The organism is Nonomuraea sp. NPDC046570, from assembly GCF_040645915.1.
Classification (GTDB): Bacteria; Actinomycetota; Actinomycetes; order Streptosporangiales; family Streptosporangiaceae; genus Nonomuraea.
The window spans coordinates 56,131-286,816 of sequence record NZ_JBEYZF010000003.1 but is presented as its reverse complement, the minus strand read 5'-3'; the positions used below and the strand labels follow the sequence as shown (position 1 = coordinate 286,816).

The following is a 230,686-nucleotide window of genomic DNA, read 5'->3' as shown; positions in this document are numbered from 1 at the left end:
CTGGCCTACCAGGGCTGGACCTACTGGGTGTTCCGCCGCAGGCTCACCACCGTGGTGAGCTGACGGGCCCGTCCGAAGGACCATGGGACAGAGGTCTTTCGGCCCTGCCCGGGCACCGCCCCGGATGATGCGCTGGCTTCATCACGCGCACACCGGAGGAAGTTCCCGTGATCCTGAGAAACGCGGTCGAGGCGGCGACCTGGCCCTCCTTCGCGCAGCGGGAATACCTGGGCGCGCGGGAGTGGGGGCGCGAGCCCCCTTCTACCACCCGGCCTGCGCGAGTTCATCCGCCACCACCTGTGCTCCGATGCCCAGCCGCAGATGATCATGCGGCTGGGCATCGTCTTCGAGGACACCCCGTCCGTCCGGCGGGACCTGTCGGAGGTGCTGGACGGGCCGAAGGTCCCCTGAGGCGGGGACCTTCGGGGTCTCGCGCCCGAGCCGTAAGGCACTGCCCGCGCCCCCCGGAACACGGTGTGATCGATGTACGGCAACGGCAGCGAAACCACACGGAAAGGGGGCCGTCATGGCCACCACGTACGGGCGGGAAGTCCCCACCAGACCTGTCATGGACGCTGAGCCGCGACCGGCCGCGGCACGTCCGGTCGACTACGTCTGGGCGGTCGCGCGGATCGGCATCGGCTGGGTGTTCCTCTGGGCGTTCCTGGACAAGGCCTTCGGCTGGGGCCTGGCCACGCCCGCCGGAAAGGCCTGGCTGGCGGGCGGCAGCCCCACGACCGGGTTCCTCAAGGGCACCGGTGAGAACGCCCTGGGCGGCTTCTTCTCGGCTCTGGCCGGACAGGTCTGGGTCGACTGGCTGTTCATGCTCGGCCTGCTCGGCATCGGCGCCGCCCTCGTCCTGGGCGCCGGGCTGCGGATCGCCGCCGTCGCCGGTGGCCTGATGATGCTGATGATGTGGGCGGCCGAGCTGCCGCTCGCCAACAACCCCTTCATGGACGAGCACCTCGTCTACGCCGTCGTGCTGGCCGGCCTGGCCCTGACCAACGCCGGGGACACCCTCGGCGTCGGCAGGTGGTGGGGCGGCACCCCGCTGGTGCGGCGGTATCCGGTCCTTCGATAACCCCCGGTGACGACGCCCACCCTCCCCACGGGTGGGCGTTTCGTCGTGGAGGTGGAAAGCTATGTCGATATGGCAGACCTTGAGCCTCGATCCTTGCTTCCCCACCTGCGGCTGGACGACCTGCTGTCCGAGCTGCAGTCCCGCCTGGAGGCGGTACTGGCCACCCGGGACCGGGTGCACGCGCTGCTGGAGGCGGTCGTCTCGGTGGGCAGCGATCTCGACCTGGAGACGGTGCTGCGCCGGATCGTGGAGACCGCCACCACCCTGGTCGACGCCTCCTTCGGCGCGCTCGGCGTGGTCGGGCAGGAAAGCACGCTGGTGCAGTTCATCCCGGTCGGGCTGAGCGAGGAGGAGATCGCCAAGATCGAGCACTGGCCGCACGGGCTCGGCCTGCTCGGCCTGCTGATCAAGGAGCCGCGGCCGCTGCGGCTGGCCCACATCTCCGACCACCCCGAGTCCTACGGTTTCCCGCCCGGCCATCCGCCGATGGGCTCATTCCTCGGCGTCCCGATCAGGGTGCGCGAGGAGGTCTTCGGCAACCTCTACCTCACCGAGAAGCGCGGCGGCGGAGAGTTCGACGAGGAGGACGAGGCGATCGTCATCGCGCTGGCCACCGCGGCCGGTGTGGCGATCGAGAACGCCCGCCTGTTCGAGGAGACCCGGCGCAGGGAGATGTGGCTGACGGCCTCCTCGGAGATCACCACGAGCCTGCTGTCCGGCGCCGACCCGCAGGAGGTGCTGAGGCTGATGGCCAGGCGGGCCCGCGAGATGACCGACGCGGACATCGTCGCGATCATGCTGCCCGCGCAGAACCGGCAGATGCTGCGGGTGGCGATCGCCGACGGCGAGCACGCCGACCGCCTCGAACACGCCACTGTCTCCGTCGACGGCTCGCTGGCCGGGCAGGCCTTCCTCGGCGGCGAGCCGGTACTGGCGACCGACCTGCCCGGCGGGGAGCTGCGGAGCGTGCTGTCGGAGCACGTGAAGGTCGGCACCTCGGCCGCCGTACCGCTCGGCCCGGCCGGGACCGCGCGCGGCGTGCTCGCCGTGGGCAAGCGCTCCGGGCGCATCCCGTTCAGCCAGATCGAGTTGCGCACCCTGCACGCCTTCGCCGGGCAGGCGGCGCTCGCGCTGGAACTGGCCGACACGCGCAAGGACGCCGAACGGCTCGGCCTGCTCGAGGACCGCGACCGGATCGCCAAGGACCTGCACGACGTGGTCATCCAGCGCCTGTTCGCCATCGCCATGACGCTGATGAGCGCGGTCCGGCTGGTCGACCAGCGTCCCGAGGCGTCCAACCGGCTGCAGCACGCCATCGACGAGCTGGACGAGACCATCCGGCAGATCCGCTCCACCATCTTCGCCCTGCAGGCGCCCAGCGGCGACAGCAGCCTGCGCGCCCGCATCGTGGAGCTCGTCGAGAGCGCGCGCGGCCACCTGGGCTTCATGCCCGGGCTGCGAATGGAGGGCCAACTCGACAACCAGGTGCCCCAGGAGATCGCCGGCCACCTGCTCGCCGTCCTCCGCGAAGCCCTCTCCAACGCGGTACGGCACGCCAAGGCCACCAGAATCGACGTCTCGGCCGAGGTGGCCGGCGGGCGCCTCACCCTCACCGTCCAGGACGACGGGGTGGGCCTGCCCGCCGACGGCAGGCGCAGCGGCCTGCGCAACCTGGAGGAGCGCGCCACCCAGCTCGGCGGCTCCTTCGCGATCACCGCGCCGGAGAAGGGCGGCACCTGCCTGAGCTGGAGCGTGCCGCTGCGCTAGCGGTTACGGTCGGCCTTCAGGCGGGCGGCCAGCGCCGCCGCCTGGGTGCGCCGCTGCATGCTGAGCTTGCTCAGCAGGTTGGACACATAGTTCTTGACCGTCTTCTCGGCGAGGAACAGCCGCTCGCCGATCTGCCGGTTCGTCATGCCTTCGCCGATGAGTTCCAGGATGTGCCGCTCCTGCTCCGACAGCGCGGCCAGCGGGTCCCGCTTGGCCGCCTGGTCGCGCAGGCGCTGCAGCATCGCGGCGGTGGTCTGCGGGTCGAGCAGCGACTGCCCCGAGGCGACCGTGCGCACGGCGCCGACCAGGTCCGAGCCGTGGATCTGCTTGAGCACGTAGCCGGAGGCGCCCGCCATCACGGCGTCGAACAGCGCGTCGTCGTCGGCGTACGAGGTCAGCATCAGGCAGGACAGCTCCGGCAGGCGGGAGCGCACCTCGCGGCACACGTCCACGCCGTTGCCGTCGGGCAGCCGGACGTCGAGAACCGCGACGTCGGGCTTGAGGGCGGGGATGCGGGCCACGGCCGACTCGGCGGTGCCGGCCTCGCCGACCACCTCGATGTCGTCCTCGCCGTCCAGCAGCGCGGCCACGCCCCGCCGTACCACCTCATGGTCGTCCACCAGGAACACGCGAATCATGCCTTTGACGTTAGCCTCCGTTCGACCCTGCTCGGTAGGGCACAAGGTCCCTGCGTGGGTCGGGTAGCACGTCAGGCCGCCGGGGCAGGTGTTTCGGCGGTGAGTCTGCCGTCGGCCATCGTCAGCACGGTGTCCACCATCGAGAGGGTGGCCAGGTCGTGGGTGACCATGACCGTGGACAGGCCGTTCTCTCTGGTCAGCTCGGCCAGCAGGGACACGATCCGCTCGCCTCGGTGGTGGTCGAGCGCGCTGGTGGGCTCGTCGACGAGCAGCACCTCCGGCCGGTTCATCAGCGCGCGGGCGATGTTGACCCGCTGCCGCTCGCCGCCGGAGAGCTGGTGCGGGCGCTTGTCCTCCTTGTCCGCCAGGTCCATGGCCAGCAGCAGCTCGCGCGCCCGCGCCGCCGCCGCGCGGGTGGAGCGGCCGGCCAGGTCGGCCATGACCAGGAGCTGGTCGAGGGTGGTGAGCGAGGCCAGCAGGTTGGACTGCTGGAACACGATGCCGACGTGGTCGCGGCGGATCCGCGTCCTCGCGGCCTGGCTCGCGGCCGACACCTCGTGCCCGGCGATCGAGACCGTGCCGGAGGCGGGCGTGATGAGGGTCGCGGCGACGGCCAGCAGACTCGACTTGCCCGAACCGGACGGGCCCACGACGGCGGTGAACTCGCCGGGCGCGACGGCAAGGTCCACATGGTCGAGCGCGGTCAGCGTACGGTCCCCGTCGGGGTAGGTCAGGACGATGTCGGTGAGCTTGAGTGTCATCGGGAGGCTCCGAGGGCGGTCAGCGGGTCGACGGAGGTGATCTTGCGGATGGCCAGGGCCGCGCCGGTGGCGCCGAGCAGGATCATCACGGCGACGGGGACGACGGTCGTGGCGGCCGACAGCACGAACGGGACGGTGCCCTCGGCGAGGGCGCCGAGGGCCGCGCCGATCGCGCCGCCGATCCCAGCGCCGAGCAGCAGCACGATGACGGCCTGGGCGAGCGCGTCGCGCAGCAGGTAGGCGGTGCTCGCGCCGAGCGCCTTCAGTACGGCGACGTCGCCGCGCCGCTGAATGGTCCACACGGTGAAGAACGCGCCGATGACCAGCGCGGAGATGGCGAACAGGAAGCCGCGCATGAGCTGCAGCGACCCGTTCTCCGAGGAGTAGGAGCCGATCGCGGCGGGCGCGTCGGCCAGCGGCACCGTGGTGGTGCCGAACCGCTCGTCGGCGGCGGCGAGGGCGGGGTCGCCGCTGGTGCGCAGGGCCAGCACGGTCGCCACGGTGCCGGTCTCGCCCTGCTGGGCGATCGACTGCCAGTCGCCGATGCTGATCCAGGCGACCGGGGTGTGGCTGTAGGAGGCGCTGACTCCGCTGACCGCGACGGTGAAGTCACGGCCGGAGATCCGCGCCTTGGCGCCGGCGGCCAGGCCGCTCTCCTCGGCCAGCGCGGCCGACAGCACGACCGTGCCGGTGTCCGGCACGCCGCCCGACGCCTTGGCGGGTTCGCCGCCGGGCCGTACCCCGAACAGCGCGGCGGACGCGCTGCGGTCGTCGCCGGAGGTGAGGCGGCCCATGCTGACGCCGATCGGCTCGGCGGCGACGCCTGGCTCCTTCCGCCAGGCCTCCCAGGTCTTCTCGGCGATCCGGCTGTCGGAGAAGGACGGCTTCTCGGTGGCGAAGACGATGTGGTCGGCAGGGAGGTTCTCCACGGCCGAGATGTTCTCCTGGGCCAGCCCGGCGGTGAGGCCGGACAGCATGGTCACCAGGAGCGTGATGAGCAGGACGACGGCACCCATGAGGGCAAATCGTCCTTTGGCGAAACGCAGGTCTCTGAGCGCCACGAACACGGCGCATCCCCCCGTTTGGACATGAGCTGAACTGGACGCCTCCCACCCTGGGCCGGTGGCCCACCCCCGCGCATCGTGAGGATGATCCGCACGGGCTCACCCCTTCGGACGGCCGGAAATCCACCTTTTGAACGATGCGACAAACCGGATATGTCGCTACGCTGAGTGAGAAATGATGGACTTTCCGTTCCCGCCCGCGCTCCGGCTGCTCAGGTGGGCCATTCACGGCACCTTCGCGGTCCTGCTGGTCATCGCGGTCGTCGGGGTCGCGCACGAGGGCCGTACCATCCTCGTGGTGTGCGGGGTCCTGCTCGGCGTGCTGTACGCGGCGGGACTCTTCATCGAGGGGCGGCTGCCGCACTTCGGCGGCCACACCCACCTGCTGCTGGGCCGGATCTGGCTGGTGGCGGTCACGGCCGGCTGGGCCGCGCTGGCGCTGAGCTCGCCGCGGTTCGTCTGGCTCGCCTTCCCGCTGTTCTTCGCCTACCTGCACCTGCTGCCGCTGGCGGTCGCGCTACCCGGCGTCGTCGTGCTGACCGCCGCCGCGATCGCCACGGCGAGCTGGCACGCGGGCGGCCTGACCGCCGCGCAGGTGATCGGGCCCAGCATCGGGGCGGCGGTGGCCACCCTCATGGCACTCGTCTACAAGGCGCTGTACGCCGAGAGCGAGCAGCGCCGCCTGCTCATCGACGACCTGGTCGGCACCCGTACCAAACTCATCCGGGTGGAGAGCGAGTCGGCGCGGCTGGCCGAGCGCGAGCGGCTGGCCAGGGAGATCCACGACACCCTCGCCCAGGGCATGTCCAGCATCATCCTGCTGCTGCGCGCGGCCCGCCGCGACCTCGCCGACCGGCCGGAGGAGGCCGAGCGGCGGATCACGGAGGCCGAGCGCGCCGCCCAGGAGAACCTGGAGGAGGCGCGCAACTTCGTCCGCGCGCTGGCCCCGCCCGCCCTGCGGCACTCCACGCTGACCGCCGCGCTACGCGGCCTCAGCGACTCGGCCGCCGCCGGAACCCCCACCAAGGTGCGCTTCGAGGTGGCGGGCACTCCGGTGCCGCTGCCCGCCGACTACGATTTGGCGCTGCTGCGCATCGCGCAGGGCGCGCTCGGCAACGTCAGCCGCCACTCCGGCGCCGAGCGGGCCGGGGTGACCCTCACCTACCTGGAAGACATGGTCGTGCTGGACATCGTCGACGACGGCCGGGGCTTCGACCCCGCCCAGACCCCCGCGGGCACAGCCGGCACGGGGTACGGCCTGCGCGCCATGCGCGACCGGGTCACCGCGCTGGGCGGCGGCCTCACCGTCGAGTCGGCCCCGGGGGAGGGCACCGCGGTCGCCGCCACCCTGCCCCTGCCCGCCACCGGGGAGCGGCGATGACGACGCCGATCCGGATCCTCCTGGTGGACGACCACCCCGTCGTACGCTCCGGCATCCGCGCCATGCTCGCCGGGCAGCCCGACTTCGAGCTGGTCGGCGAGGCCGCCACCGGCGAGGAGGGCGTCGAGGCGGCCCGCGCGCTCGCCCCCGACGTCGTCCTGATGGACCTGCAGCTCGGCGCGGGCATCCACGGCAGCGAGGCGACCCGCCGCATCGTCGCCCTCGGCGGCCCCCGGGTCCTGGTGCTCACCACCTTCGACACCGACGCCGACATCCTCGCGGCCATCGAGGCGGGCGCGACCGGCTACCTGCTCAAGGACGCCCCCTCCGACGACCTGCACGCCGCGATCCGCTCGGCCAGGACCGGCGCCAGCGCGCTGGCGCCCAGCGTCGCCTCCCGCCTGCTGGGCCGGGTACGCACCCCCGACGCCACGCTCAGCCCGCGCGAGCTGGAGGTCCTCGGCCACGTCGCCGCGGGCCTGTCCAACCGGCAGATCAGCAAGCGGATGTTCCTCAGCGAGACGACCGTCAAGACCCACCTCGTGCACATCTACGCCAAACTCGGCGTCGACTCCCGCACGGCCGCCGTCGCCGTCGCCACCAGGAGGGGCCTCATCCGCCCCTCCTGAGGGAGTTCCAAGCGCCGGCACAAGCCGCTCACGCGCCGATCCGCTCCATCACCGGCTCCGCGACGGCGAGGTCGCGGTACCGGCCCGAGTGGAAGACCAGCGGCTCGCCGCCCTCCCGGTGGAAGTGCTCCACCTCGCCGATGAAGATGCGGTGGTCACCCGCCTCGTAGGTGGTAACCGTACGGCAGGCGAAGGTCGCCAGGCTCCCGGCGAGGATCGGCAGGCCGTACGGCGAGGGCCGGGTCGGCACCCCGGCGAACTTGTCCGGCGCCGGCCGGGCGAACCGCTGCGACAGGTGATCCTGCCCGGCGGCCAGCACGTTGACCGCGAACCGGCCCGCCCGCAGGAAGAGCGGCGCGCTGGGCGCCTGCCGGGACAGGCACCACAGCACCAGCGGGGGATCGAGCGACACCGAGGTGAAGGAGTTCACCGTCACCCCGGCCCGCTCCCCGTGCGGGACGGCCGTGGTGACCACCGCGACCCCGGTCGCGAACTGCCCGAGCGCGTCACGTAGCGATCTCACGGCGCCCTCCTCAGGCTCCGGCCCGCGCCAGGTAGGCGCGCGCCTTGTCGGGGTCCAGGAACCACTCGGCGTAGTCCGACGGGTCGTCGAACCCGTTGACGAACCGGGACGCCACCTCGGGCAGTTCCCCGGCGGCGCCGAGCAGCTCCAGCACGTGCGGCGGCGGCGGGGCGAGCAGGGCGTTGGTCCAGGTGGTGACGTGCCGGGCGGTGGCCCAGTAGTCCTCGAAGGCCCGCTCCATCCAGGCCGCGTCGAACGGCCGCTCGCCGCGCTCCAGGATCGCCCCCAGGTAGGAGGCGGCGCACTTGGCGGCGTTGTTGGAGCCCTGCCCGGTGATCGGGTCGTTGAGCACGACCACGTCGGCGACCCCGAGCACCGGCGCGCCCGACGGCAGGACGGCGACCGGCCTGCGCACGGTGGGCGCGAACCGCCCGGTCAGCGTGGCGCGCTCGTCGGTCAGCTCGATCCCCGCGCAGCGCTCCGCCTCCCACGGCAGGAACGTCTCCAGGATCCAGCGGCTCCTGGCCAGGTGCTCGGCCGGGGTGCGGACATCGGCCCAGCAGTCCATCGGACCGCCGGGGACGCCCTCGAACACCATGATCTCGCAGGGGCCGGAGACGGTGAGCGCGGGGAAGACGAAGTACTCACCGACTCCGGGGATCAGGTTGAAGCACACCGCGGAGTGCTCAGGACGCGGGCTCAGGCCGTTCACGTAGGTGAGCCCCAGCGCGCGCTGCGGCGCCTCGTACGGCGAGCGCGCGGCGTCCCGCTCGAACAGCGAGGCGATCGGCCCCTTGCCCGCGGCGACCATCACCAGGTCGTACTGCGCCGCGTACGCCTCCAGGTCGGCGGCCGTCGCGTCGTGCACGACGACCTTCCCACCGAGCCGCTCCACCTCGGCCAGCCACACCGGCATCTTCAGCCGCTGGTCGACCGAGCGGGCCGGCCTGTCCAGCCTGGCGGCCCAGCCGATCGCCTTGCCGCCGTCCGGGCCGGGGACCGCGAACTGGATCCCCTCGATCGGCGGGCACTCGTCCGCCCAGTGGTCCAGCCCGAGGTCGCGCTCCAGGCCGAGCGCGGTGCCGAACATGGCCTGGCCCGACATCGGCCGGCCGGCCCGGAGGTCCTCGGGCGTCCGGTTGGAGACGACGGTGACGTCGTAGCCGTTCCGCAGCAGGCCGAGCGCGAGGTGCAGGCCCGCCTGCCCGGCACCGACGATCAGGATTCTGCGCATGGGAGTGTGTCCTCTCAGAAGAAGTGGGGGTCGGATCGGCGCCTGATCAGAAGGTACGGCGCGCGGCCCCGCACGGACTATCCGCTCAGCGCGGATCTCGTCCACCTGGCGCGGCTCATCCCCGGCGCAGCGTCTCCGAGGGCGCCTGGCCGTACCTGGCCCGGTAGGCGGCGGCGAAGCGGCCCTGGTGCAGGAAGCCCCAGCGCGCGGCCACATTCGTCACCGTGCAGCGGGCGGGGTCGCCGGACGCCAGGTCCTCGTGGACCCGGGTCAGGCGCACCTCCCTCAGCCGGGCCATCGGGGTCACGCCCAGGTGGCCGCGGAAGCCCTCCTGCAGGGAGCGGCTGCTGACCGCCACCGCCCGCGCGATGTCCTCGGTGGTGAGCGGCAGGTGGGCGTGCTGCTCGATGAACTCCACCGCCCGGCGTACCACCTTGGGCACCGCGGGCGGGCTGGGCGCGGTCAGCCGATCCCGGTAGTTGGACGGCTGCATGGTGAGCAGGGAGGCCAGCAGGGCGTTCTCCAGGTGGGCGACGGCCAGCGGCTGCGCGGTCAGGCCGTCGTCGTGCTCGGCCTCCCTGACCAGCAGGTCGACCATTCCGCGCCAGGCGCGCGCCCAGCCCGTGGTCAGGTCCATGCCCAGGTCGAAGACGATCGGCCGGTCGATCCGCTCGCCCAGCATCTGCTCCGCGGCGCGCTCGACGGCGGGGCGGTCGAACTTCACGATGAGCTGCGGGCAGCCCGCCGCCCAGCGCATGTCCAGGTGCCGGGTCGGGGACGGCAGCGAGGCCAGCGCCGGGGTGGAGACGATCTCCTGGTCGCCGCAGCGGATCAGGCTGCGCCCGGCGAGCGGGATCTGGACCAGGAAGAACGACTCCAGGTCGCCCGGCTCGATCCGGACGTCCGCGCCGTAGTCCAGGTAGCTCACCCGGACCGCGTCCAGGCCGGCCGAGTTGAAACGCGCCGACAGCAGGGACGAGTCGCCGGTCAGATCCAGGCGGTGCGGGCAGAACACCCGCGACACCTGCTCGCGGACCTCGTCGAGGTCGTCGCTGGCGAAGAGCGGTCTACCGCCGAGCAGGACCTCTCGCCGCGAATCCGCCATCGATGTCTCGCTTTCGGAAGCCCACCGCACCTGCCCGCCGCTGCGAGATCATGGCCGATCCCAGATCGGTGGTCTATGCAAAAATGCACAGACCCGAGGGTTCTCCCGGGCGACGCTCCGTGTTCAGCATCCGTCACCTTCTGTTGGCGGTCCAGCGAATCCGCGATCAGGCTCGGACGCCGTCGAAGATCCTCCGGGCGCAGCGCTCGCAGAGCGCGCATCCAGCAGGCCGTCGAACCGCGCCGGCGGTCTACGGCGTGGACCCCATAGGGTTCGATCATGGACTGGCGGAGCTGGCACGATGAGTACGATCTTCCGGATTCGTCTCTGGCGCGGCGGTTGCGGGCTGTCCAGGAGCGGATCCGGGTGGCGCTGGACGGCTGCCCGCCCGGTCCGCTGAAGGTGGTCAGCCTGTGCGCGGGACAGGGGCGCGACCTGCTCGGCGTCCTGGCCGGCCACCCGCGCCGCGATGACGTCCGCGCGCGGCTGGTCGAGGTGGATCCCGGCAACGTCGCGTTCGCCAGGAACCTGGCCGCCGGGCTGGACGGGGTCGAGGTGGTGATGGGGGACGCCGCGCTCACCGACCACTACCTGGGCATGGTGCCCGCCGACCTCGTGCTGGTCTGCGGGCTGTTCGGCAACATCACCGAATCGGACATCGAGCGCACCGTCGACCACTGTGTCCGGCTCTGCGCCACCGGCGCCACCGTGATCTGGACCCGGCACCGCGAGCCGCCCGACCGGGTGCCGCTGATCTGCGACTGGTTCGAGGCGCGCGGCTTCGAGCGGCAGTGGGTGTCGGACCCGGACGCGGGCTTCGGCGTCGGCGCGCACCGCTTCACCGGCAGGCCGCAACCCTTGACAGCCGGCGCGAGCATGTTCACCTTCGTCGGGTACGACAGGTTCTGATCGGCCTTCCTCTGAGAGTGAACGCGCCGGCCCATTACCGCCGCCGTACAGGCTTGTGAGCGGACATTCTGTAAGCTTCAGGGCGTAGTTATGATCATTGACGGAACCCGGATACCACGTGACACACTGACCGGGATCTGACCGGAGTCGCCAGGGGAGGGACGGAACAATCGTGGGCGCGTCAAGGAGGTCACAGGACGTGCTCAGGTCACTCCCGTTCGTGGCCATCGTGGTCGTCGCCATCACCGACGTGCTGGCGGGGCCCCGCCTCGGGTTCCTGCCGCTGCTCACCCTCGGGCCGACGTTCGCCTCGGTGTCCGGCAGTGTACGGCGCACCGCCATCGTCGGCACGCTGGCCGTGGGCGTGTGCCTGCCGCTCGCCCAGTACAACGGCCTGCTGGGCAAGGCGCAGAACAACCTGACCATCGCCACCATCGTCGGCGTCACCGGGGCCAGCATGGTGGCCAGCCACCTGCGGATCAGGCGGGAACGCGAGCTGGCCAACGTCCGGATCGTCGCCGAGGCCGCCCAGCGCGTCCTGCTGCGGCCGGTGCCCCGCCGGGCCGGCGACCTGCGCATCGCCCTGTCCTACACCTCCGCCGCCGCGGAGGCCCAGATCGGCGGCGACCTGTACGAGGTGGTCGTCACCACGGCCAACGGCGTCCGCCTGCTCATCGGCGACGTCCAGGGCAAGGGGCTGGCCGCCGTGGAGACCGCCGCCTGGGTGCTCGGCGCCTTCCGCGAGGCCGCCTACGACGAGCCGGACCTGTCCGGCCTCGGCGACAGGCTGGAGACCAGCCTCGCCCGCCACCTGGACGCCGAGCAGTTCGTCACCGCGATACTCGCCGAAGTGCACGAGGACGAGATCACCCTGCTCAACTTCGGGCATCCCGCGCCGCTGCTGCTGACCGGCGACGGGCAAATCAGCGAAGTGGACCTGCCGAACGAAGGGGTGCCGCTCGGGCTGGGCGGGCTGGGGGCGGGCGTGCCCAAGCCGTACCAGGTGCCGTTCGGGCAGGGCGACCAGATCCTCTTCTACACCGACGGCGTCATCGAGGCGCGCGACGACGGCGGTGCGTTCTACCCGCTGCTCGCGCGGGCGGACATCCTGCAGTGCGTCGACCCGCAGGCCGCGCTCGACGACCTGCGCGCCGACCTGCTCGACCACGTCGGCGGCCCGCTACCCGACGACGCGGCGATGCTCCTGCTGCAACGCCAGGCGGCCTGACCCCGGCCGGTCAGCCGGGGATGCGGCGGCCGGAGAGTTGTTCGGCCCGGATGACGACGTAGTGGTCGCGTTCGCCCGGGGTCCACAGCGTCAGCGGGAGTTCGGCCAGCCCGGCCAGCTCGCGCGGGTCGTGGACGGCGCGGGCGTGGCCGACCGCGGTGACCGACCAGCCCGAGCGCAGGTCCGGGTCGAAGTCGTCGGCCTCGAACGCCACCACCGCGTTGCGGGTGGCGGCGGCCAGCGTGGACCCGGCGGCGGTACGAAGGACGATGTCCGTACCGTCGAGGCAGTAGATGACCGGCTGGACCGCGGGCAGCGCGCGGTCGGTGAAGACGACCCGCCCGATCCTCGCCGACGCCAGCATGCGCAGGCACTCCTCGGGGGAGAGCACCTGCAGGCCTGCCGAGTCCACTGTCATACCACCCAGGCTGCCCGCCCCTCACACCGCCCGCTCAGGGACGAAGGTCCCAGGAGTCACGCCGATCGGCCCTCCTGCCCGTCCCCCAACCGGAACGAGGCCTGGAACCGCGCCGCATGACCATGCCCCCGCAGGATGAGCACCCCGAGGGCGTACCCGCTCGGATTGCCCGCACCGACCGCACTGTAGACCTCGAACCCCTCCGGTACGGCCAGCGTCAGGTGCGGCGAGCCCTCCACGCTCCACCTGCCGCGCAGCACCCGGTCCGGCGGGAGTTCGAGGCGGCACACCTCCCGCAGCCACTCGTGCCCGAGCCCATCCGGCAGGGCCGCGTGCGCCGGGTCATGCTCCGGGTTGTGATCCGGCTCGAAGACGCCGTCGCCGTGGAAGGCCCACTCCAGGGCCGCGGGCCTGGCGAGGGCGGCGGTGAAGTCGTCGGTCCAGCCGTCGCCGTCGAGCGTGACCGTGCGGCGCAGCACGTGGCCGTCCCAGGCGGACTCGGCCGTGAGGTGACGGGGCGAGGAGTCGAGCAGCCGCCCGGCGTGCTCGGGCTGCCGGGCGTCGTCGACGGTCACGATGTTGTGCGCCACGGGGGAGCGCAGCCATGTCGTGAACTCCGAGCCGTAACCGCTGGTGCCGAGGTCGAGGCTGGACCAGCCGGTGGAGGTCTCCACGTCCACGTTGAGCTTGTCGCGGTGGTCGTGCCAGCCGCTGTCGGGGCCGAACCGCATCGCCAGCCGTACCCGCGGGGAGTGCAGGAGGCCGATTCCGGCGTGCGGCCAGACGAACGACCGCTCGCGCCCGGCGTCCGCCGGCAAGGGGAGGTCGTCGGGGCCGAAGACCAGGGCGGCGACGGAGGAGCGGCCGGTCAGCTCCGTCGTGTGGCCGGGCGGGAACTGGCTGCCGGACCACAGGCGGACCGGGCCCGGACGAGGTTGCGTGTAGTAGCGCGCGAGGGTCGAGGGCGTCTCGGGCAGCAGCGTCCAGGCGGCCTCGGCCTGGGAGGCGAAGTCGCCGACATGGCACTCCTGCCAGCCGTCGCCGTAGGCGGGCAGGCGGCTGTCGGCGTAGGCCAGGCGGGGCGGCGCGGTGATCGCCAGGGACAGGCGCTGCGCCGCCCCCTCGGACAGGCCCTCGCGGCCGGCCGCCTCCCGGTAGGAGAGCAGGGCCGACACCGTGTAGTAGTGGTAGTGCGGGTTGATCTCGTACCACAGGCCCTCGGGGTGGAAGCCCTGCCTGATCTGGGCCTCCGCGCCGAACTCGCCGTCCCGGCACCAGGCGAGCAGCTCGGCGTCCCCCACCCGGACGGCGCACTCGGCGATCGCCGCGATCAGCCAGCAGGGGATGTTGTGGATGGCGCCGGCCTGGGGGCGGAGCAGGTCCGCGATCGCCCGCGCCATCGCGTTCACCGCGGCCGACGTCGCGGGGCTCAGCACGTCGCCCGCCCAGCGCAGCGACCTGAACAGCCCGATGGCCCAGACCGCCTCGTCGAGGCTCTGCGGGTGGACGCGGCCCCGGCCGGCGTTGGAGCCGTGCGGCGCGTAGGCCAGGTAGTCGCGGGCGTACGTGGTGAAGATGCGTTCGAGCTCGTGGTGGGCGGCCGTGACCTCCTGCGGGTCGGCCGACAGGCGGATCAGCAGGGCGGCCCGCTGCGCCTGGGCCGCCGCCGCGTTGTGCATCGTCGTGCGCCACGCCCCGTCCCAGGGCTCGCCTGTGTAGCACCGGTCGCACTGGGTGCAGGCGTGCAGGGTGGGCAGGGACACGTCGAACCGCAGGGGCGCGCCGTCGGCGTCGCAGTAGTAGTGGTGGGTCCACGCGGAGCGACCCTGGGGGCCCGGGATGACGAGGTCGAGCGCCCAGCGGGCGAAGCCCTCACTGATCGCGGCGAGCACGTTCGCGGCCCAGGGGCGGGTCGCGACGCGCTGCCGGAGTCGGGGCCAGTCGGGGGAGTACGAGGCGGCTGCCTGATGCGCCGACGCGTCACTGCGGGTGGTCATGCAGCATCTTTCGCCCGCGGGGCCGCCCCGGAAACTCGATCCTCAGGTGAGCGTGCGGGTGAAGGCGTCAGGGGGCGGTAGTCCAGCAGGGGCGCGACCAGGTCGGAGCAGGTCGGTCAGGGCGCCGGCGATCTCCGGGCAGCGTGACGAATCCGTGCCCTGTGTGACCTCCCGGGTCAGGGCAGGCTGACCGTGAGGCGGTGCGCGAGGCCGGTGTTCCTGCGCAGGCCGAGGCGGTGGACCGCCAGCTCCAGCGCCTCGCGCGCGCCGACCAGGACGACCCACGCCTTCGCCCTGGTGACCAGGGTGTACAGCAGGCGGCGGCGCAGCATGATGCCGCCGGACTCGGCCACGATCGGCGCGACCACGAACGGGTACTCGCTGCCCTGGGAGCGGTGCACGCTGATCGCGTAGGCGTGGGTGAGCTCGTCCAGCTCGTCGAAGCCGTACTCCACGCTCTCCCCGTCGTCGGTGCGGATCTCGACGAGCCGGTCCTGCGGGCTGACCGCGGTGACCACCCCCGTCTCGCCGTTGAAGACGCCTTTGTCGTAGTTGTTGCGGATCGGCATCACCCGGTCGCCGACCCGGAAGACCGAGGAGCCCGCCCAGTGCTCGGCCACGCCGTCCCTAGCCGGGTTGAGCCGCTCCTGGATCATCCTGCCCAGCTCGGCCGTCCCGGTCGCGCCCTTGCGCAGCGGGGACAGCACCTGGACCTGGCCGGGATCCACGTTCTGCTTGCGCGGGATCGCCACCGTGGCCAGGTGGACGACCCGCTCGGCCACCTTCACGGGATCGTCGAGCTCCTCGAACCAGAAGCCGCCCCGGCCGGGGAGCGCGGGCAGGTGACCGGCCCGGATCCGGTGCGCGGCCTGGACGATCCCGCTGCCCTCGGCCTGGCGGAAGACGTGCGTCAGCCGCATCCGCGCGATCGCCTCCACCCGCAGCAGGTCGGCCAGTACGCTGCCGGGCCCGATGCTCGGCAACTGGTCGCTGTCGCCGACCAGCAGCAGGTGGCTGCCGGGCGGGACGACCGAGGTGAGCCGGGTGGCCAGGTGCAGGTCCAGCATGGACGCCTCGTCGACCACGATCAGGTCGGCCTGCGCGGGCGTCTGCTCGAACAGCAGGTCGGGGTCGGGCTGGTGGGCCAGCATCCGGTGGATGGTCATGGCGGGCATGCCGGTCAGCTCCGACAGGCGCTTGGCGGCCTTGCCGGTGGGGGCGGTGAGGGTGACCGTGCCGCCCGACGCCCGTACGGTCGACGCGATCGCCCGCACCGTGTGGCTCTTGCCGCAGCCGGGGCCGCCGGTGATGATCGAAACCGTGCTGGTCAGCGCCATCGTCACCGCCGCCCGCTGGTCCTCGTGCAGCGCCTGGTCCTCCTCGTGGGCGCGGATGGGCAGGGTGGAGCGGGCCTGCCAGAGCCTGACCAGGTTGGCGGTCAGGGCCAGCTCCCTGCTGTGCAGCTCCTTGGCGTACACCACGACCTGGCCCGGAGTGTCGAACGAGGATTCGACGACCACCGCGCGCTCGGCGGTGAGCGCGTCGACCATCCGGCGGACCAGCGGTTCGTCCTGGCCGGTCAGCTCCGCCGTGCGGGCCAGCAGGGTGGTCAGGGGCAGGTAGCAGTGGCCCGCCGAGGTCTCCAGCCGGTCCATGATCGCCGCCTTGATGCGCTGCGGGCTGCGCTCCGGCACCCCGGAGCGCAGCGCGATCCGGTCGGCGGTGGCGAAGGCGATCCCCCGCACCCGGCCGATGAGCCGGTACGGGTCGGTGGCCAGGACGTCGCCCGAGTCGGCGCCGAAGACCTGGTAGATCTTCGCGGCGAGCAGCGGGCTGATGCCGAAGCCTTGCAGGACGACCATGAGCGCGGCGATCGCCTTCTGCTCCTGCCACGCCTCGACGATCTGCGCCTGCCGTACGGTGCCGATGTTGACGACCTCGGTGAGGCGTTCGGGGGCGGTGTCGATGACGGTCAGGGTGGTGTCGCCGAAGTGGCTGACGATGGCGTGCGCGAGGCGCGGGCCGATGCCGCGTACCAGGCCGGAGCCGAGGTAGACGCGGATGGCGCGGACGGTGGCGGGGACCACGCGCTCGCACGCGGTGACCGTGTAGCGCCTGCCGTGCCGCGGGTGCTCGCCCCACCCGCCGGCCAGCCTGACCGCCTCACCGGGTTGCACCCCGGCCAGCGCCCGGCCGGCGGCGATGAAGTCGGGCAGCCCTTCGGCGCTCAGCCGGGCGATCGTGTAGTCGTCCTCCCGGACGTACACGAGCTGCTCGACAGAGGCCTCCACGACAGAGATCCAACCATCTCCCCACGCCACCGCACCACTTGGGCCAGGTGCGGAGTCGTCAGCGCCCCGGCCGCTGCCCGCCGGCGCCCGGTTCTCCGCCCACCTCACGCAGGTCACTTCCACGCGACTCCCGGCCCGTCCACACCGCGACGGCGCCGAGCACCGAGACGACCATGACGAGCACCGCCACGGATCCGATGTTCGTGCCGCCGCCGCCACCGCCGGCGGCGGCGAGCAGGCCCCCGGCCGTCAGCGGTAAGAATCCGGCGATCAACGCCCCGGCCTGATAGGCCACGGAGACCCCGGTGGAACGGACCTCGGTCGCGAACATCTCGTTAAGCATGGCGGCGAGTGTCGCCGCCATGCAGACCGCGATCAGCGCGACAGGAGCCCACCAGACGGCAGGCCCGCCTGGCCGATCGCGGTGATGAAGCCGCGCCGCTCCGGCGGGGCGTGTTCCGCGGCGAGCAGCGCCGCGCCGCCCCACTCGCCGCCGACGGCGATGCCCTGGACGAGCCTGAACAGGACGAGCAGCATCGGCGCCGCGATCCCGATCTGCTCGTACGTCGGCAGCGCGCCGATCAGGCCGCTCCCCACCCCCATCATGATCAACGTCACCAGCAGGACCCGCTTGCGGCCCACCCGGTCTCCGAGGTAACCCAGCACGATGCCGCCGAGCGGGCGCGCGACATATCCGGCGGCGAGCGTCGCGAACGAGGCGACGGTGCTGAGGGCGGGGCTGAGATTGCTGAAGAACAGGGGCCCGAAGACCACCGCCGCGGCCGAGGCGTACAGGGAGAAGTCGTAGTTCTCGATCGTGTTGCCCAGGTAGCCCGAGAGCGCGACCCGGCGCACCTCGTCCGCTGAGGAGGGAGATCTGGTGCCGGGAGCCGCGCCGTCTGTGGTGGACAAGGTCGTCTCGCTTTCCTGTCGGTGAGATGGGGCACGCGGCGGCTCACCCCGACCTTCCCGCCAGCGGTGGGGACGAGAGTATCCTCTCTTGAGGGAGAGTCAAGAGCTTTGGGCATGGCCGCGCTCTGGCTCAAGAAGGATCACGGCAGTCGACCCAGGTGAGGACGTGCGTGCCCCGCAACCGCCAGGACATCCCCCGAGACGAACGCGTGTCGGTCATCCTCGACGTGGCCTTGCGTCTGTTCGTCGATCGCGACTTCGACGCCGTGACGATGGTGGACATCGCGCGCCGGGCCAACATCCGGAGCGGCGCGCTGTACTGGTACTTCAAGTCCAAGGACCACGTGCTCGCCGCCGTTCTGCGACGGCTCGGCGATGAGGAGGTCGCCCGGCTCGCCCAGTTCCCCGCCGACGTCGGGCCTGCGGTGCGGCTCATCTGCTACCTCACCGACCTTCGGCCGCTACGCGCGCTGCACGTCGCGGCACACGCGCGGATGGGCGGCTCGGAAGTGGTGGCCGCCGCCCACGATTCCTTGATCGAGCAGGTCCGGGCGCTGACCGACGCCGCCATCGCCGGGGATGTGCGGTTCGACCGGGCGCTCGCGGTGGACGCCGTCGTCGCGGCCTTCGAGGGCGCGAGCATCGCGGCCGACCCGTCCCGCAGCGCGACCGACATCGTGCGGTTCCTCCTCGACCAGCTACTCGAGGCACCTCTTGACTCTAATTCAAGAGCCTGATTCCATGGTCTCCGCTGTCAAGGGCTGACATGGAGGTGAGCCGTTATGCGGGCGGTGACTACGACCCGGGGCATCGGGCTGGTCGACGGCGACGAGATCGCTCTGCTCGACGTTCCCCATCCCGACCTTGGAGCCGCGCTGGCCGATGGCGTCGAGCTCGGGGAACTGGCGACGGCGCCTGTGCGGGAGCGGGTGTCACGTGACGCTCTACGGCTGCGGGCGCCCGTCCCATCGCCGTCCAAGGTGTGGATCGTCGGGTACGCCTATCGGGCGCATCGTGTCGAAACCGGTCATACCGTGTCCGATGGCCGGGAGGACGGCGGGCCGCAGGTGTTCTTGCTGGCGCCGTCGGCGATCACCGGCCCGTACGACCCGGTCATCATCCCGCCCCTGGCCCCGACTCATGTGGATTTCGAGGGTGAGCTGGCCGTGGTGATCGGCCGCCGAGCCACCCGGGTGCGCGAGTCGCAGGCCTGGCAGCACATCGCGGGCTTCACGATCGCCGACGACGTCAGCGCCCGTGACGTGCAGCGGGGCCAGGTGCCCGGCTGGCCGGCGAGTCCGTCGACCGCGAAGAGCTTCGACACCTTCCTGCCGCTCGGGCCGTCGCTCGTCACGCCCGACGAGTTCGACAACCCGGAGGACCTGCTGCTCCAGACCTGGGTCGACGGCGAGCTGCGCCAGTCCGCCCGCACCAGCGACCTGATCTACTCGATCCCGTTCCTGGTGAGCCACCTGTCCCAGGTCACGACCTTGCTTCCCGGTGACGTCATCTGCACGGGAACGCCCGGCGGTGTCGGCGGCCCCGAAAACCGCTTCCTCGGACCGGGGTCGTGCGTCCGGGTGGAGATCGAAGGCATCGGGGCGATCGAGAACCGCTTCGTCTCCGCCGAGGAGCACGGATGACCTCTCCGGAAGCTGTCGGCATGGACGTCGCCGTCATCGGCGGTGGGCCGGTCGGGCTGGCACTGGTCAACGAGCTCGGCTGGCGCGGCGTCCGATGCCTGCTCGTCGAGGAGACGGACGGGACGGTGGCCTTCCCCGCGGGGGAGCACATCTTCGTCCGGACGATGGAGCACCTGCGCCGCTGGGGGATCGCCGCCCCGGCCCGCAACGGCGCCTGGCCGCCGCGCGACCTGCGGCCGGACATCGTCTTCGCCACCTCCGCGGTCGGTGAGGTCATGGCGCGGTTCCCCATGGCCTCCAACGCCGAGGCCGCGACGACACTGTCGGAGGTGTCCCCCGAGGGGCCGTTGCTGCGAGCCAAGGCGGAGCTCGACCCGCTGCTCGCCAGGACCGCCGCCGCGCACCCGACGGTTCGGCTGCTCCACCGCCGCCGGGCCGAGGAGTTCCGCCAGGACGCCGACGGAGTCACACTGACCGTTCGCGACCTCCACAGCGGGGCCGCCCGGGAGTACCGGAGCCGATACCTCGTCGGCTGCGACGGCGGTCGTGGCCGCACCCGCACAGCGCTCGGTATCCGCTACACGGGTGAGTTCGCCCAAGGTCACAACTTCGCGGTGTACTTCCGAGCTCTAAGCCCGGCCACGGCCCGTACCCGCTCCGGATGCACCAGCGCGGTCGCCCAGGCCACCACCCCACCGAAGTCGTGACCGACCACCATGGCCTGGTCGATGTCGAGCGCGTCGAGCAGGCCGACGACGTCACCCGTGAGATGCTCGATGTCGAAGTCCTCGATCTTCGCGGGCTCTCCGGCGCGCAGGACGGTCTCGCCGTAGCCGCGCTGGTCGGGGGCGATCGCCCGGAAGCCCGCCGCGGCCAGGGCGGGGAGTTGGTGACGCCAGGAGTACCACAGCTCGGGAAACCCGTGCAGCAGGAGGACCGGCTCGCCCTCGCCCTGCTCGGCCACGTGCATGTCCAGCTCACCCACCGGGACGGTGTGGTGGCGCACACCGCTGAGGTCGGCCGCCTTCACCGCGGGTCCTGCAGCCAGGAAGGCTCCGGGCCGTCGAGGACGGGATCGAGCGCGGCGGCCGCGTGCTCCGGGGTGACGAAATCGGCCTCGTCGATGCGGTGCACCTCGCGGCTGCCGGCGTTCTCGTAGATGTTCTCGCCGATCAGCAGGCAGTTCTCGTCGTAGGGCCAGAACGAGGCGACCCAGCGGTTGAGCTGGTAGAAGCCCTCGGGATCATCGGCTTCGATCCCCAACGCGATGAGCTGGTGACCGCGCAGGTGGGCGCCGAAATACGATTCGAGCGCGAGCCCCCAGTCCGCGACGGACATCCGCTCCTCCAACGGGCCGAACACCGTCGCGCCCGATGCGGCGAACCCGCTGTAGTAGCCCTCGACCTGCGCGCGGCCGTGGAGGACGAGCTGCCGGTCGCTTTCGTAGATCCGGTAGACCGGGTGCTCGACGAGCATGCCCGGCCCGAGGATCTCCGGCCACCGGCCCGCGATCTCGAGCATGGCGTGCCGCCGATAGTTCTTGATCATTGTGCGGTGCCGAGGATTCTCCACGACCTTCAGCAACTCGTCCGGCGAGGTGCAGACGTCGAGCGGATTGAACAGCTCCATGTCTTCTGTTCTCTCTGTCGGTGATCAGAGTGGGGGCGGTCGAACAAACGGTTCACCGATGATAACTACTTCTCTTGGCGCTGAGTCAAGAGAGTGTGCCCTGCTTGATCGGCGCGAGGAGTCTTGGCTGTGGTTCAAGAACCCTGGCGGCGTCGTACCTCCCTGTAGAGCAGCCAGATGAGATAGCAACCCCCGATCGCGGTCGTCACGACGCCGACCGGGAGCGCGATCGGAGCCAGGAGAAGCTGGGCGATGAGATCGGCGGCCAGCAGCAGCACCGCGCCCGTCAAGGCCGCGGGCACCAGCGTCACCCCGGCCGCACCGGTGAGACGGCGACCGATTTGGGGGGCCGCCAGCGCGATGAACACGATCGGCCCGGCCACCGCCGTCACCGTGGCGGTGCAGCCGACCCCGGCGCAGATGAGCGACACCCGCAGGCGGTTCAGCCGTACGCCCGATGTGATGGCCGGTTCGTCCCCGAGCGCCGCCTGGTGCATGGCCCGCGACAGCGCGCCGAGCAGCAGCGTGAACGCGCCGATGAGGAGGAACGGCAGGCCCACCTCGCCCCAGTCGACGCCGTTCAGCGAACCGGCGCTCCAGCCGGTCGCGGCCATCGCGACCTCCAGTTCGGCGCGCAGCACGATCCACGAGTTGACCGCGGTCAGGATGGCGTTCACCGCGATCCCGATGACGATCAGCCGCAGGCCGCTCAGCCCCGACTTCAGCGACAGCAGGTAGATGGCCCCCGCGGCCAGGAGACCGCCCAGCACCGAGCTCACGGCGAGCTGTGCGGCGGTCCCGCCCAGCACCGTGATCGCCACCAGCGCGCCGGTGTAGGCGCCGGCGTCCAGGCCGATGACGTCCGGGCTGCCGAGCGGGTTGCGGGTGAGGTTCTGGAAGACCGCCCCGGCCAGCCCCAGGGCGGCGCCGAAGACGAGCGCGGCGGCCACGCGGGGCAGCCTCCACTCCCGGATCACCAGAGCCGAGTCCTCGCGCCCGGCGAGTGCCGCGAGCACCTCCGAGGGTGTGCTCCAGGAACTCCCGTGGGAGAGGCCCAGGAAGGCGAGGACCAGCGCGACGCCGAGGAGCACGAGCGAGGCCAGGAGCGTACGCCGCCTGATCCTGACCGAGCACGGGCCGGCCCGCAGCACGATGTGGCTCACAGCCCTCCCGCCCCGTAGCGCCGGACGGCCCAGATGAGGACGGGGCCGCCGAGGAAGGCGGTGACCACGGACACCGGCACCTCTCCCGTCGGAAGCAGGACGCGCGATCCGATGTCGGACACCAGGAGCAGGATCGGCCCCAGCGCCACCGTGTACGCCATGAGCCACGGAATCGACGCGCCCGCCAGGCGGCGGGCCAGGTGCGGCACCATCAACCCCACGAAGGCGATCGGCCCGGCGACGGCCGTGGCGGCTCCGGCCAGCACGGTGACGATCACGAGCACGCTCACCCTGGTCCGGGTGACGTGGCTGCCGAGCCCCTGGGCGACCTGCTCGCCCAGGACCAGCGTATTCAACGACCTGGCCACCAGCAGGGCGCCGACCAGGGCGGCGGCGATCAACAGCAGCGGCAGGGCCATCGGCGCCTGCTCGCGCCCGGCCAGCGCCCCGACGGACCAGAAGCGGAACTCGTCGAACACGTCGGGCAGCATCAGGCGCAGGCCCAGCGAGACGCCCGCCAGCACGGAGCTGAGCGCGATCCCGGCCAGGACGAGCCGCAGCGGAGCGGTCCGGCCCACGGCGTAGACCAGGAGCGCGGCCAGCACAGCCCCGGCGAACGCGAGCGCCAACTGGGCAGCCTGCGACCCGGCCAGACCCAGCACGCCGCCCAGGGTGATGGCGAAGCCCGCGCCCGCGGTCACCCCCATGACGCCCGGCTCGGCCAGCGGGTTACGGGTCAGCGTCTGCACCAGCGCCCCCGAGAGTCCGAGCGCGGCGCCGACGCAGACGCCGAGGACCGTACGCGGCACGCGCACCTCACGGACGATCAGGTGGTCGTTGGTGCCGGCATGGTCGGCGAGGGCCCGCCAGACCTCGGCCGGCGCGATCGCCTGCGCTCCGACGGCCACGCTGGCGCCCGCGGCGGCGACCAGCAGCACGACGGCCCCGGCCAGGATCGCGGACCGCTTCAGATCAGTCCTCAAGCCCGGCGGTCCCGCGCTTCCAGTATCCGGTGAACAGCGAGTCGAGCCGTCCAGCGCTCCACTTCCGGAGCGGCTTGATGTCGCCCGCCTCGCCCGCCGCGAACAGGAAGGTCCGCTTCGCGGGCGCCGGTAGATCCTGTACGGCCCGCGCCAGGCAGGAGCGCGTGCCGTCGCGGACCAGCCAGACGACCTCCACCCCGTCACGCGAGGCGAGCGGGTAGGCGTGCTCGGCCGCGTCACCGGTCTCGATCACGATCTGCGCCGACACCTCGGCCGGGGACTCCGCCAGCCATCGCCCGACCGCCGGCAGCGCGGTGGCGTCGACCGCGAAGACGTAGTGCTCGTAGTTGTGCGCGAAGGCCTTGGCCCCCGGAGGCCCGGCGATCGTGACCTCGTCGCCCACCTCGACGGCGGCCGCCCAGGTCGAGGCGAGTCCGCCCTCGTGGAGCACGAAGTCCAGGTCGAGTTCGCGAGCCGCCGCGTCGAAGCGGCGCACGGTGTACTTCCGCGTCGTGGGCGCCGGGGTGGGCCAGTCGAGTGTCAGGTCCTCGTTGAGCACCGGATCGCGGCGCGTACCGTCCGGATAGGGAAACACGATCTTGACGTGATCGTCGGCCTGGTAGGTGTGGAACCCGTCCAGTCCGGGTCCGCCGAGGGTCAGTCGCAGCATCCGCGGGGTCACGTACTCGCGGGCGAGGACCGCGACGGTCCGCACCCCGATCGGATAGCCGATGCGCACCGTACCGCTCCCGTCCCGGTGATGGGAGGCGACGCGACCGCGCGGGTCGTGGCGGTCGGCGCTCATGGCGCGAGCAGCGGCGCGAACGCCTTGTCGATCGAGTCCAGGGTCCTGAGCGCCGACTTGTAGGTCGCCGCCTCGGTGTACTGGAGCGGGAAGACCTTGCCCGCCTTGACCGCGGGCAGGTTCTTCCACAGCCCGGAGTCCAGCACGTACTGCACCGCCTCGCTCACCGAGCCGTCGGCCTGCAGCGTGTAGGTGATGGCGTCGGCCTCCCCGAGACTCTTCGGCAGTTCCTCGATCGAGGGATACTCCGAGACGTCCAGCCCGCCGCCGCCCTTCTTCTTGACCTCGCCGTAGTAGCTCACGCCGACGTCCTGGGCGATCGTGGTGCCCCAGGACCCCGCGAACTCCCGGTGGAATGTCCCCTTGGCGATGTCCCCGTACGCCCCCACATGGCCGAACTTCAGCCCGGAAAGCACGTCCTTGTACTTGGCGGCCAGCTCCGCGGCCTTCTTCTCGTACGCGGCCTTGGCCGCCTCGAAGTCGCCCAGCCGCCCCCCGGCGTCGGCCTGGCGCCGCGACTGTTCGCGCCACGCGGAGGGCATGGTCGGGCTGATGGCCACGACGGGGGCGATGGACTTGAGCCGGTCCATGTCGAGGTCGGCCATCGCGGGCTTCGGGACGCCGATGACGATCAGGTCCGGCTTGGCGGTGGCGATGGCCTCGTAGTTGGTCTCGGCGGCGGTCTCACCCGCGATCTTGGCCAGGCCGTTGTAGGTGGCGAGGTCCTGCTCGCTCATCATCGCCAGACCGCGCCGCCAGGTGGAGATGCCGACGAGGGGGGTGCCGGCCTCGATGAGCGCCGGCACCGCGTACCCGGTCGCGACGACCTTCCTGGGCGCGGCGGGGATCGTGACGTCGCCGTTGTCGGCGGCGAAGACCCGGGTCGGCGCCGCCGTCTTCGCGGCGTCCGATCCGGAGGAGCCGCAGGCGGCCACGAACACGAGCGAGAGAGTCAGCGCACCGGCGAGGGGCCAGCGCTGTCGAAAGGACATGAGAGGTGATCCTTCAAGGGGTCGCAGGACAGGAAGGGGGGCGAGCCGCATCGGCGGGATTTACTTAGGTTAGCCTTAGCAAAGTTCCTCATGATGTCGATGGGAGGTCACCCGATGTCGGCTGGACGTCACTTCGTGGCGATCGGGACGGATCCGCTGTGGTGTGAGGAGTACGGCTACGGTCTGGGCCGGACCGGCGGCATCCTGGTGCTCAAGTACCGTGCGGCCGCCGTCCTGGAGTTCGGCCAGAGCCGCCAGGACTTCCTGCACCAGCTCTACTGGTCACCTGACGGCATGCTCTCGACCGGGTACGGCACCGCCGTCCAGTTCGTCGGCTCGAAAGAGGCGTTCTGGGCGCATCGCGCGGTGAGCCACGAACTGCGTGCGGCGGACCGGCAGACCGTCTACCGCGTCTGCCTGCGAGAGGTTCCGCCGGCGCTCGCGGGGCTGCGCGCCGGCGCGGTGTCCGTCGACGCCGAGGCGGCGCGGCTCATCCAGGAGATCGCTCATCCGGGCTACCCGGAGTGGGAGGCGCTGATCGCCCGCACGCGGATCATGGCGGGGCTCGGCGTGTCCACCCGGGAGTTCGTCGAGCATCACGCCAGGGGCATGGGGTTCGCGATGGCGGTCGCTCACGCGCTGTCGCATGATCCCGGTGACCCCGCCCGGCTCGACGAGTGGGCCGAGCGCCTGCACATCAGCCTCAAGACGCTGCAGCGCGACTTCGTCCGCGAATTCGGGATGCCCTATTCGCAGTGGCGGACAGGGCTGCGGTTGCGCGCCTCGCGGGTGTTGCTGGAGACGCAGCCGGTGACCGAGGTCGCCCGGCGGGTCGGCTACGCGTCCCCGTCCGCCTTCATCGCCGCCTTCACCAGAGAATACGGTGACACCCCCGGCCGCTACGCCTTGCGCGAGGCCCTGTGACGCTCATCGAGCGCGGTGGCAGGGTATGGGGGTGAATGTCGACCTGGATGAACAGCCGCCGCTGGTGCGGCGCGGGGAGAGCGGCGACGCGGACCGGATCGCCGAGATCTTCCTGGCCGCCCGAGCTGAGATGACCTACCTGCCCGACCTGCACACCGACGAGGAGACCCGCGACTGGATCACCGGCGTCATGGTGCCGAGCCACGAGGTGTGGGTGGCGGAGACCGGCGGGCGGGTGGCGGGGTTCGCGGCGCTGAACGGGCACTGGCTGGAGCACCTGTACATCGACCCCGCCGCGCAGGGCCGCGGCCTCGGCACCGCACTGCTCGAGCGGGCCAAGCAGCGGCGCCCGCTCGACCTGTACGTCTTCCAGCGGAACGCCGGCGCCCGCCGCTTCTACGAGCGGCACGGCTTCACCGCGGTGGAGTGGGGCGACGGCAGCGGCAACGAGGAAGGCCTGCCCGACGCCCGCTACCGCTGGTGAGCCGGAACTAATGAGATGCCCGCCCGACCGGGCCCTCCCTACACTCGGGGCATGAACGACTGGCGATCGGCCGCCCGCGAACACCACCCGATCTGGGACGACGACGACCGGGCCGAGGCCCTGAGCGACGCGGCGACCCTGGACCGGCTCGGCGTACGGCACAGCCCCCAGCCCGCCTGGGACCGCGGGCCGTACCAGCCCCTGGAGGCGTACGGCCGGCCGCTGCCCTCGCTGGTGCTCGCCCTCCCCAGGCACACCCTGCCCGAGCGCCTGCCGCCGGGCGGGCGGGACTGGATCGCCGTGGAGCACCACTCCCAGGGCTTCACCTGCTTCCACGACGACCTGGTGCTCACCGTGCTGCGCCCGAGGCCGGGCGTCCAGGAGGCGATGGAACGGCTCAGCGACCTCTACCTCGGCGGCAACCTGGAGCACCCGACGATCGACCAGCTCGTGGAGTACCGCGAGCGGCTGCGCGAACTGCTCGGCGTCGAGTGCCCGCCGCACAGCACATGGTTCCAGGAGGCCTGCTACCCGATTGACCTGGGCGGCCTGGCCGTGCTCACCGACGAGGAGCTCGACGTGCCGGAGGACGCCGAGCTGTTCGTCCTGGGCCCGAACGGCGACACCGTGCCGCTCGAGGAGGCCGGACGGGAGCCGGAGAACCCGGACGCCACCGTCGTTGGCCGGGGGACTGAGGTGGAGGACCTGGACGCCGCCGCCGTGCGTCAGGGGTCGGAGGCGGAGCCGTACCAGCCGCTGGCTGCCTATGGGCTCGTCGCGCCCGTGCTCGTCCTGGCCGACATCGGCGGACGCCTTGATCCGCTGCCGAAGGAGCGGGACTGGCTCGCCGTCCGTCACGGTGACTGGGACCTCGTGCTCACCCCCCTCGAACCGGCCGCCGAGGCCGGGCCGGGGCTGCTGCGGCTGGCGGGCGAGTACGCCGATCTCGTCGCCGACCCGCCCACGCTGGACGAGCTGGTGGCCTACCGCGACCGGCTGCGCGAACTGGTGGGCGCCGGCTGCACCGACGGGAGCGCCCCGCTGGGCGGCGGCCTGTGCCCCATCGACCTGGCCGAACTGCCCCGCCTGACCGGCCACGACGTCCAGGCGCCCGCCGGGGGCCGCACCTGGGAACTGCTCCTGCTGGTCTGACCGGAGCCGCCGACGGGTAGGTATCCGGCCATACGTCGTCTGAGTTTCGGGGGAAATCATGACGAACGTGGGGACCGCCTATCTCGTCGGCGGTGGGATCGCGTCGCTGGCCGCGGCCGTGTTCCTGGTGCGGGACGCCGGAGTCGACGGTGGGAGCGTACGCGTCCTGGAGGAACTGCCGGTCGCCGGAGGCGCGCTGGACGGTTCCGGCGACCCCGTCAAGGGCTACGTCACGCGCGGTGGCCGGATGCTGGAGGAGGAGGCCTACGTCTGCCTGTGGGACCTGCTCGACTCGGTGCCGACGCTGACCGATCCGGACACGACGGTCAAGCAGGAGATCTGGGACTTCAACCGGACCTGGCGTACCAAGGCGGGCGCCCGGCTGGTCAACGCCCGGCACGAGATCCTCGACGCCGCCGACCTGGGCCTGAGCGCCAGGGATCGGGCCGAGTTGTTCCGCGTCCTGGCGCTGCCCGAGCGGGTGATCGGCTCGCGGCGGATCGACGAGTTCTTCTCCGAGCACTTCTTCACCACCAACTTCTGGGCGATGTGGCGCACCACCTTCGCCTTCCAGACCTGGTCCAGCGCGATCGAGCTGAAGCGCTACCTCCTGCGCTTCACCCAGGAGTTCCCGCGCATCCACACCCTGGCCGGGGTCCGCCGCACGGTGCTCAACCAGTACGACTCGATCGTCCGCCCGGTGCAGAAGTGGCTGACCGACAGGGGCGTCGTCTTCGAGTACGGCACGACCGTCACCGACATCGACTTCGAGCAGGAGGGCGGCGCCCGGCGGGTCACCCGCCTCGTCACCCAGCACGGCCCGCGCGACCTCGGCCCCGGTGACCTCGCCTTCATCACCCTCGGATCCATGACCTCCGACTCCACCTACGGCGACGACGACCACGCCGCCGAACTGATCAGGGACGGACGCGACGGTGGGTTCCGGCTGTGGCGGAACATCGCCGGGAAGGCGCCCGACTTCGGCCGCCCCGACGTGTTCTCCGGGAACGTGGACCAGACCAAGTGGGTGTCCTTCACGCTCACCATGCGCAGCCCGCTGCTGCTGCGCCGCATCGAGGACTTCTCCGGCAACGCCCCCGGCACCGGCGCGCTGATGACGTTCGTCGACTCCGGCTGGCTGATGTCGATCGTGGTCCCGTACCAGCCGCACTTCGCCGGCCAGCCCGACGACGTCTTCACCCTGTGGGGCTACGGCCTGTTCCCCGACCGGCCGGGCGACCACGTGCCGGTGACCATGGCGCAGGCCACCGGCCAGGAGATGCTCACCGAGCTGGTCCGGCAGCTCGGCTTCGAGGACGACCTGGAGGAGATCAGGCGCACCACGAAGGTCATCCCGGTGATGATGCCGTACATCACCAGCCAGTTCCAGCCGCGGGGCGTCGACGACCGGCCGCTCGTGGTGCCCAAGGGGGCGGCCAACTTCGCCTTCCTCGGTCAGTTCACCGAGATTCCGGAGGACGTCGTGTTCACCGTGGAGTACTCGGTGCGCGGGGCCATGCACGCGGTCTACGGGCTGCTCGGCGTCGACCGGAAGATCCCCGGCATCTACCACGCGCTGGCCGACCCGAAGGTGGCCTTCGAGGCGCTCAAGACGGCCTTGACCTAGCGGTCAGGACCTCGTGATCACTTGCCGAGGAGGTCGCGGATCGCCTGGAGCACGGCGTCGGGGCGGCGGAAGTGGAGGGTGACGTGTCCGACGCCGTCGACCGAGCGGTTCTCGCCGTGCGAGACCGACGCGGCCCAGTCTGTGTAGAGCCGTCGCTTGCCTTCGAGCTCCGCCTGGAGCAGCGACTCGGGCACGCCGTGGGGCACCGCCTCCCTGAACGGGTCGTTCCCCATGGCGGTGAGGACGATCAACGGCACGTCGGCCAGCGGTCCCGAACGGCGGAGCTCGTCGTCGAGGTTCTTTGCCTCCTGGGAGCCGGCCCGCAGCCATTCCAGGCTGACGTGGCGGTCGATGAGCACCTCGCGGATCTCTTCCGGCCAGTCCTCCATCTCGCGCGCGAACACGCCGCGGTAGAACTGGACGAGCTCGTCGGGCAACTCGTCGGGGAGCTCCTGGTCGAGGTCCCACGAGTTCCAGATCTCGACCAGTTCCGGGGGCATGTAGTCCTTGTAGTCCTCATGCGAGGGGTCCAGCAGGAGCAACCCGGCCACCTCGCCGGTGGCCAACAGGCCCACGCCGGACCGCAGCGCCCATCTGCTGAGCACGATCCTGTTCCCGGTCGAGGAACTGCCACGGCACAGGACCGGCACGCGGACCGACCACCAACAGTGAGTCCGAGCCGCCGGCCAGGTTTGATCACGCGCGGAGTCCGGCCAGGCGGGCGCGGGCGCCGGCACCGGCCGATCTCCAGGTCACGATTTGCAGGAGCGGTCTACCAGTCGCCGCCCTCCTCCTCATCGCTCTCGAAGATCTCCTCGACGACCTCGGCGGCGACGAAGCCGCCGACCACGCCGGCCGCACCGGCCGCGGCCACGGTGCCCCAGCCGGGACCGTCGTGGTGGCCGCCGTGGTGCCCGTGTTCCTCGTGGTGGCCGTAGCCGTGGTGGCCCGCCGTGCCGTACTGGGAGAGGCTGGACAGCCAGCCGTTGATCTCGCTCGCCCAGTCGCGGTGCAGCGCCTCCTGGTGGCCGACCCGGAAGCGGCCGATCGCGTCCGACGAGCCGCCGTAACGGCCGCCGCGCTTGTCGGCCTCCAGGATCACCTCCAGGCCCTCGGGGTCGGCGACGAAGGTCAGCTCGATCTCGTTGACGTACCCGGCGTGCTGGGCGGGCGGGTAGAACTCGATCTCCTGGAAGAACGGGAGCTGCTGGTGCACGCCGTGGATCCGGCCCAGCTCGAAGTCGGCCGACTTGAAGTGGAAGCCCAGCTCCGCGAACGCCCGCAGGATCCGCTCCTGGGAGGGCAGCGGCTCCACCGCGACCATGTCCAGGTCGCCCTTGTCGATCGCCTTGGCGATGGCCAGCTCGGTGCGCACGCCCATGGCCATCCCCGGCAGGTGCTGCCCGGCGACCTCGCTGACCGGCGTCTCCCACGGCACCGGGATCTGGAACGGCACGGACCGCTCCTCACCCTGGCGCAGCGTGAAGGGACCCGACACCTCGGTACGGTAGAACTCCGCCAGGCCGCTCTGCTCACCCTCGCCATGCTCGGCCTCGACCCTGGTCACCAGCCCCAGCGCGATGTGCTCGATCTCGGCGTCGAAGTCGCCGCCCTTGAGCCTCACCTCGCCCATGAGCAGGCCGCCCGGCTGGATCCGGGGGGTGGCCAGGACGGTGTCGACGGTGGGCGCGCCGACGCCGAACGCGCCAAGCATCCTCTTGAAGATCACGTTTGCCTCTCCTGTTCACGGCAGTGCTGCCGTACGTCGAACGATCATCGACGCGTGCTGGTTCCTGCCTGCTCACGGGCCAGCAGCAGGTCCAGTTTGGCGTGCAGGGTGGCCAGCTCGTCCTTGAGTTGGCTCACTTCGGCCTCGGTGTCGGCCTCGTTCATGGCGTTGACCACGACCGCGATGAACAGGTTCAGTGCGACGAAGGTGGACATGAGGATGTAGGCGATGAAGAAGACCCACGCCCATGGTTTGTGCTCCATCACCTCCTTGGCCACGGTGCCCCAGTCGTCGCCCGTCATGATCTGGAACAGCGTGAACAGGGAGTGCGGCAGCTCGTCGAACCGCTCGGGCACGACGTCGCCGAAGAGCTGGGTGGCGATCACGGCGGCGATGTAGATGAGCAGGATCAGCAGGCCGACGATGGAGGCCATGCCCGGGAAGGCGGTCAGCAGCGCGCCGACCACCTTGCGCATGCTCGGCACCGCCGAGACCAGCCGGAGCGCCCGCAGGATCCGCAGCGCCCGCATGACCGACAGCGGGCCGGTGGCGGGTACCAGGGCGATGACGACGATCACGGTGTCGAACCAGTTCCACGGGTCCTTGAAGAAGTCGCGCCGGTAGGCGTACAGACGGGCGGCGATCTCCGCCACGAACACGGCGAGCGCGATCCGGTCGATCGCGTGCAACGTGCCGCCGAGACGCTCCATCAGGTAGGAGCTGGTCTCGCAGCCGATGGTGACGGCGTTGACGAGGATGACGACGATGATCGCTCGCTGGACGAACCGGGTCTCAAGGGCGGAACGTACGCGTTCTTGCCTTGACAACTGGACCGCTCCCGGGGGTTAGGGGACAGAACATGATCATGGTAAGGCTCGGCCGTCCGCTCCGCTGGAGGAGGAGGACGAGCGCGGGCAGGGAGGGGCGAGCGGTGACGTGCTCAGCTCCCACGCCATCGGCGAAGAACTCCTCACCCGCTCCTACGCCGCCCGCGCCCTCGACGTCCCCGCCACGAGCGAAGCGCTCGCGCACCTCCTGCCCGCGCCGGGAGGCCAGGCGAGGTTCCTGAACCCCGGCCTTCCGACCGCGGCACCCGGGCGGTAGGTCTCAGGGGAACGGCTGCTCTCGGTGATCTTTCGCCATATTCGTCCGTGCCTGCGGGGTGACCCGGCCGCCGCGGGGGAGAGTGGGCGGATCACCCACATCCGCCGCCGGGGAGACGATGGAGCCGCTGCTCGTCCTGCACGGGGTGGCGGCGCTCTGCGCTCCAGCGTTGGCGCGCCGCCTCGGCCGCGGCGTGTTCCCGGCGCTGGCCGTGCCACCGGCGTGCGCGTTCGGGTGGACGGTGTGGGCGGGGATCGGCGGACTACCGGTGGCGTCGTACCACGATTGGGCGCCCGCGCTCGGGCTGGGGCTGTCGTTCCGGGTGGACGAGCTGTCGCTGCTGATGGCCGCGCTCGTCTCCGGGATCGGCGCGCTGGTCATGATCTACTGCTTCCGCTACTTCGCCGTGGACGCCGACGGGCTCGGCCGCTTCTCCGGCGTCCTGGTGGCCTTCGCGGGCGCGATGCTGGGGCTGGTGGTCGCCGACGACCTGCTGCTGCTGTACGTGTTCTGGGAGCTGACCACGGTCTTCTCCTACCTGCTGATCGGCTACGACCCGGAGTCCAGGGCCAGCCGCAGGGCGGCGCTGCAGGCGCTGACCGTCACCACATTCGGCGGCCTGGCCATGCTCGCGGGCCTGGTGATGATCGGGCACACGGCCGGCACGTACCGGCTGTCGGAGATCGTCGCGCATCCGCCCTCGGGCGTCCTGGTCACCGCGGCGCTGGTGCTCGTGCTGGCCGGGGCGCTGTCGAAGTCGGCGATCTTCCCGTTCAGCATGTGGCTGCCGGGGGCGATGGCCGCGCCGACCCCGGTCTCGGCGTACCTGCACGCCGCGGCCATGGTCAAGGCCGGGGTGTACCTGCTGGCCAGGCTCGGGCCCGCGTTCGGCGACGTGCCCGTCTGGCGGTGGCTCGCCGTGCCCCTCGGGGTGCTCACCATGCTGCTCGGCGGGTGGCGGGCGCTGCGCGAGGACGACCTGAAGAGGCTGCTCGCCTACGGCACGGTCAGTCAGCTCGGCCTGCTCACCGTGCTGTTCGGCGTGGCCACCCGGGACACCGCGCTGGCGGGCGTGGCGATGCTGCTCGCGCACGCCCTGTTCAAGGCCGCGCTGTTCCTGGTGGTCGGGATCGTCGACCATGCGGCGGGCACCCGCGACCTGAAGGCGCTCAGCGGGCTGCGCCGGTCCATGCCGTGGGTGTGCGCGGCGGCCGTCGGCGCGGGGGCGTCGATGGCCGGGCTGCCGCCCTTCTTCGGCTTCGTCGCCAAGGAGGCGGCCTTCGAGTCGCTGCTGACCGGCGGCCTGGCCGACTCGCTGACGCTGGCCGGGATCGTCCTCGGCACCGCGCTGACCGTCGCCTACACCCTGCGCCTGCTGTGGGGCGCCTTCGCCGCCAAGCCCGGCCTGCCGCCCACCCCCGTCCACCCCACCGCCGCGACCATGTCGGCCCCCGCCGCGCTGCTGTCCGTCCTCGGCCTGGCCATCGCCCCCCTCTCCTCCTGGTACGGCACCGCGATGACCCCCTACACCACCGCGTTCGCCGCCCAGGGCCACGGCACCCACCTCGCCCTCTGGACCGGCGCGGCCGTGCCGCTGCTGCTGTCGGCGGCGGCGCTGCTGGCCGGTGTGCTGCTGTTCTGGGTCAGGGAGCCCCTGGCCAGAGTGGGCGTCGCGCTGCATGTGGTCGACTCGGGCCACGCCTACTGGAGCCTCGTCCGCCGCCTCGACCGCCTGGCCACCCAGGTCACGGGCGTCGCCCAGCGCGGCTCGCTGCCCGACTACCTCACCATCGCGCTGGTCGCCGTGGTCGGGGTCGGCGCGTTCTCCCTGGCCTACGGCCCCACACCACCGCTGCGGGTGGACCTGACCGCCTGGGAGCGCGTCGAGCAGCCGGTCATCGCGGTGCTGCTCGCGGTGGCGGCGGTGATGGCCCTGCGGGTGCGCGCGCACATCCTGCTGGCCCTGGTCGGCGGCCTGACGGGGTACGGCGCGGCACTGATGTTCCTCGCCCACGGCTCGCCCGACCTGGCGCTGACCCAGTTCCTCGCCGAGACGCTCAGCCTGGTGATCTTCGCTCTGGTGCTGCGCAGGCTCCAGGTGTACCCGACGGGCGGGCGGGCCAGGCTGCCGTTCTGGTTCAGGCTCGGCCTGGGCGCGGCCGTCGGCGTGGTCGCCTCGGGCGCCGGGATGCTGGCGCTGGCCGCGCGCACCGCCGTACCCACCGGCACGCTGCTGGCCGGGCCGGCCGAGCGGGCCGGGGCGCACAACATCGTCAGCGCCCTGCTGGTCGACATCCGCGCCTGGGACACGCTGGGGGAGAGCTCGGTGATCATCGTGCTCGCCCTCGGCGTGACCAGCATGGTCTTCCTGCGCCGCAAGTCCTACAGCCTGGAACGCGACGAGGGCCAGGCGGCCCCGCGCGCCCGCACGCACTGGCTGGCTTCGACGCTGCCGCAGGGGCAGCGCTCGGTGATCTTCGAGATCGTGGCCAGGATGACCTTCCACACCGTTCTGCTGCTGTCGGTGTTCCTGCTGTTCACCGGGCACAGCGCGGTGGGCGGCGGGTTCGCCGGGGGGATCGTGGCGGGGCTGGCGATGACCGTCCGGTACCTGGCGGGCGGGCGGTACGAGCTGGCCGCGGCCGTACCGGTGAACGCGGGTGTGCTGCTGGGGGTCGGGCTGCTGCTGTCGGTCGGGACCGCGGTGATCGGGCTGGTGTTCGGCGCCGCCGCGCTCGGCATGATCGCGACGGACGTCACGCTGCCGCTGGCCGGTCACCTGCACCTGTCCACCGTGCTGCTGTTCGACCTGGGCGTGTACATCTCGGTGGTCGGCATGGTCCAGGACGTGCTGCGCGCCCTCGGCGGGGAGCTGGACCGGCAGATCGAGGTGGGGACCTGATGACGGTCCCGTTCGCCGCCGCCGCGCTGCTCATCGCCGTGGGCGTGTCCCTGCTGCTCGAACGGAGCCTGGTCCGGGTGCTGGTCGGCGTCATGATCCTGGGCAACGGGGTGAACCTGCTGATCGTCACCGCGGGAGGCCCCGCCGGTCAGCCGCCCATCCTCGGCAGGTCGGCCCCCGACCGGATGGCCGACCCGCTGCCGCAGGCGATGGTGCTCACCTCCATCGTGATCACGCTGGGCGTGGTCGCCTTCCTGCTGGCCATGGTGCACCGCACCTGGCAGCTCACCGGCGGCGACGAGGTCCAGGACGACACCGAGGACCGCCTGGTACGGCTGCGCGCCAGGCGCGGCGAGCTCGGCGAGGCGGTCCGCTCCCGGCAGAAGGCCTACCAGCGGCTGGTCGCCGACCAGCGCGCCGAACTGGCCCGCCTGGAGGCCGACAGCCTCGCCCGCGAGCAGCGCGAGGCCGCCGACCTGGAGAGCCGCATCCTGGACGTGAACGTCGACCTGGGCCGCTGGATGCAGGCCCACAAGGACGAGGACCTGCCCAGCGACCGGGTCATGGAGCGGATGGACGAGGCGCGCCGCGAGGAGGAGGCGTCCATGCGCGACACCGACGAGCGGGTCCGGGATCTGCGCGAGGACTACGGGCGGCGGGAGCGCGAGCAGGCCGCGCGGGAGAAGGAGATGCGCAGGCGGCTGAAGGCCCGCCAGCGGGAGGCGCGCAGGCAGATGCGGGCGCTGATCAGGTCCGAGCGCGAGCGGCAGGCGCTCGCCCTGGACCCGGAGCTCGAGGGAGACGACTGATGCAGTCGCTGGTCGCGGTGCCCGTGATCCTGCCGCTGCTGGCGGCCGGGATGAAGCTGGCGATCGGCGGACGGCTGCGCCGTCTGCAGTCGATGATCAGCGTGCTGACGCTGGCCGGGGTCCTCGCGGTGTCGCTGGTGCTGCTGGTCGCGGCCGACGGCGGCGGCCCGGTGGTGGCGAACGTCGGCGGCTGGCCCGCGACCTTCGGCATCTGCCTGGTCGCCGACCGGCTGTCCACGCTGATGCTGGTGGTCTCCTCGGCGGTGACGCTCTGCGTGATGGTGTACTCCATCGCGAGCGCCTACGCCGACCAGGAGCACGACGCCCCGCTGGCGATCTTCCACCCGGCGTACCTGATCATGGTCGCGGGGGTGTCGGACGCCTTCCTGGCCGGGGACCTGTTCAACCTCTTCGTCGCCTTCGAGATGCTGCTCGGCGGCTCGTACGTGCTGCTCACCTTCGGCGGCACCCAGGCCAGGATCCGGGCGGGCGCCACCTACGTCGTGGTCGGGCTGGTCTCCTCGATGCTCTTCCTCATCGCGCTGGCCATCGCCTACGCCGCCACCGGCACGGTGTCGATGGCCCTGCTCGCCGAGCGGTTCGCCACCCTGCCCGGCCACATCAAGCTGCTCGTCGAGCTGACTCTGCTGATCGTCTTCGCGGTCAAGGCCGCCGTCTTCCCCATGTCGGCGTGGCTGCCCGACTCCTACCCGACCGCGCCCGCGACGGCCACCGCCGTCTTCGCCGGGCTGCTCACCAAGGTGGGCATCTACTCCATCATCAGGCTGGAGGCCCTGCTGTTCCCCGGCGGCCCGGTGTCGACGCTGCTGATGTGGGCCGCGCTGGCCACCATGCTCTTCGGGATCCTGGGCGCGGTCGCGCAGACCGACATCAAGCGCATGCTCTCCTTCACGCTGGTCAGCCACATCGGCTACATGGTGTTCGGCGTCGCGCTGTCCACCGTGCTCGGCATGGCGGGCGCCGTCTTCTACGTCGTGCACCACATCACCGTGCAGACCAGCCTGTTCCTGGTCACCGGGCTGATCGAGCGGCGCACCGGGTCCACCTCCGCCGACCGGCTCGGCGGGCTGATGAAGGCGGCCCCGCTGGTCGCCGTGCTCTTCTTCGTGCCCGCGATGAACCTGTCGGGCATCCCGCCGTTGTCCGGTTTCCTCGGCAAGCTGGCGCTGCTGCAGGCCGGGGTCGCCGACGGCGGCGCGCCGGCGCTCACGCTGGTCGCGGGCAGCCTGCTGACCAGCCTGCTCACCCTGTACGCGATGGCCAAGGCGTGGGGCAAGGCGTTCTGGCGGGCCGAGCCCCCGGGGGCGGTTCCGCCGCTGGGCGCGGTGCTGGAGAGCGAGGAGGCCACGGGGGAGGAGCCGGTCGTGACCACCGCCGCGCTGCCCCGCCCGATGGTGGGGGCGACGGCGGCGCTGGTGGTGCTGTCGCTGGCGCTGACCGTGCTGGCGGGCCCGCTGTCGGCGCTGGCCGAGCGCACCGGCGCCGAACTGCTCGACCGCGAGCCGTACATCGCGGCCGTCCTGGGGGGTGACCGGTGATCTCGCGCTTTCTGAGTCCCCGGGTGTTCGGCAGGTACGTGCCGCTGCCGCTGGTCGCCTGGCTCGTCGTGGTCTGGCTGCTGCTGTGGGGCGACCTGAGCGCGGGCAACCTGCTCGGCGGGCTGGCGGCCGGGGCGGTGATCGCCTGGCTGCTCCCGCTACCCGTGCTCGACCCCGGCGTCCGGATACGCCCGCTCGGCCTGCTGGCCGTGCTGCCCGTCTACGCCTGGGACATGCTGGTCTCCAGCTTCCGGGTGGTGAGCTGGGCGCTGCGGCCGGGGCCGCCGCCGACCGAGATCGTGGTCGTCCGGCTGCGCACCTCCTCCGAGTCCATGACCATGATGATCATCACCGCCCTGTCGTCACTGCCGGGCAGCCTCGTCGTCGAGGCGTACTCGGGCAGGAGGGAGCTGGTCTTGCACGTACTCGGGCTCACGGGGGAGGTCGGCGCGACCGTCCAGGCGGACGTCGACCGGCTGGAACGGCGCATCGTCCGCACCTTTGGCACCGGCGCGGACCGGGAGGAGCTCGGATGACGGCTGTCTACCTGGTGACGCTCGCGCTGCTCGGCTGCGCGGCCGCGATGAGCCTCTACCGGGTGGCGCGCGGCCCCTCGATGCTCGACCGGGCGGTGGCGCTGGACGTGCTGACCGCGCTCGCCATGTGCGGCATCGGCGCGGCGGCGGCCGTACTGGGCGACCTGTCCCCGATGCCGATCCTGCTCGTGCTGTCGCTGCTGGGCTTCGTCGGCTCGGTCTCGCTGGCCAGGTTCTTCTCCGGCAGGTCGCGGTGAACGCGCTCGACGTCGCCGCCGCGGGCTGCCTGCTCCTGGGCGCGGCGCTCGCCTTCGTCGCGGGCGTCGGCCTGGTCCGCTTCCCCGACACGCTGGCCCGGATGCACGCCGCCAGCAAGCCCCAGGTGGTCGGGGTGCTGCTGGTGCTGGCGGCGGTGTGGCTGCGCGAGCCTACGTGGGCCACCGCCGGGCCGCTGCTGGTCGTCGGCCTGTCCCAGGTGGTCACCGTGGCGGTGGCCGCGTACATGGTGGGCCGGGCCGCCTACCTGGCCGAGTCGCCGCAGGACCCTCCGGACGACTCGGCGTAGGGATCGTGTCAACAGCCGGGTCCTGCGCGTATGGAACCCGTCAAGAAGGACAAAAACACGCAAATCTGGGGCTTTGCTTTTCCTGCGGCCCCCACATCCGGGTGGCTTGCGAACAATGACCCAACTTAGGAGTGGGGATGGCTGACGTCATCTTCGTCGCCCTGACGATCGCGCTCTTCGTGATCTTCGGGCTCGTCGTGAAGGCGGTGGAGCGCCTGTGAGCGCCGTCAACGCCACCGGTCTCGTCGTGGCCATCGGCCTGGTGATCTTCATGGTCGTGGCCCTGCTGTTCCCGGAGCGCTTCTAGATGAGTACCACCGCAGCGGGGATCGTCTTCATCGCGTCCCTCGTCCTCGCGCTCGCCCTGACGCACAAGCCGCTCGGCGACTACATGTTCCGCGTCTACACCGGCGTCAGGCACAACGGCGTCGAGCGGGTCCTGTACCGCCTGCTCGGCGTCCGCCCCGACGCCGGGCAGCGCTGGGCCGTCTACGCCCGGAGCGTGCTGGCCTTCTCGGTCGTCTCACTCCTGGTCGTGTACGGCCTGCAGCGCCTGCAGGACAAGCTGTTCCTGTCGCTCGGCTTCGACCCGGTGCCCGACCACATCGCGTGGAACACCGCGGTCAGCTTCGTCACCAACACCAACTGGCAGGCCTACTCCGGCGAGTCCACCATGGGCTATCTGGTGCAGATGGGGGCGCTGGCCGTACAGAACTTCGTGTCGGCGGCGGTCGGCATGGCCGTGGCGATGGCGCTGGTGCGCGGCTTCGCCGGAAGCCGCTCCGACACGCTCGGCAACTTCTGGGTGGACCTGGTGCGCGGCACCGTCCGCATCCTGCTGCCGATCGCGTTCGTCGGCGCGCTGGTCCTGGTGGCCGGCGGCCTGGTGCAGAACTTCACCGCCCCGCACGAGCTGACCACGCTGGCCGGCGGCACCCAGACCATCACCGGCGGCCCGGTGGCCAGCCAGGAGGTCATCAAGGAGCTCGGCACCAACGGCGGCGGCTTCTACAACACCAACTCGGCCCACCCGTTCGAGAACGCCGCGTCGTGGACGAACTGGTTCGAGATCTTCCTGATCCTGCTGATCCCGTTCGCCCTGCCGCGCACCTTCGGCAGGATGGTCGGCCAGGTCAGGCAGGGCTACGCGATCCTCGCCGTGATGGCCACCATCGCGCTGATCAGCGTCACTCTGACCAATGTCTTCGAGCTGCAGGGCGACGCCACGGTGCCGCAGGCCGTGGGCGCGGCGATGGAGGGCAAGGACGTCAGGTTCGGCGTCGCCAACTCCGCCACCTTCGCCGCGGCGACCACGCTCACCAGCACCGGCGCGGTCAACTCCTTCCACGACTCCTACACCCCGCTCGGCGGCATGATGACGATGGTCAACATGATGCTCGGCGAGGTCGCGCCCGGCGGTGTCGGCGCGGGCCTGTACGGCATGCTCGTACTGGCCGTGATCACCGTGTTCGTGGCGGGCCTGATGGTCGGCCGCACGCCGGAGTACCTCGGCAAGAAGATCGGCGCCCGCGAGATCAAGCTGGCCTCGATGTACTTCCTGGTCACCCCCGTCCTCGTGCTGGTCGGCACATCGGTGGCGATGGGCAACAAGGACGGCCTGGCGGCCATGCTCAACTACGGCCCGCACGGCTTCTCCGAGATCCTCTACGCCTTCACCAGCGCCTCCAACAACAACGGCTCGGCCTTCGGCGGCGTCACCGTCAACACCCCCTGGTACGACGTGGCGCTCGGCCTGTGCATGCTGTTCGGCCGCTTCCTGCCGATCATCTTCGTACTCGCGCTGGCGGGCTCGCTGGCGCGGCAGAAACCCGTCCCCGACTCGGCGGGCACGCTGCCCACCCACCGGCCGCAGTTCGTCGGCATGGTGGTCGGCGTCACGATCATCCTGGTCGCCCTCACCTTCCTCCCCGCCCTGGCACTCGGGCCGCTCGCAGAAGGAATCAGCTAAATGTCCAGCCCAGTGCTCGAAGCGCCGGGACGTCCTCCCCGGGCGCGCAAGAACGGCAAGGTCGGCGGTGGCCTGCTCGACCCCAAGCAGTTGATCAGGTCGCTGCCCGACGCGTTCAGGAAGCTCAACCCGGCCACCCTCTGGCGCAACCCGGTGATGCTGATCGTCGAGATCGGCGCCGTGTTCACCACCGGCCTGGCCGTACTCGACCCCTCGTTCTTCGCCTGGGCCACCGTCGTGTGGCTCTGGCTGACCGTGGTCTTCGCCAACCTGGCCGAAGCCGTCGCCGAGGGCCGGGGCAAGGCGCAGGCCGACACGCTGCGCAAGGCCAAGACCGACACCCAGGCCCGCAGGCTGCGGGACGCGGCCCACCACGACCAGTGGGACCTCGTCGCGGCCCCCGAGCTGCGGCAGGGCGACATCGTCGTCGTCGAGGCCGGGGAGGTCATCCCCGGCGACGGCGACGTGATCGAGGGCATCGCCTCGGTCGACGAGTCGGCCATCACCGGCGAGTCCGCCCCCGTCATCCGCGAGTCCGGCGGCGACCGGTCCGCGGTGACCGGCGGCACCAAGGTGCTCTCCGACCGGATCATCGTCCAGATCACCCAGAAGCCCGGCGAGAGCTTCATCGACCGGATGATCGCCCTGGTCGAGGGCGCCAACCGGCAGAAGACGCCGAACGAGATCGCGCTCAACATCCTGCTGGCCGCGCTCACCGTCATCTTCCTGATCGCCACCGTCACCATGCAGCCGATCGCGATCTACTCGATGGCCCAGAACCCCGGCGTCGCCGACACCCTGGCCATCACCGGCGACGGCGTCAGCGGCATCGTGCTGGTCTCGCTGCTGGTCTGCCTCATCCCGACCACGATCGGCGCGCTGCTGTCGGCCATCGGCATCGCCGGCATGGACCGCCTCGTGCAGCGCAACGTGCTGGCCATGAGCGGGCGCGCGGTCGAGGCCGCCGGCGACGTCAGCACCCTGCTGCTGGACAAGACCGGCACCATCACCCTGGGCAACCGGCAGGCGTCGGAGTTCGTCCCGGTGCAGGGCGTCGGCGAGCGGGAGCTCGCCGAGGCGGCCCAGCTCTCCAGCCTCGCCGACGAGACCCCCGAGGGCCGCTCCATCGTGGTCTTCGCCAAGGAGCGGTACGGCCTGCGCGAGCGCGACGTCTCCCACGCCTCCTGGATCGCCTTCACCGCCCAGACCCGGATGAGCGGCGTCGACGTCGACGGCCGCCAGGTGCGCAAGGGCGCCGCCACCGCGGTCATGAAGTGGGTGCGGGAGAACGGCGGCCGCGCCACCGAGGGCGTCGGCCACCTCGTGGACGGCATCTCCGCCTCTGGCGGCACCCCGCTGGTCGTCGGCGAGGTGGTCGGCGGCCAGGCCCGCGTGCTGGGCGTCATCCACCTCAAGGACGTCGTCAAGCAGGGCATGCGCGAGCGGTTCGACGAGATGCGCCGGATGGGCATCAGAACCGTCATGATCACCGGCGACAACCCGCTGACCGCCAAGGCCATCGCCGACGAGGCCGGAGTCGACGACTTCCTCGCCGAGGCGACGCCCGAGGACAAGCTGGCGCTGATCAGGGAGGAGCAGCAGGGCGGCCGGCTGGTCGCGATGACCGGCGACGGCACCAACGACGCCCCCGCCCTCGCCCAGGCCGACGTCGGCGTCGCGATGAACACCGGCACGTCGGCCGCCAAGGAGGCCGGCAACATGGTCGACCTCGACTCCAACCCGACCAAGCTCATCGAGATCGTCGAGATCGGCAAGCAGCTCCTCATCACCAGGGGCGCGCTGACCACCTTCTCCATCGCCAACGACATCGCCAAGTACTTCGCGATCATTCCCGCGATGTTCGCCGCGGTGTACCCGGGACTGGACGCGCTCAACATCATGCGCCTGGCCAGTCCGCAGTCGGCGATCCTGGCCGCGGTCGTCTTCAACGCGATCGTCATCGTGGCGCTGATCCCGCTCGCGCTACGCGGCGTGCGCTACCGCCCGTCGAGCGCCTCCAAGCTGCTCAGCCGCAACATGTACGTCTACGGCCTGGGCGGCATCGTCGCCCCCTTCATCGGCATCAAGATCATCGATCTTCTGATCCAGTTCCTTCCGGGGATGTCATAAATGGAACGCCTGCCCAGTTGGGTCCGCCAGCACCTCGCCGCCGTCCGTGCCGTCGCCGTCCTCACCCTGATCCTCGGCGGGCTCTACCCGCTGGTGGTGACCGGAGTCGCCCAGGCCCTGTTCAACGACAACGCCAACGGCTCCCTCGTCGCCAAGGACGGCAAGGACGTCGGCAGCGCCCTCGTCGGCCAGAACTTCACCGACAAGGACGGCAACGCGCTCAGGAAGTACTTCCAGTCGCGTCCGTCGGCGGCCGGTGACGGCTACGACATGATGTCCACCGCCGCCAGCAACCTCGGCCCCGAAGACGTCCTGGACGTCCTGCCCGTGCCGGGAAAGGACGAGGGCAGGCGGTCGCTGCTCACCCAGGTCTGCGCCAGGTCCAACGCCGTCGGCGAGCTGGAAGGCGTCTCAGGCGCCAGGCCCTACTGCACCGGCGACGGCGTCGGCGCCGTGCTGAAGGTCTTCGCCGACCGGGCCGTCAGCGTCAACCAGGCCTGCCCTGCCGTGCCGTTCACGGCCACCTACCAGGGGCTGAAGGTCGAGTGCGGGAAGCCGGGGGAGGACTACGCGGCGGGCCGTACCGTGCCCGTGCGCGGGGACGTGCGTGAGGTCGCGGTGCCCGCGGACGCGGTCACCGCCAGCGGCTCGGGGCTCGACCCGCACATCTCGCTCGCCTACGCCGAGCTCCAGGCGCCCCGGGTGGCCAAGGAGCGCGGGCTGGGCGTGGAGCGGGTGCGGGGGCTCGTCGCGGAGAACACCACCGGGCGGGCGCTCGGGTTCATGGGCGAGCCCGCCGTCAACGTGCTCCGGCTCAACCTGGCCCTCGACAAGGGGGAGTGATCGCCGTGCCGCGCGGGCGGCTGCGGATCTACCTCGGCGCGGCCCCCGGGGTGGGCAAGACCTTCGCGATGCTCGGCGAGGGCCGCCGGGGGCTGGCGCGCGGAAGGGACGTGGTCGTGGGTCTCGTCGAGACCCACGGCCGCCCCCACACCGCCGAACTGCTCGACGACCTGGAGATCGTCCCCCGCAGGCCGATGACCCACCGGGGGACGGCCTTCACCGAACTGGACGTCGCCGCCGTCATCGCCAGGGCGCCGCGGGTGGTCCTGGTCGACGAGCTCGCGCACACCAACGTGCCGGGCTCGCGCAACGCCAAACGCTGGCAGGACATCGAGGAGATCCTCGACGCCGGCATCGACGTCGTCTCCACCGTCAACATCCAGCACCTGGAGTCCGTCAACGACGTCGTCCAGCAGATCACCGGCATCCCGCAGCGCGAGACCGTGCCCGACGAGGTCGTCCGCCGCGCCGACCAGGTCGAACTGGTCGACATGGCGCCGGAGGCGCTGCGCCGCCGGATGGCGCACGGCAACGTGTACGCGCCGGAGAAGGTGGACGCGGCGCTGTCCAACTACTTCCGGGTCGGCAACCTGACCGCGCTGCGGGAGCTGGCCCTGCTCTGGGTGGCCGGGAAGGTCGACGAGCAGCTCGACCGCTACCGCGCCGAGCACGGCATCGCCGGCACCTGGGAGGCGCGCGAACGCGTCGTCGTCGCCCTGACCGGCGGCCCCGAGGGCGACACGCTGATCCGGCGCGCCGCCCGCGTCGCCGCCCGGACCAAGGGCGCCGACCTGCTCGCCGTCCACGTCACCCGGGCCGACGGCCTGACCGGCGGCGACCCGGCCGGCCTGACCCGCCAGCGCACGCTCGTGGAGAGCCTCGGCGGCACCTACCACCAGGTCGTGGGCGACGACGTCCCGCGCGCCCTGCTCGACTTCGCAGGCGGCGTCAACGCCACCCAGCTCGTCCTCGGCGCCTCCCGGCGCGGGCGGTTCGCGCAGATCCTCTCCCGGGGGGTCGGCGTCACCACGACCGCGCTGTCCGGCTCCATCGACGTCCACATGATCACCCACGCGGAGGTGCGCAAGGGGCGCACCCACCCCGCGCGGGCGCGGGCCGCGCTGACCCGCACGCGGCGGCTGGCCGGCTGGGCCGTCACCGTGCTCGGCGTGCCCGCGCTCGCCGCCGCGCTGCTGCCGTTCCGGGACGACCTGGCGCTGCCCAGCGAGATCCTGCTGTTCCTGCTCATGGTCGTCGGGGTGGCGCTGATCGGCGGGATGTGGCCGGCGCTGACCGCCGCCGTCGGCGGATCGCTGCTGCTCAACTACTACTTCACGCCGCCGATCGGCGAGTTCACCATCTCCGATCCGGAGAACCTGTTGGCCCTGGTCGTCTTCATCCTGGTGGCCGCGGCGGTGAGCGTCATCGTGGACGTGGCGGCGCGCCGTACCAGGGAGGCCGCCAGTGCCACCGCCGACGCGGAGGTGCTCTCCACGCTGGCCGGGCATGTGCTGCGGGGCGAGGCCGCGCTGCCGTCGCTGCTCGCGCGGCTGCGCGAGACCTTCGGGCTGGCCTCGGTCACGCTGCTGGAGCGGGTGGGCGCGCCGGTGCCCGACGACCACTCCGAGCCCGAGGCGTGGCGGATCGTGGCGACCACCGGCGGCGCGCCCACCACCTGCCCCGGCGTGGCCGACACCGACGTGATGATCGACGGCGACCTGGTGCTGGCCGCCCGCGGGCGGCTCATGGACGCCTCCGACCGCAGGGTCCTGGAGGCGTTCGCCGCCGAGGCCGCCGTGGCGCTGCGCCAGGAACGGCTGGAGGAGGAGGCGGGGCAGGCCAAGCCGCTGGCAGAGGCGGACCGGATGCGCACCGCGCTGCTCGCCGCCGTCAGCCACGACCTGCGCACGCCCCTCGCCTCGGCCAAGGCCGCGGTGGAGAGCCTGCGCAACACCGGCATCGCCTGGTCGGCGGAGGACCGCGCGGAACTGCTGGCCACCGCCGACGAATCGCTGGCCAAGCTGGACAGGCTGGTCGCGAACCTGCTCGACATGAGCCGCCTGCAGGCCGGGGTGCTCGGGCTCGACCTGCAGCCGGTGGCCCTGGAGGAGGTCGTGCCCCGCGCCGTCGACGACCTCGGGCCGCTGCGCGAGCGCGTCAAGGGCGAGGTCCCGTTCGAGCTCCCCGAGGTCGTCGCCGACCCGGCCCTGCTGGAACGGGTGCTGGTCAACCTCATGTCCAACGCCGTGCGCTACAGCCCGGCGGACTCCGCGGTGATGGTCACCGCGAGCCGGCACGCCGACCGGGTGGAGATCCGGATCATCGACCGGGGGCCCGGCATCCCGCCCGAGGCGCACGACCGGGTGTTCATGCCGTTCCAGCGGCTCGGCGACCGTGACAACCATGCGGGTGTCGGCCTCGGTCTCGCGCTCTCCCGGGGGCTGGCCGAGGCGATGGGCGGCGGCCTGGTACCCGATGAGACACCAGGGGGAGGTCTCACCATGATCCTGACACTGCCCGTCTCCGAGTTCGCCGCGCCGGTGCCGTCGTGACGCGCGTGCTGGTCGTCGACGACGAGCCGCAGATCCTCCGGGCGCTGCGGATCAACCTCGTCGCGCGGCACTACGACGTGCTGGTCGCCGCCGACGGCGCGACGGCGCTGCGGCTGGCCGCCGACTCCCACCCCGACCTGATCGTCCTCGACCTCGGCCTGCCGGACCTGGACGGGGTCGAGGTCATCCACGGGCTGCGCGGCTGGACCGGCATCCCGATCATCGTGCTGTCCGGGCGGGCCGGGAACCAGGACAAGGTGGACGCCCTGGACGCCGGGGCCGACGACTACGTGACCAAGCCGTTCGGCATCGACGAGCTGCTGGCCCGGATCAGGGCGGTGGCCCGGCGTACCTCCGCCCAGGAGGCCGAGCTGGCCCAGATCGCGGTCGGCGCGCACATCGTCGACCTGACCGGCAAGACCGTCTCCGGAGGGGTACGGCTGACGCCCACCGAGTGGCACATCCTCGAGATCCTCATCCGCAACCCAGGCAAGCTGGTCAGCCAGCGGCAGTTGCTGACGGAGGTGTGGGGGGTGAAGTACCTCAAGGAGACGCACTACCTGCGGCAGTACATGGCCCAGCTCAGACGCAAGCTGGAGCGCGATCCCGGCCATCCGGCGCACCTGATCACGGAGCCGGGGATGGGGTACCGCTTCAAACCCTGATGACGCGTGGTCTGTCCTGGCTTGCTGGGCTATGGTCGGCAGCATGACGGGCTCGTGGCGTGTACCACGCGGGTCCACCGCCTTCTTCCTGGTGGTGGGCCTGGTCCTGCTCTCCTTCCTGCTGCTCGGCTCCAGCCCCGCCTGGTACGGCAGCGACCCCGCCCACCGCTCCGCCGACGTGAGCGCCGACCAGTGGACCCCCGGCGCCTGGGACACCCAGGCGAGCGACCTGCCGCAGCTCACGGCCGGAGCCCGCGAGCAGGTGCCGCCGCTGTGGCCGCCGTCGCGCCGCTCGGAACGGCCCGAGGCCGCCGACCCGATGCCCGCGACCCACGACGGCTGGCCGGACCCCGGCACCGCCGCCAATCCCCGGCAGACTCCCCACCGCACCGCGGGCTCGCGCAGCCCACCCCCGCGCTGAGCCGGTCGGACCGTCCAACTCTCCGGCTTCGCGGCGCGAACCGGACGTGAGACCGCGCCAGGCGCGGCCCGCCGAGCCGTATCCCGGCTCGATCCTCGTCACACCCCCGGGGTGTCGTCATTCGCCTGAACAGGGAGTCGATGTCGTCATGGCGGACATCAGATCAGTGCACGCGCTCATGCAGGACTACCAGCGGCACCTGGCGCACCTGGAGGAGCTGCGCGGGCTGCTGCGGGAGCGGCTGGAGGTGGCCAGGTCGGCGGGCGGCCGGTCGGCCGGCCGCGCGGTACGGCTCATCGCCGAGATCGAGGCGGCCATCGAGCGGATGGACAGCGGACGGTACGGCACCTGCCTGCGCTGCGGCACCTTCATCGCGCTCGACCAGCTCAGGAACGCGCCGCACCGGCAGGAGTGCGTCGAGTGCGGCAACCGGGCGGCGGCATGAGCGGCGCGTACGTGGTCATCGACCTGGGCACCGCCAGAACCCGGTCCCTGGTGTCCGGCGGCCCCGCGATCACCGACCGCCCCTCCTCGGCCCCCCACCGGGCACCCGGTCCCGCGGACGCGGGTGTGCTCGCTGAGCCCGGTCTCGTCTGGCCGGTGCGGCACGGGATGGTCGCCGACATGGCGGCGTGCGCGCGGCTGGTGCGTGCCGTCATGCGGGACGCGGCCCGGGACGGCGCCCGGCCTCTGGAGCGGGTGCTGGTCGGGGTGCCGGTGGCCGCGTCCGATCTCGATCGGCGGGCCGCGCGGGCGGCCGTCGGGAGCGTCGCCGGATGCCCGGTCTCGCTCGTCGAGGAGCCGCTGGCGGCGGCCGTGGGCAGCGGTCTCGACGTGACGGGGCCGCGGCCCAGGCTGCTGATCGACGTGGGGGCGGGGATCGTCGAGGCCGTCGTCATCCGGGACGCCGGGGTCGCCGACGCCGGGGCCGTACAGATCACCCTGCGCTCCTCCGCCGGCCTGCCCGGGCACGACCTGGAGCGGGTCGTCGCCATGGTGGGCGACCTGATCGGGCGGCTGCCGGCCGGCGACCGGGCGGCGGCTCGGGCCGGGGTCCGGCTCACCGGGGGCGGGGCCGCGCAGCCGGAGCTGGCCCAACGGCTCCGCACCGCGCTGCGCGTCACCGCCACCCCGGCCCGCGAACCCGCGCACGCCACGGTGAAGGGCCTGGCCACGCTGGGCCGCCTCGCCGGTCACCCGAATATCACGGAATGATCATGATCGAGGGCCGGCTGTGACGGGAAGGCGGTCGTTGCGGTATACCTCCTGGGATGAGGGGGACTCAGCCGCTGCAGCCATCGGATCCGACGGTCATCGGGCGCTTCCGCCTGACCGCCAAGCTGGGCAGCGGCGGCCAAGGGGTCGTCTATCTCGGCGAGGACGAGTCGGGGCGGCTGGTCGCGGTCAAGGTGCCGCATCTGCCCGCGTGGGCCGACGCCGAGATGCTGGCCAGGCTCGCGCGGGAGCTGGAGATGGCTCGCCGTACCACGCCCGCCTTCACGGCCAGGGTCGTCGAGGCCGACCTGGAGAGCTCCCCGCCGTACATCGTCAGCGAGTACATCGACGGCCCGAGCCTGCGTGAGCTGGTCGCCGACCGGGGTCCGCTGCACCCGGACGCGGTGCACCGGCTGGCGACCGGGCTGGCGACCGGCCTCGCCGCCATCCACCAGGCGGGCATCGTGCACCGCGACGTCAAGCCGGACAACGTGCTGATGGGCCCCGACGGCCCGCGCCTGATCGACTTCGGCATCGCGCGCCTGCCGGACGGCACGATGACCTCGACCGGCGAGCTGGTCGGCACACCGCTGTACATGGCGCCGGAGGTGTTCGAGGGGGAGCGGGCGAGCGCGGCGGCCGACGTGTTCGCGTGGGGTGCCGTGGTCGCCTACGCGGCACGCGGCAGGCACGTGTTCGAGGGTGGCGAGATGGCCGCCGTGATGCGGCGGATCGTCACGGACGAGCCCGACCTCGGGTTCATCCCCGACAGCATCCGGCCGGTCGTGGCCGCGGCACTGGCCAAGCGGCCCGCCGACCGGCCCGGCTCGACGGACATCCTGCTCCGGCTGGTCGGCGGCGCCCCGGCCGGGGCCGACACGGAGGCGGTGCGCAGGAGCAGGGCCCGCCGCCACTACCGGACGGCGGCCGTCGTGGCCGCGGCCCTGCTGGCCACCGCCACCGCGCTGGCCTTCGTCCGGTACGGCGACGCGTCTTTCACCACCTCGGACAAACCCGTCACGACCATCACCACACCCCCGGCGGACGACGGGGGCTCCTCACCGCCCGACTCCGGCAACGACGGCACCCACGCCCCGGCCGCACCCGGCGACGGTTCCACCACCGACCCCGCCGCGCCCGGCGACGGCGCCACCACCGATCCCGCCCCGCCGGGCGACGGCGGCACCGCCGACCCCGGCCAGCCCCCGCAGACCGACTCCCCGCCCGCGGTCAGCGACGGCGACACCCGCGCCTACTACGACGTGACCCCCGAGGAACACGGTCGGCAGGTCAAGGAGTTACGCGCCGCCGGGTTCCGCCTGCTCTCCCTCTCCATCACCGACCGCGGGTACACCGCCCTGTGGCGGGAGGCGCCCGGCCCGCCGTACGTGACCGCCCACGGCCTGTCCGGATCCGCCTACCAGGACTTCTTCGACCAGTGGTCGGCCAAGGGCTACGCGGAGACGATCGCCGTCGCGCACGACGGGGACACGGGCCCGGTGTTCGCCTCCGTCATGGAGAAGAGCGGCGGCGCCTTCATGGCCTACCACGGCCAGACCCCGAGCCAGCTCAGCTCCCGCAACGCGCAGGCGCGCGGCGACGGCCTCATCCCGGCCTGGATCACCGCCCACGGCACCGAGGACGAGGTGCTGTTCAACGCCGCCTGGATCGCCAACCCCGAGGGCGCCGCGTGGAGCGTGACCACGGGCCAGAGCGCGCAGGAGTTCCAGGCCGAGTTCGACAAGCGCGCCCGCGACTTCCTCCGGCCGGAGGTGACGATCGCGCCGGACGGCACGTACACCGCGATCTGGAAGAAGTCGCGCACCGACTGGTACTGCTACAGCGGCATGACCACCGCCCGGCATGTGGCGAAACTGCGGGAGATGACGGCCAAGGGCTACCGGCTGACCAGGCTGGTCGCCTCACAGGTCGGCTCGGAGGTCCAGTACTCCATGCTCCTGCTCAAGGACTAGCGGCGGCACCCGCGGTGCCGAACGGGGTATCTCCACAGACCGTCCTCGCCGCGCCTGGCCACGTCGACCGGGGAGCGGGTCATGACCTGTTGATCGCAACACAGCGGCGGCGCAGGGAAAACGGTGTCGTTCAAGGTGCGGCACCCCCGCTCGCGTGTTGACGGAAGAGGGATGAAAGGATACGTTCCGGTAGATTTCGCGGTGGCCGAAGGGAAATCCGGTGAGATGCCGGTGCGGTCGCGCCACTGTAGTCGGGACGTACGAGCCCGCGAGCCAGGTCACTTGGCCGCCGCGACCTCACCTGTCGGGACGCGTCATCCCTGAGGAGGCTTGCCGTGAGTGATCTGTCCACTCCTTCCGTCGTTCCCCTTCCCCGCCTGCGCCCGTGGTTGCTGGCCGTGCCCGTGTTCCTGCTGATCGCCTACCTGGTCCTGATGGACAACGGGGCGATCTCGCAGACCGGTACCTACCTCCACGAACTCATGCACGACGGGCGTCACCTGCTCGGCGTGCCCTGCCACTAAGGGGCTGTCGTGGTACGCACCCTGCTGGTCAGGGGGCTGCTCCTCGGCCTGCTGGCGGGCCTGGTCGCGGGCGCGTTCGCGTTCGTGGTCGGCGAGCCGCACGTCGAGAGCGCCATCGCCATCGAAGAAGCCGCCTCGGCTGAAGCCGCATCCGGTGTCGCGGCCAACGCCGCGTCCGGGGCTGAGGCCGGAGCCGCACACGAGCATGAGGGCGGTACGGCCGAGGCCGCCCGAGGGCATGATCACGGCGAGGAGGCCGTGGTCAGCCGCCCCGGGCAGAAGGCGGGGCTGTTCCTCGCCACAGGTCTCTACGGCCTGTCCGTCGGCGGTGTCTTCGCGCTCGTGTACGCCGGGCTGCGCGGGCGCGTCGGACCCCGTTCCGAGGGCGGCCTCGCCCTGGCCGCCGCCGCGACGGCGTTCCTGGCCATCGTCCTCGTTCCCTTCCTGAAATATCCCGCCAACCCACCGGCCGTGGGCGATCCGGACACGATCGGCGACCGTACCCTCCTGTACGTCGTCATGGTCCTGGTCGGCCTGGCCGCGACCGCCGTCTCGGCGGCGAGCACCCGCCGCGTGTCCCGGGCCGCCGGCCCGTGGGCCCGGTGGGGGGTGGCCGCCGGGACGTTCCTGATCCCGGTGATCGTCGCGTGGCTCCTGCTGCCGAGGATCGACGAGGTTCCCGAGGGCTTTCCCGGGTCGCTGATCTGGGAATTCAGGCTCGCCTCGCTGGGCACCCAGCTTGTGTTCTGGGCGTCGTTCGGGGTGCTGTTCGGGCTGGCCTGCGACCGCGCCGCGCGCCATACCATCCCCGCGCCGGCGGGCGAACCCCTGTCCGCCCCGAGCTGAGCCGGGTGCTGTTCGTCCGGCACGCGACCACCCTGGCCATGCGCGAGCCCCGCTTTCCTTCCGGCCTGCCCGCAGGATGCGCGCCTGCCTCGGAAGACGCGGACTCTTCGAGCCTGGCCAGGGTGATCCGGCTGGCGGTCGAACCGGGGACCAGGGCGTTCGTGTCCCCGGCCCCGGCCGCCGCGCAGACGGCCGCCGCGCTCGGCCTCGTGCCGGTCGTGGTGACCGCCCTGGCCGAAGCCGATCTCGGCAGGTGGGGCGGCCTGCCGTACAGGACGGTCGCGGCCGAGGAGCCCGAAGGGCTCGCCCGCTGGCTCGCCGACCCGGACGCCGCCCCGCACGGCGGCGAGACCCTCGCCGAGCTGACGGCCAGGGTCGCCCGCTGGCTTGACTCGACACACCCGCACACACCCGCACACACCGGCGCCGCACCGAACGGGGAGGGAGCTGCGACGCCGGGCGTGGATGGCGCGGCGGGCGGTGGGCGGGTGGTCGTCGTGTGTGACGCCGGGGTGATCAGGGCCGCCCTAGGACATGTGCTGGGGATCGAACCCGGGCGGGCGGGGTTGATCGATCTCGCCCCGCTGTCCACCACCGAACTGACCGCCGCCCGGGAGGGCTGGCGGGTCGCCCATGTCAACCGGAAGGTCCCGTAGTGATCGTCACCTACCCGTTCAGCGCCGTCGTCGGGCTCGACGACCTCAAACTGGCGCTGGTGCTCAACGCCGTCTCCCCAAGGGTGGGCGGCGTGCTGGTGCGCGGGGAGAAGGGTACGGCCAAGTCCACCATCGTCCGCGCCCTCGCCGCCCAGCTCCCCCCGGTCGACGTGGTGACGGGCTGCCGCTTCGCCTGCGACCCCGCGACCCCCGACCCGGGCTGCCCCGACGGCCCCCACGAGCGGGGCCCGCACGACGGGATCGGCGGGGGCGCGGTGACGTGGCGAGCGGCGGCCCTGGTGGAACTGCCGGTCGGGGCGGCCGAGGACAGGCTGGTCGGCTCGCTGGACCTTGAGCGGGCGCTGACCGAGGGGGTCAAGGCGTTCGAGCCGGGACTCCTGGCCGCCGCCCATCGCGGCGTGCTCTACGTGGACGAGGTCAACCTCCTGCACGACCACCTCGTGGACCTGCTGCTCGACGCCGCCGCCCTGGGCACCTGCTACGTCGAGCGCGAAGCCGTGTCGGTACGGCACGCCGCCAGATTCCTGCTGGTCGGCACCATGAACCCGGAAGAGGGCGAGTTGCGCCCGCAGCTTCTCGACCGCTTCGGCCTCACGGTAGAGGTGAAGGCGTCGCGGGAGCCGCGCGAGCGCGCCGAGGTGGTGCGCAGGCGGCTGGCCTACGACGCCGATCCCGAGGGGTTCGCCGCCCGGTGGAGCGCGGAGGAGGAGGCGCTGGCCGGACGGATCGCCGAGGCCAGGGCCCGGCTGCGGCGGGTGGCGCTGCCCGACGCCCGGCTGCGGCAGATCGCCACGGTGTGCGCGGCGTTCGAGGTGGACGGCCTGCGCGCGGACCTGGTGACGGCGAACGCGGCGATCGCGCACGCGGCCTGGCAGGGCAGGGAGACGGTGACGACGGAGGACGTACGCGCCGCGGCCCGCCTGTCCCTGCCGCACCGCCGCCGCCGCGACCCGTTCGACGCGCCCGGCCTGGACGAGTCGCTGCTGGAGGACCTGCTGTCCCGGACCGACGAGGACCCGGACGATCCTGACGAGGGCCCCGAGGGCGGCCCGGGGACGGGACCGGAAGGCGATCACGGGCCCGAGTCGGGGAAATCCGCGGAGGACCACGACGCCGGATCTCGGGGTGACCGCGACGCCGGACCGGAACCACGACATGACGGGCGATCGCCGCAGGACGGCGCAGGCGAGGACACCAAGAGCGGAGCCGGAGACGGCGCTACGGAAAGCGCGGCTAGGGACGGCGGAGAAGGCAGCGCCGGGGAGGACGCCGGAGGAGGTCGGACCGACGGCGCGGACCCAGGGGAGGAAGCGCCCGGCGGCCAGGTGTTCGGGATGGCGAAGCCGTACCGGGTGCCGGTGCTGAAGGTGCCGGGGGTCGGGGAGGGGGCGGCCGGGCGGAGGTCTCCGGCGCGGACGCCGCGTGGCCGTACCACCGGGTCGCGGTTGCCCTCGGGGCGGCTGCGCGCCCTGCATCTGACGGCCACGATCCGCGCCGCCGCGCCGCACCAGAGGCGGCGCGGGCGCAGCGGCCCCGGGCTGCTCGTCCGCGACGAGGACCTGCGCGAGGCCGTACGGGAGGGCAGGGAGGGCAACCTGGTGCTGTTCGTCGTGGACGCCAGCGGTTCCATGGCCGCCCGGCAGCGGATGACCTCCGTGAAGACCGCCGTGCTGAGCCTCCTCCTGGACGCCTACCAGCGGCGCGACAAGGTCGGCCTGGTGACGTTCAGGGGAAGGACCGCCGAGGTGGCGCTGCCGCCGACGTCGTCGGTCGAGGCGGGCGCGGCCCGGCTGCGCACGCTGCCCACCGGCGGGCGCACCCCGCTCGCGGCCGGGCTGGCCCGCGCGGCCGAGGTGCTGCGCGTCGAGCGGCTGCGCGACCCCGCGCGCCGCCCCCTGGTGGTGATCGTCACGGACGGCCGGGCCACCGCGGGCGGCGACGTGGACAGGGCCGCGGCCCTGCTCGCCGGTACGGCCGCCGTCGTCGTCGACTGCGAGAGCGGCCCGGTCAGGCTGGGCCTCGCCACCCGCCTGGCTCACCGCCTGCACGCCCCCGTGATCGCCCTGACCGATCTCGGCGACCTGGTACGCGACTACAGAAAGGCGGCCTGACATGCCGCAGGGCAAGCCGGACGTCATCCCGGACGACGGACTCACCACCAGGCAGCGCCGTACCCGGCCGCTGCTGATCGTGCACACCGGCCCCGGCAAGGGCAAGTCGACGGCCGCCTTCGGGATGGCGTTGCGCGCCTGGAACCAGGGCTGGCCGATCGGCGTGTTCCAGTTCGTGAAGTCCGCCAAATGGCGCATCGGCGAGGAGCGGGCGCTGACCGTGCTCGGTGCGTCCGGTGAGGGCGGCCCGGTGATCTGGCACAAGATGGGCGAAGGCTGGTCGTGGATCCAGCGGCCGGGCAGCGACGAGGACCACGCCGCCGACGCCCGCGAGGGCTGGGCGCAGATCAAGCGGGACCTGGCGGCCGGAACCTACCGCTTCTACGTGCTCGACGAGTTCACCTACCCGCTGAAGTGGGGCTGGCTCGACCTGGACGACGTGCTGGAGACGCTGGCCGGACGGATGGACGGGCAGCACGTGGTGATCACCGGCAGGGACGCGCCTGCCGCGCTGCTGGAGGCCGCCGACCTGGTGACGGAGATGGGCAAGGTCAAGCACCCCATGGACGCCGGGCAGAAGGGACAGAAGGGCATCGAGTGGTAGTCCCGCGCCTGGTGATCGCCGCGCCGTCGTCGGGGAGCGGCAAGACGACCGTGGCGACCGGCCTGATGGCCGCGCTGCGCTCGCGCGGGCTGCGCGTGTCACCGCACAAGGTGGGGCCCGACTACATCGACCCCGGCTACCACGCGCTCGCCACCGGCCGCCCCGGCCGCAACCTCGACCCGTGGCTGGCCGGCGAGGAGCGGGTGGTGCCGCTGTTCCGGCACGGCGCCGCCGGGTGCGACGTGGCCGTGGTCGAAGGCGTCATGGGGCTGTTCGACGGCAAGGGCGAGACGGACTTCGCCTCGACCGCGCACGTCGCCCGGCTGCTGGACGCCCCCGTGGTGCTGGTCGTGGACGCGGCCAGGCAGAGCAGGTCGGTGGCGGCGGTCGTGCACGGCTTCGCCACCTTCGATCCCCGGGTGCGGGTGGGCGGCGTGGTACTGAACCGGGTCGGCTCCGACCGGCACGAGGCGCTGTGCCGGGCGGCGCTGGCGGCGGCGGGCGTGCCGGTGCTGGGCGCGATCCGCCGCGACGACGCCGTCTCCACCCCGTCCCGCCACCTGGGCCTGGTGCCCGCCGCCGAGCGGGAGGCCGAGGCGGTGGCGTCGGTGGCCCGCCTCGGCGAGCTCGTCACCCGCTCCTGCGACCTCGACGCCCTGGTACGGCTGGCCCGCACCGCCCCCGCACTGCCCGGCGCCCCCTGGGACCCGGCCGCCGAGGTCGCCGCGCGGCCGGACCGGACCGTGGTCGCGGTGGCCGGCGGGGCGGCGTTCACCTTCGGCTACGCCGAGCACGTCGAACTGCTGCGGGCCGCCGGCGCCGACGTCGCGGTGTTCGACCCGCTGCGCGACGAGGCGCTGCCCGAGGGCGCCGGGGCGCTCGTGATCGGCGGCGGCTTCCCCGAGATGTACGCCACCGAGCTGGCCGCCAACGAGCCGCTCCGCAAACACGTCGCCGACTTCGACGGCCCGATCGCCGCCGAGTGCGCGGGCCTGCTGTACCTGTGCCGGTCCCTCGACGGTCGCCCCATGTGCGGCCGCGTCCCCGCCGAGGCCGCGATGACGCCGCGGCTCGTGCTCGGCTATCGCGACGCGCGGGCGATGCGCTCGTCGCTGCTCACCCGCGCGGGCGAGCGCTTCCGGGGCCACGAGTTCCACCGCACCGCCGTACCGTCGGGCGCGGGCCCGCTGTTCCGCTGGGAGGGCGGCGGAGACGGCTTCGGCGACCCGATGCTCACCGCCTCCTACCTGCACCTGCACTGGGCGGGCGCGCCCGCCCTGGCTCAGCGGCTGGTGTCGTCCTCCAGATCGCCCTCGGTCTTGAGGTAGACCTCCCGCAGCCCGGCCAGGATCTCCGGGTCCGGGTGCTGCCACAGGCCGCGCTCGACCGCCTCCAGCAGCCGCTCGGAGATCCCGTGCAGCGCCCACGGGTTCGACTTGGCCATGAACGCCTGGTTCTCCGGGTCCAGGACATAGGTCTCGGCGAGCTTGTCGTACATCCAGTCGGCCACCACGCCGGTGGTGGCGTCGTAGCCGAACAGGTAGTCGACGGTGGCGGCCAGCTCGAAGGCGCCCTTGTAGCCGTGCCGCCGCATCGCGGCCAGCCAGTTCGGGTTGACCACCCGGGCGCGGAACACCCGCGAGGTCTCCTCGGAGAGCGTCCGGGTGCGCACGGCGTCCGGCCGGGTGCTGTCGCCCACGTAGGCGGCCGGGGCCCGGCCGGTGAGCGCCCGCACGGTGGCGATCATGCCGCCGTGGTACTGGAAGTAGTCGTCGGAGTCGGCGATGTCGTGCTCGCGGGTGTCGACGTTCTTGGCGGCCACCGCGATCCTGCGGTAGGCGCTCTCCATGTCCTGGCGGGCGGGCACGCCGTCCAGGTCGCGGCCGTAGGCGAAGCCGCCCCACACCGCGTACACCTCGGCCAGGTCGGCGTCGTCGCGCCAGTTGCCGCTGTCGATCAGCGGCAGCAGGCCCGCGCCGTACGCGCCGGGACGCGAGCCGAACACGCGCATCGTGGCTCTGCGCTCGTCGCCGTGCGCCTCGGTGTCGGCGGCGACGTGGGCGCGCACGTAGTTGTCCTCGTCCGGCTCCTCCAGCGCGGCGATCATCCGCACGGCGTCGTCCAGCATGGCCACCACGTGCGGGAACGCGTCGCGGAAGAAGCCGCTGATGCGGATCGTCACGTCGATCCTCGGGCGGCCCAGCTCCGTCAGCGGGACCGGTTCGAGACGGGTGATCCGGCGTGAGGCCTCGTCCCAGACCGGGCGGGCGCCGAGCAGGGCCAGCACCTCGGCCACGTCGTCGCCCGCCGTGCGCATCGCGCTGGTGCCCCAGACGGACAGGCCCACCGAGCGCGGCCAGTCCCCGTTGTCGGCGCGGTAGCGCTCCAGCAGCGACTCGGCCATCGCCTGGCCGGTCTCCCAGGCGAGCCTGCTGGGCACCGCGCGGGGGTCGACGGAGTAGAAGTTGCGGCCCGTCGGCAGCACGTTGACCAGGCCGCGCAGCGGGGAACCGCTGGGACCGGCCGGGACGTAGCCGCCGTCCAGGGCGTGCAGCAGATGGTCGAGCTCGTCGGTGGTACGGCTCAGGCGGGGGACCACCTCGGTGGCGGCGAAGCCCAGCACCTTCTCCACGAGGTCCGGCCGGACCCCGGGGGCCGGTTCCGGCCCGAGGAGCAGCGAGGTGACCGGTCCCGCCGCCTCCGGCGCCCAGTCGCGCTCCTCCATCGCCTCCACCAGCGCGCGGGCCGTCGCCTCGGCCCGGTCCACGCCGCCCAGCCCCGCCGACCCGTCCTCGGCCAGCCCCAGCGCCTCGCGCAGGCCCGGCAGCGTCTGCGCGCCCGCCCACATCTGCCGGGCGCGCAGCATCGCCAGCACCAGGTCCACCCGGACCTTGCCCGCCGGAGCCTCGCCCAGCACGTGCAGGCCGTCCCGGATCTGCGCGTCCTTCACCTCGCACAGCCAGCCGTCCACGTGCAGCAGGAAGTCGTCGAACTCGGTGTCGTGCGGCCGGTCGGCCAGCCCCAGATCGTGGTCCAGCCGCGCGGCCTGGATCAGCGTCCAGATCTGCGCCCTGATCGCCGGCAGCTTGGCCGGGTCCATCGCCGCGATCGAGGCGTGCTCGTCCAGCAACTGCTCCAGCCGGGCGATGTCCCCGTAGGTCTCGGCGCGGGCCATCGGCGGCACCATGTGATCCACGAGTACGGCATGCGCCCGCCGCTTCGCCTGCGTCCCCTCACCCGGATCGTTCACCAGGAACGGGTACACCAGCGGCAGATCCCCCAGCGCCGCGTCCGGCCCGCACGAGGCCGACAGGCCCGCCGACTTGCCCGGCAGCCACTCCAGGTTGCCGTGCTTGCCGACGTGCACCATCGCGTGCGCGCCGAACTCGCCCGCCAGCCAGCGGTAGGCGGCCAGGTAGTGGTGGCTGGGCGGCAGGTCCGGGTCGTGGTAGATGGCGATCGGGTTCTCGCCGAAGCCGCGCGGCGGCTGCACCATCACCACCACGTTGCCCGCCCGCAGCGCGGCCAGCACGATGTCGCCCTCGTGCACGAACAGCTCGCCCGGAGGCGGGCCCCAGTGGCGTTCCATCCCCTCGCGCAGATCGGCCGGGAGGGTGCGGTACCAGCGTTCGTAGGAGGCCGCCGAGATGCGCACCGGGTTGCCGGCGAGCTGCTCCTCGGTGAGCCAGTTCTGGTCCTGGCCGCCGGCCGCGATGAGCGCGTGGATCAGCGCGTCGCCGTCCTGGTCGGCCACGCCGGGGAAGCCCTCGCCCAGGTCGTACCCGGCCTTCTGGAGCCGGGCCAGCAGCCGCACCGTGCTGGCGGGGGTGTCCAGGCCGACCGCGTTGCCGACCCTGGAGTGCTTCGTCGGGTACGCCGAGAGCATCACGACGAGCTTCTTGTCCGCGTTCGGGACGTGCCTGAGCAGGCCGTGCCGTACGGCGGTGCCCGCCACCCGGGCCGCCCGCTCGGGGTCGGCGGCGTACACGGTCAGGCCGTCCTCGTCGATCTCCTTGAAGGAGAACGGGACGGTGATGATGCGGCCGTCGAACTCGGGGATCGCCACCTGGGAGGCGGCGTCCAGCGGGGACAGGCCGTCGTCGTTCTCCTCCCACGCCTGGCGGCTCGTGGTCAGGCAGAGGCCCTGCAGGATCGGCACGTCCAGCCCGGCCAGCGCGCCCACGTCCCACGCCTCGTCGTCGCCGCCCGCGCCCGCGGTGGCCGGGCGGGAGCCGCCGGCCGCGAGCACGGTGACGACCAGGGCGTCGGCCGCGCGCAGCGTCTCCAGCAGGGCGGGCTCCGCCGTACGCAGGGAGGAGCAGAAGATCGGCAGGGCCTGCCCGCCCGCGTCCTCGATCGCCGCGCAGAGCGTCTCCACGAAGGCGGTGTTGCCCGCCATGTGGTGCGCGCGGTAGTAGAGCACGCCGACCGTGGGGCCCTCCTGGGTGCGCGGCTGGCGGTCCAGCGGGCCCCAGGTCGGGGTGGGTTCCGGGGCGGCGAAGCCGTGGCCGGTGAGCAGCGCGGTGTCGCTCAGGAAGGCGTGCAGCTCGGCCAGGTTGGCCGGGCCGCCGTAGGCCAGGTAGGCGTGCGCGTCGGCGCAGGTGCCCGCGCTGACCGTGGACAGCTCCATCAGCTCGGCGTCGGGCGCCTGCTCGCCGCCCAGGATCACCACCGGGCGCGGGCCGGACAGCAGGTGGTCCAGGCCCTCCTCCCAGGCGCGGCGGCCGCCCAGCAGGCGCACCACGACCAGATCCACCCCGTCGAGCAGGGCGGGCAGGTCCTCGGCCGTCAGCCTGGCCGGGTTGCCCAGCCGGTAGGCCGCGCCGCTCGCGCGGGCGCTCAGCAGGTCGGTGTCGGAAGTGGACAGCAGCAGGACCACATTGCTCGTAGAGCGCACGGGGTTCCTCCCTCGGGGTCCTCGCCCCGGTCGTGGATGTCACGACGGCAGAAGTCTCCTGGCTCCCGGATCGACGCTCACCCCTGACCTTCCAGCCCGTTTCCGGGCCGTGGCCTGTGGCGGGGGTCGCTCCCCGGTTACAGTGGCGGGACCGCGCCGGTTTCTCACCGGCTTCCTTCATGCCGTCGCCTGATGATGAGACTACGGCAGCAGGATTCAATGCAAGAAACTGGCGTTAACATCCTCAGCGTGTCCAAAGCCGACTTTTCCGGACGTGTACGCCCTGATGCCTGTCCGGGGGCGCTCCAGGTGCACACCGCCGCCGACGGGGCGCTGGCCCGTGTCCGCCTTCCGGGCGGCGCCGTCTCCGCCACGCAGCTCGACGAGCTGGCCTCCTGCGCGGACTTCCTCGGGTCGGGGGTGATCGAGCTGACGTCGCGGGCGAACGTCCAGGTGCGGGGGTTGCGCGACCCCGCGGCGTTCGCGGCCCGGATGGCGGCCATCGGCCTGCTGCCGTCGGCGACACACGAACGCGTCCGCAACATCGTGGCCTCACCGGTGTACGGCCCTTCGAGCGTGACCGACGTCCAGCCGCTGGTGACCGCCCTGGACCTGGCGATCCGCGCCCGCCCCAGACTCGCCGAGCTGCCTGGGCGCTTCCTGTTCGCGCTGGACGACGGGACGGGGGATGTGGTCGGCCTGGGCGCGGACGTGACACTCACCTGGCGGGCGCCTGATGACCGGGCGGGAGGCGTCGGGGCCGGGCAGGTGCTGCTGGCCGGGGCCGATGTGGGGCTCGCGGCGGAGCCGGGCGCGCGGGCCGTGACCCTGATGGTCGCCGCCGCCGAGGCGTTCCTGGACGAACGCGCGGCCCAGAACTCGGCGGCATGGCGCATCCGCGAGCTGACAGACGGCCCCACCCGGCTCGCCGCCCGACTCGCCCCGCACGCCACCAACCCGCACGCCACCGACCCGACCGCTGCGGAAGCGGTTGGCGGGGTCGGGGCACCAGGCGTGCGACGGCAGCGGGATGGGCGGGTGGCGCTGGAGGTCGTGGTGCCGCTCGGACGCCTCTCGGCAGCCCAGGCGCGAGCCCTCGCCACCGCCGCCCGCACTCCGGACGGCGAGGCGCCGGTACGGCTGACGCCCTGGCGCACCGCCATCGTGCCCGGTCTCACTCCCGCCCAGGCCGCCCACCAGATCGAGGCGCTCGTCGCGGCGGGCCTCGTCGCCGACCCCGCGTCCCCCTGGGCGGGCCTCACCGCGTGCACCGGCAGTCCCGGCTGCGCCAAGTCCCTGGCGGACGTCCAGGCGGACGCGGCGAGCTGGGCCACGGAGCAGGAGACGGCACGGCATGCCCAGGAAGCGGCCCACGCCCAGGAGGTGGAGCGGGTGCTGCCCGTGCACTGGGTCGGGTGTGAGCGGCGGTGCGGGAGGCCCGGAGGACGGGTGGTCGAGGTGGTGGCCACACCCGAGGGCTACCGTGTCGAGGTCGGCGGGGCCCGCCGTACCACCGGAGACATGAAGGAGGCGGGCGCCGTGGTGGCGGCCGTCAGAGGGGGAACGTGAGCGAGTACATCCGCGAGGGCGCCGAGATCTACCGGCAGTCCTTCGCCACGATCAGGGCCGAGACCGACCTCACCCGCCTGCCGCCCGACGTGGCCCAGGTGGCGGTCAGGATGGTGCACGCCTGCGGCATGACCGACCTGGTCGACGACCTGGACTGGTCGCCGGGCGTGGTGGCGGCGGCGCGGGCAGCCCTGCGCCGGGGGGCTCCGGTGCTGTGCGACGCGATGATGGTCGCCTCCGGCGTGACCAGGGCCCGGCTGCCCGCCGCCAACGACGTGCTCTGCACGCTCGGCGACCCCGGCGTGCCGGAGCTGGCCGAACGGCTCGGCACCACGCGCAGCGCCGCCGCCCTGGAACTGTGGGGCGACCGGCTGGACGGCGCGGTGGTCGCCGTGGGCAACGCCCCGACCGCGCTGTTCCGGCTGCTGGAGATGGTCGAGGAGGGCGCGGGCAGACCGGCCGCGGTGCTCGGCATCCCGGTCGGGTTCATCGGCGCGGCCGAGTCGAAGCGGGCGCTGGCCGACAGCGACCTGGAGTACCTGGTGGTGCACGGCCGCAGGGGCGGTAGTGCGATGGCGGCGGCGGCGGTCAACGCCATCGCGAACGAGGTGGAGTGAACGCGATGACGGGCAGGCTGTACGGCGTGGGCCTCGGCCCCGGCGACCCCGAACTGGTGACGGTCAAGGCGGCCAGGCTGATCGGCGAGGCCGGGGTGATCGCCTACCACGCGGCCAGGCACGGGCGCAGCATCGCCCGCTCGATCGCCCTGCCGTACATGCGGGAGGGGCAGGTCGAGGAGCTGCTGCTGTACCCGCTGACCACGGAGAGCACCGACCACCCCGGCGGCTACCAGGGCGCGCTCGACGACTTCTACGCCGACTGCGCGGTCCGGCTGGCCGCGCACCTGGACGCCGGGCGGGACGTGGTGGTGCTGTGCGAGGGGGATCCGCTGTTCTACGGGTCGTACATGCACCTGCACAAGCGGCTCGCGCACGCCTACGAGACCGAGGTCGTACCAGGTGTCACCTCGGTCAGCGGGGCGGCGGCGGTGCTGGGCCGGCCGCTGGTGGAGCGGGACGAGACGCTGACCGTGCTCCCGGGCACCCTGCCGGCGGACGTTCTCGCCGAGAAGCTGAGGAACACCGACTCGGCGGCGGTGCTGAAGCTGGGGCGCACCTTCGAGAAGGTACGCGACGCGCTGGCCGAGGCCGGACGCCTGGACGACGCCTGGTACGTGGAACGCGCCACCACCACGGCCCAGCGCATCGCCCCTTTGAAGGACGTGGACCCCGGCGACGTGCCGTACTTCTCCCTGGCCCTGCTCCCGAGCGCGGCCGGCGGCCGGAACGACACGGGGACGGCGGATGGATCGCGCGGCGTCCAGCCGGTGGCGGATCCGGTCGGGGCGGCGAGCACGCGGGCTGACGGGCAGGGGGAGGTGGTCGTGGTCGGGCTCGGCCCGGCTGGGCGGCCGTGGCTCACCCCGGAGGCGCAGGAGGCGCTGGCCGCCGCCACCGACCTGGTCGGCTACGGCCCGTACGTCGACCGCGTCCCCCCGAACCCTCGCCAGCACCGCCACCGCACCGACAACCGCGTCGAGGCCGAGCGCGCCAGGCACGCCCTGGAACTGGCCAGGGGCGGCGCCCGGGTGGCCGTCGTCTCCTCCGGCGACCCCGGAGTGTTCGCCATGGCCAGCGCGGTCCTGGAGGCGGCCGACGACCCCGCGTACACCGACGTGCCGGTACGGATCGTCCCCGGTCTCACCGCCGCGCAGGCCGTGGCCGCCAGGGCGGGCGCCCCGCTGGGGCACGACTACTGCGTGCTGTCGCTGTCCGACCTGCTCAAGCCGTGGGAGGTGGTCGCGGAGCGGATCAGCGCCGCCGCCAGGGCCGACCTGGTGCTGGCGATCTACAACCCGGCCTCGCGGAGCCGTACCTGGCAGGTGTCGGCCGCCCGCGACCTGCTGCTGGAGCACCGCGCCCCGGACACGCCCGTGGTCATCGGCCGCGACGTCGGCGGCGCGCACGAGAGCGTCACCGTCACCACGCTGGGCGAGCTGGACCCCGCCCAGGTCGACATGCGCTGCCTGCTGATCGTCGGCTCCTCCACCACCCGCGCCACCGCCCGCGCCGTCTACACGCCGCGCCGCTACCCCGGATGAACCCACTCCACGGCCGCCTCGACGCTGTCCGCCAGCCGTACTCCGGCGGGCGGCGGCGGGCGGCGGACCATCACCACGGGCACGCCGAGCTCGCGGGCCGCGACCAGCTTGGCGGTGGTCATCGAGCCGCCGCTGTCCTTGGTGACCAGCACGTCCAGCCGGTGCTCGCCGATGAGCGCGCGCTCACCCTCCACGGTGTACGGCCCGCGCGCCAGCAGCACCTCCACCCCCGCCGGGATCGGCGGCTCGGGCGGGTCCACCGACCTGGCCAGGAACCACAGCTCGGGGTGCGGCGCGAACACCGGCAGGCTCCTGCGCCCGGTCGTCAGGAAGACGCGCCGCCCCAGCGACGGCAGCAGCGTGGCGGCGGCGGGCAGCGACTCCACCCAGTGCCAGGAGTCACCCGCCTCCTCCCGCCACCCCGGCCTGCGCAGCACCAGCAGCGGCACGCCGGTGGCCGCCGCGGCCTCGGCGGCGGAGGCGGTCATCCGCCGCGCGAACGGATGCGTGGCGTCCACGAGCGCGTCGATCCCGTGCCCGGTGAGCCAGGCGGCCAGCCCTTCGGGGCCGCCGAAGCCACCCTCGCGCACCTCGCCCACCGGCAGCCGGGGATTGGTCACCCGCCCCGCCAGCGACGACACCACCCGTACCCGCGGGTCTCCGTCGAGGGCGGCGGCCAGGGCGCGCGCCTCGGCCGTACCGCCCAGAATCAGCACCCGCATCAGACCGCTCCATCCATGGACTCATGAGCACACCCCTGCGCCACGGCTGGACCACGGGCGCCTGCGCGACCGCCGCCACCACCGCCGCGTACACCGCCCTGCTCACCGGCGACTTCCCCGACCCCGTCACGATCACGCTGCCCCGGGGCCAGCGGCCCGCGTTCGCCCTGGCCCGCGAGCACCTCGCCGGCGACCGGGCGACCGCCTCGGTGGTGAAGGACGCGGGCGACGACCCCGACGTGACCCACGGCGCCCTGATCTCCGCGACGGTACGGCACGCACCCCCCGGCACCGGCGTCACCTTCGTCGCGGGCCCGGGCGTCGGCACCGTCACCAAGCCCGGCCTCCCGCTGGAGGTGGGCGAGCCCGCCGTCAACCCGGTGCCCCGCCGCCTGATGCGCGAGCACGTCGCCGAAGTGGCCGCCCTGCACGGCGGCGGCGGCGACGTGATCGTGGAGATCTCCGTCGAGCACGGCGAGGAACTCGCCAAACGCACCTGGAACCCCCGGCTGGGCATCCTCGGCGGCCTGTCCATCCTGGGCACGACCGGGATCGTCGTGCCGTACTCCTGCTCGGCCTGGATCGACTCCATCCGCCGGGGCGTCGACGTCGCCCGCGCGGCCGGGCGCACCCACGTGGCCGGATGCACGGGAAGCACCTCGGAACGCGTCGCCGCCGACCTGTACGGCCTGCCGGAGGACGCCCTGCTCGACATGGGCGACTTCGCCGGAGCCGTCCTGAAGTACCTGCGCCGTCATCCCGTGCCCCGGCTGACCGTCGCGGGCGGCGTCGGCAAGCTGTCCAAGCTCGCCGACGGCCACCTCGACCTGCACTCGGGCCGCTCCCAGGTGAACCTGGGCCTGCTGGCCTCGCTGGTCCTCGACGCGGGCGGCCCGCCCGGCCTGGCCGACCGGGTACGCGAGGCGAACACCGCCCTGCACGCCCTGCGCCTGTGCCAGGAGTCCGGCCTGCCGCTGGGCGACCTGGTCGCCGAGCGCGCCCGCCGGACGGCCGTCGAGGTCCTGCGGGAGGCCCCGGTGGAGGTGGACGTGGTGGTCATCGACCGCGCGGGCGTGATCGTGGGCCGCGCCCGGTGACCAGGACGGGGCGGGGGTCACGGGGTGCGGCAGCGGTCGGCTGAGTACAGGTGGCTGTCGGGGAACGCGGTCGCCGCCAGCACCCGGCCGACGACGATCACCGCGGTGCGGGCGATCCCGGCCTCGCGCACCCGGGTGGCGATGTCCGCCAGTGTGCCCCTGACGATCAGCTCGTCGTCCCGGCTGGCCCGCGCCACCACCGCCACCGGGCAGTCGGCGCCGTAGGACGGCGTCAGCTCCGCCACCACGGCCTCGATCCGCTGGACCGCCAGATGCAGCACCATCGTGGCGCGGCTCGCGCCCAGCGTGGCCAGATCCTCGCCGTCGGGCATCGGCGTCGCCCTGGCCGACGTGCGGGTCAGGATGATCGTCTGTCCCACGCCCGGCACGGTCAGCTCCCGCCCGAGCGAGGCCGCCGCGGCAGCGAACGCGGGCACCCCCGGCACCACGTCGTAGGGGACGCCGAGCGCGTCGAGCCGCCGCATCTGCTCGGCCATCGCGCTGAACACCGACGGGTCGCCGGAGTGCAGCCGCGCCACCTCCAGTCCCGCCTCATGCGCGGCGGCCATCTCGGCGACGATCTCGTCCAGGGTGAGGTTCGCGGTGTCCACCAGCCTGGCCCCCTCGGGGCAGGAGCCGAGCAGCTCGCGCGGAACCAGCGAGCCCGCGTACAGGCACACGGGCGACGCCTCCAGCACGCGCAGCCCGCGCACCGTGATGAGATCGGCCGCCCCCGGCCCCGCTCCGACAAAGTGCACTGTCACGAGATATCCCTCAAAGAAGTAGATGGTCCAACCGCGTCCGTCGCGGGTTTGGTGATGGACCAGATCGTCACCGGCATCATCGGGCGCCAGCCGGTGAAGCCGCCGACCGCCGACGCCCGCTGCACCGCCAGGCGGACCAGGTCGCCGCCGTGCCTGCCGTACCAGAGGCCGACCGTCGCCTCGGACTCCAGGGTGACCGCGTTGACCACGAGCCTGCCGCCGGGGCGGAGTGCCGCCCAGCACGACTCGAGCACTCCGGGCACCGTCGCGCCGCCGCCGACGAAGATCGCGTCCGGGGTGGGGAGGCCGTCCAGCGCCTCGGGGGCGCGGCCCCTCAGCACCCGCAGGCCGGGCACGCCCAGCTCGCCGGCGTTGCGTTCGGCGCGGGCCGCGCGGTCGGGGTGGCTCTCCACGGCGACGGCCGTGCACGAGGGGTGGGCGCGCATCCACTCGATCGCGATGCTGCCCGCGCCCGCGCCCACGTCCCAGAGCAACTGCCCGGGCAGGGGTGCCAGGCGGGACAGGCTGACCGCCCGCACCTCGCGCTTGGTGAGCTGCCCGTCGTGCTCGTAGGCGTCGTCGGGCAGTCCGGGCGTCAGCGGCGATGGCGTGGTACCCGGGTCGGGGGCGCACTCCACGGCGATCACGTTCAGGGCGGGGGTGACGGGGTGCGGCCAGTGGGCGGCGGTGCCGTACAGGATCGACTCCGCGGGCGCGCCCAGGTCGGACAGCACCGTCATCGGGCTGGCGCCGTAGCCGTGCGCGGACAGCAGGGCCGCGACCCGCGCGGGCGTGCCGCCGTCGGCGCTCAGCACGAGCAGGCGGCGGCCGGGCAGCGCCGCCGCGCGCAGCGCGTCGGGGGAGCGGCCGACCAGGCTGACCACCTCGGTGCGCTCCACCGGCCAGCCGAGCCGCGCGCAGGCCAGCGACAGCGACGAGACGTGCGGCAGCACCCGCACCCGATCGGCCCCGAGCAGCCGCACGAGGGTCGAGCCGATGCCGTGGAACATGGGGTCGCCGCTGGCCAGCACGCACACCTCCCGGCCCGCGTGCTCCTCGGCCAGCGCGGCGAGACCGGGCAGCAGCGGAGACGGCAGCACGACCCTGAGCGCGCCCGCTCCAGGCAGCGCGTCGGGAACGAGGGCGAGATGCCGGGGGGCGCCGATCAGCACGTCGGCCGCCGACACGGCCTGGCACGCGATGGAGGAGAGGCCCGGCCACCCGTCGGCGCCGAGCCCCACGACGACGATCACATGTTGCCCAGGACGCGGGTGATGTGGATCTCCAGCACCACGCGGGCGGGATTCGGCCGCGGCGGCTTGTAGCGTTCGGTGTAGCGCAGTACCGCGTCGGCCACCTCCTCGGGTTCGCGGCGGACCACGGCCCGGCCCTCCAGGGTCGACCAGCGGCGGCCGTCGACCTGGCAGAGCGCGACCGCGACGCCGTCCGAGGCCGCCGCCAGCACCGCCTTGCGGGAGGTGCCCGAGGTGATCACGCGGGCGACGCCGGCGACGGGGTCGAGCGTCACCCCGACGGGCACCACGTGCGGGGTGCCGTCGGGCCTGACGGTGGTGAGCGTGCTGTAGTGCCGCTCCCGCCAGAACGCGATGAACGCCTCGTCCCGCTCGACCAGATCCACTCGTACCCCTTTTCAGCCGGATTCCGGAGACATCGTAGTCAAGCCCGGCTGGGCCAGCAGCGTGCGGTAGGCGGGACTGCGGGCGAGCAGCTCGTCGTGCGGCCCGATGTCGGCGACCCGGCCCTCGTGCAGGAGCACCACGAGGTCGGCGGTGCGCAGCGTGGACGGCCGGTGCGCGACGATCAGCGTGGTGTGGTCGTCCTTGGCCGAGCGCAGCGCCTCGTCGATGGCGGCCTCGCTCTCGCTGTCCAGGCTGGAGACCGCCTCGTCCAGCACCAGGATCGGCGCGCGGGTGAGCAGGGCGCGCGCGATGGCCAGCCGCTGGCGCTGCCCGCCCGACAGGTGGGCGCCGCGCTCGCCGACGAGCGTGTCATAGCCGTCGGGCATGGCGGCGACGAACTCGTGCGCGCACGCCGTGCGCGCCGCCGCCTCGACCTCGGCGTCGGTCGCGTCCGGCCGGGCCAGCCGCAGGTTCTCCCGGACGCTCATCGCGAACAGGTACGTCTCCTGCGGCACCGCCACCACCAGCGACCGCAGCCGCTCGAACGGCAGGTCGCGCACGTCGTGCCCGCCGATCCGCACCGCGCCCTCGGCGACGTCCCAGTGCCGCAGCAGCAGCGACGCGCACGTGCTCTTGCCCGCGCCCGAGTGCCCGGCCAGCGCCACGGTGGTGCCAGGCTCGACGGTGAACGACACCCCGTCGAGCGCGTCGGCCCCGTCGGCGGTGTACCGGAAGCGCACCCCCTCGAAGCTCACCGACGGCTCGGGAGACGCCGCCAGGGCGGCGGCCGGGCGTTCGACGACGTCGGGCTCGGCCTCCAGGATGCGGAGCAGGCGGCTCGCGGCGGCGCGGATGGTCGACAGCTCACGCCAGGTGTCCACCAGCGTCATCAGCGGCAGGAACGCGAACCCGCCCACCACCGCAACGACCACGATCCGGTCGGCGGCCAGCGCCCCCGCGTCCACCAGGGCGAGCGCGACCAGCACCACCCCGACCAGCCCGGCGGCGGCGATCGCGTCGCCCGCCGCCTTCTCCAGCCCGCCGCGCGACCGGTGCGCGCGGGTGGCCACGTCGAGCCGGCCCGCCGCCGCCCGCAGCCGGGCGTGCTGAAGGTCCTGCCGTCCGAAGACCAGCGTCTCGGTCAGCCCCTGCACGGCGTCCACGGTCTCGGCCGTCGCCTCACCCGCCGCCGCCCGCATCACCCCGGCCTGTACGGCCGAGCGCCGCCGCAACCAGAACGGCACCGTCGCCATCGCCACCACGGCCGGCAGCAGCGCGAGCCCCACCAGCGGATGCACCCAGAACGCCGCGACCAGGCAGGCGGGCGGCACCGAGGCGGCCACGACCAGCGGGGTGAGGCTGTGCGCGAAGAACAGCTCCAGCACCTCCACGTCGGCCATCGCGGTCGCGCCGACATCCCCGGACCGGCGGCGCAGCAGGTACCCGGGCGTCAGCGCGGCCAGCTTCCGGTAGCAGCGGTCGCGCAGCTCGGCGAGCACCCGGAAGGCCAGGTCGTGGGCGATGTACGACTCCGCCCACGCGGCCAGCACCTTGGGCAGCACCAGGGCGATCAGCACGACCAGCCACGGCACCAGGTCGGCCGCGGCGGCGCCGTTCAGCGCCCGCCCGACCAGGGCGGCGCCCAGCAGCGCCGCGGCCAGCGCCAGCGCCTGGTCCAGCAGCCCGAACCCGATCGCCACGGCCAGCCTGACCCGCTGGGGCCGCAACAGCGTCAGCAGCGCGCCACGGCGCCGCGCGGAGACGGTGGTCATGCGCTTCCCTCCTGCTGGCGGGCGACGAGCCTGGCGTAGGCGCCGTCCGCGGCGATCAACTTCTCGGGGGCGCCCGCCTCGGACACCCGGCCCTGGTCGAGCACGACGATGTGGTCGGCCTCGGCGACGGTGGACAGCCGGTGGGCGATCACCAGGACGGTCCGCCCGGTGCGCAGCCGGTCGAGCGCGGCCACCACCGCCCGCTCGGCGGCCACGTCCACGCTGGAGGTGGCCTCGTCCAGGACCAGCAGCGGGGCGTCGGCCAGGACCGCGCGGGCGATGGCCAGCCGCTGCCGCTGCCCGCCCGACAGCCGCAGGCCGCGCTCGCCGACGAGCGTGTCGTACCCGTCGGGCAGGTCGCGGATGAAGTCGTGGGCGTGCGCGACCAGCGCGGCCTTCTCGATCTCGGCGCGGGTGGCGCCCTCCTTGCCGAACCCGATGTTGTCGGCGACGCTCCCCTGGAAGAGGAAGATCTCCTGGGAGACGACGGCGACGCGCGAGCGCAGGCTGTCCAGGGGCAGGTCGCGCAGGTCGGCTCCGTCGAGGGTGACCCGGCCCGAGGTCGGGTCGGCCAGGCGCAGCAGCAGCCGGATCAGCGTGCTCTTGCCCGCGCCCGAGGCGCCGACGACCGCCGTGGTCCGCCCGGCCGCCAGGGTCAGGCTCACCCCGTCCAGGGCGGGCCGCTCCCGTCCGGGGTAGGCGTAGACGACGTCGTCGAAGGTCACCTGGGGCGGGGTGGCGGAGGGCGGGAGCCGTACCGCGCCCGTGTCGGGGACCGGGGGAGTGGTGGCGAGTAGTTCGGCGATGCCGTGGGCGGCGGGCAGGGCGCCCTGTCCCGCGTGGAAGGCCGCCATCAGCTCGGTGACCGGCCGGAACGCCTCACGCGACAGCAGCAGGACGGCGAAGATCGCGGTGAGGGCGAGCCCGCCCGAGGCGTACTGCCAGGCGGCCAGGCCGACGGCGGCGGCCGTGCCGAGCGCGGCGAAGACGCCGACGAAGCCCGCCGACACGGTCGAGACGGAGGTGAAGCGCAGCGACTCCCGGAAGAACGCCCACGACCGGCGGGACAGCCGCTGCCCGAACCGCTCCTCGGCGCCGATCGCCTTCAGCGTGGGCAGGCCCTGCACCGCCTCCAGGTAGTCGGCGCTGAGCGTCCGCCAGCCGGTCATGAAGCCGGTGAGCCCGGTCAGCATGCGGCGGCGCATCAGCCGGGGGGCCGCGGCGGCGAGCACGGCGGTGACCGCGACCAGTACGGCGACGGCCGGGTCGATCCAGGCGAGCACGGCGACGATGCCCGCGCCGCCGAGCACCGAGACGAGCACCTGCGGCAGGAACACCCCGACGTAGCGGTCGATCGCCTCGACGCTGTCCACCAGCGTGGTCAGCACCCCGCCGGTGCGGGCGCCGGAGACGTATCCGGGGCCCAGCGTGAGCAGGTGGCCGTACAGGCGCTCGCGCAGGGCGGCCTTGACCCGCTCGGCGCCGCGCGTGGCGGTCACCTCGCGCGCCCACACCAGTACGGAACGGACCGCGACCAGCCCGAGGGCCGCGCAGCAGGCGAGCACCGCCGCCCGCAGGTCACGGTCGAGGGCGCGGATGATCGCGAGGGTGAGCAGCAGGCTCTGCCCCACGTAGGTCGCCGAGACCCCCACCCCCGCGGCCACGGCCGCGCCCAGCCAGGGACGGCCCGGTTCGGTCAGGCCCAGCAGTGTCCGGTCCAGCAATGCCACTCCCTTATTGCAAGTAGTTCGCAATAGCTATCAAGTGGCAAGAATGACTCATCTGGCGGTGCCGTGGCAAGGGAGGACGCGAAGGATCTTCAGAGGGTGATGGGCTGGGCGAGGGCCGGGGCCAGGTGCCCGAGCGCGGCGATCACCGCCGGATGCGGGGCCAGGGTCGCGCTCACGACGGGGTCGGTGACCAGCAGGAAGGCGAGGTGGCGCAGCGCGTGCGCGACCACATGCCTCACCCGCAGGTCCTCAGGGGACGGAGCGGTGGGAGCGGATGGATCTCACCAGCCCACGGCCAGCGAGGTCGCCACCCCGGCCGCCAGCAGCAGCACCAGAGCGGCGAACGCGCGCCGTAGCCGGTCGGCGGGCACCCGCCCGGCCACCCGCCCGGCCAGCAGCGAGGCGACCATCGCCGACACGGCGAACGCGCCCGTCACGGGCCAGTCCAGGGCGGCCGACGTGCCGAGGTGCGCCAGCAGACCCCAGCCGGAGTTCAGCACGACGACCACCAGCGACGTGGCCACCGCCTCCGGAGCGGCCAGCCCGAGCAGCAGCGTCAGCGCGGGAACGACGACGAACCCGCCGCCCACCCCGAACAGCCCGGTCAGCGCCCCGACCACGGCCCCGGCGGCGAGCGCCTTCGGCAGGCAACTCCGCCAGTCCACCCGCCCCGACCGGGTACGGCACGCGCCCCCGTCCTCCCGCTGCCGCATCAGCATGCGCACCCCGACCACCACCATCAGCGCGGCGAACCCGGCCATCAGCCACCGCTCGGGCAGCAGCCGCCCGGCCGCGGTCCCCGCGAAGGCGGCGGGCAGGCCCGCGACGCCGAACACCAGGGCGACCGGCCAGCGGACCAGCCCCTTGCGCAGGCGGCCGGCCAGGCCGGTCAGCGCCGAGGCGCCGACCACGACGAGCGCGGCCGGGATCGCCGTCTCCAGGGGCAGGCCCACGCCGTAGACGAGGGCGGGCACGGCGAGGACCGAGCCTCCGGCCCCCAGCAGCCCGAGCAGCAGGCCGACGGCGAGGCCGAAGACGATGACGGTCGCCACGGCGTGCCCCTACGAGCGGCCGGTGAGCGCGGCCAGCAGGTCGCCGCCGCCGGCCCGGCCGGTCCGGTTCCACGGCAGCACCGACAGCGCGCGGGCCATCGCGCAGGTGTCGGTCAGGGCGGAGAAGGCCAGCCCAGCGCCGACCGCCCCGGCGACCCACTTCAGCGGCTCCCAGGCGGCACTGCCCGCGACCCCGGCCAGCACGAGGGCGCCGGCGACCATGCGCACCTGGCGCTCCATCGCCCAGGTGCCGCGCCCGCGGCGCAGCGGCGCGCCGTCGCGCTCCCACGCGCTGACGCCGCCCTCCAGCACGCTCACCCGCTCCAGCCCGGCGGCCTCGGCGATCAGCCGGGCGTCACGGGCGCGCACGCCCGAGCGGCACACCAGCACGACGTGGTCGTCGTGGGCGGCTTGCAGGCCGGCGGCGTTCGCGCGCAGCAGGTCGAGCGGGACGTTGGCGGAGCCGGGGATGTGCGCGGCGGAGAACTCGCCGGGCGTGCGCACGTCGATGAGCCGGGTTCGGGGCTCGGCCTCGACGAGACGGCGGACCTGGTCGGTGGTGAGGTCGTGCATGAGAATCCTTCTGAGTCGGACGAGGGGTCGGAGGAGGGACGGGGTTCAGGCGGCCATTGGGACGCCGGAGGAGGCGGCCGAGGCGAACGCGTCGTCGACGAGGACGACCGTGCGCCCGGCCCTGGTCAGCAGGGAGGCCGCGGCGGTGGCGCGGTAGCCGCTGCCGCAGTGCACCCAGATCGTCCCCGCGGGGATCTCCTCCATCCGGCTGACGAGCTCGGGCAGCGGCACGTGCACGGCGCCCTCGATGTGGGCGGCGTTCCACTCGTTGCGCAGCCGTACGTCCAGGACCACGTCGGGGGCGGGCAGCCCGGCGGGTACCGTCCCGGCCAGCGCGCCGGCCAGGTCGGCGAAGGTGACGGCGGGCAGGGAGCGGATCAGGCCGGGGTGGGCGGCGAGCTGCTCGGGGGTGCCGGTCGCGGCGGCGTCGATGCGGTCGACGCCGATGCGGACCAGTTCGCGCCGGGCGTCGGCGACCTGCTCGGGCGTCTCGCCGATCAGCGTCAGCGGCGCGCCCCAGTCGATCAGCCAGCCGAGCCAGGTGGCCATCGGCCCGTCCAGGCCGAAGCTGACCGTCCCGGCCAGGTGGGCGGCGACGTACGCGGTGCGGTGCCGCAGGTCGACGACCCACTCGCCGGCCTCCAGCCGGGCGCGCAGGCCCTCGGCGTCGATCGTGGCGGGCGGGCGCAGGTCCACGGGGGCGGGCCCGGCCAGGTTGGCTGCACCCATGTGGGCGTAGTAGGCGGGGTAGGCGTCGAGCCCGGCCAGGGTCTGGGTGACGAACTCGTCCTCGGCCAGACGCAGGGCCGGGTTGATCCGGCGCTCCCGGTCCACGGTCGAGCCGTCGCCGGAGGCCTGGGTGGCCGAGCAGAAACTGCCGAACCCGTGCGTCGGCCAGATGGCCGCGCCGCCGGGCAGCAGGTCGGCGAGCTTGCGCACCGAGGCGTGCTGCTCGCGGGCGAGCGTGTCGGCGTGCTCGTGGCCGAGCAGGTCGGTGCGGCCGGTCGTGCCGAACAGCAGCGACCCGCCGGTGAACACCCCCTGCACGCCGCCGTCGCCCTCCAGCGCGTAGGACAGGTGGGTGAAGGTGTGGCCCGGGGTGGCCAGCACGCGCAGCCGCAGGGCGGGCGAGACTTCGAGGACGTCGCCGTCGGCCAGCGGCAGGTGGTCGAAGGGCGCCCCGTCCGAGCCCGCGAGGCCGTACCGCGCGCCGGTCAGCCTGGCCAGGTCCAGCCCGCCGGAGACGTAGTCGTTGTGCACGTGCGTCTCGACCACGTGGGTGACGCGCACGCCGAGCCTCCCGGCGAGGGCGAGGACCCGATCCACGTCCCGCTGCGGGTCGACCACGACCGCCACCCGGCCGTCGGTGGCCAGGTAGCTGCGGTCACCCAGCGACGAGGTCGCGATGACATGGACGTCGATACGGCTGTCGCTCATCGTTACGTAGCTCACTTTCCGTAATAAACCCCGGGGGGTATAGGAAGGTCGTGGAACGCTTCTGCAGGTGAGCATACCCCCCCTGGTATGTAAAACAGACAAACCCCCATGATGTGTCATGGGGGTTCGTCATCTCAGGGGCGCAGGGCAGCCAGTTGCTGCTCGAAGGGGACGACCGCTTCGGCGGGCTCGGCCCTGACGGGACTGCCCGACACCAGGGCGGCCAGCTCGCCCGCCGCCTGGTCGATCCGCGCCGACAGGCCCTCGGTGGTGGCGTCGCCGCCCGATCCCCAGTCCTCCGACGCGGCGTACACGCCGGTGGGTACGACGATCGCGCGCAGGTAGCCGAACATCGGGCGCAGCGCGTGATCCAGCGCCAGCGAGTGCCGGGCCGTGCCGCCGGTCGCGCCGATCAGGACCGGCCTGCCCGCGAGCGCGGTGTTGTCGATCACATCGAAGAACGACTTGAACAGCCCGCTGTAGGACGCGGTGAAGATCGGGGTGACCGCGATGAGGCCGTCGGCCCCCGTCACCGCCTCGATCGCCTCGCGCAGCGCGCCGCCCGGGAACCCCGTCACCATGGCGTTGGCGATGTCGCCGGCCAGGTCGCGCAGCTCCACCACGCGCACCTCCACCGGACCCTCCGCCGCCAGCCGCCGCCTGGCCGACTCGGCGAGCCGGTCGGCCAGCAGCCGCGTCGAGGAAGGCCGGCTCAGCCCCGCGGAGACGGCCACGAGCTTCCTGGTCTTCATCTGCTTCCTCCCCTTCAGGCGAGCGCCGACGACTCTTCGGCGGTACGGCGGGCGACCAGCGCCGCGTGTGTGGGGCCCGCGGGCACCTGGCTCGGCCGCCCGGCGGCGAACTCCCTGCGCAGCACGGGCACGACCTCCTCGCCGAGCAGGTCGAGCTGCTCCAGCACCGTCTTCAGCGGCAGACCGGCGTGGTCCATCAGGAAGAGCTGGCGCTGGTAGTCGCCGAAGGACTCGCGGAAGGTCAGCGTCTTGTCGATGACCTCCTGCGGGCTGCCCACGGTCAGCGGGGTCTCCTTCGTGAACTCCTCCAGCGACGGGCCGTGGCCGTACACGGGCGCGTTGTCGAAGTAGGGGCGGAACTCGCGGACCGCGTCCTGGGAGTTCCTGCGCATGAACACCTGGCCGCCGAGCCCGACGACGGCCTGTTCCGGCGTGCCGTGCCCGTAGTGGGCGAAGCGCGTGCGGTACAGCTCGATCAGGCGGACGAAGTGGTCTCTCGGCCAGAAGATGTTGTTGGCGAAGAACCCGTCGCCGTAGTAGGCGGCCTGCTCGGCGATCTCCGGGCTGCGGATGGAGCCGTGCCACACGAAGGGCGGCACCCCGTCCAGCGGCCTGGGCGTCGAGGTGAACCCCTGCAGCGGCGTACGGAAGCGGCCCTGCCAGTCGACGACGTCCTTGGTCCACAGCTCGCGCAGCAGCGCGTAGTTCTCGATGGCCAGCGGGATGCCCTGGCGGATGTCCTGCCCGAACCACGGGTAGACCGGGCCGGTGTTGCCGCGGCCCATCATCAGGTCCACCCGGCCGTCGGCCAGGTGCTGCAGCATCGCGTAGTCCTCGGCGATCTTCACCGGGTCGTTGGTGGTGATGAGCGTGGTGGAGGTGGACAGGATGATCCGCTCGGTCTTCGCGGCGATGTGGCCGAGCATCGTGGTCGGCGACGACGGCACGAAGGGCGGGTTGTGGTGCTCGCCGGTCGCGAAGACGTCGAGCCCGACCTCTTCGGCCTTGAGCGCGATGGCCACCATCGCCTTGATCCGCTCGTGCTCGCTCGGGGTCCTGCCGGTGGTGGGGTCCGTGGTGACGTCGCCCACGGTGAAGATTCCGAACTGCATCGCGCACCTCCTCCTTGTTTAAGATTCAACCACCTAAGCGCGCGGGCGTACACAGGTATTCCCGCACGCCGAACGGCGGGCGAAGCCGTGTTGTCAAGAAGGAAAGGGCACCCGCCGGGTGGCGGGTGCCCTTCAGGCGGGGCCGGTCAGGCGGGGTTGGCGCCGCCCGGCTGCAGGACGCCGTTCACCTTCAGGGTGTACGGGGCGTACTGCGTGACCCGCTCGGTCGGATCGTCGTAGGCCACCACGGCGACGACCTTCGGGAACGCGCTGAGCAGGGCGAGCTGGATGCGGTTGAGCTGCACGCTGTTCTTGCCGTTCAGCTCGAACTGCCAGGCGGTCTTGTGCTTCTCGTCGATGCCGATCAGCCGCAGGTTCCAGTTGGCGACCGAGACCGGCTTGACCTCCGTGGGGGAGTCGAACGGGTCGAGGCTGGAGCCATCGCTGACCGCCGTGCCGCCGACCGTGATGTCGTCGACCTTCAGGCCGCCCTCGCTGACGCCGCCGTCGCTGACGTACTGGAAGCCGAGCAGCACCTCCTTGCCCGCGTAGGCGGACAGGTCGAAGGAGTGCGGCTCGAAGCCCGTCGTGGTGCCGTTCAGGGCCGGGCCGAGCGGGCCGGCGACCGTCCGGTCACCGGCGACGGTGGTGTAGGTGGCGCCGCCGTCGGTGGAGACGATGACGTAGCCGTAGTCGTATCCGGCCTCGGCGCCGTACTTCGCCAGGAAGCGCAGCGTCGGGTCGGCGGCCGGCACGGTGACCTTGGTGACGGCCCCGACGTTGAGGTTGTCGACGTTGCCGGAGAACAGCACCGGGTTGCCCGCCCGGTCCGGGTCGTCGGAGACGACCGTCCAGGCCAGCGGGATCGGCGGCAGCGTCTTGGAGCCCTCGAAGCTCAGCGAGCGCAGCTCGTGGCCCTTGAGCGCCTGGCCGCCCGCCTTCTGCAGCGCCACGTAGTCCGCGCCGTTCGGCGCCGTGCCGGGGTTGTCGTGGGAGTCGGGGTTGGCCAGGTTGACCGTGGAGCGCAGGCTCGGGGTGGTCACCCGGCTCTTCGGCACGCCCAACATGATCCCGTACTGCTCACCGACGATCTTGTCCAGCAGGACCATCGACTGGTGGTCGTGCAGGACCTTGTACATGTCGGTCACACCCTTGGCCTCCAGCGCGGCGTCGAGGCTGGCCAGCCCCTGGTGCGCGCCGTCCTTGTGCAGGGTGGAGATGAAGTCCGCGCCGTACCTGTCGTAGAGGAACAGCATGAGCGAGAAGGCGTGGCCGTAGTCGGCCAGCACCTCGGCCGGGTCGCCCTCGCCCCACAGGTTCAGCGAGTTCTCGGGGCCGCCGCAGTCGCGCGGGTTCGGGTTGTGCGGCGTCTGCACCGTGGCGAAGCCCTGGAAGCAGGACAGGTGGCCGTCGGAGCCCGGGTCGAACACGGTCCTGGTGCCGTCCGCGTAGCCCACCAGGCTCTGCGCCAGGTCGGACAGGCCCTCGTTCAGCCAGACCGTCTCGTTCGGGTCGGTGTAGTACTGCAGCAGGTGCTGCCACTCGTGGGCGAAGGTGCCCTCGTAGGCGCGCGGGCGGGCCGGCCTGCTGGTGCACGGGTCGGAGGTCGGCTCGTTCGGCGGGTTCGCCCCGGTGCGATGCGCCCAGTCGAAGGCGTCGATCGTCATCACGTTGCGGTCGAAGAGCTCGTTGAGCTGGGAGGAGAAGAAGCCCGCGATGTAGGTCGAGGCGGCGGGGAAGTCGTAGAAGTTGTCGTCCCTGACGTTGTCGATCAGGGCGACCGTCTTGTCGCCGTCGCCGGTGTAGACGCCGCCGTTGCCGTTGGCGTCCGGCGGGACCGTGGAGTTGCTGCCGTCCCGGTCGGGCGGCGTGCTGAAGGCCGCCGTCTCCTTCGGGAACATGTTCGTGTCGAACTCGCTGACCAGCGAGGCCACCTGGGCGTCGGTGACCTCGGTCGTCGTGGGGATCTGCAGGCGGCAGTCGCCGGCCGGGAAGGCCAGGTCGTTGGCGACCCAGACCTCGATCTTGGCCCCCACGCCGCGCAGCGTGTAGTTCTTGCGGTAGAGCGTGCCCTGGGCGTCGTCACGCGCGAGCCACTGCCGTACGGTGCCCACCGGCGGGGTCGTCCCCGCGGCCCTGGCCTTGGCGCCGGACTTCGGCTCGTACTTCTCGGGCGTGTCGACCCGCTTGCCGTCCAGCGGGAGGTCCTTGTCGGGAGCCTCGCGCATGTCGCTGGGCGGAGCCGCAGGGGCGGCGGTCGTCGCCGCCGTGGAGGGTGAAGCGGATAACACCGTTAAGAATGGGAGGAACAGCGCGCCGGCTGCTAAAGCGAGGGTGCGGCTGCGAGCCAAAGTTGACCCCTTCGATGTGACAGGTAAGACCGACACACAGTATTTACATGTCACATGACTTCTGGGACAAGCGTTTTAGTTGCCAACAAAAGTGGCGAAATTAGGCGAGCGCTACCTGCTGGACGCTGATCGTCAGGGGCTGGGCGTCCCGTCGCCGCGGAAGCCCCGGCCGGCGAGGACCTCCTCCAGGGACGGGCGGGGCAGGTCGTCGCGCGGGCCCGGCTGGGCGAGCTGGATCAGCACGCCGTGCGCCTCCTTTGGGTGCATGAACACCTCGCGCCAGCGCGGGTCGGCGAGGTTCAGGCCGAACATGCGGTAGCCGCGCGCCTCCAGCCTGGCCACGGCGGCGTGGATGTCGCCGACGTGGAAGTTCAGGTGGTGGACGCCGCCCCGGCCCCGGGTGAGCTCGAAGAAGCTGTCGAAGAAGGACGACCCAGCCAACGGCTCCATCAGCTCGATCTTGCTGCCGTTGGCGTACTCGAGCTGCATGGTCCGGTAGCCGCTCGCGGTGTTGTCACCACCGCCCAGGTAGACGCCCCCGAGCAGGTCCTGGTAGATCGGCAGCAGGTCCCTGATGCGGGGCGCGGCGACCGCGGTGTGGTCGAAGCGCACCTCGAGCCCGTCCAGTTCCAGCTCCACGCGCGGCTCCTTTCGAGAGGGAATGACTAGAACGATATTCTAGCTCTCGGGCTCTCGGACCGGCGGCTCAGGGCTTGCGGGCCACGCCGCAGAAGCTGGGGATGTCGCGGTCGGTGTAGCTGGTCGCGGCGTCGGGACGCCACCTCGGCAGCGCCACCACGCCCGGCTCCACCAGGTCCAGGCCGGCGAAGAAGGCGGCGATCTGCTCGGGGTGACGGCCGCTGACCGTCGTGCCGCCGCTGTCGTTCCAGCGCTGGGCCGCCTCGTCGATCGCCTCGCTGTGCACCGGCTGCGCGATCGCCAGGTAGCTGCCCGAGGGCACCGCGTCCATGAGTCGCTTGAGGATCGCCTGGGCCTCGCCGTCGTCGATGATGAACTCCATGATCGCCAGCAGCGTGATGGCGATCGGGCGGTCGAAGTCCAGGGTGAGCCTCGCGCGCTCCAGGATGCCCTCGGGCTCGCGCAGGTCGGCGTCGATGTAGGCGGTGGCGCCCTCCGGCGTGCTGGTCAGCAGGGCGCGGGCGTGCACCAGCACGATCGGGTCGTTGTCGACATAGACGATGCGGCTCTCCGGCGCGATCGACTGGGCGACCTCGTGGGTGTTGTTCGCGGTAGGGATGCCGGTGCCGATGTCCAGGAACTGCCGGATCCCCGCCTCCTCCACCAGGTATCGGACGGCGCGGGCGAGGAACTCGCGGTCCGCCCTGGCGACCTCGACCCAGCTCGGCATCGCGGCCAGCAGGTGCTCGCCGGCCTCCCGGTCGGCGGCGAAGTGGTCCTTGCCGCCGAGCCAGTAGTCCCAGACCCTCGCGGGATGCGGGACCTTCGTGTTGATCTTCGCGAGGGCTTCGGCGGGGTCGAAGTCGGAGGGGGTGCTCATGGTCGGGACTCTCCAGGCTGTCGATCGTTTACCTCGCAGCCTAGGAGAGCACGACGATCAAGGCTACTTGGCGGGCAGCTCCGTTCCCAGTTTGGCGAGCAGGGCGGCGGCGCGGTCGCGGTAGGCGGTGACGTTGCGGAGCTTGATGTGCTCGTAGCCGCGGATCAGGTCCGGGAGTTCGGCGACCTCGAGGGCCAGCTCGGGGGAGCCGGACTCCAGGGCGCGGCGCAGGTCGCGGGTGTACTCGGCGGGCAGCGAGCGCTCCACCCTGCGGACCTCGCCCAGACCGAAGAGGTCGAGGCGGGTGCCGCGCAGCGGGCGCATGCCGTACAGCAGGCGGAAGGCCGGGTCGAACCAGGGGCCGAGGCGGAGCTTGCGCTTCATGCCGAGGGCGCGCAGGACCGGCGGGTGCAGGTTGTAGGTGATCTTCGCGCCGGGCCCGAACTCGGCGGCGATCCTGGCCCGCTCGGCCGGGTCCAGGTGCAGGCGGGCCACCTCGTACTCGTCCTTGTAGGACATCAGCCGGTGCAGGTGGTGGGCGTACGCCTCGGCGACCGGGCCGGGCGCCCGGGAGTGCACGGCCTTGACCGCGTCGGCGTAGCGGGCGGCGTAGCGCAGGTTCTGGTAGGCGGCCAGGTCGGGCACCCGTACCCGCAGCAGCCGGTCCAGCTCGCCGCCCTCGGGCGCGCCGACGGACTCGATCAGACGGCGCACCTGGGCCGACAGCTCGGCGGGAGTGACGACGGACTCGCCGACCGCCCGGGACACCGCCTCGGGGGCGGCGACCACGGCCCGGCCCCAGTGGAAGGCGGCCACCGCCTTGTCCGAGCCGAGCGCCTTCTCCATCGCCTCCAGGCCGATCGGGATGAGCCCGCGCTGCCAGGCCGCGCCCACCATGATGGTGTTGGCCGGCATGTGGTCGCCGAACAGGGCCAGCGACACCTGCTCGGCGTCCAGGTAGACGTTCTCCGCGGCCAGCGTGCGCGCCTCCAGGGCCGCGATCTGCGCGTCGAGGTCGGTGACGTGCCGCGACGGGTCCACCACCATGGCGCCGGTCGGCACCAGCGTGGTGGAGACGACGGCGACGGTCCGGTCCGGGTCGGCGGCGTTCAGGTGCTTGGGCTCGCTCGCGCCGATCAGGTCGAGCGCCAGGAAGGCGTCCACGGACGCGGCCGTGGCCTGACCCGGCAGGTCCTCCTCCCCGTCGAACACCCGGATGTCGGAGACGACCGTCCCGCCCTTCTGCGCCAGCCCCGTCTGATCGAGCCCTCGGGACCGCCTGCCGTCCAGCAGGGCGGCCTTGCCGAGAATCTGCGCCACCGACACCACCCCGGTGCCGCCGATCCCGACCAGCCGGATCGTCGCCTCCGCCCGCCGCACGGGCAGGGGCAGGCCCTCGGGAGGCGACACGGCGGCGCGCTTGCCGGTCCGCTCGCCCGGTTCGACGGTGAGGAAGGACGGGCAGTCGCCCTCCAGGCAGGAGTAGTCCTTGTTGCACGACGACTGGTGGATCTCGGTCTTGCGGCCGAACTCGGTCTCCACCGGCAGCACCGACAGGCACTCCGACACCTGACCGCAGTCCCCGCACCCCTCGCACACCCGCTGGTTGATCACCACCCGCTTGGCGGGGTCCGGCAGGTCGCCCTTCTTGCGGAGCCGCCGCTTCTCCGCCGCGCACTGCTGGTCGTGCACCAGCACGGTGACGCCCTTGATCGCGGCCAGCTCCCGCTGGGCGGTGTCCAGGTCGGTGCGGTCGCGGACGGAGGCGATCGGCGCCAGCCGTACGCCTCGGTAGCGGCGGGGCTCGTCGGTGGTGACGATCACCCGGGCCACGCCCTCGGCCTGCAGCCAGCGGGTCAGCTCGGCGACCGACAGCGCGGGCGTGATGGTCTGGCCGCCGGTCATCGCGATGGCGCTGTTGTAGAGCAGCTTGTACGTGATGTTGACGCCCGCGCCCACCGCCGCCCTGACCGCCAGCGAGCCGGAGTGGTGGAAGGTGCCGTCGCCGAGGTTCTGGAAGATGTGCGCGGTGTCGGTGAACGGCGCCTGGCCGATCCACTGCGCGCCCTCGCCGCCCATCTGGGTCAGCCCGGCCAGCTCGCCCTTGCCCTCGGGGTTGAGCACCACCATCGTGTGGCAGCCGATCCCCGCCCCGACCACGGCGCCCTCGGGAACGGCGGTGGAACGGTTGTGCGGGCAGCCGGAGCAGAAGAACGGGGTGCGCGAGGGTCCGAGCAGCTTCAGCGGCCCCGGCCGGTTGATCACCTTCAGGCCCCGCTGCACGCGGTTACCGAGGTCGGAGTCGGGCGTGAGGTGGCGCAGCCGGGGGGCGATCGCCCTGGCCACCAGGTCGGCGTCGAGGCCGCCGTGGCGGGGGATGAGGCCCTCGCCCTTGCCGAGGACCGCGGGGGCGTCGGCGGTGCCGTAGAGGACGTCCTTGATCAGGGTCTCCAGCATCGGGCCCTTCTCCTCGACCACGAGGATCTCGCCCAGACCGCGCGCGAACGCGCGGACGATCTCCGGGTCGAGCGGCCACACCATGCCGATCTTGAGCAGCCGGACCCCCGCCTCCTCGGGCGTCACGCCGAGCTTGCGGAACGCCTCGCGCACGTCGTGGTAGGCGGTGCCGGAGGCGACGACGCCGAGCGCGGCGCCGGGCGGGTCGGCGGTGATCCGGTTGAGGCCGTTCTCCCGGGCGTAGGCGCGGGCCAGCTCCAGGCGCGGCCCGACCAGGGTGCGCTCCATGTCCAGCGACCACGGCGTGAGCAGCGACGCGCTCGGCACGTGCCGGTACGGCCTGCCCTCCCACTCCACGACCGGCATCACCGGCGCGGCCCTCTCCCCGAGGGTCACGGTGGCGGTGGCGTCGACCACGTTCGAGACCGCCTTGATCGCCACCCACAGGCCGCTCGCCCGGGACGCGGCGATCGCGTGCCTGCCCAGGTCGAGGAGCTCCTGTACCGAGCCGGGGTGGACGACGGGCATGCCGAGCGAGGCCAGCGTGCTCTCGGTCGCCGAGGGCAGCGTGGAGGACTTGCACGTCGGGTCGTCGCCGCACAGCGCGATCAGGCCGCCCTGGGGGTGGGCGCCGACGAAGTTGCCGTGCCTGAAGGCGTCGGCCGCGCGGTCGACGCCTGGGGCCTTGCCGTACCAGACGCCGAGGACGCCCGCCTTGGTGGCCTTCGGCAGCGACGGCGCGAGCTGGCTGCCCCACACCGAGGTGGCGCCCAGCTCCTCGTTCTGGCCGGGGCGGTGCACGATGCCGAGCGGCTCGACCTCGGCTCGCGAGCGGGCCAGCTCCTGGTCGAAGCCGCCCAGCGGCGAGCCTGGGTAGCCGGAGACCAGGGCGCCGGTGTCCAGGCCGGCTCGCTGGTCGGCCTCCATCTGCTCGACAATCACCCTGACCAGGGCCTTGGTGCCGGTGAGAAACACCTGCGTCATGATCTTTCCTGTCTCTCGGCTGGGGCAAGGTTATGTCAGACATCGCGGAATCCGATGTCAACCTTTGTGGGGGTTTCCAGCCGCGTTAGCATTCAACGTCATGGATGCTACGGATCGCGCAATTCTTCGCCAGCTGCAGTCGGAGGGCAGGCTGAGCAACCAGGAACTGGCCGAGCGGGTCAGGCTCACGCCGTCCCCTTGTCTCCGCCGGGTGCGCAACCTGGAGGAGAGCGGAGTGATCAGCGGCTACCGCGCGGTCGTCGACCCCGCGGCGGTCGGGCGGGGCTTCCAGGTGCTCGCCTACGTCGAGCTCGAAGGGCAGGACGCCGAGACGGTCACCGCCTTCGAGGCCGCCGTCATGGAGGTCGACGACGTCATCGAGTGCCTGCGCATGTTCGGCCGCCCCGACTATGTGCTGCGGGTCGCGGTGGCCGACATGGACGCCTATGGCCAGCTCTGCCTGGACCGTCTCGGCCGCCTGCCCGGCCTGGACAAACTCACCTCCCAGATCGCGATGAAGGCCCTCAAGCCGGGCGGTGGCCTGCCTCTGTGACCGACCAGCGGGCCAGCGCCCGGCCGTCGTCGAGCCCCCAGTAGCGCAGCAGCGGCTCGACGACCTCGGCCCGGAACACGTGCAGGTTGCTGAGCCCGTTGTCCCAGATGAGCCCCTTGCGCTCCTCGTAGTCGGGCAGCACGGTCACCGGCTCGCGAAAGCCCATGAACCCCCGGTGCACCGCCTCGGCCAGCGACGGGTCCTGCTGCAGTGCCACCTTGACGGCCTCCCGGTAGAAGGCCAGGTGCAGCGACTCGTCGGCCTGGACCCGGCGCAGCAGGTCGGCCAGGATCGGGTCGGCCACCACCCGGGCCAGGCGGGCGTAGAAGACACGCGTCGACAGCTCCTGGATGGAGGTGTAGACCATGATGTCGAACGGGTCGGTGGCGGGGGCGGCCCTGCCCTCGCGCAGCATCGCGGTCTTGGCCTCCAGCATGGCCGCCGGGGGCACGGCCCGGTCCATCAGCAGGTAGATCTCGAAGGCGCGGCCGTGCTGGTCCTCCTCGGCCACCCAGCGGCGGAAGAAGTCGCCGAGGACGGGATGGCCCCGGCTGAGGTGGGCGTACAGGTTCTCGGTGTACCACGGCAGGTTGGTCTCGCCCAGGTACGCGGTCTCCAGCGCCTTGGCGTGGTCGGGGTGCAGCGGGCCGGCGCCGGAGGCCCAGGCGGCCTGGATGGCGGCCAGGTCGGCGGGGCCGTCGCCGATCGCCCGCGACAGCTTCTCCAGGCGGCGTCGCTCCATGCGCTCGATCAGGTCGTCGTAGGTCCAGGGCTGGCGGGACTGGTCGTGCCGTTCCAGCAGTTCGGTCAGCCGCTTCTCCAGCGGCGCGAAGTCGATCATGCCCGCACCCTCTTCCTGAGCGTCACGAAGTCGGCGGGGGTGGCGATCGGCAGGCCCGCGATGTCGCCGAACAGCGAGCAGACCGCCCGCGCCTCCCGCTCGGGGTCCACCCAGCGCCGGTGCAGCTCCGACATGGCCGCCGCGGTCTCGCCCTCCTGGTAGTTCTCCGCCGCCGGGTTGGCGTCGGCCAGGCCGCCGTCGGGATCGCACCACACCTGCCCGACCCGCAGCAGCACCGGGATCGTGGTGTCCGGGTCGGCCGCGGTGAGCTTGCGCGCGTAGTGCGCGAACCCCTGCGCGTGCCTGCCCTCGTCCCCCGCGATCTTCTTCAGCAGCGCGGCGAGCACCGGCTCCTCGCAGGCCGCCCCCATCGCCCCGTACAGGCGGCAGGTGCGCACCTCGCCCAGCACGTTCACCGCCAGCGTCGCCACCGGCGGCGGATCGCCCAGCTCGGGCCTGATCAGCTCGGGCACCATGCCCTCAGGGTCGCGCCCGGCCGCCTCGGCCCACTGGCGCAGCAGCAGGTGGTGACGCACCTCCTCGGCGAACCAGATCGACAGCCAGGCGGTCAGGTCGGCGTCGTGCCGGAAGATGCGCAGCAGGTCGAGGATGGCCGGGATCGACGAGAACTCGGTCCTGGCCAGCACCACCAGCCCGTCCACCATCTCCTCGTCGATCTTCGACCGGTCGATGGCGGAGAACGGCGGCAGGTCGCGCGCCGGAGACCAGCGCACCCGCTCGTGCCGGTGGAACAGCTCGTCGAAGTCGAGGATCCCGCTCATGACACACCTCCGAACAGTCTGACCCGCGGGTCCGGGACGAGCCGCCGGGTGGCCAGGTCGAGCAGGCCGCACACGCTGTCCAGCTCGGCCGCGACGGTCCCGTCCACGACGAACTCCTGCCTGATCACGAATGTCTTGCCCGCGCTGTCGGGCCAGTCGTAGACGACGCTGACGTGCACGGTCTCCCCGGCCCTGATCTCCCTGCGGAACCTGATCGTGGACTCCAGGAACACCGGCCCCACCCCGGTGGCCCGCAGCTCCTCCGGCAGCGTCCCGGTGGAACGCAGGTGGCACCAGCGGGCATGCTCGGCGTAGGAGTGGTAGACGGCCGAGTTGAGGTGCCCCTGCCCGTCGGTGTCGTCGAACCTGACGGTGATCGGGACGCTGAAGTCACCCACGGGCGGCCTCCCGGTCGCCGGAGGTGAGCGCGTCCGACAGCAGCCGGACATACCCTTCGCCGAGCGCGCGCAACGCGTACTGCGCCTCCTCGACCCCGAGCTCCTCCCAGGCCGCCAGCTCGCGCCCCCACGCCTCGGCCCGTCCGGCCATACCGGGCGCGAGCTCGGTGAGCGCCGCCACCAGAGCGGGCCCCGACCTGGTACGGCGCAGCGCCCGCGCGAAGTCGAGCAGCATGATGTTCCCGCTGCCCTCCCAGATCGACAGCAGGTGCGCGTCCCGCACCATCCTGGCGTTCGGCCAGTCCTCGATGTAGCCGTTGCCGCCGCGCACCTCCATCGCCTCGTGGCACGCCCACTGCGCCCGCCTGGCCGTGTGGTACTTCACCAGCGGCGTCAGCGTGCGCAGCAGCGCCCCGGCCGTGGCGTCGCCCGCGTCGGCCCGCTGCAGCAGCACCGCCGTGTGGAAGGCCAGCCGGGTGCACGACTCGGCCTCCTGGGCCAGCTCGCCCAGCACCTCGCGCATCAGCGGCTGGTCGGCGAGCCTGCGCCCGAAGGCCGCCCGGCCCTCGGCGTGCTCGCGGGCCTCCAGGTGGGAGCGGTGCACCAGGGCGGCGGCGACGATCGCGTTGGCCACCCTGGTCTGGTTCAGCATCTCGGTCATCTGCCGGAAGCCGACGCCGGGGCCGCCGACCAGCTCGGCGTGGGCGCCCTGGAAGGTCACCTCGCCGGAGGCCAGGCCCCTGGTGCCGAGCTTGTCCTTCAGGCGGTTGATCACGTAGGCGTTGCGGGTGCCGTCGTCGAGGCTGCGCCGTACCAGGAAGAGGCCGAGGCCGTCGGTGCCGGGGCCCGCGCCCTCGGGGCGGGCCAGGGTGAGGATCACGTCCGCCTGGCAGTTGGAGCAGAACCACTTGTCGCCGTGGACGCGCCAGCCGTCCCCGTCCCGGCGGGCCTCGACCTCGTTGGCGCCCACGTCCGAGCCGCCGGCCTTCTCGGTGAGGAACATCGCCGCCTGCCAGCCGGTGCCGTCGGTGGTGGTGAGCCTGGGCAGGTAGCGCTCGGCCAGTTCGGGGGAGTAGAGCCGGAGCGTCCTGGCCAGCACGTCGGTCATGGTCAGGCCGGTCACCACGTTGCGGTCGGCGTGCGCCAGCAGGAAGAACAGCGCCTGCTTGGCCACTTCGGGCGCGCGGCCGGGCAGGCCGAGTACGCCGCCGCGGTGCGACATGGCGGCGATGCCGAAGCGCCGGTAGGCGATGTCCACCACCTCGTCCCACGCCGGATGGAACTCCACGCGGTCGACGCGGTCGCCGCGCTTGTCGTAGGGGTGCAGGACGGGGCCGTGCCGGTCGGCGGTGGCGGCCAGCTCGTCGAGCGGACCGGCGACCAGCTCGCCCATGGCCGTGCAGTGCTCGGCGGCCCAGCGGGCGGTCTCGTCGTCGAGGTGCTCCTTGAGGATTCCCGGCAGGAAGGGGCTGGCCGTGAAGGGGTTCAGCCCGATCGTGTCGGGCATCGAGCGCGGGGGTGGCAGGTCTCGCATGTCACTCCGTTCGGCCGCAGATGTTCAGCGCGAGCGCGGTCACCGCGGCGATCAGGGATTCGTCGTCCTTCCGGGCGTGGTCGGGGGCGAGTGGGCCGACCAGGCATTCGGCGACCGCCCCGACCATGGCGGCGCCGGTCAGCGCGGGGTCCTGGGCGGGCAGCTCGCCGGCCGCCACCCCCTCGCCGATCAGGTCGGCGAACAGGTCGCGGTAGCGGCGGCGGTACTCCAGCCTGGCCACGTCGACGGCGGGGTCGACGGGCTCGGCGAGGAGCGCGTAGGCGAGGCGGCGCCCTTCCAGCGCCCTGCGGGCGAAGGTGGCGACCACCGCGCCCAGCCGCCGCCCGGCCGGGCCATCGCCGGCCGCCACGCGGGCCAGCACGTCGAGTTCGTGGCCCGAGGCGCGCCTGAACACCTCGGTCAGCAGCTCGCCCTTGGAGGAGAAGTGCCGGTAGATGCCGCCGGCCGACAGGCCCGCCCGCGCGGCCACGGCCGACATGGTCGCGGCCTCGAAGCCGCCTTCGGCGGTCACCGCCAGCGCGGCGGAGACCAGCCGCTCCCGCACCTGGGCGAGACGCAGCTCGGTCTTCTCCGTACGGCGGTAGACCATGTCAAGCAGTGAATGACGGTTTGCCACTTGGGTCAAGGCTCTGCGCCTCGCACCCCACCACAACACTTGCCAGGAAAAGTCGCGACATATGGCTGATTGAGCTAGAAACAACCGGTCTCGGGGGCGGCGGACGGTTCCTCGGTCGGGAACAGGATCGGGCTGAGCAGGTATTGCGCGCGGTCGGGCGTGGATGGGTTCGCCAGCCGGGGCGCGATCGCGCTGCGCAGTTCGCTGATCATCTCGAGGAGTTCGTCTCGGCTGAGCCAGACGGCATGCTGCCGGTAGCCGACGAGGTCTGCCGCCGGGTCGGCGTGGTCCCGGTCGAGGTAGGCGTTGAACTCGGCGAGCAGGGTGGCCGTCGCCGTGGCGAATGCGCGGCGGTGGTCGTCGAGTGACGCCGACTCGATCGTGTCGGGATCGATCGACGCCCGGTCCTGACGCAGCCGGTATCGGCGCTCCACCGCGCCGCGTACTCGCTGCTCGTCGGCCACCTCCAGGATTCCCCCGGCGGCGAGCAGGTCGACGTGCCGGTAGACGGTGGCCTTCGAGACGTCGGGGATGCGAGCGCACAACTGGGAAGTCGTCAGCGTCCGCCCTCCGCGCATCGCGTGCACCACGCGTAGCCGTACCGGGTGCCCCAGAAGCTCGAACGTGTTCACCTCCTTACGATCTCACATCGTGCTACCTTTCTCAAATAACGAGAAAGGTGGGGATGGGGATGACGATGGGAACCGACCCAGCAGCGACCGCCGTCGCGGTTGTCGAGATGGCATGTAAGGGGCGCTTCGCCGAGATCGAACGACTCTTCGCGCCGCCGTTGCGAGCGCTGGTCAACGCTGAGGGGCTGCGGGCCGCTTGGGCAGCCGAGATGGGCAAGCGCGGATCGGTCCGCGCCATCGGGGAGCCGGTGAGCGAGCAGGCCCAGGCGGGGCTGATCAGCGTGAGTGTCCCGGTGGCCTGCGAGCGCGCGGGACTCACCGTGGTGATGGAGGTTGACCACGACGGCATGCTGAACGGTCTGCGGTTTGCCGCGGCCACCGCGCCCTGGGCGCCGCCGCCGTACGCCGATCCGACGAGGTTCGATGAGCACGACGTCACGGTTGGCGACGGCCCTCTCGCTGTGACCGGCACGGTGACCCTGCCGCATGGGTCCGGCCCGCGAGCGGGTGTCGTGTTGCTCAGCGGGGGAGGGCCCTTCGACCGCGACGCCACCAGCGGAGCCAACAAACCGCTCAAGGACCTGGCCTGGGGGCTGGCCGGCCGCGGTGTCGCGGTGTTGCGGTTCGACAAGGTGACCCACACCCACGGCGGTCAGGTGGCGAACGCGGCCGACTTCACGATGGCCGACGAGTACGTGCCGCACGCGGTCGCCGCCGTTCGACTGCTCCGGCAGCAGCCGAGCGTGGACCCCGCCCGCGTCTTCGTTCTCGGCCACAGCATGGGTGGTAGGGTCGCGCCGCGTGTCGCGGCCGCCGAGGCGTCCGTCGCCGGTTTGGTGATCATGGCTGGGGATACGCAGCCGATGCACCAGGCCGCCGTCCGCGTCGTCCGTTACCTCGCCTCGCTGGATCTCGGCCCGGCGGTGGAGGCGGCCGTCGAGACGATCACGCGGCAGGCTGCGATGGTCGCCAGTCCCGACCTGTCACCCTCGACGCCGACCGAGGCGCTGCTGTTCGGCTGGCCGGCGGCGTACTGGCTGGATCTGCGCGGCTACGACCCGGTCGCGACCGCGGCGGCGCTGGACAAGCCGATGTTCATCCTCCAGGGCGGCCGCGACTATCAAGTGACCGTGGCGGACGATCTGTCAGGGTGGAAGGCCGGGCTCGCTCACCGGCCGGATGTCACGATCCGCGTCTACGACGCCGACAACCACCTGTTCTTTCCCGGCGCGGGTCCATCCACGCCTGCGGAGTACGAGCCCCCGCAGCACGTGGACCCAGCCGTCGTCGCCGACATCGTGGAGTGGCTGACGCCGGGGCCCGGGAGTGAGTGACTGACCGCTTGAATGGTTGTAAATCATGCCTTGACGGCAAGTGGGGGTCTGTGGTCGGCTTTGCCCTTTCGTAATTCTGGGCCGACTCGATCCGATCCCCGGGGGAAACCCACTCATGCCGCGGCGTCACCGCCACGTTCTCTCCTGTCTTCTCCTCCTCTCCTCCATCGCCGTGATCCCGCAGGTGGCGGCCTCTGAACCGGCGTGGGCCGAGCGACGGCCGGGGGTGGCCGTGCCGGAGGTGAAGCCGGTTGCGGTCCCCCGTAACGGGGAGGTCGCTGTCGCCAGGGAGCCCTCCCTGGCCCTTGTACGGGCGCGGCGGCCGCTGTCCGCGCCCGAGGCTCCTGTGGTGACCACTCCCGCGGGGCCCGGCCTGGTCCGTGCGGTCGCCGCCGAGGCCGCGGCGAAGGTGCGGTCGTTGGGGGCGGGCGACGCCGTACCGGATCCTCGCGGGCTGCTGCCGGCCACGGACGAGGCGGAACCGCTCGTGCTCTCCCGCGTCCCGGCGGCTCTGACCGCCAAGCTGAAGAACCTGGTGGGGGACGGGCCGTCGCTCACCTACCGGCTGTGCGCCGAGAGCGCCACCCAACCGGCCGCGTGCTCGGCCGCCCGCCCGCTGGCCGTGCCCGTCCAGGCGGACGTGACCGGCGACGGCACCCCCGACCTGGTGGCCGACCTCGTACCCCGGAAGCAGGAGCAGGGTGTCGGGGTGGGCCTGGCCAGCATGCGCCTGCCGGGCAGCGAGACACGCGGCGGCGCGCTGAAGGCGCAGATCTGGGCGGAGTACGAACTGCCCGGCGGCAAGAAGCTGACGGTCGGCTTCGACGGCTACCGGCGCGGCTCCTCGCTGTCCGGCACCGACTGGGGCGTCTTCACCCTCGACCCGGCCACCAAGGACGTCACGGTCAGCATGAAGCGGACCGACCCGGCGGCGGCCGTCGCGACCGTCGCGGGCCTCGACGGCACCACGCTGCTCAGCCTGCGCCAGAGCCCGGCCGCCGAGCGGTTCACCGCGCACGCCGCGCTCGGCGGCCAGGGCAGCGGGCTCACCGTCACCTCCTCCCGCCCGGCCGCGCTCGACGCGCTGCTGGTCACCGACCGCCGCAGGCTCACCCACGTCCGGGTGAACGGCCTGCGCACCCGGATGACCGCCGAGCTGACCAGGCGAGGCGGCGTCACCGACCTCCATCTCACCAGCCCCGGCCCGATCCCGTCGGCCGCCTTCCGCGACCACGTCTACGAGGACGGGCGGCTGGCCAGGCTCACCGCCCTGGACATCCGCGGCCTCCCGAGGGACTTCCGCGCCCGCCACACGGCCGAACGAGGCGCCCAGGCCCTCACCATGACCTCGGCCTCCCCGCGCGCCAAGTCCGCCGACCTGCTGTACTTCGCCGAAGGCACCGTGGTGAAGGCGAGACTCGACGACCTGCCCGCCCGCGTCAGGCTGGAGAACGACCCGGCGGCCAACCGCGTCACGCACACCGCCAGCGGCCCGATCGGCGCCTTCGAGATCACCCTGCAGCGCAACGGCGGCGCGATCTCCGCGCCCCCCGGCGACCACATCACGATGATCAAGGACGGCCCGGCGCTCGGCGTCTCCGGACGGCTCTCCGCAGTGGCCGGATTCGACGTCACGTACGGCGCGACCCCCCGCGTCCGGCTGAACCTCGGCTCCGGCGGCCACCCCTTCCTCGGCGCCGCCTCCATCGACCGCACCCACCTGGCCAGACTGGAGATCTCCAACACCCCGGCCCGCCTCAGCGCCGACCTCGACCCAGCCGCCCGCACGGCCACCTACCGAGCCACCGAAACCATCTCCCGCCTGCGCGCCGCCTACGCCGACCTCAAGGAAGGCCCGATCATCCAGGGCACCCTGTACGGCGTGCGCTCCACCGTCGCAGCCTCCTGGAATCTCGGCACCCGCAGCTCCGTCGAGGTGGCCGCCGGCTCCCGCCTGAAACGGATCGACCTGCGCGCCGCGAAGGGCGACGACCAGGTGAGCGCCGACGTCGAAGGGCTCCGCGAACGGGCCGCCCTCGTCGTGGACGCCGCCGCCGAGCACCTCGCCTGGACCTCGGGCGGCGAGGTCGACTCCGTCTCCGCCTCGGCCAGGACCCGCCTCGACGGCCGCGACCTGCGCGCCGCCGCCGTCGCCACCGGCGTGCCCGCCCGCTTCGACGCCTCGTGGGCCGGGGGAGCGCCCGGCTTCAGGGGGTTGTCGGGGCCGATCGCATCGGCCCGGATCGCCGTCGCCAACCACCCGGGCGCCCAGGCGCCCAAGGGGCCGCACCTGGCCGTACACCACGACGCGGCGAGCGGCGACTTCGACGCCAGCGCCAGGATCGACGGCCTGCGCGAGGCCGCGCTGACCCCCGCCGGAGGCGGCTTCACCGCTGAGGTGCGGGCGGCCCGGCAGCGGGTCGCGCTCGACGCCGACCTCAGGCTCGCGGGCGACCTGCGCTACGGCGTCCTCGGCACCCTCGGCCCCGTGCCGGGACGCGTCACCATCACCGCCAAGGACGGCCTGGTCGCCTACGACTCCGGCGGCGCCCGGCTCGACCTGAAGGCCAGGCTCTGGCTCGGCAAGGGCGCCGCGCTCGACTCCATCGCGCACACGCCGCACCTGCCCGGCGGCCTGACCCTGGTCGACGCCCCCTGCCGCGGCTGCGCACCGGCCACCGGCCCGTTCTGCACGGCCGCCCGCGGCTGCTTCGGCGTCAAGGGCTTCGTCGACCTGACCGGCCTGCCGCACCGGGTCACCATCGACCCGGCCAAGAAGACCTTCACCTTCACCGGCTACCGCCCTGCGGGCCGCAAGCTCGGCCTGTACCTCGACAGCCGGGTGCTCGCCCCCGTCCCCGTCAGGGCGCGGGCCACCCTCACCGGCCTGCCCGAACGCGTCACCAGCCTGACGGTCGGGCCCTTCGACGCCGGGAAGGGCAGGGACGTGGACGGGCGCGACTCCCACGCGGTCACCGCCAACTACACGGTCGAGCCCGCCGCCACGATCGGCTCGCTGGACGTGCGGGCCGAGGCCGACACACCCGGGTACGGCCGGGTGCGCGGCCGGGTCGTCGTCTCGCCCGTGCCCGCCACGGTCGCGGTCAACGGCAACTACGGCAGGAAGACGCGGATCACGGTGCGCAACGCCACGCCGGTCCGGCGGCTGGAGGCGGCGGTGACCGTGCTGCCCGAGGGGGCGGGCAGGGCGGGGAGCGGGCTGCTCAGGTTCACCGGCGTGCCCTCGGTGTTCGGGATCGACACCGACGGCGCGGGCAGCGGGCTGCGGCTGCCCGCCCTGGCCTACCAGGCGAACGCGAGCACCCTGGACGGGCTGCTCGCCGTCGAGGGGGCGCTGATCGAGAAGGTGTACAAGCCACGGCGGGGCGAGCTGCTCGGCACCTCCCTCGCCGTCACCGACCTCGCCGCCCGCACCACCGCCACGGTCCGGCCCGACCTGTCCGTCGAACTGGTCTCCACGCCCGTGCCCACCCGCCGCATCGAGGTGCACGCGGGCCTCTCGCTGGAACCGGTCGCCCGGCAGAAGGTGTCGGCGGCCCAGGAGGTGCCGCACGCCGCGGGCCTGCTCGGCTACCGGCTCGGCGGTGAGTTCGGGCTCGACGGCAGCCGGATCGAGGACCTCTCGCTGGCCGTACACCGCCTGTCCTGGCTTCGGGTACGGCCGGGCCGGGTCCCCTTCGGCCTGGCCGCGCCCAAGGCGGTCGGCTTCCTCACCCCCGGCTTCGAGGGCGGCTACGACCGGATCGACCTGCGGGCACGCGGCGTCGACCTGCGCCCCGACGTGCGGCTCGACATCCGGGTGAGCAGGAAGGTCGGCGCGGACGTGTTCCGGCAGAGCGTCCGCGTCGGGCCCACCCGGTCGCTGGAACTGCGCCGCTACGACCAGCGCCTGCGGCCGATCAGCGGGAAGCAGGCGATCAAGGCGGGGGACGTGCCGCTGGCCTGCCTGACGGTGGCCGCCAGACCGGGCTACGTCCCGGTGCGCGCCCGCGACTCCATCACGCTGCGCGGCGCCGACGGGCCGCAGACGATCTCGCTGCTGGACGCGGGCGCCCAGGTGCCCGGTTACGCCGTCGACCTCCTCACCCACTTCATGTCGCCGTTCCCCGGAGCGGACTGGAAGGTCTCCGCCCTCGACCCGGGCTCCTGCGGGTGAGCGACGGCAAGCGGCGGGCGGCCGGATCCGCCATGATGGGCCAAGCGGTTGATGATCGAATCGACGGAGAGGACCTGGCACCCGTGAACCTCGACGAGGCAGGACTGGCGCTCGCCGACCCCACCGCGTACGCCGACGAGAAGCGATTCCACCAGGCGTGCGCCATGCTTCGCGCCGAGTCGCCGGTGCACTGGGTCGACGCCCCCGGCTACCGCCCCTTCTGGGCCGTCACCAAGCACGCCGACGTCCTGGAGATCGAGCGCAGGCACCAGCTCTTCGTCAACGCGCCCCGGCCGCTGCTGGTCGCGGCGGCGGCCGAGGAGCAGATGGCCGCCAGCGGCGTCGCGCTGCGCACACTGATCCACATGGACGACCCCGACCACGCCGTGGTGCGGGCGATCGCCGCCGACTGGTTCAAGCCCGCCGCCATGCGCCGGATGCAGGAGCGCATCGACACCCTGGCCAGGCGGTACGTGGACCGGATGCTCGACTTCGGCGGCGCGTGCGACTTCGCCACCGACATCGCCTCGCACTACCCGCTGTACGTGATCCTGTCGCTGCTCGGCCTGCCGGAGAGCGACTTCCCGCGCATGCTCCAGCTCACCCAGGAGCTGTTCGGCGGCTCCGACCCGGAACGGCGGCGCGGCGCCACCCCCGAGGAGCAGTTCGCCGTCGTGCTGGACTTCTTCGCCTACTTCCAGGAGCTGACCGCGTCGCGGCGCCGCGAGCCCACCGACGACCTGGCCTCGACGATCGCCAACGCCGAGGGGCTGTCCGAGCTGGACACCGCCTCCTACTACGTGATCATCGCCACCGCGGGCCACGACACCACCAGCTCCACGGTGGCCGGGGGCCTGCACGCGCTCATGGCGCACCCCGACCAGCTCGCCCGCCTGCGCGCGCGGCCGGAGCTGATGCCGCTGGCCGTGGACGAGATGATCCGCTGGGTGACGCCGGTCAAGGAGTTCATGCGCACCGCCACCGCCGACTACGACCTGCGCGGCGTGCGGATCAGGGAGGGCGACGCGGTACTGCTGTCGTACCCGTCGGCCAACCGGGACGAGGATGTCTTCGACGACCCGTTCCGCTTCGACGTCGGCCGCAACCCCAACCGGCATCTGGCCTTCGGCTTCGGCGCCCACTACTGCCTGGGCGCCGCCCTGGCCCGGATGGAGGTCAGGGCGCTGTTCACCGAACTGCTGTCCAGGCTGTCGTCGGTGGAGCCGGACGGCGCGCCCGAGTGGGTGGCCACCACGTTCGTGGGCGGCCTGAAGCGCCTGCCGATCCGCTACGAGTTCGCCGGGACGACCGGCTCAGACCTTCCGCAGCAGGGCGGCGCGGTCGGCGGCGACGGCTGACGCCGCCCGGTCGCCCAGCTTCTCCGCCAGCGCGGCCTGCTTCAGCCAGTTGTACGGGCTGCACGGCCGCACGTTGATGCGCTCGCTGACCAGCACCCGGGCCAGCGAGAGCCGCCCGGCCCGCAGCGCCGACTCCAGCAGCGTCTTCTGCACGGCGTCGCGCTGCGCGTGGCTGCCGCCGAACTCGTTGATCCGGTGCCTGATCGGGTAGAGCAGGTCGATCGCCGTGTCGTAGTCCTGCCTGCCGTACGCGATCAGGGCCCGGCAGACCGGCAGGCCCACGCGCGCGGTCATCGCGTGGTTGGTGGCCGAGGTGCCCGCCGCCACGTACGCCTCCCGGCTCGCCACCAGCTTCTCGGCCTCGGCCGACCGGCCCGCGCCGAGGTAGGACATGACGGCGTGCATGTCGTTGAAGGCGTAGAACGGCTCGCCCATGCGCGGGCGCCACGCGTCGGCGAGCGCCCGCCAGCGCTCGGTCTGGTCCGAGCCCTCCAGCAGCAGCCGCCACAGCAGCGCGGCGGCGTCGAGCAGCTCCATCGCGGTCTCGCCGTCGGCCAGCGCCGCGTCGTAGACCTCCAGCGCCCTGGCGTTGTCCCCGGCCTCGATGGCGTAGAGCGCGTAGTGCCACCAGTTGTGCACGTTGAGGAACGTTCCCGTGGACCAGTCGGGCATCCGGGCGTCCATGTAGCGGATGCCGTCGGTGAAGCGGCCCTGCATCTCGTAGGTGTGCACGACGGCGTGCACACCCCACGCGTCCTTGGGGTTCAGCTCGACCGCGTGCAGCCCGACCACCTCGGATCGGTCGTAGTGGCCGGACTCCTCCAGGCCGAAGGCGTACATCCCCAGCACATGGCCGTAGTGGCGGTCCTCCTCGCGCCAGGCGGTCAGCGCGCCGCCGATCCGGTCCCGCAGCGATCGGGCGTTGCCGGTGAAGAAGTCGACCTGATGGCCGACGGCCAGCGCCAGGGCGTCGCGCGGGTACTCCTCGGTGATCCGGCCGAGCAGCCCGCCGCCGTCCAGGAAGTCGCCGTTGAGCAGCCGCTGGGCGGCCTCGACGTGCGCCCGCTCTCTGGGCAGCAGGTCGGGGGCGCTCGCGCGGAACCGGGCGAAACGCTCGCGGGCCCGTCTGGCGTCGTCGGGCTCGGTGGTCAGCAGGCCGAGGTAGGCGGCCAGCACCTGGCCCATGGGGAAGGACGGATCCTCCCGGAGGGCCGCCTCGGCCTGGGCGTCGACCTCCGCCCTGAAGTGCAGCAGATCGTCGATCGCCTGGTCGTAGTGGCGGAGGGCGGCCGTGCTCGCGGAGCCGACCTCCAGACCGTGCTCATCGGTGTGCATGGGTCAGATGTACCTTCTGCCGAGCCGTCTCGTATGCCAGAACGTGCCCTTTCATCCGAGTCGGCCGTTGATTAGCGTTCATGGACATGAGCGCACTCGCCGTGCAGTTGTACTCCCTGCGCGAACACCCTGTCACCGAGTCCCTACCCCGGCTCGCCGAGCTCGGCTATCAGGCCGTCGAACCTTTCGCCATCCTTGACGATCCCGAGGGCTTACGCGCCCTCCTCGACCGCACCGGCCTGCGGGTGTGGTCCGCGCACGCCGCGCTGCTCGGCGGGCGGCGCGACGACTACGCCGAGGCCGCGCGCGTCCTCGGCCTCGACACGCTCGTGGTGCCGCTCGCCGCCCCCGAGGAGTTCGCCGGCAGGGAGGCCGTCGAGCGCACCGCCCAGGCGCTGAACGACTGCGCCGCGTGGGCGGCGGGCCACGGCCTGCGGGTCGGCTACCACAACCACCACTGGGAGCTGTCCTCGCAGGTGGACGGCCGCTCCGCGCTCGAAGTCCTGGCCGATCTGCTGGTCCCCGAGGTCTTCCTGGAAGTCGACGTCTACTGGGCCGCGGTGGGCGGCGCCGATGTGCCGGCGCTGCTGCGCGGCCTCGGCGACCGGGTGCGCTTCCTGCACGTCAAGGACGGGCCCGCGACGGTGGAGGACCCGATGACCGCGGTCGGCTCCGGCGTCCTGCCCATCCCCGAGATCCTCGCCGCCGCGCCGCAGGCCCGCCGGGTGGTGGAGCTGGACCGCTGCGCGGGCGACATGTGGCAGGCGATCGCCGACTCGCACGCCTACCTGGAAGGGCTGCCCGCGTGAACCTGGCGATCGTCGGCTGCGGGACCATCAGCCACCAGTACCTGGCCAACTTCGCGACCTTCCCCGGTGTGCGCGTGCTGGCCTGCGCGGACCTGGACGTGGAGCGCGCCAAGGCCGTCGCCGAGCAGTACAGCGTGCCGGTCGCGGGCGACGTCGACACCGTGATCGCGCATCCCGACGTGGAGCTCGTGGTCAACCTGACCGTGCCCGCCGCGCACGTCGCCGTCGCCACCCAGGCGGTCGAGGCGGGCCGGCACGTCTACAACGAGAAGCCGCTCGCCCTCGACCCGGACGGCGGGCGCGCGCTCCTGGCCGCGGCCGGCGCGGCGGGCGTACGCGTCGGCTGCGCCCCCGACACCTTCCTGGGCGCGGGCCTGCAGACCGTCGCCCGCCTGGTCGCCTCGGGGGAGATCGGCAGGCCCACCTCCGCTCTCACCCTGCTGCAGGGCTCGGGTCCCGAACGCTGGCACCCGAGCCCGCAGTTCCTCTTCCTGCCCGGCGCCGGACCGCTGTTCGACATGGGCCCCTACTACCTGACCGCCCTCGCCGCCCTGTTCGGCCCCGTCATCAGGGTGGCGGCCACCGGCGGCAGGGCGCACGCCAAGCGCGTCGTCGGCTCCGGGCCGCTGGCCGGGACCGAGTTCGACGTCGAGGTGTACACGCATGTGAGCGCCCTGCTGGAGTTCGCCGCCGGGCAGAGCGCCACGGCCGTGTTCAGCTTCGACTCCCCGCTGCCCCGGCACGACTTCCTGGAGGTCACCGGAACCGAGGCCACCCTCGCCGCCCCCGACCCCAACACCTTCACCGGGCCGGTACGGCTGCGCCGTACCGGAGAGGGGGCGTGGGCGGAGATCGCGGCCGTCGGCTCCACGGCCGGGCGCGGCATCGGTGTGCTCGACCTGGTGCGCTCGATCCGTGCCGGGCAGCCGCACCGGGCCTCGGGGGAGCTGGCCCTGCACGTCGTCGACGTCATGACCGCCATCCTCGAGTCGGCCGACCACGGCCGGTTCGTGCCCGTCACCTCCACGTTCACGCCTCCCACGCCGCTGCCCGAGGACTGGAACCCCACCCACCTGTGAGAAGAGGGGCGTCCTTTCGGGGACGCCCCTCCCGCACGGCATGGCGGTTCGCAGTCAGAAGACGATCACCGCCAGCGTGGTCGCGACCGCCAGGCCGGCCACCACGGGGACGAAGCCCGCGCGGGCCAGATCCAGGACGTTCACCCTGGCGAAGCCCGCCACGGCGATCAGCGAGGACCAGGCGATCAGCACGCCGCCGCCCGACCACACGCAGCCCATCTGGCCGATGGCGGCCAGCGTGGCCGGATCCATACCGACCGTCGGGCCGAGCGCGCCCGACAGCGAACCGGTCAGCGGCAGTCCGGCGAACCCCGACCCGTCCAGACCGGTGATCATGCCGATCGCCAGGATCGCGAACGCGATGAGGAAGGAGTTGTGCGGGATGCCGTCCTTGGCGGCGTTCACCACCTCGAACAGGAAGTCGGGAGCCTTCGCCCCCTCGGGCAGGAACATGATCCGCCCGGCGAAGTTCTCGCTGCCGATGAAGAAGAAGCCCGCGATGGGCAGCACGATGCCCATCGCCTTGACCGAGAACACCAGCCCGTCGATCACATGCTCGGCGCAGGTCTCCAGGGCGCGGCGGCCGTCGGTGACGGCGGTGGCGAACAGCAGCAGGATCGCCGCGACGCCCCCCACCAGGGCTGCGGCCTCCCCGCCGATGGTCTCGGGGACCAGGTCGGTGAACTTGCCGAGCAGCATGTACCCGACCAGGGCGAGGAAGGCCAGCGGCACGATCACGGCGAACGCCTTCGACCGCCCGGCCGGCGCCGCCCCTAAGCCCCCCTGACCGCCTGTTTCCCCGGGATCGCCCATTCCCTCGGGACCGCTCGATTCCACGGGGTCGGTGAAGGTGCCGGTTCCTCCGCCGCCGGTGGCCGCTGCGAGGTCACCGGCCCCGGCCGTGGCGGTCGCGGTCACCTCCTCCGTCCTCGGCAGGGAGAGCGCCGGCGACAGCGCCTTGCCCTCCCATCGCAGCAGGTTGTCCACGCTCGGCGCGACGATCGTCCTGCGGATCATGAAGTAGCCGAGCACCAGCGCGATCCCGCCGACCACCAGGGACAACACCAGCGACCTGTCGGCCACCAGACTCGTCGAGGTCCCCGCCGCGGTCGCCGACAGGCCCGGCGCGACCTGCATGACGTAGTCACTCGACAGCGCCATCCCCTGCCCGGCGATCGCCACCGCCAGCCCGGCGCCCAGCGCCGGCAGCCCCGCCCTGATCGCGACCGGCAGCAGGATCGCGCCGATCAGCGGCACCGCGGGAGTGGGCCAGAAGAACAGGCTGATCACGTACGTGACGCCGGCGATCACCCAGAACGAGGTGTGCCCGTTGCGCATCACCGCACGGAACGGCTCGATCATCCGCTGATCCGCGCCGAGCGCCTTGAGCGCGCCCAGCAGCGCGGTCACCAGAGCGATGATCAGGAAGATGTTGAACAGCTCCGCCGCCGCCGTGAGGCTGGCGCCGAAGATGGACTGCATCCCCTTGACGATGTCCCCCGTGAACGCCCAGGCGGTGAAGAACGTGGCCGCGACGGCCGGGATCACGATGTTCCTCCGGGTGATCATGACCGCGATGATCACCACGATACCGGCCAGGTATATCCAATGAGCGGCACCGAGTTCCATGGCACCCTCCCTCTCGCTACGGCGGGGCCGTACCAGGCAGTGAGTCGATGCACAGAATGTGCTCGGTCCGCCGGGGGTGGGCAATGAGAAAACTGCACATTACGCGTCCGGTCGTTTGTGCAGCGTGCCAGCGGTGCCCCGGACCTTTCCCGTGGGCCTGATGTGCACGTCGCCCAAGTTCTCCGCGATACCTGCGGCAGTTGTTCCATATCCCGCGTGAACGGCGCGCACGGACACTCGGTTCCGTGCAGCGATGGGACATACCACCTCGCGGATCGGTCGTGTCGGGCGGCGGGATGGTCACCTCCAGCCACCCCGCCGTGACCCAGGCGGGCGCCCGCGTCCTGGAACGCGGCGGCAACGCGATCGACGCGGCCCTGGCGATGGCGGCGATGTCCTGGACCGCCCTCCCCGGCCAGTGCGGCCTCGGCGGCGACGCCTTCGCCCTGCTGTACCGGCCATCCGCCGAGGTGGTGGCCTTCGGAGGGAGCGGGTTCGGGCCGGACGGGGGTTGGCCCGGGTTCTACCGGGGGCTCGGGCTGCGGGCGTTGCCTCTCGACGGGGCGCTGGCCGTGGCCGCCCCGGGCGCGCTGGCCGCGCTGGTGGAGCTGCACGCGGCGGGCGCGACAATGAGCCTCGCCGAACTCTGGGCGCCCGCGATCACCGCCGCCGAGCGGGGACTTCCGTGCACGGCCAAGACCAGGGCCGACATCATCGAGCACCGCGCCGCGCTCGCCGCCGACCCGGCCGCCGCCGCCGTGTTCCTGCCCGGCGGTGCGCCACCCCGAATCGGACACCCGCTCAGCCAGCCGGACCTCGCCACCACCCTGCGCCACCTGGCCGAGACGCCCGGCGACCTCTACACGGGCTCACTCGCCGAACGCGCGGTCCGCACCCTTCAATCCGGCGGCGCCCCCTTCACCGGCGACGAATGGGCGGCGACCGGCACCGCCCTGACCGCCCCCTCCATCACCATCGAGTACGGCCCCCACACCATCCACCAGACTCCCTTGCCCACCCCAGGCTGGATGGTCCTCCAACAGGCGGGCCTGAACGACGGGTGCCTGGCCTCCCGGCCCTGGCTGTCCCCCGAGGCGGTCGACTGGTCAGCCCGCGCCGCCGCGATCGCCTTCACCGACCGCATGACCGGCTGGCCCGGCGCCAGGTCCCGGGGGATCGGCGGCGAGGGGGAGGAATGGCGGGAGCTGCTAGGGCGTGCGGCGCTGGAGGAGCGGCGGGCGGCGTTGGCGGCGGGGTGGAGACCCTCGTGGGGAAGCTCGCCGCTGCCCGTGAGCGGGGACACCACCTCCGTCGTGGCCGCCGACGCCGACGGGGGCGTGGTCACGTTGATCCACTCGCTCGCGTTCACCTTCGGGGCCCGGCTCATGGTGCCGGGGACTGGGGTGATGCTCAACAACCGGCTGGGGCGGGGGGCGTACCTCATCGACGGGCATCCCAACGAGGTCGCCCCGCGCAGGAGGCCGCTGCACACCCTGAACGCCTGGGTCGTCACCGACGCCTCGGGGCGGCTGGTGCACGCGGGCAACACACCGGGCGGGGACGGGCAGGTGCAGTGGAACGCGCAACTGCTGTCCCATCTGCTGGATCACGGCGCCGACCCGGCGCAGGCGGTGGGGGCGCCGCGGTACACGATCTTTCCCGGGAGCGACGCGGACGTGCTCGGGCGGCCGTACGAGCTGCGGTGCGAGTCACGGCTCGGCGCGCGGACGCTGTGGCGGCTGCGGGAACTCGGCCACGACGTTCGAGTCCAGGAGGCGTGGGGCGGCGGGGGAAGCGCGCTGGTGATCTCACTCGACCACGACTCCGGCGCCTTCCTCGGCGCCGCCGACCCCAGACAGGACGGAGTGACCCTCGGTGTCGGCGGGGGCTGATACGGCGGTGGTGCTGAGCGCGGGGGAGTAGAAGGCCGGGGAGTCGGAAGTCAGGGCAGGTGTGGAGGAGTGGGTGTGATGGGGCATCGCGGGTTCAATCTGGTGGGCGGGGAGTGGGTGGACGCGCTGGGCGGCGGGACGTTCCTGCGGAGGAATCCCGCTGACCCAGAGGACGTGGTGGGGGAGTTTCCCGACTCGACGGCTGAGGACGTGCGCGCGGCCGTCGCCGCCGTGGAGGAGGGCGCGGCCGAGTGGGCCGAGGTCTCGGCGGAGCGCAGGGCCGAGGTGCTGCGCAGGGCGGCCGACCTGCTGGAGGGACGCAGGACGGCGCTGACGGCGGAACTGGTCAGGGAGGAGGGGAAGACGGCGGCCGAGGCCGCGATGGAGACCTCGCGGACCCCGCTCAACCTGCGCTTCCACGCCGCCGAGGCCCAGCGCGTCGACGGCCGCGCCTACCGGGGCGACGACGGCGGACTCGTCTACACCTGGCGGGAACCCGTGGGCGTCGTCGGCGCCATCACCCCCTGGAACTTCCCCCTCAACATCCCTTCCCGCAAACTCGGCCCCGCCCTCGCCGCCGGCAACGGCGTGGTGTTCAAACCATCCCCGATCACCCCTCTCATGGCCCAGCGCCTGACCGAGGCGCTGCTCGCCGCCGGGCTGCCGCCGAAGGCGCTGGCCCTGGTGCACGGCGGCGCGCGGCCGGGCGCGGCGGTCGCCGAGGACCCGCGGGTGGGCGCGGTGACGTTCACCGGGTCCACCGCCACCGGCCGGGCCGTCCACGCCGCCGCCGGACCCACCCGCCGCGTGCAACTGGAGATGGGCGGCAAGAACGCGGTCGTCGTGCTGCCCGACGCCGACCTGGACAAGGCCGCGCGGATCATCGTGAAGGGCGCGTTCGGGCTCAGCGGCCAGGCGTGTACGGGCACGAGCCGGGTGATCGCCTTGCCGGAGGTGCACGACCCGCTGCTCGACCGGGTGGTGAAGCTGGCCCGGGAGGTCGAGATGGGCCCGCTGGCCGCCGATTTCCAGCTCCGCAAGACCCTCGACTACGTCCGCATCGGCCAGGAGGAAGGCGCGGAACTGGTCACCGGCGGCCGGCGGCTGCCCGGCAAGGGGTACTTCGTCAGCCCCGCCGTCCTCACCGGCGTCGGGCGCGGCTCGCGGCTGGCCCGCGAGGAGGTGTTCGGGCCGGTGCTCGCCTTCCAGCGGGCCAGCGACTTCGACGAGGCCCTGGAACTGGCCAACGACACCGAGTACGGCCTGGCCGCGGGCCTCGTCACCCGCGACCTGAACCGGGCGCTCGACTTCGCCAGGCGCAGCCGTACCGGCGTGGTGAAGGTGAACCAGCCGACCACCGGCATGGCGATGAACGTGCCCTTCGGCGGGCTGAAGGCGTCGAGCACGCAGACGTACAAAGAGCAGGCGGGGCCGTCGATGATGCTTTTCTACACGCAGGAGAAGAGCGTTTACATTTCTCCGCTCGACTGAGTGCAGGGTGCACAGGAAAGGCCGGGGAAGGTGTGCCGCCTGGCCGTACGAAAAGGCTTGGTGAATTTCTAGCGTGAGGTCTGGAGAAAGGAGCAGGGAAATGACCGAACTGCTGTCGCGGGATGATTTCCGCGAGGCTCTTCAGGACGCGATCAAAGGCCGGGAGGCGAAGAACGCGTCGTTCAGCCAGGCATGGGCGGAGGGGCTGCTCAAGCGCGAGCACTTCGCCCGCTGGGCGGAGAACCACTACCACTACGTGGGGCCGTTCGCCGACTACCTCGCCTACGTGTATGCCAACACCCCGGACGAGTTCACCGGCGCGAAGGACTTCACCCTGCAGAACATGTACGAGGAGGAACTGGCCGACATCAGGCACACCGACCTGCTGATCAAGTTCGCCGAGGCGTGCGGCACCACCCGGGAGCGGGTGGAGGATCCGGCGAACATGAACCCGATCACCCGCGGCCTGCAGGCCTGGTGCTACGCGATCTCGATGCGCGAGCACTTCGTGGTCGCCACGGCGGCCCTGGTGGTGGGGCTGGAGTCACAGGTGCCGAGCATCTACCGGCGGCAGATCGTGCCGCTGCGCGAGGTGTACGGCTTCACCGAGGACGAGATCGAGTTCTTCGACCTGCACATCACCTCCGACGAGGTGCACGGCGAGCGCGGCTACCAGATCGTCCTCGACCACGCCGACACGCCCGAGCTGCAGCAGCGCTGCCTGCGGGTGTGCAGGTGGGGCGCGGAGATGCGCTACTCCTACACCCAGGGCCTCTACGACCACTACGTCAGGCCGGCGTGAGCTGGGTCGAGGCGGCCTCGCTGAAGGAGCTCGGCAGGCGCAGGCGCAAGCTCGTCGTCGTCGGCGACCAGCAGATCGCGCTGTTCCTGGTCGGCGAGACCGTCTACGCGCTGCGCGACGTGTGCGTGCACAAGCAGCGCTCGCTCAGCAAGGGCACGATCCTGCACGGCCGGATCATCTGCCCGGGCCACCAGTGGTCCTTCGACCCGGCCACCGGCCGGGCCGAAGGCCAGGACCCGTGCCAGCCCACCTACCAGGTGCGGGTCGAGGACGACGCGGTCTACGTCGACCCGCGCCCGCTGGTCGCGGAGGAGAGCCGGTGATCAGGTCGGTCATCGTGGTCGGCGGCGGCCAGGCCGCCGCCGTCGCGGTCAGGACGCTGCGCCGCCGCGGGTACGACGGGAGCGTGCTGCTCGTCAGCGAGGAGCACCTGCCGCCCTACCAGCGTCCGCCGCTGTCGAAGGAGTACCTGGCGGGCGAGGAGGACTGGGAGTCGCTCTGCCTGCTGCCGGAGTCGTGGTGCGCCGACAACGACGTCGAACTGCGGCTGAACACCCGGGTGACGGCGGTCAGGGGCCGCGAGGTCGAGCCGGCCTCCGGCGCCCGGCTGACAGCCGACGCGCTGCTCGTCGCCACCGGCGGCCGGCCGCGCAGGCTGCCGGGCGTCGAGGGCGAGCGGGTCAGGTACCTGCGCACGGTCGCCGACTCCGACCGGCTCCGCGGCGACCTGCGGCCGGGCGCCCGCGTGGTCGTGGTCGGCGGCGGTTTCGTCGGCTCGGAGGTGGCCTCGACCGCCCGGTCACTGGGCGCCGAGGTCACGGTCCTGGAGTGCCTGCCCGTCCCGCTCCAGCGGGCGCTCGGCCCGGAGATGGGCGGCGTCTGCGCGGCCCTGCAGCGGGCGGGCGGCGTGGACCTGCGCACCGGCGTCACGGTCACCGGGTACGCCGAGAGCGGCGACGTGGCCGCGGTCCGCACCGGCGAGGGCCGCGTCGTCGAGGGTGACGTGGTGGTCGTCGGCGTCGGCATGCTGCCCAACGTCGAGGCGCTGCACGGCTTCGAGCTCGACGACGGCGTGCTGGTCGACGAGTACTGCAGGACCAGCGTGCCGGGCGTGTACGCGGCGGGTGACGTGGCCCGCCACCACCATCCGCTGTTCGGCCGCGCCGTCAGGGTGGAGCACTTCGACCACGCCAGCGCGCACGGCATGGCCGCGGCCAAGAGCATCCTCGGGCAGGGCACGCCGTACACCAGCCCGCACTGGTTCTGGTCGGACCAGTTCGGGCGCAACCTGCAGTACACGGGCCACGCCGACGAGTGGGACGAGATCGTCGTGCGCGGCGAGGTCGAGGAGTTCGACTTCATCGCCTTCTACCTGCGCAAGGGCGTGCTCCAGGCGGCCTTCGCGATGGACCGGGGCGGGGACGTGGCCGTGGCCAGGCAGCTCGTGTCGGCGCGGGCCGTACCCGATCCCGGGTTCCTGCGGGACGAGGACGCCGACCTGACCGAGCTGCTGTAGAGGAGGAGGGACATGGACTACCAGCGGGTGGCCAGGTCGGGCCAGGTGCCCGACGGCGTCGTGCGGCGGTTCTTCGTGGGCGAGGTCGAGATCGCCGTCGCCCGCTGGGCGGGCCGGGTGTACGCGATGTCGAACTACTGCACCCACCTCGACTGCCTGCTGTCGTCGGGGCACGCCACCGAGGACGGGCTGCTCTGCTCCTGCCACGGCAGCGTCTTCGACTACCACTCGGGCGAGCCGATCACCCCACCGGCCACCCGCCCGATCCGCACCTACCCGGTCCGGGAGACCGACGGCCAGATCCTGGTACGGCTCCCGCCCGACGCGGCCGAGGACCGCCCGCGCAGGCGGCGGCCGGAATCTACGGCATGACGTCCTCGGCGGGGGGCGACAGCTCCTCGCTGAGGGCCCCGGTCACCGAGGCCAGCGTGTCGATGTGGTGCGCCAGCCACACCATGAACTGGGTGTCGGCCGACCGGATGTCCATCCGCAGCGCCCGCGACGCCCTGTCCAGTTTGTACAGCATCGTGTTGCGGTGCAGCTTGAGCGTGCGCGCCGCCGCGTTCAGGTTGCCCGCCGACCTGATGTAGGCGATCACCACCTGTTCCAGGTCGCCTGTCTGGCTGTGCACCCGGCGCAGCGACTCCAGGATCTCCCTGGCGAACGCCTGCCCCTCCGCGCTGGCCGCCACATCCTTCAGCGCGGCGTACACGCGCAGGTCGTCGTACCCGCACACGGCATCAGCCCCGGTGTGCCTGGCCAGCCCCATCGCCACCCGCGCCTCGTAGTAGCTGGCCGCCACCCCCGCCGCCCCCTCACCCGGGCGGCCGGACGTGACGCGCAGGTCGTCGCCCAGGTGCGAACGGAGCGTACGGTGCAACTGGCGGGAGAAGTGGGTGACCGCCTGCTGCTCGTGCAGCGGCCCCTCGCCGGACACCTGCCTGATGACCACGACGAACGTGCCCACGGCCGCGGCCAGCGTCCACCGGTTGCCCGACGGCTCGACCGCCTGCGCGATGCGGGTGACGGCCGCCGCCCGCCGCTGGTCGCGCCGCCCGGTCGGCACCAGCGCGGGCGCCGTCACCATGTGCACGGCGTAGCGCGCGTCCACGTCGAACCCGTGGTGCCTGGCCCGCGCCTCCAACTCGTGCGGGTCGGCGAAGCGGCCGTGCACCAGCGACTCCACGAAGTCCCCCCGCGCCCGCTCCTCGGCGGCCCGCACCGAGCGCTGGCGCAGCATCTCCGAGCCGGTCAGCGTGGCCCCGTGCTCGGCGATCACCCGGTGCTGGGCCAGGTCGTGCGCGTCGGGCGGGCAGGACGGCTCGACGAGCACGAGCCTGCCGTACAGGTCGCCGCCCACCACGATCGGCGCGATCAGCACCCTGGTCGGCCGGGGTGGCAGGTCGAGCTCCAGCAGCCCGGCCGGGGCCTCGAAGTCCCGGCGCAGGTCGGGCAGCCGGTCGGCGAGCTGTCCGCCGATCTCGGCGGGATCGAGGCCGGGCCGGCCGAACCCGGCGTACGCGAGCGTCTCGCCGTCGGCGTCCATCACCATCACCGGGCCGTGCGACAGGCCCGCGATCGCCCTGGCCATCGCCGGGATGCCGGCGCCGCGGGCCAGCACCTCGGCCAGCGCCCGGTGCACGCGCGTGCTGTACTCCAGCACGTGCGAGGTCTGCGCCAGCGCCTTCTGCCCGACCAGGCGGCTGACCGTCCGGTAGTCGGCGCGCGGCTCCAGCACCAGCACGGGCAGCACGCACTCGTCGGCGGCCACCGCGACCGGCGCGAGGTCGGGCTCGGGGGCGCCGGGGGCGGGCCAGGCCAGCAGCGCCGCCGCCGCCCGCTTGGCCAGCGACTCGATCAGGCCGGGCGCGGGCAGCGCGGCGAGCGGCAGGTGCACCGCCACACCGGCCAGGCCGCTGCCGTCGTCGAGCCGGATCTCCGACAGCGGCAGGCACCAGGAGACCGTCACCCCGAGGCCCGGCCCGCCGCCGATCAGCCGCCCGCGCAGCAGCGGTTCGGCCAGCAGGGTAAGAAGATCGACGCCGTCGGGTTCATGTGCCATGTGTCCAATTCCTGTCCCGCTGGTTCGGCATTGTGTCCATTGCCCGGGAGAGGGCTCCCTCGGACACTGACGGGGTGTGATCGATGCCGCCCTGGCGGGAGGAGTTTCTCCACAGTCTGCTTTTCCATCGGCCCGCAGGCAATAGCCGCTTTTCACCGCCGCGGCGATCGCCGCCCTGTCCGAATAACCGGAGGATTCATGCATCTCATTCACCGGCTGACCCTTGAGGACGCGCTCGTGATGCTCGCCGCGGCCGAGGAGGAGGCCCGCCGCATCGGCGTCAGGCAGACCATCTGCGTCGCCGACGACGGCGCCCATCCCATCGCGCTGCACCGGATGACGGGCGCCCGGCTGACCGGGGTCGAGATCGCCATCGCCAAGGCGTTCACCGCGGCCGGTCACCAGCGCGAGACGCACCGCTTCAACGAGCCGCCCGACGGTCCCGCGCTGCCCGGCAACGAGGCGTTCGGCATCAGCCATATGCATCCCGGCAGGTTCGCGGTGTTCGTGGGTGGCTTCCCGATCGTGCACGAAGGGCAGGTGGTGGGCGCGGTCGGCGTCAGCGGCGGCACCGGCGACCAGGACAAGGCCGTGGGCGCCGCGGCACTGCGCGCCTTCGCGGAGAAGGTCGCCGGATGATCAGGGTACGACGGCGGGCCCGTCCCGCCCCCCACGGGTGGGACGGGCCCGTCGAGGGTCAGGAGAGGGAGCGGGACTCGGCGGCGTGCAGACGGCGGCGGTGGTCGGCGAAGACCTCGTCGTTCGAGGCCACCGAGGCGCCCGGCACCGTCGGCGAGACGAACGTCGGCAGCACCACCCCGCGCCCGGCGAGCACCGCCGCCGTGCGGGTGACGATCTCGTGGCTGACCACGCACGCCACCACCGTCGAGGCCCCGCCCACCGGCCGGTCCCACCCGTCCACCTCGACGATCGCGTCCTGCACCGGCACGCCGGTGTCGATCGTCACGTCGCACACCTCGGCGATGCGCTGCCCGCTGGAGTGCTCGGCGGGCCGCTCCAGGTTCGCCGTCGAGGTCACCGCGACGGTGAACAGGCCGCGCTTGGCGCCGTACATGGCCGCCTCGACCGGCGCCGCGTTGCGCCCGCCGTGCGAGTACACCACCAGCACGTCGCCCGCGCTCAGCGGCTCGTGGTCGAGGTACTGCTGCACGTAGCCCTCGGTCCGCTCCAGCCACAGCAGCTCGCGCACGCCACCCGGGCCGAGCACGTTGTGCCACATCAGCCTCGGGTCGGTCAGCGGGTGCAGACCGGAGAAGCTGCCGTACCGGGGGAAGGCGTCCATGGTGGGGATCACCGAGTGGCCGCTGCCGTACAGGTGGATCAGGCCGCCGTTCTGGACGGCGTCGGCGCACTTGACGGCGGCGGCGTCGAGCGCCTCGCCCTGGGTGCGGTCCAGCCGGTCGAGCAGATCGATCATCAGGCGGGTGTAGGTCATGACTGTCCTTTCTTAGGGGTTCCGCAGGGCGAGGCGGACCTGGTAGCGGTCACCGCGCATCACGCTGCGGACGTATTCGAAGGGGCCGTGCGGGTCGAAGGTGAGCCGCTCGACGTAGAAGGCGTGCGCGCCGGGGGAGACGCCCAAGGTGGCGGCGTCCTCGTCGAGGACCCCCCCGACGGTGAAGGTCTCCACCGCCTCGCGCGGCACCAGGCCGTACTGCTCGCGCAGCGTCTGGTACAGCGAGCGGTCGGTGAAGTCGGTGGCGTCGAGGCCGGGGAAGCGGTCCAGGGGCAGGTAGGCGGTCTGCACGCCGACGGGACGGGCGCCGTCGGTGCGCAGCCGGCGCAGCCGCAGCACCGGGGCGTCGTCGGCGACCCGCATCTCCTCCGGCAGGCCGGCCTCGCCCGCGGTGGTGACCGCCTGGTCCAGCACCCGGGCGCCCGAGGTGTGGCCGAGGTCGGCCAGCTCGGCGGTGAAGGAGGTGACGCCGCGCGCTCCCGCGGTCAGGCTCGTGTCGCGGACGAACGTGCCCCTGCCCTGCTCCTTCACCAGCACGCCCCGGTCGACCAGCCGGGCCAGCGCCTGCCGTACCGTCACCCGGCTGACCCCGTAGGTCCTGCCGAGCTCGTCCTCGGTGGGCAGCCGCCCGCCGGGCAGCCACTCCTCGGCGTCGATCCGCTGCTGCAGGCTCCGTTCCACCTGCAGGTACAGCGGCACTCCCGACGTGGGGTCGAGTGCCCTCACGATTGCCATGCGTCCCCGATCCCGGCCGCGAGCAGCGCGCCCACGACCCCCGCGTGCGAGCCGAGCCCGGTCGCGAGGACCGGGACCCGCCGTCCGTCAGGCGAGGCGTACCTCGCCACGTGCGCGTCCAGCATCGGACCGAGCACGTCCATCGCGTCGGCCATACCGCCGCCGACCAGCACGGCCTCGGGGTCGAGGACGCTGGCCAGCGCCGCCACGCCCCGCGCCAGCCGTACCGCGTAGGTCTCCAGTTCCGCCGTCGCCGACGGGTCGCCGCGGCGTGCGGCGGCCACCAGGGCCGGGCCCCGGCCGCCGAGCGCCGAGCCGGAGGCGGCGCGCTCGAACGGGCCGTGGCCCGCCTCGGCGTGCGGCGGATCGGCCGGCAGCCAGCCCCAGGACCCGGCGCTGCCGTGCGCGCCGCGCCAGATGCGCCCGTCGGCCATGAACGCGCCGCCGATCCCGGTGCCGACCGCGACCAGCACCGCCGAGCGCAGCCCCCGGGCCGCGCCCTCGCGCGCCTCGGCCAGCAGTGTCAGGTGCCCGTCGAGACCGAGCCGCACCGGCGCGCCGACCCGCTCGGCCAGATCCCGCCCGAGCGGCCTGTCCCGCAGGTACGGCAGCGCGGGCACGAACAGCGCCCGATCCCCTTCACAGGTTCCCGGTAGCCCGACGCCGACCGCCTCGGGCGCCTCGCCCACCAGCTCGGCCAGCAGCGCGAGCAGGGAGTCGTAGTCGCCCGGCACGGGCCTGCGCGCCACCTCGCCGCGCACCCCGCCGCTCTCCCGCAGCGCCCGCACGGCGGTGCCGCCCACATCGAGGCCGACCAGGTTCACCCCTTCACCCCCGTCCGCGAGACGCTCTGCACGAACACCCGCTGGGCCAGCAGGAACACCAGGATCGTCGGCACGGCGGCGATGAGCGCGCCGGCCATGACCACGTTCTGGTACTGCACGCTGGTGCTGTAGCTGAGCAACTGGGTGAGCGCGAGCACGACCGGGAACTTGGAGTCGTCCTGCAGGATCGACAGCGGCCAGATGAAGTTGTTCCAATAGAAGACGAACGCGAAGATCGCCAGGCTGACCACGGCCGGCATCAGCAGCGGCGTGACCACCCGCCACAGGATGCGCAGCTCGCCCGCCCCGTCGATCCTGGCCGCGTCGATCAGCTCGTCGGGGATGTCGGCGATGAACTGCCGCATCAGGAAGATGCCGAACGCGTTGGCCAGCCAGGGCAGCATGACGCCCAGGTAGGAGTCGGCCAGGCCCATCGAGGAGACCAGCCAGTACAGCGGGACCAGGGTGACCACGGGCGGCAGGAACATGGTCGCCACCACGCCCCAGAACAGCACCTCGCGGCCCCTGAAGCGGTACTTCGCGAACACGTACCCGGCCATCACGCTGGTGACCAGCACCGACAGCGTCGACACCCCGGCGATCAGCAGGCTGTTCAGGAACGCGCCCGCGAACGGGACCGCCTCGAACACCTCCCCGAACGCCCCCAGCGACGGATCGGCCGGGAACCAGGTGGGCGGGACGCGCTGCAGCTCCTCCGGCCCCTTCAGGCTGGAGATCACCATCCAGTACAGCGGGAACAGCGGCGGCAGCATGGCCAGCGCGATCGCGACACCCGCCGCGAGCCGTACGGCCCGGCGCCTCATGACCGCCTCCGCATCGCCGCGAGGAACAGCCCGCCCAAGGCCAGCAGGATGACCAGCAGGCTGAACGCCATCGCGCTCGCCTGCCCGGCCAGTCCGTGCTGGAAGGCCGCGCGCTGGATCGCGAACGACAGCACCGACGTGCTCTCGGCCGGTCCGCCCTGGGTGAGGATGTAGACCGGGTCGAAGACCTGGATCGCGTTGATGACCGCGACCAGCGCGATGAACGTGGTGGTACGGCGCAGCAGCGGCAGCGTGACGTTCCAGGTCTGCCGCCAGAACCCGGCGCCGTCGATGCGGGCCGCCTCGTACAGGTCGCCGGGGATCTGCGTCAGGCCCGCGATCACCAGGATCGTGTAGTAGCCGATCATCTGCCACAGGTGGAAGATCACCAGCGAGACCAGCGCGGTGTCCGGTGCGCTGAGCCAGGTGGGGTCGGGCAGCCCGAGCGCGGCGAACACCTGCGCGAACGGCCCGTAGTCGGGCGCGTAGAGCGCCCCCCACACGATCGCGATGGCCACGGTGGGCACCACGTACGTCGAGAACAGCACCGCCCGCGCCACGCCCTTGCCCGCGACCCTGGGGAAGTACAGCAGCATGCCGAGCGCGAGGGAGAGCGGCACGGTGACCACGAGCACCAGCGCCACGTAGATCGCCGTGTTCCCCAACGCCTGAAAGAAGTCCTGATTTTTCAGCAGATCGGAGTAGTTGCCGAGGCCGCGCCACTCCATGTCGCCCAGCGGGGTGTACATCGACCACTCGTGCAGGCTGATCCAGAACGTCAGCGCGATCGGCACGGCCGTGAACAGCCCGATCACCAGCATCGCCGGCGACAGGAACGCCAGCGCCGCCCGCCCCCTGCCGCTCCCCAGCCGCCCGGCCTGGGGCCGGGCGGCGAGGGTGGTGGTTCCTGCGGTCACTTGCTCGCCTTCGTCAGGATGTCGGCGACCTCTTGCTGGGCCGCGCTCATCGCCTGCTCCGGCGTCTCCTTGCCGAACACCACGTTCTCCAGGTGCTTCTGCACGGCCTGGCTCATCGCCTCACCGCCCAGCACCGCCGGGAACGGCTTGGCGTTGGCCAGCTCCTTGACGTACGCCGCCAGGAACGGGTCGGAGAGCTGCGCCTCGTGCGCCTTGAGGTCACCGGTCCTGCTCGGGAGGATGCCCATCGAGGTGAGGATGTCGCCCATCGCCGAGGAGCCGTTCTTGCCGCTCGTGGACCCGTTGAGGTAGGTGAGGAACTTCCACGCGGCCTCCTGCCGGGCCGGGGCGGCCTTGCCGTTCACCACCGTCAGCCAGGAGTAGGAGACCGAGGCCGGGCCGGTGCCGCCGGGGCCGGTCGGGATCGGCGCGACCGCCACGTCCTGGTAGCGATCGCCCATGGCGTCCTTGAGCGAGCTCTGCCACCAGTTCGCCATGATGATCATGCCGGTCTTGCCGTTGACGAAGTTGTCGAGGTACGGCCCGGTGGTGTTGGCGTTGGCGTTGCTCATCGGCGGCTGGGTCGAACCCTCCTTGACCAGCCTGGCGTACAGGTCGGTGGCCGCCTTCACCTTCGGGTCGTCGAGCTTGGGCGTGCCGCCGTCGAGCAGCGCGCCGCCGTTGGAGTTGACCAGCGACAGCCACGGATGCACCACCCCGGCCGGCCAGCTCGTGATCACGCCGAAGCCCTGCTGGGTGACCTTCCCGCCGTCGCGCTTGGTCAGCTTGGCCGCCGTGGCGACCAGCTCGTCCCAGGTCTTCGGCGGCTCGGCGACACCGGCCTCGGCGAACAGCTTCTTGTTGTAGTTGAGGGCGTACAGGTCGACCTCGTTCGGGTAGCCGCGCGGGGCGCCCTGCTTGGTGACGCCCTCCACCAGGTTGGCCGGCCAGTTGCCGCTCAGCTCCTTGGCCACGTCGGCGGGCGCTGGGGCGGCCAGGCCGTCCTTGACCAGTTCAGGCAGCCACAGGTCGTAGACGCTGGCGATGGTCGGCCCGTTGGGGCTCGCGCCCTGCGTCCGCAGCGTGCTCAGCAGGTTGCCGAACGGCACGGCGCGGATGTCCACGCTGATGCCCGGATTGCTCTTCTCGAACGCCGCGGCCGCCGCCTTGAGGGCTTTGACCTGGTCGGGGCCCCAGTGCGTGAGAAACGAGATCGTCTGCCCGGCACCTTCACCACCACCGCCACCACCACTGCTCCCGCAGCCTGCCACGGCCAGCGCGAGTACGGCACCGGCGGCGATCACACTCTTGGTCTTCAAGGGGGGTTCCTCCTCCCCAAGCGATGACGTCGCTTCAGGGGACGGCATCATCATGTCGTTAGGTTGTTATAACAAGTTTGCTCCCGGTTTGGGAAGGCCCCAAGCGTCGTTAGAGTGCGGATGTGGGTGACGACATTCGCGCTTTGCTGGCCGATCGCCTGCCCGGATACCCGGTTCGTTCGGTGGTCGTGCTGGGTGAGGGCGTCGACAATGTGGCCTTCGAGGTCAACGGCGAGCTGATCGTCCGGGGGAGCAAGGAGGGCGGGCAGGAGGCGGCCGAGCGGGAAATGGCGCTGCTGGCCGAGGTGGGTGAGCTGTCGCCGCTACCGGTGCCCGGGCCGCTGTTCGCCGAAGGCGGGTACCTGGTCTACCGGAAGCTCGCGGGGGTGCCGCTGCTGCGGCGGCCCGTGGCCCGCCCGGAGCTTCTCGCGCCCGCGCTCGGCGCCTTCCTCGCCCGCCTGCACGCGACTCCCGTCGAGCGGATGGAACGGCTCGTCCCGTACGACACCAGCCCGCTCGCCGAATGGCTGGACGAGGCCGGGGAGCACTACCGCGACATCGCGGACATCCTTCCCGTGCGGGCGCGGCACCTGGTCGAGGACTTCCTCTCGGCCGCGCCCCCCGAACCACCGGCCGACCTCGCCTTCTGCCACAACGACCTGGGCGCCGAACATCTGCTGGCTGACGCGACCGCCCACCTCGTCACCGGCGTCATCGACTGGACCGACGCCGCCGTCACCGACCCCGCCCGCGACCTGGCCCTGCTCCACCGCGATCTCGGCCCCCGGTTCCTCGACCAGGTCCTGACCCACTACGAGCGCCCCTTCGGCCCCCCCGATCGGAGACGCGCGGCCTTCTACGCCCGCTGCGCCCTCCTCGAAGACCTCGTGTACGGCACCCGATCCGGCCCCCACATCTACGCCCGAACCGCCCTCGCCAACCTCACCCGCACCTTCGCCCCCTGACCTCCCCCTTCGCCGCCCTGCGCCACGCGTGCCGCCGGACTCCCGGTTCGGCTGGTGGACATGGGATGGCGCTTTCCCGGTTGGGTGAGGTGGAATGGCGGGGATCCGACTAGAGCTTGGAGCGTACGTGCCCCTCTTCGACATGCCGCTGGAGCGGCTCCGCGACTACCGCCCCGAACGCGACGAACCCTCCGACTTCGACGCCTTCTGGACGCGGACCCTCTCCGAAGCCGCGGAGTTCGACCTGGCCCCCTCCTTCACCCCCCACGACACCGCGATGACCGCCGTGGACGTCTACGACACCTCCTTCGCCGGCTGGGGCGGGCACCGGATCAACGCCTGGCTGATCGTGCCGAGAGGCGACGGCCCGGTCCCGTGCGTCGTGCAGTACATCGGCTACAGCGGCGGCCGGGGCTTCCCCGCCGATCACCTGATGTGGCCCGCGACGGGGTTCGCCACTCTGGTGGTGGACACCCGCGGCCAGGGCGGGGCCAGCCTGCACGCGCCGGGCGCGACGGCCGACCCGCACGGCGGCGCCTCCCCGCAGGCGCCCGGCATGATGACCCGCGGCATCCTGGACCCCGGCGACTACTACTACCGGCGGGTGTTCACCGACGCGGTCCGCGCGGTCGACGTGGCCAAGGCGCACCCGGCGGTGGATTCCGGCTGGATCGCGGTCACGGGCGGCAGCCAGGGCGGCGGGATCGCGCAGGCGGTCGCGGCGCTGCGGCCGGAGTTGAAGGCGGCGCTCATCGACGTGCCGTTCCTCACCCACTTCCGCCGGGCGGTGGAGATCACCGGGCGTGATCCGTACCAGGAGATCGTGCGGTTCCTGGCCAGCCAGCGGGGCACGCCCGAGCAGGTGTTCCGCACCCTGTCGTACTTCGACGGGCTGAACTTCGCCGCTCGCGGCCAGGTGCCCGCGCTGTACTCGGTGGGGATGATGGACGACGTGTGCCCGCCGTCCACGGTCTTCGGCGCCTACAACCACTGGCAGGGGCCGAAGGAGATCTCCGTCTGGCCGTGGAACAACCACGAGGGCGGCGGCGGCTTCCAGCGCGAGGAGCACCTCCGCTTCGTCCGCAAGCTCCAGGCTCAGTGACCTGACCGGCGGCGGCCCCGGTGGCCGCCGCCGGGTCAGGCCATGCCGACGGGTCCCCCGACCACCCGGAGGTGGGCGGGGGCCGACTCCCTGGTGTGGATGTCGATCGGCAGGACGATGTGGTGGATGTCGTGGGGGGCGCCCTGGGACGTGATGCGCTCGTTCAGCAGGTGCATGGCGCGGCGGCCCATCTCCTCCGACGGCAGGCGGGCCGCGGCGATCGTCAGGGGGAGCAGGTCGAAGGGGCCCGCGTCGTCCATGCCGGCCAGTTCGATCTGGCCCGGCACCTCCACGCCCATCGCGGTCAGGTCGCGCGCGGCGTGGGCGAGGACGAAGCCGTTCGCGCACAGGATGGCGGTCGGCGGGGCCGAGCGGTCGAGCATCGCGCGCAGCATCTCCCGGCGGCCCGCCTCGGGCCTGCGCAGATAGGAGGTGAGCACGGTCAGTTCGGGCAGCAGCGGCACCCCGTGCTCGCGCAGCGCCTGGATATGCCCGCTCATCCGCTCCCTGACGCTGGTGCAGTCGGTCTCGCTCCACAGCGTGGTGATGCGCCGGTGCCCCTGCGTGATCAGGTAGTCGGTCAGCCGGTGGCCGATGGCGAAGTTGTCGACGAGCACCGCGTCGGTCGGCAGGTCGGTCAGATACCGGTCGACGAGGACCACCGGCACCCCGTGGCGCTTGAGCTCGCCCACGGCGGGGGAGTCGGCGTGCCCGTCGACCGGGTAGAGCACCACGCCGGCCGCCTGCGTCTCCAGCGCCTGGCGCAGCGCCCGCTCCTGCGAGAGGAGGGAGCCGTTGGCGTTGGACAGGAACATCCGGTAGCCGTGCTCGGCGCACACCGACTCGATGCCGCTTATCACGTCGGAGTTGTGCGGGCCGTGGCCGTGCATCACGTACGCGATGGAGCGCTCCCGCGGCCCGGTCTCGACCGGCCGCTCGGCCACGAAGGTGCCCCGCCCGCGCCTGCGCACCAGGTAGCCCTCGGTGACCAGCTCGTTGAGCGCCCGCACGGCGGTGGTGGTGCTCACCCCGAACCGCTCGCACACCTCCCGCTGGCTCACGAACGGCTCATCGCGCACGTAGTCGCCGCGCGCGATGGCCGCCACCAGGTCCCGCTTCACCTGCTGGTACAGCGGCTCCTGGCTGTCGGTCGCCTCGGTCATCCCGCCCCCATCATCCGCTTTGCACGATCATTGACACGTTAACACGTTAACATTAGCGTCGAGCCGCATGAATATCAGTGAGTTCCTCGCGGAGCAGGACGCGCGGTACGAGCCGGACGTGCGGCTGCCTTGGAGATCGTCCCGGAGCAACGGATACCACACCAGACTGCCCGCGGGAACCCGTGTGCACGAAACGCGAGAGTCGGCCGACTACGCCCTCGCCCTGCTCCAGGTGGGACGGGACGAACGGGCCCGGGACATCCTCGACGCCCTCCTCGACCTGCAGGTGACCGACCCCGTCGCCGAGCACTACGGCCTGTGGGGCTACTTCCTGGAGGAGCCGCCGCACCAGATGGCGCCGGCCGACTGGAACTGGGCGGACTTCATCGGGATCCGGCTGGCGCAGGTGCTCGCCGTCCACGACGACCGGCTCACCCCCGCTCTGCGCGCGCGGCTGCGCGAAGGGCTGCGCCACGCGGCGATGTCGGTGTTCAGGCGCAACGTCGGCCCGCAGTACACCAACATCGCGCTGCTCGGCGCGGTGACCGCGGCGGCGGCCGGTGAGCTGCTGGAGCAGGGGCACCTGCTGGACTACGCGCGGCGGCGGCTCGACGCGCTGCTCGCGCGGCTGGCCGAGGACGGCGGGTTCGCCGAGTACAACTCGCCCGCCTACAGCCCGTTCCTGCTGGAGATCGTCGAGCGGGCCGCGCTGATCGTGCGCGATCAGGACTTCCTGGGGGCCGCCGAGCGGCTGCGGCTGCGGGTGTGGGAGACCATCGCCGAGCGGTTCCACCCGGGGACCGGGCAGCTGGCGGGCCCGCACGCGCGGGCCTACGCCGACTGGCTGCGGCCGGGCCTGGTGGACTACCTGTCCGCGCAGACGGGCGCGCCGATCGAGGTGCGCGAGCGCGGCTCCGACGACGGGGACCTGACGCCCAGGCTGATGCCATCGCTGCCGTGCCCGCCGCACGTCGCGCGCCGGTTCGCGGCGCTGCCACAGGAGCGGGTGCAGGTGCGCACGACGTTCGGCGCGGGCCCGCGCGGCCCGGTGACCGGCACCACCTGGCTCACCGGCGACGCCTGCCTCGGTACGGCGAGCGAGGAGTTCGCCTGGACCCAGCGCCGCCCGCTGATCGGCTACTGGCGCACCCCCGAGGACCCCGCCGTGGTGCTGCGCGCCCGGATGACGCTCAACGGGCACGACCTCAGCGCCGCCTGGTGCACCCAGGCGCAGGACGGGCCGAAGGCGCTGTCGGCGTGGTGGCTCAGCTACGACTCCGGCGACTTCCACCCCAACCTGGACAAGCCCGCAGGCAGCGTCTTCGACGTGGGCGAGCTACGCCTGCTGGTGAGCCTGCGCGGGCGCGGCGTGTCGGGTGAGGACCTCGGCGGCGGGCGGTTCGCGCTGGCGGCCGGCGAGAGGCGGGCCGTGGTGCACACCGCGCCCGCCTCCTTCCTCGGCGAGCCCGCGAGCTGGGAGCTGGCCAAGGACGGTGACGAGGTGCGGGCAGAGGTGCTGCTGCACGCGGAGCCCCGGCGTCCGGTCGACTTCCACACGGCGCTGCTGCGCGCCGCCTTCGCCGTCGAGCTGCTGGCGCCGGGCGAGGACCCCTCGGTGGACATGCTGGGACTGAGCGATCTGTGCTGGCGGTGGGGCGGTCTGGCCGTCGAGATCCCCGAGCGTCCCTTGCCCTTCGACGCGTGAGCACATTAACCACCAAGCGGGTTTCCCTGGAGTTACCAACTCATGCTTTACACGTTAACGCGTTATTGCTAGCTTCGGGGCAACCCCGGAACGGCCACCGGAGCAGCAGTGTCTCCGGCCGGCACAACCGTCATGACACACCACGTGCGCCACGCCGTACGTGCTTCCCCCCTGCATGAGCGGAGTTCCCATGAACAGACTGACCGCCGTAGGAGCCACCGGTCTGGCGCTCCTCGGCATCGCGGCCTGCGGAGGCGGCCAGGAAGCGGGCAAGGCCACCGGCGGAAAAGTGGAGATCACCGTCTCCGGCATGCCGCCGAGCACCCAGGCCGCCAGCCAGAAGGACTTCCTCGCCGACGTCGCGGCCTTCGAGAAGGCCAACCCCGCCATCGACGTCAAGCCGACCGAGACGCAGTACGAGGCCAAGACCTTCGCCGCCAGGCTGGCCGCCGGACAGCTTGAGACCGTGTTCCGGATTCCGCTGACCGACCCGCCCGCCCTGATCAAACGCCGCCAGGTCGCCGACCTGACCGCCGACCTCAAGGCCGTGCAGCACTCCGCGGACTTCGACCCCAGGCTGATGGCCCCCTCCTCCGCCGACGGCAAGGTGTACGGCCTGCCCACCGAGGCGTACGCGGTCGGCCTGATCTACAACCGCGAGCTGTTCACCAAGGCCGGGCTCGACCCCGCCAAGCCGCCCGCCACCTGGGACGAGGTGCGCGCCGCCGCCAAGAAGATCAGCGACAAGACCGGGATCGCCGGGTTCGGCATGCACGCCACCAACAACACCGGCGGCTGGATGCTCACCACGATGACCTACTCCTTCGGCGGCCAGATGGAGCGCGCCGAAGGCGACAGGGTCGTCGCCGCCTTCGACGACGCCCCCACCCGCGGCGCGCTCGACCTGCTCAAGGCGATGCGCTGGGAGGACAAGTCGATGGGCACCCAGCACCTGCGCAACCTCGACGACCTCATGCGCGACTTCGCCGCCGGCAAGGTCGGCATGGTCATGGGCGCGCCCAACCTGTTCAGCGGCTACAAGCTCAAGTTCGGCGGCGACGCGGAGAAGTACGGCCAGGCCGTACTCCCGATGACGGCGGACGGCGGCGCGCTGATGGGCGGCACGGTCGCCGTGGTCAGCCCCAAGGCCACCGCCGAGCAGCGGCTCGCCGCGGTGAAGTGGATCGACTACTACTACCTGAGGCCGAAGTACGACCCCCAGCTCGCGGCCGCGCGGGCGCAGAAGCGCAAGGCCGACAATTTGGTGGCGGGCCTGCCTACCATCCCCTTCTACTCCGCCGCCGTCTCCGGCCCGGTGATCGAGGCCGAGCGCGCCAACTCCAACCTGCCGCTGGAGAACTTCGCGCCGTTCGTCGACAACGTCGGCGCGCAGAAGTTCGTCGTCGAGCCGCCCGTCGCGGCCCAGGAGCTGTACGCCGCGCTCGACACCGTGGTGCAGGCCGTCCTCACCCGCGAGGACGCCGACCCGGCCGGCGAGCTGAAGAAGGCGGCCGACAAGGTCGTGCCGATCCTCGAAAGGTCCCAGCGTTGACGGCGGTGCTCGGCAAGCGGGCGGCGGAGCGGGCGGACGCCGGACAGGCGCCCCCCGCCCGCCGGGCCAAGGGCCACTCCTACGCCCTCGCCTCGGCGTTCTTCCTGGCCCCCATGGTCCTGGTGTTCGGCTACTTCTCCTGGTGGCCGATCATCCAGAGCGGCCTGCTCGCCTTCCAGCAGACCAACCTGGTGGACCCGGCCGCGTGGGTCGGCTGGCAGAACTTCGCCAACCTGTTCGCCGACCCGCTGCTGGGCACCGCAGTATGGAACACCGTCTGGTTCACCCTGCTCGCCCTGCTGTTCGGCTTCCCCGTGCCGATCTTCCTCGCGGTGGTGATGTCGGAGCTGCGCAGGGGCGGCTGGCTGTTCAGGATCCTGGTGTACCTGCCGGTCGCGGTGCCGCCCGTGGTGGCGGTGCTGATGTGGAAGTTCTTCTACAACGCCGACTACGGCCTGTTCAACGGCCTCGCCGGACTCGTCGGCCTCGGCCCGTTCCCCTGGCTGCAGGACACCGACTGGGCGATGCCGTCCCTGGTCCTGGAGGCCACCTGGGCGGGGGCCGGCGGCACCGTGCTCATCTACATCGCGGCGCTCACCTCCGTGCCGAGGGAACTGTACGAGGCGGCCGAGAGCGACGGCGCGTCGATCTGGCGGCGGGTGTGGCACATCCTGCTCCCGCAGCTTCGCGGCGTGCTGCTGCTCATGCTCCTGCTGCAGGTCATCGGCACCTTCCAGGTGTTCACCGAGCCGTTCGTGATGACCGACGGCGGCCCCGAGGACTCGACGGTGACCATCCTGCTGCTCATCTACCGGTACGCCTTCGTCTACGGCGACTTCGGCATGGCCGCGGCGCTCTCGGTGCTGCTGGCCGTGGTCCTCGGCCTGCTGTCGGCGGTGTACCTGCGCGCGACGAAGGCTTGGAGCTCCACATGAGCGGACTGATCTCCGACTCCGACCGGAAACGCCGCTCGGTCCGCGCGGCGCTCGGCTCGACCCAGTTCGCCATCTTCCTCGGCGTGCTGGTCCTCGGGCTCGGGCCGATCCTCTGGACCGTCAAGGGCGGCATCTCACCCACCCAGGAACTGCTCACCGACCCGCTGCGGCTCTGGCCGAGCGACCCCGACTGGGGCATCCTCGCCGAGGCGTGGACGAACCTGCGCATCGGGCACTTCATGCTCAACACCGTGATCCTGGCCGGCGGATCGTGGCTGGCCCAGATCATCGTCTCCACCATGGCCGCGTACGCCCTGTCGGTGCTGCGCCCGCGGTTCGGCACGTACATCTACGGCGCGGTCCTGGCCACGCTGTTCCTGCCCGGCAGCGTCTCGCTGGTCGCGCTCTACCTGACCATCCTGGACCTGCCGCTGACCGGCGGCCTGTCCATCGCGAACACGCCGTGGGCGGTGTGGCTGCCGCACGCCGCGCACGCGTTCACCATCCTGCTGATGAAGCGCTTCTTCGACGGCATCCCCCGCGAACTGTTCGGCGCCGCCCAGGTGGACGGGTGCGGGCCGTGGCGGATGTTCTTCTACATCGTGCTGCCGATGTCCAAGCCGATCCTGGCGGTGACGTCGCTGCTCACCCTGATGGGGGCGTGGAAGGACTTCCTCTGGCCGCTGGTCGCCATCTCCGACGGCGAGGCGCACCCGATCTCGGTCGCGCTGCCCAGGCTGGCCGAGTTCTCCGAGGAGAACATGGTGATCGCCGGAATGTTCATGGCGCTGATGCCGCCCGTCCTGATCTTCATCGTCTTCCAGAAGTACATCGTGCGCGGTGTCGGATTCACCGGATTGAAGGGTTAACTCGTCTTGTCGACACGCATCACCGCCGTGGAGTCCACCGACCTGTTCCTGGCCGAGGGCCAGGTCGTCCGCGTCCACCTGGAGGGTGCCGCGGCCCGCGTCACCGTCACCGGATCCGGCCTGTACGGCACGGCCGACGGCACCGGCGTCGTGGAGGTGCCCATCGCGACCGACCTGCCACCGGGCACCGCCGTACCGGTCGTGGTGACCGCCGCGGACGCCCGCTTCGAGGCGGAGGTGACGGTCGAGGAGCCCGGCTGGACGATGTACCTCGTCTCGCACTTCCACTACGACCCCGTCTGGTGGAACACCCAGGCCGCCTACACCTCCCCGTGGGAGATGCTGGCCGGCGACGCCACCACCAGGCCGCTGTGGGAACGCAACGGGTTCGCCCTGGTGGAGGCGCACCTCGACCTGGCGCTGCGGGACCCCGACTACGCGTTCGTGCTCGCCGAGATCGACTACCTCAAGCCGTTCTTCGACACCCACCCGCACCGGCTCGCCGACCTGCGCGCGCTCATGGCCGAGGGCCGGATCGAACTGGTCGGCGGCACCTACAACGAGCCGAACACCAACCTGACCGGCGCCGAGACGACGATCCGCAACATCGTGTACGGCGTCGGCTATCAGCGCGACATCCTCGGCGGCGACCCCGCCACCGCCTGGCAGCTCGACGTGTTCGGCCACGACCCGCAGTTCCCCGGCTACCTGGCCGCGGCCGGGCTGACCGGGTCGGCGTGGGCGCGCGGTCCCTTCCACCAGTGGGGGCCGATCGAGACCGTGCCGCACCAGCTCCGCGGGCCGGCCAGGGCGATGCAGTTCCCCTCCGAGTTCGAGTGGATCTCGCCGTCCGGGCTGGGCGTGCTCACCCACTACATGCCGCACCACTACTCCGCGGGCTGGTGGATGGACTCCGCGCCGTCGCTGGAGGAGGCCATGGACGCGGTGTACGAGCTGTACCGGCGGCTCAAGCCCGTCGGCGCCACCCGCAACCTGCTGCTGCCGGTCGGCACCGACTACTCGCCGCCGAACAAGTGGGTGACCGCGATCCACCGCGAGTGGGCCTCCCGGTACGTGTGGCCGCGCTTCGTCTGCGGCACGCCCCGGGACTTCCTGTCGGCGGTACGCGCGTCGGCCGGGTCGTTCAGCCCGCAGACCCGCGACATGAACCCCGTCTACACCGGCAAGGACGTGTCGTACATCGACACCAAGCAGGCGCAGCGCGCGGGCGAGGTGGCTGCGGTGGACGCGGAGAAGCTGGCCACCCTCGCCGTGCTCCACGGCCTGGGCTCCTACCCGCACGCGGCGCTGGACAAGGTGTGGCGGCAGCTCGCGTACGGCGCGCACCACGACGCGATCACCGGCTCGGAGTCGGACCAGGTGTACATCGACCTGCTGTCGGGGTGGCGCGAGGCGTACGACCTGGCCGCCTCGGTGGTGGACACCTCCCTGGACGCCCTGGTCGGCCGGGTGGACACCACCGGCGACGGCCTCGCCGTGGTGGTGGCCAACACCCTCTCCTTCGACCGCACCGCCCTCGCCTCCGTCCCCCTGCCCGCCGGCGCCCCGTCCGCGGAGGCCGGTTTCCGGCTGGTCGACGACCGGGGAGAGCCGGTCGCCGCGATGGCCGACCGCGGCATGCTCCGCTTCCTCGCCGAGGACGTGCCCGCCCTCGGCTGGCGCACCTGGCGCCTCCTCCCACCGGACGCGAACCGGCCGGCGGCGGCCGTGCCCGGCGCGTGGACGCCCGCCGAGGGCGCCACCATCGCGAACGCCCGCTACCGGGTGACCGCCGACCCCGCCAGGGGCGGCGCCCTGACGAGCGTCACCGACCTGGCCTCGGGCCGGGAGCTCCTCCAGGACGGGACCGTGGGCAACGAGCTGCGTCTCTACGCGGAGTATCCGGAGCACCCCCGCTTCGGCGAGGGGCCGTGGCACCTGTTGCCCACCGGCGAGGTCACCGGTTCGGCGGACGGCACCGCCGCCGTCCGCGCGGAACGCGGCCCGCTCGGCGAACGCCTGATGATCACCGGCGCCGTGGACGGCCTCACCTTCGAGCAGGTCGTCACCCTGTGGCACGGCGTGGACCGGGTGGAATGCGTCACCCGCGTCGTCGACTTCGCGGGCGCCGACCGGCTCCTGCGGGTCCGATTCCCGATCGACCTGCCCGGCGCGCTGCCGGTGTCGGAGGTCGCGGGCGCGGTGGTCGGCCGCGGCTTCGCCCTCCCCGACGTGGACAGCGCCGACGCCCCGTGGACGCTGGACAACCCCGCCAACACCTGGTTCGGCCTGTCCGCCACCGCCCGCGTCCGCCTCCACCCGACGGCCGGCGGTGCTGTGGCGGAGCGGGCGCTCGGGGTGGCCGAGGTGGTCGTGCCGGACCTGGCCGAGGCCGCCGACCTCGCGCGCGACCTGGTCGTCGGGCTGGCCAGGGCGGGCGTCACCGCCACCACCTCCAGCGCCGACTGGTCCAGGTACGGCTGGCTGGAGGTCGACTCCAACCTGCCCGACTTCCGCGTCGTCATCGGCGGCCCCGGCGACAACGAGGTGGCCGCCGACCTGCTGAACCGCGTGGGAGCGGAGTACACCGAGGCGCTGAGCGCGCACGGCAGGGTGTGGGTGCCCGCCGAGCGGCCCCTCGCCGAGGTGTGGCGGCCGAACGCCGACCTGCGCGACCCCGGCGCGCTGCCCGCCCTGGTCATCTCCAGGGAGGCGGTCGCCGAGGTGGCCGCCGAGGCCGCGACCGGTGTGATCCACGCCGCCTGCCCCGGCGACCTGCCCGCCTCCGAGCGGCTCACCGACCACACGGCCGCGCTGCTCACCTACGGCCTGCCCGGCTTCGCGGTCGACGCGACGGGCGCGCTGCACCTGTCGCTCATGCGCTCGTGCACCGGCTGGCCGTCGGGCGTCTGGATCGACCCGCCGCGCCGTACCGCGCCGGACGGGACCTCCTTCCAGTTGCAGCACTGGACCCACGAGTTCCGCTACGCGCTGGTGTCGGGGAAGGGGGACTGGCGGTCGTCGCGCCTGCCCGCCCAGGGGCAGGAGTTCAACCATCCGCTGTACGCCCGCGCCGGGGCGGGGCACGGCGGGGACCTGCCCGCCCGGCACTCGCTCCTGCGCCTCGAACCGCAGCGCGACGTGCTGATCTCGACGCTCAAGCCGACCGGCAACCCCATCGCCCACGGCCACCTGCCGGAGGACGGGGGCGCGGGGCAGGTCACGCTGCGGGTCGTCGAGGCCACCGGCCTCGGGGCCGAGGCCCGCGTGTCGGGCAGCCTGCGGGTGCGCGAGGCGCACGCCGCCGACCTGCTCGAACGGGCGGGAGAGCCGGTGAAGGACTTCCCCGAGTTCGTGCTCGGCGGCGCGGAGGTGGCCACGGTCGTCCTCACCCCGGAGACGGACGAGGACGCGGGCGGGGTGGTGCTGGGGCCGGTGGCGGAGGTGGCGCAGCCGGTGTTCTCCCGCTACTGGCTGCACAACAGGGGGCCCGCCCCCATGGGGTACCTGCCGGTCAGCGTCACCTCCTCGCCCGGCCTGCTCAGGACGGACGGGGAACCCGTCGAGGTCCGGGTCGTCGTCGCCACGCAGCTCTCCGCCCAGGTGGCGGGCGTCGTGGAGATGGCCGTTCCCGGCGGGTGGGCGGTGGAGCCCGCGCGGGTGCCGTACACGGTCGAGCGGGACCGGCCCCTGGAGGTGCCGGTCACCGTCACGCCCGCCGCCGGGGCCGGGCAGGGGCTGTACTTCGTCGCCGCGCGCGCCGGGCACGGCGGGCAGGACTACGAGGACGTCGTCACCGTCGCGGTGGGCGAGCCGGACGCGCCCACCGCGCGGCCCGAGGCCGGGCTGGCGGAGGCGGCGCCCGAGGTGTTCAAGGGCACTCCGGCCTCCGAAGGCAGGCCGACCGGGCTCGGCCTGGCCGTGGCCGACGACGAGATCGTGCTGCGGGCGGGCGAGAGCGGCGTGGTCACCCTGCTGCTCGGCAACGACACCCGCGACGAGATCAGGGGCGAGGCGCAGCTCGTCTCCCCGTGGGGCACGTGGGACTGGCTGCCGGAGGCGGTGCTCGGGTTCACGGTCGGCCCGGGGGAGCGGGCCGAGCTGGCCTTCCCCGTGACGATCCCGCCGGACGCCGACCCGGGGCACGCGTGGGCGCTGCCGAAGGTCATGTGGTTCGGCCGGGCGCAGTACGGCTCCGCCGTACGCCTGGAGGTGAAGCCGTGAGCCACTCGCACCCGGAGGTGGCGGGGTACGTCGACGGGCGGGCCGTGCCCCGCGCGCTCGTCGACGACCGCATCGACGCGCTGCGCCGGGGGCCGCGCTCGGCCGCGCTCCCGGTGATCGGCAGCTCCGAGGACCGCCAGCTCGCCCGCTGGGTCGCCCAGGTGGTCCTCACCGAACAGCTCTGCGAAGCCGAGGCGCGGGCCAGAGGACTGCCCGAATCCCCGGGCGAAGGGCCCGGCCTGGACCAGCGGGCCGCCGTCGAGCTCGGATCGATCTACGCCGCCGCCTACGCGGGCAGCGCCGCCGTCCGCGCCGTCTACTCCGCCGTCACCCAAGCCGTCGAGCCACCCGAGGAGGAGGTGGCGTCCCTGCGGCGCTACCGGCCCGCCGTACCGCTGGAGGAACTGCGCGGCCAGATTCGCGAAGCCGCCCGGCGGCGGGCCTTCGCGCACTGGCTGGACGCGGGGCGCGCCGCGCGCCTCACACTCGTCCCCGGCCTGGAACACCCGGGAGATCCACACCAACCGGACAACCACCACCGGCACTGAGCACCGCCGGTGAGCGGAGACGGACAGCGCCGCCCGCCACGACGGCGAAGAGGGGCGGGCGGCGCCCAACGAGAAGGAAAGGACCCAGCTCGTATGAGAACCACTTTACGGTGGATCGCCGCGGCAGCGCTCGCGGCGGGAGTGCTGGCCGTGCCACCCGCGCACGCCGCCCCGGCCGCCGCCTCGGCGGTGCTCGGCGCGAACCCCGTCTACACCGGAGTCGACCGGGCCTGGCCCGGTGACGCCGACAAGAACCCGGCCGCCGCGGTGAGCGAGCGCGCGGGCGTGTCCTGCTGGCAGACCTCGGGCACGCCGTACAACAGGTACGTCTACGTGGACGTGGCCGACTCCGCGATCCCGGCGGGCGCGACCACGGCCTATGTCGTCGTCAGCTACTTCGACGCGGGCCCGACCGGAGTGGACGTCCACTACGACTCCACCACCGGCGCGTTCACCGGCAGCGCGAACCTGGCGCTGACCGGCTCGGGTACGTGGAAGACCCACCAGTTCGAGCTGCCGAACGTCAACTTCAAGAACCGCGCCAACGGCGCCGACTTCCGGCTGAACGTCAAGGCCGACGCCGCGAGCATGCCGGGCGTCTGCTTCTCCAGGATCGACGTCCACTTCACCAACCCCTCGCAGCTCACCGTCACCTCGCCGTCCCTGGTCTTCACCCAGGGGCGGAACGCGATCACCTTCGCCGCCGCCGACGACCGGATCGACTGGACGATCGGCGACCCGGACGGCGTCCCGCTGCGCCAGGGCACGCTGCCCGTCGCCGACGGCACCGCCGCGCTGGACATCTCCGACCTCGGCCCCGGCTACTACACGCTGACCGCCAAGACCGACCTCGGCGTCCCGGTGACCAGGACCACCTCGTTCGGCGTCGTCACCGCGCTGGCCGCCAAGGATCCCTACTTCGCCGTCGCCGTGCACTACGGCTGGCAGCAGGGCTACGAGGAGCGGCTGCTGGAGACCGCCTCCCGGATCGGCTGGAGCAACGTCCGATCCGACGCCAACTGGAGCGCGATCGAGAAGCAGCCGGGCGTCTACAACTTCACCTACGCGCTGGACGCGGGCCTGCGCAAGGCGGCCGAGTACGGCATCGCCACGATGCCGATCCTCGGCTACCGCAACCCGCTCTACGACGGCGGCAAGACGCCGAGCACCGTCGCGGGTCTCGGCGCGTTCGCCAAGTTCGGCGCCGCGGTGTCGGCGAACTACGCGCCGCTGGCGAAGGACGTCTCCATCTACAACGAGTACAACTCCACCGGCTTCAACGACGGCGCCTGCGGCATCACCGCCAAGTGCTACCTCGACATGGTCAAGGCCGCCCGCCCGGTGATCAAGCAGGCCAACCCGGCCGCCAACATCGTCGGCCCGACCTCCGCGGGCACCCAGCTCGCCTGGCACGACGACTTCTTCGCCCAGGGCGGCCTGGACCACCTCGACACCTTCAGCGTGAACTTCTACGGCTACGCCAGCGAGGGTCCCGGCACGCCGCCGGAGAAGACGGTGCTGACCACCGAGTTCCCGCAGCTCGTGCAGAAGGTCAAGCAGCGCAAGAACATGCCGATCTGGGTCAGCGAGAACGGCTGGCCCACGCACACCGCCGGGTCCACGGAGGCCCAGCAGGCCGACTACCTGATCAGGGCGCAGACCCTGGCCAAGGCGGCGGGCGCGGACCGGTACTACTGGTACGACCTGCTCGACGACGGGGAGAACGCGGGCGAGCGGGAGCACAGGTTCGGCCTGTTCAGGCGCGCCGGATCGGGCGTGGCCGCGCCCGCGCCGAAGCCCGCCGCGATCTCCAACGCCGTGCTGATCCGCCAGCTCGCGGGCCGCAGCCTCGGCGCCAGGCTGGACCTGGGCGACGCCGCCGTCTACGGCTACCCGATGACCGGCGACCGCCGGGTGATGTGGTCGACCGCGCCGCGCACCGTGGAGATCCGCACCAACCGGACGCTCACCCTCACCGACCAGTTCGGCGCGGTCTCCACCCTGCGGCCGAAGGCCGGCGCCATCCTGCTCGACCTCGACGCCAGCCCGGTCTTCCTGTCCGGGTCCACCAGGTCGATCGGCGTCAAGGACTCCCCGCTGGCCGCCACGCTGCCCGAGCGCGCGGTCACCGGCGAGACCCTGCCCGTCACCGTCACCGCCGACCGGACCGGCGGCGCGAAGCTGCCGGGCGAGCTCAAGGTCGAGGTCGGCGGCGTCAAGGCGACGCTGGCCACCGAGCGCGGCAAGCGCACCTCGGTGACGCTCGACCTGCCCGCCACGGCCGTCACCGGCAGGCGGGACGTGACCGCGACCGTCTCCAGCGGCCGGGACAGCGTGGCGCGGCTGCGCGGCGGGACCGACGTGGTCAGGCCGTTCACGGTGAAGGCGCGGCCGGTGATCGGTGACAGCCTGAAGCTGACCTACACCAACAACAGCGCGAAGACGGCGCTCAAGCCCACCTCGCTGACCTGGCGGCTCGGCTCCTGGCAGGGCGTGGCCGGCGACCTGGCGGAGGCGCCGCCGCTGGGGACGGCCACGGTGAGCGTGCCGATCCAGGGCGCCAAGCCGTTCGTCTCCTACGGCTACTCGGCGACGCTCACGGCCGCCTCGGGCAGCGGCGCCGACAGCGGGCAGCTCAGCTTCAGCCCGATCGAGAAGGCGGGCGCCACCACGCTCGACCCGATCGACCTGAACACCCTCGGCCGCTGGGTGGGCCTGCGCGGCGGCACCAGCACCGGCCCGGCGGATATTTCCGGAAATATCCGGTTCACGCATACGGATCAGGGGCTGGTGCTCGATGCCGTGATCAAGGATGACACGCACAACGCGGACCGCGCCGCGGCGCTGGCCTGGCAGGTCGACTCGCTCCAGTTCGACATCTACTCGGCCTTCCCCAGCGAGCTCACCGGGACCAGGGTCGAAGTCGGCGCGGCGCTGCTGCCCGGCGGCCCCGTGGCCCACACCTGGACGCCGCCCCCCGGCCAGCAGGCAGGGCCCACCCCGGGCGCGGAGGTGAGCGCGGTGCGGGACGAAACGGCGAAGACCACGACGTATCGGCTCGCCGTACCGTGGGCGTCGCTGGGCTTCGAGAAGGCCCCGGCCGATGTGATCGGGCTGTCGTTCCTGGTCAACGACGCCGACGCGGGTACCAACGGCGACGCGCGTGACGGCTATCTGGAGTGGGGCGGCGGGGTGGGCGGCGCGCCCAAGAACCCCGCGCTGTTCCGCTCCGCCCAGCTCGTCGGGAACTGAGAGGACAGCCGGTCATGCGGATCGTCGCCATGGGCGCGCACCTGACCTACCCGCACGCCAACGGCTTCCACGGAGACCGGCTCGGGCTGGCCCGCCACGAGCCCGGGGTCGGGGCCACCGGCCTGGTCAGCGTGCGCTGGCAGGACGGCGGGCTCGACGAGCGGCCCGTGGCGACGATCACACCGCGACGCGACGGCGAGGTACGGCAAACGCGTCTACAGCGCGCCACCCGGCAGCGCCCTGCATACCCCTCACCGGACAGCCCGTCACCGGGCGGTAAACACCCCACACCCGAGGAGTCACCCCCCATGACCCAGGTCTCCCGCCGATCCTTCCTCGCCACCACCACGGCCGCGGCCACCACGATCGCGCTGGCCCAGCCCGCCTTCGGCGCCGCCGCCACCGTCAAGCTGGTCGCCGACGGCACCGAGCACCTGCTCGCGCCCGCCTCCCTGCACAACACCACGATGTCGGACGCCGGACGGGTGTCCATGCGTGGCCAGTACAGCGAGTTCTCCGTCGTCTTCCCCTACGCCCAGCACCTGGAGCGCGTCAACCTCTGGCTCACCCCGGTGACGCCCAAGAAGGGCAACCTCTGGCTGAAGCTGTTCGACAAGGACGGCGAGGAGTGGGGCACGCTCGCCACCCGCGTCGACCCCGTCAACTGGGACGGCCGCACCCGCCTCACCTTCGAGCCGCAGCGCCTCTCGCTGATGGCCTGGAGCGCCAAGGTCGACCAGAAGCTCACCTACCCGTTGCGTAAGCTCGTCGTGGTGTTCTTCCCCGACGACAAGACCTCGCCCGACCCGTTCGACTTCGACCTGGAGAGCATCGAACTGACCGGCGACGGCGGCCCCGTCGCCGGCTGGAGCCGCGAAGGCGCGGTCGAGCTGGTCTCCGGCGCCGAGCGAGTGCTCATCGACCAGCACGGACGCCTGATGGACTGGAGCGGCGCCGGCCGCGTCCAGGCGCCCGGCGTCCTGCCGTGGGCGGTCAGCTGGGACAACGGCACCAGCGTCTACGCCTCCGACGCCACCGTCGCCGTCACCCGGACCGCCCCCGACGAGGCCACCCTCACCCACGACGTCCCCGGCTTCGTCCACTCCACCACGCGGGTACGGCTGGCGCCCGGCCACCTGGAGCTGACCCCCGTCGCCGTCCAGAACCGGTGGACCAGGCCGATCAGCAGGGTGACCTACCCCGAGGCCGCCTACCGGACGCTGGCCGACGGCATCCTCGGCATCACCCCCAAATGGGGCGGCATGGCGCACACCAGGAACGTGCTGAAGAACGGCTTCTTCGCCAACTACGGCATGCCGACCGCCACCCACGACCTCATCCTGTTCGAGGAGCCGGGCTCCGCGCTCGGCGTGTACTCCGTGCAGCCCAAGGAGGTCACGCCGTACCAGCCGACCATGTTCGGCGTCGTCGGCGCCCGCTCCCGTGAGGAGGACCTGACCGGGTTCACGCACCGCGTCGACACCTGGATCGAGCCGGGCGAGACCGGCGCGCTGCCGCCGGTCAGGGTCGTCCACGGCACGACCGCGTTCGACCTGTTCGCCCGCTACCGCGACGACAACGGCGTCGGCACCTGGCCGAGCCTCGCGGCCAAGCTCTCACCCGCCCTGCACGCCAGGCTGGCCAAGTCGCTGCACCTGAAGATGGACATGTGGGAGCCCGTCGGCGGCACCTGGGCGACCGGCAGGCCGGAGGTGGCCTCGGAGTACCTGAAGGCGGTGCCCGGCGGGCCGTACAGCGTGGAGCTGGCCAGCTACTACGCCGACGGGCGGCACGACCACAACTACCCCGACTTCCTGACCTTCGACTACCTGGGCGGCGCGGCGCGGTTCAAGCAGCTCATCGACCTGATCCACGCGCGCGGCTTCCTGGCCAGCGCCTACACCAACCCCACCTGGTTCCATGACGGCACCAAGGGGGTGGCCGCGCTCGGCGGCATCGAGGCGATCGGCATCCGCGACGGGCGCGGGCGGCTCGTCACGAAGACGCACACCGGCAACCTCGGCTACCTCGTCGGCGTGTGGCGGCCGAACCACCAGAAGTTCATCACCGACCAACTGCGCGCCTTCCGCGACCTGTACGGCATGGACATGATGTTCCAGGACGAGATCGCCCGCAGGGAGTACGACCACTCCGCCGACTTCGCCGGACCGCCGCACGCCTACTGCCAGGGGCTGGTGGAGCTGACCGGCAAGTCCGGCGCGATCGTGCCGATCGGCACCGAGGGCGTCGGCGGCGACCGGCTGTTCCGCCACCTCAGCTCCAGCCTGGGCTTCTACCTCAACACCATGCAGCGGGACCGGGCGGGCACCTACGACAACCCGAACCGCAACGGGGTCACCGTCCAGCAGTGGCCGCTCGGCACCGCGGTCATGCACGACCGTGTCGCCTTCTACCCGCACAACCTGGACCGGTCGATCGACACCACCGAGAACCTGAGCTGGGCGCTCGCCTTCGGCCTGAACATGCACTACCAGGCGCAGGCCATGGAGGGGGACTTCCGGATGGGCCGGGGGTTTGAGGCGATCAAGGCGCTGTCCATCGTGCAGCGCGAGGTGGCGAGCAGGTGCTTCGGCCGGGCCATGACCGGCTTCCGCTACACCACCGAGGACCTGAAGGTCTCGCACACCACCTTCGACGGCGGCCTGGAGATCGTCGCCAGCCACGACCTGCAGCCGAGGACGCTGGACCTGCCCGGCGGCCTCGCGCCCGTCCCGGTCGCGCCGCACGGCTTCGTCGCCGTGTACCAGGGCAGGCCGCTGTACGCGCTGACCGCCGACCAGCACCACGCGCCCGGCTACCTCTCCCGCTGGGAGCGCGGCCGGTTCGTCCCCGAGATCGCCTGGTACCCGGCCGACCTGGCCGGATACCGGTCCAATGTGATCAAGTCCGACCTCAAGCTGACCGTCTCGGCGGCCGAGCTGCCCGCGACCGGCCCGCAGAACGCGGACCTGGCCATCACGGGCTGGGACGGCGTCCCCGCCGACCTGACCGGCGCGCGGGTGACCTACGAGGTCAGTGACCGGTCGCTGGCCGGGGTGCGCGGCGGGCGGCTGGTGACCTGGGGCGGCGGCCGGACCGGGTGGGTGACCGTACGGGCGGTCGTCACCCGCGACGGGGTGCCCGCCTACTCCAGCGTCGAGCTGGTCAAGCTGGTGGCCGGGGCGTGAACGGGCAGGTCGTCGAAGCCGAGGGTGCGCAGCCCCAGCTCGGCGGCCTGATCCAGTAGCCACCCCACCCGCTCGGGTGAGATGTGGTTCGCCTCGTGCGTGCCCGCGATCGCGTGCGCGTACAGGGTGAGGCACTCGTCGCGCTCGGCGGCCCTGCGCAGGCCGCCGAGCAGCGAGGCGTCGCCCAGCCCGCGCGGCTGGAACAGCTTGCCGGTGTCGGCGCCCGCGCCGATCAGCACCCGCCGCTCCGCGAGCGCGTCCACCGGCACGAAGAACTCCTCCACGGCGGCGATCTCCGTGTCGTACGGCACGCTCAGCCCGCCCCTGAGCCGGGCGAACACCGAGCACAGGACCTCGTCGCTGCCCTCGTCCCTGGCGCTGACCGGGTAGGCGAAGCTGCGGGGCGCGAACCCTTCGGCGCGCAGCCCCGCCACACACGGGCCGATCTCCTCGCGCAGGTAGGCGGGGCCGCCGACGGCGGCGATCCGGTCGGGGGCGTGCAGGTGCCGCCAGCCGTGCGCGCCGACCGTGTGCCCGTCCTCCGCCAGCTCCCGCAGCGGCGCCCAGTCCGCGACCCGGTCGAGCTCGCTGAGGAAGAACGTCACCCGCGAGCCGTGACGGCGCAGGATCTCGCGCGCCGCGCTCCACTCGGGGACGAAGAAGTCATCGAACGTCAGCAGCAGTACGCCACGGCTCATACCGGTCGATTCTAGAGGATGTCGATCATCGCAGGCCGATGCGGTCGACGGCGCAGTCACCCGGCGTGCCGGTGGCGTCGGGGTGGCGGCCGACGTGCGTCAGGCGGACCTCGTTCGCGCCCGGCCGCAGGAGGACGCGGGGGAACTCCAGTTCGGCGTAGGCGGCGACGGGGGAGTAGAGGTCGATGGGGGCGCCGACCGCGGCGCCGTTCACGGAGAGCTGGTAGACGCCCCGGGCGTAGTGGCGCTTCAGCCGCAGCCGCAGCCTCCGGCGGCCGGGCGCGGGGGCCGGGACCTCGAAGGCGATCGACCCTCCCGGCACGCCCGGCCTGAACAGGCGGCCGTGCCCGCCGCCGCACTGCGGGTCCGCGAACACCTCGCTGGTGCCTCCGGTCACGGTCACCGGCAGGCTCTCCGCCTCTGCCTGCCAGGCGGGCTCCGCCGCAGTCCACGACCCGCGCGGCTCGGCCAGCATCACCCGGGTACGGCCCGTCGCCGCCTCGGTGTCGGTGTAGGCCACGCGGCGGCCGTCGGGGGAGAAGGACGGGTGCGGGTGGCCCGGGTGCGCCGCGCCCCAGCCCGCCAGGCCGAGGGTGCGCGGCGGGTGCTCGCCCGACAGGTCGACGAGCGCGACCGCGCCGGTCGAGCCCGCCGCGGACCCCTGGCGGCCGTTGGTGTCGACCACCGCCCAGCGCCCGTCCGCGGAGATGTCACAGTGGTTGTAGGCGCCGTTCGCGCCTTCGGGGCCGCGCTGCAGCAGCCGGTCCGGGCGGTCGTCCGGGTAGGCCATCCAGAGTCCGGCGGCGGGGCCGCCGACGCCGACGATCAGGCAGCCCGTCTCGGCGCGGGACTTCCACACCTCGTGCGTGCCCAGCGGCACCCCGGCGGCGGCCTGGTCCCAGATCAGTTCGCCCCGCGGGGCGTGCACGGGGTGCGTCGCCCAGGCGCGGACGCCGCCGCCGAGGGAGTAGCCGATCCAGGCGGGATCCCTGGCGCTGTACTGGAAGTGGGTGGCGAACACGCCGCCCTCGAAGACGTCCCTGGAGCCGCCGCCGTCCAGGTCGATCTCCACGGCGGTGGTGGGGCCCGTGGTGATGGGGGCCGGGTAGTGGCTGCACAGCACCCGGTCGCCGCCGGGGTGCAGGTTCACCACGACGCTGAGCGCGCGGCCCGCCGGGGGCGTGTACAGCCGGACCGGCTCGGGTCGCGCGGCCGTCAGGTCGATCAGCCAGACGGCGTTCTCCGCGCACGTCACCAGCCGGCCTCCGTGCACGTTCCACCAGACGAACGGGTTGCGGTCGGACGGGGGCGTGCTGAAGCGGGCGAGGAAGCGGTCCCGGTTCGTACGCGGGTCCAGCTCCCACAGGCTCGTGGTGCCCGCTTCGAGCTGGCCGAGCACCAGGCGGGCGCCTTCGCGGCTGAAGCCGTTGTGGGTGGGATAGGTGAAGTACCGCCGCTGGTCGAAGGTGCTGAGGGGACGGGTCAGGAAGGACTCCTCGGCGACGGTGGCCTCGGCCGGGGTGGGCAGGGCGCTCGCCGCCAGGCCCAGGAGGGTGCCGCGGGCCAGGCCGCGTCGGGTGATCCCCACGTCTGCTCCTTCACGGTGGGTGATGTCACTGATCGCTCAGGCTCGGCCACTCCGGTATCGCTCGTCAAGACGCTAATGCGAATTAGCAACGCCGATCAGCGAGGGGTTGACGGCGTGGCCGTCACTCGTGCAGGATGCCGGTCCAACGCGCTAATGCGCATTAGCACAGAGGGGACGCTACACACCGTGACCCGCCGCCTCACCCAGCAGGACATCGCCCGGATGGCCGGAGTCAGCCAGACCACCGTGTCGCTGGTGCTCAACAACCGCAGCGACGCGGAGGTGCGCATCGCCCCCGAGACCCGTGAGCGGGTGCTCAGGGTGATCAGGGAGACCGGCTACGCGGCCGACCCCGTCGCGCGGCGGCTGGCCGACCGGCGCAACCGCATCCTGGGCGTGTTCACCTACGAGGCGGTCTTCCCGACCGTGAGCGCCGACTTCTACCACCCGTTCCTCATCGGGATCGAGGAGCGGGCCCAGGAGGCCGGGTGCGACCTGCTGCTGTTCACCAGCGCGGGCGCGGCGGGCGGGCGGCGGCGGATCTTCAGCGAGGACAGCCGGGTGCGCCTGGCGGACGGCTGCCTGCTGCTCGGCCGTACCCTCGACCGCGACGACCTGGCCCGGCTGCTGGCCGAGGGCATCCCGTTCGTGTCGGTCGGCCGCCGCGACGACGCCGGCGCCCCCGTCCCGTACGTGGGCGCGGCCTACGCCGACGCGACCCGGGCCCTGACCGAACGCGCCATCGCCCTCGGCCACCGCCGCCTCGCCTACGTGGGCGCGGGCGAGGGCGCCGAGTCCACCGTGGACCGCATCCGCGGCTTCACCGAAGCCACCGCCCACAGGCTCGGCACCGACCTCGTGGTACGGCCCGACGAGCCTTCGCCGGCGACCGCGGGCGACGCCCTGGCGATGCACCTGCGGGCAGCGGGGCGGACGGCGGAACAGGTGCTCGACGCGCTGGCGGCGGCGGGGGTGACCGTGGCGCTGGCCGAGGACGCGGCCGACGCGGTGGCCATCGTGCACGCGGCCCGAGCCCGGGGCCTCGACGTCCCGGGCGAGCTGTCCATCGTCGCGCTCGGCGCGCCGACCAGGCCGGTGCACGTGGACATCGACTTCACCGGATTCCGGATGCCCCGGCAGGAGATGGGGCGCAGGGCCGTCGAGCTGCTCACCGAGCTGCTCGAGAACGGCGGGACCCCGCAGGAACTTCTCGACTGCGAGCTGATCGACGGCTCGACCCTCGCACCGAACAACAGGAGGTAACCCCCAGTGGTGGAACTATCGGCGGACGCCGTGGTCGTGGGCGGCGGGCTGGGCGGCGTCGCCGCGGCCCTCGCGCTGCTCCGGGCCGGGCGCTCGGTGATCATGACCGAGGAGTACGACTGGCTGGGCGGGCAGCTCACCAGCCAGGCCGTGCCGCCGGACGAGCACTCGTGGGTCGAGCGGTTCGGCGTCACGGCGAGCTACCGGGCGCTACGCGACGGGATCCGCGACTACTACCGGGCGTACTACCCGCTGACCGAGCGGTCGCGGGCCTGGCGGGAGCTGAACCCGGGCGCCGGTCACGTCAGCCGCCTGTGCCACGAGCCGAGGGTGGCGGTGGCGGTGATCGAGTCGATGCTGGCGCCCTACCGGGGGGCGGGCCGGCTGCGGGTGCTGCAGCCGTACCGGCCGGTGGGCGCGGAGGTCGACGGCGACCGGGTGAGCGCGGTCCACCTGGCCCACCGCGACGACGGCGGCGAGCGGGTCACGGTGTGCGCGCCGTACGTCCTGGACGCCACCGAGACCGGTGAGCTGCTGCCGCTGACCGGGACCGAGTACGTCACCGGGTTCGAGGCGCAGGGCGACACCGGGGAGCCGAGCGCGCCCGCCGCGGCGCAGCCGCTGAACATGCAGGCCGTGTCGGTGTGCTTCGCGATGGACCACGTCGACGGCGACCACACCATCGACCGGCCCGCCGCCTACGACTACTGGCGCGACTACCAGCCCCCGTTCTGGGGCGACAGGCTGCTGTCCTGGCGCTCCCCGCACCCCAGGACCCTGGAGCTCGTCGAGCGGTCCTTCACCCCCAACCCCGACGACGACCCCCTGCTGGTGGACGCCGACCAGCGGGTCAACCCTGGCGACGCCAACCTGTGGACCTTCCGCAGGATCGCCGCCAGGCGCAACTTCACCGACGGCGCGTACCCCAGCGACATCACGCTGGTGAACTGGCCGATGATCGACTACCTGGACGGCCCGGTCATCGACGTGCCCGACGCCGCCCAGCACGTCCAGGCGGCGCGGGAACTGTCGCGGTCGGTGCTGTACTGGCTGCAGACCGAGGCCCCCCGTACCGACGGCGGCACCGGCTTCCCGGGACTGCGGCTGCGCGGCGACGTCACCGGCAGCGCCGACGGCCTGGCCCAGGCGCCCTACATCAGGGAGTCGCGCCGCATCCGCGCCCTCTACACCGTCGCCGAGCAGGACCTCTCGCTGGCCGTGCGCGGCGACAAGGGCGCGGTCTCCTACGCCGACTCGGTCGGCGTCGGCATGTACCGCATCGACCTGCACCCCTCGACCGGCGGCGACACCTACATCGACGTGGGCTGCTCGCCGTTCGAGATCCCGCTCGGCGCGCTCCTGCCGCAGCGCGTCGTCAACCTGCTGCCCGCCTCCAAGAACATCGGCACCACCCACATCACCAACGGCGCCTACCGGCTGCACCCCGTCGAATGGAACGTCGGCGAGGCCGCGGGCGCCCTGGCGGCCTTCTGCCTGGACCAGGCCACCACCCCGCACGCCGTACGGCGAAGCGCCGCCCTGCTGGAGGACTTCCAGCGACGGCTCACCCGCGAGGGCGTCGAGCTGCGCTGGCCCCAGGTGGCAGGTTACTGACCGACCCCCCAAGGAGAACAGATGATCAAGAAGAGCCTGACCGGCCTCGCGCTGGCGGGGCTGCTGGCCACCACCGCGTGCGGCGGCTCGGCGCAGCCCGCTCCCGCCGCCGCCAAAGGCCTGCGGATGACCATCTGGACCTCGAACGAGGCCCATCTCAAGCTGTTCGGCGACATCGCCGCCGAGTACACCAGGGCGCACCCGGAGGCCGGGCCGATCACCTTCGACCCGCTGCCGTTCGAGAGCTACACCACCACGCTCACCACCCAGATCGCCGGCGGCAACGCGCCCGACCTGGCCTGGATCCTGGAGAGCGCGGCCCCCGACTTCGTCTCCTCCGGCGCGCTGGCGCCGCTGGACGGGAAGCTGACCGAGGCCGGCGACCTCACCCCGTCGTCGACCAAGCTGTGGCAGCGCGACGGCAAGCTCTACGCCTACCCGTTCTCCACCTCGCCGTTCGCCGTGTTCGTCAACACCGATCTGCTGAAGAAGGCCGGGCAGAAGCCGCCCGCGAAGGGCTGGACCTGGGAGCAGGCGGTGGCGAGCGCCGCGGCCGTCGCGGCGAAGGAGGGCAAGGCCGGGCTGGTCGTGCGCGACTTCGACTACAAGAACTGGGACAACCTCGCCTCGCTGTGGCGCGGCTGGGGCGCCCAGGCGTGGAGCGAGGACGGCAGGACCTGCGGCTTCAACCAGCCCGAGATGGTCGAGGCGATGACGTTCCTGCACAAGGCCGTCTTCACCGACAAGGCGCTGCCGGGCCCCGGCACCACCGCCGACTTCTTCGCCGGAGAGGCGGCGATGACGATCACCCAGATCTCCCGGGCCTCGCTGCTGAAGGACGCGACGTTCGGCTGGGACCTGGTGCCGCTGCCCACCGGCCCCAAGGGCGAGTACTCGGTGATCGGCCAGGCCGGGATCGGCGTGTTCGCCAAGTCGCCGAACAAGGACGCCGCCACCGACTTCCTGGCCTTCTTCAGCAACCCGGCCAACTCCGCCAAGCTGGCCGCCTACTTCCCGCCGCCCAGGGCCTCCCAGCTCAACGTGGAGACGCTGGCCAAGAGCAACCCGCTGCTCAAGCCCGAGCAACTGAGCGAGGTCGTGATCGGCGGCATCGAGAGCGGCGTGGTCAAGCCCAGCCACACCGGCCAGGCGGAGCTGTCGCAGACGGTCAGGGCCGCGCTCGACCCGCTGTGGCTGCCCGGCGCCGACGTCAAGGCCGTCCTCGACGGGGTCTGCGCGAAGATCCAGCCCATGCTCGGGGCCTGAGGTGGGGCACGCGGCCTTCTGGACCGTACGGCGCCGCGACAACCTGGTCGGCTACCTGCTCGTGGCGCCGCAACTGCTCGGCAGCGCGCTGTTCGTGCTGCTGCCGCTCGCCCTGGTCGGCTGGTACAGCCTGCACGAGTGGAACGTGCTGGCCGGGACGTTCGAGTTCACCGGCGGCGACAACTACGCCAAGCTGCTGGCCGACCCCGGAGTGCGCGAGGCGCTCGCCGCGACTGGCCTGTTCTCCCTGGGCCTGGTCGTGCTCAACCTCGGCCTGGCGCTGCTCCTGGCCGTCCTGCTCAACCAGCGGCTGCGCGGCACCACGTTCTTCCGGACGCTGTTCTTCTCGCCCGTCGTGGTGTCGCTGGTCGCCTGGACGATCGTCTGGCAGTTCCTGCTCCAGGCCGACGGCGGCCTCAACGGGCTGCTGGAGGTCGCGGGCGTCACCGGGCCGAACTGGCTGCGCGGCGAGGGCACCGCCATGCTGTCGGTGATCATCGTCCAGGTGCTGAAGAACGTCGGCCTGAACATGGTGCTGTTCCTCGCCGCCCTGCAGGGCGTGCCGGCGCAGCTCTACGAGGCCGCCCAGCTCGACGGGGCGGGCGCGTGGCGGCGCTTCGCCCGGATCACCCTCCCGCTGATCAGCCCGACCGTCCTGCTCACCTCGATCATCACGGTCGTCGGCTCCCTGCAGGTGTTCGCCCAGATCGCCGTCCTCACCCAGGGCGGCCCAGGCACCTCGACCACCGTCCTCGTCTACTACCTGTACCAGCAGGCCTTCCAGTTCCATCATTTCGGCTACGGCGCGACCCTGTCGGTCCTGCTGTTCGCCATCGTCGCGGTGCTCACGATCGTGCAGTGGCGCATGCGCAGGAGGTGGGTCTTCCATGAGGCGTAGGGTCAAACTCCTGCTGTACGGCACGCTCCTGGTGCTGTGTGTGCCGTTCGTCTTCCCGACCTGGTGGATGGTCACCTCGTCGCTCAAACCGATCAGGGAGATCTTCGCCTTCCCGCCCAGCCTGCTGCCGGGCACGTGGGACTTCTCCGCCTACGCCAAGGTCTTCGAGCTGCAGCCGTTCGCGGGCCAGTACCTCAACAGCCTGTACATCGCCCTGGTGGTGACGGCGGGCACGATGGCGGTCGCCGCCATGGCCGGGTACGCCTTCGCCCGCATCCGCTTCCCCGGCCAGAACGCGCTGTTCGTCGTCGTGCTGCTCGGCCTGCTGATCCCGAGCGAGGTGACGATCGTGCCGCTGTTCCAGATGTTCCACGGGCTCGGCCTCACCGACACGCACTGGCCGCTGATCGTGGTGCCGATCCTCGGCGCGCCGAGCGTGCTGGCCACGTTCATCATGCGCCAGTTCTTCGTCAGCCTGCCCGGCGAACTGGAGGAGGCGGCCCGCGTCGACGGCCTGGGCCGCTTCGGCACCTTCTACCGGGTGGCGCTGCCGCTGGCCAGACCGGCGCTCGGCGCGGTCGCCATCTTCACCTTCCTGCACAGCTGGAACCTGTACCTGGAACCGATCGTCTACCTGTCCACCCCCGCCAGGTTCACCCTGCCGCAGGCGCTCACCCAGTTCGTCGACGCCTACGGCGGGCCGATGTGGAACGTGCAGCTCGCCGCCGCCTCGATGACCGCCCTGCCGGTGCTCGTGGTGTTCGTGCTGGCCCAGCGCCAGTTCATCGAGGGCCTGGCGCACACCGGACTGAAGGGGTGATCAGCTCCCGACGCCGCCGCTCAGGCCGTCGCCGTAGGCGTGCCTGGTTCGTGCGAGCTTCGAGCCCAGCCGATGCTTGAATTCGCACAGCGACTCGACGGTCCGCCCCATCTGGTAGTACAGCCGCGGCGGGACGTGCGGGAGCAGCGAGGACTCCCGCCGGGACTGCAAAGCGACCAGCTCCATCGGTGGAAGGTCGATGTACCGCGGCAGGTTCTCGTACCACTGGGCGCTGTAGCGGGCCGCTTTGTGGAACTGCCGAATCGTGGATCTGCGTTGCTGCTCGTAGCCGGCGAGGCCGGGCCGGAGTCGCGTGTCCCCGTGCAGCGCGGCGACCAGGTAGGCGGCGTCTTCCAGCGCGAGGGTGGTGCCCGCGCCGATGGAGAAGTGCGTCGTGTGCGCGGCGTCCCCGAGCAGCACGAGGTTGCCGCGATACCACCGGCGGTTGGTCAGGGTGCGGAAGTTCAGCCAGTGCGCGCTGCCGTCGGCCTGCGGCCGGCCGATCAGCGGGTGCCCGTCCAGGATGTCGGCGAACAGCTTCTCCAGCAGGATCAGGCTCTCGGCCTCGTTCGCCTGGTCGAACTCGAGTCCCTTCCAGGTCGCCGGAGCGCACTCGATGACGCAGGTGCTCTGGTCCTCGCTGAACCTGTAGCCGTAACACCAGATCCAGCCGTGCTCGGTCTGCACGAAGGCGAAGATGAAGGAGTCGAAGACCTTGGTGGTGCCGAGCCAGATGTAGGTGTTCCGCTCGACCCTGACCTCGGCGCCGAAATGGTCGGCGTGGCGCTCGCGCAGCACGCTGTTGACACCGTCACCGGCCACCACCAGGTCCGCGTCGGCCAGCTCGTCCTCGCCGGCGATCTCACGCTGGAACTCGACGCGCACGCCGAGGGCGCGGGCCCGGTCGGCGAGGATGGCCAGCAGCCGGTGGCGGCTGATGCCGAAGCCCTCCTCCGCCTGCTCCGTCACCGTCGCGCGGTCGTGGATGCGCGTGACCCAGTTGTCCCAGGAGACCGAGCTCTCGCTGATGGCGCGCGCGGATTCGGGCTCGGCGACGTGGAGATAGCTGAGCAGTTCGGCCCCGAAGGTCACGCCCCAGCCGTACGTCGAGGTGGCCGGGTTCCGCTCGTAGACGGTGATGTCGTGGGACGGGTCCACTCGCTTCATCAGGATCGAGAAGTACAGGCTGGCGGGCCCGCCGCCGACGCAGGCAACCTTCACAACAGCTCCCACTGTCACTTAAAGCGATCAATTAATGACATAGAGTAGCAGGAGTGTGTATGGCGGAACGATCTCGTCCAGCTGAACCGCCGGTCACGAGATGGGCGATCCCACGTCCCACGTCCGGCGTCCCGGCCCGCTGACCTGCGCGCCTTCGCCGCGCCGGGAACAGGGCCGATAGGCTGGGACGATCTTCTACCCATCACGGAGGCGTGACGTGCGGGCCCAGCCGACCGACGACCTTGTCCACGACTTCCCCTTCGACCCGACCTACGGCTACGACCTCGACGCGCTGCTCGCCGTACCGGCTCCCGAGGCGCCCGACGGCTTCGACGACTTCTGGCGGGCGCGGCACGCCGAGGCGCGGGCCGTGGACGTGGCGGCCGAGCTGGGGCCGGTGGAGTGGGAGGCCGGCGGGTTCCGGGCGCACGGCGTCACCTTCACCTCGACCGGCGGGTTCCGGCTCGGCGGCTGGCTGACGCTGCCCGCGGACGGGAATGTGGTGCGGGGCCTGGTGTCCGTGCACGGGTACAGCGGGCGCGACCGCCCCGAGCCCGAGACGCTGCTCCCCGGGACCGCCGCCATCTGGCCGTGCGCCCGCGGCATCGGCGCCCGCAGCCTGCGCGACGACCTGCCCGCCCCGGCCGCCGGCCATGTGCTGCAGGGGATCGGCTCGCGCGAGACGTACATCCACGGCGGCTGCGCCGGCGACGTGTGGTGCGCCGCCACCGCGCTGCTCCACCTGGTGCCGGAGGCCGCCGGGCGGCTCGGCTACAGCGGCATCAGCTTCGGCGGCGGGATCGGCGCGCTCGCCCTGCCCTGGGACGACCGCTTCCGCGTCGCCGCCCTGGTGGTGCCCAGCTTCGGGCAGTACCCGCTGCGCCTGACGATGCCGTGCGTCGGCAGCGGCGAGGCGGTGCGGACCCACCACGCCGAGCACCCCGAGGTCGTGGAGGTGCTGCGCTACTTCGACGCGGCCACCGCCTCGACCCGCACCCGGATCCCCGTGCACGTCGGCGCCGCCCTGTTCGACCCGGCGGTCCAGCCGCCCGGCCAGTTCGCCGTGTACAACGCGCTGGCCGGGCCGAAGGAGCTCTTCGTCACCACCGCGGGGCACTTCGAGTACCCGGGCAAGGCCGCCGAGAAGCGGGCCCTGCTGGCGTCCGAGCACGAGTTCTTCCTGGCACGGGAGTGATTCCCCGCCCCAGGCCGAAGAGGTGCGCGGAATCGCCCCGCCTGGGTAGGGCGTTACGGGACGATGTGATCAGTTCCAGAGATCGAGGAGGAGACGTGGACGGCGACGTGACGCGGAGCCAGGAGTGGGCCGCGCTGGCCAAGCACCACGAGGCGCTGGGCGGCAGGCATCTGCGCGAGCTGTTCGCCGAGGACCCCGGCCGCGCGACCAGGATGAGCCTCACCGCGGGCGACCTCTACCTCGACTACTCCAAGCACCGGGCCACCGACGAGACGCTGCGCCTGCTGGTGGCGCTGGCCGAGCGGGCGGGCCTGCGCGAGCGCGTCGAGGCCATGTTCCGCGGCGAGCACATCAACGTCAGCGAGGACCGGGCCGTCCTGCACGTCGCGCTGCGCCTGCCGCGCGGGAGCGCGCTCGAGGTCGACGGCCAGGACGTCACGGGCGACGTGCACGCGGTGCTCGACCGCATGGGCGACTTCGCCCGCCGGGTCCGCTCGGGGGAGTGGAAGGGCCACACCGGCGAGCGCATCACCACCGTGGTCAACATCGGCATCGGCGGCTCCGACCTCGGGCCCGCCATGGCCTACGAGGCGCTGCGCGACTACGCCGACGCCGGGATCGAGGCCAGGTTCGTCTCCAACATCGACCCCGCCGACATCACCGGCAACCTGCGCGGCCTCGACCCGGCCCGCACGCTGTTCGTGATCAGCTCCAAGACCTTCACCACGCTGGAGACGCTGACCAACGCCAAGGTGGCCCGCTCCTGGCTGGTCGGCGCGCTCGGCGACGAGGCGGTGTCGCGGCACTTCGTCGCCGTCTCCACCAACGCCGCCAAGGTCGCCGAGTTCGGCATCGACACCGACAACATGTTCGGCTTCTGGGACTGGGTGGGCGGGCGCTACTCCTACGACGGGGCGATCGGGCTGTCGCTGATGCTCGCCGTCGGGCCGGAGCGGTTCGGCGAGATGCTCGCCGGGTTCCACACCATCGACGAGCACTTCCGCACCGCGCCGTTCGAGGCGAACATGCCGGTGCTGATGGCGCTGCTCGGCGTCTGGTACACCGACTTCTTCGACGCCCAGACCCGGGCGGTCCTGCCGTACAGCCAGCGTCTGCATCGTTTTCCCGCCTACCTGCAGCAGCTCACCATGGAGTCCAACGGGAAGTCGGTGCGGGCCGACGGCACGCCGGTGACCGTGGACACCGGGGAGATCTTCTGGGGCGAGCCGGGCACCAACGGGCAGCACGCCTTCTACCAGCTCCTGCACCAGGGCACCCGGCTGGTCCCGGCCGACTTCCTGGGCTTCGCCGAGCCGCAGGAGGACCGCGAGGGCATGCACGACCTGCTCACCGCGAACCTGCTGGCGCAGACCTCGGCCCTGGCCTTCGGCAAGACGGCCGAGGAGATCGCCGCCGAGGGCACGGCCGAGGGCGTTGTGCCGCACAAGGTGATGCCGGGCAACCGGCCCACCTCGACGATCCTCGCCCCCAGACTCACGCCGTCCACGCTGGGCCAGCTCGTCGCGCTGTACGAGCACATGGTGTTCGTCCAGGGCACGATCTGGGGCATCGACTCCTTCGACCAGTGGGGCGTCGAGCTGGGCAAGAAGATGGCGATGGACCTGGCCCCCGCCCTGACCTCCGCCGAACCGCCCGCCACGGCCCCCGACCCGTCGACCGCGCAGCTCATCCGCCGCTACCGGGAATGGCGGGGCAGAGCCGTCTGATCGGGGGCTCCCCCTTCACCTACGCCTGCGCGCTGAGAGAGGATCTTGTCATAAGTCCTCCCCTTTTGACGCTGGAGCAGACATGCCCGTCCTGCAGGTCCCCGGACGCCCGAACACCTGGGCCGCCGTCACCGAGACCACCACCTACCTGCTCAGCGTCGAGGAGGGCGAGGAGGTCAAGGTCGTGCAGTGGTACTGGGGGCCGCGGCTGCCGGTCGCCGCGCTGGCCGAGGTGACGCTGCAGCCGGCCCGCTACCACGGCACCAGCTTCCTCGACCCGGACGACATCGACGAGCTGCTGCCCGTCGACGGCGGGCGGCGCTGGGGGGTGCCGTCGCTGCAGGCCACATTCGAGGGCGGGGTGCGCTCGGTCGAGCTCGCCTTCGAACGGGCCGTCGAGAGTGACGACGAGCTGGAGCTGGTGTTGCGCGACGCCGCGCACGGGCTGCGGGTGAGCCTGCACCTGCGCTGCCCCGAGGGGGGCGACGTGATCGAGCGGTGGGTGAGCGTGGCCAACGAGGGGGCCGCGGCCGTACGGCTGCACCGGCTCGACTCCGGAAGCTGGGTGCTGCCCGCCAGGCCCCGCCACCGCTACACCGGCGTGTACGGCGGCTGGGCGCAGGAGACCCAGCTCCAGCGTGCCGAGCTGCCCGTCGGCGAGACCACCTTCACCAGCAGGACCGGCACCACCTCGCACAAGGCCAACCCGTGGATCATGGTCGACGCGGGCGACGCCACCGAGGAGACCGGCGAGGTGTGGACCGTCGCCCTGGCCTGGAGCGGCTCGTGGCGGCTGACCGCCCAGCGCAGGCCGGAGGGCGACGTCGCGATCAGCGCCGGATTCGGCCACGAGGGCCCGTCCTGGTACCTGACCCCCGGCGACACGCTGGAGACCCCGCCCGCCCTCGGCCTGCACACCACCGGCGGGTACGGCACCGCCAGCCGGTCCTGGCACGAGTACGCCCGGCGGCACGTGCTGCCCCACCCCGGCGAGCTGCGCCCGGTCCTCTACAACTCCTGGGAGGCGACCTGGTTCGAGGTCACCGAGGCGGGCCAGCTCGACCTGGCCCGCCGCGCCGCCGACCTGGGCGTGGAGCTGTTCGTCGTCGACGACGGCTGGTTCGGCGAGCGCACCGACGACACCCGCGGCCTCGGCGACTGGTGGCCCAACCCCGACCGCTTCCCCCAGGGGCTGAACGGCCTGTTCGACGCCGTGCGCGGCCTCGGCATGCAGGCCGGGCTGTGGGTGGAGCCCGAGATGGTCAACCCCGACAGCGACCTGTACCGCAAGAACCCCGACTGGGTGCTGCACTACCCCGGCAGGCGCCGCGACACCATGCGCAACCAGCTGGTGCTCAACTTCGCCCGCGACGACGTCCGCGCCTGGGCGGTCGGCTGGCTCGACCCGCTGGTGCGCGACCACGGCCTGGTCTACCTGAAGTGGGACATGAACCGCAGCTTCACCCAGGCGGGCTGGCCCGGCGAGGGGGAGCGCGGCGACCTGCTGTGGATCAAGCACACCCGGGGCGTCTACGCCGTCATGGACGAGCTGCGCCGCCGCAACCCCGGCCTGCGCATCGAGTCGTGCTCGGGCGGCGGCGGCCGGGTCGACCTGGGCATCCTGCGCCGCACCGACCAGGTGTGGACCTCCGACAACACCGACGCCCGCGACCGGCAGGCCATCCAGCAGGGCTACTCCTACCTCTACCCGGCGGGCGCCATGTCGTGCTGGGTGACCGACCGCGCCAACGCCATCACCGGCCGGGTGGTGCCGCTGCGCTACCGCTTCCACGTGGCGATGGCCGGCACCCTCGGCATCGGCGGCGACCTGCCGGAGTGGACCGCCGAGGAACTGGCCGAGGCACGCGAGCTGGTCGCCGCCTACAAGGAGGTACGGCACGTCGTCCAGCACGGCCGCCTGCACCGCCTGGCGGGCACGCCCGGGGTGACCGCCTCGGCCGTGCAGTACACCCTGGGCGCGGAGGTCGTGGTCCTCGCCTACCACCCGTACGGGTACAACGGCAGCGTGTCGGGGCGGCTGCGGCTGGCCGGGCTCGACCCCGACGCCGTGTACGAGGTGGTCGGCGGTGACGGCGGGCCCGCCGTACCGGAGGGGTCGCGCTGGCACGGGCGCACGCTGATGTCGCACGGCCTGGCGCTGCCGACCTGGGCTCCGGCCGGGCCCGACTACCGCAGCGAACTGCTCGCCCTGCGCCGGATGACCTCCTGACTTTGCCGAGCCGATCGAGGGCCTTGGTCTTGGCTCTAGCCGGGAGCGGCGACATATGGGCGGATGGAGGGTGAAGGCGGCGGGCGCGCGGCGGTGTTCTTCCGTGAGGGGAAGGACACCTGGTGAGCCTCGTCCAGGTGCGGGGCCTGCGTAAGACGTTCCCCGGCGTGGTGGCGCTCGACGAGGTCGACCTCGACCTGAACCCCGGCGAGGTGCACGTGCTGCTCGGTGAGAACGGCGCGGGCAAGAGCACCCTCATCAAGATGCTGTCGGGCGCCTACCAGCCGGACGCCGGCGAGATCCGCGTCGACGGCGAGCCGGTACGCGTCCACCACGCCGGCGACGCCCGGCGGCTCGGCATCGCCACCATCTACCAGGAGTTCAACCTGGTCCCCGAGCTGAGCGTGGCCGAGAACCTGATGCTCGGCCGCCAGCCGCGCCGCTTCGGCCTGCTCGACCGCGGGCGGATGTACGCGCGGGCGGCCGAACTGCTCAAGCGGGTCGGCGTCGACGTCGACCCGCGCACGCCCGTCGGCCGCCTCGGCATCGCCCGCATGCAGATGGTCGAGATCGCCAAGGCGCTCGACCTGAACGCCCGGGTGCTCATCATGGACGAGCCCACGGCGGTGCTCACCACCAGCGAGGTCGAGCGGCTGTTCGCCATCGTCAGGCAGCTGCGCGACCAGGGCGTGGCGATCGTCTTCATCACCCACCACCTGGAGGAGATCCCGCAGATCGGCGACCGGGTCACGGTCCTGCGCGACGGCCGCTCGGTGGCCGAGGTGCGCGCGGACACCGCCGAGAACGAGCTGATCAGGCTCATGGTGGGCCGCCCGATCGACCAGCAGTTCCCGAGGAAGCGCGGCACGCCGGGCGAGCCGCTGCTGCGGGTGCGCGCGCTCGGCAGGAGGGGGGCGTTCAAGGACGTCTCGTTCGAGGTCAGGGCCGGTGAGGTGGTCGGGATGGCCGGGCTGGTCGGCGCCGGCCGTACCGAGGTGGCGCGGGCGGTCTTCGGGGCGGACTTCCATGACGCGGGAGAGGTCCTGGTGGAGGGCAGGCGGCTGCCGCCGGGGGACGTGAGCGCCGCGCTGGAGGCCGGGCTCGGGCTGGTCCCCGAGGATCGCAAGGGACAGGGGCTGGTGCTCGGCGCCGATGTGGGGGAGAACCTCGGACTGGTCACCCTGGGCAGAACCAGCCGGGCGGGCTTCGTCGACCGGGCCGGGCAGCGCACGGCGGCCGCCGCCGTGGCCGAACAGCTCGGCGTCCGGATGAGCGGCCTCGACCAGGAGGTCCGCACCCTGTCCGGCGGCAACCAGCAGAAAGTCGTCATCGGCAAGTGGCTGCTCGCCGAGGCCCGGGTGCTCGTGCTCGACGAACCCACGCGCGGCATCGACGTCGGCGCCAAGGTCGAGATCTACCAGTTGATCAACTCGCTCACCGCCTCGGGGCACGCGGTGCTCATGATCTCCAGCGATCTTCCCGAGATCCTGGGCATGAGCGACCGGATCCTGGTGATGGCCCGCGGCCGGCTCGTCGGCGAGCTGACGGGCCGGGCGGCGACCCAGGACGCGGTGATGGCCCTGGCCGTCACCGAGGTGGAGGACGCCCATGTCCGCTGAGACGTTCACCAGACGTTCGCCCGCCGTCGTCTGGCTGGCCGAGAACGGCGCGCTGGCGGCCCTCGTGGTCCTGGCCGTCGCGCTCTCCCTGCTGTCCAGCGACTTCCTGACCGTGACGAACCTGCTCAACGTGGGCGTGCAGGCGGCCGTCACCGCGATCCTGGCCTTCGGCGTCACGTTCGTCATCATCACCGGCGGCATCGACCTGTCGGTCGGCTCGGTCGCCGCGCTGTCGGCGATCGTGCTGGCCTGGTCGGCCACCGACGCCGGCCTGCCGTGGCCGCTCGCCACCCTCCTCGGGCTCGCCGTCGGCCTCGCCGCCGGCCTGGTCAACGCCACCCTGATCGCGTACGGCAAGCTGCCCCCGTTCATCGCCACCCTGGCCATGCTCGGCATCGCCAGGGGCCTGGCCCTGGTCATCTCGCAGGGCAGCCCGATCGCGATGCCCGAGGCCGTCGCCCACCTCGGCGACACGATCGGCTCCTACCTGCCGGTCCCGGTGATCGTCATGGTGGTCGTCGGCCTGATCACCTCGGTGATCCTCAACCGCACCTACGTGGGCCGCGCGATGTACGCCATCGGCGGCAACGAGGAGGCCGCCAGGCTCTCCGGCATCAGGGTCGACCGGCAGAAGCTCATCACCTACGCGCTGTCCGGCCTGTTCGCCGCCGTGGCCGGCATCGTGCTGGCCAGCCGCCTGGCCTCCGCGCAGCCGCAGGCCGCCGCCGGGTACGAGCTCGACGCGATCGCGGCCGTGGTGATCGGTGGGGCGAGCCTGTCCGGCGGCAAGGGCAGGGCGTTCGGCACGTTCGTCGGCGCGCTCATCCTCGCCGTGCTGCGCAACGGGCTCAACCTGCTGTCCGTGTCCGCCTTCTGGCAGCAGGTCGTCATCGGCGTGGTGATCGCGCTCGCGGTCCTGCTCGACACCCTGCGCCGCCGTACCACCATCTAGGGGGAACCACCATGAAGCGCACCGTCGGCCTCGTCGCCGTCCTCGTCCTCGCCCTGACCGCCTGCGACACGGACACCTCCGGCGGCGGGGGACCCGTCAAGCTCGGCATGTCGGTGTCGACGCTGAACAACCCCTACTTCGTCCAGCTCCGCCAGGGCGCCGAGGAGGAGGCCAGGACGCGGGGCGCGCAGCTCACCGTCACCGACGCCCAGAACGACGCCTCCCAGCAGGTCAACCAGGTGCAGAACTTCACCAGCCAGAGCATGAAGGCGATCATCCTGAACCCGGTCGACTCCGACGCCGCCGCGCCCGCCGTGAAGGCCGCCGACCGGGTGAAGATCCCGGTGATCGCCGTGGACCGGGGCGTCAACGGCGCCGAGGTCGCCCAGACCGTCGCCTCCGACAACGTGGCGGGCGGGCGGCTCGCCGCGCAGGAGCTTGCCGAGCAGATGGGGGAGAAGGGCGAGGTCGCCGTCCTCGAAGGCGTGCCGGGCACCTCCGCCGCCCGCGAGCGCGGCCAGGGCTTCACCGAGGGCATCAAGGCCTTCCCCGGCATCAGGGTCGTCGCCCAGCAGCCCGCCGACTTCGACCGGACCAAGGGCCTGGACGTGATGACGAATCTGCTGCAGTCCCAGCCGGGCATCACCGGCGTCTTCGCCCAGAACGACGAGATGGCGCTGGGCGCGATCAAGGCGCTGGGCGCCAAGGCCGGTCAGGAGGTCAAGGTCGTCGGCTTCGACGGCACCCCCGACGCGCTGAAGGCGGTGCAGGCGGGCACCATGGCCGCCACGATCGCCCAGCAGCCGAGACTCCTCGGCAAGCAGGCCGTGCAGGCCGCGATCAAGGCGGCGGGCGGCGAGACCCTGGGGAAGACCGTGGCCGTCCCCGTGAAGGTCGTCACCAAGGAGAACGTCGCCGAGTTCGTGAGCTGAGCGCCGTCTGTATGCTCCCCTGATGCCCCTGGTCGGCGCGTTGCGCAGGCTGTTTCGCCAGGCCCTAACCGACGAGTGCCCGCACCTCGGGCTCGGAAACCGCGAGCAGGGCCCGGGTGTCGGCGATCGCCCTGATCAGCAGGTCGCGCAGGATCGTGTCGGGGTCGGGCACGCAGGCCTGGGCGATGCCGACCACGGCGAGCTGGACGGCGTTCGGCGCGGCGAACCTGCGGAAGTTCCTGGCGGTCATCCTGGCGGCGCGGCTGAACCGGCGCGCCGACTCGGCGGCCAGCGGCACCTGCCGGAAGGCCGCCCTGCTCTGCTCCTCCAGCCTCGGCTCGCGCCTGTCGAGCTTGGCCAGCATCTCCTCGGCGGCCAGCACCGAGACCGCGAGCGCGAGCTGCCGCTCGGCGGCGGCCACCGGCAGCGCCGTGGTGGCGGCACGCAGCGCGATGCGGGCGTCCAGCCGCAGGTCGTCGCCGGCCACGCCGATGATGGACGGCACCAGGTCGATCAGCTCGCTCCGCCGCGCGTCGGTGGTGTGGTCGTTGACCAGGCGGGCGAGCCCGGCGAGCAGCGGGTGTGTGCAGGATGGATGATCGCTCCAGCGTTCACCCGCCAGGTAGGAGGCCAGCTCCATGAAGCAGGCGCCCTTGCGTGGGTTACGGTGTCTGCCTCTCGACAGAAGCGGCATGTGATCGAACTGTGTGTCCACGTTTGCTCCACATGTGTGCCTGTGCCTGCTTCCAGTCTGCGTGGGCGGCTTGTCATGCGCCAGTGGTTATGGGACCTAACCTCCCCAAGATCTGAAATTTTCTTTTAGTTCACCCCAAAGTCTTGAAACTTATATGCAGGACCGATTGAGTTCGGTCGTGCTCACCCTCAGATTCGCGGCCGCCGCGGCGCTCGTGTTAACGATCGCCGTGCCCGCACAGGCCGATCCCCAGCCCCCCATCGAGGACGCCCTCAAGGCGTCGTCCTATCCCGCGGCCTCCACGCTGCTCGCCGTACCAGGGGCGAAGCGCCTGGAGACGGCGACCAGGACCAGGCCGGTCGCGCCCGGACTGACCCTCACCTCCTTCGACCGCTACGACGCCGCCGGATGGACCCGCGCCGACGCCCTCACCGCCGACCTGTCCGGCGGGGTCAAGGCCGGGTACCTGAACTCCGGGGAGGTGTCCAAGACCGAGCCGCTGTCCGGGCCCGCCGGGCGCGCCCGCGCGGTCGCCGCCGTCAACGGCGACTTCTTCGACATCAACCGCTCCGGCGCCGCCCTCGGCGTCGGCGTGCGCGACGGCGAACTCGTCCAGTCGCCCAGCGGCGGCTGGACCAACGCCGCCGCCATCTCGGCCGAAGGCGTCGGCCGGGTGTTGTCCATGCACTTCGAGGGCAGCGCCACCCCCGGCGGCGGCGCGCCGATCGCGCTCACCCAGTTCAACCAGCTCATCCAGAAGGACGGCGTCGGCCTGTTCACCCCGCTCTGGGGCTCCTACACCCGCGCCCGCGCGGTCGAGGGCGCCACGGCGGTGACCGAGGTCGTGCTCAACGGCGGCGTCGTCGCCGAGGTGCGCACCGAGGCCGGCACCGGCCCGATCCCCGCCGGCACCACGATCCTGCTCGCCAGGGACGCGGGCGCGGCCAAGCTCGCCGCGCTCAAGCCCGGCGACAAGGTCGACGTGCGCTACCAGCCCAAGCCCTCCGACGGCGACCAGGTCGACACCGCCGTCGGCGGCAGCTACGTGCTCGTCAAGGACGGCAAGGCGCAGGTCTCCGGCGACCCCGCCGCCCACCCGCGCACCGCGGTCGGCTTCTCCGCCGACGGCCGCGAGATGTACCTGCTCACCGTCGACGGACGGCAGGCCGACAGCCGCGGCGTCACGCTCGACGAACTGGCCGCGCTGATGATCGAGATGGGCGCGCACAGCGCGCTCAACCTCGACGGCGGCGGCTCCTCGACCCTGCTCGCCCGCGAGCCCGGCTCCGCCGCGGTGCAGGTCGAGAACAGCCCGTCCGACGGCGGCGAGCGCCACGTGCCCAACGGCCTGGCCCTCTACGCCCCGCAGGGCAGCGGCGCGCTCAAGGGCTTCTGGCTGGAGACCGCCGCCGACCCGGCCAAGGCGCCCGGCGTCGGTCCCGTCGCCGGTGGCCGCCCCGACCGCGTCTTCCCCGGCCTCACCCGGCGGCTGACCGCCGCGGGCTACGACGAGACGTACGGCCCCGCCGCCGGCACCCCGTCGTGGCGGAGCAACCCCGCCGTGCACGGCCTCGTCGGCAAGGGCGGCGTCTTCCGGGCGCTGGTGCCCGGCCAGACCAAGGTCACCGCCTCGCGCGGCGCCGCCAAGGGCGCCATCGAGCTGACCGTCCTGCAGCCGCTGGCCAGGCTCGGCGCCACCGCCGACCGGGTCGGCCTGGCCGGAGCCGACGCCACCGGCGCGTTCGGCGTGGTCGGCTACGACCGCAACGGCAACTCCGCGCCCATCGAGCCGGACGACCTGCGCCTCGACTACGACCGCGCGCTGCTCGAGGTGACCCCGTCCGAGCACGGCTTCTTCACCGTCAAGGCGCTCAAGGCCGGCGGCTCCGGCCTGGTCACCGCCAAGGTGGGCAAGCTGTCGGTCGCCGTACCGGTGACGATCGGCTACGAGGACGTGCCCGTGGCCGCGTTCGACGACGCCGCGTCGTGGACGTTCGCCGCCGCCAGGGCCACCGGCTCGCTGTCGGCCGCGCCCGGCCAGAGCGGCGGCGGGCTGAAGCTCGCCTACGACTTCACCCAGTCCACCGCCACCCGCGCCGCGTACGCCAGCCCGCCACAGCAGATCGTGGTGGCCGGCCAGCCGCAGGCGTTCGGGATGTGGATCAACTCGACCGGCAAGGGCGAGTGGCCGAGCCTGGAGTTCTACGACGCCCAGGGGCAGTCGCAGGTGCTGCGCGGGCCGTACCTGACGTGGAGCGGCTGGAAGTACGTCGAGTTCACCGTTCCGCCGGGCGTCAGCTACCCGCTGAAGCTGCGGCGCTTCTACGTCGCCGAGACCAAGGGCGAGGCGAGCTACACCAGCGAGATCGTCATCGACGGGCTGGTGGCCAAGGTGACGCCGACCGTCGAGGTGCCCCCCGCGGCCAAGGTCGCCGACCCGGTGGTCAGGCCCGAGGTGGCGCGGATGCCGTGGCGGTTCGCGGTCATGTCCGACGCGCAGTTCGTCGCCCGCGATCCGGACAGCGACATCGTCAGGAACGCCCGCCGTACCCTGCAGGAGATCAAGGCCGCCGGGCCGGACTTCCTGCTGATCAACGGTGACCTGGTGGACGAGGCCTCGCCCGGGGACTTCGCGCTGGCCAAGCGCATCCTGGACGAGGAGTTGAAGGGGGAGCTGCCCTACTACTACGTGCCCGGGAACCACGAGGTGATGGGCGGGAAGATCGACAACTTCACGGCGGTCTTCGGGGACACCTTCCGCTCCTTCGACCACAAGGGGACCAGGTTCGTCACGCTGGACACCTCGCGGCTGAACCTGCGCGGCGGCGGCTTCGACCAGATCGCCATGCTGCGCGAGAAGCTGGACACCGCGGCCAAGGACGCCTCCGTCGGATCGGTCGTCGTGCTGTTCCACGTGCCGCCGCGTGACCCCACGCCCGGCAAGGGCAGCCAGCTCGGCGACCGGAAGGAGGCCGCGCTGGTCGAGGGATGGCTGGCCGACTTCCAGCGGACCACCGGCAAGGGGGCGGCCTTCATCGGCAGCCATGTCGGGACCTTCCACGCCTCGCGGGTGGACGCTGTGCCGTACTTCATCAACGGCAACTCCGGCAAGAACCCGGCCACCTCCGCCGACGACGGCGGGTTCACCGGGTGGTCGCTGTGGGGTGTGGACCCGGTCAGCGAGCAGGAGGCGGCGCAGGTGCGGCGCAACTGGTTCGTCGACGCGCCGGCCTGGATCGGAACGCAGGTCCGGCCGCACCTGGACACGCTCACGCTGAACGCGCCCGCCTCCGTCGAGGTCGGCACGCCCGGCAAGGTGTCGGCGACGCTGAAGCAGGGGGAGCGGGAGGTGCCGGTGGCCTATCCGGTGTCGGTGAGCTGGTCGGGGTCGCCCAACCTGCACATCGGGTCCCGCTCGGGCGCCAAGGCCCGCCATGTGGCGGTCCTCGACCCGGCGACGGGCACGCTCACCGCCCTGCGCGAGGGCCTGGTGGTCGTCGCGGTCACCGTCAACGGCACCACCCGCCAGGCGACCGTGCCGCTGTCGGCCCGCGCGGCCGCCTGACGGCGCCGCTCGGGCCGGGAGCCCGGCCTCGGATCTCGCCGTACGCCCGGTCCGGGAGCCCGGTCCCGGACCTCGCCATACGGCAGGCCGGGGCCGGGCTCCTCCGGGGTCACCGGCTGACCTCCACCCGGCCGACGCCACTCGGGCGCGACGGCTCGTCGCCGTGACGTCGCCTGGGTGACGACGGCCCTCTTGGACAAGAATTGACGGTTCCACAGCCCACGACACCGACCCCTTACACCCAGGGGCTTTCCCGCTCATCCCGTCGGCGGAGCCGAACGGCGGAGGTGAGAAACCTGGCGTCAGGATGGTTGGAGGCGGGAAGCAGGGGAATGGCGTGCAGTTCATGTAAGCCGACCACTGAGGAGGGGCCACAGTGCTCACCCTGACCGCAAACGCCGCCCAGGCGATCCGTGACCTCACCGCGGGCTCGTCCGAGCCCGAAGACAGCGGCGTGCGCATCTCGTCGCAGGGCAACGGGGAAGGGTCGCTGGTGCTCACGATCGACCGGCCGCACCCGACCGACGAGGTGGTCGAGGCCGAGGGTGCGAGGGTGTACCTCGACCCCGTCGCCGCCAGCGTCCTGGAGGACAAGAAGCTCGACGCCGGAGCCGACGACAAGGGCGGCGTCGCCTTCCGAGTCGCCGACCAGAGCACCTGACACCCCGCACCCGCGCGGCCCGGCACACCGTGCCGGGCCCGGGGTGCCGCACGCCCGCCGAGCCCTGGCGCCGCCTCTGCGGGCGGCCGTGCTACAGCGAATTCCGCCCCTCCGCGAGCACCTGCGCCACGCGGGAGTAGGCGTCGGCGCCGTGCCCGGCGTCGATCGCCCGCCGGGTGGAGGCGAGGGCGGAGTTCAGTACGCCGTCGTCCAGGCCGCGGTCCCGCGCCGTGTGGACGACGTGCTCCATGGCGGCGGCCGCCGAGACGAGGGAGGATTCCTCGCCCGGGTAGTGGCCGTCGCCGATGTGCTGCGCGAAGACGTCGATCATGCCGGGGAGGTAGCCGCCGAGCTCCTTGGCGTACGGCAGCAACTCCTCCGCCGGGACGCCCTCCGCCGAGGCCAGCGCGAAGGCGTGCACGACGCCGCTCATGGACGTCCAGAAGAGGTCGAGCAGCGCCACGTCGTACGCGGCCGCCCGGCCGGGGTCCGCGCCCAGGTAGGAGGCGGTGCCGCCCAGGCTCGCCAGCGAGGGGCGGTGCGCCTCGTACAGGGCTTCCGGGCCGCTGTACAGGAAGGCGGCCTCAGGCCCGCCGATGGTCACGGCCGGGGTCAGGATCGCGCCGTCGAGGTAGCCGGCCCCCTGCTCGGCGGCCCAGGCGGCCATCTCGCGGGCCCGCTGTGGCGTGTCGCCGGTGAGGTTGACCAGCGTACGGCCCCCCAGCGCGGCGCCCACGCCGCCGAGGATCGATCGCACCGCGTGGTAGTCCAGCACGCAGACGACCACCAGCGGGCTCGACGAGGGCGACCTGCAGGTGCCGACCTGCCCGGAGCTGGTCACCGGCCTGTCCAGGGAACGCGAGCGGCTGGACGAGGCCATCGACGACCTGGAGACCGCCCGCGCCAACCTGGACGCCATCATCGCCGCCCGCGCGCTTCCAGCAGATCGACAGTGAGTTTCAAGTCAGCATTTATCGCTTTTCACTACAGTTCGCTGGCATGACTCGCTTGTCCCCCCGTCTGGGTCGACTCAGCCCGCGCCAGCACTGGCGCAGGGCCAGGTTGCAGACCTACTCCTGGTTGCTGACCGGCGCCTACCAGCTCGGCTCGATGCATCCGGCCGTCTGGAAGTTCGTGGCCCGCACCTACCACCCGGCCCTCGACCGGCTGGCCGCCCTGCACGCGCGCGTCGCCTGCCAGTTCGCCGCCGTCGACGTGCCCGCCTACCGTGACTTCCTCACCGGGAACGGCGCCGGGAACGCCCGCCGCCTGGGCGACTTCCCCGAGACCAGCAAGCAGAACTACGCCGGGGTGTACGACGAGCGGAGCCGCTGCCAGGAGGGCAGGCTGCACCGGCCTGGCGTGATCGTCGACGAGTCGTCGGGGTCGAGCGGCAAGCCGTACAACTGGGTGCGCGGGCCGCGTGAGCTCAAGGGCATCTACCGCAACGCGGCCGGGTACATCGAGCTGGTCTTCCCCGGTGACAAGCTGTTCGTGATCAACGCCTACTCGATGGGCGCCTGGGCGACGGGCACGACCACCGGCACCGCGATGGCGCGGATCGCGATGGTCAAGAACACCGGGCCCGACCTGGAGAAGATCGTCGACACACTGCTGCACTTCGGGCCGGGATACGACTACGTGGTGGCCGCCTATCCGCCCTTCCTGAAGCACCTGCGCGACCGGCTGGACGCCGACGGCTTCCCGTGGGCCGACTACCGGGTGCGCGGGCTGGTGGGCGGCGAGGGCATGACCGAGGCGCTGCGCGACTACCTGGAGGAGCGCTTCGAGGAGGTGCGGTCGGGCTACGGGGCCAGCGACCTGACGATCGGGATGGGGGCGGAGAGCGGCTTCTCCGTACGGCTGCGCAAGCTGCTGGCCACCGACGAGCGGGTGCGGCGCGAGCTGCTCGGCCCCGGCGAGCAGCGGCTCCCGATGATCTTCCACTACAACCCGCTGGAGACCTTCCTGGAGGTCAACGAGCGGGGCGAGCTGCTGTGCACGATCAACACCAAGAGCTGCCTGCAGCCCAAGCTGCGCTACAACATCGGCGACGAGGCGCGCCTGCGCACGCTGGCGGAGGTGAAGCGGGTGCTCGGGCCCGCCTACCGGGAGACCTGGACCGACGAGCGGATGAACCTGCCGCTGCTGTTCCTGTTCGGGCGCAAGGACTCGACGATCTCCTACATGGGCGCCAACCTCTACCCGCAGGACGTGGAGTACGGGCTGTACGAGGGCAACCCGTACGCCGCCGACATCGCCCGGTTCTGCCTGTCGCTGGAGGAGCTGCCCGGTCTGGAGTACCGGCCGGTGGTCAACATCGAGCTGCGCGAGGGGTCCACGGCCGACCACGGCAAGCTCGCCGAGATCTGCCGCGGGGGAGTCGTGGAGCACCTGGTGAAGGTCTCGCGGGACTTCGCCGAGTCGCTGAAGGAGGATCCGACGGCGGCCGACCTGCGGGTGCGGATCCACAAGCTGGGCGAGGGGCCGTTCGCCGGGCTGACCAAGATGAAGAACGTCTATCTGGTGAAGGACGCATGAGGACCACCGATTTCAGCCAGGCGCCGCCGCAGGGGCAGGCGACGGCCATGTTCGTCGGGGCCACCCGCTACCGGAGCCCGTTGTCGATCTTCACGTTGAGCTTCACCTGGTTCCGGATGGTGCGCGACATGAAGCGCATGCGCGGGTACTGCTGGCACAAGGTCTACTGGGAGTTCCCCTTCACGCTCGGCACGATGGCCTTCTTCACCGACCGCGACGCCCTGCTGCGCTTCGCCCGCAGCCGCCACCACCGGAAGCTGATGCAGTGGGTGACCGACGGCACCAAGAACGCCACCGCCGGATATATCCGGATTTATACGGCTGAACCGGCTGGGTACTCCAACGGGCTGTGGCGGGCCGAAGGCGGCGAGATGGCGCACATCCCGACCTTCACCCCGCTGTCCGGCGAGGTCGGCGACGGCCCCGCGGTGGTGCGCCGGTGACCCTCCGGACCGTGGCCACCCGCCGCGACCTGCGCGACTTCCTCACCCTCACCGACCGCCTGCACGGCGGCGACCCCCGCTTCATCCCACCGCTGCGCGCGCAGGTGCGCGCCTGGCGCGAGCAGGGGGTACGGCTCTGCGTGTTCAGGCGCGGCGGCGAGGTGGTCGGCCGCACCACCCTGCACGAGGACCCCGCCTTCGACGCCAAGCTCGGCAGGCCCACGCGGCTGTTCGGACTGACCGAGTTCACCGAGGACGCGGGGGAGGAGCTCCTGGAGGCGATCTGCGCCGAAGGCCGCGCCTCGGGGAAGGCCGCCGCGTTCGGGCCCGTCTCCCTGCTGCCCAACCACTCGGGCGGCGTGATCACCTCGGGCTTCGAGGAACGCGGCTTCATCGACAGCGCCTGGAACCCGCCCTACTACCCGGGCGTCTACGAGGCGTCCGGGTTCGGGCGCAGGTTCGAGGCCGACACCTGGATCTGCCCGGTGCCCGCCGAGGACGTGTTCGCCTTCGACGACGCGCGGATCGCGGCCGAGGACCTGGTGGTGCATCGCGGGGACCGCAGGCGGATCGGGGAGCAGCTACCGATTCTGCGCGGCATGCTGAACGCCAGCTTCGCCGAGCTGGGCTACTACACGGAGATCTCCGCCGAGCAGCTCGCGGCGCAGACCGACGGGCTCGCCTACCTGCTGGACGAGGCCCTGCTGCTGTACCTGACCAAGGCGGGGCGGCCGGTCGCCTTCGTGCTGTGCCTGCCGGATATTTCGGAGTTCGTCGCGAAAATGCGTGGGAATCTGGGGCTGCTGCAGCAGCTCCGGCTGCTGGCCACCCGCTCGCGGTACCGCCGCGACGCCGTCCTCATCATCAAGGGCACCGTTCCCGGCGAGCAAGGCCGGGGCTACATGCGGCTGCTCTGCCGCGACCTGCACGACGGCCTGCGTCAGGGCGGCTACCACACCCTGCGCAGCACCTACGTCGAACGCACCAACCCCGGCTCCGCCGCCCAGTACCTCACCATGGGCGGCCGGCCGCTGCACGGCTACACCTTCTACGGCAAGGACCTGGCGTGAAGGAGCTACGGGACCTGGAACCCGACTTCTGGCGGGCGCCCAGCGCGCACAACACCCAGCCCTGGACGCTGCGCTACGGCGACCAGGAGGCGGAGATCGGCTGGGACCCCGCCCACGCGCTGCCGATCAGCGACCCCACAAGCCGCGACCTGCGCCTGAGCCTCGGCGCGTTCGTCGAGTGCTGCCTGATCGTCTGCGCCTCCGCGGGCCTGCGCGTCGCCTTCCGCCCCGACCCCGGCCCATCCCGCATCGGCTTCCTGTACGGCACGCCGCACCCGTACCAGACACCCTTCACCACCGCGGACGTGCGCGCCCGAGGCTCCAACCGCGGGCCGTACCTCCCGGGACGCCTGGACGACGGCGTCATCAAGGAGGTCATCCGGCACGCCTTCACCGGCGAGCTGCCGCTGCTTCCCGGGGCCGGAGCCGGCGGCGACGGGCGATTCGCGAGAGCGGGATCCGCCGGATCGTGGGCCGGGGGAGTGGGCGGCGCAGGGGTGTGGCGGGTGGCGTGCCGGGAGCTGGTGGGGTTGCTGCACGACGCCGACCGGCACCAGTTCGGGGATCCGCGGGTCACGGGCGAGTTGCGGGAGTGGCTGCGGCTGACCCCGCGGCATCCGCGCTACCGGCAGGACGGGCTCACCGACCGCGCGCTGTCGCTGAGCAGGGCCGAGGCGCTCGGCCTGCGGGCGGTGCTGAGCCGTCCCGCCTACCCGCTGCTGCGCCCGATCGGCCTGCCCAAGGTGCTCGCCGACAGCTCACGCGGACTGCTCGACTACGACGGCGAGGTGCTGGTGCTGGTCGGGCCGGTGGAGGATCAGGTCACGATGGGCCGGGTGCTCATGCGGCAGTGGCTCGCCCTGTCCGGCCTCGGATACGCCGCCCACCCGCTCAGCCAGGTCATCGACTGCGCGGACACCAGGGCCGCTCTGGCCCGCCTGCTCGGCGTGGCCGACCCCGCGCGGCTGCTCAGCGTCGCCAGGGTGGGGCGTCCGCTCAGGCCCGCCGTACGGTCGGCCAGGATCAGGACCCGACCAGACCCAGGACGCTGATCTTCGTACGGGAGCACGACAGAGCGCGCGGGGTTCGTGCCGCCACACGAAGTGCTCGCGGCGCACGGTGACGGAGGGTACTCGAAAGCTCTCGACCGACGGAGGCCGCATGGGACTCGTTGACACTGGCTCGCTCCCCGAGACGGAGTGGACCCCCGCGCGGATACGCAAGACTGCCACCGTCACCGTCGGCCTGCTCATGGGCGCATGGGTCATCGACTACGTGGACCGGGTGATGATGGCGGTCGCGCTGCCGTTCATCGGTGCCGAATTCGAGCTCAGCAAGACCGAGCAGGGATGGCTGATCACCGTCTTCTCCCTGGCCTACCTGCTCTGCCAGCTCCCCGGCGGCATCCTGGCCGACCGCTTCGGGGCACGGCGGCTGCTCGTGGTGTCGCTGCTGCTGTGGTCGGTGTTCACCGCCCTCACCGGGCTGGCCTGGGGGCTGGCGGCGCTGCTGGTGATCCGGGCGCTGTTCGGTGTCGGGCAGGGGCTGTTCCCCGGAGCCTCGTTCAAGGCGCTGGCCGAGCGGACGACCCCGGAGCGGCGGGCCACCGCGACCGGGTCGATGCTGGGCGCCAACCAGCTCGGCGCGGGCCTTGCGCCGCTGATCGTGGCTCCGCTGCTGCTGGTGTTCGGGTGGCGGCACACCTTCTGGGTGACGGCCGCCGCGGGCGTGGTGATCGGCCTCGCGCTGTGGGCGCTGCTGCCGAAGCGGCTGCCCGCCGCGCTGAACGGCTCCGACCAGGTGGCCGGCGCGTCCGTCGGGGTCTCGTCGGTGCTGCGGTCGCCGTCGGTGTGGAAGTTCGCCGCGCTGTTCTGCGCGACCAACATGCTCGGCTACGGCATGATCACCTGGGTGCCCAGCTACCTCATGGAGGAGCGCGGCATCTCGTTGCTGAACACGGGCCTGTTCGCGGCCATCCCGGCCCTGGTGATGACGGTGACGACCATCGCCGGCGGCTGGCTGTTCGACCGCTACTTCCACCAGCGGGCCCGGCTGTACGTGATCCCGCTGCTGCTGTGCACGGCCGTCCTGCTGGTGCTCATGGTGCAGGCGGAGACCACCGCCGGGTTCACGCTGTTCCAGACGCTGGCGCTGGCCGTGTCCGGGCTGTCCGCGATGGGCATCCTCGGCATGCCGGTACGGGCTCTGCCGCCGGCCGTGATCGGGGCGGGCATGGGCGTGGTCAACGTGGGCGGCCAGATCGCCGGCGCCGTCACCCCCGTCCTGATGGGCTTCCTCGTCGACCGCTTCTCGTATACCGCCGCCTTCGGGCTGCTTATCGGCACAACCGTGCTGGGCGCGCTGATCGCCTTCGTCGTCCCCCAGCGCGCCGACCAGTTCCACCTGCGTGTTAAGGAGTCCGTATGACCACCTACGACCTGGTCCTCGCCAACGGGCGGGTGATCGACCCGGAGACAGGGCTCGACGCCGTCCGCGACGTCGGTGTCACCGGCGGCGCCGTGCGGGCGGTGTCGGAGACACCCCTCGACGGCACGACGCGCGTCGACGTGACGGGGTTGGTGGTCTGCCCGGGGTTCATCGACCTGCACAGCCACAGCGTCGACGTGGCCGGGCAGCGGCTGCAGGCGCTCGACGGCGTGACCACCGTGCTGGAGCTGGAGGCGGGCTGCTACCCCGTCGGCGCCGCCTACCGCAGGGCGGGGCTGGAGGGCAGGCCGCTCAACTACGGCTTCGCGACGTCGTGGGCGGTGGCCCGGATGGCGGTGCTCCTCGGCCTGGAACCCACCGGAGAGCTGTCCGACTTCTTCCTCAACATCGGCCGCGACGCCTGGCAGCGCCCCGCCGAGCGGGCCGCCGTGGACCGCATCGTCGGGCTGCTCGAACGCGACCTCGCCGACGGCGCACTCGGCATCGGCATCCTCGTCGGGTACGCCCCCCGGATCGACCCGGCGGAGTACCTGTCGGTGGCGGGACTGGCCGCGCGCACCGGCCTGCCGACCTACACGCACGCCCGCGAGCTGGTCGAGATGGACCCGGGCACCCCGGTCGACGGCGCCGAGGAGATCGTCAGGGCCGCCGCCGAGACGGGCGCGCACATGCACTACTGCCACGTCAACAGCACCTCGGTCCGGCACGTCGACCGGGTGCTCGGGCTGGTGGAGCGGGTACGCGCCGAGGGGGCGCGGGTCACGACCGAGGCGTACCCGTACGGCGCGGGCATGACCGGCGTGGGCGCCGCCTTCCTCGCGCCCGAGCTGCTGCACCGGCGCGGGCTCACCCCGCACTCGATCGGCCTGCTCGGCGCGGCCGGGCGGCTCTCCGGCGAGGCGGCGCTGCGCGAGGCCAGGGAGCGGGAGCCCGGGGCGGCGGCGTTCGTGCACCTGCTCGACGAGGACGACCCCGCCCAGTTCGCCTTCATCGAGCGCGCCCTGGCCTTCCCCGACGCGGCCGTGGCCACCGACGCGGTGCCGCTGCTGTGGCGCTCCGGCGTCGCCGACCCGCTGGAGTGGCCGCTGCCGCCCGCCGCCGTCACCCACCCCCGCACGGCCGGAACCTACGGGCGCGCCCTGCGCATGCTGGTACGGGAGCAGGGCGTGCTGAGCCTGCCCGAAGTCGTCCGCCGCTGCACGCTGGTCCCCGCCGACGTGGTCGGTGCGGGCGTGCCCGCGATGCGGCGCAAGGGGCGGCTCCAGCCGGGCGCCGATGCCGACATCACCGTGTTCGACCCGGCGGCCGTCACCGACCGGGCCACCTACGACGACACCGCCCGCCCGTCGGCCGGGTTCACGCACGTGATCGTCGGCGGCGAGTTCGTGGTCCGCGACGCTCACCTGCGCACGGACGCGTTCCCGGGCAGGCCGGTCCGGGCGAACTGAGTGGCGGGCTACTCCTCGAGTAATCACTTTCTGTGTTCAAATAGTCACTGAACGCTGCTTTACTCTGCCCGCCCCATCCGCAAGGAGCGTCCATGCGTGCCGTCTCCACCTGTGTCGCCATCGCCACGCTCGGCATCGTCGTGTCGACCGCACTGCCGGCGTCGGCGAAGGAGGTGCCGTACCTGGGCTCGTTCGCCACACGCGAGGAATGCGTGTCGGTGCAGTCCACCTACCGCCGCTACTACAAGATCGTGAAGGAGTGTTACGACACGGGATTCCTGGCCTGGACCTTCACGTACGACAACGGGCGGTGACCGGTCTGGGGTCAGCCGCCCAGGTGGGCCGGTGGACGGGTGCCTGATCCCTCGCCGGGAGGGATCAGGCACATGTGTGTTCAGTCGAGGACGGCGGTGACCGTGCCCGCGCCGACGGTCAGGCCGCCCTCGCGGATCGCGAAGCCCAGCCCGGCCTCCAGCGCGACCGCCTTGCCCAGCTCCACGGTCACCTCGACCGTGTCGCCGGGGTGCGCCACGTCCGGCAGGTCCAGCCGCCCCGGCACGTCCGTCGTGCGCAGGTAGAACTGCGGCCGGTACCCGGACACGACCGGCTTGCGACGGCCGCCCTCCTCGGCGGTGAGCAGGTACACCCGGGCGGTGAACGCCCGGTGGGCGCTCTGTGTGCCCGGTGCGGCCAGCACCTGGCCGCGCCGTACCTGCTCGCGCCTGACCCCGCGGAGCAGGACCGCCGCGTTGTCGCCCGCCTCGCCCCGCTCCATGATCTTGCCGAAGGTCTCCACCCCGGTCACCACCGCGGTGAAGCCGTCGCCGAGACCGACCGCCTGGACGGTGTCGCCGACGCTGACGGTGCCGCGCTCGATCGCCCCGGTCAGCACGGTGCCCCGGCCGGTGACGCTGAGCACGTTCTCCACCGGCATCAGGAACGGCGCGTCGGTGTAGCGCACCGGCACGGGCACGTGCTCGTCGACCGCCTGGAGCAGCGCCTCGACCGACGCCGTCCAGACCGGGTCGCCGGCCAGCGCCCGCAGCCCCGAGACCCTGACCATCGGCACCTCGCCGTACCCGTGCTCGGCGAGCAGCTCGCTCAGCTCCAGCTCGACCAGGTCGGCCAGCTCGGGGTCGGCCCCGTCGGCCTTGTTGAGCGCGACGACCAGGTGCTCCACGCCGACCCGCCGGGCGAGCATTACGTGCTCGCGGGTCTGCGGCATGATCCCGTCCTGCGCGGACACGACCAGGATCGCGCCGTCGAGCTGCGCCGCCCCCGTGATCATGTTCTTCACGTAGTCGGCGTGGCCGGGCATGTCCACGTGGGCGTAGTGCCGGGTGGCGGTCTCGTACTCGACGTGCGAGATGTTGATGGTGATGCCGCGGGCGGCCTCCTCCGGCGTCCGGTCGATCCGCTCGAACGGCGTGTAGCGCGCCCCGCCCCGCTCGCTGAGCACCTTGGTGATCGCCGCGGTGAGCGTGGTCTTGCCGTGGTCGACGTGACCCATGGTGCCGATGTTGAGGTGCGGCTTGCTCCGCACGTAGGCCTGCTTGGCCATGATCCCTGTTCCTTCGATGCCGTTCCGGTGGTGACCCGAGGGTCGTCAACCCCTCCCCGCCGGGTCACCTTCGGGACTCACGGGAAAGGGTCAGCGCTCCAGGCCGTCGCGCGACATCAGGGCACGCTCCAGCGCGCCCGCGCAGGCGGGCGTCGCGAAGTGGGCGTGCCGGATCATGTCGACCATGATGTGGTACGGCCATAGGCGGTGGCAACCGCTTTTCGTTTGGAATCGCGCACAACAGGACCGATCGCGTTCGTCCTGGAGACCGAAGAACAGACGGGAAGGCTCGCCTAACGTTCGCTCATGCCTCGCCTCACGCTGGACGACCTCTACCACATCGCGCAGCCGGGGGATCCGCACCTGCGCCCCGACGGGAGCGCCGTCGCCTACACGGTGACCACCGCCGTCGAGGACTCCGACGAGAACCGCACCGAGATCTGGCTCGCCGCCCCCGGCGACGAGCCACGCCGCCTGACGGGTGGCCCGCGCGACTCCTCCCCGCGCTGGTCACCCGACGGGCGGACGCTCGCCTTCCTGCGGCCCGTCGACGGCAAGCCGCAGATCCACCTGCTGCCGATGGACGGCGGCGACGCCCGGCCGATCACCTCGGCCGAGCTCGGCGCCGGCGCCCCGGTGTGGTCCCCCGACGGCACCCGCCTGGCCTACTCCGGCCCGTACGGCACGCTCGACCCGAACGCCCCGGTCGTGGCCGACCGCCTGGACTACAAGGCCGACGGCGCCGGCCTGCTGCGCGACCTGCGCACCCACCTGTTCGTCGTGGACGCCGACGGCGAGGAGACCCGGCAGCTCACCGACGGCGACTTCCACGCCGGCGGCCCCTCCTGGTCGCCCGACGGGGAGCGGATCGCCTTCACCACGAGCATGGCGGACGACCGTGACCTGACGCCCGAGGGCGGGGTCTACGTGGTGGACGCGGCGGGCGGCGAGCCCAAGCGGCTGACCGGCACGGACGTGATCGCCTTGGCCGTGTGGTGGGTGGGCGAGCGCCTGGTGGCCGCCGGATTCGCGGGCGGTCCGACCGGGCACACCCGGCTGTTCACGGTCGCCGACGAGGGCACGACCGAGCTGGAGACGGGGCTGGACCGCAACGTCATGGTGGGCGCGCCGGGCTATCCGGGCTCCGTGCCGCAGGCGTTCGGCGACGACCTGCTCTTCTGCGCCCGCGACCGCGGCCTCACCCACGGCTACCGGCTGTCCGGCGGCACGCCGGCGGTGAAGATCGTCGGGGACGACGCCAGTGTGTCGGGGATGAGCGCGGCGGCGGGGCGGATCGCCTACGTCGCGGCCACGCCGTACAGCGCGGGCGACGTGTACCTGGCCACCGGTGAGGGGCCCGCGCTCAGGCTCACCGACCACGCGGTGCCCGCCGTCGAGCTGTACACCCCGCGCGCCCGCGTCTTCACCGCGCCCGACGGCACCGAGGTCGAGGCCTTCGTGCTGCGCGACGAGACGATCGAGGGGCCGCAGCCGCTGCTGCTCGACGTGCACGGCGGGCCGCACAACGCCTGGGCGCCGGTCTTCGACGGCGTGCACCTCTACCACCAGATCCTGGCCGCGCGCGGCTGGACCATCCTGACCGTCAACCCCCGCGCCAGCGACGGGTACGGCGAAGCCTTCTACACCGCCGCCCTCGGCGCATGGGGCGTGGCCGACGCGCAGGACTTCCTACAGGCCATCGACGACCTGGTCGCCGAGGGCGTCGCCGACCCCGAACGGCTGGCGGTGACCGGCTACAGTTACGGCGGCTACATGTCCTGCTGGCTGCCGACCGTCACCGACCGCTTCAAGGCCGCCATCCCGGGCGGCGCGGTCGCCGACCTGACCAGCATGTCCGGCACCTCGGACGCGGGCGTCTACCTCAAGGAGTTCGAGTGCGGCGGTGACGTCGAACCGCAGTCGCCGCTCGTCCGCGTCTCCCAGGTCAACACCCCCACCCTGATCCTGCACGGCGAGGCCGACGACCGCTGCCCGGTCGGGCAGGCCGAGCAGTGGTTCGCCGCGCTGCGCGAGCGCGGGGTGCCCGTCCGCCTGGTCAGGTACCCGGGCGGTTCGCACCTGTTCATTCTCAACGGACGTCCCTCACACCGGCGGGACTACAACGAAAGGATCGTGCAGTGGCTGGAGCAATGGGTCACCGGCTCGCCGAGCTGATCAAGAAGTACGACGTCCCGGGGGCCGCTCTGGCCTACCACCACCAGGGAGAGCTCCACGAGTACGCCGCGGGCGTGCTGCACACCGGTACCGGTGTCGAGGCCACCACCGAAGCCCTCTACCAGATCGGGTCGGTCACCAAGGTCTGGACCGCCACCATGCTCATGAAGCTGGCCGAGCAGGGCAAGCTCACCCTCGACACCCCGGTCGTGGACCTGCTGCCCGAGTTCAAGGTGGCCGACGCCGAGGTGACCAAGACGGTGACCGTACGGCACCTGCTGAACCACACCTCCGGCATCGACGGCGACCTGTTCCTCGACACCGGCCGCGGCGACGACTGCGTGGAGAAGTACACGGCGGCCTGCGCCGACCTGGCGCAGAACCACCCCCTGGGAGCCACCCACTCCTACTGCAACTCCGGTTTCGTCATCGCCGGGCGGATCGCCGAGCGCCTCACCGGTAAGACCTGGGACGAGGCGCTGCGCGAGCTGGTCCTCGACCCGCTCGGCCTGACCCACACCTGGACGCTGCCCGAGGACGTGCTGCGCTTCCGCTCGGCCATGGGCCACGTGGACGGCGGCGCACCGGCGCCCGCCTGGGGTCTCATGCGTTCGGCCGGCCCGGCCGGGCTGATCTGCGCCCGCCCCGCCGACGTGGTCGCCTTCGGCCGCGCCCACCTGGAGAGCGGCCTGCTGGAGAACCCGCAGGCCATGTGGGAGCCGCAGGTCGACCTGCCGGACCCGAACGCCATCGGCAGGCAGTGGGCGATCGGCTGGATCCTCGACGAGTGGTCCGGACACAAGGTCCTGCTGCACGGCGGCAACACCATCGGCCAGCACGCGATGCTCTGGGTCGTCCCCGACACCGGGACGGTCGTCTGCGTGACCGCCAACGGCGGCCGCTCGGGCGCCTTCACCCACGCGGTGGCCACCGAGTTGTTCGCCGAGCTGGACGGGCTGACCGTGCCGGCGAAGCTGACGCCGCCGGAGGTCCCGGTCGAGGTCGACGTCGAGCGCTACGCCGGCACCTACGAGCGGGTCGGCGCGCGGCTGGCGCTGACCGTGCGCGAGGGCGACCTGTGGCTCCGGATGGAGGCGACCGGCGCCCTGGCCGAGCTGAGCCCGCCCGTGGAGTTCCAGCTCGTCCCCGTGGACGACCGCACGTTCGTCGGCCGGGTGGGCGACCAGCCCGACTGGATCTCGGCGGTGTTCTACGAGCTTGAGGACGGTTCGCCGTACATGCACCTGGGCGTCCGCGCCACCCCCAAGATCGCCTGAGGAGCAGTAGATGGACCTGCAGAAGAGATTGGACGAGGCGGCCCGCGCGCACGGCGTGCCCGGCGCGGCCGTCGCGGTGTGGACCCGCGGCGAACTCGTCGAGGCCGCCACCGGCGTGGTCAACGCGAACACCGGGGTGGAGACCACCCCCGACAGCGTCTTCCAGGTCGGCTCCACCACGAAGGTGTGGACCGCCGCCCTGGTCATGCAGCTCGTCGAGGAGGGCCTGGTCGAGCTGGACCGGCCGGTCAAGGACTACCTGCCGGAGTTCGCGGTCGCCGACGGCTCGGAGAGCGCCATCACCGTGCGGCACCTGCTGACCCACACCGGCGGGTTCGACGGCGACCTGTTCGAGGACACCGGGCGCGGTGACGACTGCCTGGACAAGTACCTCGCCTACCTGACCGGCGCCGGCCACGTGCATCCGGTGGGCGAGCTGTTCTCCTACTGCAACGCCGGATTCGCGGTGCTCGGCGCGCTGGTCGCCAGGCTGCGCGGCAAGACGTGGGAGCAGGCGATGCGCGAGCACCTGCTCGACCCGCTCGGCGCCACCCACGCCGCGCTGCTGCCCGAGGAGGCGGTGCTGTACCGCGCCGCGGCCGGGCACATCGGGCCGGACAACGCCGTCTACACCAAGGGGGAGCTGCCGCGCTCCAACGCCCCGGCAGGGTCGACGATGTACGCCGCGCCGCGCGAGCTGGTGCGCTTCGGCCGGATGTTCACGGCCGGCGGCACCGCCGAGGACGGCACCAGGCTGCTGTCGGCGGAGACCGTCGCGGCCATGCGCACCCCGCAGGTCGAGGTGCCCGGCGTGTCGGGGATGCTGGGCGACCGGTGGGGGCTCGGCTTCGAGCTGTTCGACTGGGGCGGCGAGGTGTTCGGCCACGACGGCGGCACGCCGGGCCAGAGCACGTTCTGGCGCGTCGTGCCCGGCGCCGACTTCGTGATCGCGATCAGCTGCAACGGCGGGGCGTTCTTCGGGCTGATCAACGATCTGGTGCTGCCGGTCATCCGCGAGTGCACGGGTCTGGCAGTGCCGGAGTCGCCGGTGCCCGCCGAGCAGCCCGCCCGCGTGGACACCGCGCCCTACGTGGGCCGCTACGCCGGGCCGATGATCGCCTACGAGGTCGCCGCCGCCGACGGCGGGCTGGACGTCACGCTCATCCCCAGCGAGCTGATGCGGACCATGGGCGCGGAGGGCAAGACCACCCGTTTCGTGCACTACGCCGGCGACTCCTTCATCGCCGCCGAGGTCGAGGACGGCATGTACGAGACCGCCACGTTCGTGATGGGCGACGGCAAGGCCGCCTACCTGCACAACAGCAGGGCGCTTCCCCGTGCGTGAGCTCTTCGAGGAGGCGGGCGCCCAGGGGTTCGTGCACGCCCGAGAGGTCGACGGTGACCGCGAGGTCGGCCTGGGCGCGGACGACGGCGTGGTGCTCGCCTCCGTCTTCAAGATCCCGATCGTGCTGGAGTACGCCAGGCAGGCCGCCGCGGGCGCCATCGAGCGCACCGAGCGGCTGACCGTCACCGCCGCCGACAAGGACGGCGGGATCGGCACCTCCGGCTGCGCCGACGACGTCTCGCTCACGCTGCGCGACCTGGCCCACTTCATGATGACCATGAGCGACAACGCCGCCACCGACGTGCTGCTGCGCAAGGTCGGCTGCGACCGGGTCAACGCCACCCTGGCCGAGCTCGGCCTGAAGCGGACGCGTCTCGTCGGCGGCTGCTCCGACCTGTTCGCCTCGATCACGGAGGAGCTCGGCGGCGCCGACCTGGAAGGAGTGAGCGAGGACCAGATCAGGGCGCTGTCCGTGCACGACCCTGAGCGCACCAGCGGGAGCACCCCGCGCGAGACCACCACCCTGCTCAGCGCGATCTGGCGGGACGAGGCCGGGCCCCCCGAGGCTTGCGCCGAGGTCCGCACGATCATGGGCAACCAGGTCTGGCCGCACCGGCTCTCCTCGGGTTTCGACGACGAGGTGAAGGTGTCGGCCAAGACCGGCACCCTGTGGGGCATCCGCAACGAGGCGGGCGTGGTGGAGTATCCGGACGGCAAGCGGTACGCGGTCGCCGTCTTCGTCCGCACGCACTCGCTGGCCTACCGCCTGCCGAAGGCGGACGCGGTAATCGGCCGGGCGGCGAGGCTAGCCATCGACCAGTTGCGCGTCTGATGTCCCTTTATGTCCAGTATCGTGAGCGGATGAACACCCGGCCACGTGCCAGTCTGAGCCGAATTCTGGACGACCTCGGCAGTACGGTTCTGGACGTGGCCGCGTCTCCCGGTGACCTCGACACCGAGGTCACCGGGGTGTACATCTACGATCCGCTCGACGAGCCGCTCATCCCCGCGGGCGGCCTGCTGCTCGCGGTCGGCGTCGGCGGCGCCGACCGCGTCTGCGACCTGCTCGACCAGGCCGGGCAGGCTGCGGGCGTCGTCGTCAAGCATCCCGTCGAGGTCGACGAGCAGGTCAGAGCCAAGGTGCTGGAGACCGGCGTGGCCGTGCTCGGGCTCACTCGCGCCGCCTCCTGGGCCCAGGTGGCGGCGCTGCTGCGTTCCCTGCTGGCCGAGGGCGACCTGGCCGAGGCCGGCGCGAACCCGGCCGACGACCTGTTCTCCCTGGCCAACGCGGTGTGCGCGCTGCTGGACGCGCCCGTCACCATCGAGGACAGATCCGCGCGGGTGCTCGCCTACTCCGGGCGGCAGGACGAGGCCGACGCCGGCCGCATCCAGACCGTGCTCGGCCGCCAGGTGCCCGAGCGCTACACGCGCATGCTGGAGGAGCGAGGCTTCTTCAAGCAGCTCTACCAGAGCCGCGATCCCATCTACATCGAGCTGGGCGACGGGAGCATCAACCGGGCCGCCGTCGCCGTGCGCTCCGGTGACGAGATCCTCGGCTCCATCTGGGTCGCCGTCCACGAGCCGCTGAGCGACCAGCGGCAGCGGGCGCTCGCCGACGCCGCGAAGATCGTCGCGCTGCAACTGCTGCGCGAACGCGCCGGCTCCGACACCCACCGGCGCCTGCGCGCCGACCTGCTGTCCACCGTGCTGGCCGGCGGCAGCGACGCCGCCGAGGCGGCCGGGCGGCTCGGCGTGGCCAGCCAGCGGCTGTGCGTGCTGGCCGCCCAGCTCACCGGCTCCTCCGACGCCGACCCCGCGCGCACCGAGAGCGACCGGCTGCGCTTCTGCGACGCGCTCGCGCTGCACGTCGGAGCCATCCACCCGCGTTCGGCGGCGGCGCTCGTCGGCTCGGTGGCCTACGCCGTGCTGCCGCTGCACTCGGCGGGGGAGGAGGAGGCGCGGGCCGTACGTGTGGCTGAGAGCTTCCTGGCCCGGGTCGGGCCCCGGCACGCCGCCAACGTCGGCGTCGGTCGGCTGGCCGCCAACCTGACGGAGGTGGCCAGATCGCGCGCCGACGCCGACCGGGCGCTGCGGGTGCTGCGCGCCCGCGGCACCTCCGGCGCGGTGGCCGGATACACCGCCGTGCACTTCGAGTCGCTGCTGCTGCAGGTCGCCGATGTCGTCGCCGCCGAGGAGCAGTCGCCGACCGGCCCCTACGAGCGGCTGCTGCGGCACGACGCCGAGCACGGCAGCGACCTGGTGGCCACCCTGCGGGCCTACCTGGACGCGTTCGGCGACGTCAACGCCGCCTCGGCGCGGGTGCACGTGCACGCCAACACCTTCCGCTACCGGCTCAAGCGGCTGACCGAGATCAGCGGCCTGGACCTGTCCGATCCCGACGCGCGACTCACAGTGATGCTTCAGATGCGAATCTTCGGCCGCTAGCACCACGCGGTCGGCGCTTTTCGTGTCCGGGCACGAAGAAAGGTTCCCCGGTTAGGACGAATGTGGGCACACCTCCCACCCCCTGGAGTATTCCCATGAGAAAAGCCGCTGCCGTCCTCGGCGTCCTCGCTTTTGCCGCCACCGCTTGTGGCGGTACGTCAGGCACCCCGTCGGGCCGCCCCGCCTCGGGAGGCACCTTCACCTACGCCATGCCCACCGACCCGGGTGTGCTCGACCCGGCCATGGGCGTGCTGTCCGTGACCAACACCGTGCTGTCCTTCGCCTACGACACGCTCGTGAACACCGCCCAGGACGGGACGATCACTCCGGGGCTGGCCGAGAAGTGGGACGTCAAGCCCGACTCGGTGACCTACACCCTGCGCAAGGACGTCACCTGCTCCGACGGGTCCAAGCTGACCCCCGCCGACGTGGCCGCGAACGTCAACCACATCGTTGACCCGGCCACCAAGTCGCCCATCTACGGCGTGCTCGTCCCAGCCGGCATGAAGGCCGCCGCCGACGACGCGGCCGGCACCGTGACGCTGTCTACGCCCCAGCCTTTCAGCTTCATCCTGGAGAGCTCCCGGCTGATCTTCATCGTCTGCGGCAAGGGCGTCAAGGACCGCTCCCTGCTGGCCCGCGGCACCTCCGGCTCGGGGGCGTACACGCTCACCGAGGCGGTGCCCGGTGACCGCTACACCTTCGGAGTGCGCAAGGACTACAAGTGGGGGCCGAACGGCAGGACCGCCGAGGGGCTGCCCGACAAGGTCGTGCTGAAGGTCGTGCCCAACGAGCAGACCGCCGCCAACCTGCTGGTGTCGGGCGCTCTCAACGCCGTCACCGTCTACGGCGCCGACCGCGCCAGGCTGGAGGCGACCCCCGGACTCGGGAAGCAGATCGAGACGGGAGGCAACGGCCAGTTCTTCTACCACCAGGGCGACGGCCGGCCCACCAAGGACCTGGCCGTGCGCAAGGCGCTCACTCAGGCCATCAACCTCAAGGAGCTGGCCGGCATCGCCTCCAGCGGCACCGGCCGTCCCGCCACCGGGCTGGTGCTGGAGCCGCGCCCGTGCAAGGGCGACACGATAACCGGTCACGTGCCCGCCTTCGACGCCGCCGCGGCCGCCTCCGCGCTGGACGCGGCAGGCTGGAAGGCCGGTGAGGGCGGCATCAGGTCGAAGGACGGCGAGCCGCTGACCCTGCGCGTGCTCTACGCCACCACCAAGGGCGCGGGCGTGCAGGCCGCCGCCGAGTACATGGGCGCCGAATGGCGCAAGATCGGCGTCGACGTGAAGCTCAACGGCGTCATCGACACCAAGCTGTCGGAGTCGCTCACCACCACCCAGGACTGGGACGTGGTCTGGCTGCCCATCGGGGTCACCCTGCCCTCGCAGCTCGTCGGCTTCCTGTCCGGTCCCGCCGCGCCGAAGGGCGCCAACTTCGCGCACCTGGCCAACAAGCGCTACACGGAGCTGGTCGCCAAGGCCACGCTCGTGCCCGGCGAGGAGGGCTGCAAGATGTGGCTGGAGGCGGAGTCGGCCCTGTTCGAGAACGTCGACCTGGTGCCGGTGGTGGACACCACCGTCCTGACGGCCACCAAGGGCGCCACCTTCGAGACCATGGCCGGCCTGTTCGACCCCACCACGATCCGGCTGACCGAGGGAGGCTGAGTGCTCCGCCGCCTGGTGAGGTTCCTCGCGTCGATGGCCGCGCTGCTCGTGGCGTCGTTCGCGATGATCCACCTGATCCCCGGTGACCCCGTGCGCGCCGCGCTCGGCCCCGCCGCTCCCGTCGAGCTGGTCGAGGTCAGGCGCGCCGCGCTCGGCCTCGACCAGCCGGTGCCGCAGCAGTTGCTCACCTATGTGAGCAACATCTTCACCGGCGACTTCGGCACCTCCTTCCTCACGGGGGAGCCGGTCGCCGAAGTCATCGCCTCTCGGCTGCCGAACACGCTGAGCCTGGCCGTGCTCGCCACGCTGCTGTCACTGATCATCGCGGTGCCGCTCGGCATGTGGGCCGCCATCCGCACCGAGAACGGCCGCAACCGGGGCACCGACCTGACCTTCAGCTCGGCGACCGGCACCGCGGTCGCCATCCCCGAGTTCCTGTACGCCATCGGGCTGGTCGCCATCTTCGCCATCGGCCTCGGCTGGTTCCCGCCCGCGCAGAAGGCCGGCCCGGAGTCCTTCGTGCTGCCGATCATCGCCCTGGCCGCCGGCCCGATCGCGATGATCGCGCGCATCTCCCGCGTGCAGACCGCCCGCGAACTGGGCACCGACTACGTACGGCTGGCCAGGGCCAAACGCCTGCCCGGCGCCCGCCTGTACCTCAGGCACGTGCTGCCGAACACGCTGACCGCCACCCTGACCATGGGCGGCCTGCTGCTCAGCTCGCTCATCGCGGGCAGCCTGCTCGTCGAGTACGTCTTCGCCTGGCCCGGCCTCGGCCTGAAGATCGTGGAGTCGATCACCCAGAAGGACTACCCGGTCGCCCAGGCCGTGATCCTCGTCTACGGCGCCGTCGTGCTGATCGTGAACCTCCTGGTCGACCTGCTGCTCGGCGTGCTCGATCCCACCTCCAAGATCAAGGAGGCGTAAGTGGCCCGCCTGCCGAGAACTCCCCCCGCGATCGCGGGGGCTTTCATCGTCACCCTGCTCGTGGTCCTGGCGATCATCGGCCCGCCCCTCTGGGGTGAACAGGCCGAACTCATCAACGCCGGCGCCATCCTGCAGGGCGCCAGCGCCGAGCACCCGCTCGGCACCGACAACCTGGGCCGAGACCTGCTGGCCCGGGTCCTGGTCGCCGGGCGCTTCTCCCTGGGCCTCGCGCTGCTGACCACGCTCATCGGCGCGGGGATCGGCATCGTGCTCGGCGCGCTGCCCGCCATCCTGCCGCGCAGGGCCGGGCGCGTCGTCACCAGCACGGTCAACGCGCTCGTCGCCTTCCCCGGCCTGCTGCTGGCCATGTTCACCGCCGTGATCGCCGGACTGGGCGCCAAAGGCGCCGTGCTCGGCATCGGCGTCGCCATCGCGCCCGGCTTCGCCCGGCTCACCCAGACGCTGGCCGCCTCCGTCGCCGGAGCCGACTACGTCGCCGCCGCGCGCATGCTCGGCGTCCCACGCCGGCGAATCCTGACCACGCACGTCCTGCCCAACATCGCCGAGCCGCTGATCCTGAACCTCACCCAGGCGATGGGCGGCGCGCTGCTCGGCCTGGCCGGGATGTCCTTCCTCGGGCTCGGCGTGCAGCCGCCCTCCTTCGACTGGGGACGGCTGCTGTTCGACGGCTTCAGCCGCATCTATGTCACCCCCGAGGTGGCGCTCGGGCCCGCCGTCGCCGTGGCGGTGGCCGGGATCGGCTTCAACCTGCTCGGCGACGCGCTGGCCAAGGCCGCCTCGCGCACCACCGCGCCCACGGGGAAGAGCGCCGGCGAGGTACCGCCCCCGGCCGGTGAGCCCGACCCCGAGGCCGTGCTGGAGGTGAGCGGGCTCAGCGTCACCTTCCCCGGCGGCGTGCGGCCCGTGCGGGAGCTGTCCCTGACCGTCGCGCCGGGCGAGATCGTCGGGCTGGTGGGGGAGTCGGGCAGTGGCAAGAGCCTCACCGCCGCCGCGATCGGCGGGCTGGTGCCGTACCCCGGAGTGGTCTCCGGTGCGCGGCTGCGGCTGGCCGGGCAGGACCTCGGCGAGCTGAGCGAGCAGCAGCGGCGCAAGCTGCTCGGCACCTCGCTGGCCATGGTCTTCCAGGACCCGATGGCCTCGCTCAACCCCGCGCTCAAGGTCGGCGGCCAGCTCGCCGAGGTGGCCGTCGTGCACCAGGGCGCCACCCGCGCCGAGGCGCGCGAGCGGGCCGTCGACCGGCTCGGCCACGTGCACCTGCCCGAGCCGGACAAGCAGGCCAGGCGGCACCCGCACGAGCTGTCCGGCGGCATGCGGCAGCGGGCCGTGATCGCCATGGGCCTCATGGGCACGCCCAAGCTGATCATCGCCGACGAGCCGACCACCGCGCTCGACGTCACCGTGCAGCGCCAGATCCTGCGGCTGCTGCGCGAGGTGAGCGCCGAGACCGGCGCGGCCACGCTGTTCATCTCGCACGACATCGCGGTGGTCGGCGAGCTGTGCGACCGGGTGGTGGTGATGTACGCCGGGCGGGTGGTCGAGGAACTGCCCGTCGAGCAGCTCGCCACCGGCGCCAGGCACCCCTACACGCGCGCCCTGATCGCCTCCCTGCCCGACATGGAGACGGACAGGACGCAGCCGCTGGCCAGCATCCCCGGTCGGCAGCCGTCGCCCGCGCAGGTGCCCGAGCAGGGCTGCGCCTTCGCCGACCGCTGCGCGCTGGCCACCTCGCGCTGCGCCGAACGCCCGTCCCTCGTCTCGTACGGCAAGGCGCACAGCGTCGCCTGCTGGGAGGTCGACTCATGAAGATCGAGAACCTGACCGTCCGCTACGGCTCGTTCACCGCCGTCGACGGGGTGAGCATCGAGGTGCCGCCCGGCGGCGTCGTCGGCCTGGTGGGGGAGTCGGGGTCGGGCAAGTCGACGCTGGCCAGAGCGGTCAGCGGGCTGGTGCCGTACGAGGGGAGGATCGAGGGGGCGCGGCGGATCCAGATGGTCTTCCAGGATCCGTACGCCTCCCTGGACCCGCGGATGAGCGTGGGCGCGTCCGTCGCCGAAGGCGTGCGGGCGCCCCGCGCCCAGCGGCAGGCCGAGGTGGAGCGGCTGCTCGGGCTCGTGTCGCTGCCGGCCGAGGTGGCCACGCGCTACCCGCGCGAGCTCTCGGGCGGGCAGCGGCAGCGGGTCGCGATCGCCAGGGCGCTCGGCGCCGAACCGGACCTGCTGGTCGCCGACGAGATCACCTCGGCACTGGACGTGTCGGTGCAGGGATCGGTGCTCAACCTGGTCAAGCGGCTACGCGAGGAGCTGGGGCTGTCGATCCTGTTCATCTCGCACAACCTGGCCGTGGTGCGGTACGTCTCGGACTCGGTGGCCGTGATGCACGGCGGGAAGCTGGTCGAGTTCGGGCCCACCGAGCAGGTGGTGGACGAGCCCACGCACGAGTACACCCGTTCGCTGCTGGAGGCGGTGCCCCGCCTGGTCAGGCACTGATCCCACCGGACGACGAAACGGCGCCCCACCCGGTCGGGTGGGGCGCCGTTTCGTCGTGCCTAGCGTTCGACCACGTAGAACGTCTTGCGGTGGAAGCCGGTCACCTGGGCGCCCTCCTCCAGAAGGGTGCCCAGGACGTCACGGGTCGCGTGCCGCCACGCCTTGGCCGTGCCGGGGTCGCGGGGGCGCAGCCCCTCGATGTCCTCGGGCACCGCCACCAGCACCACCCGCGCGTCCGTCCGTCCCACGACGGGGGCGCCGTCCACGTCGGCGAGCCCCACGGCCGCGTCCGCGGGCACCTCCAGCGGGTACGGCCGGCGCAGCACCGCCGCCTCCACCTGCGGGTCCTTGAGCCGCCAGACGGCCAGCATGCGGTCCGACTCGTCGCCCTGGTTGATGGCGTCGGCCATCTCCCCGTAGAACGACGGCAGGTACTCCGCGGGCCGCGCGCCCAGCTTGGCCAGGTTGAAGTGCGCGTTCCTGCGCACCAGCGGGTCGTAGGTCCAGGTGATGCGCTCCAGGCCGCGGTCCAGCGCCCACTCGCGCTGGTGCACCTTCAGGTCGAAGCCGATGCCCCGGCCCGTGGTCGCGCCGGTGATGTGCGAGTGCAGGCTGCCGTCGGCGCCGAAGAAGCCCACCGAGGCGCCGACCAGGTCGTCGCCGTCGAAGGCGCCCGCCACGTAGTTGCCCGCGTGGGTCAGCGCGCGCATCAGCTCGGCGCTGATCGGCCTGCCGCCGGGCTCGAAGTTCCAGATCGTCGCGAACAACGCGTCGACCTGCTCGAACTCGCCGAGCTCGTGGAGCTCTCTGATGACGGGGTGCACGTTTTCCAGCCTCCGAGTACGTGGTTAACCGCGACGGTATGACACCGTGAGCCCGGCTGAATTCGTCGCCGATCACCAACACACGGGAGTCGTTCGTCCGCCCGGCCAAAAGCGAATCTACTTTGTAAAGGGGTGCGGCAGAAGCCGGTCGAAAGCCCGGCTCGGTAGCGTCGCGAGCGTTGATCACACCAGCGTTCAAGGGAGTACACATGATCCGGCGCGCAGCTCTGCCAGCCGCTCTCGCGGCCGCGGTGATCGCCTCACCGCCTACGCCACACCCGCCTCGGCGGCCTCCGCCTCGGCGGCCTCCGCCTCGGCCGGGAAGGTGTGCGTGAGCACCGTCGCCGGGTCCGCCGCACGATGCGTCCTCGTCGGCAAGCCGACCGTCATCGCCCTGCGCGGGTACGCGGTCTCGAGCATCGCGGTCGGCCCCGCACGAGTTGCGGCGTCGGCCCTGTGGGCCGCTAGGAATCTCGCCAGGCCCGTGGGGGGCGCGAGCCTGTAGCTCGGGGTTGGGCTACAGGCTCGCGGGCGTTGTCAGAGGGCGATCCACTCGACGGAGGTGGTGACCTCGTCCAGGATCTCCTTGATCGGCTCGACACCCAGTCCCGGCCCCGCCGGCACGGTGAGGTGGCCGTCCTCCAGCTCGAACGGCTCGGTGATGTCGGTCGCGTAGTAGCGGCGCGACCCCGAGGTGTCGCCCGGCAGCGTGAACCCGGGCAGCGCGGCCAGCGCGACGTTCGCGGCCCGGCCCAGCCCCGTCTCCAGCATGCCGCCGCACCACACCGCCACCCCGTGCGCCCTGCACAGGTCGTGGATGCGCCGCGCCTCCAGATACCCGCCGATCCGTCCCGGCTTGATGTTGATGATCGAGCACGACCCCAGCGAGATCGCGGCCGCCGCGTGCTCGGCCGACTCGATCGACTCGTCCAGGCAGATCGGCGTCCTGAGCAGCTTGGCGAGCTGCGCGTGCTGCACGAGGTCGTCGTTGGCCAGCGGCTGCTCGATCAGCAGCAGGCCGAACTCGTCCAGCTTGGCCAGCTGCGGCGCGTCCACCAGGGTGTACGCGGCGTTCGCGTCCACCTGCAGCAGCACGTCGTCGCCGAACCTCTCCCGTACGGCACGCACCGGCGCGACGTCCCAGCCCGGCTCGATCTTCAGCTTGATCCGGACGTACCCCTCGTCGAGGAAGCCCTCCACCGCCTCCAGCAGCTCCGGGATCGAGTCCATGATGCCGACCGACACCCCGCACGGCACCCGGTCCCTGGCGGCGCCGAGGAACTGGCCGAACGACTCACCCGCGGCCCTGAGCTGCGCGTCGAGGACGGCGGTCTCCACGGCGGCCTTCGCCATGCGGTGACCCTTGATCGGCTCCAGGGCGCGGCCCACACCGTACGCGTCCACCTCCGACGGCAGCGACGGCAGCAGGAACCGCTTGATCACCTCGGCCGCGCCGTCGACGAACTCGGAGGAGTACAGCGGCTCGGACATCGCCACGCACTCGCCCCACCCCTCCGCGTCCGGCGTGACCACCTTGACCAGCAGCACGTCGCGGGCCGTCTCCGTACCGAACGACGTCCTGAACGGCGCGACCAGCGGCATCGCGATCCGCCGCAGCTCGACTCCACTGATTTTCATACCTGTGTCTCCCACTCGTTAGCGCGCCACACTGTGGCCGTACCCGGCTTGCCCCAGCTCGGAGCGGAAAAGCCGCAGAACGTTTCCGCCAAGGACCTTGACGATGTCGTCCTCGTCCAGACCCCGCTTGACCAGCGCCTCGGTCACCAGCGGCAACCCGCGCGGCCCATCGAGACCCGGCACCGAGGCGTACGGGTCGATCTCGCCGAACCCGAGGTCCTCGCAGCAGGGCGGGGTGGTGTCCTGCAGCACCTCGCGCACGAAGTCCGGCCCCAGACCGACATGGTCGATCCCGGCGACACCCGCGATGTGCTCGATGTGGTCCACCAGCCGCTCCACCGTGAACTCGGCCGGATCGGCGCTCAGGAAGTGCGGCACGAAGTTCACGCAGACCACGCCGCCCGTCGCCGCGACAGCCCTGAGCTGGTCGTCGGTGAGGTTGCGGTGGTGGTCGCGCAGCGCGCGGGCGGAGGAATGCGTCGCCATGACCGGCCTGGTGGCCAGCTCCAGCACGTGCGCGACACCCGAGGCGCCGAGGTGCGACACGTCGAACACGATGCCGAGCCGTTCCATCTCGGCCAGCGCCTCGACGCCCGCCCCCGTCAGCCTGCTGCCGGTGGCGTCCTCGCCGCTGCCGTCGGCCAGCGGGGTACGGCCCCAGTGCGCGATCGACGCCACCCGGACGCCGAGCCGGTACAGGGTGGACAGCAGTTCCACGCTGTCGTCGATGCCCGGCGCGCTCTCCAGCGCCAGCACCAGCGCGACTTTGCCCGCGCCCAGTGCCGCGTCGATGTCGTCACCGTTCAGGCACAGGCTCACCTCGTCGGCATTGCCTTCCGCCAGCACGTGCGCGCACTCGATCATGCGCAGCGTCTCGCGCAGCGATCCCTCGGGGCGGTACCTGTCGTCGATGAACACCGGCAGCACCTGCAGGTCGACACCGCCGTCCCGAAGCTGAGGCAGCCACCGCTCCCGGAAGAACGACGCCCACCGGGCTGGAGGCCTGGCGGTGACCGCCATCAGCAGATCATTGTGAGTATCGGCGACGACGGCCCGACGATGCAGCTCCCCAGCCATGCACAAACCTCCGAAAAAGGTACGGTCCCCGCGACGCTACGACACCCTCCCCACCCCCGGATTCGTCCCCCACCACCAACGAACCCCCCTACTTCGTCCCCCGGTACCAACTCTCCCGGCGTCTCGCCCTCAGGAACTCCCAATCCGGCGACGAGGTCCTGCCCTGGCTGTGGTGCAAGGTGTCCGGCCATGCGGGGCACTTTGTGCTTGGATTGGATCCAAAGAGCAAAGAGGAGCCCCCGTGGCCGGCGAACCGGTGAGGCAGGGGCCGCGCTCGTCCACCTCGACAGCGGTGCGCCCGGCGGGGGTCGAGCCGGCCGATGCCGTACGAGGGCCTGACAGCGTACGGCGGGAGCGAGGCGCGGCCTCCTGGCCGCCACGCGAGGAAAGGCGGGAGATGCCTGGTCAAGAGGCTGTTCGCGGGCGCGACGGGGAAGCCTCCCAGAACGGGGGCGGCAAGGTCGCGGACGGCGCGGGGGAGGCAGGCGAGAGTCCCGTCGAGGCGACCTTCGCCGAGGTCGTGGGCCGGATGTCGGGCGGATACAAGACAGTCGGGCAGATGGCGTACGACATCATCCGCGAGGCGATCATCATCGGTGTGCTCGCTCCTGGTCAGCACCTGCGGCAGGAAGATCTGGCCGAGCGCATCGGGGTGTCCAGGATCCCGGTCAGGACCGCGCTGATGCAGCTCGAGGCGGAAGGGCTGGTCTCGTTCAACCCGCACAAGGGGGCGGTGGTGCGTACGCTCACCGTCGAGCAGGTGCGCGAGATCTACGAGCTGCGCGAGCTGCTGGAGTCGCACGCGCTGCGCAAGTCGATCGCCCGGATGACCTCCGCGAGGGCGGCCAGGCTGCGCGAGCTCGGCACCGCACTGGACGAGCCACACGAGAGCAGCTCACTGGTGGAGGAGCGGGTGGCGTTCTACCGGGAGCTGTACGACGTCAGTGAGAACCCCGTCGCCGTGGAGATCATCGAGGATCTGCGCAACTCGGTCGGCCGGTACCTGCTCAACCTGCGAGTGGAGCACGGCGCCGGTGGGCATCGGGAGCTGGCCAGGCTCGCCTCCAGAGGCGACGCCGACCAGGCGGTGGCACACCTGAGCGAGCATCTGGGCCAGGTGTCCAGGCGCATCGTCGCGGTCCTGTCGGAGGAGGCCGAATCAGAACCCGCCCCCAAACCGCGGCGCCGCAAACCTGCTCCCGCATAGGACCGATACTGCCCCCGGCGGTCGCGGCGCTCGCCGTGGCGCCCACCGCCGGGATCCAGACCACATGCGCGGCCGTCCTTCTCCGGACACGCACCCACCTGCCGCCGTATCACCATGTCCATGCCATCGCCTACACATCATCTTCGGATGGAGCGGTTTGTCGGAGGTGGGTGGGATTGGGTTGCGGGATGGGGGAGGTCGTATCAGGATGATCTCCAGGGAGGGGTATGGCGGCGCGTCGAAGTGTGATCGCGGCCGGGTTGATGGCGAGTATGGCGCTGGCCGCCATCGACGGCACCATCGTCGCCACCGCCGTACCCGCGATCGTTCGCGACCTCGGTTCGTTCTCCCTGTTCCCCTGGGTGATCGCCGCCTACATGCTCACCCAGGCCGTCAGCACCCCCGTGTACGGCAAGCTGGCCGACCTGTTCGGTCGCAGGCCCATGCTGCTCACCGGTATGACGATCTTCCTGGTCGGTTCCCTCCTCGGCGGCCTGGCCTGGTCCATGCCGGCGCTCATCGTCGCCAGAGCGATCCAAGGCGTGGGAGCGGGCGCGATCCAGTCGATCGTGCAGGTGATCGCCGGCGATCTGTACCCGCTGGAGGAGCGCGGCAAGATCAGTGGCCTGCTCTCCTCGGTCTGGGGCGTCTCGGCGCTGGTCGGTCCCGCGCTGGGCGGAGTGCTGTCGGAGCTCGTCTCGTGGCGCTGGATCTTCCTGCTGAACCTGCCCGTCGGCGCCGCCGCCGTCACTCTCATCGTGGTGTGGCTGCGCGAGTCGGTCGAACGCCGCCGCCCCCGCCTCGACCTGCTCGGCACCTTACTGCTCACCGGCGGCGTGATCGCCGTGATGCTCGGCCTGCAGGCCGCCTCCCCGTGGCCGGTGGCGCTCGGCGTGCTGACGCTCGTCGCGTTCGGCTGGTGGGAGACCCGCGCGGCCGAGCCGCTGCTGCCGCCGTGGATGTGGCGCGATCGGGTGCTCCTCGGCTCGTTCCTGGGCAGCGCCGTCGTCGGCATGGTGCTGGTCGGCCCCACCGTCTACCTCCCGACGTACGCCCAGGGCGTGCTGGGTGCGGGCGCGGTGCTGGCCGGCTTCGCGCTGGCGGTCCAGTCGATCGGCTGGCCGATCATGGTGTCCTTCTCGGCCAGGCTCTACCTGAAGTACGGCTTCCGCGACACCGCCCTGATCGGTTTAGCCCTGATAGGCGTCTCGGCCGTGCTGTTCGCCCTCATGACCCCAGAATCCCCCCTCCTGTACGCCGGAGTGTGCGCCTTCGTGAACGGCTGCGGCCTGGGCCTGGTCTCGGTCTCGATGCTGGTCGGCGCCCAGGCGCGGGTCGGCTGGGAACGCCGGGGCGTGGTGACGGGCGGGGTGGTCTTCTTCCGGATCGCGGGCGGCGCGCTCGGCACGGCGATCCTCGCCGCCGTGGCCAACGCCAGTCTCGCTTCGAGCCTGGGCGGCGGAGCGTCTGTCGACGAGGCGGCCAGGGCGCTGGACGGTCCCGGCGCGCAGGCGGTGAGGGAGGCGCTGGCCGGCGCGGTGCACCACGTGTTTCTCGTGATGGGCGGGATGGTAGTGCTCGGGGTGCTCGCCGTACTCATCCTGCCGAGGGTTCCGCAGCATGGCACCGAGGGGTGATGGCGGGGTTTCGGGCAGTGGTAGCGACCACACAACCGATCCACCTAATGTCTTAACAAAGGGAGGCATCCATGCGTCTCGGCGTCATCGGTCTTGGGCTCATCGCCCAGGCCGTGCACCTGCAGAACCTCCAGACGCTACGCGAGAAGTACCAGGTGACACACGTCTGTGACCTGTCGCCCACCCTGGCCGCCCAGGTCGCCGCCGAGCACGGCGGGCCGATCCGCCACTCCACCGACGCCGAAGCCGTCCTGGCCGACCCCGACGTGGACGCGGTGCTCCTCCTCACCCCCGGCACCCACGCCGAACTGACCCGCAAGGCGCTGCGGGCGGGCAAGCACGTGCTGGCCGAGAAGCCGTTCGCGCACACGGTCGCCGAGGCCCGCGAGCTGGACGCCCTGGCCACCCAGAAGGGCCTGATCCTGCAGGTCGGCTACATGAAGATGTACGACCCGATCATGCCCAGGGCCCGCGCCGAACTGGCGAACATCGGCACTCCGCGGGTGGTCCGGGTGACGGTCCTGCACCCCGCCGACGCCCCGCAGTTCGCCCACGCCCGATTCCTCCGGTACGGCGACGCCGACACCTCGACACTCGACGGCACCTACGAACGCGACCGGGCACTCGAAGCCGTCGGCCCGATCGGCGAGCCGTTCCTGTCGATCTACACCGACGTCCTGCAGGGCTCGGTGGTCCACGAGCTGTCGGTCCTGCGCGCCCTGTTCGGCGAACCGCCCCTGCACATCGCGCACGCCCAGGCGTCGGGCATCGTGATCGGTGAGCGGCTCACCGAACCCCCGCAACTACAGGCACTCGGCACCCTCGGCGACACCCAGCTCTCCCTGTCGTGGAACTGGCTCCCCGACTACCCCGAGTACGGCGAGGAGATCGCCGTCTTCGGCTCCGCCGGACGCCTATACCTGCGCATGCCGGGGCCGTACCTGCGCGACAGCCGCGCCGAGCTGGTCGTGGAGTCGGTGCGGGACGGGGAGCGAGCGAGCACGCGGCTGATCTCGGAGCACCGTACCGGCTTCGTGCACGAGTTGCTCGCCTTCCACGCCTCGGTCACCGACGGCGCCCCCGTCCTGTCCACGGCCGCCGGGTCGGCCTACGACACCGCCGCGCTGCGGCAGATCGCGCGGGTCCTGGCCGCAGCGCACGGGGTGAAGCCCGCATGAAGATCGCATCCGCCCCCTGCAGCTACGGCGTGTTCGGCGGCTCGACCGTCGACATGAGGCCGGTCGAGCTCCTGGCCGCGATGGCCGCCGCCGGGTACACCGGCAGTGAGCTCGGCCCGCCCGGATTCTTCGGCAGCCCGGCCGAGACGGCCCGCGCGTTCGCCGACAACGGCCTGACCGTCGTCGGCTCCTACGTGCCGCTGCACCTGTCGCTGCCGGACGAGGTGATGGCCGCCGACCTGGAGGGCATGCGCCACACGCTGGAGGAACTGGCCGCCTCAGGCAACCCCGACGTGGTCGCGGTACTGGCCGACGAGGGCGACCCCGCGCTGCGCGCCTCCCCGTGGCGCGTCCCGGGCGAGCGCGGCATGGACGAGCCGGCCTGGCGCCGCGCCGCCGAGCGCATCGCCGCCGCCTGCGAGATGGTCGGCGGCTTCGGGGTACGGCCGGTCTTCCACCCGCACTACGCCACCTACGTCGAGCAGGCCGGGGAGATCGACACCCTGCTGGAGCTGACCGATGTCTCCCTCTGTCTGGACAGCGGCCACTTCGCGCTGGGCGGCGCCGAGCCCGCCGAGTACGCCGCCAAGTACGCCTCCCGAGTCGGCCACGTCCACGTGAAGGACGTCCGGCACGCCGTCGTGGAGCATGCCCGCCAGTCGGGCGACACCGCCCTGGAGACCTGGTGGGCCAACGTCGCCTGCCCACTCGGCGAGGGCGACGTCGCCCTGGACGCCTTCCTCGACCAGCTCAGGGCCAACGGCTACACCGGCTGGTACGTCATCGAGCAGGACCGCGCCGCCGTCGCCCCCGAAACCTGGGCCCAGACGATCGCCGACCAACGCCACAACCACACATGGCTCGCAAACCATCTCTGACCAGCGCATGCGGTGCGAGAATGATGGCCCAGCAGACGGAGCAGGTAGGGGCAGGCGGCAAGGGCAGGGCCGCCGTTCAGAGCAGGCGGGCGGCGATGTCGCGGGCGCACCCCCACGACATGCTGACGCCCACGCCCCCGTGCCCGTAGCAGTGGATCACGCGGGTGCCGTGCACCTGCTCCTCCTCCAGCCGGATCGAGGGCCGCCCAGGCCGCAGCCCCACCTCGACCCCCAGGACGCGCGCCTCGGCGAGCCGTGGCTCGACGGCGGCGCAGCGGTCCAGGATCTCCTGGGTCTGCCGTGGGTCCGGCTGGTCGTTCCAGTCTCCGTCGGACGCGTTCCCGCCCAGCACCACGCGCTCCTCGTGCGGCATGAAACTGGTCCACTCGCTCTCGAAGCCGCCCTCGAAGAAGAAGTCCTCGATACCGGGGTTGGACACGATCACGTGCTGCCCGCGCACCGGCCGTACCTCGGGATCGCCCGCCAACTCCCGCGCCCCCAGCCCGCTGCAGTTGACCACCACGGGTGCGCCGCCGAGTGAGGTCACCTCGCGTACCTCGACCCGTGTGCCCGCCGCCAGCAGCCGGAGCTCCAGGTAGCCGAGGTAGCGGGGCATGTCGACCAGCGGCGAGGAGATCCAGAACGCCACAGGGAACCCGGCGTGCTCGTCCGGCTCGCACGGCCGGTAGCCGGGCAGGTCGGCCGCCCACGGCGGCGGCTGCTCGCCGATCCTGCTCACCAGCCGCCCCCGCGCGACCCGTACCCCGGTGTCGGGGTCTGCGGCCAGCGCGGTGAACTCGGCCAGGCTGGTGCGCTGCCACCACACCGCCGAGTCCATCGGCTCGGTGAACACCGGCCCGCCGATCATCGCTCCGGCCACCATCGACGTGGTACGGCGAGGCGGCTCGGCCGCCACCACCCCCACCTCCAGGCCGCCCTCCGCCAGGCACACCGCCGTGGTCAGCCCGACCACACCCGCCCCGATGACCAGAACGTCCATCTCGTCCCCTCCGGCGCCGTCATACCGATCGACCCCGGCGCGGGACCGGGCGTGGACTCCCACCATACGGAGATCACCAGCAACGGGTCCACAGCCACGCTGCCGGGCCGCCACGTGTGCGCCAGGAGGCTCTCCAGCAGCGGCTTCAGTGCTCGACCACGTGCAGGTCGCGCGGGCTGCCGGACAGCAGTGCCGCGCCCTCGGGCGTGCAGGCCACCACGTCCGCCACCCGGGCGCCGAACAGCTCGGGCAGGCGGATCGCCGGTTCGAGGCAGAGCGTCATCCCGGTGCCGAGCACGACCTGGTCGGGCGCGCCCAGCCACGGGCCCTCGTCATGGCCCCGCCCCACGCCCCGGCCGAGGTGGGGTGCGGCGTAGCGGCCGTAGCCGCTCTCCTCGATCACTTCGCGGGCCGCTCTGGCGACGTCGGCGGCGGCCACGCCCGGCCGTACCGAGTCGAGGGCCGCCTGCTGGGCCGACAGGACCACGGAGTACATCGCCTCGAAGTCCTCGGGCGGCTCGGCCACCGCGAACACCCGGGCCACCTCCGCGCAGAAGCCGTCCCAGCGCCCGCACACCGACACCAGCAGCGCGTCCCCCGGGTTGATCACCCGGTCGGACGGGAGATGGCCGGGCAGCGCGGTGTGCTCGCCCGCGGCGATCACCACCGAGACCACCTCCTCGCAGCCGGTCTCCACCAACAGCATCCGGAAGCGGTGCGCCATCGCCCGCTCGGTCGTGCCGAACCAGGCCAGCTCGCGGGCCACGGTCAGCACCGCCTCGGCCGCCGCCGCCGCCCTGCCGATCGCGGCCACCTCGTGCGGCTGCTTGCGCAGCCTGAGCGGCGCCAGTACGGCGGAGGCGGGCACGAGCTCGGCGTCCACGGCCAGCCCGAACAGCTCCCGCACCCGCATCTCGTCGTCCACGCCGACCCGGCGGGCCCTGGGCGGCACCAGCGCCGCGGGGTCGGCGGTCTCGACGGGCGGCCCGTCGGTGGTGAGCACCAGGTAGCCGCCGCCCCGGCCGCCGAGGAAGCGGAAGTCGGGGGAGGGCCGAAGGACGAGCGCGTCCACGCCCGCCCCCAGCATGGCCCGGCGTACGGCGTCCAGTTCGACGCCCTCCGGTGTGCCGGTCATCGCGACCTCCGCGGCGTGCGCCGGGAGGCCGGCGCGGGCGCCCTCACCCGGGCTGGTGAAGCCAGCAGGCGACCGGGCCGAAGTCGGGCTCCTTGTCCCGGCACACGTCCATCACCTGCGGGCAGCGCGGATTGAACCGGCAGCCCGCGGGCGGGTCGGCCGGGTCGGGGACGTCGCCCGCCAGCTCGGCGGGCAGCACGCCGAGACCGTCCGGCTGCGGGATCGCGCCGAGCAGCGCCCGCGTGTACGGGTGCTGCGGGTCGGCCCACACCTCGGCGGTACGGCCCACCTCGACGATCTTCCCGAGGTACATCACCGCGATCCGGTCGGCGATCAGCCGTACCACCGACAGGTCGTGGCTGATGAACAGCAGGCCCGCGCCCGACTCCACGGCCAGGTCCCGCATCAGCCTGGCCACCTGGGCCTGGGCCGAGGCGTCCAGCGCGGAGATGGGCTCGTCGCCGATCAGCATCGACGGCCTGGCGGCCAGCGCCCTGGCGATCGCGATGCGCTGGCGCTGCCCGCCGGAGAACTCGTGCGGGTGGCGGCCGGCGAAGTCGCGCGGCAGGCCGACCCGCTCCAGCAGGTCGGCCGGCTTGGTCGCGGTGTCGCCCGCCGTGCGCAGGCCGTCGGCGATCTGGTCGCCGACCCGGCGGCGCGGGTTCAGCGAGGAGTAGGGGTCCTGGAAGACCATCTGGATGCCGGTGAGCTGCCTGCGGCGCAGGCCGAGCGGGGTGACCTGGCGCCCGTCGAAGGTGATGGACCCTTCGGTGACCGGGTTCAGCCCGCACACCGCGCGGGCCAGCGTCGACTTGCCGCAGCCGGACTCGCCGACCAGCCCGACGACCTCGCCGGGCGAGACGGTCAGGCTCGCCCCCGCCACCGCCCGCACGATCGGGCGGCCGGGGGAGCGGTGCTCGACGACCAGGTCCTTGATCTCCAGTGTCATGCGCTCTCCCCAGGCAGTGAGTCCAGCAGCGAGCGGGTGTAGGGGTGGGCGGGCTCGCGCAGCACCTGGGCGCGCTCGCCGGTCTCGACGACGAGGCCGTCCTTCATCACGCTCACCTCGTCGGCGACCGCGGACATCACGCCCAGGTCGTGGGTGACGAGCAGCACGGCCAGGCCCAGGTCGTCGCAGAGACCCCGGAGCAGCCGCAGGACGCCCGCCTGGACGGTGACGTCCAGCGCGGTGGTCGGCTCGTCGGCGATGAGCACCTTGGGGGAGCAGGCCAGCGCGATGGCGATCGCGATGCGCTGGCGCATGCCGCCGGAGAACTGGTGCGGGTAGCGGTCGTACGCCTCCGCCGCGCCGGGGATGCGCACCTTGCCGAGCAGCTCGATCGCCCGCGCGCGGGCCTCCCGCTTGCCCAGGCCCAGGTGGTGGCGCATGTGCTCGGTGAGCTGGCGGCCGATCGAGAGCATCGGGTGCAGGCTGGTGGCCGGGTCCTGGAAGACCATGGCGACCTCGCCGCCGCGCACCTGGTTGAGCTCCTTGAGCGGCAGTTTCAGCAGGTCGCGCTCGCCCAGCCGGATGGCGCCGCCGGTGCGGGCGCCGTGCGGGAGCAGGCCGAGGACGGCCAGGCCGGTCATGGTCTTGCCGGAGCCGCTCTCCCCGGCCAGGCCGTGCACGCGGCCCTCCTGCAGGTCCAGGTCGACGCCGCGGAGGATCTTCTTGTCGCCGATGGTGACGGTGAGGCCGGTGATCGAGAGGGTCAAAGCGCACGCTCCTTGATGGCGCGGGCCGTACGGGGGTCGAGGGCGTCGCGCAGGGTGTCGCCCAGGAAGTTGAAGGCGAGCACCACGGTCAGGATGGCCAGGCCGGGGAAGGTGGCCACCCACCAGCTGTCGAACACCTCCACGCCGTTGGCGACCATCGCGCCCCACTCGGGGGAGGGCGGCTTGGCGCCCAGGCCGAGGAAGGACAGGCCGGACAGCAGCAGCAGGGCGGTGCCGATGTCGAGCGTGGCCAGCACCAGGATCGGGCCGGTGACGTTCGGCAGCACGTCCACGCGCAGCGAGCGCCAGGCGGAGAAGCCGAGCAGCCGGCCGCTCAGCACGAACTCCCGCTCGCGCACGCCCAGCACCAGGCCGCGGGTGACGCGGGCGTAGGCGGGCCAGGCGACGACGAGGACGGCCAGTACCGCGTTGGTCAGGCTGGCGCCCAGGGCCGCGGCGACCACCATGGCCAGGATGATCGTGGGGAAGGCGAACACCAGGTCGGCCACCCGCATGATCGTCTCGCCGATCCACTTGCCGAAGTACCCGGCGCAGGCGCCGAGCAGGCCGCCGACCAGCACCGACAGCGCGACCAGCAGGAGGGTCAGCGGGATCGAGACGCGGGCGCCGTACATCACCCGGCTGAGGATGTCGCGGCCGAGCTGGTCGGTGCCGAACCAGTGGTCTGGGCCGGGCGGGGCCAGCCGGGGCAGTTCCTGGGCGAGTGGGTCGTGTGGCGCGAGCAGCGGCGCGGCCAGCGCGATGACCAGCCAGGCGAGTGCGATCAGGCCGCCGGCGATGGCCAGCGGCTGCCGCCACGCTTGCGGGAGTCTTCTCATTGCAGTCTCACTCGGGGGTCGATGACGCCGTACAGCACGTCGACGATGAGGTTGATGACGAGGTAGACCCCGCCGACGACCAGGCCGACGCCCATGACGGCGGGCAGGTCGAGGGTGGTGGCGCTCTTGTAGGCGTACTGCCCGATGCCGGGCCAGGCGAAGATCGCCTCGACCAGGACGGTGCCGGACAGCAGGCTGCCGAACGCCAGGCCGGCCACCGTGATGATGGGGACCAGCGCCGAGCGCAGCACGTAGCGGAAGAGGATCACCCGTCCGGGCAGCCCCTTGGCGCGGGCGGCGCGGACGTAGTCCTGGCCGAGCACCTCCAGGACCGCCGACCTGGTGAAGCGGGTCAGCAGGCCGATCGTGTAGAGGGCCAGCACCAGCGCGGGTGTGATCAGGTGGCCGACCGCGGAGCCGAACACGTCCCACTGCCCGGCGAGCGCGGCGTCGACCGTGGTGAGGCCGGTGACCGGCGGCGGCGCGCTCATGCCCGGATCGATGCGGCCGCTGCCGGGCGTGATCTGCAGCCTGAAGAAGAACACGTAGAAGGCCACCAGCGCCAGCCAGAACGTCGGCACCGAGATGCCGATCAGGCTGACCACGCGCAGCACCTGGTCCGAGAGCCGGTCGCGGCGCAGGGCCGCGATCACGCCGAACGCGACGCCCAGGATCAGCGAGACCACGATCGCCGCGCCCGCCAGCTCCAGCGTGGCCGGCACGAACTCGGCCAGGTCCTCGCTCACCGGCCGGTGGCTCTGCTGGCTCATCCCCAGGTCACCCTGGAGCAGGCCCTGCAGGTGAATCAGGTACTGCTCGGGCAGTGACTTGTCCAGGCCGTGCTCGGCCTTCCACTGTGCCACGATCGCCGGGTCGCCCAGCGCCCGCTGGCCCAGGTTCGCCGCCACCGGGTCGCCCGGGACCAGGTTCGTCAGCAGGAACGTGACCAGCGTGATGCCCCAGGCCAGCAGGAGCGCGGTCAGGATCCGGCGGACCAGGAATCGCGCCAGCGGGTGCTTGCCCGAGGTACGGCGACGCGGAAGCGCGCCCCCGGCAGGGCGCGGGGCCGAGGCGCCCGCGCCCTGCGTGTCGTCCTTCTCCGACACCGCGTGGTCCTTACTTCGCGCCGAGATCGGCGACGTCGACGGTCCAGACGGGGTGGTACTCCAGGTCGGTGACCGTGGCGGCGGTCACGATGTTCTGGCTCGGCTGGATCAGCGGGATGAACGGGCCCGAGGCGTTGAGCTTGTTCTGCACGTCGGCGTAGGCGCTCTTGCGGGCCTCGTCGCCGATCGCGGTGGCGGCCTTGTCGCCGGCGGCGGTCAGCTCCTTGTCGGAGCCGGCCTTCCAGCCGGAGCGCAGGCCCACCAGCTCGCCCGGCAGGAAGACCAGGTAGTCGCTGGGGTCCGGGTAGTCCGGGCCCCAGTACCACAGGCCGAGCTCCTCCTTGCCGTTGCGGTAGTTGTCCAGGGCCGTGGTGATCGGCGCGGGCGCCAGCTCCGCGGTGATGCCGACCTCCTTGAGGTTGGCCTGGATGCGCTCGGCCAGCGGCTGGAAGGACAGGCCGTTGACGGTCAGCTCGCTCGGGTACTCCAGCTTGACCGTCGGGTTGGCGACGCCGCTGGCGGCCAGGGCCGCCTTGGCGCCCTCGACGTCGCGGGTGGCCGCCTGGTCGGCGGGCAGCGCGCCGAGGATCTGCGAGGGGATGACGCCGGGAGCCTGGGTGGCGCCCTCACCGGCCAGCTCCAGCAGGCCCGAGTAGTCGACGCCCTTGCGGATCGCCTCGACGAACTTGGCGTTCGGGGTGGTCTTGCTGATCTCCGAGTTCTGGTTGGCCAGCAGGAAGATGACGTTGGCCGAGGCGGTCTTCTTCACCGTCAGGCCGCCGGACAGGCCCTTGACCTGGTCGCCGGACAGGTTCAGCGCCACCTGGCTGTCGCCGCGCTGCACGTTCAGCTTCTGCGTGGCGGCCTCGACGTTGCGGAGGACGACCTTCTCGTAGGCGGGCTTGGTGCCGTAGTACTTCGGGTTCGCCTTGAGCACGACCTGGCTGCTGACGTTGAACGACTCGATCGTGTACGGGCCCGACCCGGCCGAGGCCGAGTTCAGGTACTGCTCGGCCTTGTCCTGCGCGTCGGCCGTGGCGCCGTGCTCCTTGGCGACCTTGCTGTTCAGGATGCCGAGCGCCGGGTTCGGCAGGATGTACGGCAGCGCCGGGTTGGCCTTCTTCGAGGTCAGCGTGATGGTGCTCGCGTCGGTCTTTTCCACCTCGACGCCGTCGAGCAGGAAGGACGGCGTGCCCTTCATGTCGCGCACCCGGGTGAGGGAGAAGACCACGTCGTCGGCCGTGACGGGGGAGCCGTCGGCGAAGGTGGCGCCCTGCTTGAGCTTGAGGGTGAGCTGCTTGCCGTCCTTCGACAGCTCGTAGGACTCCGCGAGCAGCGGCACGGGCTTGGTCACGTCCGAGCCGTCGAAGGTGAGAAGAGTCTCATAGGCGGCCTTGCCGATGATCAGGCCGGTCGGCTCGTACGTCCTGCCCGGGTCACCGGTCTTCAGGTCGAAGGAGGTGTCGATGACGAGCGTCTTGCCCCCCGCCTGCGGGGATGCGGGGGTCGAGGAGCCGCCGCTGGAGCAGGCTGCGAGTGCGAGAGCACCGACGACCAGCAGAGCTGCCGTCTGTGAGCGGGTCGCCATGGTGTGTCCTCCGAAGATGGGCCGCGTAGACGTTTGGGTGAAGGTGGTGCTGGATTGTGCGGCAGAATGTCCAGATCGTGTCTCAACAATGAGACAAATCCCGATGTGAGGGCTTTCACGGTGACGGATATTTCTAGAAATGGTGGCGGTGGGGGTGGTCTCACTGGACGGATCGGTATCGGGCTGGAGCTCGACTCCACGCACCTGAAGATCCTTGAGGTGCTGCGGGAGAACGGCCGTATCTCGGTCGCCGCGCTGGCCGAGCGGGTGGGGATCTCCCGCGCCAACGCCTACACCCGCTTCGAGGCGCTGCGCGCCGACGGCGCGATCAAGCGCTTCACCGCCGAGATCGACCACGTCCGCGCCGGGCTCGGCATCACCGCGCTCATCTTCGTCACCGTCCGCCAGCAGATGTGGAAGCAGTTCAGGGCCGAACTGGCCAGGATGCCCGAGGTGGAGTACTGCGCGATCACCACCGGCCAGCACGACGCCATGATCCAGGTACGCGCGCAGGACGTCGCCGCGGTGCACACGATGGTGACCGACCGGCTGGCCAACATCCCCGCGGTGAAGGCCACCGAGACCGTCTTCATCCTGGACGAGGTGCTCAGGCGGCCCTACGTCCTGCCCAGCGACCGCCCCGCCGGACAGAGCCCGCGCCGCCCCGCCCAGCCGCCCGCCACCGGCGAGGTGCCGCTGGGCAAGATGCGCTTCGTCGGCGCCGCCGAAGGCCGGGCGGCCCTGCAGAAGGATTCCTGATCAAGGGCGCCACCAGCGCTGTGGCTGTCGCTCGGGTGTGGTCATCTGACACTCTTGGGGTCTGGCGCGGCGCGAGAGGCGGACACGAGCCCCAGCCGCAGACATTCTAGGAGAAACCCTGTGACCGCTCCGCGTGACAACCTCGAGCTCGCCGCGAGCGCCCGCGAGCTGGCCGACGCCGAACCCGCGGGCACGCTCACCCACGCGGCCGCCGCCTCGGTGGCCATCACCTTCGCCACCACCAGGACCGTCGACGACGCCCGCAGCGCCCTCGACGGCATCACACCCGACGAGGTGCGCCAGGCGGCCCTGGAAATCTTCGAGCGCCTCGCCGGAAGCTGACCCGCCGCGCGGCGGAGCCCGCCTCCTGACCGGGACCAGGGCCGGGTCCTCGGAATCCCCGACCTCGTAGTGGGCCGTCACCAGCCCGCAGCCCGGCGTCTTGCAGATCACCGCGGACAGCAGCCGGGCATCCTGAGCCTGCCTGGCCAGGTACCTGATCACGCCCTTGTACTTCTTCGGCGCGTTGGCGTGCGAGACGGGGCGGGTCTTCTCGTGGCCGCAGCGGTGCGCGGTCGGCTGGAGGACGTCGCGGCCGGTGGCGGCGCCGGTCTTGGCCAGGTACACGACCCGGGTGACCTGCGGTGGGGGCGGGGACTCGGTCGCGGGCGGGGGCTGCGCGGGTTCCGGCAGATCGGCCACCGGGGCCTCCCCGGATCGGGTCCACAGGGCCTACCCGTGGATCCCGCTGCACCGTCAGGCATCGCCCATACGGGTGCGCCCCTGCTGGAGAGGGACGGCGGGCAATGCTGGTGATTGCTTGAACCCGAAGCCGAGGCCCGGCGATTTTCGCTATCCCGGCGGCGTGGGGGGCTGTCAAGCGGCACTCGCGGGCAGGGCCTATCGTGATCGTCACCGATGTCGATCTGCATTGGAGCGCTCGTGTACGTGAGACGGTGGACCGCAGGGCTGGCGGCCGTGCTGGTGCTGGCGGCCGGAGGGTGCGCGCTCGGCACCGGCGACGACCAGCGCCTGGCCGAGGAAGTGGCCGCGAAGCAGTACCCGGGCCGGCTGAAGGTCGTCACCGCGCGCAACCTGTTCCCGGAGACGTCCGGCTCGGAGGTCGTCTTCGCGCTGACCGGCGATCCCGGCACGGTGGTCCGGCTGCGCGTCGACGCCGAGGCGGGCACCTGCAGGCGGGAATCCTGCGAGCGGCAGCTCGCCGAAGCCGTACGGGCCGGCGAGTCGCTGGGCGCGGCCTGGCGGCACCTGGCGACCGCCTTCCAGGGCTGCGGCCACCCGGTCATCGCCACCAACTGGCCGCTGAACGAGGTCTGGATCGAGGCCGCGCCGACGAACGCGACCGTCAAGGCGGTGCTGGCCGAGGTCGGCGAGTGCGTCCAGCGGTGGGCGGCGGACCGCGACGGCTCCAGCGACGCCGAGAAGAGCGGCTCACTCTCGGTCAACCTGATCGAGCCCGCGGTCGCCAGGAAGCGCCCCCAGGGTGCGCCTGAGTATCCGGCCATGCTCAGGCTGACCGACAGCGAGCTGCGCGCGGCGCTGTCCGAGAAATCACGGTTCATCGCCAGCTACACCGTCGCCGAGGATGAATCGAAGCCGCCGGCGGTGACCATGCGGATCTTCCGGCCCTTCGACGAGCGGCAGGCTTTCGAGAAGAAGGTCCAGGAGGCGGTGGCCGGGTGGCTGCGCGCCAACCGGCCGGGGGCCACCGTGGGCGGAGTGGTCGGCATCTGGTACCTGGAGCCCGGCACGGTGGACCGGCTGGCCGGGCATGTGCGGTTCTGCGAGGGGAAGCCCCAGGGCGGCCAGTGCCGCGGTGAAGAGGTGGTCGCCGTCGCGGTGGACCCGCAGGGCAACCCTGTGGGCGGCTTCGAGGTGATGCAGGACGAGAAGGGGGCCCCGCAACTGCCGGACGGCCCCGGCGGCGACCGGGGGACCGGGTGATGGAGGTCCGCCCGCCGGGTGGCATCGCGCTGCGAACCCTGGTGACGTCGGTGCTCGCGGGCGGCGTCGCCGGCCTGGCGACCGGCGGCATCACCACCGGGGCCCTGTTCGTGTGGGGCACGATGGAGTCCGGCCTGTCCGTCACACTCGAGTCGCTTCCGGGAGTGTTCGCGTTCGCCGTGCTCGGGCTGCTCGTGGGCTTGGCGCTGGGGGCGGTGGTGGCGATCCCGGTGACCCTGCTCCTGCTTCCGGTGGCCCGCTGGTCGGCGGCCGCCCGCCCGCGCGCGAGGGTGGCCGCCTGCCTCGCCTGCCTGGTGAGCACGGCGGCGCTGGAGGCCGCCTTCCTGGTGCTGACCCGCACGGGCGAGTCGTCCTCGTGGTTAAACCCGCTGCTGCTGGGCCCCGCACTGATCGTCGCCGGGGTCGCGGGCGCGTGGCGCGGCCCCGATCTGGTCAGCAGGGGGTCGTGACGGCGTCCCGCTTCAGTGCGGCCGGGACAGGCCGTCCAGTTCGGCGGTCATGTTGGCGCGGGCGGCGGCCTCCCACAGGTCGTGGGCCCTCGGGGTGCGGTAGAGGCGGGGCTGGGCGAGCAGGGCGCGCAGCACCGCGCCGCGACCGGCCCTGAACAGGTCGTCCGGCACGTGGGCGTACTCCTCGCGGATGGCGCGGGTGTAGGCCGGGTAGCCCGGCGCGGCCAGCACGGCCAGGTCGGCGTCGCACAGCACCGAGCCGTTGGCGTCGCCGGGCTCGGGGGAGTGGGCGGCGGTCAGCCGGATCAGCCTGGCGGTCTCGGTGACACGCGCCGGGCCGACGCCGCAGCGGGGCAGGGCCGCCTGGGCGAGCTGGGCGCTGCGCTCCTCGTCGAGGCCGGGTCTGCCGTCGTAGACCGCGTCATGGAACCAGGCGGCCAGCCGTACCGCCGCCGGGTCGGCGGCGAGCGCGGCCAGCGGGGTGATCGCATCGAGGACCGCTCGCAGGTGGTCGAGCGTGTGGTAGCGGCGGTGCGGCTCGGCCCACCTGGCCAGCAGTTCGGCGCCCACCGCCCGCGCCGCCCGCGAGTCTCCCGCCAGCCCAGTCCACCGCGTGATCAGCGACATGTCCGGCATTATGCCCGGCCCACTCAGCGCACGCCGCGCGGGCGGAACTGGATGCTGATCCGCGGGCCCGTCACCCTGGTGGTCTTCGGGATCGCGTGCTCCCAGGTGCGCTGGCAGCTTCCGCCCATCACGATCAGGTCGCCGTGCCCCAGATTGTGGCGGATCGTCGCGCCGCCTCCGCCGCGCGGGCGCAGCAGCAGCCCGCGAGGCGTGCCGATGGAGACGATCGCCACCATGGTGTCCTCGGTGGCGCCGCGCCCGATCGTGTCCCCGTGCCAGGCGACGCTGTCGCGGCCGTCGCGGTAGAGGCACAGGCCCGCCGTGCTGAACGGTTCGCCCAACTCCTCGCCGTAGTGCGCGTCGAGCGCCCGCCTGGCCTCCTCCAGCACCGGGTGGGGCAGCCTCTGGCCCTCGCCGTAGAAGCTGAGCAGCCTGGGCACGTCGACCACGTGGTCGTACATCTGCCGTCGCTCGGCGTGCCACGGCACGTCGTGCAGGAGGCTGTCGAGCAGCGCGTCGGCGCCCGAGATCCAGCCGGGACACACATCGATCCAGGCGCCGCGGGTCAGGTGCGTGCGCCGCACCGACGACCCGAGCGGCCCTGGCGCGACCTCGTCGCACGCGTCGAGCAGGGATGCCTGGAATGCCGTCATACCCTCAGCATAGAACAGGCATTCGACAAAGTCAGATGACCTCGTCGCACACGCTCACATGCAGGACGTCGTCCCCGGCGAACTGGAACTCCTCCACGAGCCGCAGCCGCCCGTCGTCACCGGTCTCGATGCGGCTCTCGCTCTGCCCTCCGGCGCGCCCGCCGGCCTTGAGCGCGTGCACATAGGAGATCGAGATCCGGTCGTCGTCCCTGGTGCCGACGAAACGACCGTGGGTCACGGTGTCGCCGGAGTACTCGCCCCAGATCACGCCGTCGGCTTCGGCGTACACGAACTCGGTGGGGGCCTCGGGGTCCACGGCGCTCGCCGTCGAGCTCACCATCACGAACCTGCGGCCGTTCAGTAGGTCTGTCACGATCGAGCATCGTGCCGTGCCTGGCCGGGCGCGCAACCCGGGTTGGACGTTTCGCGCGCGATGGCCCGGCCGCGGCGGCGATCCGTCCAGCGGGAAGGCTTCGGCGGGCCCGGCGGTTGGTGCGTACGTGGACGATGTGGTGGTGATCGGCGCCGGGCAGGCGGGCCTGTCCAGCGCGTACTTCCTGCGCAGGTTCGGCCTCGCCCCGGTCGTGCTCGACGCGGCGGCGGGCCCCGGCGGCGCCTGGCGGCACCGCTCGCCGTCCCTGACCATGGACAAGGTCCACGGCATCTTCGACCTGCCAGGTGTACGGCGCCCGCCGCACGGCGACGGCGGCCTGCCCGCCTCCGTCGTGGTCCCCGGCTACTACGGCGGCTACGAACGGGAGACCGGCCTGACCGTGCTCCGCCCCGTGAAGGTCGGCTCCGTGACCCGCGACGCGGCCGGGCTGCTCGTGGTCTCCGCGTCCGGGCGCGAGTGGACGGCCAGGGCCGTGGTGAACGCGACCGGCACCTGGACCCGCCCCTACTGGCCGTACTACCCGGGCGCCGCCTCGTTCACCGGACGGCAACTGCACTACGCGTCCTACCGGGGCCCCGCCGAGTTCACCGGACGCCGGGTGGTGGTGGTCGGCGGCGGCAACTCGGCCGCGCACGTGCTGTCGGAGATCGCCGGGGTGGCGGCGGCCACGCTGTGGGTCACCCGCAGGCCGCCCGTCTTCCGGGACGACGACTTCGGCGAGGAGGCGCGCCGGGAGGCCGTGGCCATGGTCGAGGAACGGGTGCGCGCGGGGCTCGCGCCGCGGAGCGTGGTGAGCGTCACCGGCCTCGGCATCGTGTGGGCCACCGGGTTCCGCTCCGCGCTGGACCATCTGGCGCCGCTGAGGCTACGCGCACCGGGCGGCGGGATCCCGGTCGACGGCACTCAGGTGGTGGCCGAGCCGCGGCTGCAAGTGGTCGGGTACGGGCCTTCGGCGAGCACGATCGGCGCGAACCGGGCGGGGCGGGCGGCGGCTCAGGCGGTCAGGCGCCTGCTGGGGGAGCGGGCGGTCGCCTGACTCAGTGGTGGTAGGCGTGGACCACCGCGTGGCCCTTGCCCTTGCCGATCAGCCACTTGTTGACCGGGGTGGTGATCACGAAGGCGACCAGGAAGGAGAAGGCCAGGGCGCCCCAGAACAGTCCGCTGGCCAGGCCCGAGTCCATCGCACCCGGGATGACGACCATGACGCCGTTGTCGACGATCTCCATCACCAGGATCGAGACCGTGTCGGCGGCCAGCGCCACCTTGAGCGCCTGCCCCCAGCTCACGCCCGCGCGGCGGACGCCGAGCAGCGTGAGCAGGTAGCCGAAGAAGAACGCCAGGGCGACCGCCAGGATGATGGTGGGCACGTTCGACCAGCCCAGCGCGGTGCCGATGACCATGCCGAGCACCTCGCCGATGGCACAGCCGGTGAGACAGTGCAGCGTCGCCGAGGCGGCCATCTTCCACGACACCGCCGACGATCCGTGCGCCGCATGTCCTTCGTGGGCTGAATGGTCCTGGTGGTGGCCTTCGTGTCCTTCGTGGCTGTCGCCGTGTCGCGTGTGCGCCGCGGGGTCTTCGTGGTGCATCGACATTGTTCAACTCCAAAACGGCTGGCTTGCGTCAGGGGCAAGACGCTATACCCCGGCAGGGTAAACGGGCAAACCGTGCAAACGAGTTGATCTACGACTGATCGTAGTGGGTGGGAAGTGCGAGGTGTAGAGGGGTATGGCGAGGGTGGAGGGTCTTGGGTCTCCTATGGCGGATAGGACAGGCTGAAGTGTCGGGGGGGTGAAATCTTGACAGAGGTATGGGGGTGACCAGGTCGCGCGGGTGGGGGTGGGGTGGCAGCTGAGCGGGCGGAGGCTGGTGCGGAGTAGGGAGAGGCGCTAGCCGTACAGGCTCAAGACGCGGGCGCGGGCGTGCGGCGGCGTGGGGCGGCGGAGAAGGTGCGGCGGCGCTGGGGATGGTGGGCCGGCGCCGCCGTTCGTGTCGGTTCGTTAAAGGGACTCGGCGGCCTCGGTGATCAAGGCGGTGATCTCGTCCGGGTGTGAGGCGAGTGAGGCGTGGCTGGCGTCGAGGGTGAGCAGTCCGCGTGGCTGCATCCGTTCGGCCATCCACTGCTCGGTGGTGGGCGGGATCATGCGGTCCCGGGTGGAGACCTGGTACCAGGTGGGCTTGGACTGCCAGGCGGGCGGGCCGGCGCGGTCCTCGAAGCAGCGGCCCGCGATGGGCTTCTGCGCCCGGCCCATCACCAGCGCGTCCTCGGCGTCGACGTCGGCGCAGAACGCCTGGTGGAAGAGGTCGAAGTCGAGCCAGAGGAAACCGTCGGCGTCGGGCCGGATCAGCCCTTCCGGCGGGGGCGTGCTCTGGTCCCGGCCCAGCAGCCCGGCCAGGTTCTCCCCCTCGTCGGGGGCGAACGCGGCCACGTAGACCAGGCCGGCCACGTTCGGCGCGTGCCCGGCTCCGCTGATCACGGCGCCGCCGTAGGAGTGGCCGACCAGCAGCGTCGGCCCGTCCTGGGCGTTGACCAGCGTCGTGGTGCGGTGGATGTCGTCGGCCAGGGAGGTGAGCGGATTCTGTACCGCGGTCACCTGGTAGCCCTTGGCGGCCAGCGGCGGGATCACCCTGCGCCAATGCGAGCCGTCTCCCCAGGCCCCGTGCACCAGGACCACGTTCTTCGCTGCCATGGATCGCTCCCCCTCACGGCCAGACACCACCCCCGACGAGACCACATCGAAGGCGCGCATTCGGGCAAGCAGAGCTCATAGCGGTGGCTGATCCGCGTGAAGACTTCACCAAACCGCGGACGCCCACCCCGTCGCCCGACCTCCGGCGATCGCATGGACAGGGCCTCAAAGCCAGCCGAGCTTCTCCAGTACGGTGGCGGCCACCTCGGTGACGGAGTGCTCGGTGGCGTCGACGACGATGTCCTCGACCTGGGCGTCGTCGAGGATCCGGTCGAGCTGCCCCGAGCGTTCGAGATGCCACCGCAGGTCGGCGTCCTGGCCCTCGTGGCGTCGCTCCAGCCGCCGGTGCACGACGGGAATCTCGACCCGGAGCCGGCACACCGTGAGATCGACGCCGACGGCGTCCCGATACCGCCGGCGCTCCTCGCGGCTCTCGACGACGCCGGCCAGGACGAGCCGCTGAGTTCCGGTGTCCAGGTAGTTGCGCGCGACGTCGCGCAGGTTCCGCAGGGTCATCTCAAGATTGAACGGGTCACCTGGCGGAGTCGGCCAGGCCCGCCGCAGCCAGTCGAGATCGATGACGGCATTGGGCACCTCGGCGTCGGTGAGCAGGTCGCCCGCCGCGTCCGCGACGGAAGTCTTCCCCACTCCCACGGTTCCTGTGATCAACAAGGCGTGAGCAGGCATCCGACCATATTGACGCTCAACCGAGGCGGACACCAACCGAATAACCGCCAGGCGCTGAACCGGCACCTGCGGGCTCTCACCGTCGATGGCATCGATCGTGACGATCGCCCGGGCGCGCTGGGTGCGCCGCCGCCGGAGGTCGGCCGCGGACGCGGCGGTCCGCGGCCGAGGTGCGGACCTGTTTCGCCCAGTTGAGCGCTCCGGCGGCGAGCGGTCCCGGGCGGATGGGGGGAGGAGGTAGATCCGGTCGACGCAGTCCAGCGCGCCCGCCCAGGTCTCCGGCCGTTCGAAGTCGCCGTGCGCCGTCTCGACCCCGGCCGGGAGTCTCGCGGCCGTCGCCTGCGGGTCGCGGCTCATGGCGCGCACCCGCTGCCCCGCGCCGACGAGCCACTCTGTTGCCGGTCGTGCGACGGACGGCATGTCAGCGGGTGGTGCGTTCGCCGCCGTTGACGGCGAGGACCTGGCCGGTGATCTGCCGGGCGGCGGAGGAGACCAGGAAGCGCACCGCGCCGGCGATGTCCTCCGGGGTGCCGGGGCGGCGGGTGTGGGCGGCGGCGATGAGGGAGTCGCGGCGTTCGGCGGTCATCCGGTCGCGGAAGAACTCGGTGTCGGCGATGTAGCCGGGGGAGACGATGTTGGCGGTCACCTGGCGTGGGCCGAGCTCGGCGGACAGGTGCACGTTCCAGGAGGCCAAGGCCGCCTTGGCGGCGCCGTACGCGCCGGCGCCCTTGTCGGCGGCGATCGAGCCGATGCTGATCACGGTGCCGCCTTCGGTGAGGCGGTCGGTCAGCGCCGCGGTCATCAGGACCGCGCTGAGCAGGTTGGCTTCGAGGTTGGCCCGCCAGTTGCCGGCCAGGGTGCGCAGGTCGTGCGGGGGTTGCCGGTCGAAGTCGGTGTTGCCGCCCGCGTTGTTCACCAGGACGTCGACGGAGTCCGGGAGCCGCTTCAGCAGCGCCTCCACCTGGTCCGGGTCGGTGGCGTCGCACACGAGGGCGCGGACGCCGAGCTCGGCGGCGGCCTTCTCAAGGGGTTCGGGGCGGCGGCCGGTGATCACGACGTGGTCGCCGTCCGCGGCGAACGCGGCGGCCACCGCGCGGCCGATCCCGGTGCCTGCGCCGGTGACCAGCACGTTGCGTGCCATGAGCATCTCCTTCAGGTAGGTTTAGGTCTAAACGATAAGCATTGTTTAGACCTAAACGCAAACCTGGAACGGAGACCACTGTGGAGGAGAATGATCGGGTGGACGCCATCGCGGCCGCCTGGCTGCGCGAGCGTCCCGGAACCCCGGTCGAGGGAATCGGTGTCGTCACCCGGATCTGGCAACTGGCCAAGATCTTCGGCGACGACCGGCGCCGGATACTCGCCGCCGCCGGTGCCGACTCGGCCACCCTGGACCTGCTCAGCGTGCTCAGGCGCAGCGGCCCGCCGTACCGGCTGACCACCCGCCAGCTCGGCGAACGCGCCCACGTCACCGCCGGGGCCGTCTCCCAGCGGGTGGCCCGCGCCGAAGCCGAGGGGCTCGTCACCAGGGAACCGCTCGGCGCCGGGTCGCGTTCCGTCGTGGTGACCCTCACGCCCGAGGGGCACACGCTGGTCGAGCGGCTCGTCGACCGGGTGCTCGGCCGGGAGGCGGATCTGATCTCCGGACTCACCGAGGAGCAGCGCGACGCCCTGACCGCCCTGCTCCGCACCCTCCTGGACGACCTGCAGGCACGACTCGGCGAGGAGAAGATCACACCGGTCGGATCCGACTGATGACCGGAGGCAGCCGGGTACGGCGGGCGCCGCCCTGTGGTCCCCATCCGCCCTGACCGGTTCCGCCGACATCCCGTTGGCCGCCCGATTTGGCTGCAGCGAGTTCTTCGTCACCTACGCCACTCCGAACCGGGTGGTGTTCGAGGTCCGCCGTCCGAAGCTCGGGGACGTGCACGTCTCCATCATGGGCACCGGATACCTCGGCCTGGCCAACGGCGTGACCGTCACCGTGGAGAAGATCGACGCGTCGGGCGCGGTGCTCCGCTTCTCGCCCACCACCTCGGACACGAAGCACGACAAGGCCTCGGGCACCGAAGGGCTGTCGATGTCCTGACCGGGGGCACGACCCCGGCATAGTGGCGAAACCAGGGTCCTGGCCGGGGGAGCGACTCAGCTACGGCCCGGCATGGTGGCGAAAACCAGGCATCCGCGCAGGGAAGCAAACAGGCGAGCTGGAAGGGGGTGAAATCTCGACACGTGGTATGACATCAGGCTAACGTCCCGAAATACGGATCTTTGCCTGGCGGGAGGATGCCCATGCACGTCCCCGGCTACCACGAGGTCCGAGAGCTCGGTCATGGCGGATCCGGTGTCGTGATGCTGGCCGTACGGGACTCCGACCGCCTTCCCGTCGCGATCAAGCACCTGTCCCGCGCCCACCTGGCCGACGAGGAGTTCGTCCGCCGGTTCAGGACCGAGGCGCACCTCATCGCCACCCTCGACAGCCCCTACATCGCCCGCCTCCTGGACTACCGCGAGGACGGCGGCGACGCCGCCATCGTCATGGAGCTGGTCGACGGCGTCACCCTGCGCCACCTGCTGCGGGAGGAGGGCGCGACCGGGCCGGAGGCGGCGCTGACGGTGCTCAAGGGGGCGCTGCTCGGGCTGGCCGCCGCGCATCGGGCGGGCGTGGTGCACCGCGACTTCAAACCGGAGAACGTCATCGTCACGGCCGACGGCGGCAGCAAGCTCGTCGATTTCGGCGTGGCCGCCCGCTCGGGCGAGACGGGCCCGGGCGTGGGCACCCCGCCGTACATGGCGCCCGAGCAGTGGCAGGACGCCCCCGCGAGCCCCGAGGGCGACGTGTACGCGGCCACCGTGGTCTTCTTCGAGTGCCTGACCGGCAGCAGGCCCTTCCACGGCGACAGCCTGGCTGCCCTCGCCCACCAGCACCGGAACGTGCCGCCGCCGGTGGAGAGCGTCGACGAGCCGATCAGGCCGCTGCTCGCGCACGGCCTGGCCAAGACCCCCGGGGAACGGCCGCGCTCGGCGGAGGACTTCCTGGCCGAGCTGGAGGAGACGGCCGCCGCCGCGTACGGCCCGGACTGGGAAGAGCGCGGCCGGGCCGGTCTGGCCGCGCTGGCGGTGCCGTACCTGGGGATGTTCCCGCTGGCCGAGCCGGTCGCCGCGAGCGCCACCGGCCTCGCGCGCACCACGCTGACGCCGATGGCCAAGCTGGCGGTCACCGTGGGCGTGACACTGGTGACGGCGGCGGCGGTGGTCTCGACGTTCGTCATCTGGAACGACCCTCCGCAGACGGTCCAGAGCCGGCGCCCCGTCTCCTCGTCGCCGTCGCCGACCGGCGCGCCCCCCACGCCGACTCCTTCCCGCACGGCGGGCCGCCCCTCCGGTACGGCCAAGCCGGTCCAGGCCACACCCTCGCCGAGCCCCGGCCCCACGCAACCCCGGCACATCCAGCGAACTCGACAACCCGAACCCACCAGGACCCCCACCCAAAAGCCGACCAGGGAACCCACGAGGAAGCCGACCAAGGAACCGACCAAGCAGCCCACCAAGGTCCCGACGAGCACCCCGGACGAGCCCACCCCGTCGCCCGACCCGCCGGAGACGCCAGGCCCGGGGGAGCCGTCCGAGCCCGAGCCGTCCGAGCAGTCCTCCCAGGACAGCCCGCCCCCGGACGGGGACCCCTTGATCAGCGCCGAGGTGCGGGTGTCGCTCGGCGCGCCGGGGAACGGCGGCGGCCTGGTCGACGCCGACATCGGCCTCAAGGTCGGCACCGGACTGCTGGGCGGCGTGGCCCTGCCGGGGACGCTGCTGCTGGGCAAGCACATCGCCACCAGGCGGGCGAGACGCGACTCAGACCAAACCCTTTGATTCCATCCCTGCTCCGTATATCCCCTACTATCGTCCATCGGACAGAGGGGCGTCCCGCGGCCTGAGCAGCATCCAAGGCCGTCGGCGTTCGGTGGCTCGGGCGAAGGAGAAGCGTGGCGGTTGCGGTCCCCGGCGACCGGCGGCGCGGCCCGCTCAAGCTCGTCATCGCGGTGCTGGTCTGCCTCGCGATGTGCGTGGGCGTGGCAGGGGCGGGGCACGCCGCGCCCAAGCCCAGCGTCAAGAAGCTGCGCAAGGAACTGAAGTCCCTGCAGAAGTCCTCCGACACGCTGATCAGCGACTACTACGCGGGCCGGATCGAGCTGCAGAAGGTCGAGAAGGCGGAGAAGGCGGCCCGGCGGAAGCTGGGCGCGGCGCAGGCGGTCTACGATCGCGAGTCGGCCCAGATCAGGCTCATGGCCGTGCAGTCGTACACCAATGGCGGGCTCGGCCTGGTCGACACCCTGCTCGGCGAGGGCGGGCTGAACGGCATGGCGCTCGTCCAGCAGCTCGCCAACGAGCAGAACGCCAGGCTGCACGGTTTCGCCGAGGTCCGCGACACGCACCTGGCGGCCAAGCGGGAGGCGGGCGCCAAGGCGGACGACCTGCGCGCCCGGCTCAAGACGCTCGACGGCAAGAAGCGCAAGGCCGAGAAGGTCATCGAGCAGATCAAGGACCGGATCGACCTGCTGCACGACGCCCCCGGCGCCAGATCGGACGGCACCTTCGTGCCCCAGCTACCAGCCGGGGCGGACAACATCACGCCCCGGATGCGCCTGGTCAAGCAGCTCATCGCGGAACGCTTCGGGGTGCCGTACGGGATCGGCTGCTACCGCTCGCTGAACGACGGCGGTGAGCATCCGCTGGGCCGGGCGTGTGACTTCATGCTGAGCCGGGGCGGCGCGATGCCGTCGGGCGCCGAGATTCAGCGCGGGCACGAGATCTCCGCTTGGGTGATCAAGAACGCCAAGCGGCTGGGCATCATGTACGTGATCTACCGCCAGCGCATCTGGCATGTCAGGACCGGCACCTGGCGGGTGATGTCCAACCGCGGCGGCACCACCGCCAACCACTACGACCACCCGCACATCTCGGTGTACTAGACCAGGTGGAGGGGTGCGAGGTCGACGAAGATCCGGTAGTCCGAGATCAGGCCGTCGTCGCGGGTGCGCCAGATCGAGACGGCCACGACGCTGACATCCTTGCCGTCGAGCCGCCGGTAGGTCACCTCGGTCTCGGCGATGGTGTCGGCGTCCACCTGCCAGTTCCTGACGATCCGGTGCCGCAGGCCGCCGATGGTGGAGTAGAACGCCCGCAACCCTGAGGTGATGGCCTCCCGTCCCGCCATCGGCTCGGCATTGCCGAACACCAGCGTGGCATCCTCGGCCAGCAACCGCACGAACTCGTCGGGGTCGAACGAGTCGACTGACTGGAAGACGCGTCGCACCACATCGTCGGTCATGCCGATCCTTCCGCGCACAGTCGGGATCACTGGTGGGGACGATACGGGACGAAAGACGACGCGCAACTATCGCAAGGGTGGGTATCTCATCGCCGAGGATCTTCTAACGGACGCGCCCCCGGGGCTTGAGCCGGATCGAGGGCAGGGCGGGGGCGGGCAGCGGGTCGCCGTCGAAGCCCTCGACCGTGCCGAACCCCTCGCCGTGCGCCCACTCGTCGCGGAAGGCGACGATCTCGTCGTGGGTGCGGCCGATGAAGTTCCACCACATGACGATCTCCTCCTCGAACGGCACGCCGCCGAGCAGCAGCACCCTGCCCTGCCCGCCCAGGTGTAGCGAGGTGCGCCCGCCGCCGAGGTAGACCAGCGTGCCCCGCTCCAGCGGCCCGCCCGCCACCTCGGCTTCGCCCGACAGCAGCAGCGCCGCGTGCTCGAAGCCGGGGTCCAGCGGCAGCGCGGCCGGCCCCTCGACGGCCACCTCGGCGCCGACCAGCGGCGTGTAGGCGCGGGCGGGGGAGGTGACGCCGCCGAGCGAGCCCATGATGACGGTCGCGCTGAACCCGGGACCCGACAGGACGGGCAGCGCCTCGTGGTGCTCGAAGTGCGGCGCCACCCGGCGGTCCCGCTCGGGCAGCGCCACCCACAGCTGTACGCCGTGCAGCATCGCCTCCGTCGACTCCTCCGCGTGCGAGATGCCGCGCCCGGCGGTCATCAGGTTGAGGCGGCCGGGCCGGATCGTCTGCAGGCTGCCGAGGCTGTCGCGGTGCAGCACCTCGCCCTTGACCAGCCACGTCACCGTCTGCAGGCCGGTGTGCGGGTGCGGCGGAACCCGCATCGCCGCCCGCTCGGGGCCGTAGTCGTCGACGAAGCACCACGCGCCGACCATCCGCCGGCCCCGGTTGGGCAGCGTCCTGGTCACCGTCATCGCGCGAGGACCGCCCAGCGCCACCTGGTGCCCGGTCAGCTCCTCGCGCGCCGGCGCGGCGGCACCGGCGGCCGGGCAGACGATCTCCTGCGGTTCCCGTTCAAGATTGCTCACCCCACGACTGTACGGCGACCGCTTCACAGGCTGAGCGTCTCCCACCAGCCGTCGACCGTCGGCGCGGCGTCGACGTCCACGCCCTCGCCCGGCCTCGGCACCACGATTCTGGCCTCCCGCGCCTTGGCCTCGTGCCACAGCCGGTTGACCGGTTCGGCCCACGGGTGCAGGGCCAGCGTGAACGTCGCCCAGTGCACCGGCAGCAGCAGGCTGCCGCCGAGGTCGAAGTGGGCGTTGACCGCCTCCTCCGGGTTCATGTGGATGTCCGGCCACGCGGGGCTGTAGGCGCCGACGGGCATGAGCGTGAGGTCGAACGGCCCGTGCTCGGCGCCGATCTTGGCGTACCCGTCGAAGTAGCCGGAGTCACCCGCGTAGAACACCCGCCGGTGCTCGCCCGCGACCACCCAGGAGCCCCACAGCGTGTCGTTGCGGGTGAACGCCCGGCCGGAGAAGTGCCGCGCCGCCGTCGAGACGAACCGCAGGCCCGCGACCCGCGTCTCTTCCTCCCAGTCCAGCTCGACGATCCGGTACATCGGCACGCCCCAGCGCTCCAGGTGCGCGCCGATGCCCAGCGGCACCAGGAACGGCGCCTTCTGCAGCCGGGTCAGCCTGCGTACGGTCTCCAGGTCCAGGTGGTCGTAGTGGTCGTGGGAGATGACGATCGCGTCGACGTCCGGCAGTTCCTCCAGCGGTACCGGCACCGGGTGCAGCCGCCGGGGGCCGACCAGCCGGGAGGGGGAGACGCGCTCGCTCCACACCGGGTCGAACAGCACCCGCTTGCCCTCGATCTGGACGAGCGTGGAGGCGTGGCCGAACCAGACCACGTGCAGGCCGTCCGGGGTCGGCGGCGCGGGAAGCGAGCGAAGCAGCGGCACCATGCCGGCCGGGCGGCGGTCGTCGCGGTCCTTGAGCAGGTCGCGCAGCAGGTTCGGGGGCGGCGCGCTGGGCGGGCCGTCGCTCACGCCCGGCATGGTGTTGACGAAGACGCCGTCCCTGAACTGCGGCGAGTTGCGCAGCCTGGCGACCCGGTCGGGCCCCGACTCCAGTGGTCGCACGCCCAGCTGGGCCGGGATGTCGCGCAGCGCCCACCCCGCCGCCGCCAGGGCCGCCCCGCCCGCCAGCGCCCGCCGTACAGTCCGCCTGCCTGCCATGAGTTCACGCTCCCCAAGTCGACTCATTCAGACCAACTGATCTAGGCGCCCGGCATGTTCCCGACTTTCGGAGATATATCGCGATAGATTCGTACCCGTTCAGTCGATCACCGGGAAGCCGCGCTCGGACCACAGGGCGCGGGAGAACGCCTCGGGGTCGAGGACGTCGGCGGGCTCGAGGTCGAACAGGTGGGTCGAGGCCTCCACTGGGTCGTAACCCGGCCAGCCGGGGTCGCCGGTGGCGGCGAACCTCGTCCACGCCGTACGGAACTGCCAGGACAGGCCCTCCGCTTCGGGGGCCTCGCCGAAGAGCATCGCGGTCAGCGGCGTGTCCAGGGTGCCGAACGTCAGCGGTACGTCCAGGCCGTGCACCGCGGCGCCGAACGCGGGGCTCGCCCAGGTCAGCTCGTAGGCGTAGGTGGGCCCGGTGTGGGCGTCGGCGAGCAGCGCGCTCGGCATCCGGAACAGCCAGTCCGACATCAGCACCTCGTACAGCTCCGCTTTCGCCGCGCCCGGTCTGGCGGCCCGGTAGACCACGTCCGCGTCCGGCGGGGCCAGCGCCTTGAGCGTGCGCGCCAGGTCCACCGGCTCCGGGTTCATGGCGGCGAACATCCGGAACTCGTCCCGGGTGAAGCCCACGATCAGCGGGATGTCGCTGCCCGCCCCGTCGGCCACCGCGTTCCACGGCGTGTCCGGCAGCACCTCGCCGTCCACCACGGGCGCGAACGGCATCGGGCAGTACGCCATCGGCCCCCACCGCGCCTCGTCGCCCATCTCCTCCTCGGTGAACGCCTCCGACGCCGCCACCAGCTCCTCGGGCGCGGCCGTGTACGGCGAGACGTCGCCGAGCCGCCGCATGAACGCGGCCGACACCGCGCGGGCCATGGCGGGGGTGTAGAACGGCCCCGGCACGCTCTGTGCGATCGCCCGGTGGAACAGGCCGCGAGCCGACGGCGCGGACAGCAGGCAGGCGACCGCTCCCGCCCCGGCCGACTCGCCGAACACCGTCACCTTGCCGGGGTCGCCGCCGAAGGCCGCGATGTTCTCCTGCACCCAGCGCAGCGCGGCGATCTGGTCGAGCAGCCACCGGTTGGCGGGCGCGCCGTCGAACCAGGCAAACCCTTCCACGCTCACGCGGTAGTTGAACGTGACGACGACCACGCCGTCGCCCGCCAGCCGCGCCCCGTCGTAGACGGGATGGTCGGCCGAGCCCGTGCGGTAGGCGCCGCCGTAGATCCACACCATCACCGGCAGCCCCGACCCACCGAGGTCCGGGGTCCACACGTTCACCGTGAGGCAGTCGAGCCCCTCGGCCGGGGACCACTCCGGCGTGCCGGCGATCAGCGTCGCCTGCGGCGGGCGGGGGCCGAACGCGGTGGCCTCGCGGGTGCCCTCCCACGGCTCGGCGGGGACCGGCGCGGCCAGGCGGTGCTCACCGAACGGGCTCCTGGCGTACGGGATCCCCTTGAAGACCGAGATCCCGTCCTGCTCCGAGCCGCGGACCGCTCCTGCCGAGACGCGTACCATGAGCCCTCCACCTTCCGGTCGCCGATCTTCCAGTGTCGGTCAGCCGGGCGCCCCCTTGGTGGAGCGGCTTCCGGCCAGTGGAAACGGCCACGGATTGGGGCGGCAGCCGCCCAGCGTCTTGCTCTGCTGCGCCATGACCGGCGCGGGCTGTCCCCGGCCGGGACAGTAGCCGTGGTGGTGGCCGAGCCCGTGCCCCACCTCGTGGTTGATCACGTAGTCGCGGTAGGCGGCCAGGTCGCCGCGGTACTGCGCCACGCCCTTGGCCCAGCGCACCGCGTTGATCACCGAGCGGGTGCCGTTCCAGCAGGACAGGTCGCCGCCGGTGCGCAGCGGCAGGCACTGGCGGTCGGTCGTCGCCGGGCTGCTCAGCGCGACGCGCAGCCGTACCGGCGGGCGGTCGACCCGCTGGAAGCGGGCCCAGCCGCGCGGATCGTTGAGCGTCCTGTGCACCGCCGCGGCGAAGTCGCCCTTGTCGAACGGCAGGCCGCGCTCCACCTCGACCAGGTAGCGCACCACGGATCCGCGCCCCTTCCTGGGCGCGGCCCGTCCGGGCACGACCGCATAGCCACCCGACGCCGAGTACGGCACGCGCACCTCACCCGCCCTCCGCCGGGAGGTGACCTTCTTCTTCGACGCGACCCGGACCGGCGCCTCCACGGTCGGCGCGGCGCGACCCGCCGAACCGGCAGGCAGGGGTGCGGCGACGGGGGGCGCGCAGCCGGACAGCAGCGAAGCCGCGCAGATAACGGCAGGCCATCGGCACGCGCCCACGTGTGTCTCCCCGAGCGATCGCTTCCAGGGGAGGCGATGATCATACCGAAACGATCGCGGTCTGGTTATGTTGACCGGGAGGGTCTTCGAGGGGAGGGGTGACGGTGGTAGTCGCACTGGTCGGCACACTGGACACCAAGGGCCAGGAGTACGCCTGGCTGCGAGAACGGCTGCGCGAGCTCGGCTGCGAGGTGGTCGTCGTCGACGCGGGGGTCGGCGAGGCGAGCACGCCCGCCGACATCGGCAACGCCCAGGTGGCCGAGGCCGCCGGCGCCGGCATCGAGGCGCTGCGGGCGGCCGGTGACCGGGGGGCCGCGGTCGCGGCGATGGGCGAGGGCGCCGCCGCGGTCCTGGCCGGGCTGCACGCCGGCGGCGGGCTCGACGGGGTGCTCGCCGTGGGCGGCAGCGGCGGGTCGTCCATCGCGGCGCGAGCCGTACGGGATCTGCCCATCGGGCTGCCCAAGGTGATCGTCTCGACGATGGCGTCCGGGGATGTGTCGCCCTATGTCGGGGCCAAGGATGTGACGATCATGTACAGCGTGGTCGACATCGCGGGGGTCAACCGCGTCTCCCGGCTCATCCTGGGCAACGCCGCCGCGGCGGTCGCGGGCATGGCGAGCGCGCGGCGGGCGGCCTCGGAGCAGGCGGCCGGGGATGACCGGCCGCTGGTGGCCGCGTCCATGTTCGGGGTCACCACGCCCGCCGTCGACGCCGCCCGCGCCCGCCTCGACGAGCTCGGCTACGAGGTGCTCGTCTTCCACGCCACCGGCTCGGGCGGCCGGGCCCTGGAAGGGCTCGTCGAGAGCGGCCTGATCGCCGGAGTGCTCGACCTGACCACCACCGAACTGGCCGACGACCTGGTCGGCGGCGTCCTGTCCGCCGGACCGGACCGGCTCACCGCGGCGGGCCGGCGCGGCGTCCCGCAGGTGGTCGCGCCCGGCGCGCTCGACATGGTCAACTTCGGCCCGCGCGAGACCGTCCCCGAACGCTTCGAGCACCGCACCCTGTACGTCCACAACCCCACCGTCACGCTCATGCGCACCACCCCCGAGGAGATGGCCGAACTCGGCCGCAGGGTGGCCGCCAAGCTGAGCCGGGCCACCGGGCCCGCCGTGCTGTTCGTGCCGCTCGGCGGAGTCTCCGCGCTCGACGCGCCCGGCCTGGCCTTCCACGACCCCAAGGCCGACCAGGCGCTGTTCGAGGCGCTCTCCGGCGTGCCCGGCGCCGAGCGGCTCGACCTGCACATCAACGATCCCGCCTTCGGCCGCGCGATGGCCGAACGGCTGCACGAGCTCATCTCCACGGGAGGACCGAAGTGAACCGGCAGGACATACTCCAGCGGCTGCGCCGTACCGTCGCCGAAGGCAGCCCCGTGATCGGCGCGGGCGCCGGGACCGGCCTGTCGGCCAAGTGCGCCGAGGCGGGCGGCGTCGACCTGATCATCATCTACAACTCCGGCCGCTACCGGATGGCCGGGCGCGGCTCGCTGGCCGGGCTGCTGCCGTACGGCGACGCCAACCAGATCGTCGTCGAGATGGCAGCCGAGGTGCTGCCCGTCGTCAGGGACACGCCCGTGCTGGCGGGAGTCTGCGGCACCGACCCCTTCCGGGTCATGCCGCGCTTCCTCGACCAGCTCAAGGACATGGGCTTCGCCGGAGTCCAGAACTTCCCCACCGTCGGCCTGTACGACGGCGTGTTCCGGCAGAACCTCGAAGAGACCGGCATGGGCTTCGACCTCGAGATCGAGATGGTCCGGCTGGCGCACGAACGCGACCTGGTCACCGCCCCCTACGTGTTCGACGAGGACCAGGCGCGCGCGATGGCCGAGGCGGGCGCCGACGTCCTGGTCCCGCACGTCGGCCTGACCACCAAGGGCAGCATCGGCGCGGGCACCGCGCTCAGCCTCGACGAAGCGGTGGCCCGGGTGCAGGCGATGCGCGACGCGGCGGCGGCCGTACGGCCCGACATCCTGGTGCTGTGCCACGGCGGGCCCATCGCCGAGCCGTCCGACGCCGCTTACGTGCTGGCGCGGACCAAGGGGGTCGTGGGGTTCTTCGGCGCCTCGTCGGTCGAGCGGCTGCCGACCGAGCGGGCCATCACCGAGCAGGTCGGCGCGTTCAAGAGGATGGAGATCTAGATGCTGGTGAGTCCTGAACGGGTGGGCACGATGACCTTCGACTGGGGGTCTATCAAGTGGTTCGTCACCCCGTCGTCGGTTCCGGGCGCGGGCAGCACGCTCGGCGAGGTGATCGTCAATCCTGGGCGCGGGCACGCCAGGCACAACCATCCGAACGCCGAGGAGATCATCTACGTGATCTCGGGGGAGGCGGTGCAGATGGTGGACGACGGCGAGCCGTTCCCCATCAAGGAGGGGGACGCGGTGCACATCCCCGCCGGGGCGTACCACTCGACGTTCAACACGACCTGGCGTCCGCTGCGCCTGATCGTCACCTACACGCCCGGGGGAGAGGAGAAGGCGCTGGCGGGCGCGCCCGACTACTGCCTGCACGAGACGGGCGTCATCCCCGAGTGGCGGCAGGCGGGGGCCTGAGCCGGGTCCCGCTAGCCGTCGGCCGCCCAGCCGTGGGTGCGCATGAGCGCCTTGGCCACCCGGGTGAACCGGGCGCGGTCCAGCACCGCGCCCTCGCGCCTGATGTCGTCCTCGCCCAGCGCGAACACCCGGTCGAGGCGGGCGTAGGAGTCGCGCCCGTCCGCGCCCCACGCGCCGATGGCCAGCCATTCGGGGCCGTCGTCGCCCCGGCTGGACAGCATCAGGCCCAGCAGCCTGCGCCCGTGCCTGCCGACGACCAGCAGCGGCCGGTCCTTGCCCCGGCCGGGATCCTCCTCGTACGGCACCCACGCCCAGACGATCTCCCCGGGGTCGGCCAGGCCGTCGAGGTCCGGGGAGTAGGCGAGCGTCGCGGTCTGGTCGACGTTGTAGATCTCCCGGACCGCACCCCGCGCCGGACGCGGGTCATCGTCATGGAAACGCATCCGAGGAGCCTACGGTACGCCCCGGTCTGAGAGGAAGATCGCTGGTCCGGGTGGGATGCGGCGGACGCCCGGTTCGTGCCGTCGTGTGGCGAGCAGGCGGCGCAGGGCCGCAGGAGTGTGGCCGACCTGGGCGTGGATGGTCCTGGTCAGGTGGGCCTGGTCGCTGAAGCCCAGGTCGGCGGCGAGCGCGGCCAGGCTGGGCTCGCCCTGCTCAAGCCGGTCGAGCGCCCTGCCCACGCGCACCCTGGTGCGGTACTGCGTCAGGGAGACGCCCAGCTCGCGGGTGAAGGCCCTGCTGAGCCGGTACGGCGAGACGCCGAGCAGCTCCGCCGTGGTCAGCAGGCCCTCGGCGGCGGGATGCCCCGAGGCGATGAGCTCACCGGCGTCGGCGACGAGCCTCGCCGGAGAAGGGGGAGCGGCGGCGGGGTGGCGGCGGGTCCCGCCGGGGTGGCGGCGCGGATGGGCGCGGGAGGCGGGCGTCGCGGTCCCGGGGCCGCCCGCGGCGGCCTGGGACAGGGTGCGGGAGAGCAGGACGAGAAGCTCTTCGACGACGCCGAAACGCACGTCGCCGCGGGCGGCCGCCAGCAGGACGCGGCGGTGGGCCAGGTCGAGGCGGGCGTCGACGTAGACGGCCGGGCGGAGCGGGACGTCCCCGGCGAGCCGATGCCACAGCTCGGGAGAGAAGCTCAGCGCCGTGCACACGTCGCCCCCGGCCGGGTGGGCGAAGTGCTCCTCCTGGCCGGGGGCGCCCACATAGGCCAGCGCCGGATCGGCGTCGGCCTCGACCCCGTCGGCCAGGCGGCGGAAGCGGCCACGGCGGACCAGCACCAGGCGGTGGTCGGTGCACGACTCGGGCTCCGACCACGACCGGTGCTCGTCGACGCAGGTCACCGCGTCGACCGAGAAGCCGGGACCGGCGGCCACCCGCTGGGCTGTACGCACCTCCCGCACGGTACGCGGCGCCACCGACAGTTCCCGCAAGGATGTTCAAGACGCCGCCGCCCGGCACCGGCAGTCTTGGAGCCATGACGGACAACCATCCCGCACAGCTTCTCGGCGTGGTCATCGACTGCGCCGACCCCGCCGCCCTGGCGGCCTTCTACCAGCAGGCGGTCGGCGGCCAGGTCACCTTCAACGACGGCCAGTACGCCGTCCTGGAGGGCGGGCCGATCGAGCTGCTCTTCCAGCGGGTCGTCGGCTACCGCCCCCCGGCCTGGCCCGGCGACGCCAAGCACGCCCACCTCGACCTCAAGGTCGCCGCCCTGGACACGGCAGCCAAGGCTCTGGTGGAGCTCGGCGCCACCCTGCCCGAGCACCAGCCGGGCGGCGGCGACTGGCTGGTGCTGCAGGACCCGGAGGGTCACCTGTTCTGCATCACGACCGGTCACTGACGCGCCAGGCGGGTCGGCGGTTCACCGGAGGGTGATGGAGCGGGTGGGGCAGCCGGTCACCGCCCGCCGTACCTCCGGGCCGGAGGCGGTCGCGTCGAGCAGCACCACGCGGCCGTCCTCCTCGTCCTGGGTGAACACCTCGGGCGCGGCCAGCACGCACTGCCCCGAGGACGCGCACCGCTCCCGGTCCACGGCGATCACCAGTCCACCTCCAACCGGTGCACCCCGTAGATCGACATGTTGTCCCTGAACGGCACCTCCTCCAGGGGTACGGCAAGGCGCAGCCCCGGGAAGCGGCGCAGCAGCGCTGGATAGGCGATCTCCATCTCCAGCCTGGCCAGGTTCTGCCCCAGGCACGCGTGCGGCCCGAACCCGAACGCCACATGCGGCGTCTTCGGCCGCGTGACGTCGAGCTCGTCGGGCCGCTCGCACAGCGCCGGATCACGGTTGGCGGCGGCCAGCGACGCGGTCAAGAACTCGCCCTCCCGGGCGGCGAGGTCACCGATCGGCAGATCGGCCGATGCCCTGCGGTACATCCCGACGTCGACGACCGACAGGTAGCGCAGCAGCTCGTCCACCGCCGTCCTCGCCGCCTCGGGACTGTCCCGCACCAGCGCGAGCTGGTCGGGCCGCCGTAGGAGCAGCAGCGTGCCAAGGCTGATCATGTTCGCGGTCGTCTCGTGCCCGGCGATGAGCAGCAGCATCGCCACACCGGTCAGCTCCTCGTCGGACAGGCCGCTGCCGAGCAGCTCGTCGAGCAGCCCGTCACCGGGCGCGGCCTGCTTGCGCCCGATGAGCTCCATCAGGTACGCCACGAGCTGCATCGTGGCAGCGTCGACCGCCTCCATCGACCCGTCCAGCCGCAGCAGCTCCTGCCCGGCCCGCTGGAACTCCTCCCGGTCCCCGTACGGCACGCCGAGCAGCTCGCAGATCACCAGCGACGGAATCGGCAGCGCGAACAGCGCCACCAGATCGGCCGGCCTGGGCGCCTCCGCCAGCGCGTCGAGCCGCTCGGCGACGATCGCCTCGATCCTCGGCCTGAGCCGGTTCATCCGCTGCACGGTGAACCGCCCGGTGAGCAGCCGCCGCAACCGGGTGTGTCCGGGCGGATCCATCTGGATGAACATGCCGGGCATCGGCTCGACGGCGTGCAGCCGCTGGTCGTAGTAGCCGCCGTCGATCTGGGAGCTCCAGCGGGTGTCGCCGAGCACCTGGCGGACCAGGTCGTGCCGGGTGACCAGCCACACCTCGTCGCCGGTGGAGATCCGTACCTTGCCGGCGGGCTCGTCGGCCATGCCGTCCGGCGGCGCGAACGGGCAGCTTCGCTCAGTGGGCAGCGCTCTCATGAGCCGTCTCCTTCTCTGGGTCGGGTTCTTCGATGACGGCGGCGACGCCCCGCAGCGTGTACAGGGCGCTCACCGCCACGACGGCCACCAGGCCGCCGCAGGCCAGCGCGGTGATGTTGACCGCGTCGACGTAGGCGCCGGACGCGGCGGCGGTGACCGCGTCGGCCAGGTGCGCGGGCAGCGCGGCGGCGGCGTGCACGGCGGCCCCGATGGAGTCCCTGGCCGCGGCGGCGGCCTCCGGCGGCAGTCCGGCGGGCAGGTCGAGGTTGTTGCGGTACAGGCCGCCGAGGACGCTGCCGATGATCGCGATGCCCAGGGCGGCGCCCAGCTCGTAGGCGGTCTCGGCGATCGCAGAGGCGGCCCCGGCCCGCTCCTTGGGCACGGTGGCGAGGACGGTGTCGGCGGTGACGGTGAATGACAGCCCCGCCCCGACGCCCATCAGGAACAGCGAGCCGAGCACGACGGGATAGCCGTCGCTCGGCGGCAGCAGGGCCAGCGTCACCAGGCTCGCCGCGCACATCCCGAGCCCGGTGGAGATCGCCGCCGCCCTGCCCCACCGGGCGACGAACCGGGCCGCCAGCAGCGCCGCGAGCATGGAGGCCACCATCGCGGGAAGCTGGGCGAGGCCCGCCTGCAGCGGCGTCCAGCCCAGCACGAGCTGCAGGTACAGCGAGAGGAAGAACAGCGTGCCGATCAGCGCGAACACCGCGACCACGTCGCCGCCGACGGCCGCCGAGAACGACCTGTGGCGAAACAGGCGCACGTCGATCAGCGGGTGGGCGAGCCTGGTCTGGCGGCGCAGGAACAGCAGCAGCCCGCCTGCCCCGGCCAGCGCGGCGATCCCCACACCCGGCTGGGCGAGGCCGCCGTGCGCCGCCTCCTTGATGGCGTAGATGACGCCGACCACGCCGGTGACGGAGGTGAGGACGCTGAACGCGTCGAGCGGCCCCGCCGCCGGGTTGCGCGACTCCGGCAGCGTGAACACGGCGGCGACCAGCACCAGCGCCATCACCGGCACGTTGATCAGGAACACCGACCCCCACCAGAACCGGTCCAGCAGCAGCCCGCCGATCACCGGGCCCGCCGCCGCGCTCGCCGTGGTCACCGAGCTCCACAGCCCGATCGCGGTGGTCCGCTCGCGCGGGTCGGTGAAGACGTTGCGGATGATCGACAGCGTGGACGGCATGATGGTCGCCCCCGCCACGCCGAGCAGCGCCCTGGCCGCGATCAGCATTTCGGGCGTCGGCGCGTAGGCGGTCGCCAGCGAGGCCAGGCCGAAGGCGAGCACCCCGATCAGCAGGACCCGCTTCCGGCCGAACCGGTCACCCGCGTTGCCCGCCGTGATGAGCAGCCCGCCCAGCACGAAGGGGTAGATGTCGGCGATCCACAGGATCTGCGTGCTCGTCGGCAGCAGCGCCTCGGTCAGCCGCGGGACGGCCAGGTGCAGGACCGTGCCGTCGATCGCGATCAGCGACACGGCCAGGCAGAGGGTGGCCAGCGCCGTCCAGCGCCGGGCCTTGGTCAGGACTTCCATACCGTCCACGGTGCGCGGCGGCGCGCACGGGGTGCGCACCGCGCGCTGACACCGGCGCACGGCGCGCTGACGTCAGCCCCTCAGCACGTCCCCCACGCGATCGCGGGGGAGCAGCGCGCCCCGCCCGCGGGCCCGCTCGTACGCCTCGGCCCCCAGCACCCGCCTGGCCCCGGCGGCGGTACGCGCCACGTCCGGGCCCTCGTGCCCCTCGGTCCCCTTCAACGCGACGGCCGCGCCCAGCAGGAACGCGGCCCGCTCGGCGTCCCCGCCGAGCAGCGCCACCTCGGCGAGCGCCTCCACCGCGGCCGAGGCCCCCGGCAGGTCCAGCACCTTGACCAGCCGGTCGAAGGCGTCGGTCAGGCAGGCGAGCGCGAGGTCCGTCGCGCCGCAGGCGGCTTCCAGGCGGCCCAGGCCGGTCAGCACCCGCCCGCGCGTCTCGAGCGACCCGAGCCACAGCTCCCGGCAGCCCGCCAGAGCCTGCTCGTACAGCTCCCGCGCCCTCGGCAGGTCCCCTTCGAGCCTGGCGATCTCGGCCAGTTCGTACGTCGCGACCGCCTGCGCCTCGGTCCCCGGCAGGGTCCGCGTCAGCCGTACGGCCCGCTCCAGGTCGGCGCGGCTGCCCGCCAGGTCGCCCGCGCGGGCCCGCTCGGCGCCCTGCCTGGCGAGCAGGATCGCGGTGTCCTCGTCCGCGCCGAGCGGGGCGGTCAGCTCCAGCGCCGCCTCGGTCGTGGCCAGCGCGGTCGCGTGGTCGCCGCGCCAGCCCGCCAGCTCGGCGAGCTGCATCATGGCCTGTCCGGCGCCCCACCTGTCACCGGCCGCGCGGAACCCGGCCACCGTCTCGCGCAGATCCTTCTCGGCGTCGCCGACGTCGCCCGCGCCGAGGCGCAGGTAGCCGAGCAGCAGGCGGGCGAACGACCGCGCCCACGGATCGGACTCCCCTTCCGCGGCGGCGAGCAGCGCCGGCAGCATCGCCCGGTAGTCGGCGTCGACGATCGCCACGTACGGCCTGAGCATGCGCAGCAGCGGGTGGTCCGGCGGCGCCGGCAGCGCGTCCACGAGTTCCTGCGCGCGGATGATCGTGGGGCGCACGTCCTCGCGGGTGCCGCCCGCCGTGGCCAGTTGCAGCGCGCACATCGCATACTCCGCCTCGAGCCCGGCGGGCGGGGTGTCGCCGACCAGGCCGAGCACCTCCTCCGACAGGCTGCCGGCCTCGTGCCGCAGCCCGCGCAGCACCCAGTAGATCCACAGCGAGCCCGCCAGGCGCAGCGCGACGCCCGCCCGCCCGGTGTCGATCGCCCAGCGCAGCGCCGCGCGCAGCTCGTCGTGCTCGGCCGCCAGCTCACCCAGCCGGGCGAGCTGCTCGGTGCCTTTCAGGTACGGCTCGGCCGCCGCGGCCAGGTCGGCGAAGTGCTCGGCGTGCGCCCGCCGTACGGCCTCCTGTTCGCCGGACTCGGCCAGCCGTTCGGCGCAGAAGGCACGTACGGTCTCCAGCATCCTGAAGCGCCCGCCGTCGCTCCGCACGAGCGACTTGTCGGCCAGTGCCGTCAGCAGGTCCAGGGTGGCGCCGCAGACCCGTTCGGCGCTCGGGGCGGTCGCGCCGGAGGCGAACACCGACAGCCTGGCGGCCAGGTCCCGCTCGACCGGGGTGAGCAGGTCCCAGCTCCAGGCCACGACCGCGTGCAGGGTGCGGTGCCGGGGCAGCGCGACGCGGCTGCCCGAGGTGAGCAGCCGGAACCGGTCGTCGAGCCGGGCGGCCAGGTCCTCGGGCGTCATGACGCGCAGGCGGGCGGCGGCCAGTTCGATGGCCAGCGGCAGGCCGTCGAGGGCGCGGCAGATGCGCAGGACCGCGCCGAGGTTGGCGGCGGTCACGGTGAAGTCGGGCCGCGCGGCGGCGGCCCGGTCGGCCAGCAGCCGTACGGCGGGCTGACCGGCGGCCTCGGCCAGCGGCAGGTCCTCGTCGGGCAGGGGCAGCGGCGCGAGCGGCAGCAGCGTCTCACCCGGTACTCCGATCGCCTCGCGGCTGGTGGCCAGCACCCGTACCCGGGGGCAGGCGCCCAGCAGTCGGTCGAGGAACGGCGCCACCGCCTCGACCAGGTGCTCGCAGTTGTCCAGCACCAGCAGCGTGCCGCGGTCGGCGAGGGCGCGGGCCAGCAGCCCGGCCGACCCCTCGGGGGCCGCCCTCGGGAGCGGGAGCGGCGCGCGGACGCCGAGCGCGGTCAGCACCGCCAGCGGCAGGTCGGCGCCGTCGCCGAGCGGGGCCAGCTCCACGAAGCAGACGTCGTCCAGGTCGCGCGCCGCCTCCGCGGCCAGGCTCGTCTTCCCCGACCCGCCGGGCCCGGTCACCGTGACCAGCCGCCCGGCCCGCACCATGCCCGCCAGCCGCTCGATCTCCTCGTCCCTGCCCACGAAACTGGTCAGCCGCGCCCTCGGCCCCTGCGGCCCCGCGGCTGGGACAGGTCCGTGCTGACGCCGGGGCTCGTGTTCCGCGTGCCGGTCGGGACGAGTGGCTGTGCCGTTGCGGCCGGGTGTCGGGGGAGTGCCTCGGAGGATGGCCTGGTGCACCTGCTCGAGTTCACGGGAAGGGCCTGTCCCGAGTGCGCCCGACAGTTCGGCGCGGCCGTCGTGGAAGACCTGCAGGGCCTCTACCCGGCGGCCCGAGTCGGCCAGCGCGCGCATGAGCTGGGCGCGCAGCCGCTCCCTCAGGGGGTGCTTGAGCACCAGCTCGCGTAGCTCGTCCACCAGCGTGTCGGGGTCGACGAGCAGCAGGTCGGCCTCGATCCGGTGCTCGGTCGCGGCCAAGCGCGCCGCGTCCAGCCGTACGGCCTGCGGTTCGGCGAACGGCAGCGCGCGCACGTCCGCCAGGGCCGGGCCGCGCCACAGTCGCAGGGCCTCGCGCAGCGTGGTGGCGGCGGCGCGGGGATCGCCCCCGGTCAGGGCCCGCTGCCCGTCGCCGGCGAGCGCGGCGAAGCGGTGGGCGTCGACGTCGCCGGGGTCGGCGCACAGCCGGTAGCCGGAGGGTGTCAGCCTGACCTCGGCCGATTCGCCGAGGAGTCCGCGCAGCCGCGACACCTGCGACTGCAGGGCGTTGACCGCGCCGGTCGGCGGGGTCTCGCCGTACAGGCCGTCGAGGAGGCGGGTCACGCCGACCGTGCGGCCCGCCTCCAGGAGCAGCATGGCCAGCAGGCCGCGCAGTCTGAGCCCGCCGACGGGCTCGCCCGTCACCTCCGTCGCCCCCAGCACCCCGAACCGCATACCCCGATTGTGTCCGACACGGTCAGGGGCCGGGGTCCGGTTGATTGTGAATCTACTTAGTAAAGGCGCTCGGCCCGGTCGCCTGACCAGTCCGTATGAAAGACCCCTTCGCGATCGACGCGCCGGTAGGTGTGCGCGCCGAAGTAGTCGCGCAGGCCCTGCACCAGCGCCGCGGGCAGGCGGTCGCGGCGCAGGCCGTCGTAGTAGGCCAGCGCGGAGGAGAAGCCCGGCGTCGGCACGCCGATCGACACGGCGGTGGTCACCACCCGGCGCCAGGCGTCCTGCCCGGCCGCCAGCGCGGCGGCGAAGGTGGGGTCGGTCAGTAGCGTCGGCAGCGCCGGGTCGGTGTCGTAGGCCTCCTTGATCCGGTCCAGGAAGCGCGCCCTGATGATGCAGCCGCCCCGCCAGATGGTGGCCATCGCGCCCAGGTCGACGCCCCAGTCGTACTCCTTGGAGGCGGCGGCGATCTGGTCGAACCCCTGGGCGTAGGCGACGATCTTCGAGGCGTACAGCGCCTGCCGGACGTCCTCGACGAGTTCGCGGCCCGCGACCCCGGCGCGCGTCGGTCCCGTCAGGGAACGGGCGGCGGCCCGCTGCTCCGGGTGGCCGGACAGGGCGCGCGCGAACACCGCCTCGGCGATGCCGGTGACCGGTACGCCCAGCTCCAGCGCGCTCTGCACGGTCCAGCGGCCGGTGCCCTTCTGCTCGGCCTGGTCCACCACGACGTCCACGAACGGCTCGCCGGTGGCCTCGTCCACCTGGTCGAGCACCTCGGCGGTGATCTCGATCAGGTACGACTCCAGCTCGCCCTCGTTCCACTCGCGGAAGATCTCCGCCAGCTCGGCCGGGGTCGCGCTGAGCGCCTGGCGCAGCAGGTCGTAGGACTCGGCGATGAGCTGCATGTCGGCGTATTCGATGCCGTTGTGCACCATCTTCACGAAGTGCCCGGCCCCGTCGGGCCCGACGTATGTCGCTGTAGGCACGCCGCCGACCTTGGCGGCGATGTCCTCCAGCAGCGGCCCGAGCGTCTCGTAGGCCTCGCGGGAGCCGCCCGGCATGATGCTGGGGCCGTTGAGCGCGCCCTCCTCGCCGCCGGAGATGCCGGTGCCGACGAAGTGCAGGCCATGCTCGCGCAGTGCGGCCTCCCTGCGCCTGGTGTCCGCGAAGTGCGCGTTCCCGCCATCGATGATCATGTCGCCGGGCTCCATCAGGCCGGCCAGTTCGTCGATCACCGCGTCCGTGCCCGCGCCCGCCTTCACCATGATGATCGCCTTACGCGGTCGCTTCAGCGAGGCGACGAACCCGGCGAGGTCGGCGGAGGGCAGGAACACCCCCTCCTTGCCATGCTCCTTGACCAGGCTGTCCGTGCGCGCGGTGGTGCGGTTGTGCACCGCGACCGCGTAGCCGTGCCGGGCGAAGTTGCGGGCCAGGTTGCGGCCCATCGTCGCCAGGCCGGTCACGCCGATGTCTGCCATGTCCATGAGTGCTCCTCCGGCGGGGATATGTGATCTTCGATAAGGCGGTCCGGTTCCGCGCTATTCCCTGACGCCGAGCTCGTCGAGCCTGGCCAGCATCTCGGCGGGGTCGGCGTAGACGCGGAAGGCGCCCGAGCGCTCCAGTTCGTCCCTGCCGTAGCCGCCTGACAGCAGGCCGACGCCGAGCGCGCCGGCCCTGCGCGCGGCCAGCAGGTCCCACACGCTGTCGCCGACCACCATCGTGTGGTGCGGGTCGATGCCGAGCAGGGCCGCGCCGGCCAGGAACAGGTCGGGGTCGGGCTTGGCCCTGCGTACCAGGTCGCGGGTCACCATCGGGGTGTCCGGCGGCAGGCCGAGCATGCCCAGCGCGAGTCTGGCGGTCTGCGCGTAGCCGCTGGTGGCGATGGCCCACGGCACTCCGCGGGCGGTCAGTTCGGTCAGCAGTTCGGGCGCGCCCGGCAGTGGGCGCACCGAGTCGATCTGCTCCTTGTAGGCGGCGGCGTGCTGCTGTTGCAGGTCGTCGATCTGCTGTTGGGTGAGGGTGAGCCCGGTTTCGCGCAGCAGCGCGCTGACGAACAGGCCTCCGCTCATCCCGATTCGCCGGTGGATGCGCCATACCGACAGGTCGATGCCCTGGTCGGACAGCGCGTTCCGCCAGGCGATGACGTGCTGGTAGACGCTGTCGATCAGGGTGCCGTCCAGGTCGAACAGGAAGGCGGGACGCGGCGGTTCAGGGTAGGCCATTCCCCCATTGTCGTAGCCGTCCGTGTCATGATCGGGACAGGGGGTGGGACATGCGCGTCGTCATCGCGGGTGGACACGGAAAGATAGCGCTGCGGCTGGAGCGGCTCCTGGCGAAGCGCGGCGGCAGGGTCGTCGGCCTGGTGCGCAATCCGGCTCACGCCGCCGACCTTGAGGCCCGGGGGGCCGAGTCGGTGCTGTGCGACCTGGAGAACGCGGACATGGGGCGGGTCGCGGAGATTCTGAAGGACGCCGACGCGGCCGTCTTCGCGGCCGGCGCGGGACCGGGCAGCGGGGTCGCGCGCAAGTACACCGTCGACCGGGGAGCCTCGGTGCTGCTGGCCGAGGCGGCGGAGCGGGCCGGGGTGCGCAGGTTCGTGCAGATCTCCTCCATGGGCGCGGGGCAACCGCCGCCGGCGGGCTCCGACGAGGTCTGGACGGCCTACATCACCGCGAAGACCGAGGCGGAGGACGATCTGCGGGCCCGTGACCTGGACTGGACGATCGTGCGGCCCGGCATGCTGACCGACGACCCCGGCACCGGCCTGGTCAGGCTGGCCGAGCCGCCGGTGGCCCGCGGGCAGGTTCCGCGCGACGACGTGGCCGCCGTCGTCGCCGCGCTCCTCGGCGCTCCCGGTACGGCGGGCCGCACGCTGGAACTCGTCAGCGGCGAGGTCCCCATCAGCGCGGCGGTCCACGTGCTCGTCGACTGAATGGGGGAGGTTGTCGGGGTGACGGAATATCGCGTACTTGGGCGCACCGGCCTCAAAGTCAGCCCGCTCTGCCTCGGCGCCATGATGTTCGGCTCGTGGGGCGAGCCGTCCGTGGAGGAGTCCTCCCGGATCATCGAGCGGGCCCTCGACGCGGGCGTCAACTTCATCGACACCGCCGACGTCTATTCCCAGGGCCAGTCGGAGGAGTTCGTCGGCCGGGCTCTGGTGGCCGGAGGCTGGCTGAGCGGGCGCTATCGCAAGGGTCGTGAGCTGCTTCAAAGCCGCCGGGCTGGTCTGCTGCCCGCCCGCTATGACATGAGCATCGAGGAGAACCGGCGCAAGCTCGACGCGGTCGAGGCGTTGGCGGTGCTGGCCGAGCAGGCAAGGCTCACGCTGATCGAGTTGGCGCTGGCGTTCACGCTCAGGCATCCGGGGGTGACGTCGGCGATCATCGGCCCGCGCACGATGGAGCATCTGGAGGGCCAGCTCTCCGCCGCTGATGTCACGCTCTCGGACGATGTGCTGGATCGGATCGACGAGATCGTCGCGCCTGGCCGTACGGTGAACCCGGGGGACGACGGCTGGCAGCCGCCGGCTTTGGCGGAGGCGCGGTTGCGCAGGCGTTGACCCGCTGTTTCCCGATGCCTGGTCTTGGCTAGCGCCAGGCACGGTTACAGGGTCCCTATGGCGGAAATGCCGTTTTTTGGGGATCCGTTCAGAGGCTTCGAGCAGTTGGCCGGGCGGGTGTTCGGCGGCATGGATTCTTGGCCGCCTGCGAGGCCGGGCGTGCAGCGGGTGGACGTCGGTAAGTTGCTCAGTGAGTCGGCCAGGGGGTTGCTGTCGCGGGCGCTCGACGTGGCGGGTGAGCGTGGGGCGCCCGACCTCGATGTGCTCGACCTGCTCGACGCCGCCGCCGTCGACGATCCCACGCGGGGGCTGCTCAGGGTGGCGGGGGTGGATCCGGCCAGGTTGCGCGAACGGATCGCGGCCCTGGCTGGCGGGGGTACGGCGGGCGAGCGGCCTTCGACGCTGTCTCCGGCGGCCAAGCGGGCGATCTTGGATGCGCAGCGGGTCGCCCGCGTGCTGGGGGCCTCCTACATCGGCCCCGAGCACTTGCTGCTCGCGCTGGCCGTCAATCCGGACTCGGCGGCTGCCCGGCTGCTGAGCGAGCAGGGTGTCTCGGGAAATGAGCTGCAGCGGGCCATCCTGTCTGGTGGTGCGGGTAGGGGTACGCGCGCGGCCACCGGCAAGGGGGCGACCCCGGCGCTCGACGCGTATGGCAGGGACCTGACCGAGGAGGCCAGGCGGGGTGGGATCGATCCGGTCGTGGGGCGTGAGGACGAGATCGAGCAGGCGATCGAGGTGCTGTCGCGCCGTACCAGGAACAACCCGGTGCTGATCGGTGAGCCCGGGGTCGGTAAGACCGCCATCGTGGAGGGCATCGCCCAGCGCATCGTCAACGGCGGCGTTCCCGGCACGCTGAGGCACCGGCGGGTGATCGCCCTCGGCCTGACCGGCATGGTGGCCGGGGCGAGGTACCGGGGTGAGTTCGAGGAGCGCGTCAGGAGGGTCGTCGACGAGGTGCGCGAGCACTCCGAGGAGATCGTTGTCTTCGTCGACGAGGTGCACACCCTGTTCGGTGCGGGCTCGGCGGAGGGTGGGACGGACGTGGCCACGGTCCTCAAGTCGGCGCTGGCCCGCGGTGAGCTGCAGGTCATCGCGGCGGCCACGATCGAGGAGTACCGCAGGCACATCGAGGGGGACTCCGCGCTCGAGCGCCGCTTCCAGCCGATCCTGGTGCCTGAGCCCGGGGTTGCGGACACCATCGAGATCCTCGCCGGGTTGCGCGACGCTTACGAGGCGTACCACCAGGTGCGGATCACCGATGGGGCGCTCGGCGCGGCGGCCAGGATGTCCGATCGCTACATCTCCGACCGCTTCCTGCCGGACAAGGCCATCGACCTCATGGACCAGGCCGCCGCCCGGGTACGGCTGCGCGCCCGCACCCCGGGCGCCGACGTGCGCGAGCTGGAGGAGCGCCTGGAGGCCCTGCGCCGGGAGAAGGACCAGGCGGTCGCCGCCGACGACTTCGACCGGGCCAAGGGGCTGGCCGCCGAGATCGACCGGATCAGGCCCTCCCTGGAGGAGGCCCGCCACGGCCCCGGCGCCGTCCCGGAGGTGACGGCCGCCGACATCGCCGACGTCGTCTCCCGGCGGACCGGCCTCCCCGTGGCCCAGCTCACCGAGGAGGAGCGCGACCGCCTCCTCAGACTGGAGTCGCATCTGCACGAGCGGGTCATCGGTCAGGACGAGGCGGTCGTCGCGGTGGCCGAGGCGGTACGGCGGGCCAGGGCGGGCCTGGCCGATCCGAACCGGCCGATCGGCAGTTTCCTGTTTCTCGGGCCCATCGGTGTCGGCAAGACCGAGCTGGCGCGGGCGCTGGCCGGGGCGCTGTTCGGCGGTGAGGATCATCTGACGCGTATCGACATGAGCGAGTTCCAGGAGCGGCACACTGTCGCGCGGCTGGTCGGGGCGCCGCCCGGGTACGCCGGTCATGAGGAGGCCGGGCGGCTCACCGAGGCGGTCAGGCGGCGGCCGCACGGGGTGGTGCTGCTCGATGAGGTGGAGAAGGCGCATCCTGATGTGTTGAACATCCTGCTGCGGCTGCTCGACGTCGGGCGGTTGACCGATGGGCAGGGCCGTACCGTCGACTTCACCAACACGGTCGTCATCATGACCAGCGGTGTCGGGGCGCGGATCATTCTTGACAGCGACGGTGATCCGGGGAGGCTGCGTGACAGCCTGGTGGATCTGCTGCGGCACGCGCTGCGGCCCGGGTTGCTGAACCGGATCGACGAGACCGTGGTGTTCACCCGGCTGGGGCAGGAGGAGCTGCGGCGGATCGTCGACCTGTTGCTGGAGAGGACGCGGCGGCGGCTGCGCGGGCAGGGCGTGGCGTTGGAGGTGAGCGACGGGGCCAAGGACTGGTTGGCGGAGCATGGTTATCAGCCGGAGTTCGGGGCTCTGCCGTTGCGGCGGACGGTGCGGCGGGAGCTGGACAACCGGTTGTCGATGTTGCTGCTGTCGGGTGAGTTGTCCGAGGGGGACACGGTGGAGGTCGGGGCTCAGGGGGGAGAGCTGGTGGTCCGTAAACGGGCTTGAGCCGTGGGAGTTTCGGCCTGACCGGATATGTCAGGATCTGGTAGGTGTTGTGGATGCGAATCAAGCCGTGGGCCGCGCTGGTGGTCGCCCTGCCGATAGTCTCGTGCGCCACCGATCCCTCCGTGGCGCCGGCTGCCGGTGGTTCCTCCGTGGCGGCCCCTGGTGGCGGGCTCGCGGCCGCCGCTCGATCCGGCGGGGGAACGGAAGCCGCCGCGGGAGGTTCGGCGGAGAGTACGGCCGCCGCGGGAGGCTTGGCGGAGAGTAAGGCGGAGGGGCGGGGCGGGATGAGCGTGCGGGGTTCGGGGCCGAAGGTGCCCGCGGGGACGACGGCGGCCTACGTGGTGTTCGACCGGCGGGCGGGGAAGATCGTCAGCCATCGGCTGGCGCATCGGGCGTTCCGGTCGGCGTCGGTGATCAAGATTTTGATCGCGATCGACTTCCTCGAGCGGACCCCCAAGGTCTCGGCGGCCGACCTCGCCTCGCTCAAGGTCATGCTGCGCTCCAGCGACGACGCCGCCGCCTCCGCCTTCTGGGACCGCGGCGGCAAGGCCGAGATCGTCAAGCGGGTGGCCGGGAAGCTGGGCCTGGCCGACACCACGCCGCCGCCCGCGTACAAGCCGGGCTTCTGGGGGTATGCCTCGCTGAGCGCCTACGACGTGGCCCGCACCTACCGCTACCTGCTCGACCGCGCCGCGCCGCGCGTCCGTGACGTCATCGTCGGCCACCTGCGCAACGCCACCCGCTGCGGCACCGACGGCTTCGACCAGTCCTTCGGCATCCCCTCCGGCGTCCCACGCCCGTGGGCGGTCAAGCAGGGCTGGTCGGGCTTCGGCACGGTCCCCCCGGTGAAGTGCACCAGCACCTCGGCGACCCCTGCCGGCCTCCACACGGCCTCGGAGGTCCCCGCCGACCTCCACACGACCGCACTCGGAGCGGCATCGTCGGGAACGGTCGGCGCGCCGGTGGGAAACGGGGGTGTTCCCGCGGTGGCGCGCCCCGGGGTGCCGGACCTGGGCAGGCCGGTGCTGCACACCACGGGTTTCCTCGGCAAGGACGACCGTCTGATCATGGTCCTGCTCACCGCCCATCCGGCGGGCGGCACCTGGAAGGACTCGGTCCGCCGCACGACCACCCTGACCCGGGACCTGTACCGAGGCGTGTCAGCCGGGCAGTGAGCGGAGTCCGCCCTCGTTATGGACGGGCCGGGGTGGATGACGGAGGGCCTGGATCCGCGAACGGGTGGAGCTTCTTCGGCACCACCATCCGCCATGCC

The 230,686-nt window shown here is 72.3% G+C and carries 206 protein-coding genes and 2 riboswitches (2 of these 208 running past the window's edge); of the genes, 115 read left to right on the top strand and 91 right to left on the bottom strand.

The window, feature by feature from the left end:
- The 3 genes from cydB to ABZ911_RS07415 form a co-directional block, all read left to right on the top strand.
- Positions 1–63, top strand: the final stretch of a protein-coding gene (gene cydB, locus ABZ911_RS07425) for a cytochrome d ubiquinol oxidase subunit II (RefSeq protein WP_358052923.1). The gene continues 915 nt to the left of window position 1, outside the view; the window shows 63 of its 978 coding nt (coding positions 916–978); the start codon falls outside the window, past its left edge; the stop codon is at positions 61–63.
- 505 nt (positions 64–568) lie between these two features.
- Positions 569–1,081: a hypothetical protein gene (locus ABZ911_RS07420; protein ID WP_358053267.1), complete on the top strand. Its 513-nt coding sequence runs from the start codon at positions 569–571 to the stop codon at positions 1,079–1,081.
- A 69-nt stretch (positions 1,082–1,150) separates the two neighbouring features.
- Positions 1,151–2,848 (top strand): GAF domain-containing sensor histidine kinase, encoded by a 1,698-nt coding sequence (locus ABZ911_RS07415; protein WP_358052921.1) that lies wholly within the window; start codon positions 1,151–1,153, stop codon positions 2,846–2,848.
- Here the strand turns inward: ABZ911_RS07415 and ABZ911_RS07410 are convergent.
- The 3 genes from ABZ911_RS07410 to ABZ911_RS07400 form a co-directional block, all read right to left on the bottom strand.
- The gene (locus tag ABZ911_RS07410; RefSeq protein WP_358052919.1) at positions 2,845–3,486 is read right to left on the bottom strand and encodes a response regulator transcription factor; all 642 of its coding nucleotides are present in this window, start codon (positions 3,484–3,486) and stop codon (positions 2,845–2,847) included. The two genes, ABZ911_RS07415 and ABZ911_RS07410, sit on opposite strands and share 4 nt — an antisense overlap.
- A gap of 71 nt (positions 3,487–3,557) precedes the next feature.
- Positions 3,558–4,247, bottom strand: coding sequence for an ABC transporter ATP-binding protein (locus ABZ911_RS07405; protein WP_358052917.1), 690 nt, complete (start codon positions 4,245–4,247; stop codon positions 3,558–3,560).
- Entirely contained in the window at positions 4,244–5,314 is a 1,071-nt protein-coding gene (locus ABZ911_RS07400) for an FtsX-like permease family protein (RefSeq protein WP_358052915.1), read from the bottom strand. Before ABZ911_RS07400 ends, ABZ911_RS07405 begins: the two co-directional genes overlap by 4 nt.
- A 172-nt stretch (positions 5,315–5,486) precedes the next feature.
- Here ABZ911_RS07400 and ABZ911_RS07395 point away from each other — a divergent pair, with 172 nt between their 5' ends.
- Together ABZ911_RS07395 and ABZ911_RS07390 are read left to right on the top strand one after the other, a co-directional pair.
- On the top strand, positions 5,487–6,692 hold the full coding sequence (locus tag ABZ911_RS07395; RefSeq protein WP_358052913.1) for a sensor histidine kinase: 1,206 nt from the start codon (positions 5,487–5,489) through the stop codon (positions 6,690–6,692).
- A complete protein-coding gene (locus tag ABZ911_RS07390; RefSeq protein ID WP_358052911.1) occupies positions 6,689–7,321 on the top strand; it encodes a response regulator transcription factor in 633 nt (210 codons plus the stop codon). The genes ABZ911_RS07395 and ABZ911_RS07390 overlap by 4 nt, the downstream gene beginning before the upstream one ends.
- A gap of 28 nt (positions 7,322–7,349) precedes the next feature.
- Here the strand turns inward: ABZ911_RS07390 and ABZ911_RS07385 are convergent, their stop codons facing one another.
- The 3 genes from ABZ911_RS07385 to ABZ911_RS07375 form a co-directional block, all read right to left on the bottom strand.
- Positions 7,350–7,844: a flavin reductase family protein gene (locus ABZ911_RS07385; RefSeq protein ID WP_358052909.1), complete on the bottom strand. Its 495-nt coding sequence runs from the start codon at positions 7,842–7,844 to the stop codon at positions 7,350–7,352.
- Positions 7,845–7,854: 10 nt separating this feature from the next.
- Positions 7,855–9,078 (bottom strand): styrene monooxygenase/indole monooxygenase family protein, encoded by a 1,224-nt coding sequence (locus ABZ911_RS07380; RefSeq protein WP_358052907.1) that lies wholly within the window; start codon positions 9,076–9,078, stop codon positions 7,855–7,857.
- 115 nt (positions 9,079–9,193) lie between these two features.
- Positions 9,194–10,183, bottom strand: a complete 990-nt coding sequence (locus ABZ911_RS07375) for an AraC family transcriptional regulator (RefSeq protein ID WP_358052905.1) — start codon at positions 10,181–10,183, stop codon at positions 9,194–9,196.
- A gap of 279 nt (positions 10,184–10,462) precedes the next feature.
- On the opposite strand from ABZ911_RS07375, the gene ABZ911_RS07370 reads away from it, so the two are divergent.
- Both ABZ911_RS07370 and ABZ911_RS07365 read left to right on the top strand, forming a co-directional pair.
- A complete protein-coding gene (locus ABZ911_RS07370) occupies positions 10,463–11,092 on the top strand; it encodes a class I SAM-dependent methyltransferase (protein ID WP_358052903.1) in 630 nt (209 codons plus the stop codon).
- Positions 11,093–11,291: 199 nt separating this feature from the next.
- Entirely contained in the window at positions 11,292–12,320 is a 1,029-nt protein-coding gene (locus ABZ911_RS07365; RefSeq protein ID WP_358052901.1) for a PP2C family protein-serine/threonine phosphatase, read from the top strand.
- A 10-nt stretch (positions 12,321–12,330) separates the two neighbouring features.
- Here the strand turns inward: ABZ911_RS07365 and ABZ911_RS07360 are convergent, their stop codons facing one another.
- The 5 genes from ABZ911_RS07360 to ABZ911_RS07340 form a co-directional block, all read right to left on the bottom strand.
- Entirely contained in the window at positions 12,331–12,738 is a 408-nt protein-coding gene (locus tag ABZ911_RS07360; RefSeq protein WP_358052899.1) for a pyridoxamine 5'-phosphate oxidase family protein, read from the bottom strand.
- A gap of 56 nt (positions 12,739–12,794) precedes the next feature.
- On the bottom strand, positions 12,795–14,735 hold the full coding sequence (locus ABZ911_RS07355) for a heparinase II/III family protein (protein ID WP_358052897.1): 1,941 nt from the start codon (positions 14,733–14,735) through the stop codon (positions 12,795–12,797).
- Between the two features lie 176 nt (positions 14,736–14,911).
- Positions 14,912–17,026 carry an ATP-dependent RecD-like DNA helicase gene (locus tag ABZ911_RS07350; RefSeq protein WP_358052895.1) on the bottom strand — a complete coding sequence of 705 codons (2,115 nt, stop codon included), beginning with the start codon at positions 17,024–17,026 and terminating at the stop codon, positions 14,912–14,914.
- Between the two features lie 58 nt (positions 17,027–17,084).
- Positions 17,085–17,369 carry a hypothetical protein gene (locus tag ABZ911_RS07345; protein ID WP_358052893.1) on the bottom strand — a complete coding sequence of 95 codons (285 nt, stop codon included), beginning with the start codon at positions 17,367–17,369 and terminating at the stop codon, positions 17,085–17,087.
- A 32-nt stretch (positions 17,370–17,401) separates the two neighbouring features.
- Positions 17,402–17,938, bottom strand: a complete 537-nt coding sequence (locus ABZ911_RS07340) for an MFS transporter (protein WP_358052891.1) — start codon at positions 17,936–17,938, stop codon at positions 17,402–17,404.
- 170 nt (positions 17,939–18,108) lie between these two features.
- Here ABZ911_RS07340 and ABZ911_RS07335 point away from each other — a divergent pair, with 170 nt between their 5' ends.
- The 3 genes from ABZ911_RS07335 to ABZ911_RS07325 are packed head-to-tail and all read left to right on the top strand — an operon-like array spanning position 18,109 to position 20,288.
- A complete protein-coding gene (locus ABZ911_RS07335; RefSeq protein ID WP_358052889.1) occupies positions 18,109–18,675 on the top strand; it encodes a helix-turn-helix domain-containing protein in 567 nt (188 codons plus the stop codon).
- Between the two features lie 45 nt (positions 18,676–18,720).
- Entirely contained in the window at positions 18,721–19,581 is an 861-nt protein-coding gene (locus tag ABZ911_RS07330; protein WP_358052887.1) for a fumarylacetoacetate hydrolase family protein, read from the top strand.
- Positions 19,578–20,288, top strand: coding sequence for an FAD-dependent monooxygenase (locus tag ABZ911_RS07325; RefSeq protein WP_358052885.1), 711 nt, complete (start codon positions 19,578–19,580; stop codon positions 20,286–20,288). The genes ABZ911_RS07330 and ABZ911_RS07325 overlap by 4 nt, the downstream gene beginning before the upstream one ends.
- On the opposite strand, the gene ABZ911_RS07320 is transcribed toward ABZ911_RS07325, so the two are convergent.
- The 6 genes from ABZ911_RS07320 to ABZ911_RS07295 all read right to left on the bottom strand — a co-directional run bounded on the left by ABZ911_RS07320 (position 20,183) and on the right by ABZ911_RS07295 (position 25,153).
- Complete coding sequence (locus ABZ911_RS07320) at positions 20,183–20,611, bottom strand: alpha/beta hydrolase (RefSeq protein WP_358052883.1); 429 nt, start codon at positions 20,609–20,611, stop codon at positions 20,183–20,185. The two genes, ABZ911_RS07325 and ABZ911_RS07320, sit on opposite strands and share 106 nt — an antisense overlap.
- Complete coding sequence (locus ABZ911_RS07315) at positions 20,608–21,210, bottom strand: hypothetical protein (protein WP_358052881.1); 603 nt, start codon at positions 21,208–21,210, stop codon at positions 20,608–20,610. Before ABZ911_RS07315 ends, ABZ911_RS07320 begins: the two co-directional genes overlap by 4 nt.
- A 134-nt stretch (positions 21,211–21,344) precedes the next feature.
- The gene (locus ABZ911_RS07310; protein WP_358052879.1) at positions 21,345–22,373 is read right to left on the bottom strand and encodes an iron chelate uptake ABC transporter family permease subunit; all 1,029 of its coding nucleotides are present in this window, start codon (positions 22,371–22,373) and stop codon (positions 21,345–21,347) included.
- On the bottom strand, positions 22,370–23,356 hold the full coding sequence (locus ABZ911_RS07305) for an iron chelate uptake ABC transporter family permease subunit (protein ID WP_358052877.1): 987 nt from the start codon (positions 23,354–23,356) through the stop codon (positions 22,370–22,372). The genes ABZ911_RS07310 and ABZ911_RS07305 overlap by 4 nt, the downstream gene beginning before the upstream one ends.
- Entirely contained in the window at positions 23,346–24,161 is an 816-nt protein-coding gene (locus ABZ911_RS07300) for a siderophore-interacting protein (RefSeq protein ID WP_358052875.1), read from the bottom strand. Before ABZ911_RS07300 ends, ABZ911_RS07305 begins: the two co-directional genes overlap by 11 nt.
- Positions 24,158–25,153 (bottom strand): ABC transporter substrate-binding protein, encoded by a 996-nt coding sequence (locus ABZ911_RS07295; RefSeq protein WP_358052873.1) that lies wholly within the window; start codon positions 25,151–25,153, stop codon positions 24,158–24,160. Before ABZ911_RS07295 ends, ABZ911_RS07300 begins: the two co-directional genes overlap by 4 nt.
- A 114-nt stretch (positions 25,154–25,267) precedes the next feature.
- Here ABZ911_RS07295 and ABZ911_RS07290 point away from each other — a divergent pair, with 114 nt between their 5' ends.
- From ABZ911_RS07290 to ABZ911_RS07275, 4 genes are read left to right on the top strand one after another with little or no spacing between them, the layout of a single operon-like run.
- Positions 25,268–26,077, top strand: a complete 810-nt coding sequence (locus ABZ911_RS07290; protein ID WP_358052871.1) for an AraC family transcriptional regulator — start codon at positions 25,268–25,270, stop codon at positions 26,075–26,077.
- Between the two features lie 31 nt (positions 26,078–26,108).
- The gene (locus ABZ911_RS07285; RefSeq protein WP_358052869.1) at positions 26,109–26,561 is read left to right on the top strand and encodes a GNAT family N-acetyltransferase; all 453 of its coding nucleotides are present in this window, start codon (positions 26,109–26,111) and stop codon (positions 26,559–26,561) included.
- A gap of 51 nt (positions 26,562–26,612) precedes the next feature.
- Entirely contained in the window at positions 26,613–27,713 is a 1,101-nt protein-coding gene (locus ABZ911_RS07280) for a hypothetical protein (RefSeq protein WP_358052867.1), read from the top strand.
- Positions 27,714–27,771: 58 nt separating this feature from the next.
- A complete protein-coding gene (locus ABZ911_RS07275; protein WP_358052865.1) occupies positions 27,772–29,340 on the top strand; it encodes an oleate hydratase in 1,569 nt (522 codons plus the stop codon).
- A 17-nt stretch (positions 29,341–29,357) separates the two neighbouring features.
- On the opposite strand, the gene ABZ911_RS07270 is transcribed toward ABZ911_RS07275, so the two are convergent.
- The 3 genes from ABZ911_RS07270 to ABZ911_RS07260 all read right to left on the bottom strand — a co-directional run bounded on the left by ABZ911_RS07270 (position 29,358) and on the right by ABZ911_RS07260 (position 31,896).
- A complete protein-coding gene (locus ABZ911_RS07270; RefSeq protein WP_358052863.1) occupies positions 29,358–29,945 on the bottom strand; it encodes a hypothetical protein in 588 nt (195 codons plus the stop codon).
- 167 nt (positions 29,946–30,112) lie between these two features.
- Positions 30,113–31,069: a sporulation protein gene (locus tag ABZ911_RS07265; RefSeq protein WP_358052861.1), complete on the bottom strand. Its 957-nt coding sequence runs from the start codon at positions 31,067–31,069 to the stop codon at positions 30,113–30,115.
- Between the two features lie 44 nt (positions 31,070–31,113).
- Positions 31,114–31,896 carry an ion transporter gene (locus tag ABZ911_RS07260; protein ID WP_358052859.1) on the bottom strand — a complete coding sequence of 261 codons (783 nt, stop codon included), beginning with the start codon at positions 31,894–31,896 and terminating at the stop codon, positions 31,114–31,116.
- Positions 31,897–32,005: 109 nt separating this feature from the next.
- On the opposite strand from ABZ911_RS07260, the gene ABZ911_RS07255 reads away from it, so the two are divergent.
- From ABZ911_RS07255 to ABZ911_RS07145, 23 genes are all read left to right on the top strand, one after another.
- Positions 32,006–32,173: a hypothetical protein gene (locus ABZ911_RS07255; protein ID WP_358052857.1), complete on the top strand. Its 168-nt coding sequence runs from the start codon at positions 32,006–32,008 to the stop codon at positions 32,171–32,173.
- A gap of 118 nt (positions 32,174–32,291) precedes the next feature.
- Positions 32,292–35,075: a Na+/H+ antiporter subunit A gene (locus ABZ911_RS07250; RefSeq protein ID WP_358052855.1), complete on the top strand. Its 2,784-nt coding sequence runs from the start codon at positions 32,292–32,294 to the stop codon at positions 35,073–35,075.
- Positions 35,075–35,884 (top strand): Na(+)/H(+) antiporter subunit C, encoded by an 810-nt coding sequence (locus ABZ911_RS07245; RefSeq protein WP_358052853.1) that lies wholly within the window; start codon positions 35,075–35,077, stop codon positions 35,882–35,884. The genes ABZ911_RS07250 and ABZ911_RS07245 overlap by 1 nt, the downstream gene beginning before the upstream one ends.
- Positions 35,884–37,443, top strand: coding sequence for a Na+/H+ antiporter subunit D (locus ABZ911_RS07240; protein WP_358052851.1), 1,560 nt, complete (start codon positions 35,884–35,886; stop codon positions 37,441–37,443). Before ABZ911_RS07245 ends, ABZ911_RS07240 begins: the two co-directional genes overlap by 1 nt.
- Complete coding sequence (locus tag ABZ911_RS07235) at positions 37,440–37,979, top strand: Na+/H+ antiporter subunit E (protein WP_358052849.1); 540 nt, start codon at positions 37,440–37,442, stop codon at positions 37,977–37,979. The genes ABZ911_RS07240 and ABZ911_RS07235 overlap by 4 nt, the downstream gene beginning before the upstream one ends.
- Positions 37,976–38,236: a monovalent cation/H+ antiporter complex subunit F gene (locus tag ABZ911_RS07230; RefSeq protein WP_358052847.1), complete on the top strand. Its 261-nt coding sequence runs from the start codon at positions 37,976–37,978 to the stop codon at positions 38,234–38,236. The genes ABZ911_RS07235 and ABZ911_RS07230 overlap by 4 nt, the downstream gene beginning before the upstream one ends.
- The gene (gene mnhG / locus ABZ911_RS07225; protein ID WP_358052845.1) at positions 38,233–38,544 is read left to right on the top strand and encodes a monovalent cation/H(+) antiporter subunit G; all 312 of its coding nucleotides are present in this window, start codon (positions 38,233–38,235) and stop codon (positions 38,542–38,544) included. The genes ABZ911_RS07230 and mnhG overlap by 4 nt, the downstream gene beginning before the upstream one ends.
- A 217-nt stretch (positions 38,545–38,761) precedes the next feature.
- Positions 38,762–38,851, top strand: a complete 90-nt coding sequence (kdpF, locus tag ABZ911_RS07220; protein WP_358052843.1) for a K(+)-transporting ATPase subunit F — start codon at positions 38,762–38,764, stop codon at positions 38,849–38,851.
- Entirely contained in the window at positions 38,852–40,513 is a 1,662-nt protein-coding gene (kdpA, locus tag ABZ911_RS07215) for a potassium-transporting ATPase subunit KdpA (protein ID WP_358052841.1), read from the top strand.
- The gene (kdpB, locus tag ABZ911_RS07210) at positions 40,514–42,643 is read left to right on the top strand and encodes a potassium-transporting ATPase subunit KdpB (RefSeq protein WP_358052839.1); all 2,130 of its coding nucleotides are present in this window, start codon (positions 40,514–40,516) and stop codon (positions 42,641–42,643) included.
- Positions 42,644–43,486, top strand: coding sequence for a potassium-transporting ATPase subunit C (locus ABZ911_RS07205; RefSeq protein ID WP_358052837.1), 843 nt, complete (start codon positions 42,644–42,646; stop codon positions 43,484–43,486).
- A gap of 5 nt (positions 43,487–43,491) precedes the next feature.
- Complete coding sequence (locus tag ABZ911_RS07200) at positions 43,492–46,038, top strand: sensor histidine kinase KdpD (RefSeq protein WP_358053265.1); 2,547 nt, start codon at positions 43,492–43,494, stop codon at positions 46,036–46,038.
- The gene (locus ABZ911_RS07195; protein ID WP_358052835.1) at positions 46,035–46,703 is read left to right on the top strand and encodes a response regulator; all 669 of its coding nucleotides are present in this window, start codon (positions 46,035–46,037) and stop codon (positions 46,701–46,703) included. The genes ABZ911_RS07200 and ABZ911_RS07195 overlap by 4 nt, the downstream gene beginning before the upstream one ends.
- A 43-nt stretch (positions 46,704–46,746) precedes the next feature.
- Entirely contained in the window at positions 46,747–47,124 is a 378-nt protein-coding gene (locus ABZ911_RS07190) for a hypothetical protein (RefSeq protein ID WP_358052833.1), read from the top strand.
- A gap of 148 nt (positions 47,125–47,272) precedes the next feature.
- A complete protein-coding gene (locus ABZ911_RS07185; RefSeq protein WP_358052831.1) occupies positions 47,273–47,569 on the top strand; it encodes a hypothetical protein in 297 nt (98 codons plus the stop codon).
- Positions 47,545–48,339, top strand: coding sequence for a rod shape-determining protein (locus ABZ911_RS07180; protein WP_358052829.1), 795 nt, complete (start codon positions 47,545–47,547; stop codon positions 48,337–48,339). Before ABZ911_RS07185 ends, ABZ911_RS07180 begins: the two co-directional genes overlap by 25 nt.
- A 56-nt stretch (positions 48,340–48,395) precedes the next feature.
- Positions 48,396–50,312: a protein kinase gene (locus tag ABZ911_RS07175; protein WP_358052827.1), complete on the top strand. Its 1,917-nt coding sequence runs from the start codon at positions 48,396–48,398 to the stop codon at positions 50,310–50,312.
- A gap of 183 nt (positions 50,313–50,495) precedes the next feature.
- Positions 50,496–50,644: riboswitch (adenosylcobalamin (AdoCbl) riboswitch) on the top strand.
- A gap of 3 nt (positions 50,645–50,647) precedes the next feature.
- Positions 50,648–50,836: a CbtB-domain containing protein gene (locus ABZ911_RS07170; RefSeq protein WP_358052825.1), complete on the top strand. Its 189-nt coding sequence runs from the start codon at positions 50,648–50,650 to the stop codon at positions 50,834–50,836.
- A 9-nt stretch (positions 50,837–50,845) separates the two neighbouring features.
- On the top strand, positions 50,846–51,682 hold the full coding sequence (locus tag ABZ911_RS07165) for a CbtA family protein (protein ID WP_358052823.1): 837 nt from the start codon (positions 50,846–50,848) through the stop codon (positions 51,680–51,682).
- Positions 51,683–51,687: 5 nt separating this feature from the next.
- Complete coding sequence (locus ABZ911_RS07160) at positions 51,688–52,338, top strand: histidine phosphatase family protein (protein WP_358052821.1); 651 nt, start codon at positions 51,688–51,690, stop codon at positions 52,336–52,338.
- Positions 52,338–54,470 (top strand): VWA domain-containing protein, encoded by a 2,133-nt coding sequence (locus ABZ911_RS07155; RefSeq protein ID WP_358052820.1) that lies wholly within the window; start codon positions 52,338–52,340, stop codon positions 54,468–54,470. Before ABZ911_RS07160 ends, ABZ911_RS07155 begins: the two co-directional genes overlap by 1 nt.
- Position 54,471: 1 nt before the next feature.
- Positions 54,472–55,074: a cob(I)yrinic acid a,c-diamide adenosyltransferase gene (gene cobO, locus ABZ911_RS07150; protein WP_358052818.1), complete on the top strand. Its 603-nt coding sequence runs from the start codon at positions 54,472–54,474 to the stop codon at positions 55,072–55,074.
- Positions 55,075–55,082: 8 nt separating this feature from the next.
- Positions 55,083–56,402, top strand: a complete 1,320-nt coding sequence (locus ABZ911_RS07145) for a cobyrinate a,c-diamide synthase (protein ID WP_358053262.1) — start codon at positions 55,083–55,085, stop codon at positions 56,400–56,402.
- Here the strand turns inward: ABZ911_RS07145 and cobN are convergent.
- Positions 56,357–59,953: a cobaltochelatase subunit CobN gene (gene cobN / locus ABZ911_RS07140; protein ID WP_358053260.1), complete on the bottom strand. Its 3,597-nt coding sequence runs from the start codon at positions 59,951–59,953 to the stop codon at positions 56,357–56,359. The genes ABZ911_RS07145 and cobN overlap by 46 nt on opposite strands.
- 50 nt (positions 59,954–60,003) lie before the next feature.
- Positions 60,004–60,191: riboswitch (cobalamin riboswitch) on the bottom strand.
- Between the two features lie 29 nt (positions 60,192–60,220).
- On the opposite strand from cobN, the gene cobG reads away from it, so the two are divergent.
- Genes cobG through ABZ911_RS07125 form a run of 3 tightly spaced genes read left to right on the top strand, consistent with a single transcriptional unit; the run spans position 60,221 to position 63,701 of the window.
- Positions 60,221–61,540 (top strand): precorrin-3B synthase, encoded by a 1,320-nt coding sequence (gene cobG, locus ABZ911_RS07135; RefSeq protein WP_358052817.1) that lies wholly within the window; start codon positions 60,221–60,223, stop codon positions 61,538–61,540.
- On the top strand, positions 61,537–62,157 hold the full coding sequence (locus ABZ911_RS07130; protein ID WP_358052815.1) for a precorrin-8X methylmutase: 621 nt from the start codon (positions 61,537–61,539) through the stop codon (positions 62,155–62,157). Before cobG ends, ABZ911_RS07130 begins: the two co-directional genes overlap by 4 nt.
- A gap of 5 nt (positions 62,158–62,162) precedes the next feature.
- Positions 62,163–63,701 carry a precorrin-2 C(20)-methyltransferase gene (locus ABZ911_RS07125; RefSeq protein WP_358053257.1) on the top strand — a complete coding sequence of 513 codons (1,539 nt, stop codon included), beginning with the start codon at positions 62,163–62,165 and terminating at the stop codon, positions 63,699–63,701.
- On the opposite strand, the gene ABZ911_RS07120 is transcribed toward ABZ911_RS07125, so the two are convergent.
- Positions 63,689–64,423 carry a cobalt-precorrin-6A reductase gene (locus ABZ911_RS07120; RefSeq protein WP_358052813.1) on the bottom strand — a complete coding sequence of 245 codons (735 nt, stop codon included), beginning with the start codon at positions 64,421–64,423 and terminating at the stop codon, positions 63,689–63,691. The two genes, ABZ911_RS07125 and ABZ911_RS07120, sit on opposite strands and share 13 nt — an antisense overlap.
- Positions 64,424–64,446: 23 nt before the next feature.
- Between ABZ911_RS07120 and ABZ911_RS07115 the strand changes: the two genes are divergently transcribed.
- A complete protein-coding gene (locus ABZ911_RS07115; protein WP_358052811.1) occupies positions 64,447–65,520 on the top strand; it encodes a cobalt-precorrin-5B (C(1))-methyltransferase in 1,074 nt (357 codons plus the stop codon).
- Positions 65,521–65,537: 17 nt separating this feature from the next.
- Here the strand turns inward: ABZ911_RS07115 and cobM are convergent, their stop codons facing one another.
- The 15 genes from cobM to ABZ911_RS07040 form a co-directional block, all read right to left on the bottom strand.
- The gene (cobM, locus tag ABZ911_RS07110; RefSeq protein WP_358052809.1) at positions 65,538–66,284 is read right to left on the bottom strand and encodes a precorrin-4 C(11)-methyltransferase; all 747 of its coding nucleotides are present in this window, start codon (positions 66,282–66,284) and stop codon (positions 65,538–65,540) included.
- A complete protein-coding gene (gene cbiE, locus ABZ911_RS07105) occupies positions 66,281–67,537 on the bottom strand; it encodes a precorrin-6y C5,15-methyltransferase (decarboxylating) subunit CbiE (protein WP_358052807.1) in 1,257 nt (418 codons plus the stop codon). Before cbiE ends, cobM begins: the two co-directional genes overlap by 4 nt.
- On the bottom strand, positions 67,534–67,923 hold the full coding sequence (locus ABZ911_RS07100; RefSeq protein ID WP_358052805.1) for a TIGR03618 family F420-dependent PPOX class oxidoreductase: 390 nt from the start codon (positions 67,921–67,923) through the stop codon (positions 67,534–67,536). The genes cbiE and ABZ911_RS07100 overlap by 4 nt, the downstream gene beginning before the upstream one ends.
- Positions 67,924–67,935: 12 nt before the next feature.
- Positions 67,936–69,696: an ABC transporter ATP-binding protein gene (locus tag ABZ911_RS07095; RefSeq protein ID WP_358052803.1), complete on the bottom strand. Its 1,761-nt coding sequence runs from the start codon at positions 69,694–69,696 to the stop codon at positions 67,936–67,938.
- Positions 69,693–71,426 (bottom strand): ABC transporter ATP-binding protein, encoded by a 1,734-nt coding sequence (locus ABZ911_RS07090; RefSeq protein ID WP_358052801.1) that lies wholly within the window; start codon positions 71,424–71,426, stop codon positions 69,693–69,695. Before ABZ911_RS07090 ends, ABZ911_RS07095 begins: the two co-directional genes overlap by 4 nt.
- An 89-nt stretch (positions 71,427–71,515) precedes the next feature.
- Positions 71,516–71,665: a hypothetical protein gene (locus ABZ911_RS07085; protein ID WP_358052799.1), complete on the bottom strand. Its 150-nt coding sequence runs from the start codon at positions 71,663–71,665 to the stop codon at positions 71,516–71,518.
- Positions 71,666–71,707: 42 nt separating this feature from the next.
- Entirely contained in the window at positions 71,708–72,478 is a 771-nt protein-coding gene (locus ABZ911_RS07080; RefSeq protein WP_358052797.1) for a sulfite exporter TauE/SafE family protein, read from the bottom strand.
- Between the two features lie 9 nt (positions 72,479–72,487).
- A complete protein-coding gene (locus tag ABZ911_RS07075) occupies positions 72,488–73,051 on the bottom strand; it encodes a rhodanese-like domain-containing protein (RefSeq protein WP_358052795.1) in 564 nt (187 codons plus the stop codon).
- A gap of 45 nt (positions 73,052–73,096) precedes the next feature.
- Positions 73,097–74,488, bottom strand: coding sequence for an MBL fold metallo-hydrolase (locus ABZ911_RS07070; protein WP_358052793.1), 1,392 nt, complete (start codon positions 74,486–74,488; stop codon positions 73,097–73,099).
- A 134-nt stretch (positions 74,489–74,622) separates the two neighbouring features.
- Complete coding sequence (locus ABZ911_RS07065) at positions 74,623–75,240, bottom strand: FMN reductase (RefSeq protein WP_358052791.1); 618 nt, start codon at positions 75,238–75,240, stop codon at positions 74,623–74,625.
- A gap of 14 nt (positions 75,241–75,254) precedes the next feature.
- Positions 75,255–76,352 (bottom strand): LLM class flavin-dependent oxidoreductase, encoded by a 1,098-nt coding sequence (locus ABZ911_RS07060; protein WP_358052789.1) that lies wholly within the window; start codon positions 76,350–76,352, stop codon positions 75,255–75,257.
- Positions 76,353–76,498: 146 nt separating this feature from the next.
- Positions 76,499–78,580 (bottom strand): hypothetical protein, encoded by a 2,082-nt coding sequence (locus ABZ911_RS07055; protein WP_358052788.1) that lies wholly within the window; start codon positions 78,578–78,580, stop codon positions 76,499–76,501.
- Between the two features lie 255 nt (positions 78,581–78,835).
- Positions 78,836–79,342 (bottom strand): VOC family protein, encoded by a 507-nt coding sequence (locus tag ABZ911_RS07050; protein WP_358052786.1) that lies wholly within the window; start codon positions 79,340–79,342, stop codon positions 78,836–78,838.
- 67 nt (positions 79,343–79,409) lie between these two features.
- Positions 79,410–80,222, bottom strand: a complete 813-nt coding sequence (locus ABZ911_RS07045; RefSeq protein ID WP_358052785.1) for an SAM-dependent methyltransferase — start codon at positions 80,220–80,222, stop codon at positions 79,410–79,412.
- A 63-nt stretch (positions 80,223–80,285) separates the two neighbouring features.
- The gene (locus ABZ911_RS07040; RefSeq protein WP_358052783.1) at positions 80,286–83,663 is read right to left on the bottom strand and encodes an indolepyruvate ferredoxin oxidoreductase family protein; all 3,378 of its coding nucleotides are present in this window, start codon (positions 83,661–83,663) and stop codon (positions 80,286–80,288) included.
- 100 nt (positions 83,664–83,763) lie between these two features.
- Here ABZ911_RS07040 and ABZ911_RS07035 point away from each other — a divergent pair, with 100 nt between their 5' ends.
- Complete coding sequence (locus tag ABZ911_RS07035) at positions 83,764–84,216, top strand: Lrp/AsnC family transcriptional regulator (protein WP_358052781.1); 453 nt, start codon at positions 83,764–83,766, stop codon at positions 84,214–84,216.
- Here the strand turns inward: ABZ911_RS07035 and ABZ911_RS07030 are convergent.
- The 6 genes from ABZ911_RS07030 to ABZ911_RS07005 all read right to left on the bottom strand — a co-directional run bounded on the left by ABZ911_RS07030 (position 84,188) and on the right by ABZ911_RS07005 (position 89,040).
- Positions 84,188–85,057 carry an acyl-ACP desaturase gene (locus tag ABZ911_RS07030; protein ID WP_358052777.1) on the bottom strand — a complete coding sequence of 290 codons (870 nt, stop codon included), beginning with the start codon at positions 85,055–85,057 and terminating at the stop codon, positions 84,188–84,190. The genes ABZ911_RS07035 and ABZ911_RS07030 overlap by 29 nt on opposite strands.
- Positions 85,054–85,839 carry a hypothetical protein gene (locus ABZ911_RS07025; protein WP_358052776.1) on the bottom strand — a complete coding sequence of 262 codons (786 nt, stop codon included), beginning with the start codon at positions 85,837–85,839 and terminating at the stop codon, positions 85,054–85,056. Before ABZ911_RS07025 ends, ABZ911_RS07030 begins: the two co-directional genes overlap by 4 nt.
- A complete protein-coding gene (locus ABZ911_RS07020; protein WP_358052774.1) occupies positions 85,836–86,237 on the bottom strand; it encodes an acyl-CoA thioesterase in 402 nt (133 codons plus the stop codon). Before ABZ911_RS07020 ends, ABZ911_RS07025 begins: the two co-directional genes overlap by 4 nt.
- Positions 86,230–87,771 carry an acyl-CoA dehydrogenase family protein gene (locus ABZ911_RS07015; protein WP_358052772.1) on the bottom strand — a complete coding sequence of 514 codons (1,542 nt, stop codon included), beginning with the start codon at positions 87,769–87,771 and terminating at the stop codon, positions 86,230–86,232. Before ABZ911_RS07015 ends, ABZ911_RS07020 begins: the two co-directional genes overlap by 8 nt.
- Position 87,772: 1 nt before the next feature.
- Positions 87,773–88,381, bottom strand: a complete 609-nt coding sequence (locus ABZ911_RS07010; RefSeq protein WP_358052770.1) for a TetR/AcrR family transcriptional regulator — start codon at positions 88,379–88,381, stop codon at positions 87,773–87,775.
- A gap of 101 nt (positions 88,382–88,482) precedes the next feature.
- Positions 88,483–89,040 carry a helix-turn-helix domain-containing protein gene (locus tag ABZ911_RS07005; RefSeq protein WP_358052768.1) on the bottom strand — a complete coding sequence of 186 codons (558 nt, stop codon included), beginning with the start codon at positions 89,038–89,040 and terminating at the stop codon, positions 88,483–88,485.
- 59 nt (positions 89,041–89,099) lie between these two features.
- Between ABZ911_RS07005 and ABZ911_RS07000 the strand changes: the two genes are divergently transcribed.
- The 3 genes from ABZ911_RS07000 to ABZ911_RS06990 all read left to right on the top strand — a co-directional run bounded on the left by ABZ911_RS07000 (position 89,100) and on the right by ABZ911_RS06990 (position 95,909).
- The gene (locus ABZ911_RS07000) at positions 89,100–90,374 is read left to right on the top strand and encodes an alpha/beta fold hydrolase (protein WP_358052766.1); all 1,275 of its coding nucleotides are present in this window, start codon (positions 89,100–89,102) and stop codon (positions 90,372–90,374) included.
- Between the two features lie 349 nt (positions 90,375–90,723).
- On the top strand, positions 90,724–94,551 hold the full coding sequence (locus ABZ911_RS06995; protein WP_358052764.1) for a hypothetical protein: 3,828 nt from the start codon (positions 90,724–90,726) through the stop codon (positions 94,549–94,551).
- An 83-nt stretch (positions 94,552–94,634) separates the two neighbouring features.
- Entirely contained in the window at positions 94,635–95,909 is a 1,275-nt protein-coding gene (locus ABZ911_RS06990) for a cytochrome P450 (RefSeq protein WP_358052762.1), read from the top strand.
- Here the strand turns inward: ABZ911_RS06990 and ABZ911_RS06985 are convergent.
- On the bottom strand, positions 95,865–97,244 hold the full coding sequence (locus ABZ911_RS06985) for a tetratricopeptide repeat protein (protein WP_358052760.1): 1,380 nt from the start codon (positions 97,242–97,244) through the stop codon (positions 95,865–95,867). The two genes, ABZ911_RS06990 and ABZ911_RS06985, sit on opposite strands and share 45 nt — an antisense overlap.
- 86 nt (positions 97,245–97,330) lie before the next feature.
- On the opposite strand from ABZ911_RS06985, the gene ABZ911_RS06980 reads away from it, so the two are divergent.
- Together ABZ911_RS06980 and ABZ911_RS06975 are read left to right on the top strand one after the other, a co-directional pair.
- Entirely contained in the window at positions 97,331–98,053 is a 723-nt protein-coding gene (locus ABZ911_RS06980; protein WP_358052758.1) for a sugar phosphate isomerase/epimerase, read from the top strand.
- A complete protein-coding gene (locus ABZ911_RS06975; RefSeq protein WP_358052756.1) occupies positions 98,050–99,132 on the top strand; it encodes a Gfo/Idh/MocA family oxidoreductase in 1,083 nt (360 codons plus the stop codon). The genes ABZ911_RS06980 and ABZ911_RS06975 overlap by 4 nt, the downstream gene beginning before the upstream one ends.
- 54 nt (positions 99,133–99,186) lie before the next feature.
- On the opposite strand, the gene ABZ911_RS06970 is transcribed toward ABZ911_RS06975, so the two are convergent.
- A complete protein-coding gene (locus tag ABZ911_RS06970; RefSeq protein ID WP_358052754.1) occupies positions 99,187–100,761 on the bottom strand; it encodes a hypothetical protein in 1,575 nt (524 codons plus the stop codon).
- A gap of 245 nt (positions 100,762–101,006) precedes the next feature.
- On the opposite strand from ABZ911_RS06970, the gene ABZ911_RS06965 reads away from it, so the two are divergent.
- The 6 genes from ABZ911_RS06965 to ABZ911_RS06940 all read left to right on the top strand — a co-directional run bounded on the left by ABZ911_RS06965 (position 101,007) and on the right by ABZ911_RS06940 (position 106,834).
- The gene (locus ABZ911_RS06965; RefSeq protein ID WP_358052752.1) at positions 101,007–102,653 is read left to right on the top strand and encodes a gamma-glutamyltransferase; all 1,647 of its coding nucleotides are present in this window, start codon (positions 101,007–101,009) and stop codon (positions 102,651–102,653) included.
- 78 nt (positions 102,654–102,731) lie between these two features.
- Complete coding sequence (locus ABZ911_RS06960; RefSeq protein WP_358053255.1) at positions 102,732–104,144, top strand: aldehyde dehydrogenase family protein; 1,413 nt, start codon at positions 102,732–102,734, stop codon at positions 104,142–104,144.
- A gap of 100 nt (positions 104,145–104,244) precedes the next feature.
- Entirely contained in the window at positions 104,245–104,946 is a 702-nt protein-coding gene (locus tag ABZ911_RS06955) for an iron-containing redox enzyme family protein (RefSeq protein ID WP_358052751.1), read from the top strand.
- Positions 104,943–105,269: a Rieske (2Fe-2S) protein gene (locus ABZ911_RS06950; RefSeq protein WP_358052749.1), complete on the top strand. Its 327-nt coding sequence runs from the start codon at positions 104,943–104,945 to the stop codon at positions 105,267–105,269. The genes ABZ911_RS06955 and ABZ911_RS06950 overlap by 4 nt, the downstream gene beginning before the upstream one ends.
- Positions 105,266–106,462, top strand: a complete 1,197-nt coding sequence (locus ABZ911_RS06945; RefSeq protein ID WP_358052747.1) for an FAD-dependent oxidoreductase — start codon at positions 105,266–105,268, stop codon at positions 106,460–106,462. The genes ABZ911_RS06950 and ABZ911_RS06945 overlap by 4 nt, the downstream gene beginning before the upstream one ends.
- Positions 106,463–106,474: 12 nt before the next feature.
- Positions 106,475–106,834: a Rieske 2Fe-2S domain-containing protein gene (locus ABZ911_RS06940; RefSeq protein ID WP_358052745.1), complete on the top strand. Its 360-nt coding sequence runs from the start codon at positions 106,475–106,477 to the stop codon at positions 106,832–106,834.
- Here the strand turns inward: ABZ911_RS06940 and ABZ911_RS06935 are convergent.
- Positions 106,824–108,524: a helix-turn-helix domain-containing protein gene (locus tag ABZ911_RS06935; protein WP_358052743.1), complete on the bottom strand. Its 1,701-nt coding sequence runs from the start codon at positions 108,522–108,524 to the stop codon at positions 106,824–106,826. The genes ABZ911_RS06940 and ABZ911_RS06935 overlap by 11 nt on opposite strands.
- A 198-nt stretch (positions 108,525–108,722) precedes the next feature.
- Between ABZ911_RS06935 and ABZ911_RS06930 the strand changes: the two genes are divergently transcribed.
- The gene (locus ABZ911_RS06930; protein ID WP_358052741.1) at positions 108,723–109,163 is read left to right on the top strand and encodes a heme-binding protein; all 441 of its coding nucleotides are present in this window, start codon (positions 108,723–108,725) and stop codon (positions 109,161–109,163) included.
- A 58-nt stretch (positions 109,164–109,221) separates the two neighbouring features.
- Here the strand turns inward: ABZ911_RS06930 and ABZ911_RS06925 are convergent, their stop codons facing one another.
- From ABZ911_RS06925 to ABZ911_RS06900, 6 genes are read right to left on the bottom strand one after another with little or no spacing between them, the layout of a single operon-like run.
- Positions 109,222–109,980 carry an SIS domain-containing protein gene (locus ABZ911_RS06925; protein ID WP_358052739.1) on the bottom strand — a complete coding sequence of 253 codons (759 nt, stop codon included), beginning with the start codon at positions 109,978–109,980 and terminating at the stop codon, positions 109,222–109,224.
- A 12-nt stretch (positions 109,981–109,992) separates the two neighbouring features.
- Positions 109,993–110,736 (bottom strand): GntR family transcriptional regulator, encoded by a 744-nt coding sequence (locus ABZ911_RS06920; protein ID WP_358052737.1) that lies wholly within the window; start codon positions 110,734–110,736, stop codon positions 109,993–109,995.
- Positions 110,724–111,560 (bottom strand): ROK family protein, encoded by an 837-nt coding sequence (locus ABZ911_RS06915; RefSeq protein ID WP_358052735.1) that lies wholly within the window; start codon positions 111,558–111,560, stop codon positions 110,724–110,726. Before ABZ911_RS06915 ends, ABZ911_RS06920 begins: the two co-directional genes overlap by 13 nt.
- The gene (locus ABZ911_RS06910) at positions 111,557–112,384 is read right to left on the bottom strand and encodes a carbohydrate ABC transporter permease (RefSeq protein ID WP_358052733.1); all 828 of its coding nucleotides are present in this window, start codon (positions 112,382–112,384) and stop codon (positions 111,557–111,559) included. Before ABZ911_RS06910 ends, ABZ911_RS06915 begins: the two co-directional genes overlap by 4 nt.
- Complete coding sequence (locus ABZ911_RS06905) at positions 112,381–113,301, bottom strand: sugar ABC transporter permease (protein WP_358052732.1); 921 nt, start codon at positions 113,299–113,301, stop codon at positions 112,381–112,383. Before ABZ911_RS06905 ends, ABZ911_RS06910 begins: the two co-directional genes overlap by 4 nt.
- The gene (locus ABZ911_RS06900) at positions 113,298–114,620 is read right to left on the bottom strand and encodes an extracellular solute-binding protein (protein ID WP_358052730.1); all 1,323 of its coding nucleotides are present in this window, start codon (positions 114,618–114,620) and stop codon (positions 113,298–113,300) included. Before ABZ911_RS06900 ends, ABZ911_RS06905 begins: the two co-directional genes overlap by 4 nt.
- A 122-nt stretch (positions 114,621–114,742) precedes the next feature.
- Here ABZ911_RS06900 and ABZ911_RS06895 point away from each other — a divergent pair, with 122 nt between their 5' ends.
- Positions 114,743–115,585, top strand: a complete 843-nt coding sequence (locus ABZ911_RS06895; protein ID WP_358052728.1) for an aminoglycoside phosphotransferase family protein — start codon at positions 114,743–114,745, stop codon at positions 115,583–115,585.
- A gap of 127 nt (positions 115,586–115,712) precedes the next feature.
- Entirely contained in the window at positions 115,713–116,687 is a 975-nt protein-coding gene (locus tag ABZ911_RS06890) for an acetylxylan esterase (protein WP_358052726.1), read from the top strand.
- A gap of 35 nt (positions 116,688–116,722) precedes the next feature.
- On the opposite strand, the gene ABZ911_RS06885 is transcribed toward ABZ911_RS06890, so the two are convergent.
- The gene (locus ABZ911_RS06885; protein WP_358052724.1) at positions 116,723–117,850 is read right to left on the bottom strand and encodes a GntR family transcriptional regulator; all 1,128 of its coding nucleotides are present in this window, start codon (positions 117,848–117,850) and stop codon (positions 116,723–116,725) included.
- 184 nt (positions 117,851–118,034) lie between these two features.
- Between ABZ911_RS06885 and ABZ911_RS06880 the strand changes: the two genes are divergently transcribed.
- The 8 genes from ABZ911_RS06880 to ABZ911_RS06845 all read left to right on the top strand — a co-directional run bounded on the left by ABZ911_RS06880 (position 118,035) and on the right by ABZ911_RS06845 (position 134,123).
- Complete coding sequence (locus tag ABZ911_RS06880; protein ID WP_358052722.1) at positions 118,035–119,555, top strand: hypothetical protein; 1,521 nt, start codon at positions 118,035–118,037, stop codon at positions 119,553–119,555.
- Positions 119,556–119,745: 190 nt separating this feature from the next.
- A complete protein-coding gene (locus tag ABZ911_RS06875; protein WP_358052720.1) occupies positions 119,746–121,107 on the top strand; it encodes an extracellular solute-binding protein in 1,362 nt (453 codons plus the stop codon).
- A 5-nt stretch (positions 121,108–121,112) separates the two neighbouring features.
- The gene (locus ABZ911_RS06870) at positions 121,113–122,042 is read left to right on the top strand and encodes a sugar ABC transporter permease (protein WP_358053253.1); all 930 of its coding nucleotides are present in this window, start codon (positions 121,113–121,115) and stop codon (positions 122,040–122,042) included.
- Positions 122,039–122,911: a carbohydrate ABC transporter permease gene (locus tag ABZ911_RS06865; RefSeq protein ID WP_358052718.1), complete on the top strand. Its 873-nt coding sequence runs from the start codon at positions 122,039–122,041 to the stop codon at positions 122,909–122,911. The genes ABZ911_RS06870 and ABZ911_RS06865 overlap by 4 nt, the downstream gene beginning before the upstream one ends.
- A gap of 6 nt (positions 122,912–122,917) precedes the next feature.
- The gene (locus ABZ911_RS06860; protein ID WP_358052716.1) at positions 122,918–127,135 is read left to right on the top strand and encodes a glycoside hydrolase family 38 C-terminal domain-containing protein; all 4,218 of its coding nucleotides are present in this window, start codon (positions 122,918–122,920) and stop codon (positions 127,133–127,135) included.
- On the top strand, positions 127,132–127,683 hold the full coding sequence (locus ABZ911_RS06855) for a hypothetical protein (protein ID WP_358052714.1): 552 nt from the start codon (positions 127,132–127,134) through the stop codon (positions 127,681–127,683). The genes ABZ911_RS06860 and ABZ911_RS06855 overlap by 4 nt, the downstream gene beginning before the upstream one ends.
- 93 nt (positions 127,684–127,776) lie before the next feature.
- Entirely contained in the window at positions 127,777–130,935 is a 3,159-nt protein-coding gene (locus ABZ911_RS06850) for a hypothetical protein (RefSeq protein WP_358052712.1), read from the top strand.
- Between the two features lie 14 nt (positions 130,936–130,949).
- The gene (locus ABZ911_RS06845) at positions 130,950–134,123 is read left to right on the top strand and encodes a hypothetical protein (protein ID WP_358052710.1); all 3,174 of its coding nucleotides are present in this window, start codon (positions 130,950–130,952) and stop codon (positions 134,121–134,123) included.
- On the opposite strand, the gene ABZ911_RS06840 is transcribed toward ABZ911_RS06845, so the two are convergent.
- Complete coding sequence (locus ABZ911_RS06840; RefSeq protein ID WP_358052708.1) at positions 134,081–134,821, bottom strand: polysaccharide deacetylase family protein; 741 nt, start codon at positions 134,819–134,821, stop codon at positions 134,081–134,083. The two genes, ABZ911_RS06845 and ABZ911_RS06840, sit on opposite strands and share 43 nt — an antisense overlap.
- A gap of 25 nt (positions 134,822–134,846) precedes the next feature.
- Positions 134,847–136,409 carry a hypothetical protein gene (locus ABZ911_RS06835; RefSeq protein WP_358052706.1) on the bottom strand — a complete coding sequence of 521 codons (1,563 nt, stop codon included), beginning with the start codon at positions 136,407–136,409 and terminating at the stop codon, positions 134,847–134,849.
- Positions 136,410–136,595: 186 nt separating this feature from the next.
- Here ABZ911_RS06835 and ABZ911_RS06830 point away from each other — a divergent pair, with 186 nt between their 5' ends.
- The 5 genes from ABZ911_RS06830 to ABZ911_RS06810 are packed head-to-tail and all read left to right on the top strand — an operon-like array spanning position 136,596 to position 142,270.
- A complete protein-coding gene (locus ABZ911_RS06830) occupies positions 136,596–137,672 on the top strand; it encodes a LacI family DNA-binding transcriptional regulator (RefSeq protein ID WP_358052704.1) in 1,077 nt (358 codons plus the stop codon).
- A gap of 9 nt (positions 137,673–137,681) precedes the next feature.
- Positions 137,682–139,286, top strand: a complete 1,605-nt coding sequence (locus ABZ911_RS06825; protein ID WP_358052702.1) for an FAD-dependent oxidoreductase — start codon at positions 137,682–137,684, stop codon at positions 139,284–139,286.
- Positions 139,287–139,307: 21 nt separating this feature from the next.
- Positions 139,308–140,552, top strand: a complete 1,245-nt coding sequence (locus tag ABZ911_RS06820; protein WP_358052700.1) for a sugar ABC transporter substrate-binding protein — start codon at positions 139,308–139,310, stop codon at positions 140,550–140,552.
- A gap of 1 nt (position 140,553) precedes the next feature.
- On the top strand, positions 140,554–141,450 hold the full coding sequence (locus tag ABZ911_RS06815; protein ID WP_358052698.1) for a sugar ABC transporter permease: 897 nt from the start codon (positions 140,554–140,556) through the stop codon (positions 141,448–141,450).
- Positions 141,440–142,270 (top strand): carbohydrate ABC transporter permease, encoded by an 831-nt coding sequence (locus ABZ911_RS06810; RefSeq protein ID WP_358052697.1) that lies wholly within the window; start codon positions 141,440–141,442, stop codon positions 142,268–142,270. Before ABZ911_RS06815 ends, ABZ911_RS06810 begins: the two co-directional genes overlap by 11 nt.
- On the opposite strand, the gene ABZ911_RS06805 is transcribed toward ABZ911_RS06810, so the two are convergent.
- The gene (locus tag ABZ911_RS06805; protein ID WP_358052695.1) at positions 142,271–143,491 is read right to left on the bottom strand and encodes an FAD-dependent monooxygenase; all 1,221 of its coding nucleotides are present in this window, start codon (positions 143,489–143,491) and stop codon (positions 142,271–142,273) included.
- A gap of 217 nt (positions 143,492–143,708) precedes the next feature.
- On the opposite strand from ABZ911_RS06805, the gene ABZ911_RS06800 reads away from it, so the two are divergent.
- From ABZ911_RS06800 to ABZ911_RS06775, 6 genes are all read left to right on the top strand, one after another.
- A complete protein-coding gene (locus tag ABZ911_RS06800) occupies positions 143,709–144,686 on the top strand; it encodes an acetylxylan esterase (RefSeq protein WP_358052693.1) in 978 nt (325 codons plus the stop codon).
- 95 nt (positions 144,687–144,781) lie between these two features.
- Complete coding sequence (gene pgi / locus ABZ911_RS06795) at positions 144,782–146,413, top strand: glucose-6-phosphate isomerase (RefSeq protein ID WP_358052691.1); 1,632 nt, start codon at positions 144,782–144,784, stop codon at positions 146,411–146,413.
- 82 nt (positions 146,414–146,495) lie between these two features.
- On the top strand, positions 146,496–148,643 hold the full coding sequence (locus ABZ911_RS06790) for an alpha-galactosidase (RefSeq protein WP_358052689.1): 2,148 nt from the start codon (positions 146,496–146,498) through the stop codon (positions 148,641–148,643).
- 122 nt (positions 148,644–148,765) lie between these two features.
- Entirely contained in the window at positions 148,766–150,262 is a 1,497-nt protein-coding gene (locus ABZ911_RS06785) for a sugar ABC transporter ATP-binding protein (protein WP_358052687.1), read from the top strand.
- Positions 150,252–151,214 (top strand): ABC transporter permease, encoded by a 963-nt coding sequence (locus ABZ911_RS06780; RefSeq protein ID WP_358052685.1) that lies wholly within the window; start codon positions 150,252–150,254, stop codon positions 151,212–151,214. The genes ABZ911_RS06785 and ABZ911_RS06780 overlap by 11 nt, the downstream gene beginning before the upstream one ends.
- Before the next feature lie 11 nt (positions 151,215–151,225).
- Entirely contained in the window at positions 151,226–152,146 is a 921-nt protein-coding gene (locus ABZ911_RS06775) for a substrate-binding domain-containing protein (RefSeq protein WP_358052683.1), read from the top strand.
- A gap of 64 nt (positions 152,147–152,210) precedes the next feature.
- Here ABZ911_RS06775 and ABZ911_RS06770 read toward each other — a convergent pair whose 3' ends face one another.
- Positions 152,211–152,840 carry a hypothetical protein gene (locus ABZ911_RS06770; RefSeq protein WP_358052681.1) on the bottom strand — a complete coding sequence of 210 codons (630 nt, stop codon included), beginning with the start codon at positions 152,838–152,840 and terminating at the stop codon, positions 152,211–152,213.
- 178 nt (positions 152,841–153,018) lie between these two features.
- Here ABZ911_RS06770 and ABZ911_RS06765 point away from each other — a divergent pair, with 178 nt between their 5' ends.
- Both ABZ911_RS06765 and ABZ911_RS06760 read left to right on the top strand, forming a co-directional pair.
- The gene (locus ABZ911_RS06765; RefSeq protein ID WP_358052679.1) at positions 153,019–156,405 is read left to right on the top strand and encodes a phosphodiester glycosidase family protein; all 3,387 of its coding nucleotides are present in this window, start codon (positions 153,019–153,021) and stop codon (positions 156,403–156,405) included.
- A 376-nt stretch (positions 156,406–156,781) separates the two neighbouring features.
- On the top strand, positions 156,782–157,066 hold the full coding sequence (locus tag ABZ911_RS06760; RefSeq protein ID WP_358052677.1) for a Fe-S cluster assembly protein HesB: 285 nt from the start codon (positions 156,782–156,784) through the stop codon (positions 157,064–157,066).
- A gap of 91 nt (positions 157,067–157,157) precedes the next feature.
- Here ABZ911_RS06760 and ABZ911_RS06755 read toward each other — a convergent pair whose 3' ends face one another.
- Positions 157,158–157,907, bottom strand: coding sequence for an NAD(P)-dependent oxidoreductase (locus ABZ911_RS06755; protein WP_358052675.1), 750 nt, complete (start codon positions 157,905–157,907; stop codon positions 157,158–157,160).
- On the opposite strand from ABZ911_RS06755, the gene ABZ911_RS06750 reads away from it, so the two are divergent.
- From ABZ911_RS06750 to ABZ911_RS06715, 8 genes are all read left to right on the top strand, one after another.
- Entirely contained in the window at positions 157,882–158,022 is a 141-nt protein-coding gene (locus tag ABZ911_RS06750) for a hypothetical protein (protein ID WP_358052673.1), read from the top strand. The genes ABZ911_RS06755 and ABZ911_RS06750 overlap by 26 nt on opposite strands.
- A 43-nt stretch (positions 158,023–158,065) precedes the next feature.
- Positions 158,066–159,607, top strand: a complete 1,542-nt coding sequence (locus ABZ911_RS06745) for a phenylacetate--CoA ligase family protein (RefSeq protein ID WP_358052672.1) — start codon at positions 158,066–158,068, stop codon at positions 159,605–159,607.
- Entirely contained in the window at positions 159,604–160,050 is a 447-nt protein-coding gene (locus ABZ911_RS06740; RefSeq protein WP_358052670.1) for a DUF4188 domain-containing protein, read from the top strand. Before ABZ911_RS06745 ends, ABZ911_RS06740 begins: the two co-directional genes overlap by 4 nt.
- Positions 160,047–161,120, top strand: coding sequence for a hypothetical protein (locus ABZ911_RS06735; protein ID WP_358052668.1), 1,074 nt, complete (start codon positions 160,047–160,049; stop codon positions 161,118–161,120). The genes ABZ911_RS06740 and ABZ911_RS06735 overlap by 4 nt, the downstream gene beginning before the upstream one ends.
- Positions 161,117–162,172, top strand: a complete 1,056-nt coding sequence (locus ABZ911_RS06730; protein ID WP_358052666.1) for a hypothetical protein — start codon at positions 161,117–161,119, stop codon at positions 162,170–162,172. Before ABZ911_RS06735 ends, ABZ911_RS06730 begins: the two co-directional genes overlap by 4 nt.
- A 109-nt stretch (positions 162,173–162,281) precedes the next feature.
- Complete coding sequence (locus tag ABZ911_RS06725; RefSeq protein ID WP_358052664.1) at positions 162,282–163,547, top strand: MFS transporter; 1,266 nt, start codon at positions 162,282–162,284, stop codon at positions 163,545–163,547.
- Positions 163,544–165,016 carry an amidohydrolase family protein gene (locus ABZ911_RS06720; RefSeq protein WP_358052662.1) on the top strand — a complete coding sequence of 491 codons (1,473 nt, stop codon included), beginning with the start codon at positions 163,544–163,546 and terminating at the stop codon, positions 165,014–165,016. Before ABZ911_RS06725 ends, ABZ911_RS06720 begins: the two co-directional genes overlap by 4 nt.
- A 92-nt stretch (positions 165,017–165,108) precedes the next feature.
- Positions 165,109–165,330 (top strand): hypothetical protein, encoded by a 222-nt coding sequence (locus ABZ911_RS06715; RefSeq protein WP_358052660.1) that lies wholly within the window; start codon positions 165,109–165,111, stop codon positions 165,328–165,330.
- 80 nt (positions 165,331–165,410) lie between these two features.
- On the opposite strand, the gene tuf is transcribed toward ABZ911_RS06715, so the two are convergent.
- Entirely contained in the window at positions 165,411–166,577 is a 1,167-nt protein-coding gene (tuf, locus tag ABZ911_RS06710) for an elongation factor Tu (RefSeq protein WP_358052658.1), read from the bottom strand.
- Positions 166,578–166,883: 306 nt separating this feature from the next.
- Between tuf and ABZ911_RS06705 the strand changes: the two genes are divergently transcribed.
- The 9 genes from ABZ911_RS06705 to ABZ911_RS06665 all read left to right on the top strand — a co-directional run bounded on the left by ABZ911_RS06705 (position 166,884) and on the right by ABZ911_RS06665 (position 178,923).
- Entirely contained in the window at positions 166,884–168,752 is a 1,869-nt protein-coding gene (locus tag ABZ911_RS06705) for a S9 family peptidase (RefSeq protein WP_358052656.1), read from the top strand.
- Positions 168,716–170,029: a serine hydrolase gene (locus ABZ911_RS06700; protein WP_358052654.1), complete on the top strand. Its 1,314-nt coding sequence runs from the start codon at positions 168,716–168,718 to the stop codon at positions 170,027–170,029. Before ABZ911_RS06705 ends, ABZ911_RS06700 begins: the two co-directional genes overlap by 37 nt.
- 10 nt (positions 170,030–170,039) lie before the next feature.
- Positions 170,040–171,374 (top strand): serine hydrolase, encoded by a 1,335-nt coding sequence (locus ABZ911_RS06695; protein WP_358052653.1) that lies wholly within the window; start codon positions 170,040–170,042, stop codon positions 171,372–171,374.
- Entirely contained in the window at positions 171,367–172,206 is an 840-nt protein-coding gene (locus ABZ911_RS06690; protein WP_358052651.1) for a serine hydrolase, read from the top strand. Before ABZ911_RS06695 ends, ABZ911_RS06690 begins: the two co-directional genes overlap by 8 nt.
- Before the next feature lie 95 nt (positions 172,207–172,301).
- Positions 172,302–173,819 carry a helix-turn-helix domain-containing protein gene (locus ABZ911_RS06685; protein WP_358052649.1) on the top strand — a complete coding sequence of 506 codons (1,518 nt, stop codon included), beginning with the start codon at positions 172,302–172,304 and terminating at the stop codon, positions 173,817–173,819.
- Positions 173,820–173,914: 95 nt separating this feature from the next.
- The gene (locus tag ABZ911_RS06680) at positions 173,915–175,489 is read left to right on the top strand and encodes an ABC transporter substrate-binding protein (protein WP_358052647.1); all 1,575 of its coding nucleotides are present in this window, start codon (positions 173,915–173,917) and stop codon (positions 175,487–175,489) included.
- Positions 175,490–176,416 carry an ABC transporter permease gene (locus ABZ911_RS06675; RefSeq protein ID WP_358052645.1) on the top strand — a complete coding sequence of 309 codons (927 nt, stop codon included), beginning with the start codon at positions 175,490–175,492 and terminating at the stop codon, positions 176,414–176,416.
- Complete coding sequence (locus ABZ911_RS06670) at positions 176,417–178,240, top strand: dipeptide/oligopeptide/nickel ABC transporter permease/ATP-binding protein (protein ID WP_358052643.1); 1,824 nt, start codon at positions 176,417–176,419, stop codon at positions 178,238–178,240.
- Complete coding sequence (locus tag ABZ911_RS06665) at positions 178,237–178,923, top strand: ATP-binding cassette domain-containing protein (protein ID WP_358052641.1); 687 nt, start codon at positions 178,237–178,239, stop codon at positions 178,921–178,923. Before ABZ911_RS06670 ends, ABZ911_RS06665 begins: the two co-directional genes overlap by 4 nt.
- A 59-nt stretch (positions 178,924–178,982) precedes the next feature.
- On the opposite strand, the gene ABZ911_RS06660 is transcribed toward ABZ911_RS06665, so the two are convergent.
- The 4 genes from ABZ911_RS06660 to ABZ911_RS06645 form a co-directional block, all read right to left on the bottom strand.
- Entirely contained in the window at positions 178,983–179,747 is a 765-nt protein-coding gene (locus tag ABZ911_RS06660; RefSeq protein WP_358052639.1) for a GNAT family N-acetyltransferase, read from the bottom strand.
- 267 nt (positions 179,748–180,014) lie between these two features.
- Positions 180,015–180,167 (bottom strand): hypothetical protein, encoded by a 153-nt coding sequence (locus ABZ911_RS06655; RefSeq protein WP_358052637.1) that lies wholly within the window; start codon positions 180,165–180,167, stop codon positions 180,015–180,017.
- 117 nt (positions 180,168–180,284) lie between these two features.
- On the bottom strand, positions 180,285–181,385 hold the full coding sequence (gene menC, locus ABZ911_RS06650; RefSeq protein ID WP_358052635.1) for an o-succinylbenzoate synthase: 1,101 nt from the start codon (positions 181,383–181,385) through the stop codon (positions 180,285–180,287).
- 18 nt (positions 181,386–181,403) lie between these two features.
- Entirely contained in the window at positions 181,404–182,462 is a 1,059-nt protein-coding gene (locus tag ABZ911_RS06645; RefSeq protein WP_358052633.1) for a dipeptidase, read from the bottom strand.
- 397 nt (positions 182,463–182,859) lie between these two features.
- On the opposite strand from ABZ911_RS06645, the gene ABZ911_RS06640 reads away from it, so the two are divergent.
- The 4 genes from ABZ911_RS06640 to ABZ911_RS06625 all read left to right on the top strand — a co-directional run bounded on the left by ABZ911_RS06640 (position 182,860) and on the right by ABZ911_RS06625 (position 187,362).
- Positions 182,860–183,669 (top strand): GntR family transcriptional regulator, encoded by an 810-nt coding sequence (locus tag ABZ911_RS06640; protein ID WP_358052631.1) that lies wholly within the window; start codon positions 182,860–182,862, stop codon positions 183,667–183,669.
- A gap of 227 nt (positions 183,670–183,896) precedes the next feature.
- Complete coding sequence (locus ABZ911_RS06635; RefSeq protein WP_358052629.1) at positions 183,897–185,306, top strand: MDR family MFS transporter; 1,410 nt, start codon at positions 183,897–183,899, stop codon at positions 185,304–185,306.
- A 71-nt stretch (positions 185,307–185,377) separates the two neighbouring features.
- Positions 185,378–186,484 (top strand): Gfo/Idh/MocA family oxidoreductase, encoded by a 1,107-nt coding sequence (locus ABZ911_RS06630; protein ID WP_358052627.1) that lies wholly within the window; start codon positions 185,378–185,380, stop codon positions 186,482–186,484.
- A complete protein-coding gene (locus ABZ911_RS06625; protein WP_358052625.1) occupies positions 186,481–187,362 on the top strand; it encodes a sugar phosphate isomerase/epimerase in 882 nt (293 codons plus the stop codon). The genes ABZ911_RS06630 and ABZ911_RS06625 overlap by 4 nt, the downstream gene beginning before the upstream one ends.
- 76 nt (positions 187,363–187,438) lie before the next feature.
- Here the strand turns inward: ABZ911_RS06625 and ABZ911_RS06620 are convergent, their stop codons facing one another.
- The 7 genes from ABZ911_RS06620 to ABZ911_RS06590 form a co-directional block, all read right to left on the bottom strand.
- Positions 187,439–188,362 (bottom strand): FAD-dependent oxidoreductase, encoded by a 924-nt coding sequence (locus ABZ911_RS06620; RefSeq protein ID WP_358052623.1) that lies wholly within the window; start codon positions 188,360–188,362, stop codon positions 187,439–187,441.
- Between the two features lie 145 nt (positions 188,363–188,507).
- The gene (locus ABZ911_RS06615; protein ID WP_358052621.1) at positions 188,508–189,497 is read right to left on the bottom strand and encodes a M24 family metallopeptidase; all 990 of its coding nucleotides are present in this window, start codon (positions 189,495–189,497) and stop codon (positions 188,508–188,510) included.
- Positions 189,498–189,540: 43 nt separating this feature from the next.
- Positions 189,541–190,446 carry an ABC transporter ATP-binding protein gene (locus ABZ911_RS06610; protein WP_358052619.1) on the bottom strand — a complete coding sequence of 302 codons (906 nt, stop codon included), beginning with the start codon at positions 190,444–190,446 and terminating at the stop codon, positions 189,541–189,543.
- On the bottom strand, positions 190,443–191,213 hold the full coding sequence (locus ABZ911_RS06605) for an ABC transporter ATP-binding protein (protein ID WP_358052617.1): 771 nt from the start codon (positions 191,211–191,213) through the stop codon (positions 190,443–190,445). Before ABZ911_RS06605 ends, ABZ911_RS06610 begins: the two co-directional genes overlap by 4 nt.
- Positions 191,210–192,052 carry an ABC transporter permease gene (locus ABZ911_RS06600; protein ID WP_358052615.1) on the bottom strand — a complete coding sequence of 281 codons (843 nt, stop codon included), beginning with the start codon at positions 192,050–192,052 and terminating at the stop codon, positions 191,210–191,212. Before ABZ911_RS06600 ends, ABZ911_RS06605 begins: the two co-directional genes overlap by 4 nt.
- Positions 192,049–193,158, bottom strand: a complete 1,110-nt coding sequence (locus ABZ911_RS06595) for an ABC transporter permease (protein ID WP_358052613.1) — start codon at positions 193,156–193,158, stop codon at positions 192,049–192,051. Before ABZ911_RS06595 ends, ABZ911_RS06600 begins: the two co-directional genes overlap by 4 nt.
- Positions 193,159–193,168: 10 nt before the next feature.
- Positions 193,169–194,746: an ABC transporter substrate-binding protein gene (locus ABZ911_RS06590; protein WP_358052611.1), complete on the bottom strand. Its 1,578-nt coding sequence runs from the start codon at positions 194,744–194,746 to the stop codon at positions 193,169–193,171.
- A gap of 105 nt (positions 194,747–194,851) precedes the next feature.
- On the opposite strand from ABZ911_RS06590, the gene ABZ911_RS06585 reads away from it, so the two are divergent.
- The 4 genes from ABZ911_RS06585 to ABZ911_RS06570 all read left to right on the top strand — a co-directional run bounded on the left by ABZ911_RS06585 (position 194,852) and on the right by ABZ911_RS06570 (position 197,940).
- Entirely contained in the window at positions 194,852–195,505 is a 654-nt protein-coding gene (locus tag ABZ911_RS06585; RefSeq protein ID WP_358052609.1) for an Lrp/AsnC family transcriptional regulator, read from the top strand.
- A gap of 120 nt (positions 195,506–195,625) precedes the next feature.
- A complete protein-coding gene (locus tag ABZ911_RS06580) occupies positions 195,626–195,847 on the top strand; it encodes a hypothetical protein (RefSeq protein WP_358052607.1) in 222 nt (73 codons plus the stop codon).
- Positions 195,848–196,447: 600 nt separating this feature from the next.
- On the top strand, positions 196,448–197,470 hold the full coding sequence (locus tag ABZ911_RS06575; protein ID WP_358052605.1) for a hypothetical protein: 1,023 nt from the start codon (positions 196,448–196,450) through the stop codon (positions 197,468–197,470).
- Positions 197,470–197,940 (top strand): hypothetical protein, encoded by a 471-nt coding sequence (locus ABZ911_RS06570; protein ID WP_358052603.1) that lies wholly within the window; start codon positions 197,470–197,472, stop codon positions 197,938–197,940. Before ABZ911_RS06575 ends, ABZ911_RS06570 begins: the two co-directional genes overlap by 1 nt.
- A 12-nt stretch (positions 197,941–197,952) precedes the next feature.
- On the opposite strand, the gene ABZ911_RS06565 is transcribed toward ABZ911_RS06570, so the two are convergent.
- Genes ABZ911_RS06565 through ABZ911_RS06555 form a run of 3 tightly spaced genes read right to left on the bottom strand, consistent with a single transcriptional unit; the run spans position 197,953 to position 199,593 of the window.
- Positions 197,953–198,567, bottom strand: coding sequence for a metal-dependent phosphohydrolase (locus tag ABZ911_RS06565; RefSeq protein WP_358052601.1), 615 nt, complete (start codon positions 198,565–198,567; stop codon positions 197,953–197,955).
- 23 nt (positions 198,568–198,590) lie between these two features.
- The gene (locus tag ABZ911_RS06560) at positions 198,591–199,220 is read right to left on the bottom strand and encodes an alpha-ketoglutarate-dependent dioxygenase AlkB (protein ID WP_358052599.1); all 630 of its coding nucleotides are present in this window, start codon (positions 199,218–199,220) and stop codon (positions 198,591–198,593) included.
- A 31-nt stretch (positions 199,221–199,251) separates the two neighbouring features.
- Positions 199,252–199,593, bottom strand: a complete 342-nt coding sequence (locus ABZ911_RS06555; RefSeq protein ID WP_358052597.1) for a hypothetical protein — start codon at positions 199,591–199,593, stop codon at positions 199,252–199,254.
- Positions 199,594–199,720: 127 nt separating this feature from the next.
- On the opposite strand from ABZ911_RS06555, the gene ABZ911_RS06550 reads away from it, so the two are divergent.
- Positions 199,721–200,650: an FAD-dependent oxidoreductase gene (locus tag ABZ911_RS06550; protein ID WP_358052595.1), complete on the top strand. Its 930-nt coding sequence runs from the start codon at positions 199,721–199,723 to the stop codon at positions 200,648–200,650.
- 1 nt (position 200,651) lies between these two features.
- Here ABZ911_RS06550 and ABZ911_RS06545 read toward each other — a convergent pair whose 3' ends face one another.
- From ABZ911_RS06545 to ABZ911_RS06530, 4 genes are all read right to left on the bottom strand, one after another.
- Positions 200,652–201,086 (bottom strand): DUF4396 domain-containing protein, encoded by a 435-nt coding sequence (locus ABZ911_RS06545; protein WP_358052593.1) that lies wholly within the window; start codon positions 201,084–201,086, stop codon positions 200,652–200,654.
- A gap of 528 nt (positions 201,087–201,614) precedes the next feature.
- Positions 201,615–202,304 (bottom strand): alpha/beta hydrolase, encoded by a 690-nt coding sequence (locus tag ABZ911_RS06540; RefSeq protein WP_358052591.1) that lies wholly within the window; start codon positions 202,302–202,304, stop codon positions 201,615–201,617.
- Between the two features lie 165 nt (positions 202,305–202,469).
- Positions 202,470–203,411 carry a hypothetical protein gene (locus ABZ911_RS06535; protein ID WP_358052589.1) on the bottom strand — a complete coding sequence of 314 codons (942 nt, stop codon included), beginning with the start codon at positions 203,409–203,411 and terminating at the stop codon, positions 202,470–202,472.
- Position 203,412: 1 nt separating this feature from the next.
- On the bottom strand, positions 203,413–204,132 hold the full coding sequence (locus tag ABZ911_RS06530) for an SDR family oxidoreductase (protein WP_358052587.1): 720 nt from the start codon (positions 204,130–204,132) through the stop codon (positions 203,413–203,415).
- 80 nt (positions 204,133–204,212) lie between these two features.
- Here ABZ911_RS06530 and ABZ911_RS06525 point away from each other — a divergent pair, with 80 nt between their 5' ends.
- The 4 genes from ABZ911_RS06525 to ABZ911_RS06510 all read left to right on the top strand — a co-directional run bounded on the left by ABZ911_RS06525 (position 204,213) and on the right by ABZ911_RS06510 (position 207,961).
- The gene (locus ABZ911_RS06525; RefSeq protein WP_358052585.1) at positions 204,213–204,746 is read left to right on the top strand and encodes a MarR family transcriptional regulator; all 534 of its coding nucleotides are present in this window, start codon (positions 204,213–204,215) and stop codon (positions 204,744–204,746) included.
- A gap of 76 nt (positions 204,747–204,822) precedes the next feature.
- Positions 204,823–205,080, top strand: coding sequence for a hypothetical protein (locus ABZ911_RS06520; RefSeq protein WP_358052583.1), 258 nt, complete (start codon positions 204,823–204,825; stop codon positions 205,078–205,080).
- A 203-nt stretch (positions 205,081–205,283) separates the two neighbouring features.
- Positions 205,284–206,861, top strand: a complete 1,578-nt coding sequence (locus ABZ911_RS06515; protein ID WP_358052581.1) for a protein kinase — start codon at positions 205,284–205,286, stop codon at positions 206,859–206,861.
- A gap of 113 nt (positions 206,862–206,974) precedes the next feature.
- Positions 206,975–207,961 carry a hypothetical protein gene (locus tag ABZ911_RS06510; protein ID WP_358052579.1) on the top strand — a complete coding sequence of 329 codons (987 nt, stop codon included), beginning with the start codon at positions 206,975–206,977 and terminating at the stop codon, positions 207,959–207,961.
- On the opposite strand, the gene ABZ911_RS06505 is transcribed toward ABZ911_RS06510, so the two are convergent.
- The 5 genes from ABZ911_RS06505 to ABZ911_RS06485 form a co-directional block, all read right to left on the bottom strand.
- A complete protein-coding gene (locus tag ABZ911_RS06505; protein WP_358052577.1) occupies positions 207,958–208,320 on the bottom strand; it encodes a nuclear transport factor 2 family protein in 363 nt (120 codons plus the stop codon). The genes ABZ911_RS06510 and ABZ911_RS06505 overlap by 4 nt on opposite strands.
- Positions 208,321–208,423: 103 nt before the next feature.
- Positions 208,424–209,356: a pirin family protein gene (locus ABZ911_RS06500; RefSeq protein WP_358052575.1), complete on the bottom strand. Its 933-nt coding sequence runs from the start codon at positions 209,354–209,356 to the stop codon at positions 208,424–208,426.
- 23 nt (positions 209,357–209,379) lie between these two features.
- A complete protein-coding gene (locus tag ABZ911_RS06495; protein ID WP_358052573.1) occupies positions 209,380–210,507 on the bottom strand; it encodes an MBL fold metallo-hydrolase in 1,128 nt (375 codons plus the stop codon).
- A 99-nt stretch (positions 210,508–210,606) separates the two neighbouring features.
- On the bottom strand, positions 210,607–212,034 hold the full coding sequence (locus ABZ911_RS06490) for a carboxylesterase family protein (protein WP_358052571.1): 1,428 nt from the start codon (positions 212,032–212,034) through the stop codon (positions 210,607–210,609).
- A 39-nt stretch (positions 212,035–212,073) separates the two neighbouring features.
- Entirely contained in the window at positions 212,074–212,805 is a 732-nt protein-coding gene (locus ABZ911_RS06485; protein WP_358052569.1) for a DUF3152 domain-containing protein, read from the bottom strand.
- A gap of 104 nt (positions 212,806–212,909) precedes the next feature.
- On the opposite strand from ABZ911_RS06485, the gene ABZ911_RS06480 reads away from it, so the two are divergent.
- Genes ABZ911_RS06480 through ABZ911_RS06470 form a run of 3 tightly spaced genes read left to right on the top strand, consistent with a single transcriptional unit; the run spans position 212,910 to position 215,356 of the window.
- Positions 212,910–214,124: a Tm-1-like ATP-binding domain-containing protein gene (locus ABZ911_RS06480; RefSeq protein WP_358052567.1), complete on the top strand. Its 1,215-nt coding sequence runs from the start codon at positions 212,910–212,912 to the stop codon at positions 214,122–214,124.
- Positions 214,121–214,942, top strand: a complete 822-nt coding sequence (locus tag ABZ911_RS06475) for a phosphoenolpyruvate hydrolase family protein (protein ID WP_358052565.1) — start codon at positions 214,121–214,123, stop codon at positions 214,940–214,942. The genes ABZ911_RS06480 and ABZ911_RS06475 overlap by 4 nt, the downstream gene beginning before the upstream one ends.
- On the top strand, positions 214,943–215,356 hold the full coding sequence (locus ABZ911_RS06470) for a cupin domain-containing protein (protein ID WP_358052563.1): 414 nt from the start codon (positions 214,943–214,945) through the stop codon (positions 215,354–215,356).
- An 11-nt stretch (positions 215,357–215,367) separates the two neighbouring features.
- Here ABZ911_RS06470 and ABZ911_RS06465 read toward each other — a convergent pair whose 3' ends face one another.
- Positions 215,368–215,799 (bottom strand): type II toxin-antitoxin system PemK/MazF family toxin, encoded by a 432-nt coding sequence (locus ABZ911_RS06465; RefSeq protein ID WP_358052561.1) that lies wholly within the window; start codon positions 215,797–215,799, stop codon positions 215,368–215,370.
- Positions 215,800–215,808: 9 nt separating this feature from the next.
- Complete coding sequence (locus tag ABZ911_RS06460) at positions 215,809–216,741, bottom strand: AraC family transcriptional regulator (RefSeq protein WP_358052559.1); 933 nt, start codon at positions 216,739–216,741, stop codon at positions 215,809–215,811.
- Positions 216,742–216,824: 83 nt separating this feature from the next.
- On the opposite strand from ABZ911_RS06460, the gene ABZ911_RS06455 reads away from it, so the two are divergent.
- The gene (locus ABZ911_RS06455) at positions 216,825–217,190 is read left to right on the top strand and encodes a VOC family protein (RefSeq protein ID WP_358052557.1); all 366 of its coding nucleotides are present in this window, start codon (positions 216,825–216,827) and stop codon (positions 217,188–217,190) included.
- Positions 217,191–217,211: 21 nt separating this feature from the next.
- Here ABZ911_RS06455 and ABZ911_RS06450 read toward each other — a convergent pair whose 3' ends face one another.
- From ABZ911_RS06450 to ABZ911_RS06425, 6 genes are all read right to left on the bottom strand, one after another.
- On the bottom strand, positions 217,212–217,391 hold the full coding sequence (locus tag ABZ911_RS06450) for a ferredoxin (protein WP_358052555.1): 180 nt from the start codon (positions 217,389–217,391) through the stop codon (positions 217,212–217,214).
- Entirely contained in the window at positions 217,388–218,536 is a 1,149-nt protein-coding gene (locus ABZ911_RS06445; RefSeq protein ID WP_358052553.1) for a cytochrome P450, read from the bottom strand. Before ABZ911_RS06445 ends, ABZ911_RS06450 begins: the two co-directional genes overlap by 4 nt.
- Complete coding sequence (locus ABZ911_RS06440) at positions 218,517–220,070, bottom strand: MFS transporter (protein ID WP_358052551.1); 1,554 nt, start codon at positions 220,068–220,070, stop codon at positions 218,517–218,519. The genes ABZ911_RS06445 and ABZ911_RS06440 overlap by 20 nt, the downstream gene beginning before the upstream one ends.
- Before the next feature lie 72 nt (positions 220,071–220,142).
- Positions 220,143–223,322: a BTAD domain-containing putative transcriptional regulator gene (locus ABZ911_RS06435; protein ID WP_358052549.1), complete on the bottom strand. Its 3,180-nt coding sequence runs from the start codon at positions 223,320–223,322 to the stop codon at positions 220,143–220,145.
- 56 nt (positions 223,323–223,378) lie between these two features.
- Positions 223,379–224,803, bottom strand: coding sequence for an NADP-dependent phosphogluconate dehydrogenase (gene gndA / locus ABZ911_RS06430; protein WP_358052547.1), 1,425 nt, complete (start codon positions 224,801–224,803; stop codon positions 223,379–223,381).
- Positions 224,804–224,857: 54 nt separating this feature from the next.
- The gene (locus tag ABZ911_RS06425; protein WP_358052545.1) at positions 224,858–225,541 is read right to left on the bottom strand and encodes an HAD family hydrolase; all 684 of its coding nucleotides are present in this window, start codon (positions 225,539–225,541) and stop codon (positions 224,858–224,860) included.
- 50 nt (positions 225,542–225,591) lie between these two features.
- Between ABZ911_RS06425 and ABZ911_RS06420 the strand changes: the two genes are divergently transcribed.
- The 4 genes from ABZ911_RS06420 to ABZ911_RS06405 all read left to right on the top strand — a co-directional run bounded on the left by ABZ911_RS06420 (position 225,592) and on the right by ABZ911_RS06405 (position 230,588).
- Positions 225,592–226,251, top strand: a complete 660-nt coding sequence (locus ABZ911_RS06420) for an SDR family oxidoreductase (RefSeq protein ID WP_358052543.1) — start codon at positions 225,592–225,594, stop codon at positions 226,249–226,251.
- A gap of 18 nt (positions 226,252–226,269) precedes the next feature.
- Positions 226,270–226,878 carry an aldo/keto reductase gene (locus ABZ911_RS06415; RefSeq protein WP_358052541.1) on the top strand — a complete coding sequence of 203 codons (609 nt, stop codon included), beginning with the start codon at positions 226,270–226,272 and terminating at the stop codon, positions 226,876–226,878.
- A 66-nt stretch (positions 226,879–226,944) separates the two neighbouring features.
- A complete protein-coding gene (locus tag ABZ911_RS06410; protein WP_358052539.1) occupies positions 226,945–229,413 on the top strand; it encodes an ATP-dependent Clp protease ATP-binding subunit in 2,469 nt (822 codons plus the stop codon).
- Positions 229,414–229,466: 53 nt separating this feature from the next.
- Complete coding sequence (locus ABZ911_RS06405; protein WP_358052537.1) at positions 229,467–230,588, top strand: hypothetical protein; 1,122 nt, start codon at positions 229,467–229,469, stop codon at positions 230,586–230,588.
- A gap of 16 nt (positions 230,589–230,604) precedes the next feature.
- On the opposite strand, the gene ABZ911_RS06400 is transcribed toward ABZ911_RS06405, so the two are convergent.
- Positions 230,605–230,686, bottom strand: partial view of an MmcQ/YjbR family DNA-binding protein gene (locus tag ABZ911_RS06400; RefSeq protein ID WP_358052535.1) — the end only. It continues 287 nt past the right edge of the window; only the last 82 of its 369 coding nucleotides appear in the window; its start codon lies beyond the right edge, outside the window; it ends in the stop codon at positions 230,605–230,607.

Excerpts from the sequence above, each read along its gene's own strand:
- ABZ911_RS07390 (WP_358052911.1), top strand. The coding sequence starts at position 6,689 with ATGACGACGCCGATCCGGATCCTCCTGGTGGACGACCACCCCGTCGTA.
- ABZ911_RS07025 (WP_358052776.1), bottom strand. The coding sequence starts at position 85,839 with ATGAGCGGGATCCTCGACTTCGACGAGCTGTTCCACCGGCACGAGCGG.
- ABZ911_RS06630 (WP_358052627.1), top strand. The coding sequence starts at position 185,378 with ATGCGTCTCGGCGTCATCGGTCTTGGGCTCATCGCCCAGGCCGTGCAC.
- ABZ911_RS06665 (WP_358052641.1), top strand. The coding sequence starts at position 178,237 with ATGAAGATCGAGAACCTGACCGTCCGCTACGGCTCGTTCACCGCCGTC.
- ABZ911_RS07045 (WP_358052785.1), bottom strand. The coding sequence starts at position 80,222 with ATGAGCACCCCCTCCGACTTCGACCCCGCCGAAGCCCTCGCGAAGATC.
- ABZ911_RS07370 (WP_358052903.1), top strand. The coding sequence starts at position 10,463 with ATGGACTGGCGGAGCTGGCACGATGAGTACGATCTTCCGGATTCGTCT.
- ABZ911_RS06940 (WP_358052745.1), top strand. The coding sequence starts at position 106,475 with ATGGACTACCAGCGGGTGGCCAGGTCGGGCCAGGTGCCCGACGGCGTC.
- ABZ911_RS06885 (WP_358052724.1), bottom strand. The coding sequence starts at position 117,850 with ATGACCGAGGCGACCGACAGCCAGGAGCCGCTGTACCAGCAGGTGAAG.
- ABZ911_RS06440 (WP_358052551.1), bottom strand. The coding sequence starts at position 220,070 with ATGGAAGTCCTGACCAAGGCCCGGCGCTGGACGGCGCTGGCCACCCTC.
- ABZ911_RS06620 (WP_358052623.1), bottom strand. The coding sequence starts at position 188,362 with ATGGACGTTCTGGTCATCGGGGCGGGTGTGGTCGGGCTGACCACGGCG.
- ABZ911_RS07410 (WP_358052919.1), bottom strand. The coding sequence starts at position 3,486 with ATGATTCGCGTGTTCCTGGTGGACGACCATGAGGTGGTACGGCGGGGC.
- menC (WP_358052635.1), bottom strand. The coding sequence starts at position 181,385 with ATGAAAATCAGTGGAGTCGAGCTGCGGCGGATCGCGATGCCGCTGGTC.
- ABZ911_RS06590 (WP_358052611.1), bottom strand. The coding sequence starts at position 194,746 with ATGGCGACCCGCTCACAGACGGCAGCTCTGCTGGTCGTCGGTGCTCTC.
- ABZ911_RS06425 (WP_358052545.1), bottom strand. The coding sequence starts at position 225,541 with ATGGCCTACCCTGAACCGCCGCGTCCCGCCTTCCTGTTCGACCTGGAC.
- ABZ911_RS07070 (WP_358052793.1), bottom strand. The coding sequence starts at position 74,488 with ATGAGCGACAGCCGTATCGACGTCCATGTCATCGCGACCTCGTCGCTG.
- ABZ911_RS06845 (WP_358052710.1), top strand. The coding sequence starts at position 130,950 with ATGCGGATCGTCGCCATGGGCGCGCACCTGACCTACCCGCACGCCAAC.
- ABZ911_RS06530 (WP_358052587.1), bottom strand. The coding sequence starts at position 204,132 with ATGGCACGCAACGTGCTGGTCACCGGCGCAGGCACCGGGATCGGCCGC.
- ABZ911_RS06925 (WP_358052739.1), bottom strand. The coding sequence starts at position 109,980 with ATGACCTACACCCGCCTGATGATCGATCTGCTCGACCGGCTGGACCGC.
- ABZ911_RS07280 (WP_358052867.1), top strand. The coding sequence starts at position 26,613 with ATGAACGACTGGCGATCGGCCGCCCGCGAACACCACCCGATCTGGGAC.
- ABZ911_RS07190 (WP_358052833.1), top strand. The coding sequence starts at position 46,747 with ATGACGGGCTCGTGGCGTGTACCACGCGGGTCCACCGCCTTCTTCCTG.
- ABZ911_RS06565 (WP_358052601.1), bottom strand. The coding sequence starts at position 198,567 with ATGTCGCTGATCACGCGGTGGACTGGGCTGGCGGGAGACTCGCGGGCG.
- ABZ911_RS07295 (WP_358052873.1), bottom strand. The coding sequence starts at position 25,153 with ATGTCCTTTCGACAGCGCTGGCCCCTCGCCGGTGCGCTGACTCTCTCG.
- ABZ911_RS06985 (WP_358052760.1), bottom strand. The coding sequence starts at position 97,244 with ATGCACACCGATGAGCACGGTCTGGAGGTCGGCTCCGCGAGCACGGCC.
- ABZ911_RS07250 (WP_358052855.1), top strand. The coding sequence starts at position 32,292 with ATGGAGCCGCTGCTCGTCCTGCACGGGGTGGCGGCGCTCTGCGCTCCA.
- ABZ911_RS07345 (WP_358052893.1), bottom strand. The coding sequence starts at position 17,369 with ATGCTTAACGAGATGTTCGCGACCGAGGTCCGTTCCACCGGGGTCTCC.
- ABZ911_RS06970 (WP_358052754.1), bottom strand. The coding sequence starts at position 100,761 with ATGGAACTCGGTGCCGCTCATTGGATATACCTGGCCGGTATCGTGGTG.
- ABZ911_RS06930 (WP_358052741.1), top strand. The coding sequence starts at position 108,723 with ATGCATCTCATTCACCGGCTGACCCTTGAGGACGCGCTCGTGATGCTC.
- ABZ911_RS07185 (WP_358052831.1), top strand. The coding sequence starts at position 47,273 with ATGGCGGACATCAGATCAGTGCACGCGCTCATGCAGGACTACCAGCGG.
- ABZ911_RS06850 (WP_358052712.1), top strand. The coding sequence starts at position 127,777 with ATGAGAACCACTTTACGGTGGATCGCCGCGGCAGCGCTCGCGGCGGGA.
- ABZ911_RS07115 (WP_358052811.1), top strand. The coding sequence starts at position 64,447 with ATGAGCACACCCCTGCGCCACGGCTGGACCACGGGCGCCTGCGCGACC.
- ABZ911_RS07000 (WP_358052766.1), top strand. The coding sequence starts at position 89,100 with ATGACGATGGGAACCGACCCAGCAGCGACCGCCGTCGCGGTTGTCGAG.
- ABZ911_RS06910 (WP_358052733.1), bottom strand. The coding sequence starts at position 112,384 with ATGAGGCGCCGGGCCGTACGGCTCGCGGCGGGTGTCGCGATCGCGCTG.
- cobO (WP_358052818.1), top strand. The coding sequence starts at position 54,472 with ATGCCGCAGGGCAAGCCGGACGTCATCCCGGACGACGGACTCACCACC.
- ABZ911_RS07380 (WP_358052907.1), bottom strand. The coding sequence starts at position 9,078 with ATGCGCAGAATCCTGATCGTCGGTGCCGGGCAGGCGGGCCTGCACCTC.
- ABZ911_RS07360 (WP_358052899.1), bottom strand. The coding sequence starts at position 12,738 with ATGACAGTGGACTCGGCAGGCCTGCAGGTGCTCTCCCCCGAGGAGTGC.
- ABZ911_RS06445 (WP_358052553.1), bottom strand. The coding sequence starts at position 218,536 with ATGAGAGCGCTGCCCACTGAGCGAAGCTGCCCGTTCGCGCCGCCGGAC.
- ABZ911_RS06695 (WP_358052653.1), top strand. The coding sequence starts at position 170,040 with ATGGACCTGCAGAAGAGATTGGACGAGGCGGCCCGCGCGCACGGCGTG.
- ABZ911_RS07060 (WP_358052789.1), bottom strand. The coding sequence starts at position 76,352 with ATGCAGTTCGGAATCTTCACCGTGGGCGACGTCACCACGGACCCCACC.
- ABZ911_RS06920 (WP_358052737.1), bottom strand. The coding sequence starts at position 110,736 with ATGGCAATCGTGAGGGCACTCGACCCCACGTCGGGAGTGCCGCTGTAC.
- ABZ911_RS06465 (WP_358052561.1), bottom strand. The coding sequence starts at position 215,799 with ATGCGTTTCCATGACGATGACCCGCGTCCGGCGCGGGGTGCGGTCCGG.
- ABZ911_RS06505 (WP_358052577.1), bottom strand. The coding sequence starts at position 208,320 with ATGACCGACGATGTGGTGCGACGCGTCTTCCAGTCAGTCGACTCGTTC.
- ABZ911_RS06875 (WP_358052720.1), top strand. The coding sequence starts at position 119,746 with ATGAACAGACTGACCGCCGTAGGAGCCACCGGTCTGGCGCTCCTCGGC.
- ABZ911_RS06435 (WP_358052549.1), bottom strand. The coding sequence starts at position 223,322 with ATGCGGTTCGGGGTGCTGGGGGCGACGGAGGTGACGGGCGAGCCCGTC.
- ABZ911_RS06655 (WP_358052637.1), bottom strand. The coding sequence starts at position 180,167 with ATGCTCGAGACCGCGTACCCGCGCAGGGCGATGACGGTCGGCTTGCCG.
- ABZ911_RS06740 (WP_358052670.1), top strand. The coding sequence starts at position 159,604 with ATGAGGACCACCGATTTCAGCCAGGCGCCGCCGCAGGGGCAGGCGACG.
- ABZ911_RS07375 (WP_358052905.1), bottom strand. The coding sequence starts at position 10,183 with ATGGCGGATTCGCGGCGAGAGGTCCTGCTCGGCGGTAGACCGCTCTTC.
- ABZ911_RS07055 (WP_358052788.1), bottom strand. The coding sequence starts at position 78,580 with ATGCGCGAGGCTCCCGACAAGGACCTCCCGCTGGACGGCAAGCGGGTC.
- ABZ911_RS07175 (WP_358052827.1), top strand. The coding sequence starts at position 48,396 with ATGAGGGGGACTCAGCCGCTGCAGCCATCGGATCCGACGGTCATCGGG.
- ABZ911_RS07010 (WP_358052770.1), bottom strand. The coding sequence starts at position 88,381 with ATGGTCTACCGCCGTACGGAGAAGACCGAGCTGCGTCTCGCCCAGGTG.
- ABZ911_RS06960 (WP_358053255.1), top strand. The coding sequence starts at position 102,732 with ATGGGGCATCGCGGGTTCAATCTGGTGGGCGGGGAGTGGGTGGACGCG.
- gndA (WP_358052547.1), bottom strand. The coding sequence starts at position 224,803 with ATGGACATGGCAGACATCGGCGTGACCGGCCTGGCGACGATGGGCCGC.
- ABZ911_RS07405 (WP_358052917.1), bottom strand. The coding sequence starts at position 4,247 with ATGACACTCAAGCTCACCGACATCGTCCTGACCTACCCCGACGGGGAC.
- ABZ911_RS06600 (WP_358052615.1), bottom strand. The coding sequence starts at position 192,052 with ATGAGAAGACTCCCGCAAGCGTGGCGGCAGCCGCTGGCCATCGCCGGC.
- ABZ911_RS06470 (WP_358052563.1), top strand. The coding sequence starts at position 214,943 with ATGCTGGTGAGTCCTGAACGGGTGGGCACGATGACCTTCGACTGGGGG.
- ABZ911_RS06770 (WP_358052681.1), bottom strand. The coding sequence starts at position 152,840 with ATGCCGCTTCTGTCGAGAGGCAGACACCGTAACCCACGCAAGGGCGCC.
- ABZ911_RS07125 (WP_358053257.1), top strand. The coding sequence starts at position 62,163 with ATGACGGGCAGGCTGTACGGCGTGGGCCTCGGCCCCGGCGACCCCGAA.
- ABZ911_RS06725 (WP_358052664.1), top strand. The coding sequence starts at position 162,282 with ATGGGACTCGTTGACACTGGCTCGCTCCCCGAGACGGAGTGGACCCCC.
- ABZ911_RS06410 (WP_358052539.1), top strand. The coding sequence starts at position 226,945 with ATGCCGTTTTTTGGGGATCCGTTCAGAGGCTTCGAGCAGTTGGCCGGG.
- ABZ911_RS06980 (WP_358052758.1), top strand. The coding sequence starts at position 97,331 with ATGAGCGCACTCGCCGTGCAGTTGTACTCCCTGCGCGAACACCCTGTC.
- ABZ911_RS07095 (WP_358052803.1), bottom strand. The coding sequence starts at position 69,696 with ATGACCACCGTCTCCGCGCGGCGCCGTGGCGCGCTGCTGACGCTGTTG.
- ABZ911_RS06810 (WP_358052697.1), top strand. The coding sequence starts at position 141,440 with ATGAGGCGTAGGGTCAAACTCCTGCTGTACGGCACGCTCCTGGTGCTG.
- ABZ911_RS07420 (WP_358053267.1), top strand. The coding sequence starts at position 569 with ATGGACGCTGAGCCGCGACCGGCCGCGGCACGTCCGGTCGACTACGTC.
- ABZ911_RS06625 (WP_358052625.1), top strand. The coding sequence starts at position 186,481 with ATGAAGATCGCATCCGCCCCCTGCAGCTACGGCGTGTTCGGCGGCTCG.
- ABZ911_RS06820 (WP_358052700.1), top strand. The coding sequence starts at position 139,308 with ATGATCAAGAAGAGCCTGACCGGCCTCGCGCTGGCGGGGCTGCTGGCC.
- ABZ911_RS06715 (WP_358052660.1), top strand. The coding sequence starts at position 165,109 with ATGCGTGCCGTCTCCACCTGTGTCGCCATCGCCACGCTCGGCATCGTC.
- ABZ911_RS07240 (WP_358052851.1), top strand. The coding sequence starts at position 35,884 with ATGCAGTCGCTGGTCGCGGTGCCCGTGATCCTGCCGCTGCTGGCGGCC.
- ABZ911_RS06535 (WP_358052589.1), bottom strand. The coding sequence starts at position 203,411 with ATGCCGTCCGTCGCACGACCGGCAACAGAGTGGCTCGTCGGCGCGGGG.
- ABZ911_RS06775 (WP_358052683.1), top strand. The coding sequence starts at position 151,226 with ATGAAGCGCACCGTCGGCCTCGTCGCCGTCCTCGTCCTCGCCCTGACC.
- ABZ911_RS07205 (WP_358052837.1), top strand. The coding sequence starts at position 42,644 with ATGGAACGCCTGCCCAGTTGGGTCCGCCAGCACCTCGCCGCCGTCCGT.
- ABZ911_RS06495 (WP_358052573.1), bottom strand. The coding sequence starts at position 210,507 with ATGGCAGGCAGGCGGACTGTACGGCGGGCGCTGGCGGGCGGGGCGGCC.
- ABZ911_RS07245 (WP_358052853.1), top strand. The coding sequence starts at position 35,075 with ATGACGGTCCCGTTCGCCGCCGCCGCGCTGCTCATCGCCGTGGGCGTG.
- ABZ911_RS06745 (WP_358052672.1), top strand. The coding sequence starts at position 158,066 with ATGACTCGCTTGTCCCCCCGTCTGGGTCGACTCAGCCCGCGCCAGCAC.
- ABZ911_RS07030 (WP_358052777.1), bottom strand. The coding sequence starts at position 85,057 with ATGATCGACTTCGCGCCGCTGGAGAAGCGGCTGACCGAACTGCTGGAA.
- ABZ911_RS06635 (WP_358052629.1), top strand. The coding sequence starts at position 183,897 with ATGGCGGCGCGTCGAAGTGTGATCGCGGCCGGGTTGATGGCGAGTATG.
- kdpB (WP_358052839.1), top strand. The coding sequence starts at position 40,514 with ATGTCCAGCCCAGTGCTCGAAGCGCCGGGACGTCCTCCCCGGGCGCGC.
- ABZ911_RS06865 (WP_358052718.1), top strand. The coding sequence starts at position 122,039 with ATGAGCGGACTGATCTCCGACTCCGACCGGAAACGCCGCTCGGTCCGC.
- ABZ911_RS06615 (WP_358052621.1), bottom strand. The coding sequence starts at position 189,497 with ATGACCGGCACACCGGAGGGCGTCGAACTGGACGCCGTACGCCGGGCC.
- ABZ911_RS06540 (WP_358052591.1), bottom strand. The coding sequence starts at position 202,304 with ATGGCAGCGAAGAACGTGGTCCTGGTGCACGGGGCCTGGGGAGACGGC.
- ABZ911_RS06560 (WP_358052599.1), bottom strand. The coding sequence starts at position 199,220 with ATGACGGCATTCCAGGCATCCCTGCTCGACGCGTGCGACGAGGTCGCG.
- ABZ911_RS07040 (WP_358052783.1), bottom strand. The coding sequence starts at position 83,663 with ATGACGCAGGTGTTTCTCACCGGCACCAAGGCCCTGGTCAGGGTGATT.
- ABZ911_RS06680 (WP_358052647.1), top strand. The coding sequence starts at position 173,915 with ATGAGAAAAGCCGCTGCCGTCCTCGGCGTCCTCGCTTTTGCCGCCACC.
- kdpA (WP_358052841.1), top strand. The coding sequence starts at position 38,852 with ATGAGTACCACCGCAGCGGGGATCGTCTTCATCGCGTCCCTCGTCCTC.
- ABZ911_RS07290 (WP_358052871.1), top strand. The coding sequence starts at position 25,268 with ATGTCGGCTGGACGTCACTTCGTGGCGATCGGGACGGATCCGCTGTGG.
- ABZ911_RS06840 (WP_358052708.1), bottom strand. The coding sequence starts at position 134,821 with ATGAGCCGTGGCGTACTGCTGCTGACGTTCGATGACTTCTTCGTCCCC.
- ABZ911_RS06935 (WP_358052743.1), bottom strand. The coding sequence starts at position 108,524 with ATGGCACATGAACCCGACGGCGTCGATCTTCTTACCCTGCTGGCCGAA.
- ABZ911_RS06405 (WP_358052537.1), top strand. The coding sequence starts at position 229,467 with ATGCGAATCAAGCCGTGGGCCGCGCTGGTGGTCGCCCTGCCGATAGTC.
- ABZ911_RS07035 (WP_358052781.1), top strand. The coding sequence starts at position 83,764 with ATGGATGCTACGGATCGCGCAATTCTTCGCCAGCTGCAGTCGGAGGGC.
- ABZ911_RS07355 (WP_358052897.1), bottom strand. The coding sequence starts at position 14,735 with ATGACCACCCGCAGTGACGCGTCGGCGCATCAGGCAGCCGCCTCGTAC.
- ABZ911_RS06645 (WP_358052633.1), bottom strand. The coding sequence starts at position 182,462 with ATGGCTGGGGAGCTGCATCGTCGGGCCGTCGTCGCCGATACTCACAAT.
- ABZ911_RS07075 (WP_358052795.1), bottom strand. The coding sequence starts at position 73,051 with ATGCACGACCTCACCACCGACCAGGTCCGCCGTCTCGTCGAGGCCGAG.
- ABZ911_RS07275 (WP_358052865.1), top strand. The coding sequence starts at position 27,772 with ATGACGAACGTGGGGACCGCCTATCTCGTCGGCGGTGGGATCGCGTCG.
- ABZ911_RS07015 (WP_358052772.1), bottom strand. The coding sequence starts at position 87,771 with ATGCGAGACCTGCCACCCCCGCGCTCGATGCCCGACACGATCGGGCTG.
- ABZ911_RS07315 (WP_358052881.1), bottom strand. The coding sequence starts at position 21,210 with ATGGAGCTGTTCAATCCGCTCGACGTCTGCACCTCGCCGGACGAGTTG.
- ABZ911_RS07230 (WP_358052847.1), top strand. The coding sequence starts at position 37,976 with ATGACGGCTGTCTACCTGGTGACGCTCGCGCTGCTCGGCTGCGCGGCC.
- ABZ911_RS06570 (WP_358052603.1), top strand. The coding sequence starts at position 197,470 with ATGGAGGTCCGCCCGCCGGGTGGCATCGCGCTGCGAACCCTGGTGACG.
- ABZ911_RS06640 (WP_358052631.1), top strand. The coding sequence starts at position 182,860 with ATGCCTGGTCAAGAGGCTGTTCGCGGGCGCGACGGGGAAGCCTCCCAG.
- ABZ911_RS07065 (WP_358052791.1), bottom strand. The coding sequence starts at position 75,240 with ATGAAGACCAGGAAGCTCGTGGCCGTCTCCGCGGGGCTGAGCCGGCCT.
- ABZ911_RS06780 (WP_358052685.1), top strand. The coding sequence starts at position 150,252 with ATGTCCGCTGAGACGTTCACCAGACGTTCGCCCGCCGTCGTCTGGCTG.
- ABZ911_RS07415 (WP_358052921.1), top strand. The coding sequence starts at position 1,151 with ATGGCAGACCTTGAGCCTCGATCCTTGCTTCCCCACCTGCGGCTGGAC.
- ABZ911_RS06705 (WP_358052656.1), top strand. The coding sequence starts at position 166,884 with ATGCCTCGCCTCACGCTGGACGACCTCTACCACATCGCGCAGCCGGGG.
- ABZ911_RS06790 (WP_358052689.1), top strand. The coding sequence starts at position 146,496 with ATGCCCGTCCTGCAGGTCCCCGGACGCCCGAACACCTGGGCCGCCGTC.
- ABZ911_RS06720 (WP_358052662.1), top strand. The coding sequence starts at position 163,544 with ATGACCACCTACGACCTGGTCCTCGCCAACGGGCGGGTGATCGACCCG.
- ABZ911_RS06610 (WP_358052619.1), bottom strand. The coding sequence starts at position 190,446 with ATGACACTGGAGATCAAGGACCTGGTCGTCGAGCACCGCTCCCCCGGC.
- ABZ911_RS06515 (WP_358052581.1), top strand. The coding sequence starts at position 205,284 with ATGCACGTCCCCGGCTACCACGAGGTCCGAGAGCTCGGTCATGGCGGA.
- ABZ911_RS06420 (WP_358052543.1), top strand. The coding sequence starts at position 225,592 with ATGCGCGTCGTCATCGCGGGTGGACACGGAAAGATAGCGCTGCGGCTG.
- ABZ911_RS06490 (WP_358052571.1), bottom strand. The coding sequence starts at position 212,034 with ATGGTACGCGTCTCGGCAGGAGCGGTCCGCGGCTCGGAGCAGGACGGG.
- ABZ911_RS07325 (WP_358052885.1), top strand. The coding sequence starts at position 19,578 with ATGACCTCTCCGGAAGCTGTCGGCATGGACGTCGCCGTCATCGGCGGT.
- ABZ911_RS07120 (WP_358052813.1), bottom strand. The coding sequence starts at position 64,423 with ATGCGGGTGCTGATTCTGGGCGGTACGGCCGAGGCGCGCGCCCTGGCC.
- ABZ911_RS07330 (WP_358052887.1), top strand. The coding sequence starts at position 18,721 with ATGCGGGCGGTGACTACGACCCGGGGCATCGGGCTGGTCGACGGCGAC.
- ABZ911_RS06955 (WP_358052751.1), top strand. The coding sequence starts at position 104,245 with ATGACCGAACTGCTGTCGCGGGATGATTTCCGCGAGGCTCTTCAGGAC.
- ABZ911_RS07395 (WP_358052913.1), top strand. The coding sequence starts at position 5,487 with ATGATGGACTTTCCGTTCCCGCCCGCGCTCCGGCTGCTCAGGTGGGCC.
- ABZ911_RS07300 (WP_358052875.1), bottom strand. The coding sequence starts at position 24,161 with ATGAGCGCCGACCGCCACGACCCGCGCGGTCGCGTCGCCTCCCATCAC.
- ABZ911_RS06455 (WP_358052557.1), top strand. The coding sequence starts at position 216,825 with ATGACGGACAACCATCCCGCACAGCTTCTCGGCGTGGTCATCGACTGC.
- tuf (WP_358052658.1), bottom strand. The coding sequence starts at position 166,577 with ATGGCCAAGCAGGCCTACGTGCGGAGCAAGCCGCACCTCAACATCGGC.